Annotated in this window: 193 protein-coding genes, 1 tRNA gene, 3 rRNA genes and 7 pseudogenes (2 of these 204 only partly in view); 109 read left to right on the top strand and 95 right to left on the bottom strand. The window is 59.1% G+C overall.

Annotated features, from left to right (window positions below; genetic code table 11):
- From leuS to CACC_RS11360, 5 genes are all read left to right on the top strand, one after another.
- Positions 1–1757, top strand: the 3' portion of a protein-coding gene (gene leuS, locus CACC_RS11380) for a leucine--tRNA ligase (RefSeq protein WP_035108201.1). Its footprint begins 1090 nt before the window's first position; only the last 1757 of its 2847 coding nucleotides appear in the window; the start codon falls outside the window, past its left edge; it ends in the stop codon at positions 1755–1757.
- Positions 1758–1760: 3 nt separating this feature from the next.
- Positions 1761–2495: a metal-dependent transcriptional regulator gene (locus CACC_RS11375; RefSeq protein WP_005275863.1), complete on the top strand. Its 735-nt coding sequence runs from the start codon at positions 1761–1763 to the stop codon at positions 2493–2495.
- Between the two features lie 144 nt (positions 2496–2639).
- Positions 2640–3113 (top strand): class Ib ribonucleoside-diphosphate reductase assembly flavoprotein NrdI, encoded by a 474-nt coding sequence (nrdI, locus tag CACC_RS11370; protein WP_023016373.1) that lies wholly within the window; start codon positions 2640–2642, stop codon positions 3111–3113.
- 39 nt (positions 3114–3152) lie between these two features.
- A complete protein-coding gene (gene nrdF, locus CACC_RS11365; RefSeq protein WP_005275859.1) occupies positions 3153–4166 on the top strand; it encodes a class 1b ribonucleoside-diphosphate reductase subunit beta in 1014 nt (337 codons plus the stop codon).
- Positions 4167–4201: 35 nt separating this feature from the next.
- Entirely contained in the window at positions 4202–4768 is a 567-nt protein-coding gene (locus CACC_RS11360) for an NADPH-dependent FMN reductase (RefSeq protein WP_005275857.1), read from the top strand.
- Between the two features lie 28 nt (positions 4769–4796).
- Here the strand turns inward: CACC_RS11360 and CACC_RS11355 are convergent, their stop codons facing one another.
- Positions 4797–5435 carry a hypothetical protein gene (locus tag CACC_RS11355; protein ID WP_244262116.1) on the bottom strand — a complete coding sequence of 213 codons (639 nt, stop codon included), beginning with the start codon at positions 5433–5435 and terminating at the stop codon, positions 4797–4799.
- Positions 5436–5747: 312 nt separating this feature from the next.
- Between CACC_RS11355 and CACC_RS11350 the strand changes: the two genes are divergently transcribed.
- Positions 5748–6194: a MarR family winged helix-turn-helix transcriptional regulator gene (locus CACC_RS11350; RefSeq protein ID WP_005275850.1), complete on the top strand. Its 447-nt coding sequence runs from the start codon at positions 5748–5750 to the stop codon at positions 6192–6194.
- Positions 6195–6277: 83 nt separating this feature from the next.
- Here the strand turns inward: CACC_RS11350 and CACC_RS11345 are convergent, their stop codons facing one another.
- From CACC_RS11345 to CACC_RS11330, 4 genes are read right to left on the bottom strand one after another with little or no spacing between them, the layout of a single operon-like run.
- The gene (locus CACC_RS11345; protein WP_005275849.1) at positions 6278–7252 is read right to left on the bottom strand and encodes an MDR family oxidoreductase; all 975 of its coding nucleotides are present in this window, start codon (positions 7250–7252) and stop codon (positions 6278–6280) included.
- Between the two features lie 35 nt (positions 7253–7287).
- Complete coding sequence (locus CACC_RS11340) at positions 7288–8271, bottom strand: NAD(P)-binding domain-containing protein (RefSeq protein WP_005275846.1); 984 nt, start codon at positions 8269–8271, stop codon at positions 7288–7290.
- Positions 8271–8888, bottom strand: coding sequence for a response regulator (locus CACC_RS11335; RefSeq protein ID WP_005275843.1), 618 nt, complete (start codon positions 8886–8888; stop codon positions 8271–8273). Before CACC_RS11335 ends, CACC_RS11340 begins: the two co-directional genes overlap by 1 nt.
- A complete protein-coding gene (locus tag CACC_RS11330; protein ID WP_005275840.1) occupies positions 8881–9978 on the bottom strand; it encodes a sensor histidine kinase in 1098 nt (365 codons plus the stop codon). Before CACC_RS11330 ends, CACC_RS11335 begins: the two co-directional genes overlap by 8 nt.
- Positions 9979–10131: 153 nt before the next feature.
- Here CACC_RS11330 and CACC_RS11325 point away from each other — a divergent pair, with 153 nt between their 5' ends.
- Both CACC_RS11325 and CACC_RS11320 read left to right on the top strand, forming a co-directional pair.
- Positions 10132–11115 carry an ABC transporter permease gene (locus CACC_RS11325; RefSeq protein WP_005275837.1) on the top strand — a complete coding sequence of 328 codons (984 nt, stop codon included), beginning with the start codon at positions 10132–10134 and terminating at the stop codon, positions 11113–11115.
- Entirely contained in the window at positions 11116–11751 is a 636-nt protein-coding gene (locus CACC_RS11320; protein WP_005275834.1) for an ABC transporter ATP-binding protein, read from the top strand.
- Here the strand turns inward: CACC_RS11320 and CACC_RS11315 are convergent.
- Positions 11738–13330 carry a bifunctional ADP-dependent NAD(P)H-hydrate dehydratase/NAD(P)H-hydrate epimerase gene (locus CACC_RS11315; RefSeq protein ID WP_005275831.1) on the bottom strand — a complete coding sequence of 531 codons (1593 nt, stop codon included), beginning with the start codon at positions 13328–13330 and terminating at the stop codon, positions 11738–11740. The two genes, CACC_RS11320 and CACC_RS11315, sit on opposite strands and share 14 nt — an antisense overlap.
- Before the next feature lie 17 nt (positions 13331–13347).
- Positions 13348–14163, bottom strand: coding sequence for an Fpg/Nei family DNA glycosylase (locus CACC_RS11310; RefSeq protein WP_005275830.1), 816 nt, complete (start codon positions 14161–14163; stop codon positions 13348–13350).
- A gap of 118 nt (positions 14164–14281) precedes the next feature.
- Between CACC_RS11310 and CACC_RS11305 the strand changes: the two genes are divergently transcribed.
- Positions 14282–15778 carry a DUF1846 domain-containing protein gene (locus CACC_RS11305; protein WP_005275828.1) on the top strand — a complete coding sequence of 499 codons (1497 nt, stop codon included), beginning with the start codon at positions 14282–14284 and terminating at the stop codon, positions 15776–15778.
- A 42-nt stretch (positions 15779–15820) separates the two neighbouring features.
- Positions 15821–16747, top strand: a complete 927-nt coding sequence (gene trhO, locus CACC_RS11300; protein WP_035108335.1) for an oxygen-dependent tRNA uridine(34) hydroxylase TrhO — start codon at positions 15821–15823, stop codon at positions 16745–16747.
- Positions 16748–16756: 9 nt separating this feature from the next.
- Here the strand turns inward: trhO and CACC_RS11295 are convergent, their stop codons facing one another.
- The 4 genes from CACC_RS11295 to CACC_RS11280 form a co-directional block, all read right to left on the bottom strand.
- Positions 16757–17227 carry a hypothetical protein gene (locus tag CACC_RS11295; RefSeq protein WP_005275822.1) on the bottom strand — a complete coding sequence of 157 codons (471 nt, stop codon included), beginning with the start codon at positions 17225–17227 and terminating at the stop codon, positions 16757–16759.
- Positions 17228–17237: 10 nt separating this feature from the next.
- On the bottom strand, positions 17238–18209 hold the full coding sequence (locus CACC_RS11290) for a universal stress protein (protein ID WP_005275819.1): 972 nt from the start codon (positions 18207–18209) through the stop codon (positions 17238–17240).
- Between the two features lie 94 nt (positions 18210–18303).
- Positions 18304–18798, bottom strand: a complete 495-nt coding sequence (locus CACC_RS11285) for a MarR family winged helix-turn-helix transcriptional regulator (RefSeq protein WP_005275817.1) — start codon at positions 18796–18798, stop codon at positions 18304–18306.
- A gap of 54 nt (positions 18799–18852) precedes the next feature.
- Positions 18853–19941 carry an inositol-3-phosphate synthase gene (locus CACC_RS11280; RefSeq protein WP_005275813.1) on the bottom strand — a complete coding sequence of 363 codons (1089 nt, stop codon included), beginning with the start codon at positions 19939–19941 and terminating at the stop codon, positions 18853–18855.
- Between the two features lie 116 nt (positions 19942–20057).
- Between CACC_RS11280 and CACC_RS11275 the strand changes: the two genes are divergently transcribed.
- The 8 genes from CACC_RS11275 (at position 20058) to dnaB (ending at position 27769) form a co-directional block, all read left to right on the top strand.
- Positions 20058–20432, top strand: a complete 375-nt coding sequence (locus CACC_RS11275; RefSeq protein WP_005275810.1) for a DUF5318 family protein — start codon at positions 20058–20060, stop codon at positions 20430–20432.
- 75 nt (positions 20433–20507) lie between these two features.
- Positions 20508–22766: a transglycosylase domain-containing protein gene (locus CACC_RS11270; RefSeq protein ID WP_005275807.1), complete on the top strand. Its 2259-nt coding sequence runs from the start codon at positions 20508–20510 to the stop codon at positions 22764–22766.
- A 16-nt stretch (positions 22767–22782) separates the two neighbouring features.
- A complete protein-coding gene (locus CACC_RS11265) occupies positions 22783–24174 on the top strand; it encodes a glycosyltransferase family 87 protein (protein WP_005275805.1) in 1392 nt (463 codons plus the stop codon).
- Complete coding sequence (locus CACC_RS11260; RefSeq protein ID WP_005275803.1) at positions 24171–24359, top strand: hypothetical protein; 189 nt, start codon at positions 24171–24173, stop codon at positions 24357–24359. Before CACC_RS11265 ends, CACC_RS11260 begins: the two co-directional genes overlap by 4 nt.
- A 122-nt stretch (positions 24360–24481) precedes the next feature.
- The gene (gene rpsF, locus CACC_RS11255) at positions 24482–24772 is read left to right on the top strand and encodes a 30S ribosomal protein S6 (protein ID WP_023016353.1); all 291 of its coding nucleotides are present in this window, start codon (positions 24482–24484) and stop codon (positions 24770–24772) included.
- Between the two features lie 49 nt (positions 24773–24821).
- Positions 24822–25373, top strand: a complete 552-nt coding sequence (locus CACC_RS11250) for a single-stranded DNA-binding protein (protein ID WP_005275799.1) — start codon at positions 24822–24824, stop codon at positions 25371–25373.
- Positions 25374–25421: 48 nt separating this feature from the next.
- Positions 25422–25874 (top strand): 50S ribosomal protein L9, encoded by a 453-nt coding sequence (rplI, locus tag CACC_RS11245; RefSeq protein ID WP_005275797.1) that lies wholly within the window; start codon positions 25422–25424, stop codon positions 25872–25874.
- Between the two features lie 461 nt (positions 25875–26335).
- On the top strand, positions 26336–27769 hold the full coding sequence (dnaB, locus tag CACC_RS11240; protein WP_005275794.1) for a replicative DNA helicase: 1434 nt from the start codon (positions 26336–26338) through the stop codon (positions 27767–27769).
- 5 nt (positions 27770–27774) lie between these two features.
- Here the strand turns inward: dnaB and CACC_RS11235 are convergent, their stop codons facing one another.
- From CACC_RS11235 to CACC_RS11220, 4 genes are read right to left on the bottom strand one after another with little or no spacing between them, the layout of a single operon-like run.
- The gene (locus CACC_RS11235) at positions 27775–28239 is read right to left on the bottom strand and encodes a VanZ family protein (protein WP_023016352.1); all 465 of its coding nucleotides are present in this window, start codon (positions 28237–28239) and stop codon (positions 27775–27777) included.
- 28 nt (positions 28240–28267) lie between these two features.
- The gene (locus CACC_RS11230; protein ID WP_005275787.1) at positions 28268–29569 is read right to left on the bottom strand and encodes an MFS transporter; all 1302 of its coding nucleotides are present in this window, start codon (positions 29567–29569) and stop codon (positions 28268–28270) included.
- A gap of 3 nt (positions 29570–29572) precedes the next feature.
- Positions 29573–31762 carry a heavy metal translocating P-type ATPase gene (locus CACC_RS11225; protein ID WP_005275785.1) on the bottom strand — a complete coding sequence of 730 codons (2190 nt, stop codon included), beginning with the start codon at positions 31760–31762 and terminating at the stop codon, positions 29573–29575.
- Between the two features lie 9 nt (positions 31763–31771).
- A complete protein-coding gene (locus CACC_RS11220) occupies positions 31772–31972 on the bottom strand; it encodes a heavy-metal-associated domain-containing protein (protein WP_023016351.1) in 201 nt (66 codons plus the stop codon).
- A 119-nt stretch (positions 31973–32091) separates the two neighbouring features.
- Between CACC_RS11220 and trxA the strand changes: the two genes are divergently transcribed.
- Both trxA and CACC_RS11210 read left to right on the top strand, forming a co-directional pair.
- Positions 32092–32463: a thioredoxin gene (gene trxA / locus CACC_RS11215; RefSeq protein WP_005275779.1), complete on the top strand. Its 372-nt coding sequence runs from the start codon at positions 32092–32094 to the stop codon at positions 32461–32463.
- Positions 32464–32554: 91 nt separating this feature from the next.
- Entirely contained in the window at positions 32555–33292 is a 738-nt protein-coding gene (locus tag CACC_RS11210) for a PspA/IM30 family protein (protein ID WP_005275774.1), read from the top strand.
- Here CACC_RS11210 and CACC_RS11205 read toward each other — a convergent pair.
- Positions 33289–34464 carry an NYN domain-containing protein gene (locus CACC_RS11205; RefSeq protein ID WP_005275773.1) on the bottom strand — a complete coding sequence of 392 codons (1176 nt, stop codon included), beginning with the start codon at positions 34462–34464 and terminating at the stop codon, positions 33289–33291. The two genes, CACC_RS11210 and CACC_RS11205, sit on opposite strands and share 4 nt — an antisense overlap.
- A 208-nt stretch (positions 34465–34672) precedes the next feature.
- On the opposite strand from CACC_RS11205, the gene CACC_RS11200 reads away from it, so the two are divergent.
- The 9 genes and pseudogenes from CACC_RS11200 to CACC_RS11775 all read left to right on the top strand — a co-directional run bounded on the left by CACC_RS11200 (position 34673) and on the right by CACC_RS11775 (position 45485).
- On the top strand, positions 34673–35047 hold the full coding sequence (locus CACC_RS11200) for a GntR family transcriptional regulator (RefSeq protein ID WP_035108334.1): 375 nt from the start codon (positions 34673–34675) through the stop codon (positions 35045–35047).
- Positions 35044–35847: an AAA family ATPase gene (locus tag CACC_RS11195; RefSeq protein ID WP_005275766.1), complete on the top strand. Its 804-nt coding sequence runs from the start codon at positions 35044–35046 to the stop codon at positions 35845–35847. The genes CACC_RS11200 and CACC_RS11195 overlap by 4 nt, the downstream gene beginning before the upstream one ends.
- Complete coding sequence (locus tag CACC_RS11190) at positions 35844–36824, top strand: hypothetical protein (protein ID WP_005275763.1); 981 nt, start codon at positions 35844–35846, stop codon at positions 36822–36824. The genes CACC_RS11195 and CACC_RS11190 overlap by 4 nt, the downstream gene beginning before the upstream one ends.
- Positions 36825–37411: 587 nt before the next feature.
- A 16S ribosomal RNA gene (locus CACC_RS11185) occupies positions 37412–38929 on the top strand.
- A gap of 513 nt (positions 38930–39442) precedes the next feature.
- Positions 39443–42523 (top strand): 23S ribosomal RNA (locus CACC_RS11180).
- Between the two features lie 155 nt (positions 42524–42678).
- Positions 42679–42796: ribosomal RNA gene (rrf, locus tag CACC_RS11175) — 5S ribosomal RNA — on the top strand.
- Together the 16S, 23S and 5S rRNA genes form the textbook arrangement of a ribosomal RNA operon.
- A 263-nt stretch (positions 42797–43059) precedes the next feature.
- A complete protein-coding gene (locus tag CACC_RS11170; protein WP_005279654.1) occupies positions 43060–43467 on the top strand; it encodes a hypothetical protein in 408 nt (135 codons plus the stop codon).
- 42 nt (positions 43468–43509) lie between these two features.
- A complete protein-coding gene (locus CACC_RS11165) occupies positions 43510–44022 on the top strand; it encodes a hypothetical protein (RefSeq protein WP_005279655.1) in 513 nt (170 codons plus the stop codon).
- Positions 44023–44286: 264 nt separating this feature from the next.
- Positions 44287–45485, top strand: a pseudogene (locus CACC_RS11775) (IS256 family transposase).
- A 137-nt stretch (positions 45486–45622) separates the two neighbouring features.
- Here CACC_RS11775 and CACC_RS11145 read toward each other — a convergent pair.
- From CACC_RS11145 to CACC_RS11140, 4 genes are all read right to left on the bottom strand, one after another.
- Complete coding sequence (locus CACC_RS11145; protein ID WP_244262165.1) at positions 45623–46069, bottom strand: hypothetical protein; 447 nt, start codon at positions 46067–46069, stop codon at positions 45623–45625.
- 89 nt (positions 46070–46158) lie between these two features.
- Positions 46159–46380 (bottom strand): integrase core domain-containing protein, encoded by a 222-nt coding sequence (locus CACC_RS11770; protein ID WP_081445484.1) that lies wholly within the window; start codon positions 46378–46380, stop codon positions 46159–46161.
- 7 nt (positions 46381–46387) lie between these two features.
- The gene (locus CACC_RS11765; protein ID WP_430733306.1) at positions 46388–46633 is read right to left on the bottom strand and encodes a hypothetical protein; all 246 of its coding nucleotides are present in this window, start codon (positions 46631–46633) and stop codon (positions 46388–46390) included.
- 46 nt (positions 46634–46679) lie between these two features.
- Positions 46680–47663: a pseudouridine synthase gene (locus tag CACC_RS11140; protein ID WP_005279662.1), complete on the bottom strand. Its 984-nt coding sequence runs from the start codon at positions 47661–47663 to the stop codon at positions 46680–46682.
- On the opposite strand from CACC_RS11140, the gene CACC_RS11135 reads away from it, so the two are divergent.
- From CACC_RS11135 to CACC_RS11120, 4 genes are all read left to right on the top strand, one after another.
- Positions 47662–47799 carry a hypothetical protein gene (locus CACC_RS11135; RefSeq protein WP_005279663.1) on the top strand — a complete coding sequence of 46 codons (138 nt, stop codon included), beginning with the start codon at positions 47662–47664 and terminating at the stop codon, positions 47797–47799. The genes CACC_RS11140 and CACC_RS11135 overlap by 2 nt on opposite strands.
- Positions 47800–47846: 47 nt before the next feature.
- Complete coding sequence (locus CACC_RS11130) at positions 47847–48746, top strand: universal stress protein (RefSeq protein WP_005279665.1); 900 nt, start codon at positions 47847–47849, stop codon at positions 48744–48746.
- A gap of 177 nt (positions 48747–48923) precedes the next feature.
- A complete protein-coding gene (locus tag CACC_RS11125; RefSeq protein WP_005279667.1) occupies positions 48924–49175 on the top strand; it encodes a GlsB/YeaQ/YmgE family stress response membrane protein in 252 nt (83 codons plus the stop codon).
- A gap of 78 nt (positions 49176–49253) precedes the next feature.
- Entirely contained in the window at positions 49254–49862 is a 609-nt protein-coding gene (locus CACC_RS11120) for a TetR/AcrR family transcriptional regulator (RefSeq protein ID WP_005279669.1), read from the top strand.
- Here the strand turns inward: CACC_RS11120 and yidC are convergent.
- Positions 49819–50763, bottom strand: a complete 945-nt coding sequence (yidC, locus tag CACC_RS11115; protein ID WP_005279671.1) for a membrane protein insertase YidC — start codon at positions 50761–50763, stop codon at positions 49819–49821. The two genes, CACC_RS11120 and yidC, sit on opposite strands and share 44 nt — an antisense overlap.
- A gap of 43 nt (positions 50764–50806) precedes the next feature.
- Between yidC and CACC_RS11110 the strand changes: the two genes are divergently transcribed.
- Positions 50807–51469 carry a class E sortase gene (locus CACC_RS11110; protein WP_005279672.1) on the top strand — a complete coding sequence of 221 codons (663 nt, stop codon included), beginning with the start codon at positions 50807–50809 and terminating at the stop codon, positions 51467–51469.
- Positions 51469–51621 (top strand): hypothetical protein, encoded by a 153-nt coding sequence (locus tag CACC_RS11105; protein ID WP_005279674.1) that lies wholly within the window; start codon positions 51469–51471, stop codon positions 51619–51621. The genes CACC_RS11110 and CACC_RS11105 overlap by 1 nt, the downstream gene beginning before the upstream one ends.
- Here the strand turns inward: CACC_RS11105 and CACC_RS11100 are convergent.
- Positions 51618–52148: a DUF2020 domain-containing protein gene (locus tag CACC_RS11100; protein ID WP_005279676.1), complete on the bottom strand. Its 531-nt coding sequence runs from the start codon at positions 52146–52148 to the stop codon at positions 51618–51620. The genes CACC_RS11105 and CACC_RS11100 overlap by 4 nt on opposite strands.
- Between CACC_RS11100 and CACC_RS11095 the strand changes: the two genes are divergently transcribed.
- Together CACC_RS11095 and CACC_RS11090 are read left to right on the top strand one after the other, a co-directional pair.
- Positions 52147–53310: a sensor histidine kinase gene (locus CACC_RS11095; RefSeq protein ID WP_005279677.1), complete on the top strand. Its 1164-nt coding sequence runs from the start codon at positions 52147–52149 to the stop codon at positions 53308–53310. The genes CACC_RS11100 and CACC_RS11095 overlap by 2 nt on opposite strands.
- A 37-nt stretch (positions 53311–53347) precedes the next feature.
- Positions 53348–53986, top strand: a complete 639-nt coding sequence (locus CACC_RS11090; RefSeq protein WP_023029700.1) for a response regulator — start codon at positions 53348–53350, stop codon at positions 53984–53986.
- Between the two features lies 1 nt (position 53987).
- Here CACC_RS11090 and CACC_RS11085 read toward each other — a convergent pair whose 3' ends face one another.
- Together CACC_RS11085 and CACC_RS11080 are read right to left on the bottom strand one after the other, a co-directional pair.
- On the bottom strand, positions 53988–54299 hold the full coding sequence (locus tag CACC_RS11085) for a histone-like nucleoid-structuring protein Lsr2 (protein ID WP_005279679.1): 312 nt from the start codon (positions 54297–54299) through the stop codon (positions 53988–53990).
- 185 nt (positions 54300–54484) lie between these two features.
- The gene (locus tag CACC_RS11080) at positions 54485–55117 is read right to left on the bottom strand and encodes a DUF6474 family protein (protein ID WP_005279680.1); all 633 of its coding nucleotides are present in this window, start codon (positions 55115–55117) and stop codon (positions 54485–54487) included.
- 68 nt (positions 55118–55185) lie between these two features.
- On the opposite strand from CACC_RS11080, the gene CACC_RS11075 reads away from it, so the two are divergent.
- A complete protein-coding gene (locus tag CACC_RS11075; protein ID WP_005279681.1) occupies positions 55186–56619 on the top strand; it encodes a TM0106 family RecB-like putative nuclease in 1434 nt (477 codons plus the stop codon).
- On the opposite strand, the gene CACC_RS11070 is transcribed toward CACC_RS11075, so the two are convergent.
- From CACC_RS11070 to CACC_RS11060, 3 genes are all read right to left on the bottom strand, one after another.
- On the bottom strand, positions 56616–57914 hold the full coding sequence (locus tag CACC_RS11070; protein WP_023029699.1) for a hypothetical protein: 1299 nt from the start codon (positions 57912–57914) through the stop codon (positions 56616–56618). The genes CACC_RS11075 and CACC_RS11070 overlap by 4 nt on opposite strands.
- 10 nt (positions 57915–57924) lie before the next feature.
- Complete coding sequence (locus CACC_RS11065) at positions 57925–59076, bottom strand: MFS transporter (protein WP_035108573.1); 1152 nt, start codon at positions 59074–59076, stop codon at positions 57925–57927.
- 125 nt (positions 59077–59201) lie between these two features.
- Positions 59202–59804, bottom strand: coding sequence for a superoxide dismutase (locus CACC_RS11060; RefSeq protein ID WP_005279684.1), 603 nt, complete (start codon positions 59802–59804; stop codon positions 59202–59204).
- Positions 59805–59968: 164 nt separating this feature from the next.
- On the opposite strand from CACC_RS11060, the gene msrA reads away from it, so the two are divergent.
- Positions 59969–60616, top strand: a complete 648-nt coding sequence (msrA, locus tag CACC_RS11055; protein WP_005279686.1) for a peptide-methionine (S)-S-oxide reductase MsrA — start codon at positions 59969–59971, stop codon at positions 60614–60616.
- Here msrA and CACC_RS11050 read toward each other — a convergent pair.
- Positions 60613–62355 (bottom strand): alpha/beta-hydrolase family protein, encoded by a 1743-nt coding sequence (locus tag CACC_RS11050; RefSeq protein WP_005279689.1) that lies wholly within the window; start codon positions 62353–62355, stop codon positions 60613–60615. The genes msrA and CACC_RS11050 overlap by 4 nt on opposite strands.
- An 87-nt stretch (positions 62356–62442) precedes the next feature.
- Here CACC_RS11050 and CACC_RS11045 point away from each other — a divergent pair, with 87 nt between their 5' ends.
- Genes CACC_RS11045 through CACC_RS11035 form a run of 3 tightly spaced genes read left to right on the top strand, consistent with a single transcriptional unit; the run spans position 62443 to position 65035 of the window.
- Positions 62443–63390 (top strand): L-lactate dehydrogenase, encoded by a 948-nt coding sequence (locus CACC_RS11045; RefSeq protein WP_005279691.1) that lies wholly within the window; start codon positions 62443–62445, stop codon positions 63388–63390.
- Positions 63390–64094 carry a glycerophosphodiester phosphodiesterase family protein gene (locus tag CACC_RS11040; protein ID WP_005279693.1) on the top strand — a complete coding sequence of 235 codons (705 nt, stop codon included), beginning with the start codon at positions 63390–63392 and terminating at the stop codon, positions 64092–64094. Before CACC_RS11045 ends, CACC_RS11040 begins: the two co-directional genes overlap by 1 nt.
- 20 nt (positions 64095–64114) lie before the next feature.
- On the top strand, positions 64115–65035 hold the full coding sequence (locus CACC_RS11035; RefSeq protein WP_005279695.1) for a DUF5926 family protein: 921 nt from the start codon (positions 64115–64117) through the stop codon (positions 65033–65035).
- Positions 65036–65320: 285 nt separating this feature from the next.
- Here the strand turns inward: CACC_RS11035 and CACC_RS11030 are convergent, their stop codons facing one another.
- Genes CACC_RS11030 through CACC_RS11020 form a run of 3 tightly spaced genes read right to left on the bottom strand, consistent with a single transcriptional unit; the run spans position 65321 to position 68498 of the window.
- Entirely contained in the window at positions 65321–66595 is a 1275-nt protein-coding gene (locus tag CACC_RS11030) for an LCP family protein (RefSeq protein ID WP_005279697.1), read from the bottom strand.
- 59 nt (positions 66596–66654) lie between these two features.
- The gene (locus CACC_RS11025) at positions 66655–67365 is read right to left on the bottom strand and encodes a CPBP family intramembrane glutamic endopeptidase (RefSeq protein ID WP_005279698.1); all 711 of its coding nucleotides are present in this window, start codon (positions 67363–67365) and stop codon (positions 66655–66657) included.
- Positions 67362–68498, bottom strand: a complete 1137-nt coding sequence (locus CACC_RS11020; RefSeq protein WP_005279699.1) for an amidase — start codon at positions 68496–68498, stop codon at positions 67362–67364. The genes CACC_RS11025 and CACC_RS11020 overlap by 4 nt, the downstream gene beginning before the upstream one ends.
- A 33-nt stretch (positions 68499–68531) precedes the next feature.
- On the opposite strand from CACC_RS11020, the gene pheA reads away from it, so the two are divergent.
- Together pheA and CACC_RS11010 are read left to right on the top strand one after the other, a co-directional pair.
- Positions 68532–69440 (top strand): prephenate dehydratase, encoded by a 909-nt coding sequence (gene pheA, locus CACC_RS11015; protein ID WP_005279700.1) that lies wholly within the window; start codon positions 68532–68534, stop codon positions 69438–69440.
- Between the two features lie 9 nt (positions 69441–69449).
- Entirely contained in the window at positions 69450–70103 is a 654-nt protein-coding gene (locus tag CACC_RS11010) for a histidine phosphatase family protein (RefSeq protein ID WP_005279701.1), read from the top strand.
- Here CACC_RS11010 and CACC_RS11005 read toward each other — a convergent pair.
- Genes CACC_RS11005 through CACC_RS10995 form a run of 3 tightly spaced genes read right to left on the bottom strand, consistent with a single transcriptional unit; the run spans position 70100 to position 72274 of the window.
- Positions 70100–70447 carry a metallopeptidase family protein gene (locus CACC_RS11005; RefSeq protein ID WP_005279702.1) on the bottom strand — a complete coding sequence of 116 codons (348 nt, stop codon included), beginning with the start codon at positions 70445–70447 and terminating at the stop codon, positions 70100–70102. The two genes, CACC_RS11010 and CACC_RS11005, sit on opposite strands and share 4 nt — an antisense overlap.
- Positions 70448–71497, bottom strand: coding sequence for a septum formation family protein (locus CACC_RS11000; RefSeq protein WP_005279703.1), 1050 nt, complete (start codon positions 71495–71497; stop codon positions 70448–70450).
- Between the two features lie 27 nt (positions 71498–71524).
- On the bottom strand, positions 71525–72274 hold the full coding sequence (locus CACC_RS10995) for a GntR family transcriptional regulator (RefSeq protein WP_005279705.1): 750 nt from the start codon (positions 72272–72274) through the stop codon (positions 71525–71527).
- A 65-nt stretch (positions 72275–72339) separates the two neighbouring features.
- Here CACC_RS10995 and serS point away from each other — a divergent pair, with 65 nt between their 5' ends.
- From serS to CACC_RS10965, 6 genes are all read left to right on the top strand, one after another.
- On the top strand, positions 72340–73596 hold the full coding sequence (serS, locus tag CACC_RS10990) for a serine--tRNA ligase (RefSeq protein ID WP_005279707.1): 1257 nt from the start codon (positions 72340–72342) through the stop codon (positions 73594–73596).
- 27 nt (positions 73597–73623) lie between these two features.
- Positions 73624–75255: a lysophospholipid acyltransferase family protein gene (locus tag CACC_RS10985; protein ID WP_005279709.1), complete on the top strand. Its 1632-nt coding sequence runs from the start codon at positions 73624–73626 to the stop codon at positions 75253–75255.
- A 300-nt stretch (positions 75256–75555) separates the two neighbouring features.
- A complete protein-coding gene (locus tag CACC_RS10980; protein ID WP_005279711.1) occupies positions 75556–77280 on the top strand; it encodes a glycerol-3-phosphate dehydrogenase/oxidase in 1725 nt (574 codons plus the stop codon).
- Positions 77281–77292: 12 nt separating this feature from the next.
- Complete coding sequence (locus CACC_RS10975) at positions 77293–78030, top strand: MIP/aquaporin family protein (protein ID WP_005279712.1); 738 nt, start codon at positions 77293–77295, stop codon at positions 78028–78030.
- Positions 78031–78060: 30 nt separating this feature from the next.
- Positions 78061–79608, top strand: coding sequence for a glycerol kinase GlpK (gene glpK / locus CACC_RS10970; RefSeq protein ID WP_005279713.1), 1548 nt, complete (start codon positions 78061–78063; stop codon positions 79606–79608).
- Positions 79609–79630: 22 nt separating this feature from the next.
- Complete coding sequence (locus CACC_RS10965; protein ID WP_005279714.1) at positions 79631–80461, top strand: Cof-type HAD-IIB family hydrolase; 831 nt, start codon at positions 79631–79633, stop codon at positions 80459–80461.
- A gap of 22 nt (positions 80462–80483) precedes the next feature.
- On the opposite strand, the gene CACC_RS10960 is transcribed toward CACC_RS10965, so the two are convergent.
- Entirely contained in the window at positions 80484–82382 is a 1899-nt protein-coding gene (locus CACC_RS10960) for an N-acetylmuramoyl-L-alanine amidase (RefSeq protein WP_035108568.1), read from the bottom strand.
- 158 nt (positions 82383–82540) lie between these two features.
- Here CACC_RS10960 and glf point away from each other — a divergent pair, with 158 nt between their 5' ends.
- The 3 genes from glf to CACC_RS10945 all read left to right on the top strand — a co-directional run bounded on the left by glf (position 82541) and on the right by CACC_RS10945 (position 84968).
- Positions 82541–83737, top strand: coding sequence for a UDP-galactopyranose mutase (gene glf, locus CACC_RS10955; RefSeq protein WP_005279716.1), 1197 nt, complete (start codon positions 82541–82543; stop codon positions 83735–83737).
- 62 nt (positions 83738–83799) lie between these two features.
- Entirely contained in the window at positions 83800–84012 is a 213-nt protein-coding gene (locus CACC_RS10950) for a hypothetical protein (protein WP_005279717.1), read from the top strand.
- 26 nt (positions 84013–84038) lie between these two features.
- Positions 84039–84968: an alpha/beta hydrolase gene (locus tag CACC_RS10945; protein ID WP_005279719.1), complete on the top strand. Its 930-nt coding sequence runs from the start codon at positions 84039–84041 to the stop codon at positions 84966–84968.
- 102 nt (positions 84969–85070) lie between these two features.
- Here CACC_RS10945 and CACC_RS10940 read toward each other — a convergent pair whose 3' ends face one another.
- Entirely contained in the window at positions 85071–85823 is a 753-nt protein-coding gene (locus CACC_RS10940) for an aminotransferase class IV (protein ID WP_035108575.1), read from the bottom strand.
- The gene (locus CACC_RS10935) at positions 85820–87679 is read right to left on the bottom strand and encodes a chorismate-binding protein (protein ID WP_005279722.1); all 1860 of its coding nucleotides are present in this window, start codon (positions 87677–87679) and stop codon (positions 85820–85822) included. The genes CACC_RS10940 and CACC_RS10935 overlap by 4 nt, the downstream gene beginning before the upstream one ends.
- A gap of 165 nt (positions 87680–87844) precedes the next feature.
- On the opposite strand from CACC_RS10935, the gene CACC_RS10930 reads away from it, so the two are divergent.
- The 12 genes from CACC_RS10930 (at position 87845) to CACC_RS10875 (ending at position 106782) form a co-directional block, all read left to right on the top strand.
- Positions 87845–88432, top strand: coding sequence for a three-helix bundle dimerization domain-containing protein (locus CACC_RS10930; protein WP_005279723.1), 588 nt, complete (start codon positions 87845–87847; stop codon positions 88430–88432).
- Positions 88433–88574: 142 nt separating this feature from the next.
- Positions 88575–90527 carry a glycosyltransferase gene (locus tag CACC_RS10925; protein ID WP_005279725.1) on the top strand — a complete coding sequence of 651 codons (1953 nt, stop codon included), beginning with the start codon at positions 88575–88577 and terminating at the stop codon, positions 90525–90527.
- Entirely contained in the window at positions 90517–91029 is a 513-nt protein-coding gene (locus CACC_RS10920) for a phosphatase PAP2 family protein (RefSeq protein WP_005279727.1), read from the top strand. The genes CACC_RS10925 and CACC_RS10920 overlap by 11 nt, the downstream gene beginning before the upstream one ends.
- The gene (locus tag CACC_RS10915; RefSeq protein ID WP_005279730.1) at positions 91026–92006 is read left to right on the top strand and encodes a decaprenyl-phosphate phosphoribosyltransferase; all 981 of its coding nucleotides are present in this window, start codon (positions 91026–91028) and stop codon (positions 92004–92006) included. Before CACC_RS10920 ends, CACC_RS10915 begins: the two co-directional genes overlap by 4 nt.
- A 54-nt stretch (positions 92007–92060) precedes the next feature.
- Positions 92061–93755: an arabinofuranosyltransferase AftB family protein gene (locus CACC_RS10910; RefSeq protein WP_005279731.1), complete on the top strand. Its 1695-nt coding sequence runs from the start codon at positions 92061–92063 to the stop codon at positions 93753–93755.
- 139 nt (positions 93756–93894) lie between these two features.
- On the top strand, positions 93895–94914 hold the full coding sequence (locus CACC_RS10905) for an alpha/beta hydrolase (protein WP_005279732.1): 1020 nt from the start codon (positions 93895–93897) through the stop codon (positions 94912–94914).
- A gap of 250 nt (positions 94915–95164) precedes the next feature.
- Positions 95165–97114: an alpha/beta hydrolase-fold protein gene (locus CACC_RS10900; RefSeq protein WP_005279733.1), complete on the top strand. Its 1950-nt coding sequence runs from the start codon at positions 95165–95167 to the stop codon at positions 97112–97114.
- 2 nt (positions 97115–97116) lie between these two features.
- Positions 97117–97644 carry a hypothetical protein gene (locus CACC_RS10895; RefSeq protein ID WP_005279734.1) on the top strand — a complete coding sequence of 176 codons (528 nt, stop codon included), beginning with the start codon at positions 97117–97119 and terminating at the stop codon, positions 97642–97644.
- Positions 97645–97677: 33 nt separating this feature from the next.
- A complete protein-coding gene (locus tag CACC_RS10890) occupies positions 97678–98598 on the top strand; it encodes a cutinase family protein (protein WP_005279735.1) in 921 nt (306 codons plus the stop codon).
- 59 nt (positions 98599–98657) lie between these two features.
- Entirely contained in the window at positions 98658–100403 is a 1746-nt protein-coding gene (locus tag CACC_RS10885) for a FadD32-like long-chain-fatty-acid--AMP ligase (protein ID WP_005279736.1), read from the top strand.
- A 90-nt stretch (positions 100404–100493) separates the two neighbouring features.
- Entirely contained in the window at positions 100494–105251 is a 4758-nt protein-coding gene (locus CACC_RS10880) for a type I polyketide synthase (RefSeq protein ID WP_005279737.1), read from the top strand.
- Positions 105226–106782, top strand: coding sequence for an acyl-CoA carboxylase subunit beta (locus CACC_RS10875; RefSeq protein WP_005279738.1), 1557 nt, complete (start codon positions 105226–105228; stop codon positions 106780–106782). The genes CACC_RS10880 and CACC_RS10875 overlap by 26 nt, the downstream gene beginning before the upstream one ends.
- A 405-nt stretch (positions 106783–107187) precedes the next feature.
- Here CACC_RS10875 and CACC_RS10870 read toward each other — a convergent pair.
- Positions 107188–107376: pseudogene (locus tag CACC_RS10870) on the bottom strand (transposase); the annotation flags it as partial.
- Between CACC_RS10870 and CACC_RS10865 the strand changes: the two are divergent.
- From CACC_RS10865 to CACC_RS10850, 4 genes are all read left to right on the top strand, one after another.
- The gene (locus tag CACC_RS10865) at positions 107333–107590 is read left to right on the top strand and encodes a hypothetical protein (RefSeq protein ID WP_167530832.1); all 258 of its coding nucleotides are present in this window, start codon (positions 107333–107335) and stop codon (positions 107588–107590) included. The pseudogene CACC_RS10870 and the gene CACC_RS10865 sit on opposite strands and share 44 nt — an antisense overlap.
- 293 nt (positions 107591–107883) lie before the next feature.
- The gene (locus tag CACC_RS10860) at positions 107884–108357 is read left to right on the top strand and encodes a hypothetical protein (RefSeq protein WP_005279744.1); all 474 of its coding nucleotides are present in this window, start codon (positions 107884–107886) and stop codon (positions 108355–108357) included.
- Between the two features lie 12 nt (positions 108358–108369).
- Positions 108370–108789 carry a hypothetical protein gene (locus CACC_RS10855; RefSeq protein ID WP_023018120.1) on the top strand — a complete coding sequence of 140 codons (420 nt, stop codon included), beginning with the start codon at positions 108370–108372 and terminating at the stop codon, positions 108787–108789.
- Between the two features lie 4 nt (positions 108790–108793).
- Complete coding sequence (locus CACC_RS10850) at positions 108794–109213, top strand: hypothetical protein (protein ID WP_005279748.1); 420 nt, start codon at positions 108794–108796, stop codon at positions 109211–109213.
- Between the two features lie 441 nt (positions 109214–109654).
- Here the strand turns inward: CACC_RS10850 and lipS1 are convergent, their stop codons facing one another.
- From lipS1 to trmB, 6 genes are all read right to left on the bottom strand, one after another.
- A complete protein-coding gene (lipS1, locus tag CACC_RS10845) occupies positions 109655–111049 on the bottom strand; it encodes a triacylglycerol lipase LipS1 (RefSeq protein ID WP_005279750.1) in 1395 nt (464 codons plus the stop codon).
- A 231-nt stretch (positions 111050–111280) separates the two neighbouring features.
- A complete protein-coding gene (locus tag CACC_RS10840) occupies positions 111281–111619 on the bottom strand; it encodes a DUF3054 domain-containing protein (RefSeq protein ID WP_005279751.1) in 339 nt (112 codons plus the stop codon).
- Complete coding sequence (locus CACC_RS10835) at positions 111616–112644, bottom strand: lysylphosphatidylglycerol synthase transmembrane domain-containing protein (RefSeq protein ID WP_005279752.1); 1029 nt, start codon at positions 112642–112644, stop codon at positions 111616–111618. The genes CACC_RS10840 and CACC_RS10835 overlap by 4 nt, the downstream gene beginning before the upstream one ends.
- Complete coding sequence (locus tag CACC_RS10830) at positions 112645–114798, bottom strand: MMPL family transporter (RefSeq protein WP_005279753.1); 2154 nt, start codon at positions 114796–114798, stop codon at positions 112645–112647.
- A 14-nt stretch (positions 114799–114812) separates the two neighbouring features.
- The gene (locus CACC_RS10825) at positions 114813–115406 is read right to left on the bottom strand and encodes an NYN domain-containing protein (RefSeq protein ID WP_005279754.1); all 594 of its coding nucleotides are present in this window, start codon (positions 115404–115406) and stop codon (positions 114813–114815) included.
- The gene (gene trmB, locus CACC_RS10820) at positions 115407–116183 is read right to left on the bottom strand and encodes a tRNA (guanosine(46)-N7)-methyltransferase TrmB (protein WP_005279755.1); all 777 of its coding nucleotides are present in this window, start codon (positions 116181–116183) and stop codon (positions 115407–115409) included.
- Positions 116184–116544: 361 nt separating this feature from the next.
- On the opposite strand from trmB, the gene CACC_RS10815 reads away from it, so the two are divergent.
- The 3 genes and pseudogenes from CACC_RS10815 (at position 116545) to CACC_RS11760 (ending at position 121084) form a co-directional block, all read left to right on the top strand.
- Positions 116545–118371: a phosphoenolpyruvate carboxykinase (GTP) gene (locus tag CACC_RS10815; RefSeq protein WP_005279757.1), complete on the top strand. Its 1827-nt coding sequence runs from the start codon at positions 116545–116547 to the stop codon at positions 118369–118371.
- Positions 118372–119062: 691 nt separating this feature from the next.
- Positions 119063–120263 (top strand): annotated as a pseudogene (locus tag CACC_RS10810) (IS3 family transposase).
- 69 nt (positions 120264–120332) lie between these two features.
- Positions 120333–121084 (top strand): annotated as a pseudogene (locus CACC_RS11760) (ISL3 family transposase).
- Between the two features lie 83 nt (positions 121085–121167).
- Here CACC_RS11760 and CACC_RS10795 read toward each other — a convergent pair.
- From CACC_RS10795 to CACC_RS10785, 3 genes are all read right to left on the bottom strand, one after another.
- Positions 121168–121935 carry a glucosamine-6-phosphate deaminase gene (locus CACC_RS10795; RefSeq protein ID WP_005279768.1) on the bottom strand — a complete coding sequence of 256 codons (768 nt, stop codon included), beginning with the start codon at positions 121933–121935 and terminating at the stop codon, positions 121168–121170.
- Between the two features lie 82 nt (positions 121936–122017).
- The gene (locus tag CACC_RS10790) at positions 122018–123322 is read right to left on the bottom strand and encodes an N-acetylglucosamine-6-phosphate deacetylase (protein ID WP_005279770.1); all 1305 of its coding nucleotides are present in this window, start codon (positions 123320–123322) and stop codon (positions 122018–122020) included.
- A 41-nt stretch (positions 123323–123363) separates the two neighbouring features.
- Entirely contained in the window at positions 123364–124872 is a 1509-nt protein-coding gene (locus CACC_RS10785; RefSeq protein WP_005279771.1) for a sodium:solute symporter family protein, read from the bottom strand.
- Positions 124873–125302: 430 nt separating this feature from the next.
- Here CACC_RS10785 and CACC_RS10780 point away from each other — a divergent pair, with 430 nt between their 5' ends.
- Positions 125303–126019, top strand: coding sequence for a FadR/GntR family transcriptional regulator (locus tag CACC_RS10780; protein ID WP_050755831.1), 717 nt, complete (start codon positions 125303–125305; stop codon positions 126017–126019).
- A gap of 19 nt (positions 126020–126038) precedes the next feature.
- Here the strand turns inward: CACC_RS10780 and CACC_RS10775 are convergent, their stop codons facing one another.
- The 5 genes and pseudogenes from CACC_RS10775 to CACC_RS10755 form a co-directional block, all read right to left on the bottom strand.
- A complete protein-coding gene (locus tag CACC_RS10775; RefSeq protein ID WP_005279774.1) occupies positions 126039–126749 on the bottom strand; it encodes an N-acetylmannosamine-6-phosphate 2-epimerase in 711 nt (236 codons plus the stop codon).
- A 163-nt stretch (positions 126750–126912) separates the two neighbouring features.
- A complete protein-coding gene (locus tag CACC_RS10770; protein WP_005279775.1) occupies positions 126913–127908 on the bottom strand; it encodes an ROK family protein in 996 nt (331 codons plus the stop codon).
- A 101-nt stretch (positions 127909–128009) separates the two neighbouring features.
- Complete coding sequence (locus CACC_RS10765; RefSeq protein WP_005279776.1) at positions 128010–128990, bottom strand: dihydrodipicolinate synthase family protein; 981 nt, start codon at positions 128988–128990, stop codon at positions 128010–128012.
- A gap of 305 nt (positions 128991–129295) precedes the next feature.
- Positions 129296–130488, bottom strand: a protein-coding gene (locus tag CACC_RS10760; RefSeq protein ID WP_155802809.1) for an IS3 family transposase whose coding sequence is annotated in 2 segments (ribosomal slippage) — positions 129296–130209 and positions 130209–130488 — 1194 coding nt in all. Because the reading frame shifts where the segments join, the coding sequence is not laid out codon by codon here.
- Between the two features lie 99 nt (positions 130489–130587).
- Positions 130588–131805 (bottom strand): annotated as a pseudogene (locus tag CACC_RS10755) (IS3 family transposase).
- A gap of 309 nt (positions 131806–132114) precedes the next feature.
- Here CACC_RS10755 and CACC_RS10750 point away from each other — a divergent pair.
- The 5 genes from CACC_RS10750 to CACC_RS10730 all read left to right on the top strand — a co-directional run bounded on the left by CACC_RS10750 (position 132115) and on the right by CACC_RS10730 (position 139815).
- Positions 132115–135471, top strand: a complete 3357-nt coding sequence (locus CACC_RS10750; protein ID WP_005279779.1) for an exonuclease domain-containing protein — start codon at positions 132115–132117, stop codon at positions 135469–135471.
- Between the two features lie 142 nt (positions 135472–135613).
- A complete protein-coding gene (locus CACC_RS10745) occupies positions 135614–136885 on the top strand; it encodes a Fic family protein (protein ID WP_005279780.1) in 1272 nt (423 codons plus the stop codon).
- 166 nt (positions 136886–137051) lie between these two features.
- Complete coding sequence (locus CACC_RS10740; RefSeq protein WP_005279782.1) at positions 137052–137891, top strand: PTS sugar transporter subunit IIAB; 840 nt, start codon at positions 137052–137054, stop codon at positions 137889–137891.
- A gap of 9 nt (positions 137892–137900) precedes the next feature.
- Positions 137901–139475, top strand: coding sequence for a PTS ascorbate transporter subunit IIC (gene ulaA, locus CACC_RS10735; RefSeq protein ID WP_005279784.1), 1575 nt, complete (start codon positions 137901–137903; stop codon positions 139473–139475).
- A 172-nt stretch (positions 139476–139647) separates the two neighbouring features.
- A complete protein-coding gene (locus tag CACC_RS10730) occupies positions 139648–139815 on the top strand; it encodes a hypothetical protein (RefSeq protein WP_198012007.1) in 168 nt (55 codons plus the stop codon).
- Here the strand turns inward: CACC_RS10730 and CACC_RS10725 are convergent.
- From CACC_RS10725 to CACC_RS10695, 7 genes and pseudogenes are all read right to left on the bottom strand, one after another.
- Positions 139812–141128 (bottom strand): amino acid permease, encoded by a 1317-nt coding sequence (locus CACC_RS10725; RefSeq protein ID WP_005279789.1) that lies wholly within the window; start codon positions 141126–141128, stop codon positions 139812–139814. The two genes, CACC_RS10730 and CACC_RS10725, sit on opposite strands and share 4 nt — an antisense overlap.
- 15 nt (positions 141129–141143) lie before the next feature.
- On the bottom strand, positions 141144–142430 hold the full coding sequence (locus tag CACC_RS10720) for an arginine deiminase (RefSeq protein WP_005279790.1): 1287 nt from the start codon (positions 142428–142430) through the stop codon (positions 141144–141146).
- Positions 142431–143043: 613 nt separating this feature from the next.
- A pseudogene (locus tag CACC_RS10715) lies at positions 143044–143175 on the bottom strand (arginine deiminase); the annotation flags it as partial.
- Positions 143176–143234: 59 nt separating this feature from the next.
- Complete coding sequence (locus tag CACC_RS10710) at positions 143235–143537, bottom strand: hypothetical protein (RefSeq protein WP_005279791.1); 303 nt, start codon at positions 143535–143537, stop codon at positions 143235–143237.
- Between the two features lie 483 nt (positions 143538–144020).
- A pseudogene (locus tag CACC_RS10705) lies at positions 144021–144260 on the bottom strand (integrase core domain-containing protein); the annotation flags it as partial.
- A 73-nt stretch (positions 144261–144333) separates the two neighbouring features.
- The gene (locus CACC_RS10700) at positions 144334–145035 is read right to left on the bottom strand and encodes a CPBP family intramembrane glutamic endopeptidase (protein ID WP_244262167.1); all 702 of its coding nucleotides are present in this window, start codon (positions 145033–145035) and stop codon (positions 144334–144336) included.
- Between the two features lie 46 nt (positions 145036–145081).
- The gene (locus CACC_RS10695; RefSeq protein ID WP_005279794.1) at positions 145082–145828 is read right to left on the bottom strand and encodes a class I SAM-dependent methyltransferase; all 747 of its coding nucleotides are present in this window, start codon (positions 145826–145828) and stop codon (positions 145082–145084) included.
- Between the two features lie 24 nt (positions 145829–145852).
- On the opposite strand from CACC_RS10695, the gene CACC_RS10690 reads away from it, so the two are divergent.
- The gene (locus CACC_RS10690) at positions 145853–146962 is read left to right on the top strand and encodes a glycosyltransferase family 4 protein (protein WP_005279795.1); all 1110 of its coding nucleotides are present in this window, start codon (positions 145853–145855) and stop codon (positions 146960–146962) included.
- Here the strand turns inward: CACC_RS10690 and CACC_RS10685 are convergent.
- Complete coding sequence (locus CACC_RS10685) at positions 146856–148337, bottom strand: MmpA family trehalose lipid delivery protein (RefSeq protein WP_005279796.1); 1482 nt, start codon at positions 148335–148337, stop codon at positions 146856–146858. The two genes, CACC_RS10690 and CACC_RS10685, sit on opposite strands and share 107 nt — an antisense overlap.
- Positions 148318–149511 carry a porin PorA family protein gene (locus CACC_RS10680; protein WP_005279797.1) on the bottom strand — a complete coding sequence of 398 codons (1194 nt, stop codon included), beginning with the start codon at positions 149509–149511 and terminating at the stop codon, positions 148318–148320. Before CACC_RS10680 ends, CACC_RS10685 begins: the two co-directional genes overlap by 20 nt.
- A gap of 50 nt (positions 149512–149561) precedes the next feature.
- Between CACC_RS10680 and CACC_RS10675 the strand changes: the two genes are divergently transcribed.
- A complete protein-coding gene (locus CACC_RS10675) occupies positions 149562–150707 on the top strand; it encodes an acyltransferase family protein (RefSeq protein ID WP_005279798.1) in 1146 nt (381 codons plus the stop codon).
- On the opposite strand, the gene CACC_RS10670 is transcribed toward CACC_RS10675, so the two are convergent.
- From CACC_RS10670 to CACC_RS10660, 3 genes are read right to left on the bottom strand one after another with little or no spacing between them, the layout of a single operon-like run.
- A complete protein-coding gene (locus CACC_RS10670) occupies positions 150601–153777 on the bottom strand; it encodes an alpha-(1->3)-arabinofuranosyltransferase domain-containing protein (RefSeq protein ID WP_005279799.1) in 3177 nt (1058 codons plus the stop codon). The two genes, CACC_RS10675 and CACC_RS10670, sit on opposite strands and share 107 nt — an antisense overlap.
- Before the next feature lie 14 nt (positions 153778–153791).
- On the bottom strand, positions 153792–153989 hold the full coding sequence (locus CACC_RS10665; RefSeq protein WP_005279801.1) for a DUF2613 domain-containing protein: 198 nt from the start codon (positions 153987–153989) through the stop codon (positions 153792–153794).
- 22 nt (positions 153990–154011) lie between these two features.
- Positions 154012–154518 (bottom strand): universal stress protein, encoded by a 507-nt coding sequence (locus CACC_RS10660; protein WP_005279803.1) that lies wholly within the window; start codon positions 154516–154518, stop codon positions 154012–154014.
- 58 nt (positions 154519–154576) lie between these two features.
- On the opposite strand from CACC_RS10660, the gene CACC_RS10655 reads away from it, so the two are divergent.
- Positions 154577–155716 carry a glycoside hydrolase family 3 N-terminal domain-containing protein gene (locus tag CACC_RS10655; protein ID WP_005279805.1) on the top strand — a complete coding sequence of 380 codons (1140 nt, stop codon included), beginning with the start codon at positions 154577–154579 and terminating at the stop codon, positions 155714–155716.
- Between the two features lie 34 nt (positions 155717–155750).
- On the top strand, positions 155751–157439 hold the full coding sequence (locus tag CACC_RS10650; RefSeq protein WP_005279807.1) for a VanW family protein: 1689 nt from the start codon (positions 155751–155753) through the stop codon (positions 157437–157439).
- A gap of 265 nt (positions 157440–157704) precedes the next feature.
- On the opposite strand, the gene CACC_RS10645 is transcribed toward CACC_RS10650, so the two are convergent.
- The gene (locus CACC_RS10645) at positions 157705–158175 is read right to left on the bottom strand and encodes a hypothetical protein (protein WP_249852944.1); all 471 of its coding nucleotides are present in this window, start codon (positions 158173–158175) and stop codon (positions 157705–157707) included.
- Between the two features lie 23 nt (positions 158176–158198).
- Positions 158199–159533, bottom strand: coding sequence for an IS256 family transposase (locus CACC_RS10640; RefSeq protein ID WP_249852943.1), 1335 nt, complete (start codon positions 159531–159533; stop codon positions 158199–158201).
- Between the two features lie 91 nt (positions 159534–159624).
- Between CACC_RS10640 and CACC_RS10635 the strand changes: the two genes are divergently transcribed.
- Positions 159625–160230, top strand: coding sequence for a recombinase zinc ribbon domain-containing protein (locus tag CACC_RS10635; RefSeq protein WP_208854192.1), 606 nt, complete (start codon positions 159625–159627; stop codon positions 160228–160230).
- Between the two features lie 81 nt (positions 160231–160311).
- Positions 160312–161796: a recombinase family protein gene (locus CACC_RS10630; RefSeq protein ID WP_005279338.1), complete on the top strand. Its 1485-nt coding sequence runs from the start codon at positions 160312–160314 to the stop codon at positions 161794–161796.
- Positions 161797–161984: 188 nt separating this feature from the next.
- On the opposite strand, the gene CACC_RS10625 is transcribed toward CACC_RS10630, so the two are convergent.
- Positions 161985–162058, bottom strand: a tRNA-Gly gene (locus CACC_RS10625).
- Between the two features lie 63 nt (positions 162059–162121).
- On the opposite strand from CACC_RS10625, the gene dcd reads away from it, so the two are divergent.
- Both dcd and CACC_RS10615 read left to right on the top strand, forming a co-directional pair.
- On the top strand, positions 162122–162691 hold the full coding sequence (dcd, locus tag CACC_RS10620) for a dCTP deaminase (protein ID WP_005279340.1): 570 nt from the start codon (positions 162122–162124) through the stop codon (positions 162689–162691).
- A 36-nt stretch (positions 162692–162727) separates the two neighbouring features.
- Entirely contained in the window at positions 162728–164050 is a 1323-nt protein-coding gene (locus CACC_RS10615; RefSeq protein WP_005279342.1) for a UDP-glucose dehydrogenase family protein, read from the top strand.
- Here CACC_RS10615 and CACC_RS10610 read toward each other — a convergent pair.
- The 9 genes from CACC_RS10610 to CACC_RS10570 all read right to left on the bottom strand — a co-directional run bounded on the left by CACC_RS10610 (position 164047) and on the right by CACC_RS10570 (position 176527).
- Positions 164047–165174, bottom strand: coding sequence for a YibE/F family protein (locus tag CACC_RS10610; protein ID WP_167530829.1), 1128 nt, complete (start codon positions 165172–165174; stop codon positions 164047–164049). The two genes, CACC_RS10615 and CACC_RS10610, sit on opposite strands and share 4 nt — an antisense overlap.
- A 256-nt stretch (positions 165175–165430) precedes the next feature.
- Positions 165431–166666, bottom strand: coding sequence for a pyridoxal phosphate-dependent aminotransferase (locus CACC_RS10605; RefSeq protein WP_005279345.1), 1236 nt, complete (start codon positions 166664–166666; stop codon positions 165431–165433).
- A 49-nt stretch (positions 166667–166715) separates the two neighbouring features.
- A complete protein-coding gene (locus CACC_RS10600) occupies positions 166716–167366 on the bottom strand; it encodes a DUF1707 SHOCT-like domain-containing protein (protein WP_005279347.1) in 651 nt (216 codons plus the stop codon).
- Between the two features lie 75 nt (positions 167367–167441).
- Positions 167442–168749, bottom strand: a complete 1308-nt coding sequence (locus CACC_RS10595; protein WP_005279348.1) for a cation:proton antiporter — start codon at positions 168747–168749, stop codon at positions 167442–167444.
- 34 nt (positions 168750–168783) lie between these two features.
- Positions 168784–171828, bottom strand: a complete 3045-nt coding sequence (locus CACC_RS10590; protein ID WP_005279349.1) for a (Fe-S)-binding protein — start codon at positions 171826–171828, stop codon at positions 168784–168786.
- A gap of 105 nt (positions 171829–171933) precedes the next feature.
- Positions 171934–172836 carry an oxygenase MpaB family protein gene (locus CACC_RS10585; RefSeq protein ID WP_005279350.1) on the bottom strand — a complete coding sequence of 301 codons (903 nt, stop codon included), beginning with the start codon at positions 172834–172836 and terminating at the stop codon, positions 171934–171936.
- A complete protein-coding gene (locus tag CACC_RS10580; RefSeq protein ID WP_005279351.1) occupies positions 172833–173639 on the bottom strand; it encodes an FAD-dependent oxidoreductase in 807 nt (268 codons plus the stop codon). The genes CACC_RS10585 and CACC_RS10580 overlap by 4 nt, the downstream gene beginning before the upstream one ends.
- Positions 173640–173807: 168 nt before the next feature.
- The gene (locus tag CACC_RS10575; protein WP_035108522.1) at positions 173808–175394 is read right to left on the bottom strand and encodes a succinic semialdehyde dehydrogenase; all 1587 of its coding nucleotides are present in this window, start codon (positions 175392–175394) and stop codon (positions 173808–173810) included.
- Between the two features lie 77 nt (positions 175395–175471).
- Positions 175472–176527 (bottom strand): oxygenase MpaB family protein, encoded by a 1056-nt coding sequence (locus tag CACC_RS10570; protein ID WP_005279353.1) that lies wholly within the window; start codon positions 176525–176527, stop codon positions 175472–175474.
- Positions 176528–176927: 400 nt separating this feature from the next.
- Between CACC_RS10570 and CACC_RS10565 the strand changes: the two genes are divergently transcribed.
- From CACC_RS10565 to CACC_RS10555, 3 genes are all read left to right on the top strand, one after another.
- On the top strand, positions 176928–177506 hold the full coding sequence (locus tag CACC_RS10565; protein ID WP_005279354.1) for a DUF6230 family protein: 579 nt from the start codon (positions 176928–176930) through the stop codon (positions 177504–177506).
- Entirely contained in the window at positions 177496–178140 is a 645-nt protein-coding gene (locus CACC_RS10560) for a DUF6114 domain-containing protein (RefSeq protein ID WP_005279355.1), read from the top strand. Before CACC_RS10565 ends, CACC_RS10560 begins: the two co-directional genes overlap by 11 nt.
- A gap of 83 nt (positions 178141–178223) precedes the next feature.
- Entirely contained in the window at positions 178224–178766 is a 543-nt protein-coding gene (locus tag CACC_RS10555) for a hypothetical protein (RefSeq protein WP_005279357.1), read from the top strand.
- An 18-nt stretch (positions 178767–178784) separates the two neighbouring features.
- Here CACC_RS10555 and CACC_RS10550 read toward each other — a convergent pair whose 3' ends face one another.
- The 3 genes from CACC_RS10550 to CACC_RS10540 all read right to left on the bottom strand — a co-directional run bounded on the left by CACC_RS10550 (position 178785) and on the right by CACC_RS10540 (position 183017).
- Entirely contained in the window at positions 178785–180749 is a 1965-nt protein-coding gene (locus tag CACC_RS10550) for an ABC transporter ATP-binding protein (RefSeq protein WP_005279359.1), read from the bottom strand.
- Positions 180749–182491: an ABC transporter ATP-binding protein gene (locus CACC_RS10545; RefSeq protein ID WP_005279363.1), complete on the bottom strand. Its 1743-nt coding sequence runs from the start codon at positions 182489–182491 to the stop codon at positions 180749–180751. The genes CACC_RS10550 and CACC_RS10545 overlap by 1 nt, the downstream gene beginning before the upstream one ends.
- Before the next feature lie 109 nt (positions 182492–182600).
- Positions 182601–183017 (bottom strand): hypothetical protein, encoded by a 417-nt coding sequence (locus CACC_RS10540; RefSeq protein WP_005279365.1) that lies wholly within the window; start codon positions 183015–183017, stop codon positions 182601–182603.
- 172 nt (positions 183018–183189) lie between these two features.
- On the opposite strand from CACC_RS10540, the gene CACC_RS10535 reads away from it, so the two are divergent.
- From CACC_RS10535 to CACC_RS10520, 4 genes are all read left to right on the top strand, one after another.
- The gene (locus tag CACC_RS10535; RefSeq protein WP_005279367.1) at positions 183190–183975 is read left to right on the top strand and encodes a phosphoadenylyl-sulfate reductase; all 786 of its coding nucleotides are present in this window, start codon (positions 183190–183192) and stop codon (positions 183973–183975) included.
- Positions 183975–184874 (top strand): sulfate adenylyltransferase subunit CysD, encoded by a 900-nt coding sequence (cysD, locus tag CACC_RS10530; RefSeq protein WP_005279369.1) that lies wholly within the window; start codon positions 183975–183977, stop codon positions 184872–184874. Before CACC_RS10535 ends, cysD begins: the two co-directional genes overlap by 1 nt.
- A complete protein-coding gene (locus CACC_RS10525) occupies positions 184874–186157 on the top strand; it encodes a sulfate adenylyltransferase subunit 1 (RefSeq protein WP_005279370.1) in 1284 nt (427 codons plus the stop codon). The genes cysD and CACC_RS10525 overlap by 1 nt, the downstream gene beginning before the upstream one ends.
- Positions 186158–186364: 207 nt before the next feature.
- Positions 186365–186955 (top strand): nucleosidase, encoded by a 591-nt coding sequence (locus CACC_RS10520; RefSeq protein WP_005279372.1) that lies wholly within the window; start codon positions 186365–186367, stop codon positions 186953–186955.
- A 136-nt stretch (positions 186956–187091) separates the two neighbouring features.
- Here CACC_RS10520 and CACC_RS10515 read toward each other — a convergent pair whose 3' ends face one another.
- The 6 genes from CACC_RS10515 to CACC_RS10490 all read right to left on the bottom strand — a co-directional run bounded on the left by CACC_RS10515 (position 187092) and on the right by CACC_RS10490 (position 198723).
- Complete coding sequence (locus CACC_RS10515) at positions 187092–189461, bottom strand: SpaA isopeptide-forming pilin-related protein (protein ID WP_237799589.1); 2370 nt, start codon at positions 189459–189461, stop codon at positions 187092–187094.
- 473 nt (positions 189462–189934) lie between these two features.
- Positions 189935–190732, bottom strand: coding sequence for a pilin N-terminal domain-containing protein (locus CACC_RS10510; RefSeq protein ID WP_005279375.1), 798 nt, complete (start codon positions 190730–190732; stop codon positions 189935–189937).
- Positions 190733–190795: 63 nt separating this feature from the next.
- Positions 190796–191716 carry a class C sortase gene (locus tag CACC_RS10505; RefSeq protein WP_005279378.1) on the bottom strand — a complete coding sequence of 307 codons (921 nt, stop codon included), beginning with the start codon at positions 191714–191716 and terminating at the stop codon, positions 190796–190798.
- Positions 191717–191878: 162 nt separating this feature from the next.
- On the bottom strand, positions 191879–193405 hold the full coding sequence (locus CACC_RS10500; protein ID WP_005279379.1) for a SpaH/EbpB family LPXTG-anchored major pilin: 1527 nt from the start codon (positions 193403–193405) through the stop codon (positions 191879–191881).
- Between the two features lie 303 nt (positions 193406–193708).
- Positions 193709–195142, bottom strand: coding sequence for an AI-2E family transporter (locus CACC_RS10495; protein WP_005279380.1), 1434 nt, complete (start codon positions 195140–195142; stop codon positions 193709–193711).
- Between the two features lie 140 nt (positions 195143–195282).
- Positions 195283–198723, bottom strand: a complete 3441-nt coding sequence (locus CACC_RS10490; RefSeq protein ID WP_005279381.1) for a bifunctional proline dehydrogenase/L-glutamate gamma-semialdehyde dehydrogenase — start codon at positions 198721–198723, stop codon at positions 195283–195285.
- A 1126-nt stretch (positions 198724–199849) separates the two neighbouring features.
- On the opposite strand from CACC_RS10490, the gene CACC_RS10485 reads away from it, so the two are divergent.
- Positions 199850–201559, top strand: coding sequence for an LPXTG cell wall anchor domain-containing protein (locus CACC_RS10485; RefSeq protein ID WP_249852942.1), 1710 nt, complete (start codon positions 199850–199852; stop codon positions 201557–201559).
- Between the two features lie 138 nt (positions 201560–201697).
- On the opposite strand, the gene CACC_RS10480 is transcribed toward CACC_RS10485, so the two are convergent.
- The 4 genes from CACC_RS10480 to CACC_RS10465 form a co-directional block, all read right to left on the bottom strand.
- Entirely contained in the window at positions 201698–202378 is a 681-nt protein-coding gene (locus CACC_RS10480) for a response regulator transcription factor (RefSeq protein WP_005279383.1), read from the bottom strand.
- Positions 202363–202518 carry a hypothetical protein gene (locus CACC_RS10475; RefSeq protein WP_023018046.1) on the bottom strand — a complete coding sequence of 52 codons (156 nt, stop codon included), beginning with the start codon at positions 202516–202518 and terminating at the stop codon, positions 202363–202365. Before CACC_RS10475 ends, CACC_RS10480 begins: the two co-directional genes overlap by 16 nt.
- 91 nt (positions 202519–202609) lie before the next feature.
- A complete protein-coding gene (locus tag CACC_RS10470; RefSeq protein ID WP_244262157.1) occupies positions 202610–203788 on the bottom strand; it encodes a histidine kinase in 1179 nt (392 codons plus the stop codon).
- A gap of 239 nt (positions 203789–204027) precedes the next feature.
- A complete protein-coding gene (locus CACC_RS10465; protein WP_005279387.1) occupies positions 204028–204249 on the bottom strand; it encodes a hypothetical protein in 222 nt (73 codons plus the stop codon).
- Between the two features lie 485 nt (positions 204250–204734).
- On the opposite strand from CACC_RS10465, the gene dnaK reads away from it, so the two are divergent.
- The 5 genes from dnaK (at position 204735) to exaC (ending at position 211136) form a co-directional block, all read left to right on the top strand.
- Positions 204735–206597, top strand: coding sequence for a molecular chaperone DnaK (gene dnaK, locus CACC_RS10460; RefSeq protein WP_005279388.1), 1863 nt, complete (start codon positions 204735–204737; stop codon positions 206595–206597).
- A complete protein-coding gene (grpE, locus tag CACC_RS10455) occupies positions 206597–207319 on the top strand; it encodes a nucleotide exchange factor GrpE (protein ID WP_005279390.1) in 723 nt (240 codons plus the stop codon). The genes dnaK and grpE overlap by 1 nt, the downstream gene beginning before the upstream one ends.
- A gap of 98 nt (positions 207320–207417) precedes the next feature.
- Complete coding sequence (dnaJ, locus tag CACC_RS10450; RefSeq protein WP_005279391.1) at positions 207418–208623, top strand: molecular chaperone DnaJ; 1206 nt, start codon at positions 207418–207420, stop codon at positions 208621–208623.
- A gap of 20 nt (positions 208624–208643) precedes the next feature.
- Positions 208644–209186, top strand: a complete 543-nt coding sequence (locus CACC_RS10445; RefSeq protein WP_005279393.1) for a heat shock protein transcriptional repressor HspR — start codon at positions 208644–208646, stop codon at positions 209184–209186.
- Between the two features lie 429 nt (positions 209187–209615).
- Positions 209616–211136, top strand: a complete 1521-nt coding sequence (gene exaC / locus CACC_RS10440; RefSeq protein WP_005279394.1) for an acetaldehyde dehydrogenase ExaC — start codon at positions 209616–209618, stop codon at positions 211134–211136.
- A 43-nt stretch (positions 211137–211179) separates the two neighbouring features.
- Here the strand turns inward: exaC and CACC_RS10435 are convergent, their stop codons facing one another.
- Complete coding sequence (locus CACC_RS10435) at positions 211180–212358, bottom strand: alpha/beta hydrolase (RefSeq protein WP_005279396.1); 1179 nt, start codon at positions 212356–212358, stop codon at positions 211180–211182.
- Entirely contained in the window at positions 212355–212618 is a 264-nt protein-coding gene (locus CACC_RS10430) for a hypothetical protein (protein ID WP_005285027.1), read from the bottom strand. Before CACC_RS10430 ends, CACC_RS10435 begins: the two co-directional genes overlap by 4 nt.
- A 91-nt stretch (positions 212619–212709) precedes the next feature.
- On the opposite strand from CACC_RS10430, the gene CACC_RS10425 reads away from it, so the two are divergent.
- The gene (locus tag CACC_RS10425; protein ID WP_005279400.1) at positions 212710–213525 is read left to right on the top strand and encodes a carbon-nitrogen hydrolase family protein; all 816 of its coding nucleotides are present in this window, start codon (positions 212710–212712) and stop codon (positions 213523–213525) included.
- Here the strand turns inward: CACC_RS10425 and CACC_RS10420 are convergent.
- Positions 213522–214754 carry an FAD-binding oxidoreductase gene (locus CACC_RS10420; protein ID WP_005279402.1) on the bottom strand — a complete coding sequence of 411 codons (1233 nt, stop codon included), beginning with the start codon at positions 214752–214754 and terminating at the stop codon, positions 213522–213524. The two genes, CACC_RS10425 and CACC_RS10420, sit on opposite strands and share 4 nt — an antisense overlap.
- A 112-nt stretch (positions 214755–214866) precedes the next feature.
- The gene (locus tag CACC_RS10415; protein WP_005279403.1) at positions 214867–216210 is read right to left on the bottom strand and encodes an NAD(P)-binding domain-containing protein; all 1344 of its coding nucleotides are present in this window, start codon (positions 216208–216210) and stop codon (positions 214867–214869) included.
- Positions 216211–216341: 131 nt separating this feature from the next.
- On the opposite strand from CACC_RS10415, the gene CACC_RS10410 reads away from it, so the two are divergent.
- From CACC_RS10410 to fbaA, 8 genes are all read left to right on the top strand, one after another.
- Positions 216342–217718 carry a sodium/glutamate symporter gene (locus CACC_RS10410; RefSeq protein WP_035108524.1) on the top strand — a complete coding sequence of 459 codons (1377 nt, stop codon included), beginning with the start codon at positions 216342–216344 and terminating at the stop codon, positions 217716–217718.
- Positions 217719–218121: 403 nt separating this feature from the next.
- Entirely contained in the window at positions 218122–220677 is a 2556-nt protein-coding gene (gene clpB, locus CACC_RS10405; RefSeq protein WP_005279407.1) for an ATP-dependent chaperone ClpB, read from the top strand.
- A 44-nt stretch (positions 220678–220721) separates the two neighbouring features.
- Entirely contained in the window at positions 220722–221579 is an 858-nt protein-coding gene (locus CACC_RS10400) for a sulfurtransferase (RefSeq protein ID WP_005279409.1), read from the top strand.
- Positions 221580–221649: 70 nt separating this feature from the next.
- Positions 221650–223716, top strand: coding sequence for a hypothetical protein (locus CACC_RS10395; protein WP_005279410.1), 2067 nt, complete (start codon positions 221650–221652; stop codon positions 223714–223716).
- 77 nt (positions 223717–223793) lie between these two features.
- Entirely contained in the window at positions 223794–224348 is a 555-nt protein-coding gene (gene pyrE / locus CACC_RS10390) for an orotate phosphoribosyltransferase (protein ID WP_005279411.1), read from the top strand.
- Between the two features lie 4 nt (positions 224349–224352).
- The gene (locus CACC_RS10385) at positions 224353–225126 is read left to right on the top strand and encodes a TrmH family RNA methyltransferase (RefSeq protein ID WP_005279412.1); all 774 of its coding nucleotides are present in this window, start codon (positions 224353–224355) and stop codon (positions 225124–225126) included.
- Between the two features lie 53 nt (positions 225127–225179).
- Positions 225180–226385 carry a glycoside hydrolase family 76 protein gene (locus CACC_RS10380; protein ID WP_005279413.1) on the top strand — a complete coding sequence of 402 codons (1206 nt, stop codon included), beginning with the start codon at positions 225180–225182 and terminating at the stop codon, positions 226383–226385.
- 173 nt (positions 226386–226558) lie between these two features.
- Entirely contained in the window at positions 226559–227593 is a 1035-nt protein-coding gene (fbaA, locus tag CACC_RS10375; protein WP_005279414.1) for a class II fructose-bisphosphate aldolase, read from the top strand.
- Between the two features lie 309 nt (positions 227594–227902).
- Here the strand turns inward: fbaA and CACC_RS10370 are convergent, their stop codons facing one another.
- Positions 227903–228961, bottom strand: a complete 1059-nt coding sequence (locus tag CACC_RS10370) for an HNH endonuclease signature motif containing protein (RefSeq protein WP_244262158.1) — start codon at positions 228959–228961, stop codon at positions 227903–227905.
- Between the two features lie 177 nt (positions 228962–229138).
- Here CACC_RS10370 and CACC_RS10365 point away from each other — a divergent pair, with 177 nt between their 5' ends.
- Positions 229139–230365 (top strand): FUSC family protein, encoded by a 1227-nt coding sequence (locus tag CACC_RS10365; protein ID WP_005279417.1) that lies wholly within the window; start codon positions 229139–229141, stop codon positions 230363–230365.
- A 124-nt stretch (positions 230366–230489) separates the two neighbouring features.
- Here CACC_RS10365 and CACC_RS10360 read toward each other — a convergent pair whose 3' ends face one another.
- On the bottom strand, positions 230490–230686 hold the final stretch of the coding sequence (locus CACC_RS10360) for a diacylglycerol kinase family protein (RefSeq protein ID WP_035108555.1). It continues 619 nt past the right edge of the window; only the last 197 of its 816 coding nucleotides appear in the window; the start codon falls outside the window, past its right edge; the stop codon is at positions 230490–230492.

Genomic DNA, 230686 nt, shown 5'->3' with positions numbered 1-230686 from the left:
CCTACCGCGCGGATATCGCAGCGAAGTCGGACCTGGAGCGCCAGGAAAACAAGGAAAAGACCGGCGTATTCTTGGGCACCTATGCCACCAACCCGGTCTCCGGCAAGCGCATCCCGATCTTCATCGCGGACTACGTGCTGACCGGCTACGGTACCGGCGCCATCATGGCCGTTCCCGCGCACGATACGCGCGACTATGAGTTTGCCCAGGCCTTTGGCCTGCCAATTACGGAGGTCGTCTCCGGCGGCAATATCGAGGAAGAAGCCTGGACCGAGGACGGCGCGTTGGTAAACTCCGCCAACGATAAGAGCCTGGACCTCAATGGCCTGAATAAAGCGGAGGCCATCGCCCAGGCCATCGAATGGTTGGAAAAGGACGGCTCCGGCCGCGGCAAGATTCAGTACAAGCTGCGCGACTGGCTCTTCGCCCGCCAGCGCTACTGGGGCGAGCCCTTCCCCATCGTCTACGACAAGGACGGCATGGCCCACCCGCTGCCAGAGTCGATGCTGCCGGTGGAGCTGCCCGAGGTGGAAGACTACAAGCCGGCCTCCTTCGATCCTGAAGATAAAGACTCGGAGCCACAACCGCCGCTGGCCAAGGTCCGCGACTGGGTAGAGGTAGAGCTGGACCTAGGCGATGGCCCGCAGACCTATTACCGCGATACCAACGTTATGCCCCAGTGGGCGGGTTCTTCCTGGTACCAGCTGCGCTATATCGATCCCCGCAATAGCGAGGCCTTCTGCGATATCGAAAACGAGCGCTACTGGACCGGCCCGCGCCCAGACGAGCACGGTGAAAACGATCCGGGTGGTGTGGATCTGTACGTCGGCGGCGTCGAGCACGCCGTGCTGCACTTGCTCTACGCCCGCTTCTGGCACAAGGTGCTCTTTGACCTGGGCTTTGTCAGCTCGCAGGAGCCGTATCGCCGCCTGTACAACCAGGGCTATATTCAGGCCTACGCCTATACCGATTCCCGCGGCGTATATGTCCCTGCGGCCGAGGTAGAGGAAAAGGACGGCAAGTTCTACTACAACGGCGAAGAGGTCAACCAGGAATACGGCAAGATGGGCAAGTCCCTGAAAAACGCCGTGGCCCCGGACGATATCTGCCGCGACTTCGGTGCCGATACCCTGCGCGTGTACGAGATGTCCATGGGCCCGCTGGATACCTCCCGCCCGTGGGCGACCAAGGACGTCGTCGGTTCGCAGCGCTTCCTGCAGCGCCTGTGGCGCCTGGCCATCAATGAGGACACCGGTGAAGTGGCAACTACCGATGCCGAGCTCACCCAGGATGACCTGAAGCAGCTGCACCGCACCATCGCGGGCGTGCGCGATGATTATGAGAACCTGCGCCTGAACACGGTGGTGGCCAAGCTCATCGAGTACGTCAACTACCTGACCAAGACCTACCGCACCGAGGCACCGCGCGCGGCGGTGGAGCCCATCGCCCAGCTGGTCTCCCCCATCGCCCCGCATATTGCGGAGGAACTGTGGCAGCGCTTTGGCCACGATGAGACCATCACCTACGAGCCACTCCCCTCTTTTGAGGAGAAATACCTGGTAGATGATGAGATCCAGGTGCCAGTGCAGATCAACGGCAAGGTTAAATCCCGCATCAACGTTGCGGCCGATGCTGACCAAGACACCGTATTCGAGGCCGCTTTTGCCGATGCCAAGGTGGCTGACCTTACCTCCGGCAAGAACGTGGTGAAGAAGATCTACGTTCCCGGCCGGATGGTGAACCTGGTGGTTAAGTAACCAATGAGCGTGGACGTCTCGGGCCTCTCGCCGTCCAATCAGGACTATCTCAAGGCCCTGTTTAAGCTGGGCGAATGGCAAGACGGGCCCGTGACGGTCAAGATGCTCGCCCAGCACATAGGCGTACGGCTGTCCAGCGCGTCGGATGCGGTGCGGCGCCTAGAGAAAAAGGGCTTGGTCACCCATACGCCCTATGGCGCCATCGGGCTGAGCACCGAGGGGCGTGCCTTTGCCCTCGCCATGGTGCGGCGGCACCGCCTTATTGAAACTTTCCTGGTGGAATCCCTGCACTACCGCTGGGACCAGGTCCACGCGGAGGCTGAACAATTGGAGCACTGCGTCTCCGATTTCTTTCTGGAGCGCATAGACGCTGAACTGGGGTTCCCGCGCCGCGATCCGCATGGAGACCCCATTCCCAGCGCCGCGGGTGACTACCCCGCAGACTACGCCGCGCCCCCCGCGTCCGAGCCAGGAGATCTGCGCAAACTCAGCGATTTAGAGCCCGGCGAGGGCGGTGTAGTCGACCGCATCAGTGATGCGGATGCCGATCTGCTGCGCTTTTTCAGCGAGAATAACCTGACCATCGGCGCTGCCGTGAGCGTGCGCGAAAGCCAGCCCTATTCCGGCGGGATGGCCGTGCGCGTAGAGGGTAACCAAAACGAGAATGCCCAGAATGAACATTCCGCGGCGTTTTCTTTGAGCTCCCATGCAGCCCGCGCCGTGTGGGTGCGCATGTAACTTTCCTGCCCCTCTCCCCTTCTTTTCTGAAAGAAGGGGAGTATTTGCGCATGTCAACGGTGGTTAGTTGCGGCGTAGTTAAAAGTACGTTAGATCTGTAGTTGAAGCAGAAAGTGCGCTTCGGCGCAGCCACTAAGGAGCGAGATGACTACAGCCTCGACGCCACCCTGCGGCACTAAGACCGCCGCTAATCTTGTGTATTTTTCCTCGGTCAGTGAAAATACCCACCGTTTTGTCCACAAGCTGGGCTTTCCAGCGGCACGCATTCCTTTGCGGCCGAAGCGTGAAGGAATGCTCTATGTCACCGAGCCCTTTGTGCTCATCGTCCCGACCTACGGCGGCGGCAATATCAAGGCGGCGATTCCGGTGCAGGTGCGCCAATTCCTCAACGTTCCGGAAAATCGCGCACTCCTGCGCGGCGTCATCACCTCTGGAAATACCAATTTTGGTGAGGCGTATTGCTGCGCCGGGCCACAGATAGCCCGAAAGTGCGGCGTGCCTGAGCTCTACCGTTTTGAGCTGCTCGGTACCGACCGCGATGTTGCCCGCGTACGGGAGGGGTTGCAGGACTTCTTTGCGCACCACCTCTACCCCACCGCCCACGCGTCCATTGCCTGACGGCTAGGGCCTCGAAGACAAAGAAAAGAGAAAGTACCGATGAAATATCAAGAGCTCATTGAGCGATCCCAAACCCCGCCGCATTTTCGTCACGATGCTTCCACGCCGCTGCGCCCAGTGAACTGGAATCGCATCTGGGACGATAAGGATTTAGAGGTGTGGAACCGCCTGACCTCGAATTTCTGGCTGCCGGAGAAGGTCCCGCTTTCCAATGACCGCAATGACTGGTCGTGCATGGATCCAGCCGAGCGCGACCTCACCATTCGCGTCTTTACCGGCCTGACGCTACTGGATACCGTGCAGGCCACGGTGGGTGAAATCAGCCAGATTCAAGATGCCCGGACTGAGCATGAGGAGGCCGTTTATACCAATATCGCCTTCATGCAGGCGGTGCACGCGCGGAGCTACTCCTCCATCTTTTCTACCCTGGCCAGCACCGAAGAGATCGAGAAATCCTATGCGTGGGCCGTGGATAACCCAGTGCTGCAGCAGCGCGCTACCAGTGTGATGGTGCATTACTATGGCGATGACCCACTAAAGCGCAAGGTTGCTTCTACCCTCTTGTCCTCCTTGCTGCTGTACGCCGGCTTCTATCTTCCACTGCACTTCAGCGTGCACGGAAAGCTGACCAATACAGCAGACATGATCAGGCTCATCCTGCGGGATAAGGCGGTCCACGGCTACTACTCCGGATATAAATTCCAGCGGGGACTAGACCACGCCACGGAAGCTCGCCGCGAAGAAATGCGCGAATTCACCTTTGACCTGGTGCGCAAGCTCTATGACCTGGAGATGCGCTACTCCGGTGAGCTCTATGAACCATACGGGCTTATGGATGATGTCGCGACGTTCGTGCGCTACAACGCCAATAAAGCCCTGATGAATCTGGGCTATCCCAACCTCTTCCCGTACGAGGAGTGCCAGGTCAACCCGAAGATCCTCGCGGCACTCACGCCAGGATCGGATGAAAACCACGACTTCTTTTCGGGGTCGGGGTCCTCTTATATCATCGGCAAAGCCGTAGAGACCTCCGATGCCGACTGGGATTTCTAAAAACCAACAAGTCTCCACACGAAAGGACACCCATCATGAAACTTCTTGTACTCGTTGGCAGCCTGCGGCGGGAAAGCATTGCGAAGAAGATCGCCAACCATGCCATTGAACTCGTTCCCGAGCACGTAGAGTGCCAGCGCTATGACCTGCGCACACTCCCGCTTTATGATTTCGACTACGACGATTCTGGCGTGGAGGATAAACCCACGCCGGGAGAGTACACCGATTTCCGCAACGCAATTAAGGAAGCGGATGCCATTTTGTTCGTCACCAGCGAGAATAACCGGACGATCCCGGCGTGTTTAAAGAATGCCATCGATATTGGGTCCAAGCCCAATTCCGATGTCGCCTGGAAGAATAAGCCAGCTGGCATCATCAGCCACTCCGTCGGCCGCATGGGTGGCTATTCTTCCCACAAGAATGTGCGCCTAGCCTTGTCCTACTTTGACATGCCGATGCCCGGTCAGCCCGAGGTATTCTTGGGCAATTCTCCCCAGCTCATCGGCGAGGATGGAAAGATCGAGCCGCCCAGCACCATCGATTTCGTGCGGGACTACCTCGAGCGCCTTGTAGACCTGGTACCTGCGGCTCCGCAACAGTAGGAGCTACCTCCTCCTAGCAGCGAGGCGGTTAATCCCAGTACTCCGTGGCGCAGAGCGCGATGCCGTGCGCCCGGATTCCCTGGCCCGCCTCAACTGGGGCATCAACGATGAGCGGGAGCCCGTCGATTTCGCATACCCAGAACTCCCCTCCCCCAAATTCATTGGTCTTTTTCTCGACGTTATTCACGGTGCCAGCTAGCTCGACCTGCGGGTTGAGCAGGCTGGGCTTGTAGTTTTGATAAAACCGTTCCGTGGCCGGGGATCGCAGCGAAAACTCCGCCGGTTCCGTTAATTCATAGTCCAGCGCAACGACTGCGGGCCGCACGCGGGCACGCAGTTTTTCGCCGCCCACGGGGTTGCCGGTGGGAAGCGTGAAGGGGGCATCGCTAAGCACTGCCCACCGGAGATCTTCCATTTCTAAGATGCCAATAAATGGCATGGCTCGATATAGCGTTGCCTCTACGTCTTCGCCGCCTCGGAACGACGGCAATACGGTCCACTCCCCCTCGTACTCCATCGCCGTGACGGCGATGCCGGAGGGATCCGCATAGTAGAGCACTTGATCAAAAGCAGGCGCATCCCACAGGGTCCGGTCTGCGGGAAGCTCCGCGATGAGTTCCTCCGTGTCCACGAAGTCGAATCCGCAGGCGCTAAAAAGTTTATCCATGCCCGCCATCATAGACAGCCGCCTACCCGACGGGGGTCGCAGCCGGCTCGAAATCCGGCCGATAGGTACTTATTAAGTCCTAATGATAGATAGTATCCAGAAAACGTCAGGACCAATAAATAGCTTACGAAAAGCAAAGTATATGTGTTTAAATTGGCAAAAATATGGCACTTATGAATGATTGGAAGTCCAAATCCCGCGCCTTAATAAATGGTGGGGGTTGATGGAACAACCGCTCCGCTCAATTGTCGGTTGAGTAATCAACTGCGCATTATATAATGCTATTTAAGTCAAAGCCTAAGGGGGAATCCTGTGCGCCCAGAAGAAAGTGCAGCGTGGGCGGACTTCGTAGCGATGCAGCGGGCGCTGCATAAGGAGTTGGCCAACGCGCTGCAGGCAACTGCGAATGTGAGCGAGGCCGATTATGCGGTGTTGGCCGTCCTGCAGCGCCGCCGTGGGCAGAGCACCCGGCCGCATGAGTTGGCCGCGGAACTGGGGTGGGAAAAGTCGCGGTTGCACCGACAACTGGTCCGGATGGAGGGGCGCAAGTTGGTGACAAGGCGGCACGCGGAGGAACTAGGACCCCGAGCTATTGAAGTCACAGTGACGAAAATAGGTGAGGGAGCATTCGCCGCAGCATTGGGCAGTCATACCGCGAAGGTGGATGACAAGGTGGTCTCCGTATTGACGGGAGAGGAATTGCAGCAGTTGGGTTCCATCTCCAGAAAAATAATGCGCGGCTTAACGGGCGATACCTAGAATGCGGGGAGCCAATCGCACAAGAAAGGCACCCCGTCACTGACGGGGTGCCTGCCTAGTTTTGAGTCCTAAAGACTAGGACGTTAGGAAATCTTCAACACCGTGCGGCCATGGTGGCTGCCGTTGATGAGCGATTGTGCTTCCTCCACCGCATCTTCCAGCGGGAGGGTATTGGTCAGGGACTCCAGGATGGACAGGTCCAGGGTGCGGGCGAGGAGCTGCCAAGCATTCTGGCGGTAGTGCAGCGGGGCATCGACGGAGTTCACGCCGGCTAGGTGCACGTTGCGCAGGATGAAGGGCATGACTGTGGCGGGCAGGTCGGGGCCGCTGGCCATACCGGTGGCGGCAACGGTGCCGCCCCACTTAGTGCGGGCCAAGACATTGGCCAGCTCCTGGGAACCGGAGGTGTCCACGGCGCCAGCGTAGATGGCCTTTTGTAGAGGCTTGCCCGGCTCGGTGAATTCGGAGCGGTCAATGATCTCATGTGCGCCGAGCTCGTGGAGGTAGTTGGCGTAATCGTCCGGGCGGCCGGTCATGGCGTGGACCTCGTAGCCGGCATTGCGCAGGAGGTTGACGGCAATGGAGCCGACGCCGCCGGTGGCGCCGGTGACGAGAACAGGGCCCTCGGGAAGCCCGCGCAGCGAGTTAACGCACAGCGCCGCGGTGTAGCCGGCGGTACCGACGGCAGCGGCCTGCTCCGCGGTGAAATCCGCGGGAAGGGCAACGGTGGCGCGGGAATTGACGCGCTGCTTCGGGGTGTAGCCGCCGTGGCGGAATTCGCCGAGGCCATCGCCAAAGGAGGCAACCAAGGTGCCCACCGGCAGGCGCTGCACATTGGACTCGGATACGGTACCGACCACGTCGATGCCGGGCACCAGTGGGTTGGTGCGGACGACGCCGGGATCGCCGGTGATTGCCATCGCGTCCTTGTAGTTCAGCGAGGAATAAGAGACGTCAACAGTCAGGTCACCCTCGCCGAGGAATTCCCCTTCCTCAAAGGAGGTGGTGACGGATTTGTCTTCGTTACGGGTAACAAGTAGCGTGCTCATGCTCACCATGATACGTGAATTGTGATGCAACCATTTTTGGGCGACTAAAGATCGGGGGAGCAGAGCTTGGCGATGTCCGCAGCGGTCTGCTTGGCAAAAGGGCTCACCCCGGTAATCGTTGCGGAACCGGGGCCCGTCCAGGTTCCGTAGCCGACGAGGAAGAGGCCCTCGACGGTGGGGGTGCGGCCATCGAGAAGCGCGCGGAAAGGCCCCAGCGCGGGGCGGAACCCGGTGCACCAGATGAGGTGGTCTGCCTCCACCTCATCGAGGCTAGAGAACATCGGGGAGGCCTTAAGCAGGCCCTCATCGCGGGCGCGCTTGACGGGAGGAACGACAACGATATCGCCCAAGTTGGTATCCGCGCCGGGATCGGGCTCGCCGCGCATCAAGGCGTTGAGGCGGGCGCGGTTGCGCTGAAAGAGCACGCGGCCATCGACGTCATCGGGCATCCACCGCGGCGGCTTCGCCGTAAACCAGGTGGTATCTACGCCGGAGAGCACAAGCTCTGCGGCTATCTGGGCCCCGGAGTTGCCCGCCCCAACGACGGCGACGGACTCGCCGCGGAAAGGATCGGGCCCGGGGTAGACCGCCGAGTGCCATTGCCGCCCGCCAAAGGAACCGGGGTAATAGGGGATAAACGGCGAAGACCACGTGCCCGTGGCGGCTACCACCGTGCGCGCGGTGAGCCGCTCATCATCGGTGGTGACGTGAAAGCGCTCGCCATCGTGGGTGACTTCCTGGACCCGCACCGGCCGGCGTACGGGCAGGTCATAGCGTTGCTCGTAGCGGGTGAAGTAATCGATGACGTGGCTGGCGGGCGGAAATCCGTCGTGGTGGGGCATCGGCAAGCCGGGCAGGTTGGAAGACGCGCTATTGCTAAAGAGCGTGAGCGACGGCCACGCGTGACGCCAGGCCGCGCCGGGGGAGGGCTCGGCATCAAGGATCTGGAAATCGAGGCGCTTTTTCCGCAAGTAATAGCCCGTAGCTAAACCTGCTTGGCCGCCGCCGATAACGATGCAGTCCAGCATTAAATCAGTTTCCTTTCGCGGGCCACAGTTACCGCGGCAGTGCGGGTGTCTACGCCCAGCTTTTGATAGATGTGAATGAGGTGTGTTTTCACGGTGGCCTCAGAAATGAAGAGTTGATTGGCCAGCTCCTTATTGGAGGAGCCGGTCGCAAGGGCGCGGAGGATCTCCAGCTCGCGCGTGGAGAGGGACTGCTCCGGCTGGCCCACGCGCTGGGCCAAGAGGTTGACCACCTCAGGGGCGAGGGTGCGCCGGCGTGCGGCGGTATTGAGCACCGCTTCGTGTAGCTCTTCCTCGGGCGAATCCTTGAGCAGGTAGCCCATCGCGCCAGCCTCGACCGCGGCCAAGATATCGGCTTGGGTGTCATAGGTGGTGAGTATGAGCACGGGCGGGCCACCTGCTTCGGTGACCTTCTTGGTGGCGGTGATGCCATCGACACCTGGCATTTGGATATCGCAGACGACGACGTCGACTTCGGGGGCATCATCGGTAAAGAGCTTGTCCACGTCCGCGCCGTCGTTGCCTTCCAAGACCACTTGGACTTCGGCAAAGGTATTGAGGATCGCACGCAGCCCAGCGCGGACGACGGGGTGGTCATCGATAAGCATGACATTAACCATGGGGCTGCTCCTTGAGGGGGATTCTAATGGCAAGGGCGGTGCCGTCGCCGGATTCGAGGCTCAGCGAGCCACCGACGCTCTCCACGCGCTGGGACAATCCTTGCAAGCCAAAGCCGCTATCGCCGCCGTGGCGCGGGGGCTCAATTACACCGTGCCCATTATCCACGACGTCCAGGGTGACCGCATCCTCAAACAGGCCAAGGGTGACCACTGCGCGGGAGGCGTGCGCGTGCTTGATCACGTTATTAAGGCCCTCTTGCGCGGCGCGCACGACCACTTGCTTGATATCGCTGGGCACGCTGCCGTTGCCGGAAACCACAAGGTCAAAGGTGGTGTCCTCGCCCAAAGCCTCCGTGCGTCGGCGCATCTGGGACAGGATGGAATCCAGCTGGGTCTCCAGGCGCTCATCGGGCCCGGCGAGCTCGCGCACGAAACGGCGGGCCTCGGCCAGGTTCTCGCCGGCGGTGTCCTCGATGACGGCGAGCTGCTCGTTCTTGGTCTCTAGATCATCGGTCGTGCGGGCGGCGCGGGATAGCAGCAGGATGGAGCTTAACCCTTGGGCCACGGTGTCATGGATGTCCCGGGAGAGGCGTTCGCGTTCCTCTAGGCGCCCGGCTTGGTGCTCGCTGGCGGCCAGCTCAGCTTGGGTTTCTTGCAGCTGCTTGGCGATGTCCCTGTGGTGCGCCGCCTCTGCCTGCAAGCGGCGCTGGATATAAAATACGCCCGCGGCAAACGTGGTGCCGATAAGCGGACCTATAGCCGCTGCAATTGACCATCCGTCCGGGTGCAGCCAGGCGGGGATAAAGGCGGCCGCCGCCCATAGCGCCGTGATGGAGATAAGCCCTGGCCACTTGGGCAAGGCACGCAGGAAAACGAAGATAAGCGGGAACTCGAGCCACATGAAATCCTGCGCGTGGACCATGAGCCCCAACCAGAGCAGGCACAGCCCGGTGAGCCAGAGCCAGGTGGGAATCCAGCGCGCGGCCGCGTACACCGCGGCTAGGCCGATGGCCAAAAGGATGGCGCGGGCGTCCAAGCGGTCATCGATATAGGCGCGGGCCACGCCGAAAAGCAGCAGGAACGTGAACATGGCGTGTAAGCCCCAGAGCCATAATTTCTGTCCAGAAAACACAATTTCCTACAGTATCTGCCGGAGGGTGGATGAGGGATCAACCAGTTGGTTGACTGGAGGTTCAACTAGGCCGCCGATTACTTCTGACCTGCGCAAAGGGACTATAGAAGTATGTTCTTAGCTATTCGTGAAATCACCGCCGCGCGCGGCCGCTTCGGGCTCATCGGCGGCACCGTAGCGCTTATCACCCTTCTTTTGGTTATGCTCTCCGGCCTGACGGAGGGCCTGTCCAAGCAAAATACCTCGGCGCTTGAGGCCGTGGCGCAGGAGCACCCCTACGTCAGCTTTTCAACCGAAGAGCCCGCCTATAACGAGTCCGAGATCTATGACAAGGATCTCTCCGGCGATGCGATTGCCTTGGGCACCACGCAAACCAAGTTGGAGGGCGAGGGCGCGGTAGGTGTGATGGGCCTGCCGGCCGGTACGACTATCCCCAATACCAACGCCACCATTCCGGAAGATGGCGCCGTCCTGTCTGACACGATTGAGGCCTCCGGCACCGTGAATATCGGTGGGGTAGACCTCTCCGTAGAGGGCACCGTTGCCGAAACGCAGTTCTCCCACTCGCCGGTGGTATGGGTATCTACCCAGACTTGGCAGAAGGTGAGCCACGCTCCAGAAGGCGTAGTCGGCACGGTTGCCCTGCACTCCGAAGAGGTGCCCGGCTCGGTCGAGATGTCTGATTCCTTCTCCGGCCTGCCCGCTTACCAGTCAGAACGCGGTTCGCTGTTGACCATGCAGGGCTTCCTCTACGGCATCTCCGCGCTGGTCACCGTGGCCTTCCTGACGGTATGGACCCTGCAGCGCACCCGCGATCTCTCCATCCTGCGCGCCCTGGGCGCCTCGGTGCGCTACCTGCTGCGCGATGCCCTGGCCCAAGCCGCGCTGATTTTGGCCGCCGGCACCATCCTCGGCGCTTTCGTCGGCTGGCTGCTTGGCCTGCTGGCCTCCGGCACCGTCCCCTTCGACGTATCCGTGCGCACCATCATCGTTCCCGCGGTCGGCATCTGGATCCTGGGCATGGCCGGTGCCCTGGTCTCTACCCGCCGCGTAGCCAAAGCCAACCCCCTCGATGCATTGGGAGGAAATGCCTAAATGTCCACCATCCTTGATATTCGCAACGCCACCGTCACCTTTCAAGACGGCACGACGACGACCACGGCGCTTGATGATGCCACCTTTAGCGCCGACTCCGATACCCTCACCGCAATCGTGGGCGAGTCCGGTTCCGGTAAGTCCACGCTGCTCTCCGTCGGCGCCGGGCTCATCACTCCGGACTCCGGCACCGTAGAGGTCAACGGTACGAACTCCATCATCTTCCAGCAGTCCAACCTGTTGTCCTCGCTCAAGGTGCGCGATCAGCTGCTCATCATGGACCACATGGCCGGGCGCAAGCTGCGCAAGGATCGCGCCGATGAGCTGCTAGAATTCGTTGGCCTTAAGGGCATGGGCAATCGTCGCATCGGCCAGCTTTCCGGCGGCCAGGCCCAGCGCGTCAATATCGCGCGCGCCTTGATGGATGAGCCGAACCTGCTGCTTGCCGATGAACCCACTTCCGCCCTCGACTCCCACCTTTCCCAGGAAATCATCCGCCTGCTGCGCGATATTACCCAGGAGATGCACACCGCCACCGTGCTGGTCACGCACGATCGCTCCCTGCTCACCTTCGCCGACCACGTGGTGGAGGTTAAAGACGGCCGCGTGAGTAAGCGGGACGCTATCGGTGCATAACGAGCAATCGCGCGATGGACTGGGGCATCGCCGCGGCAATCTGGGAAGCGGAACAAATGCCAAAACCATCGGGGGTATGTGCCGCAATGGCTGCGGCGTGCTGGTGTAGGGCGGCGGCGTGGAGGATCTCCATGATGATGTACTCCGCATCGACTTTTTCGTGGTCGATCTGTGCGATCGTCGCGCCGAGGATGCCCGATAAAACGTCGCCGGAGCCTGCGGTGGCCGCATAAGAGTGGCCGGCATTCATCCCGTAGATGGTCTGGCCGGGCGCGGTCACCGTGGTGATGCGGCCCTTGTGCAGGATAAAACAGTCCAAGTCCTCGGCCAGTTCGCGCTGGCGCGGGCCCACGCCCTCGCTCACATCGAGCTCGCGGCCGAAGGTGGCCTCGTAGAGGCGGCGGAACTCGCCGGCGTGCGGGGTAAGGATGACCCGCGGGTGGGCGCGGACGCTATCGCGCAGATCGGCGCTTTGGGCGAGCAGCGTCAGGGCATCGGCATCCAGGATGGTGGGCAGCCCGCGATCCAAGACGGCGCGGAGCTCTCGGACCGCTGCTTCATCCGTGCCGCGGCCAGGGCCTACCACCCACGCCTGGGCATGCACCTTATCCTCGGCGCTCGGGTGGGGAACGACTTCGGGCAGGTGGGGGACCACGGCATCATTATCTATGACCCGCACCATGGACGGCGTGGCGCGCACCGCGCCGGTAGCCGCTAGGATGCCCGCGCCGGGATACGCGCTGCTGCCAGCGCAGATGGCGGTGACGCCGCCGGTGTATTTCGTGCTTGAGGCGTGTGGAGTGGGGTCCACGATGGGGCCTGTGCAGCCCACGGGCTTGGGGGCGGTGACGTGGCCGAGGTGGGCATCGGCAAGCACGGGCTCCCCGGGCCACTGGAAGAGGAGATCGATGGTGGGCTCGTTGGCGATGTAGCCCGCCGGCTCTGCGGTAGCCGTTAGTTCCTCCGCAAAGGAGCGCGGCGCGTTGGGCAGCTGCAGATCGCAGAGCACCACCGTGCCGCATTCCGGGGCGAAGATATGGCCGGCGCGCGCCCAACCGAAGCTCACGGTAATCGTGGCCTCGACGGCATTTTCCGCGGCCACGCCCGTATCCGCGTTGATGCCAGAGGGGATATCCACCGAAAGCACCGGGATATCGTGCTGCTTGGCCGCGCGGTACGCGGCAAGGCCCGCACCGCTAAGCCCGCGGGTGGAGTTGAGGCCGGCGACGGCATCAATGAGTAGGCCGGTAGCCTCCGCGTGCGGTTGATCTGTAATGGTCCCGCCGGCAGCGGTAAAAGCTTGCAGCGCTGGGTCGTGCGCAGCATCGGCAACGAGGATCGCTTCCACGCCATAGCCCTCCTCGGCGAGGAAAGCGCCTGCATAAAGGCCATCGCCACCATTGCCGCCAGGTCCGGCGAGGATGGTGATGCGGCGAGGCGCAGGGCCCGTCAGCATGGATTTCGCCGTGGCGGCAACGCCCCGGGCGGCCAGGCGCATGAGCTCATCATCGTGGCTCTGCTGCGCGAGGAGCGCGGATTCGGCGGAACGAACGGCGGATACACTATAGGCAGGTCGCATGCCCGCCACTATAGGCCTTAAGCAGCGGATTGGCAGGTAGGGCACCAGAAGAGGTTTCGGCCCTCCATTACTTGTTCCGCAATCGGCGTGCCGCAGACATAGCAGGGCAGGCCGGCGCGCCGGTAGACGTAGACTTCGCCGCCGTGATCATCCTTGCGCGGCTCACGCCCCATGGCCTCGGGGGAGTGCTCGGCGCGCACGGTATCGATGCGGCCGTGCTCTACGCCGTAGTTCATGAGCTCTACCAGGTCTTTCCAGATGGCGAAGAATGTTTCACGGGAAACATCCTTGCCTGGGGTGAAGGGGGAGAGGTCGGCGCGGAAGAGGGCCTCCGCGCGGTAGATATTGCCCACACCGGCATACAGGTGCTGGTCCATCATGAGGGAGCCTATGCTGCGGCGGGATTTGTGCACCTTGGTCCACAGGGCTTCGGGATCGGCATCGACGCGGAGCGGATCCTGGCCTACCTTGGTCAGCCGCGCCTGGTAGTCCTCCTCCGTGAGCAGCAGGCAGAATTGGGGCCCGCGCAGTTGCGCGGCTTGCGCCCCATTGTCTATGCGTATGCGGATCTGCCCGCGGTTTTCCTCGCGGGGTTCGAAGCTGAGCTTGCCGATGAGCCCCAGGTGAATATAGAGGATATGCGCTGGGTTGGCGGCGGTGAAGTGCACGAAGAGGTGCTTGCCAAAGGCCTCTGCGTGGTCGATTTCTGTACCGTCCAGGATGGCCGCCTCGGTGGCAAACCGGCCTTGCGGGCTGGTCACGCTGAGTGGCATCCCGCGGTAGTCAGCGTTGAGTGTGAGGGCTAGGCGGTGGATCACGTGACCTTCAGGCATAGCTTCAGTGTAGTGACATCATTGGTCGCCCCCAACTAGGGCGCGTGGCGCCGGGGGATGAAAAAGAGTAAACTCGAAGCGCGGATTGATTTTATTTCTATTGAAGGGTCGATAAATCATGACGCATAAAATCGGTTTTGACCGAGAAAAATACATTGAGCTGCAGTCAAAGCACATTCAGGCCCGCCGCGAAGAAATCGGCGGAAAGCTCTATCTGGAAATGGGCGGCAAGCTTTTCGATGATATGCACGCCTCCCGCGTGCTGCCGGGCTTTACCCCGGATAACAAGATCGCCATGCTGGAGCGCATCAAAGAGGAAATTGAAATCCTCCCGTGCATCAACGCCAAAGACATTGCCCGCCACAAGGTACGCGCTGATTTAGACATCCTGTATGAAGACGACCTCCTGCGCTTGGTAGACGTATTCCGCAGCCGCGGCTTTTTGGTTGAAAACATCGTCATGACCCAGGTGGAAGACGGAAATGCGCAGGCAGAAGCGTTCATCGAAAAGCTCGAGCGCCTCGGCCTCAAGGTCGCCCGCCACCGCGTTATCCCAGGCTATCCCACAAATACGGACCTCATTGTGTCTGAGGATGGCTTTGGCAAGAACGAGTTCGCGGAAACCTCCCGGGACTTGGTCGTCGTGACCGCTCCAGGGCCTGGCTCCGGCAAGCTTGCCACCGCACTATCGCAGGTCTACCACGAGCACCAGCGCGGCAATAACGCTGGTTACGCCAAGTTTGAGACCTTCCCCATCTGGAATCTTCCCCTCGAGCACCCGGTCAACCTCGCTTACGAGGCCGCCACCGTGGACTTGAACGATTCCAACATTATTGACCACTTCCACTTGAGCGCCCACGGCGAATCCACGGTGAACTACAACCGCGACGTTGAGGCCTTCCCGCTGCTGCGGACCCTGCTGGAAAAGCTCACCGGCACCACGCCGTACGAATCGCCCACGGACATGGGCGTGAATATGGCCGGCTACTGCATTACCGATGATGCGGTCTGCCGCGCCGCCGCCCAACAGGAAATCATCCGCCGCTACTTCAAGGCCAAGGTAGAAGAAGCCCGCGCCGGGCTGGGCGATGAGCAGTCTGAGCGCGCTGCCGTCGTCATGGCGAAGGCCGGCATCAAGGTCGATGACCGCCCAGTAGTGGGCCCGGCCCGCAAGCGCGCGGAGGAAACCGATGGACCCGCCTCCGCGATGCAGCTTCACGATGGCACTATCATCACCGGCCGCACCTCCCCGCTGCTGGGCTGCTCCGCGGCGATGCTGCTCAATGCCCTCAAGTACCTGGCCGGCATCGATGACGATACCCACCTGCTCTCGCCGGAATCGATAGAGCCAATCCAAACGCTGAAGACGAAGCACCTGGGCTCTTCCAACCCCCGCCTGCACACCGATGAGGTGCTCATCGCGCTATCCGTATCCGCCGCGAAGGACGAGGATGCCCGCAAGGCGCTGGAACAGATCAAGGAACTCGCCGGCTGCGACGTCCACACCACCACCATCCTGGGCTCGGTGGATGAGGGAATCTTCCGCAACCTTGGGGTGCTCGTGACCTCTGATCCGGTTTTCGCCCGCAAGAAGGCGCTGTACCAGAAGCGCTAAGGAATTGGGGATCTTGCCGGTAGCGCGCCTAAGATTATGGGCGTGACTATCGGCAAAGTTCTCCTGTATTACTGCTTTACCCCCATCGAGGATCCGACCGCCGTCATGCTGTGGCAGCGCACCCTGTGCGAGTCCTTGGGCTTGAAGGGGCGCATCCTCATTTCGGAACACGGCATCAATGGCACCGTCGGCGGCGACATGGATGCCTGCAAGCGCTACGTGCGCCAAACCCGTGAATACCCGGGCTTTAAGCGCATGCAGTTCAAGTGGTCCGATGGCGGAGCCGAGGATTTCCCGCGCCTATCGGTCAAGGTGCGCGATGAAATCGTGGCCTTTGGCGCGCCGGGCGAGCTGAAGGTGGATGAGAACGGCGTCGTTGGCGGCGGCACGCACCTCAAGCCGGAAGAGGTCAACAAGCTGGTAGAAGAGCGCGGCGATGAGGTAGTCTTCTTCGATGGCCGCAATGCCATGGAAGCAGAGATTGGCAAGTTCAAAAATGCCGTCGTGCCGGATGTGCGCACCACCCATGATTTCATTGAGGAACTGGAATCCGGCAAATATGACTGGATGAAGGACAAGCCGGTCGTCTCCTATTGCACCGGCGGCATCCGGTGCGAGGTCCTTTCCTCTTTGATGAAGAACCGTGGCTTCAACGAGATCTACCAAATCGATGGCGGCATCGTGCGCTACGGCGAGAAGTACGGCAATGATGGACTGTGGGAAGGCTCCATGTACGTCTTTGACAAACGCATGCACCAGGAGTTTGGCCAAGGACTAGAGGATCCGGGCTTTATCCAATTAGGCCACTGCGTGCACTGCGGCAAGGGTACTAATACCTTCCACAACTGCATTAACGAGGACACGTGCCGCCAGCAGGTGCTCATCTGTGATGACTGCATCCAAAATGTGGAAACCCAACACTGCGGGAGGCCGGATTGTAAGGAAGTGGCCCTTAGCCTTGCCAGCTAAGGTGCGGGGTTAGCGCACCAATAGCAGCTGAATATCGCTAATGGCCCAGATCATGAAATTGAAGGCCATCACCCAGAAGATCGCCATCCAGCTACGCCAGCGCAGGTAGCGGCGCAGCTTGCGGACCATAATGATCGCGCAGCCGATCATGCCCAGCAGCGGGATGATCATGGTGGAAATGGCAAAGAAGGTGCGTTGGCCCTCGGTGCACAGCCAGCTCGCGGTGCCGTCCTCGCACAGGGGGCCGCCGGTAAGGCGCGAAAAGAGCGCGACGCCGAAGCCATACAGCGCGGAGATGACCAGCACGGACACCATGTACCAGATGGCTTGGCGGGTAGAGCGCCGGTTGGCGGCGGCTACCTCGACGGGATCGGGCTCGTCTGCCAAATCATCGAAGCTTTGCGGCTCGGGTCGGCGCAGGTTGGCATAATCGGCGTCGGTGGTTAAGTCGTTTTCGGGGTGCTCTGGGCGCGAGCTCATGGATCCAAGCCTAGTCGGTCGCGGGGTGAATGAGTACCGGTACGCGAATATGAGGGAGTAACTCGGTTGCGGTAGAACCCAAAAAGACCCGCGCGATGGGGCCTTGTGGGGCAGAGGCCATCAACATTAGATCGCCCTTTTTCCACTTGAGCGAATCAACGGCACCGGACCACCCGGCGCCAGAGCCGATCTCGGAGGTGACCTCGACCTCCGGGTAGGCATCTTGGATGTGGTCGCGGGCCCGGTCGAGCATCGCTAACGAATCCTCGTGCCACTCCGCGGTGAGCTTGAGCGCAATATCGCTTTTATCCTTCGACGGGGAATGCAGCAGGTCATCCGCCGAGAAGGCCAAGATGCGCAGAGGCAAATCCCAGCGATCCGCCAGCGCGGCTGCGCCCAATAATTCCCTATCCGCGCGCTCACCGCGCTCCGTAATGACAAAATTAAAACGGGTCACGCCGTGTTTCGATAATTTGGCCTTGCGCGGGATAAGCCCTAAGGATAGTGGCGAGTAGTGCAGGAGGGTATCCGCGGTGGAACCGGGGAAAAAGCGGCCCTTGGGTGCGGCCTGGTTGGGGCCTAACAGGATGATATCGGCCTGAAAATCCTGGGCCATCTCAGTAAGGAGCTGGGGGCGGGAGGGGCCATCGACAAGCACGGAGGGCGTATCGTCCCAGTACTTTTCCGGGATACCTGCCTCCGTCAGGGCCGCAGCGGTGGCTGTCGCGCATGCTTGCTTCTGCTCTTTAAACCACTTCTTGTATTTCCCGCCCAGCTTGGACAAAGACGTCGTGGTCCAGGGCTGGAAAACCGTGGAAATAACGCGCACCTCAATCACCGCGGTGCGTGATAGCCAGGCGGCGAAGTCGAGGGGTTCCGTACCGGAAGAGGAAGGACTCCAAGAAATGAGGATGCGCAGCGGCTCTTCGGCCGAGCCCTTGTGCAGGGTCGGCAGCAGCGGTTGGTGAGATTTTTTGCCCATAGAAAGAATATGTATGCGAAAGCTTAGTGAGTACTAAAGCTCATTATCGTCTGTTACGGCCGCAAAACTAAAATTGCATGTGGCCGCAAGCGCGCTACTCGCTATCCATAGTGGGGCGGTAGACATCCGCAAGCTTGGAAATGACCGCGCCCATCTCGCGCGCGGTGGCCAAGTCCTCGGGCTCGAGCCACCGCATAATCTCTGCAAGGGCCGCGGCGCGTTGCCCGGAAACTATGGCCAATTCGGACTCGCCCAGTTGGGTGAGCGCGACGAGCACGCCGCGGCGATCTTCTTCATCGCGGTGTCGTTCCACGAACCCGCGGCGCTCTAGTTGGTAGAGCGCGTTGGACGCGGTGGGCATGCGAATAAGCTCCGCCTGGGCAATGGTGGATACGCGGGAAGGCCCGCGCAAGCGCAACTGATTCATGATGGAGACCTGCGAGGTAGTCAGCGATGAACCCTCTGCGGTGCGTTGGAAAATAAGGATTAACTTATTGAGCGCCGGTTGGATATCCCGCGCTACCTCTACCGCGTCCTCGTAGCTGGACGGGGACTGCGTTGGGTCCGTTTCATCATGGTGTTGCGTCATAGAACTAAATTCTATCGTGCTCTACCGCTTGGCGGTAGTATCGCGACGAAAAAATTAGCTTCCCTTAATAAAATCTTCCAGCTCGTTGCGCGCGACATCGTCAGCCTTCTGTACTGGAGGGGACTTCATCAGGTAGGAGGAGGCGGAAAGTACCGGTCCGGCTACCTTGCGGTCCAAGGCGATCTTGGCGGCGCGGACGGCATCGATAATGATGCCAGCGGAGTTAGGGGAATCCCAGACCTCGAGCTTGTACTCCAGGTTCAGCGGGACCTCGCCGAATGCGGAACCCTCCAAGCGGACATACGCCCACTTGCGGTCATCCAGCCACTCCACATAGTCCGACGGGCCGATGTGGACGTTGCGGTCTGCGCGCTTGCCAGCGATAGGGGAATTGTGCACGTTGGAGGTCACAGACTGGGTCTTGGAAATCTTCTTAGACTCAAGACGTTCGCGCTCCAGCATGTTCTTGAAGTCCATGTTGCCGCCCACGTTGAGCTGCATCGTGCGGTCCAAGCGCACGCCGCGGTCTTCAAAAAGCTTCGCCATAACGCGGTGGGTAATGGTGGCACCAACCTGGGACTTGATGTCATCGCCCACGATGGGCAGGCCAGCATCCTCAAACTTCTTGGCCCACTCTGGGTCGGAAGCGATGAAGACCGGCAGGGCATTGACAAACGCACAACCAGCGTCGATGGCGGCCTGGGCGTAGAACTTATCCGCCTCTTCAGAACCAACCGGCAGGTAGGAAACGACGACCTCGGCACCGGCCTCGCGGAGGGCGGCTGCGACATCGGCAGGAGCTTCGTCCGATTCCGTGATGGATTCCTGGTAGTAGCGGCCCAGGCCATCCATGGTGGGGCCGCGCTGCACGGTAACCCCGAGGTCCGGGACGTCTGCGATGGAAATGGTGCAGTTGCGGGAGCTGCGGGTAGCCTCCGCAAGATCCTTGCCCACCTTGTCTCCATCGACGTCGAAGGCCGCGACGAATTCAATATCGCCGACGTGGTAGGGCCCAAACTGGGTGTGCATCAGGCCAGGAATATTTTCCTCCACTGCGGCGTTGCGGTAAAACTCCACGCCCTGAATGAGGGACGTGGCGCAGTTGCCGACGCCGACGATGGCGACCTTTACTTTGTCAGACACACTATGCTCCTTTATTAATTCGTTGCTGTGTGGTGCCTGCGCAACGTTAGGCCAGAAATTATGCCTGGTGGTAGCACGACGGCATATGGATCGATCAAGAAGAGGAAATTAAGATAATGCGGGTGAATTCCGTTGCCTTCAAGCACGAACTTTCCCACGAGTGGGAACGCACCCAACACGTCCGCGAATACCGCGCCGGGCACCTGAGGCGCGACGAGGTCTGCGATGCGGACTTCCTCCTCCGGGCCGCCGCTGAGCACCACGGCCGCACCATGGATAAGCCCTGCCCGGTCTGCGGGGAGGACCTGCGCCTGACCCGGTGGGTGTACGGCGAGAGCCTGGGCCGGCGCGCCGGGAGCGCCCGCAGCGAGAAAGAAATAGCGGAATTTGTCGGCGAAGGCCTGGAATTTACCGTGCACGAGGTGGAGGTCTGCCGGCACTGCCGCTGGAATCATTTGTTGCGTTCTGCGACGGCTTTTAACGCGTGTTAGTTTTCGACGCACCGCGTTAGGCAGTAAGCTGCAATTATTTAGTTTGTTACCAGGGATGAATGAGGACACGAATCAGTGACCGAGAAGGAATCTACTGGCGAGTCCACTAAGGTGGACCGCCGCAAAGAAGGCGAAGAACCCCAAAAGCGCCGCATCTGGCCGTGGGTCGTTGTGGCCCTCCTATTGGTTTTTGTGGCACTGCCTGCAGGCCTTTTTGCGTATGCCTATTCGCAGTACACCGTTCCGGAGCCCAAAGAGCTGGCCAATAACCAGGTCTCTACCATCTATGCCTCCGATAACGACACCCAGTTGGCGCGTTTGGTTCCGCCGGAAGGCAACCGTACGCACGTGACCTTGGATGAGGTCCCCGTCTTTGTGCAGGACTCCGTGCTCGCCGCAGAGGACCGCGACTTCTGGGATAACTCCGGCTTTTCCTTCACCGGTTTGGGCCGCGCGGTACTGGGTAAGGTCACCGGCAATGACACCGCCGGTGGTGGTTCCACGATTACCCAGCAGTACGTGAAAAACACCCTGGTGGGCAACGAATACTCTTACGTGCGCAAGGCGCGCGAGCTCATCTACTCCATCAAGATGACCAACGAGTGGGAAAAAGAGGACATCCTCAACGCCTACCTGAATACGGTCTACTTCGGTCGCAATGCCTACGGCATCCAGGCCGCATCCAACGCCTACTTTGATAAGGACGCCAAGGACCTCACCCCCGAGGAAGGCGCCATGCTCGCCGGCCTGATCCAGTCGCCTTCTGGCCTGGACCCGCGCGTGAACCAGGAAGGTTCCGAAAACCGGTGGAACTACGTGCTGGACGGCCTCGTGGACATGGGCGATCTCAGCAAGGAAGAGCGCGATGGAATGGTCTTCCCGGAGACCCGCGATCCCGCTGAGTACTCGGCATACACGGAAGCCCCAGGCGCGAATGGCCACATTAAAGACCAGGTCATCCGCGAGCTTGAGGACGTAGGAATTACGGAAAATCAGGTATCCACCGGTGGCCTGCGCATTACCACCACCATCGATATGAACGTGCAAAACAACACGATTCAGGCAGTCGATGACCAGCTGGCGCCGCTGCAAGAAGATGCGCGCGCGGCCTCTGTGACCATCGATCCGAAGACGGGTGCGGTGCGCGGCTACTTTGGCGGGCATGATTCCAATGGTTGGGACTACGCTAACTCCCCGCTGCAGACCGGCTCGACCTTCAAGATCATGGCGCTTGCCGCTGCGCTGCAGCAGGGCATTAGCTTGGATACCAACTACTCCTCCGCGCCGTACCAGTTGCCGGGCTCCGATCTGGTGACCAACGTGGGCGGCGGCTGTGGCGTCTGCGACCTGCGCGAGGCCACCAAGCAGTCCCTGAACACCTCTTACCTGCGCCTGCAGAGCGATCTGAAAAACGGTACCCAGGACACCGCGGATATGGCCCACGCCTTGGGCGTTGCCCGCTCGCTGCCGGGCATCGAAGAGACGCTGACTGAAAACGGCAAACAGCCTTTTGAAGGCGTGGTCTTGGGCCAGTACCAGTCCCGTCCGCTGGATATGGCAACCGCGATGTCTACCCTCGCGAACCAGGGTGTCTGGCACAACCCGCACTTTGTGCAGCGCGTAGAAAATGCCGCCGGGGAAGTTCTGTATGAACACCCAACCGATGAGGGCGAGCGCCGCGTTTCCGCGAATGTGGCCAATAACGTCCTTGAGGCCATGGCGCCGGTGGCGGCATGGTCCAATGGTTCGCTGGCCGGCGGCCGCGCTTCGGCATCCAAGACCGGTACGACCCAGCTGGGCGATTCCGGAACCAACAAGGATACGTGGATGGTCGGTGCCACCCCGCAGCTTGCTACCTCCGTGTGGGTTGGTACCGCGGATAATACCTCCGCCATCTTCGACCAGTACGGAGGAATCATGTACGGTGCCGGCGCGCCGACCAAGATCTGGAAGTCCGTATTGGATAACGCCTTGGCGGATCAGGAATTCCAGCAATTCCCCTCGGCTTACCCCGTTCGCTTCGGCACGGTGTCTGCCGGCGGTGGTGCCCCGGCCTATAACCCAGGCGGCGGTGCCGGTGGGCAGGGTGCGCAGAACTACACTGGCCCAGCCCAGGACGGCGCCCCAGAAGAAGAGGCCAGCCCAGCACCTGCCGAGACCCCGGATGCGGGCCATGATGCCCCGGCCCAGCAGCCCGAGAACCAGGGTGGCAATAATGGAAACGGCGGCAACCGCGGCAATGGCGGCGGTAATAATGAGCCGGCCCGGCCCGAGGCCCCGTCTTTAGATGACTTCTTTGGTCGCGAAGGCGGCCTGGCTGACCTCTTAGGCTAAGCAAGGAGCGGTACGCGTGAGCCACGATCAGCGCATGTCCGCCGCAGACGAGCCGATGGCGCGGGGCGTCATCGAGTTCCTGGGCGGACCAAGGGGACGCTTTGCCCGGGATGGCCACACACAGTGGTGGACCCCGCTGCGCGCGCTGATCGCAGTAGCCTGGGTTTTCTTGGCCGGCGGGTTCTTATCCAAGGCGAATTGCGCTGGTGGCATCCGCGGCGAAGACGGCACCATCAACCTGGATTGGTCCGCCAACCGCCAGTACACCTCCTTTTGCTATAACGACATCGTCCCGCTGTATGAAGGCCGCGGCCTCGATCGACCGGGCTTTCCCTACGCCTTTTCCTGGCAGGAAGATGGCCTGACCCGCTATATGGAATACCCGGTATTGGCGGGCATGTTCCAGGGCCTGATGGGTTGGATTTCGCGCCATACCTATGGCCTCGTGGAGTGGGCCGGTGTGCCTGCCGCTGGCTGGTACTTTGGGCTCACCGCCTTGGTCATGGCTTGCATCTGGGTCGGCGTCATCTACATGGTCTACCTCTTGGTGGGAAACCGCACGTGGGACACCATCCTGGTGGCCGCCAGCCCGTTGATTATCATCCATGCCTTTAGCAATTGGGATATACCTGCCATCGCCTTCGCCGTCAGCGCGCTGCTGGCCATTAGCCGCCACCGCCCCTGGCTCGCCGGCATCCTCATTGGCCTTGGAACCGCCTTCAAATTATGGCCGATATTTTTGCTGGGCGCGTTTTTCGTCCTTGCCTGGCGCAATCGCCGTTGGGACGCTTTTGCCAAGGTCACCGTCGCTACGGCCGCCGCGTGGCTTGCGGTCAACCTTCCCATCGCCCTGAAATACCCGGCCGCTTGGGCGGAATTTTTCCGTTTGAACCAGGAGCGCGGTGCGGAATGGACCACCCTGTATGCCCTGATTAGCCGGAATCTGGGTATTTCTTTCAGCCAGGACTTTTTAAATACCTTCTCCCTCGTGGCGTTCATCCTTTTATGCGCCGGTATTGCCCTGGCCGGCTGGCGCAGCCCGCTTAACCCGCGGGTAGCGGAGTTGGTCTTCCTCATCGTCGCGGCGTTCCTGCTGGTCAATAAGGTATGGTCCCCGCAGTATTCGCTCTGGCTGGTGGTTCCGGCGGCCTTGGCCGTGCCGCGTTGGCGGTTGGTTCTGGGCTGGGCGCTTGCCGATGCCCTCGTATGGCCCCTGCTCATGTGGCACATGCTGGGCATCGATAATAAGGGCATTCCACACGAGCTCTTGGACGTGGCAATCCTCGTGCGCGATGGCTTCATCATTGCGATGGCGGTGATTGTGCTGCGGCAAATGTGGAATAGAACGGAAGATAAAGTGCGTGCGGCGCATATGGGCCGCGACCCAGTGGTGGGAGTATTTCAATGATTGTGACATTAATCGGCATGGTGTCGATCTTGTTGGGCTTTATCTGCGTCATGGCGGCCTTTTGGTTGTTTCATAACAGGGAAGATAAGCGCGGGCCCATCATCTTGGGCATCCTTGCCATCGTTTTCCTCACCATCATCCCCGCGACGGGAGCTATCTTTTTCGCCGCCACCACGACGGGATAGATTTCTTTTCGCCGGTCATATGCGGTACTGTGGTGGGGTTGCTTGACGCAACGTACCCTCCTGCTGCATCCGCAAAGGTGATGCAGCCGAAAACGACTAGACCATAGGAGGTGATGAGGTCCGTGCGTCACTACGAAGTCATGATCATTCTGGATCCTAATCAGGATGAGCGCACCGTAACCCCGTCCCTAGATAAGTACCTCGACATCGTCCGCAAGGACGGCGGCAAGGTTGAGAACCTCGATGTATGGGGCAAGCGTCGCCTTGCATACCCCATCGAGAAGAAGGAAGAGGGCATTTACGCCGTCGTTAACCTGGAGTGCGAGCACCCTTCGGTTTCCGAGCTCGACCGTCGCCTGAACCTGAACGACACCATCCTGCGTACCAAGGTTCTGCGCACCGACAGCAAGTAGCGGATACTGGGATCAGGCACAATCCACGTAACCGATAAGGAGTAAAGACATGGCACAGGGAGATACCAATATTACGGTGGTGGGCAACATAGTTGCTGACCCCGAGCTTCGCTTCACCCCGGCGGGTGCGGCGGTAGCTAACTTCCGCGTCGCCTCCACGCCTCGTCGCTATAATTCGCAGACGAACCAGTGGGAAGACGGCGAAGCTATGTTCCTGACCTGCAACGTATGGCGCCAGGCGGCGGAGAACGTCGCCGAGACCCTGAGCAAGGGCATGCGCATCATCGTTACCGGCCGCTTGAAGCAGCGTTCCTTCCAGACCCGCGAGGGTGAAAACCGCACCGTGTTTGAGATCGACGTCGATGAGGTCGGTCCGTCGCTCCGCTACGCCACCGCACAGGTAAACCGCAATCCCCGTGAGGGTGGCGGCAACTATGGCGGCGGCCAGCAGCAGCGCTCGAATAACAATAATCAGGGCGGCTTTGGAGGACAGCAACAGCAGCAGTCGCAGCAGCAGAACCAGGCTCCTGCAGAGGATCCGTGGAACTCCGCACCGCCAGCTGGTGGTTTCGGAGGCGCTGATTCTGAACCCCCGTTCTAAGTCTGTTACCCGCAACTATTCAACTAACTCAATTGAAAGGCAGGGATCATGAAGCTGATCCTCACCGCTGCCGTTGAGAACCTCGGCGCCGCTGGCGAAATTGTTGAGGTTAAGGACGGCTACGGACGTAACTACCTGCTTCCCCGCGGCTTGGCCATCGTGGCTTCCCGCGGCGCTGAGAAGCAGATTGAGGGCATCAAGCGCGCCCAGGAAGCTCGCGAAATTCGCGACCTGGACCACGCACGCGAGGTCCGCAACCAGCTTGAGCAGCTGACGAACGTTGAGGTCAAGGTTAAGACCTCCACTTCCGGCAAGCTCTTCGGTTCCGTTAACGCAGAAGACATTGTCAAGGCCGTCTCCAAGGCCGGTGGCCCTAACTTGGATAAGCGTATCGTTGATATGCCCAAGGGCCTGGTCAAGAAGACCGGCAACTACCAGGTCGAGCTGAAGCTGCACGCTGACGTGCTCGGCAAGGTGAACTTCTCGGTCGTCGCTGCCTAAGCAGCGCACGACGGTCCACAGACCCAAAGACAACAGCATGGCTTAAGGCCCCACGAATTCTCTATGTGAGGTGGAGAATTCTTGGGGCCTTTTGCCTGCCCAATTGGCCTGTGGATAACTGTGAAAATCTGTGGATGAATGTGGAATTCGGCGTTCTTTCCCACCAAGATTTTTGCTTGCCTTAGCCGCTGGTCACAGGCCATATTCCACTATCATGTGGTAATTTTCACACCTGCAAATAACTCCCTGACCAGCGGTTATTATCACCGCAGGTCAGAAAGGCGGCAAGTTATCCACAGCCGTGACCTCGGTAAATGGAAAGCGATGATTGGACTACCTGGTAATTCCACAAGCCCCTGTGGATAACTGTGGAAGTTATACCCAGGCGGGTAGTGTCCGGGAGCTGGTCTAAACTTGGACAGCGTTACGCAAGGTCTCTTTACGGACACCAAGGGGGACACATGACCAACGCGAGCTTTGATGATGAACAGCTTCCACCGGAACCACCGGCACCGGACAACGCCGTAGCGCGCCGGCCGCGGTACCAACAGGATCAACCGCAGCGCTACGAGGAGTATCGCCAGCCGCCATCGGACCGGGAAGCCGAGCAAGGCGTATTGGGTGCAATGCTGCTTAGCCCCAATACGGTCATGGAAGTTATTGAAGAGCTCGAGCCCGATGACTTTTATTATCCGGCCCACGCGCTAATTTATGGCGCGATGCTGGACCTTTACGCGGCGGGCCAAGACATTGACCCGCTTATCCTTTCCTCGCGGTTGGATAGGTTTAATAACCTCGAGCGCGTTGGCGGCGCACCCTATTTGCACACCCTGTTGGCTACCGTTCCCACCGCGGCCAATGCCCGCTATTATGCGGAAATCGTGGCGGAAAAGGCCGTCCTGCGCCGGCTCGTGGATGCCGGTACGCGCGTGGTCCAACTGGGCTTTTCGGGCACGGAGGATGCTGAGATTGAATCGGTGATCGACCGGGCCCAGCAGGAAGTCTTTGCCATCGCCCAGCGCAAGACTGCTGAAGACTACCGCGTGCTGGGGGATCTGATTGACCCCACCATTGATGAGTTGGCGGCGCTGCAGCAGGCCGGTGGCGTTGAATTGGGTGTGCCCACAGGTTTCATTGACCTAGATAAGCTCACTAATGGCTTGCACGCGGGACAGATGATCATCGTTGCGGCGCGACCCGGAGTGGGTAAGTCCACGCTAGCGATGGACTTCATTCGCTCGTGCTCGCTGCAGCATGGCAAGTCTTCCGTCATCTTTTCCTTGGAAATGTCCGCCTCAGAGATCGTGATGCGCCTGCTCTCCGCGGAATCCGAGGTGAAGCTCACCGATATGCGCAGTGGTGGAGTCTCCACGGAGGACTGGGCGAAGATCGATGACACGCTCAACCGCATTCAGGATGCACCGCTATTTATTGATGATTCCCCGAACCTGACGATGATGGAGATTCGTTCGAAGGCCCGCAGGCTCAAGCAGCAGCACGGCCTCGACCTCATCGTTTTGGACTATCTGCAGCTGATGTCCTCGGGCAAAAAGGTGGAGTCGCGCCAGCAAGAGGTCTCGGAGTTCTCGCGCCAGCTCAAGCTATTGGCCAAGGAGCTTGAGGTGCCGGTGATTGCCATCTCGCAGCTGAACCGTGGACCTGAAGCCCGAAACGACAAGAAGCCACAATTGGCTGACCTGCGTGAGTCCGGTTCCTTGGAGCAAGACGCGGATATGGTGATGCTGCTTTACCGCCCAGACTCGCAGGACCGCGATAACGAGCGCGCCGGTGAGGCGGATATTATCTTGGCCAAGCACCGCGGCGGCCCTATTGACACCGTCCAGGTGGCCCACCAGCTGCACTACTCCAAGTTCGTCAACATGGCGCACGGATAAAAGACTTATAGGTCCACGACGGCCGCGGGGTCCCCTAACCGGGGACCCAGAATTACCAGCACGATAAAGACCGCCGCAGCGGCCAGAGAGAGCCACCGCCAAACCGGGAAGAAGCGTTGGCCGCACCAGTAGGCGATCGCTGCACCGATGAGCGCGCCGAGGGTATTAAACAGCAGATCATCGATATCCGTGCGGCCCAGCGCGAAGGCATATTGGGCCGTCTCTAGCGTTAAGCTCAGCGCGAATCCCCAGGCCGTGGATACTTTCACGGAACGGCATAGCGTAAATACTAGGAGTCCGAAGGGGATGAAGAAGGCGGTATTACCGGCGTACTCAAAAATCGGGGCGAACCAACTATTGCCAGAGAATTCATCGAGGGGAACTAAGTGGAGCTCGCGGACGCGTTGATTTTCGGGCTTCCACAGGTAACCGATCTGGAAGAAGGCCTTCAGGGTGGTCAGCGCTACCATGACGCCGATCCAGGCGCTAAGGGCTAATTTATCGAGCAAGGGCCTTACCTTTCAGCTCAGGCAGAGTAAATGCCGCTACGGCGGCGATGGCGAATGCGGCCGCAAAGAGCACGAAGAGGAATCCTGCGCCGGTCGCCGCGATCAGTGGCGGTACAACGAGCGGTGCGACGATGGAGGCGATGCGTCCAAACCCCGCCGCGGCACCCGTACCGCGCCCGCGCAGCGCGGTGGGGTAGAGCTCCGGACCAATGGCATACAGGGCACCCCAGGCGCCGAGGTTGAAGAAGGACAACAGGCACCCGGCGATGATAATGAATACCTCGGAGCTAGCGGTGCCGTAGAGCCCGGCGGATACGGCGGAGCCGACCAAGAATACGGCGAGGGTAATCCGCCGGCCCCAGACCTCAATGAGCCAAGCGGCGGTGGCATAGCCCGGTAGCTGCGCCAAGGTAATGATGAGGGTGAAGCTGAAGGATTTTACGAGCGAGAAACCATCGGCAACCAGCAGGGACGGGATCCAGATGAAGGCGCCGTAATAGGAGAAATTGACGCAAAACCAAATAGTCCACAGCGCCGCTGTGCGGCGGCGCAGGCCCGGCCCCCAAATGGAGGTCTCGGTGGAGGCGGTGGGTTCCGGGTGGGCATCGTCAAGCGGCTGGCCCGCGGCGGCCTTTTCGAAGGATGCCACAATCTCTTCGGCCTCCTCGTGGCGGCCCTTGGACTCGAGGAAGCGCACCGATTCCGGCAAGCCCAAGCGCACGTAAACCGAATAAGCTGCGGGGATAAGCCCCACGGCAAAGCCCCAGCGCCAGCCGTTTTCGCCGGCGCCGACGATGAAGGTGCCGATGAGTGCGGCGAGGATCCAGCCGAGCGCCCAGAAGGCCTCGAGCAGGACCACCATGCGCCCGCGGATGCGGCGCGGCGAGAATTCGGAGATGAGAGTGGAGGCGACCGGCAGCTCCGCGCCCAGGCCCAGCCCGACGATGAAGCGGAAGATGATAAGCATGGTCAGCCCACCGGCCAGGGCGGAGGCACCGGTGGCCAGGCCGTAAACCAAGAGGGTGAGGGAGAAGATGTGGCGGCGGCCGTATTTATCCGCAAGGAGCCCGCCGAATGTCGCTCCCAGAGCCATGCCGAGGAAGCCAACAGAGGCGAGCCAAGAGGTTTGGGTGCTGCTCAAATCCCAGTGCACGGCCAGGGCGGCCATGATGAAGGAAATGAGCCCCACATCCATAGCATCGAGCGCCCACCCTAGGCCGGAGCCCAGGAGTAGGCGCTTGTGTTTGCTGGTGACCGGGAGCCGGTCTAATCGTTCATTGCGGCTGAGCATGCGCTAATCATAGCGCTGGGTGGAAAATTTCCGGAGACGCAGGGAATTGGAGACGACGAATACGGAACTTAATGCCATGGCGATGCCTGCAAATAGCGGGTTCAGCAGGCCAAAGGCCGCCACGGGGATGAGAATAATATTATAGGCAAAGGCCCAGAACAGGTTGCCCTTAATGATCTGCAGCGTGCGGCGGGACAGGCGAATGGCATCGGCTGCGGACCGCAGGTCCCCATTCATCAGGGTGATATCGGAGGCCTCGATGGCCACGTCGGTACCGGCGCCCATCGCCAAGCCGAGGTCTGCTTGGGCCAAGGCCGCGGCATCGTTGACTCCGTCACCAACCATCGCCACATTGTGCCCCTCGGACTGCAGCTTCTTGATGACGTCGACCTTTTCCTCCGGAATCACGCCGGCCGTGACCTCGGTGATGCCAACTTCCTCTGCCACGCGCTTGGCCGCGCCCTCATTATCGCCGGTCAGCAGGTGCGGGGTCAGGCCCAGCTGCTTCATCTGCTGGACGGCCTCAGCGGAGGTGGGCTTGACGGTGTCGCGGACCTCAATGAGCCCAGCGAGCTCATCGTCGAGGTACACCGCCACCGGAGTAGCGCCCGCGGCCTCTGCCTCGCGGAAGGCCTCAGCGTACTGGCCTAGGTCTCCACGCGGCTTGCCGACGCCCACGCGCACCCCATCCACCGTTGCTTCCACGCCAGCGGTGCTGGTGGAAAAATCGGTACCGGGCTCCACGTCGCGCTCACGGGCAATGGCCTGGGCGATGGGGTGCTCGGAGTTCCGCTCGACGGCGGCGGCGTACTCGAGGACATCGCCATGCACGGCCGTAACGGACATTTCCCCGGCGGTCACCGTGCCGGTCTTATCCATCACGATGGTATCGACCTGCTTGGTGGACTCAAGGATCTCCGGGCCTTTAATGAGCAGGCCTAACTGGGCGCCGCGCCCCGTGCCGACCAAGATGGCGGTCGGGGTGGCAAGGCCCAGCGCGCAAGGGCAGGCGATGATCAGCACGGAGACAGCGGCGATAAACGCCGGCGCCACGCCGCCAAAGATGAGGTGTACCAGCAGCGTGAGGACGGAAATGCCGATGACTACCGGCACGAAGACCTGCGCAATGCGGTCCACTAGGCGCTGCACGGGGGCCTTGGAGGCTTGTGCGTTGGTAACCAACGTGGCCATTTGGGAAAGGACCGTGTCCTCGCCCACCTGGGTGGCCTTAACCTCCAACTTGCCGGAGGCGTTAATGGTGGCGCCGGTAACGGTATCGCCCACGCCCACCTCTTCCGGGACGGATTCACCGGTGATCATGGAGGCATCCACGGCGGAATTGCCGGAGACGACCTCACCATCGGTGGCAATCTTTTCGCCCGGGCGCACAACGAAGACATCGCCCACCTGCAATTGGGAGATGGGAATGCGTTTTTCCTCGCCGTCCCGCAGCACGGAGGCTTCCTTCGCGCCCATGGATAGCAGGGTGCGCAGCGCCTCAGAAGACTGCCCCTTGGCCTTGACCTCGAACCAGCGGCCGAGGAGCAGGAAGGTAATGACCATTCCCACAGACTCAAAGTAGATATGGTCCATCTCGGCCGAGCTGGAGGACCACGACATGCTCATCGTCATGCCGGGCTCGCCGGCGTTGCCAAAGAACAGTGCGTACAGGGACCACAGGTAGGCGGCCGAGGTGCCCATGGAAATCAAGGTGTCCATGGTGAACGAGCCGTGCTTCAGGTTGGTCCACGTAGCGGAGTGGAAGGGGGCGCCACCAAAAATGAAGACAACGGTGGCCAGCATGGCGCAGGCCCACTGCCAGTTCTGGAACTGAAGGGCAGGCACCATGGAGACAACCATGATGGGGGCAGACAGGACCGCGGAGATGATGGTGCGCCGCAGCAGGCTCTCTTGTTCTGCAGCGCGGGCATCATCAACCGGCGTGCCCTCTGCGTCCTCGTCCTGGTCGCCGTCATCGCTGCCGGACATATCGAAGGCGCTGTATCCGGCGCCTTCGACGACCTTGATCAGATCCGCAGGCGTAGAAGTCTCCGGATCGAACTCAATAGAGGCGGATTCGGTGGCAAAGTTAACGCTCGCCTCAACGCCGTCTACCTTGTTGAGCTTGCGTTCTACCCGGGAAGAGCAGGACGTGCAGGTCATGCCCGAGACCCCGAGATCAACGTGTGACATAGTATTCGCCTACTTAAGGACGTATCCGGCTTCGGCTACGGCGGCTGCTACTTGCTCATCGGTGAAATCGCTGCCGGAGACAGACACTGCGCCGGTGGTGTGGTCTGCGGAAACCGCGTCCACACCGGCGATTTCGCCTACCTCTTCGCGGATGGACATTTCGCAGTGTCCGCAGCTCATTCCTTCTACGGTGTAGTTCTTCGTTGCCATGACTATCATCCTTTCTCGATTGCTTATGCCTCTATGCTATACCCCCTAGGGGTATCAGGCAAGGAAGAAATTTAGGTACGGTGGGGAATAAACCATAATGTAAAGGAGTTACAACGAGTATGGCTACTATTGATGTCACTGAAGAGAACTTTGAACAGACCGTAACCGGCGAAGGCATTACGCTTGTCGATGCCTGGGCGGACTGGTGCGGCCCATGTAAGCGCTTTGCCCCTGTCTACGAGAAGGCATCCGAGGAGCACACCGATGCTACCTTTGCCAAGCTGGACACCGAGGCAAACCAGGGCCTTGCATCCGCGCTGCAGATTCAGTCCATTCCTACCCTGATGATCTTCCGCGATGGCATCCTCGTATTCCGCGAGGCTGGCGCACTGCCGCCCGCAGCGCTGGAGGATCTGCTCAAGCAGGTCAAGGACCTGGACATGGCTGAGGTTCGCCGCCAGGTTGAAGAGCAGAACGCACAGCAGGCATAGAATCTGAATTTTCAGAGCTTCCACGGCGCTTTCTGGTGAGTATCGCTAAACTCGCTAGAAAGCGTCTTTTTTATGACCAAAGGAGATTGTGATGGCTAACCCCTTCAGCAAGGGCTGGAAGTACGTGATGAGTTCTCTCGATCAAAAGATTGATGAGAACGCCGATCCAAAGGTCCAAATCCAGCAGGCGGTTAAGGCCGCCAAGGAACAGCACCAAGAGATTTCTGATCATGCGGCAGAGATCATCGGGCACAAGTCTCAGTTGGAAATGCAGATGAACCGCCTGGTGAAGTCCCAGCAGGATTACCAATCCCAAACCCAGCGCGCATTGGAGCTTGCGGATTCCGCCGAGGACCCACAGAAGGCGAATGAATACAACCAAGCCGCTGAGGTAGTGGCCTCCCAGCTCGTTGCGGTGGAACAGGAACTGGAAGACGTCAAGCAGCAGTACGCGGCGGCGGAGCAGGCGGCTGAACAGGCCAAGAACCAGCAAAAACAGTCCGAGGCCCGCCTGAAGGAGCAGCTGGCACAGGTGAGCCAGCTAGAAGCGCAGGCGGATCAGGCTGCAATGCAGGAAAAGAACGCGGAAGCGCTCGATTCCATGAACGAGCTCAACCCCGATGATTCCGTGCCGAGCCTGGATTCCGTCCGCGCCAAGATTGAAAAGCGCTATGCCGATGCCCTTGGTGCCCAAGAATTGCAGCAGGCAACCGGCGGCGACCGCATGAGCGAGATTCAAGCGGCCGGCAACGATATGAAGGCCAGCGCGCGGCTCGATGCGCTGCGCGCCGATATGGCCAAGAAGAAGGAAATCGAATCCGGGGATTAATTCTCGCGGCGGATATTGATAAGCACGCCGCGAATCCCTGAGTGGAACCCATCGCGTAAATTCACGCGCTGGGTTTCTGTCAGCGTGTATTCATGCAGGGTTTCGCAGGCGAACTGCAGCAGCGGGCGGTCGATCTCCGGTGGCAATCCGCCGCCAGACAGTAAGTGGGCTTGGTCGCGCTGCTCTGCGTTTGCGGCATTATCAAACCACCACGACGCGTATTGCTGGCCCACATCGAATGGCGACTGGAACCCAGCAGAGCTCCACACCTCTTCTGGCAGCGGGACATACTTCGAGCGCAGCTTGCGCCGCGGTGCCATCATTGACGGCTTCGGCGCAGGCTTTGGTGCTGCTTGATCGGTAGCCTCGGCCTCTTCGGCAGGGCCCTTCTCCGCTTCTGCAGTGGGCTTGTCTTGCTCTTGTGGGGTTGGGGTTGCGGCCTGCTGTGCGCTTTGAGGTGGCGCAGGCTTTGGGGCAGGCGCCGGCGTCGGCTTTTCCGGGGTGCCGAATGCGGTTTCCACCTCGGAGGGCTCCTCGCACTCGTCGCAGTGCTCGGCGCCTGGAAGCTCCTCTTCTGCTCCCTCTGCCTTCTGCGCTGCATCGCGGACCACTGGGGGAAGCGGGCCCTCGAGAACCTGCAGCTCCATGGAATCCGCGAAGTCCTCGCGGGGATCCAAAATGGTGGTGGAATCACACGTATGGCGCAGCGCTGCGGACATGGAATCCCAGCCAAACCCGTACAGGTGCACGCGGATGCCATTGTCCACGGCGGTCTGCGCGCCGGGAATCATGTCCGCGTCGCCGCTGACCAGCACAAAGTCGGTGAACTGGTTCTTCACGGCGGCCATGACCATATCGGCTACAAGCCGGGTGTCTACGCCCTTTTGGGTGCGTCGCTCGCCCCATTCAATAAGTTGTCCCGTGCGCAATTGCACGCCCTCGCAGGTGCGAAGGGCGCGTTGGTAGCGGTGCGGACCGGTATCCGGGATTCCGTCGTACCAGTATTGGCGCTGAATTGGGTTGCCTAATTGCTCCTCGATCATTCCGCCCATGGTGCTGACTACCTCGGGCAGATCGATTTCTAGCTGCGCGCGGGCCCCCGTTTCCCAGGAGTTATAAAAGCTCGCGAGCAGGTATGAGGTATCGACAAAGACAAGTGTGCGTTCAAGCATGGCTCCTAAGTTCCGTTCTAATTGTTCTAAATAAAATTCTTTGTTACCTCCAGTGTGCCTTATTCACCCCGAAACGTCGATCATAATTCGCCAATTCCCAGCATATTGGCCGCAAATGAAAAGTTTTCGGTGACCATTGCGGCGTCGGCAAGTGTGTTATATGGTTAGTTACCCAACTAACTAAGTAACTAACGAGCCGAAGGTGATGATGGACAACTCCACGCAACCGCTCTTTCGGCAGATTGCGTCTTTGGTGGAAGACACCATTGTGGACGGCACTCTGGCGGAGGGCGATAAGGCACCTTCCACCAATGAGTTGGCGGATTTCCACAACATCAACCCCGCAACCGCGCGGAAGGGGATCACCCTCTTGGTGGACTTAGGGGTGCTGGAAAAGCGGCGGGGCATTGGCATGTTTGTGGCCGAGGGTGCTTCGCGTGCCATCCGCGAGCGCAGGCGAGGCGACTTCGCCGCGGAGTATATGGCCCCGCTTGTCGATGAAGCAGTTCGCTTGGGCTACAACCGCGCCCAGCTCCATGACCTTTTCGATCGGGTTGCAGAAAGCAGAGGAATGTACTCATGATTACTACCCGCGATTTCACCTTTTCCGCAGGTCTTACCCATGGCTTGGTGGGCCGCAACGGAATTGGCAAGACCACCTTATTGCGAAAAATCGCCGGCCAAATTCAATCCGGCCGCATCACGGTCTTCGACCGCCAGCCCTTTGATAACCAATCTGTACTCAACCGGGTAATCCTCATGGGCATCGACAATCCGCTGCCGGATTCGTGGGGCAGCAAGAAGCTCGGCGCCGTCGGCCAGGTGCGATGGCCCAACTGGAATGCGGAGCGATATGACGACCTCATCGCCGGCTTCGACATCCCAAATAAGGCGTATTCTGCGCTCTCGCGAGGGCAAAAATCGGCGTTGGGATTTGTTTTCGCCGTTGCCTCTGGCTGCGAAATAATGCTTTTGGACGAGCCTTATCTGGGTCTCGACCTGCCACGGCGCGAACTCTTTTACCAGGTCCTCCGTGAAGAGCACGGTCGCACCATCGTGGTATCCACCCATCACCTCAATGAAATAGAGGGGTTGTTGGACACTATTTCCCTTATGGGGGAGCACCCCATTAGCGGTCCCGTGGACGAATTTGTTGATTCCTTCCTGGAAATCAGCGGGCCCGAAGAGGCGATCTCCGAGGCAATTTCCGCACTGGACCTGCCGGTATTGGAGCGCGCTTCAACAAGCCTGGGAGACCAGGTGCTTGTCGATGCCCGCACTACCTCGCCCGATCCCGTCTTCCGCTATGCCAACGAACATCATCTCCGGGTAGCAGAGGTATCACTTGAAAAGGCTGTCCGAGCATTGGAGGAGCAGTCATGAAACTTCTATGGCACACAACGGAATGGGTTTGGGTTACAGTCCTCTTCTTCATTGCGGTTTACCCCGTACTTTTTGGCGAAAAGTGGGGAACTGTCACCTTGCTCTTGCCCCTTGTGCCCATCCTGACGTATCAACCCAGTTTTGATAAGTACCAAGTACTAGGCCTGAGCTCACAGATATGGAATGAACATCGCCGGATTATAGTCACGGTTTTCGCTGTCGTGGCCATGGCAGGAACGGCTGCACGGCAGGGCTGGTGGGCGTTGGCTGTTTATGCGGCGGCATTGGCATGGGCACTGTGGCGCGAACCAACCCCAACCAGGACGGGCTACTCGACGACCCCTTTGGGAATTGCATCCAAGCTTGGGCGTTTCCCGCCGACGCTCGACGCGCAGGCTGTATACCGCCGCCAGGTCCGCATGTGGGTGCTGGTCGTCGTATTTTTAGCCATCAACGTTGTGCTTTCGCTAATGAGCACGCTGTGGGGACCGATGGAATTCATCGCTTTCATTGCTTGGGTATTCTTCGCCTTCTTTAGCAGCCAGCCCATGGGCATGTTGCGCGATACGCTCAGGGATTACGTCACGCTCGGCGGCACGCGTCGCCGCTGGGCTTCCATGACCGCAATGACCGGGCTCATCCCCATCCTTGGTTGCGCCGCCGTGGGCTTGGCCCTTTCTTTCTGGGGGAACACAATCGAGGTCGCCGCCGGCATCACCGCAATCGCGGCCGTCACCGTACCTGGGCTTACGTACCTCGAGTTCCTAGAGAAGAGGACCCTTGGAGTCTTTGTCGCGTACCTCCTCGGTATCGCAGTGCTGGTCTGGCTTTTCGCCCAAGGCTATGTCTCGGCCGCGGTGGGGATGTTTATAAGCCTTGGCATCTACGCCGTATGGGCCGTAACCCTGCCGATGTATGCACGCCGCATAAGCAGCCTGTGGGAGAAAGGCCTTGCGGGCTGGCTTGGCATGAAATAAAAGTGTCCGAAATTCGTGCTGACCAGCGAGTTTGTGAAAATTTAAAGCGGTGTGTAACTTAATACGAGTCAGCGCGACCGACAGCGCCCCACAGAGACAGACACTGTCTCTGGCTGAAGCGGCGATAGGAAAACAGGCCCTGACGAAAACAATTTTTTACTCGCAACGAGTTCCATGCTTTTAGGCATGTAGCTGTTGTGTGGTGATGATGTCTGAGAACTCAATAGTGTGCCAATGTACTTATTTTTTATTTTTGTGTGCATGGTTGTGTGTTGATTGGTCTGTTGGTCGGCAAGCCTAGATTTGGTTTGTTGGTTGGTGTGTGCCGGTAAGGTGTTGAAATACGCATCTTTTTGAATACTGTTTAGTGTTTCGGCTGCATTGATGGATTGGTTGGCATGTGATTGTGTTCAACTTTTTTGTCTCCCTTTTGTGCCCCGTCGGGTTGGGGAGGCAGTGATTTTTTCTTTGTAGTAATTTTTGGACGCCAGCATGGGCCTGCTTTTGTGGGTTTGTGGTGGTTTGTTCTTTTGGTTAGGTTTGGGCTTTTCACGGCCTTTTCAGGATTTTGTTGTTCTGAAATTCTTTTTGTGGAGAGTTTGATCCTGGCTCAGGACGAACGCTGGCGGCGTGCTTAACACATGCAAGTCGAACGGAAAGGCCCTGCTTGCAGGGTACTCGAGTGGCGAACGGGTGAGTAACACGTGGGTGATCTGCCCTGCACTTCGGGATAAGCTTGGGAAACTGGGTCTAATACCGGATAGGAACCATCTTTAGTGTGGTGGTTGGAAAGTTTTTTCGGTGTAGGATGAGCTCGCGGCCTATCAGCTTGTTGGTGGGGTAATGGCCTACCAAGGCGGCGACGGGTAGCCGGCCTGAGAGGGTGTACGGCCACATTGGGACTGAGATACGGCCCAGACTCCTACGGGAGGCAGCAGTGGGGAATATTGCACAATGGGCGCAAGCCTGATGCAGCGACGCCGCGTGGGGGATGAAGGCCTTCGGGTTGTAAACTCCTTTCGCTAGGGACGAAGCTTTTTGTGACGGTACCTAGATAAGAAGCACCGGCTAACTACGTGCCAGCAGCCGCGGTAATACGTAGGGTGCGAGCGTTGTCCGGAATTACTGGGCGTAAAGGGCTCGTAGGTGGTTTGTCGCGTCGTCTGTGAAATTCTGGGGCTTAACTCCGGGCGTGCAGGCGATACGGGCATAACTTGAGTGCTGTAGGGGTAACTGGAATTCCTGGTGTAGCGGTGAAATGCGCAGATATCAGGAGGAACACCGATGGCGAAGGCAGGTTACTGGGCAGTTACTGACGCTGAGGAGCGAAAGCATGGGTAGCGAACAGGATTAGATACCCTGGTAGTCCATGCCGTAAACGGTGGGCGCTAGGTGTGAGGGTCTTTCTACGACTTTCGTGCCGTAGCTAACGCATTAAGCGCCCCGCCTGGGGAGTACGGCCGCAAGGCTAAAACTCAAAGGAATTGACGGGGGCCCGCACAAGCGGCGGAGCATGTGGATTAATTCGATGCAACGCGAAGAACCTTACCTGGGCTTGACATACACCAGATCGCTGCAGAGATGTAGTTTCCCTTTGTGGTTGGTGTACAGGTGGTGCATGGTTGTCGTCAGCTCGTGTCGTGAGATGTTGGGTTAAGTCCCGCAACGAGCGCAACCCTTGTCTTATGTTGCCAGCATTTGGTTGGGGACTCATGAGAGACTGCCGGGGTTAACTCGGAGGAAGGTGGGGATGACGTCAAATCATCATGCCCCTTATGTCCAGGGCTTCACACATGCTACAATGGTCGGTACAACGCGCTGCGACACTGTGAGGTGGAGCGAATCGCTGAAAGCCGGCCTTAGTTCGGATTGGGGTCTGCAACTCGACCCCATGAAGTCGGAGTCGCTAGTAATCGCAGATCAGCAATGCTGCGGTGAATACGTTCCCGGGCCTTGTACACACCGCCCGTCACGTCATGAAAGTTGGTAACACCCGAAGCCGGTGGCCTAAACGTGTTAGGGAGCCGTCGAAGGTGGGATCGGCGATTGGGACGAAGTCGTAACAAGGTACCCGTACCGGAAGGTGCGGGTGGATCACCTCCTTTCTAAGGAGCTTTTATTTTGGCTGCAGTTGCAGCCATGACCCACAGTTGTGGGTTGTCCACTGTTGTTTGATGGTGGGTTGGTGGTTGAGTAGGCGAGTGTTCTGCTGCCACCGATGTTTGGAAATTCCGGGTAGGACATACACCTTAATCAGCAGGGTCTAAGTGTTGAGACAGTGCTTTGTGACATGCGTAAAAGTGTCCATGCATACAGGAAGTAAAGTTGATTGGTAAGTCGTTGGTGCATTGTTGGGTGTCTGGGGCATTATCCCCTTTTGTGTGTGCCTGACTAGTTGATGCATGCCGTGTGTTGTGTGGTGTGTGTTGCTGGTTGGGGTGTTGTGTGAGAACTGTATAGTGGACGCGAGCATCTCACATGATGCCGCCTGCTTTTGTGGGTGGTGTCTTGTGTGTGTGATGTGATTTTTCTTTTTGTTTATTTTGTCAAGTTCACTTGTTGCTGCCACATGCTGGCTGCATGGCTTCGTGTTGTGTGGTTTGTGTGTGGTGGTTGGTGTGTTCGTTATTTAGGGCGCATGGTGGATGCCTTGGCATGCTGAGCCGATGAAGGACGTGTAAGGCTGCGTTAAGCCTCGGGGAGTTGTCAATAAAGCGTTGATCCGAGGATGTCCGAATGGGGAAACCTGGCCCTGGTTATGTGGGGTTACCCTTCAGTGAATTCATAGCTGTTGTGGGGGTTACGCGGGGAAGTGAAACATCTCAGTACCCGTAGGAGGAGAAAATAATAATGATTCTGCTAGTAGTGGCGAACGAACGTGGATGAGGCTAAACCGTGTGCATGTGATACCTGGTAGGGGTTGTGTGTGCGGTGTTGTGGGGCCTGATTTTGTGTCATCTACCAGTGGCACGCCCTTTTTTGCATTGTTGTTAGGTGAAGTGGTTTGGAATGGCCCACCGGAGTAGGTGAGAGTCCTGTAGCTGAAGATGATGATGTGGGGGTTGTTGGGTTCCCGAGTAGCAACGGGCTCGTGGAATCTGTTGTGAATCTGCCGGGACCACCCGGTAAGCCTAAATACTCAGTGTGACCGATAGTGGATAGTACCGTGAGGGAATGGTGAAAAGTACCCCGGGAGGGGAGTGAAATAGTTCCTGAAACCATGTGCTTACAATCCGTCAGAGCACTTTTTATTGTGTGATGGCGTGCCTTTTGAAGAATGAGCCTGCGAGTCAGCGGCATGTCGCGAGGTTAACCCGTGTGGGGTAGCCGTAGGGAAACCGAATCCTAATGGGGTGATAAGTGGCATGTCCTGGACCCGAAGCGGGGTGATCTACCCATGGCCAGTGTGAAGCAGCTGTAAGAGGTTGTGGAGGCGCGAACCCACGTAGGTTGAAAACTGCGGGGATGAGCTGTGGGTAGGGGTGAAAGGCCAATCAAACTCCGTGATAGCTGGTTCTCCCCGAAATGCATTTAGGTGCAGCGTCGTATTAGCTTGGTGGAGGTAGAGCGACTGGTTGGTTGAGCGGGACTACAATCTTAGCAATGTCAGCCAAACTCCGAATGCCATCAATTGTGTTGTGCGGCAGTGAGACTGTGGGGGATAAGCTTCATAGTCGAGAGGGAAACAGCCCAGATCGCCGGTTAAGGCCCCTAAGGGTGTACTAAGTGGAAAAGGATGTGGGATCGCGAAGACAGCCAGGAGGTTGGCTTAGAAGCAGCCATCCTTGAAAGAGTGCGTAATAGCTCACTGGTCGAGTGGTTCTGCGCCGACAATGTAGTGGGGCTCAAGTACACCGCCGAAGCCGCGGCAAGCAACAATTTTTTGTTGTTTGGGTAGGGGAGCGTCGTGCATGGGTGGAAGCGTTACCGTGAGGAGGCGTGGACTGTGTGCGAGTGAGAATGCAGGCATGAGTAACGAATTGTAAGGTGAGAATCCTTACCGCCGGATGACTAAGGGTTCCTGGGTCAAGTTCGTCTTCCCAGGGTGAGTCGGGACCTAAGGCGAGGCCGACAGGCGTAGTCGATGGATAACCAGTTGATATTCTGGTACCCGTACATGTGCGCCCATGATAAAGCACGGATACTAACCACTGCGGATACGCTACCTTGGCACTTTTTTGAGTGTTGGTGGTGTTGATGTCGTGGGGCCTGATGTGTGGTTCAAGTGATGGGGTGACGCAGTGAGGTAGCCGCGCCACTTAGTGGATTGGTGGTGTAAGCGTGTAGGCCGTGTGGTAGGTAAATCCGCCGCACATATAGGTTGAGGCGTGATGCGTAGACCCTATGAGGGTTGATGGTGGTGATCCTGTACTGTCGAGAAAAGCCTCTAGCGAGTGTGTGTATGGCCCGTACCCTAAACCGACACAGGTGGTCAGGTTGAAGATACTAAGGCGTTCGGGTGAACTGTGGTTAAGGAATTCGGCAAAATGCCCCCGTAACTTCGGGAGAAGGGGGGCCCTGTGATGTGAAGACCCTTGCGGTTGGAGTGTTGTGGGGTCGCAGAGAATAGAGGGAAGCGACTGTTTATCAAAAACACAGGTCCATGCGAAGACGTTAAGTTGATGTATATGGACTGACGCCTGCCCGGTGCTGGAAGGTTAAGAGGACCGGTTAGTAGTCTTTTGGCTGCGAAGCTGAGAATTTAAGCCCCAGTAAACGGCGGTGGTAACTATAACCATCCTAAGGTAGCGAAATTCCTTGTCGGGTAAGTTCCGACCTGCACGAATGGCGTAACGACTTCTCTGCTGTCTCGACCACAGGCCCGGTGAAATTGCATTACGAGTAAAGATGCTCGTTACGCGCGGCAGGACGAAAAGACCCCGGGACCTTCACTATAGCTTGGTATTGGTGTTTGGTTCGGTTTGTGTAGGATAGGTGGGAGACTGTGAAACCGTCACGCTAGTGGTGGTGGAGTCGTTGTTGAAATACCACTCTGATCGGATTGAGCATCTAACCTTGGCCCATGATCTGGGTTGGGGACAGTGCCTGGTGGGTAGTTTAACTGGGGCGGTTGCCTCCCAAAATGTAACGGAGGCGCCCAAAGGTTCCCTCAGCCTGGTTGGCAATCAGGTGGTGAGTGTAAGTGCACAAGGGAGCTTGACTGTGAGACAGACATGTCGAGCAGGGACGAAAGTCGGGACTAGTGATCCGGCACCTACTTGTGGATGTGGTGTCGCTCAACGGATAAAAGGTACCCCGGGGATAACAGGCTGATCTTCCCCAAGAGTCCATATCGACGGGATGGTTTGGCACCTCGATGTCGGCTCGTCGCATCCTGGGGCTGGAGTAGGTCCCAAGGGTTGGGCTGTTCGCCCATTAAAGCGGCACGCGAGCTGGGTTCAGAACGTCGTGAGACAGTTCGGTCTCTATCCGCCGCGCGCGTTGAAACTTGAAGAAGGCTGTCCCTAGTACGAGAGGACCGGGACGGACGTACCTCTAGTGTGCCAGTTATCCCGCCAGGGGTATCGCTGGTTGGCTACGTACGGAAGGGATAACCGCTGAAAGCATCTAAGCGGGAAGCCTGTTTTAAGATGAGGTTTCTTTTGAGGTCCCCTAAAGACTATGGGGTAGATAGGCCAGACTTGGAAGCACTGTAAGGTGTGAAGGCTACTGGTACTAATTGACCAAAACAAACACACCACAACAACCCAAACACCATGTGGTTTAAGGGAAGTTGAAGAGTGTTCTTGTTTAGCGAGTAAACAAACAAAAATACACATTATCGTGTGTGTCGCGTCCACTATGCAGTATCTGACACAACACCACACACAGTGGGTAGTGTTCTGATAGGTTTGTCGGTGGTTCATAGCTGCAGGGAAACGCCCGGTCCCATTCCGAACCCGGAAGCTAAGCCTGTACGCGCTGATGGTACTGCAACCGGGAGGTTGTGGGAGAGTAAGTCACCGCCGACACCAAACAACAAAAAGAATAATAAAATAGTGTTTATACGGTAGTCCCCGAAAGACCACCATCCCGAATAATTGTGGGTGGTTGGTGTTTCGGGGACTACTTGGTGTTTTACCCCCGCTTGTATTTGCGACGTGTACACTGTCGAGCTGGGGGAATGCGTGGTAGGTGTCGTGGTTTTACCCCCTAGTGTCAGGTGTGGTGGATAGGGTGTACCCGTTATTTTCTCTTCACTTTGAAGTGGTCTTCTTTAACTAAAATAACATTCATGTTGAGGACTTCGAATACAGTACGAGGGAAGCTGGCCGAGCTACAAGTAGTGGCCGCACTCGAGAGTGCAGGAATTGCAACCAACTTGTTGACAATGGACGACAATGGGCTAGACATTAGCTGCCAGATCCCTATCCTTCCGCTCACGTTGAAACAAAGAAAAGGCATAAGAGCCGGATCGCCATTCACTTGGAAGATGAGCTTCGAAACAATAAGTATTCAAATTAAGTCTGGCGTTAGCCCTGTAAAGGTGCGAGACCTGCTTGGTTGGGATGCGGCCAATAAGTCATCCCCACTGGGGGCGCGAATTATGGCGGTATGGCTAGAACATAAAGAGCCTGACGTTATATGGGTTTTCGATCCAGGCGCGATTTCTTCAATAGTTGAAGGACTTTCTGAAGATTAAGCTTCAGTTGCACTATCTGCGAAGGCTTACAAGAGTGCCGCAGTGAAGATTGATTGCACAAAGCCAGAAGTGCTCGGTCGATACTTATGGTTGTGGTCCAATTGTCCGGTAGCACTCGCGGAGGTTTGGGAAAAAGACATTCTTGAGTGTGCGCGAAACCCTACATGGCCCGACCTCGACGAACTCGAAGACCTTGCTTATGAATTCCTTCGGTGGGAATGTCGCGATGACGGACCTTGGGCCATTCAGGCTCTTTTTGACAAAGGTGGACCAAGCGCCGGTGAGGCCTTTCTAAATTGTAGAAATATCTTTAAGTCTTTTTACGTAAGGCAAGGCTTTGAGCAGTATTTAAACAACCCTACTGAAGCAGAATCTACTGTCATGGATCGTCTTTTCATTGGCGGTGACGTCTGGGCGGATCCTCAAAACCATCAGCAGGAGGGACCCGCTAACCAGTGGTGGACTCCGCCAGCGGTTGATCGAAAGAGTGTAGTTGAGCAATTTGATAAGCTCTTTGAGTTCTTTGCTTCTGAGAAGGGGTGGTTGGGTCGGTAAATACCCGCAATGCTCATAAGGTGCCAAGTTTTCCATCCGTACTGGTTAGGAGCAATAATCAATTGACGTAGCCTTGGGGTCTATGAATCAAAGCAAAAATAGTTCCCTACGGGGAGAAGAAAATAAGAGAGTGTCTAATGGTTTGTGTGTAGGTTCCCAACCTGCATAAGGAGATAAGCCAGAATGACTAGTGTGGCACGACGAGATCCGGCTGATAAGGCCAAGATTGATGCGATTGAAAAGAAGCTTCTTGCTAACCCTGAGATGGCGAAACTTATTGATGAGCTAGGCACTTCCACCACGGATGCCAATGACCTGGTTCGCGGTATGTTGCAAGCTTCAATTACCCGCAGGCTGAACGCGGAAATGGATACCCACCTGGGCTATACATCCGGTGATAGAGCAGCTAAAGCTACTGCTGGAACGGATAATTACCGCAATGGGACGTATCCGAAAACCGTAGATTCTAATTACGGGCCAGTAAGCATTGATGTTCCACGAGATAGAAACGGCACGTTTTTCTCCTACGATGGTGCCTAAAGGCTCCAGGCGGCTGATAGATGTTGACGATATGATTGTCAGTTTATATGCCGGCGGAATGACCATTCGGGATATCCAGCATCAGATGGCTACTGCGATGCGGGTAGATATTTCTCATGAAACAATTTCCCCGGTCACTGATGCCGTCGGCGATGAGGTCATGGTCTGGCAAAACCGCCAGTGAGATGAGTTCTACCCCGTTATCTTCCTGGATGCGTTGCGCATTAAAGTCCGCGATGGTGGCAGGGTTGTCAATAAGTCCGCGTACATGGCTATTGGCGTGGACTTAGATGGTATCAAGCACATTTTGGGTCTATGGATTGCCAAAGAAGAAGGCGCTTCATTTTGGGCGCAGATATGTGCCAACTTATCTAACCGTGGGGTCAAAGACGTCTTTATTGTCTGCTGTGACGGGCTGAAAGGCTTGCCGCAGGCTGTAGAGGCAACATGGCCGAATTCAATGGTCCAAACCTGTATCGTGCACTTAATTCGCGCTGCCAACAGGTGGGGTGACCGCAAGAGCGTATCAGCAGGTTCCTGACCCCCGACGTGTCCACTGTCCGGGGGTCAGGTCCGATTTCTGTACCGAGCGTTTCCCTGACGCAGCCGACTACCTGGAAGAATCATTAGATGAGATACTCTCGTTTACAACCACGCCCAAAGCTGTATGGACGAAGGTATGGTCCAATAATCCAACGGAGCGTTTGAGCCGTGAAATCAGGCGGCGTACCGACGTTGTAGGAATCTTTCCCAACCGCGCAGCAGTCATCCGCCTCGTCGGCGCGGTACTAGCTGAACAGCATGACGATTGGATTCAGCAAAAACGCTATATGTCACTAGCAAGCTTGGAACAAACCCGACGCCTGATAGCTACCAATACCGTCCACGCCAACGACGCAGACACCATCGAGGCAGCCTCTTAATGAACCAATATCAACCCCGAGCCGGACCCCAACACCGACCCTGACACTGTCCCCCGATCCACCGATTCAGAAAGGACAGATATACCGTTCCACCGGACTTGGCCGCCCCTCGTGGCAATAGTCAAAAGGAAAAGCCTTTAATCCTGCATCCATATTCGAATCGATGCATCATTAAAATCGAGCAAATCGCACCATGTAGAAGGAACGAAACTTTTCCTATCAGTTTTCAACCAAGTGATACGATTTGAATCTTCAAAATCGAGTTTTTTAAGAAACGATTCGCCAGCAATTTCGTACGCCCATAAGTCGTGGACATTTTCATACTCAACCGAGTAGTCTCGAAAAGTTCCCTCAGGATGAAAAATGGTTTCAAACCCTACAAAGGCTGTACCGTTAGGAGTTTCCACTTCTAAAACAATGTATAAAAAGGTATTAATCCAAGCAGCGACGCCACGAAATTTAGGCAATGATGTAGCGTCCTCATCCCTAAACCTATTTTCACTCAAAGCGTCCCTATTAAGGATTTCCGCCAAAGAGAACGCAGCGGCCTTTAAATCAAAATGACGCTCTGGTGCTACTGCCATTTCCATAAATCCTAAGTGGGAATATCTGTACTAAACCAGCTAGGAGCCTTGTCGCTCATTCCATGAGTGAAGTGCCCCGAGTTTTGTTCCTAGGCATGTTCCTTGATTTCTATTATTCCCTGTTGCGAGTTCTTCTTCCAAAATTCGGTTTCCACCTCGGCTGGGGTTCGATATCCCAGGCTTTGGTGGAGCCTTACCTCGTTCCACCATGACACCCACTCAAACGTGGCGATTTCTACCTCGACAACGTCATTCCACCTGCGAGTATGGATCAGCTCGTTCTTGTAAGAGCCGTTAACGTTTTCAGCCAGTGCAGTGTCATTTCAGTCGCCAACAATCCCAATAGAAACAGTGATCCCGTGCTGGGCAAGTCGCTGGTTGTAGACAACGCTGACGTACTATAAGCCGTGATCCGAATGGTGAATAAGACCTGTTGTTTCCCTCGCACACTTGGGTCGCTTGATTGAGTGCTTGCAGCGGCAATGCCTCGGTGCGCATCGAGTCCGATAATGCCCATCCGACGATCCGTCGGGAGTAAACGTCAGTGACAAACGCGGTGTACACAAAGCCTTTCTTCGTACGCACGTAGGTAATGTCGGCCACCCACAGCTTAAAGCAACTTGTGCATGGCCAATGGAAGGCCAGAGGTGAAATGGCGCGGCTTTCCGCTGAGTGGATCCGTGAATTCTAAGTCCGTTGCTGTTAAGTGCATGGGTATGGCCATGTCTTCGGCCTCCTCGGGGAAAATAGTGGGGTAGACCGGATCGCCGAGGATCGGTATGCCCGCCTGCCACATGTGCAGCCGCAATTGATGGGTCTTTCCAGTCTGTGGTTTTAGGGTGTAGAGACCAAGATCTGGCAGCGGACCGTGAACTTTTTCGTAAGGGGCCTTATCAATGGGTTGTACCGATTCTAGTGTGGTGAAAGCATTCGGTTCACCATCTGCTATCCGGCCCTGGATTTCACCGGGGGTTTTAGTCAGGTGGGAGGACCATTGGAGGGGCGTCGGCAAGCGGCGGAATTCCGCGACCGCCTGGTAGGTCTTGTGGACTTTCTTTTCCGCGAAGAGGGACTGGTAGGCGCCGCGGACATCCTTGTGCTTAGTGAATAGAAGGAGGCCGGAAGTAAGGCGGTCGAGGCGGTGTGCCGGCACTAACTCGTTGTTTCCGGTGGAACGGCGGAGGCGAACGGTGGCGGTTTCGACGATGTGCCGGGCGCGCGGCATGGTGGCCATGAATGGGGGCTTATCTGCTACCAGGATGTTGTCATCTTCATAGATGATGGGGATGTCGTAGGGTACGGGTATTTCTGGTGCGGGGATGCGGTAGAAGAAGACATCGACATCCTTGCCGAGCACGGTACCTGGCTTCAGGGGAGTTTGATCGCGCAGGACCACCTCGCCCGCGGCAAATCGCTCGCGCAGTGCCTGTGCATCATCATTGGGGTGGCGGTGGCGCTGGGAGGAGATGACTTCGCTGAGAAAATCCCAGGTGCTAAGGCCTGCCTCCGGCGTGCGCACGCGCGTAGGGTTGAGCCCATTTTTGATGGGCAAAGGGGTGAATCCTTTTCTGCGATGTATTAGTGTGTTTGGCATGGATATTAATTCTCTCGCGGACCAGGTGATGGCTTTTTTCTCTGACGGAATTGGCGCGGTGTTAAGGGACGTATTCCGGATGCTTCTTGAAATTTTCTCTCCGTCCAATTCTGATCCTGCAACCGTCAACCATTAAGCCTAATCCGTACTATAATTAAGTTATAACCACTGAAAGGAAAGATCATGGCTAAGGAAGACATTGTAGTCGTCGCCGTCGACGGCTCTGACGCCTCAAAGAACGCCGTCCGTTGGGCAGCAAATACGGCGATGAAGAGGGAAATCCCCCTGCGCATCGCATCGAGCTATACTATACCGCAGTTCCTGTATGCAGAAGGTATGGTCCCGCCGAAGGACCTCTACGATGATTTGCAGGATGAAACCCTGGAAAAGATCGAGGAAGCCCGTGCAATCGCTCACGAGGTAGCCCCAGAGCTCAAGATTGGGCACACCATCGCAGAGGGTTCTCCTATCGACATGCTGCTGGAAATGTCTCATGACGTCACCATGGTCGTGATGGGTTCGCGCGGCATGGGCGGCCTGTCCGGCATGGTCATGGGCTCTGTTTCCGCCGCGGTTGTTTCCCACGCTGCTTGCCCGGTAGTCGTGGTTCGTGAAGATAATAACGTCACCGATTCCACCAAGTACGGCCCCGTTGTCGTTGGTGTGGACGGTTCCGAGGTCTCTCAGAAGGCCACCTCCTATGCTTTCCGCGAGGCTCAGGCTCGCGGCGCGGCCCTCGTTGCCGTGCACACCTGGATGGATATGCAAATCCAGGCATCCCTTGCCGGCCTTTCTGCGGCTCAGTCTGAGTGGGCAGAAATTGAAAAAGAGCAGGCCGAGGTGCTGGAAGAAAACCTGAAGGAACCGCGCGAAGAGTTCCCAGATGTTGAGGTAAAGAAGCAGATCACCCGTGACCGCCCCGTCCGCGCGTTGACGGAGGCTTCCGAAGGCGCTCAGCTTCTCGTCGTTGGTTCCCACGGTCGTGGTGGGTTCAAGGGCATGGTCCTTGGCTCTACTTCCCGCGCGTTGCTGCAGTCTGCACCGTGCCCGATGATGGTGGTGCGCCCGGACGACGAAGGCTAAATATTTACTAGCCTGAACTTCCCAGCGCTCTTCTCCTGGCTTTTACAGCCAGGGGTGGAGCGCTTCTGGTGTTTTAGAGCCACTTTGCTATACAAATGTGTCGTATTTGTTATCCCTACTTGAGTCACAGGGGTTTACACTGGGAAATACTCGATACGTTTATATTAGGAGGAAATCATGGGACTAGGTTTAGGTCTATTCACCTCAATCATTGTTGGTATCATCGCCGGTTGGCTGGCAGAGAAGATTATGAAGCGTGACCACGGGTTGTTTACCAACCTAGTGGTGGGTGTTATCGGCGGCCTCATCGGTGGCATCATCATCCAGCTGCTGAATATTGAGGCTAGCGGTGGGTGGATCTTCTCCATCGTCGCGGCCACCGCGGGTGCTTGTATTTTGCTGTGGATTGTGGACAAAGTGAAGCAATAATCCGCATTTAATTAGCGTACATACCGGTTTGTCTATAAAGTATAGATGAACCGGTTTTGTCGTTGTAGAGAGGAATCCATGGCAGAGAAGAAGTCGCGCCGCAATCGGCCCAGCCCGCGAAGCAGGCTGCTGGAATCTGCAACCAAGCTCTTTAAAACCGAGGGCATTCGCGTCATCGGCATTGACCGCATCTTGCGCGAAGCGGATGTGGCCAAGGCGTCCCTATATTCCTTGTTTGGCTCCAAGGATGCCTTGGTCATTGCCTATGTAGAGTCTTTGGACGAGCAGTTCCGCCAGGACTGGGAGCAGCGGACGGCTGCCATGCAGGATCCGGATCAGAAGATTTTGGCCTTTTTTGACAAGGTTATTGAGGAAGAGCCGGAAGAAGGTTTTCGCGGCTCGCACTTCTTGAATGCAGCGGGCGAGTACCCGCGGCCGGAAACGGATTCAGAGCGCGGCATCGTTGCGGCTTGCATGCAGCATCGCAATTGGGTGCACTCCACCTTGACGGCGCTGTTGACGGAGCGCAATGGCTATCCCTCGGCTTCTCAAGCAAGCCAGCTCTTGATTTTCCTTGATGGAGGTCTCGCCGGAGCCCGCTTGACCAAGGAAGCCGGGCCGCTATATACGGCCCGCGAGCTGGCTACTCAGATGCTGTCGGCCCCTCCTGCTGATTATTCGATTTAAGGTATTTTCGCGCCTCCAGGCGCAGCCGGTTGACCCGCTTCTTCTCCTCCTTGGAAAGGGCGGGCTTTTTATCTTTCTGGCGCCATGCGCGGATGCTCTCGCGGCGCATCTCGTGGACTTCTTCCGTGAGCGGGTAGCGCTTGTGCAGCATGATCTCAAAGACGATGGTTTGGACCAGCGTGAAGAGGTAAGCCCAACCCCAGTACAGGATGATGGCGACGGGAAGCGGACCGCTATGGGCCAGGTACCAGAGCAAGATGGGCGCCACAATCAGCAGGATGCCGATGATAATGAAGATCCGCCGGTTGACCTTTTGATCAAATTGCGTGGTGAGGAAGCTGCGCACCACGGAAATGATGGAGTTGGCCAGGGTAAAGGCAATGGCGGCAATCACGATTGGGTTGAGCAGATCGCCGTGATCGCGGGCGAAGTCCGTGATGGGGACCCCGGAGTAGGTGGTCTCCCGGAAGGCTGCGACATCGGCAGCGTCAAGCATGCCCACCGTGGACGAGCCCTGTTCGATATTCGACATGCGCAAGATGACTTGGTACAAGCCAAGGAAGGCGGGGATCGTAATCAGTGGGGGAATACAGCCGGCAGCAGGCTTGTAGTTATAGCTCTTGGACAAATCCTGCTGTTTTTGGATGAGCTCCGCCATCTCCTCGGTGGTTTCGGCGTGATTCATCTGCTCGTTAATCCGCGTGCTTTCTGGGCGCATGAGGACGCTGATGCGACCGGAGCGCAGTGCCATCCAGTTCAGCGGGGAGACGATACCGCGGACGGTAATAACCAGCAGGATGATGGAAACAAGCCAGGCGGTGGATTCATCGACGAAGCTACCGATAAGCCAATGCCAGAATTTCATGATTCCGGAAACCGGGTACATGAAGACTTCGAACATGCTTAACCTTTCGATGTGGCGGTATATATTAGGGTGTTAAAGCATGACTAAAGTTCTTGGGGAACTCATGCTTACCATTGGCGTGGTTTTGGTCCTCTTTGCATTCTATGAAGCCTATTGGACAAATGTGGAATCAGGGCGGCTACAGGACGAGGCCAATGCGAAGCTGGAACAGCAGTGGCGCAACCCACGGGAGAAAATGGACCCAGATTTGGGAGAGGCTTTCGCGCAGATGCGCATCCCTGCCTTTGGTTCGGATTATCACTTTGCCATCATCCAAGGCACGGATGACGATGATCTTCTGCGCGGCCCTGGCCACTATGAAGACACACAAATGCCAGGTGAGACGGGGAATTTTGCGGTGGCTGGGCACCGCGTGGGCAAGGGTGCCCCATTCAATGACTTGGGTTCCTTGCATACCTGCGATGACATCATCATCGAAACCCAAACGGAAAAGATTACCTACAAGGTGCTGCCCATCGATGGCGAGCACGCAGATTGCTTCGATGAAGTACCAGAAGAATATAGCCATGTTGCCGGCCGGCATATCACCACGCCTGGCGATGTCTCAGTGATCGACCCCGTGCCGGGAACTGAAGCGGACCCCACGCGGGGAATGCTGACCCTCACCACTTGTCACCCACAATTTTCCAACGCCGAGCGCATGATTGTGCACGCGATGGAAGTTGGAAAGGAAGCTAAGTAATGTATCGCGCTTTGTGGAATCTATTGCCGGGGCCGAAGCCGGTGAAGGCGCTGCTCGCCGTCGCCATTGCGGTGGGAGTGTTCTTCCTCCTCATGGAGGTCGTCTTCCCCTGGGTTTCGCCGATGATGCCCTATAACGACGTCGCGGTTTAAAGCCCTAAATTGGCAATGGCTTCTTGGGCAATCTGCTCGGACTTGAAGGTTTGTTGCTGATTGCTCCACACCAGCACCGCGTGGGTGTCCTTTTGCACGGCGTAGACGGCCTGCTCATTGACGATGCCCCGTCCGCCCTCCCAGCCTGCAAAGGAGGCGGGCTCGGTGGCATCGATTGGCGCGGCCCAATCCACCGCGGCGCGGGCGTCTTCTACGGTGGGCAAATCGCGCACGATAACGGTAGCTTGCGGGTTGTCTTGATAGGACCAAAAGACACACGCGGGGATGGGAAAGCGAGTGTCGATGCCCTGCTTGGTAAGGCGCTCGCCATTGGTATTTTCCAACCAGCCGGGATCGATATAGGGACAGTCGCTCCACTCGTTGACCTCTGCGGTCTGTTCCACGTTGACGGCGGCGCTTTCCGATGCCACCTCGTGTTCCGGTTCGGTCTGGTCTGCTTGTTCGGTCTGGCATCCCGCGATCCCTATTCCGGTCACGGCGAGAAGGACAAGTAGGCTTTTGCGCATGAGCTCCACATTAGATCGGGATTCCGATGCGCTGCGCACCGGCATTCATTTCTTAACGGCGGTCCTGTTGGTGGTGGGTATTTTTACCTCGGTGAAAATGCCGCTATCCCAGTCCCTTATCAACCTATTGCTATTGGTGGGGTTCGCGGCGGTCTACTTTGCGGGATCGATCTATGCGGAGCAGTGGCCGCGGCCCATGCACTACCTGTGGATAAGCATCCTCACGGTGTTATGGGGCGCGGATCTATTCGTGGCTCCCGCCGCCATCTACCTGGTATTCGTCATGTACTTTTTGTACCTGACCGTGCTGGATATGGCTGCGGGTATCCTATGCGTGATTGGCGCTACCGTTCTTACCATCGTGGTGCAGATACCGGGAGGCTTGACCTTTGGCGGGGTGATGGGCCCGGCGGTCTCGGCACTGGTCACCGTGGCGATTACGTATGCGTTTCGCACCCTATCGCGCATGAACCGGGAGCTCATAGAAACCCGCACGCAGTTGGCGGCCACGGAACGAGATGCCGGCATGGTGGCCGAGCGCCAGCGCATCGCCCACGAGATTCATGACACCTTGGCCCAGGGATTGTCATCGATTCAGATGCTCCTGCACTCCGCCGACCGGGATCTGGATAAGGGAGACATTCCCGCCGCCCGCCGGCGCATTGAGCTTGCGCGGCGGGCCGCCGCGGATAACCTGCATGAAGCGCGGGCCATGATTGCTGCGCTTCAGCCGCCCACTCTAACGGAGACGTCCCTCGAGGCGGCGCTGACGCGCATGGCGGAAAACTTCGCCGCTACGGCGGGGTTCCAGGTGGAGGTCGACAGCGAGGGTGCGGAGCAACAGCTGCCGATGAAAATAGAGGCGGCGCTATTGCGGATTGCACAGGGGGCGGTGGGGAACATCGTCAAGCATGCCGGTGCCAGCCGCGCCCGGATCACCGTCACCTATGAAACCGACGAGGTGCGCGTGGATGTGGTGGATAATGGGCAGGGTTTTGAGCCCGCGACGGTGGAAAGCGCGCCTGCGGGGCTGGGGCATATTGGCCTATCTGCCATGCGGCGCCGCGCGCAGGAGCTAGGCGGCGATGTGGTCATAGAATCCGCGCCGGGGGAGGGCACGGCTGTGTCAGTTAGTATGCCCTTGGATAAGGCGGTAGATTAAACTTTTGGTTGAGAAAAACATCGATAGGAGGGATGTCGTGATTCGGGTCCTTTTGGCAGATGACCACGAGATCGTGCGGCTGGGGCTGCGTTCGGTGCTCGAAGGCGCAGAAGATATCGACGTCGTGGGCGAGGTAGCGACGGCGGAGGCCGCTGTGTCCGCGGCGCAAGCAGGTGGTATCGATGTCATCCTCATGGACCTGCGATTCGGGGCGGGCCTCGAGGGAACGCGCGTGATGGGTGGCGTCGAAGCCACCGCGCAGATTCGCTCCTCCATGAGCACGCCGCCCAAGGTGCTGGTCATCACCAATTACGACACCGATGCGGATATCCTCGGCGCCATCGAAGCAGGCGCGGTGGGCTACCTCCTAAAAGACGCCCCGCCGCAGGAGCTTTTGGATGCCGTCCATTCGACGGCGGAGGGGGATTCGGCGCTTTCGCCCATCGTGGCCGATCGCCTGATGACCCGGGTTCGCACGCCCCGCACCTCGCTGACCCCGCGCGAGCTAGAGGTGTTGCAATTGGTGGCGGCGGGGGCCTCGAACCGGCAGATTGGCCAAGACCTCATGCTTTCTGAGGCCACGGTGAAATCCCACCTAGTGCACATTTATGACAAATTGGGCGTTCGCTCGCGTACCTCCGCGGTGGCGGCCGCCAGGGAGCAGGGCGTGCTTTAATCTAGTGGGCCGCGTTGTAGGCGTCGATGATGTTCTGGGGGATCTTGCCGCGGCGTGCTACGTCATGGCCCTGCTTTTGCGCCCATTCGCGGACCTTGCGTGGATCGACCTGTGGGGATTCCGCATCGGGAGCGGCATGTGCGGCCTCGACAAAGGGGGCGATTGCCTCGTGGAAGCGGCGGGCATTGTCGCGGGATAGATCCATCAAGTAGCTGCGCCCATTGACGCTGAACCGGACTACCTCTAATTCATCCTCACCAATGAGTTGATTATCAAGGTCATCATAAAATTGCGTGATTTCGCGGCGTGCCATAGTACCTCCATGGTTTATTGTATCGATATGTTTACCTAATACCGGTATTTGGAATCCGAATTAACTCTAATTCAATTTTACCAGTGTGGAAATTAGTAGACAATAAAGTTTTAGTTAGTGGCCCTCGCGCATAAAAATATCGCCGCCACCTAAAAGGTGAACGGCGATGGGAGGCGGAAGAGAAATTATTCGCCCAGGCGCTGTTGAATCTCCGCGGTAACGGAATCGATCTCTCCGCTAATGGTCTTATGCGCACGGCGGCGCTGCTGCTCCGTCATGAATTCGGCGTTATCGATCGCGGCATCAACCTCTTCGAGGCGCTCGCGCACGTCCCGCTTGAAGCCGGCGGGCAGATCCACGTCCTTGAGGGAATTACGGATGCCGGCGGTGCGGGCCTTGAGCGGGGCGCCGTAGCCGGAAAAGGAGGCCATTTCTGCGGAACTTACGCCCGCCTTGTGGGCCTTGCGCTTTTCTTTTTCGGACTTAAGGCCCACTAATGCGCGATAAACGAGGGGAAGCAAAAGCGGGGCGGCGGTGCGCAATGCACCTGCATAGCGCTTGACCTTGCCGGCATTAAAGTGGCCCTCGCGCAGCTTTTCCAGTTCCTTTTCCGCCATCTTCTGTTCGTGTTTACGGCGCTTTTTGAGACCCTTTTCTTCGGTCTTAAGAAGGTGCTTTTCTTGCTTGGCAAGGAGCTTTTGTTGGCGGCGACGATCCTTCGACTGGGCCTTTACCTCAGCCTTGGCGCGCGCCTTCGCCGCCTTGGCCTGCGCGCGTGCTTCCTGGCGAGCCTTTTTCAATTTCTTGAGGATACTCATTATTTTCCCTTACGTTCGATCGAGTCTGGATTCAACATTACCTTGCTGTTCTATTAAGCTCACCCGGTGTGGAGGATGTCGTTGTAGCTTCGGATCTCGTTGGGTGCCGCTATCGCTTGGCGCAGCGGCGCGCCCACCCGGAGATTCCGCGCACCCGAGCCTCGATTGCTCGGGCCGAGCGCCACAGCGCCGCCGTAGACGCGGTCATGGAGTTATTCCCGCGTAAAGCCCCTGGCCGTTTCCGGCGCATCGATCTAGAAGGTGACGATTGGGAACGCGCCATGGCCACGCTGGAGGCCATTGCCTCCGGCTATACCCACATCACCAATGCGGTCTTTGCCACCGAAAAGTGGAAAGTGCACGTGGAATTGCTGTTGCGGGAGGCGGGCTCTTATACCCCCATTATTGTGAGCAACCACCGCGTGGCGCGCAAGCACCCAAAGAAGACCACGCTTGCCGTGCCCACCCACCGCCTTGGGTTGAGCGAGCCCATGGAGGTTCCGTATAAGGGCCGCCACCATGCCGTCGATGGCTATCGTTTGGCGCTCGCCGCCGAGGCCCTGGAAGATATGGGCCTGAACTCCGGGCGGGGCGGTGCGATAGGCCAAGACCGCCAGCAGGCCTTTTTCACGGAGACGGCGAAGTTTGACGTGCAGCGCGCCTGGGATAAGCCGCTGCCCACCGCGCCGGTGCGGGTCAAAGAGTGCGCTAGCTGCAGGTTCTGGCCCTTGTGCGAACAAGAACTGGTGGCGGCGGACGATATTTCCCTTTTCTTGCCGGGCGATCGCGCCCGCCCCTTTCGCGAGCGCGGCATTACCACGGTGCAGGCGCTTATCGATGCCAATGTGGGCGAGCCCTCCCGCCTCGCCGCCGCGTGGCGTGCCGGGCAGACGCTGCTGCGCCGCGGGGATACGTCGGTGCCGCGGGCGGATGTCGAGGTGGATGTGGACATGGAGGCCTACATGGACCAAGGCGCTTACCTGTGGGGCGCGTGGTTCGAGGGCGAGTACCACCCCTTCGTGACGTGGGAGCCGCTGGGCGGGCGCGCTGAGGCGGAGAACTTCGCCGAATTTTGGAGGTGGTTGATGCAGCTGCGCGATACAGCGCATGCGGAGGGCAAGACCTTTGCCGCTTATTGCTATTCCGCCCACGGCGAGAACCACTGGATGCGCCGCTCTGCGCAGCGCTTCCGGGAGGTGGATGAACGGGAAGTAGAAGACTTTATCTCTTCCCCAGAGTGGGTGGATATGTTTGCCTACGTGAAGAGATCCTTCGCGGGGCCCTTTGGGCTGGGGCTCAAAGTGGTGGCCCCAGTGGCGGGATTCCGGTGGCCGGAAGAGGACTTTGATGGCGAAGAATCCGTCAACGCGCGCCGAGAGGCCCTGGCCGGTGACATGAGCGTCCGGCAGCGCCTCTTGGACTATAACGCCGGCGATGTCCACGCCACCCGGATAGTGCGCGAGTGGATGAGCGCCGGCGCGCCGGGAATCCCAGAACTCTAGAGCGCCGCGAACAGGGCGTAGATTACCGCCAGGATGGCGATGCCGATATAGATTTGGTTCCAGTCCGCGGTGGTTTTCGGCGCGGGACCTTCCGCCTTTTTCATCAACACCTGCTTTTGGGCCTTGACCGCGCGGGCGACGAATATGGGGTAGACCGCCAAAGAACCGATGCATAGTAGCGAGGCCACCACCTTGAGCACGGAGATATCCGTGCCCATCCAGATGAGCAGCCCCCCATTGACGAATGTGGCGCGCAACAGGCCCCACCGATCCAGCTCCTGAAGCCCCGCGCGGACCGCGCCGGGGCCACCGCCCATGGTGGTGGGAAGAAGATAGCTCATGACTCCGATGAGCAGCTGCGCCGCAAAGCCCACCACGAGGCCGAGCGTGGGAAGCCCTGGTTCTGCCACGAGGAAGTGCTGCGTGGTGTAGTACGCCAGGGATAGCACCAGCCAGAGCGTGGCCATCAGCACCGAGACGGAGGCAAAGTTAACGCGGTCGCGCGGTGCGCGGGCGACGTCGATGACATTGCCAAGCCACTGCTGCAGGCTTAAGATCCAGCCGATGCAATAGATGATCAGCCCAAGCTGCGGGAAGTTCAGAAACGCGCCGATGGACGTTGCCACCACGCCCAAGGTAAGCAGCGCGAACGAGGAGGACATGCGCTCATTGGTGCCCTGCGTGCGCCAGATCGTGGGAAAGAGGATGGTCAAAGAACCTGCCGCAGCAAGGCCGATGAAACCGCCGATATTGGCGGCGATATGGGCCAAGAGCAACTGCGGTTCACCCGGGTGAATGGCCAGGATCGCGCCGAAGACCGCACCGACCGGCAAGCACAGCGCGGATAGCACGTAGGCGCCGACAACTGGGCGGAAGCGCTTATCCTTAGCTGTTCGCCACTGGGCAAACAGGGACACCGCGTGCCATAAAACGGTAAGCGCGATAAGCGTGGCACCGATCTGGGTCAGTATCCAGTGGTGAGCCCAGAATTGCACGAGGATTTGGCCCGCGACGGCGATGATGATGCCGATATTGAGGATATAGATGCGCGCGAGCTGTTTGGGGCGGGCGGAATCCGGCAGTTTTTGTTGCACGAATTTTTCAGTCAGGTGCTGCGACCACACCAGGATGCTGTTGGTGACCAGGCCCAACGTGAAGAGGTGGATAAGTACCCAGCGATAATTGGGCACGAATATGTGCGCTGCGCCCACTACGATGAAGACCATCATCCAGATGGACACGGGGCGTGAGGCTTTGCGGTGCCAGGTGCGGCTCGACCACTTATCTTGAGGCATAAAACCGAGTTTAGTCGGATTTAATCTTGGTCCAAGTCAGCGCCGTGAGCGCGAGCGCGAAGGCGGTGAAGCAGGCGATGAATTGGTGCCAGGTGAGGGCATCGAAAAGCACGCCTGCCAACGCGCCCACGATGGAAGAGCCCAGGTAGTAGCAGAAAACGTACATCGAGGACGCCTCGGCGCGGTCGTGGATGGCCAGTTGCCCCACCCAGCCAGACGCTGTGGAGTGGACCGCGAAGAAACCGACGGTCAGGCACACCATGCCGATTAGCGTCATGACCAAGTTGCCGGCGCAAAGGATAATGCCCACGGTAAAGAGCGCGGCGGAACCGACCATGGTTTTACCGTGCCCAATGCGCGCGACCAGCGTGCCCGCCCTGGCCGAGGACCACGTGCCGGAGAGATAAAACAGGAAGGTAAAACCGGCCAGTGCCGGCGATAGGCCGAAATCCCCGGTTAGGCGGAAGGTGAGGAAGTTATACATGGACACGAACGTGCCCATGGATAAAAAGGCAACGATAAATAACGTGGCGAGATCCTTATTCGCCCAGTGCCCAAAGACCGCACTCAGCTCGGAGCGGAAGTGAATTTCCTTGGGGTGAAAATTCCGCTGGGCGGGCAGGAGGAGCCAGCAGGTGATGGCAAAGGCCAGGGAGACTACGGCGGAACCGAGCAGCGCCCAGCGCCACGAGGAAAACTCCACCAAGCCCGCGGGAATGATGCGGCCGGTGAGCCCGCCCACGGAATTACCCGCGATATAAAGGCCCATCGCCTTAGGCAAGGCATTATCCTCGAGCTCTTCTGAAAGCCAGGCCATTGCGGTAGCTGGGGCGCCGGACAACATCGCGCCCTGCAGCCCGCGCAGGGCAATGAGCTGCCAGCTCTCTTGGGCTAGGGGCACAACAAGGCCCAGGATGGTGGCGGCGATGGCGGAAATGAGGAGGATGCGCCCGCGCCCATAGCGCTCAGAAAGAATGGACGCAGGAACCACGCAGATAGCCAACGCGCCGGTGGCGGCCGAAACAGTCATGGCCGCCTCGGTGTGCGAGATGCCCATATCCGTTACCAACGTGGGCAAAATTGCTTGGGTGGTATAGAGGCTAGAAAACACCGCCAAACCCAACAGGAGCATGGCGATGGTGGCGCGCCGGTTTCTGGTCATGCGTACCAGCATTCTCTTCACAGGCGGCGGTGTAAATTGCGCCACACCCTTGATGGGGTTAGTGCAAGCATAAAAATGCCGCCCTTCCAGTAAGGAAAGGCGGCGGAAAGTAACTAAGTTAAAAGTTACTTCTTAGCTGCAGCGAAACGCTCTGCAACGTCGTCCCAGTTGAAGACGTTCCAAGCGGCCTTGACGTAGTCACCCTTCACGTTCTTGTACTGCAGGTAGTAAGCGTGCTCCCACATATCGAGCATGAGCAGCGGGGTGAAGTCAACGGAAACGTTGCCCTGCTGGTCAGTGAGCTGCTCGATGATCAGGCGGTCAGCGATGTGGTCGTAACCCAGCACTGCCCAGCCGGAACCCTGCAGGGAGGTAGCAGCACCAGCGAAGTGTGCCTGGAACTTCTCGAAGGAACCGAAGTCGCGGTCGATAGCCTCTGCCAGCTCGCCGGTTGGCTGGCCGCCACCGTTCGGGGACAGGTTCTTCCAGAAGATGGAGTGGTTGGTGTGGCCACCCAGGTTGAATGCCAAGTTCTTGGACAGGGCGCGGATACGGTCTGGGTTAGCCTCGCCGTTGCGCTCTTCTTCCAGTGCCTCGAGGGCAGCGTTAGCACCCTTCACGTAGGTTGCGTGGTGCTTGTCGTGGTGGAGCTCCATAATCTCTGCGGAGATGTGTGGCTCCAGTGCGTCGTATGCGTATGGGAGGTCAGGAAGTTCGTAAACAGCCATTTGTGTAATCCTTTCTTCGGGTACGTGTCCCGATGATAGGCACGATCGAAAGATTTCGCCATGATTAATTTGAAATCTGCAATTACCGCGAATGTTTAGTGTCCCGGGAATCTATTTGCCCAGTACAACGTTATTAAGGGAAATGGAGAAAGGAGCTTTACCTGATGTGGATGTTTAAACCAGAGCCGAAGATGGTGGCTGCGGAAGATGCCTTGCCGGGCCGCAGCGAGCCGGTCTTGGACCCAGCCCCGCACGCGGTGCTGAATACTCCAATTACCGGTCCGTGGAAGGACAGCCAGAAATCGATCTTGATTGCCCTAGGCTGTTTCTGGGGCGCGGAGAAGATGTTCTGGGAAACAGATGGTGTTGAGTCCACCTCGGTTGGCTACGCCGGTGGCACGACCCCGAACCCCACGTATTATGAGGTCTGCCGCGGGCAAACCAACCATGCAGAAACCGTGGAGGTCACCTATGACCCGGAGAAGATCTCCTTGCGCGAGCTCGTGGTGAAGGCCTTGGAGGCGCACGATCCAACGCAGGGCTTCCGCCAAGGAAATGACGTGGGCACGCAGTACCGCTCCGCGTTTTATCCCCGCACCGAAGAAGAGCGGGAGGAAATCCAGGAAATCGTGGATAGCTACGCGGATAAGCTCAAAGATTTTGGCTTTGGGGAAACCACGACCGAGGTTAAACGCTTAACCGATACGGACTCTGGCGAGTACTACCTGGCCGAGGACGAGCACCAGCAATACCTGCACAAGGTGCCGAACGGTTACTGCCCGCACCACAGCACTGGTGTGAAGTGCGATTAGGCGTCGAGCTGGATAAATCCGGCGATTTTCCTGGCTAATTTAGGGGTGAGGTTCAGGCGCGATTGGGAGCCTAGGACCTCGTTCCAGTACCAGAGCATTTCCTGAAAATAGTTATGTCCGTGGCCACCTGGGACGTTCAGGGAGTTGATCTGGTCTAGGCCAATCTGCCACCAGGTAATAAACGGCGCCCAGCGCAGGTGGCGGAGCGTATCCGCCCGGAGTGTCTCTGGCTGGGGTTCGTGCATCCAGGTGGGGCGGCGGAACATGAGGTTCAGGTCCCACCACACGATGGCATCGGAAGCATGCTGGGCAATGAGCACGCGGGGCCGGCGCCAGCTGGAAGGAAAATCGTTGCCAAAGGCATCGTGGCGCGAGTGCTCCGGTTGGGCGACAAAGCGGACGTGTTGCCCGCCATCGATGACGGGGAGCCGCTCGAGCGAGCCGATATCGCGGCGCAGGCGCTGGGTAAAGCGCGTCATCCGCGGCGGGCCAGAAAAGACCGCGCCGCTACAAGCCGCGAGGAGTTCTTCCTTGTTCTGGAAATTATCCATAATGGCGTAGGCACCCAGGGATTCCCCTGCAAGGTAGAGCCGCGGGCGGTCTTCTTCTGGGAGCTTGTCAATTTCTTCTTGCACCACGGAAATGAGCTCGGCCGCGGCGCGCTTGGGCGCGTTTTTATCCACGAGGTAGGCGAAAACCGAGGGCAGGTAGGAATACTGCATGGTGACGGTGACGCAATCACCGGCGGTCAAAAACTCATAGGAGCTCGCGCTCCAGTTATTAATCCACCCGGATCCCGCGGGCATCTGAATGACGATGGTCTCCCGGCGCAGCGCACCGGTGCGCTGCAATTCTGAGCGCACCTTCTTCGCCGCCTGGGCAAAAGAACGCCCTGGGATATAGCCAGCATAAATGCGGATGGGTTCTTTGGCGGGAGCACCGGTGATGGTGCGAATATCGCGGGCGCGCGGGCCGTTGGAGACAAAACGCCGCCCTTGTTGCCCCAGCGCGGACCAAGGTTCAAGCGACCACGGGCTGCCGGAGCGCTCCGGCTCCCAGGGCATCGACGTGCCGGGAAAAATTTGTTTATTCAGGCGCTGCGCCTTGTGGGAGAGCGAACGGATCCAGCGCCGGAATACCACGCGGTCCGATAGCCCCACCGCGGCCACGGTGAGCCCTGCGGTAACGACCGGCCAGGCCACGAGTGCTGGAACCCAACGGCCCAATTGGCGCGATAATTTGGTCACGGTCAGCTGTGCGGCCTCGCCTACCAGTAGCAGCGCGCCGTATCCGGCGGTGCCGGCGGCTAGGCCGATGGCCGCGGTAGCCGGACCGCGAACCAGTTGTTTATTGACCAGACCCGCCTGCTTTTCCTGGTTGCGCAGCGAGAGCGCCGCATTGAAGGCGGTGCCGGCGCCAATAGCTAAGTGCAAGATTTGGCGGTGCTGCGGGCCCAAGCGGTCTTGGGGGCGCTTGCCCAGCCGGTTGAGCACGAAGCTCGTCGAGGCCGCCCCGAGGTGCCCGATGGCCTGCCCGATAGATACATTGGCCGCCGTCACCCACCACGGGCGGGGCAGCAGGGACGGCGATACCGCGGCCCACGTGGCCAGCTCTGCGCCTAAGATTCCGGCCGACATATGGGGTGGCAACGTCTGCCGGCTGGTCATGCGGACGACGGGCGTGAGATCCGCGACTACGCCAAGAGAAATTAGTGCAGCGCGGCTGAAGGCGCGTTTCATGGTTGCCCATTATCCCAGAACGTACCTCGTTGCGCAGTGTGAAACATTACGTATGCAAAACCCCGCAGGGCGTTGCACAATGGGGTTATGGCAAAGCATGTAGGAAATAAAGTCGTTCTCATTGGCGCGGGTGACGTGGGAGTCGCTTACGCCTACGCACTGGTCAACCAGAGCATCGTTGACCACCTGGCCATCATCGACATCGATGAGCGGAAGCTGGAAGGCAATGTCATGGACCTCAACCACGGTGTGGTCTGGTCTCCACAGCGCACCCGCGTCACCAAGGGCACCTACGAAGATTGTGCGGACGCTGACATGGTCGTCATCTGCGCCGGCGCCGCCCAAAAGCCCGGCGAAACCCGTCTTGACCTGGTGGATAAGAACGTCAAGATCATGAACAGCATCGTCGCAGATGTCACCGCCAATGACTTCGACGGAATCTTCCTGGTCGCCTCCAACCCAGTCGATATCCTGACCTATGCGGTATGGAAGGCCTCCGGCTTTGACCACAAGCGGGTCATCGGCTCCGGTACGATTCTGGACTCCGCGCGTTTCCGCTACATGCTGGGTGAATTGGAGGGCGTGGCACCGAAGTCCGTGCACGCCTACATCATTGGTGAGCACGGCGATTCTGAGCTGCCCGCAGTCTCCACCGCGAATGTTGCCGGTGTGCCGCTTTCGCAGAAGCTGGAAAAGGAGCCGGAATACGCCGAGCGCATTGAAAAGATCTTTGAAGAAACCCGCGACGCCGCCTATTCCATTATCGATGCAAAGGGATCGACCTCCTATGGCATCGGCATGGGGCTGGCGCGCATTACCGCCGCGATCATCCAGAACCAGGACGTGGCGCTTCCCGTCTCTGCTTACCTGCAGGGCGAGTACGGCGTGGAGGACCTCTACATCGGCACCGCAGCCATCGTAAACCGCACCGGCATCGTCCGCCCGGTAGAGCTGCAGCTCAACGAGCACGAAAAGGAGCGCTTCGACGCTTCTGCAAAGACGCTCAATGACATCAAAGAAAAGTTCTTTGGCTAGTGCACATCGTCGCGCATAGGGGATACTCCGGAAAATACCCGGAGCTATCCCCCTTAGCTTTTGAAAAGGCCCTGGAGCTTCCCATCCACGGCGTGGAGTGCGACGTGCGGTTAAGCCGCGACGGCAAGGTGGTAGTCCAACACGATCCCACCTTGGAGCGAACGACGGGGCGCGCCGGGCGGGTTTCGGCGATGGACTGGCGGGAGCTGAGTGAGGTCGACATCGGCAAGGGGCAGCGCATGATGCTTCTCGATGACCTCCTGGCCATGCTGGGGGACAAGCCCCACCACCTTTATATTGAAACCAAGCACCCCTCCGGGCAAGGCAGCGCCTTGGAAAAGCGGGTCATGGAACGACTGCGCGCCGCCGGGCTCGATGAGGACCCGCGCATGCACGTTATTTCCTTTTCCCATAAGGCCATCCGGCGCATGAAGATTTTGGCGCCGCACATTGACCGCATTTACCTGCGCCGAGACTGGGAACGCCATTTCAATCGCTCGGATTTCATGTGGTCGCGGCCGAGCGCCCTGGGGGTTTCCCTGCTGCGCGCCAAGATGCAGGCGGCCATTATTGGTGCGCAGGGCTTGCCCACGTATATGTGGACCGTTGATAAGCCGGAGGACATGAAGTGGGCTTGGTCCAATGGCGTGGACATGCTTGCCACCAATCAGCCGGAGGTGGCCCTGCGCGCTATTGAGCTGTAGAAAGCAGGTATCTTGGAGGCATGGCCAAGAAGAAAAAGAAACAAGAAGACCTGCCTGAGGGCATGTCCCGCCGTCAGGCGAAGCTTGCTGCCCGTGCCAAAGAGCGCGCCGCCTTGGAAAAAGACCCGCGCCCCTATAGCGGCCTCGCGGCGGAGGCTTCCCTCGTTGCCATGCAAGAGTTCGTGCCCTCCGCTTTTGCGAAGCTTGACGTGAAGGGCTGCGATAGGAACGTCTACGTCTCTACCGTCCTCCCGGGCGCCACCGCTGCGCTGATCCGCGATGAGGAATTCGGCGGTGATGCTTTTGTGGCACTGCAGGTGCAGTCCCACACCCACAACCCTGGCCGGGATCTGGCCTTCGCCCTGAACTGGGTCAAGAACAACGAGCCAGGTTCTACCTTGGAATCGACCGCGGCCGATGGCTCGCAGCCGGAGCTTAGTGAGCTTATCGATGCCGCAACTACCCTCGACATCGAAGTCCACCAGGACTTCAGTTGGTGGATCCCGGAAGGCGCGCAGGTCACCCCTGAGGTATCGCAGTCCATGCGCGCCGCCAATGACTCGGTCATCGAATCCCACCAGGTGGGCAAGGACATTACCGGCACCGCCTTTTGGGCCAATGCCGGCGGCGGCAAAGCGCATGTGCGCTGGGTGCGCCCGAACGACGATGAGGCCGCATTCCTCAACGCCTTGGCGCGAGTCGCCGCGCGCGGCGAGCTGAACCTGGGCGAGGACACCAAGTTTGCCGGAGTATTCCGCACCCACGGCCTTATTGCTCCCGTCTTTGACGTGCAGCCTGAGGTTGATTACTCCTCTTATGAGGACAAGCTCGCGGGCGTAGATAAGGCCTTGGAAGAAGAAATCTCCAATGACGCGCAATTGAACGCAGAAGAGCGCAAGCAGTTAGAAAACATCAAGTCCCGCCAGGTGACGTTGCGCTAAACGCACCACAACAAAGCGACCCTTTACCTCGAAAAGACAAGGAGGAAAGGGCCGCTTTCTTCGCAATCTAGCTAGGACGAGTTAAGGCATGAATAAGAAAAACTCAGGGCCGCGGCGCATAGCCTGGGCTCTTGCAGCCGCCAGCGCAATAGTCTTCATGCTTGGCATAATTAGGATGTTCTCCATGGATCCTGTGGAATGGAGAATTCACCCTGAATTCTTCATAGCAACCACACTTGCTGGTTTGTCAATAACGTTTTTCCGATACGAAGATTGAGTTCAGACCTATTTCATGGAGTCCCAGAGCTGTTGGGCGCCTTCATCGTCCCAGAGCACGACATTGCCCACGACGGTGTCCTGGAACCCGCCAATGGGAACGGTTTCCGTATCCACGCCGGATCCCATTGCGAGCGCTACGCGGGCGAGGTGCCATACGTGGTCGCCATCGCCCACGATGAAAGAGGAGGCGGTGTGGTTAATCAAGGAAATCGACCGGAAGGGGTTAATCAGCGTGGCTGGGGAAGTGATCTTATCTAGGAGCGCCGCGAAGAACTCGCGCTGACGCTGTACGCGGTCGAGATCGCCCATTGCGGTGGCGCGGGTGCGCACATAACCCAGCGCATCGCTTCCCTCTAGCTTCTGGCAGCCTTCCTGCAGATCGATGCCCGCCAGCGGGTCATTGATGGGCTCTGCAACGCAAATATCAACGCCGCCGACGGAATCGACCACATTGGCCAAACCACCCATACCGATTTCGGCATAGTGGTCAATGTGCAGGCCAGTATTGCCCTCCACCGTTTGCGTTAGGAGCTTTGGTCCGCCGTAAGCAAAGGCTGCGTTGATCTTATCCATGCCGAAGCCGGGTACTTCCACGTAGCTATCGCGCGGAATGGAGACCAGCTGGGCTTGGCCGGAGCGCGGGATATGCAGGAGCATGATGGTATCGGTGCGTCCCTCGCCCACATCGCCACCGGTGCCGAGCGCTTGTTGGTCTTCTTCGGATAGGCCCTGGCGGGAATCGGATCCCACCAACAGCCAATTGGTGCCGGAGGTATTGGCCACCTGCTCATCCGGGAGGGCATCTACCCGGGTCAGGCGCGTATCGGCCCACAGCGCGAAGATGAGGCTGCACACCACGACGACGAGGACAAAGATGCCGGCGCAGCCAAAGAACCGCTTGACCGGATTGGTCTTTTTCCGGCGGCTGTGCGGCTTAGAGTGGCGGCGGGGCGGTTGCTGCGCTTGCTGTGGTTGGTAGCGCTGCTGCAACTGCTGCGGCGATTGCGGCTGCGATCGTTGCGGCAGCCGTTGCTGTGGCTGTTGTGGTTGCTGCGCGGAACGCTGCTGCTGGGCCCGGTACTGGCTGGGGTAGCGGGTAGGGGTTTCCTGGCGCGGGATGTGCTGCTGCGGCTCGGCACGATTCGTGCGCGGCCGGCGGCGAATGGGCCGACCGTAGCGGTCCTTGAGGGGACGGCCATCGGCCCCAAGGACGAACTCACTGGATGAGCTATCGCCAGCGCGGCGCGCCTCCCGATGCGGATCTCGTCCTGATTCAGTCATGCGCTATACCTTACAAGGCGCCGGCCAATTCCCCCGCTTTCCTCGCGAGCACGCCACACTTAAAGTACGGAAAGGCCGAAGGAATAGCCGAGGAAAGCGATCGCATCGATAAGAAAGTGCGCGATGACAAGCGGCCACACGCGGCCGGTGCGGTGATAGTAGTAGCCGTAGATTACGCCCATGATGATATTGCCAAAGCCGGCCGATACCCCCTGGTACAGGTGATATGAACCGCGCAGGATAGAGCTTGCCGCCAAGGCGGCCGGCAGCGTCCAGCGCGCTTGGCGCAGCCTGGTCATTAGCCACATGACCACCACGGTCTCTTCCGCAAAGGCGTTTGCGGCGGCCTTGATGAGGGATACCGGGATTTCTAACCACGCAGTATCGAAGTCACCGGGGATGACCTCTTTGCTCCAGCCAAACTGCACCGCGACGAAATACAAAACTAGGCCCGGGATGCCGATGAGCGCGGCAAGCCCCGCGCCGTGTAACCAATCAAAGGCGCGGTAGGCAGCCGGTTTAATGTGGTCTTGTGCCAGCAGGAAAAGTACCAGCGCACCATAGGCAAAAAGGACCGCCGCCGAGCACAATTGCAGGCCCAAATCCACCCACGCAAGGCTGGATTGGCTGGAGTTGAGCGTGACGGATTGCTCATTGAGTGGCTGCGGGGCGGCCAGTGAATTGATTAGCCGCAGCACCGCCCTGACCCCGGAGATACCAAAGGTCAGGGTCAGGACGATGAGCAGTTCGGCGCGGAGGTTCTTGGTCATGGGTGCAGGATGTGGGCGAGGCCTAAAAGTTGGGCATCGGAAAGCGTAATGCCTCCCACATGCACGCCGACGGGCGGGTGCGCGGGGATGGCCCAAGGAACGGAAATGGCGGGCAATTGGGCCATATTAAACAGTGAGGCCCAGGGGGACCAGCGCGTTTGGGCGTCGAAATTCTCCGCGTGCGGAAGGGACAGGAAATGCCCCCGCAGCGGGGGATCCGCGGAGAGCATGGGCGTGATAATGGCATCGACCCGCCACTGCTGCGCCAAGAGCTCCGGGAGGTGGCGGACATGGCGCTGCGCGGCGCTTAGCTCGGCGGCGGATACGGTAGCACCTTGCTGGGCCACCCAAGCCGCGTAGCCCTCTGCCTGTGGTAGCCCCGCAAACCGGGAGGTAAAGATCTCGCGGAAGTGCGCAAACGTGGCCGCTGCCTGCGGATACGGCGCAATGGGGACGACCTCGAACCCCGCGGCGCGCAGCCGATCTGCGGCCTCGCGTGCCGCCCGCAGGTGGTGGGCCTCCACCCGGGTCGCGGCAAAAAGCGGCTCCAGCAACAGCCCAATGCGGGCGCGCGGGGTGATCATGCGGTGGCCGTGCAGGAACGCATTATCGGCCACGGTGCGGGTGATAAACCCCTCCGCGCCCAGGCTGCTGCCCGCAGGCTTAAACCCCACGACCCCGCAGGCCGCCGCGGGAACGCGGATGGAACCGCCGCCATCGCTGGCCTGGGCCGCGCGCACGAGGCCGCGGGCTACCTGGACGGCCGCGCCGCCAGAAGAACCGCCCGGGGTGCGGCCTGGATAAAGGGGATTATCGGGGTGGGGAAGATCCACCGGCTCGGTATCGACGCGCAAGCCCAACTCCGGCGTGGAGGACTTGCCAATGAATATGGCGCCCTGCTTTTCCAATGTCGCGATGAACGGCTCGCTGACCGCGGGATAGTACGTGCGCTTGGCATTGCCCAAAGTGGTGGGCATACCCGCGACATCGTTGAGATCTTTTGCAGATAGGACCCACCCGCGCAGCCGACCGGTGCGGGCGGGGGCGCGCTGCAGATCCAGGTAGGTAAAACCGTGCTCTTGAGGGCCCATGCCCTGCACATCCGCGCGGAGTCGTTCTATGGAAAAGTCCATGGCGCACCAGTCTAGTGGGCTAAGGTGACGGGCATGACTACAACCATCGCTTTCTTAGGCCCCGCCGGTACGTTCACGGAGGCCGCCGTGCACAAATTCGCCGCCGAGTGGGAAGCGCGCGGGGAGACCGTAGAGACCCTACCGGTGGACTCGCCTTCAGCGGCGGTGGCGGCCGTGCGCGCCGGGCAGGCCGATTATGCCTGCGTCGCCATCGAAAACTCCGTGGACGGGGCGGTGACGACGACCTTTGACGCACTGGTAGAAGGCGATCCCGTACAGATTTACCGCGAGGTAGATATCCCCGTGACCTTCAGCATCATGACCCGACCGGGAACGAAAGACATCACGCGCCTCAGTACACACCCGGTGGCCTTCCAACAAATCCGCGGCTGGGTAGCGGAGAACGCGCCGGGCGTGGAATTCGTGCCGGCGAGCTCGAATGCGGCGGCGGCTCAGGCCGTAGCGCGCGGAGAGGTCGACGCGGCGGCGGCGCCAGCGCGGGCGGCTGAAATCTTCGGCCTAGAAACCAAGGCGAGCGGCGTGGCGGACGTGCAGGGCGCGGCCACCCGCTTTGTGTTGGTGGGCCTGCCGGGTCGCCCGACCGCGCGCACCGGCCAGGATCGCACCAGCGTCATTTTTACCCTGCCCAACCAGCCGGGAACCCTGGTGGGGGCCTTACAAGACTTTGCCCACCGCGGGGTGGATCTCTCGCGGATTGAGTCGCGGCCGACTCGCCAGACCTTTGGCACCTACCGCTTCTATGTGGACTTGATTGGGCATATCGATGACCAGCCGGTTGCTGAGGCCCTGCGCGCAGTGTGGTTGCGGGCAGAGGAATTGCGCTTTTTGGGCTCCTGGCCCACCGCTACGCCCGTCGGCCACCCACCGCGGGACCTGGCGGAGGCGGATGCTTGGGTGGCGAGGGCGCGCAGGGGTCAATAATCTGGACGCATGACTGGAAGAATCATCCTGCTGCGCCATGGCCAAACCCATTCCAACGTCTCCCGGCTGCTTGATACCCGGCCGCCGGGCGCTGAGCTTACGGATCTGGGGCGCAACCAGGCCACGGAGGTGGGCCGGGAGCTAGCAGGCTTCGTGGGCGATCGCGAGGTCGACTTCAAGTGCTCGATTGCGCTGCGGGCGCAGCAGACCGCCACCTTGGCGGCGCGCGCCTTTGAACAGGAGCGGGGCCTGCCGCGCTTTTCCATTCCCATCGATGTCATTCCGAATGTGCAGGAGATTTTTGCCGGCGATTGGGAGCTCGATGCCAGCGAGGCCGCCCACCGCAGCCACGATACGGCCATGCGCGGCTGGTGCTATGGCGATAGCCAGGCCGCCATGGAAGGCGGCGAGCGGCTCCAGGACGTGCTTTCGCGTTTCCAGCCCGCGTTGGAAGAGATTGCGGCGCAGCTTGCCGATGACCGCGATGTCATCCTCGTCAGCCACGGCGCCGCCATCCGGGTGGTAACCAAGCACGCCACCGGGGCGGACGCGGACTTTGCCTATACCGGTTATATGCCCAATTGCCGCTTTACCGTGATGGAGCCGCGCGGCAAGAAATTTGGCGAGTGGACGCTTACCCGCTGGGCCGATATTGAGCTCTAGCCCCAGCCCAGCTGGTGCAGTTCGTGTTCTTCCATGCCAAAGTAATGGCCTAGCTCGTGGAAGACCGTGACCTTGACCTGCTCGGCCAAGTCTTCTTCTGACGCGGCCCAGCGCTGCAAAGTGCTGCGGTAGATGAAGATGGCATCGGGCAAATACCCGGTGTGGTCGAAGGTGCGCTGGGGCAGGGCGACGCCCTCATAGAGCCCTAGCAAGGTGGGATCATCGGGGTTTTCCTCTTCCACCATGATCACCAAGTTGCGCATCTTGCGCACGAATTCATCGGGCACCTGATCGAGGGCATCATTGACCATTTCCTCGAAGCGTTCTTCCGATACGGAATACATTTACGGCGCCGGCTTATTATCGCGAATCGGGTTGCGCTCCGGGCGCTCCTCCGGCGGGTTGCCGTCGATGGAAAGCGCCTGGCGGCCGCCGGTGGCGGCACCGGTGATGGAGGAAAAGCCACCATCATCGCGGGCGTGGACGAGCGAGCAGTTCACGGACTTGGTGCCGCCATTCCAGGACTCTTCAGATACGGTGCCCCAGAACGGCTGCAGCGTGGATTGGTAGAGCTGCTCTTCCCCGCCCAGGTAGTCCTCAGCGGCGGCGGTGCAGGAATCCGAGAGGAATTTATCCATTTCCTTGCCATCCGGGTAGGCATCAGGGAATTTCTTGCCCAGGTCGATGACGGATACCGTCTCCAGCTGGTGTGGCTGGGCGCAGTCCACCACGTGCGGTACTTGCTGATCATCGATGGCCAAGCACTCGCCCGGCTTGGCCAGATTGGCCTGTTCGGAGGCCTCGACGTTGCCGGTGGTCAACTGCGGCACGCCGTGATCATCGGTGGTTTGTAGGCCGCACAGCAGGGTGCGGTCACCGTTATTCCACGCGGATTCCGGCGGCAAAATGGAGGCAATATCGTATTTGCCGTGCGGATCCCACTTGCTGTGCAGGTAGCTCACCGTGGCGGACTCACAGAGCTCATCGCGCAGCTGGTGCTGGCGGGTAAGCGCGGGCCGCGAGGCATCCGGGCCGAATTCACTGGTGGGGTAGACGCTGAGATCCTCCACTGTGGAGACCTCGAAGCGGTGCTGCTCCGAGCATTCCACCTCTTTGAAGGAGGCGGCAGAGCCATCCTCGTTGATATCCCACGTCACGCAGGACCCAGCGGAAGCGGAGGTAAAAGGCTCCGTCTTCGGGTCGGAGGATCCTGAGCCATCGGCACCGCCCGCAGAGGACTGCTCGGAAGCGGCGGTAGTATCGCCCCCGTTAGACCCGTGGTTGCTGACAATGCCGTAGATGCCCATGAAAACGGCCGCCGCGATTGCTGAGATCAAGGCAATCTGGACGGCCACAGCGGAACGCCACGCAGGTGATTTCTTCATAAGGCCCATTATCTTACCCTTTAAGCAGGGTGTTTTCTAGATTGAGGTATCCCGGGAAACTCGGGTATTCAGGTGGTACCTATCGGTGCGGTAGACCGAGGAACACCACTCCACGGGCTTATCCCCCGAGCGCGAGCAGCGCACGATGTGCAGCAGTGGGGAACCCACGGGGACATCGAGAAGCGGCGCAATCTCCTCATTGGCGGCAATGGCGGAGACGGTCTGGTCCGCGTCCGTGATGGGGACGCCAAACGTCTTATCCAAAATGGAATACACCGAATTATAGGTGTCATTTTCCAGCAGGCTCGGCGCAAAAGCGGAGTTATACCAGCCGTCATCGATGGAATAGGGCTCGCCATCGCCCAAGCGCAGTCGGCGCAAATGAATCTGTTCTTCCGTGGCAGGGGTGCCAAAGAAATGGGTGGCAGCCTCCGGGGCGCTCGCGCGGCCGCTATTGAGGATCTTGGAGGAAGCCACCACGTCCTGGGCGCTCATTTCATCAGAAAAAGAAGCCAGGTGCAGGCGCGATACCAAGGGGTTGGGGGCTACGAAGGTGCCCTTACCGCGCACGCGGCGCAATCTTCCGGCAGCAACGAGATCCCCGATGGCCCGGCGCACCGTAATGCGGGAGACGCCATAGGTTTCTTCCAGGAGCCTCTCACCGGGGAGGATATCACCGGGTTTGAGGGTGGTATTACATAATTCCTCCAGAATATCGTGCAATTGGGCGTGCTTTGGGGTGGGGCCGTCGCTGATTTCGCGGGCCGGTAATTCTAGGGAGGACATGATTCCATAATAATTCGCTGGTTATTACCACGGCAAGGCAATGGCAGTGCGCTAGAATCAGTTCCGTGATTGATCTCAAGCTACTCCGTGAAAACCCAGACGTTGTCCGCGCCTCCCAGGTCACCCGTGGGGAAGACCCCTCGCTCGTGGATCAGCTCCTCGCAGCCGATGAGAAGCGCCGCCTTGCCATCCAGAAGGCCGACGAGGTGCGTTCCCAGCAGAAATCCCTGGGCAAGAAGATTGGTCAGGCCTCCCCGGAAGAGCGCCCGGCGTTGCTGGAAGGCGCAGATGAGCTGAAAGCCAAGGTAAAAGAGGCTGAAGAGGCTCGGTCCGCGGCTGAGGCCACGGTGGAAGAGCTGCAGTACAAGATCGATAACGTTGTCGAAGGCGCACCCGCCGGCGGCGAGGATGACTTTGTCCTCGTTGAAGAGGTAGGTGAGATCCCGCACTTCGATTTCGAGCCCAAGGACCACCTTGAACTCGGTGAATCCCTGGGGCTCATTGACGTCAAGCGCGGTGCGAAGGTCGGCGGCGCCCGCTTCTACTACCTCACCGGCGATGGCGCATTCCTGCAGCTGGGCATGCTGATGTTGGCTGCGCAAAAGGCGCGGGAAGCCGGCTTCCAGCTGATGATTCCGCCGGTTTTGGTGCGCCCAGAGATCATGTCCGGCACGGGCTTTTTGGGCCAGCACTCCGATGAGATTTACTACCTGCCAGCCGATGATCGCTACCTCGTGGGCACCTCCGAAGTCGCGCTGGCTGGCTACCACAAGGATGAGATCATCGATCTATCCAATGGTCCCCTGCAGTACGCGGGTTGGTCCTCCTGCTTCCGCCGGGAGGCCGGTTCCCACGGCAAGGACACCCGCGGCATCCTGCGCGTGCACCAATTCGACAAGCTAGAAATGTTTGTCTACTGCAAGCCGGAAGACGCCGAGGACATGCACCAAAAGCTCCTCGATATGGAAAAGGAAATGCTGGCTGCGATGGAATTGCCGTACCGCACCATCGATATCGCCGGCGGTGACTTGGGCTCTTCGGCGGCCCGCAAATTCGATAACGAGGCGTGGGTGCCAACCCAAGGCACCTACCGCGAGCTGACCTCCACCTCCAATTGCACCACCTTCCAGGCCCGCCGCCTGTCCACCCGTTACCGCGATGAGAGCGGGAAGACCCAGGTGGCCGCCACCTTGAACGGGACCCTGGCCACCACCCGTTGGATCGTGGCGATCTTGGAAAACCACCAGCAAGCCGATGGCTCCGTCGTTGTTCCAGAGGCCCTGCGCCCATTCGTGGGCAAGGATGTCCTCACGCCGCAGTAGCCTGCGGAACAAAGCTAAAGGAGCACCATGAACGCTGCGACGAATTTCTTGTACCGCCAGATCACCCACATCGGGCGCGGCCTCACCTTGGCCCAAGGCCTGCAGATGCGCCTGTCTGGGGAGGAGAATATTCCCGATGACGGCGGTGCCGTCCTTGTGTGCAATCACACCGGGTATATGGATTTTCTGTTCGGCGCGTTCATTGCCTATCGCAAAAAACGGCTGGTGCGCTTTCTAGCCAAGGCCAGCATCTTTAGCGCCCCAGGCGTGGGCGCCCTGCTGCGCGCCATGGGGCACGTGCCGGTAGACCGCATCGATGGCAAAGAGTCCTTGCGCAAGGCGGTAGAGCTTGCCGAGGCCGGCGAGCTGGTCGGCGTCTTTTCTGAAGGCACGATTTCCCGCAGCTTTGAAATCCGCAGCATGAAAACCGGCGCATCCCGCATCGCTTTTGAAGCCGGCGTGCCGGTTGTCCCACAGGTGATGTTCGGCTCGCAGCGCCTGTGGACAAAGGGCCACAAAAAGAACTTGGGCCGCACAAAGACTCCGGTCTTTATCACCGCGCTGGAGCCGTATTACCCCACCGGGGATCCGGAGGCCGATACCGCAGAAATCCGCCGCCGCATGCAGGAGGCCTTGGAGGGACTCTGGGAGGATTACGAGGCGGAGTTCGGCCCCATGCCCGCCGGCGAATATTGGGTTCCTGCGCGCAAGGGTGGTTCCGCCCCGACGCTGGAAGAGGCCGAAGCCCGCGATGCGGAGGTGGAAACGGAGCGGCACCGAGTGCGTCGCCTGCGCGATGACTTGGTGGGACTCAAAGACCGCGTTTCCGTTTCCACCGTTGAACTCGTGCGCAACCACATGGCCTCTGCCAAGGATGAGGAAGGCCAGGATGAGCACGATGGCAAAGAGCCGCAGGAAAAGAAGCATATCGCAGCCGATACCTTGGAGTGGGTTAAGACCAACCTCAACGCCGTGGTGGAAGAGGCAACCCGCGGCTTGGATGAGGGCAAGGATAAGGTCGCCGATGTTATGGCCCAGTTGAAGACCGATGTTGCGCAGGCCCAGGCCTCTATTGCCGCAAGCAGCAAGGAGATCTGGGAAGGATCCGTGGTAGAGCAGGGACTGCTCGCCGCGGCGACCCAATCGCGCTTGATCGTCTCCCGCCTGCCGCACCGGCTCAAGGCCCAGTTTTCTGCCATCCCGCGCGTAGTGGTGGCGCATCAAAGCACGCTGAACTGGGAAGACGATGCCCTGACCCCGCGCCTGAAGGCGGCGCTAGAAAGCATCTACCCCGCAGCGGAGGTGCTCATCGTGGTCTCGTGCGATGCGGATCTCGATGTCCCGCAGGCGGTGTGGCATATCCAGCTTGATGAGCAGGCCGAAAAGCCGCTCTTGGATAAGGAAGCGATGAAGGTTACCTCCGCCACGGCCGCCGCCGGCGTGGACTGCATCCTGGATGATTTGGACGCCAAGCCGAGCGAGGCATTGGTCTTTGGTAATGAGCCGGGGGATGAGGGGTTTTTGAATCACATCCCGGTCGTTGCCCTGGAGACAGCACCCATCGAAGTGGTCAAGGATGCGCAGGCTGTGACGTATTCCGCCGAGCGCGCAGGCATGTCCGAGGTTTTGGAAGCGATGGCCCGGTTACAAAAAGACTAGGCGCGTGCAAACGTTGGCGTTACCACCCCCGCGAGGGGGTGGTTTTCTTTTTGGTTGGCTAATCAAAGGGCGGGAATTGACTGCTTACGGGGCCGGAAGTTACGTGTGAGAAACCTCTAGTGAATGTTTAAGCGGTGACCTCTACCATAGGAGATAGGAGATATTGGCTCTACTTTTTAGAGCGCAATAGTCGCCATCATGAATCATCCAAAACTTGCTTTTAGCTGTGCTTACGCCATCTCATTCATCGTTTGTCGGAGCAAGCACACATGAGCACCAAGGAAGGAGATGCGGTCTCTAATGACCCAGCAAAGCAATCAATCCTTTAACCCCGAATATTTTGAAAATGTGTGGAATGGCTACGCGGATGAGGACTACGACGTCGTCATCATCGGTGGTGGCTCCGTAGGTGCCGGCGCGGCACTGGATGCGGCAACCCGTGGTTTGAAGACCGCGGTGCTGGAGTCCCGCGACTTCGCCGCTGGTACCTCTTCTCGCTCTTCCAAGATGTTCCATGGTGGCCTGCGCTACCTTGCAATGTTTGACTTCCGCCTCGTGGCAGAGTCGCTGAAGGAGCGCGAGCTCAACATGTCCACGTTGGCTCCCCACCTAGTTAAGCCGCTGAAGTTCATCTTCCCGCTCACCCATCACGTATGGGAGCGCGTCATGATGTTCGGTGGCTTTACCCTTTATGACCTCATGGGTGGCGCAAAGAGCGTGCCGATGCAAAAGCACCTCACCCGCAAGGGCGCCCTCAAAGTCACCCCTGGCCTGAAGGAAGACGCCATCGTCGGCGGTGTGCGCTACTACGACACCCTGGTGGACGATGCCCGCCACACCATGACTGTGCTGCGCAGCGCCGCTGAATACGGCGCCGATGTGCGCACCAATACCGAGGTCATCGGCTTTGACAAGGACCGCGGCGGCCGCGTCGTTGGCGCTAAAGTCCGTGATACCGCCACCGGCCGCGAGGCCACCGTGCGCGGTAAGGTCTTCATCAACGCCACCGGTGTCTGGAACGACAAGATCCAGGAGCTGGCCGGCGTGGAAGGAAAGTTCACCGTTCACGCCTCCAAGGGTGTGCACATCGTCGTGCCAAAGGATGCCCTGGATGCAGAAGCAGCACTGTGCTTCGTCACTGAAAAGTCCGTCCTCTTCGTCATTCCATGGGGCGACTACTGGATCATCGGTACCACCGATACCGACTGGGAAAAGGGCCTATCCCTTCCGGATCCCGCCCCCACCAAGGCGGATATTGACTACATCCTGGATGAGGTCAACCAGCGCGTGCGCCGCCAGATCACCCGCGATGACATCGTCGGCGTCTACTCCGGCCTGCGCCCGCTGCTATCCGGTAAGTCCGATTCCACCACCAACCTGTCCCGTAACCACGCCGTGGCTCGCGTGGCCCCGGGTATGGTCTCCGTTGCCGGTGGTAAGTACACCACCTACCGCGTCATCGGTAAGGATGCCGTTGACCTAGCCGTGGAAGAACTCGGCGGCAAGGTGCCAGAGTCCATCACCGAGCACACCCCGATCCTGGGCGCTGCCGGCTACCACGCTCTGGCCAACCAGATTCCTACCTTGGCCCGCCGCTACAACCTGAGCGAGGACTTCATCGAGCACCTGCTCGGCCGCTACGGTTCGCTTTTGGGCGAGGTTCTGGCTCCTGCGCAGGACGATGAGTCCCTGCTCGAGCCCGTTCCCGGTGCTGAAACCTACCTCTGGGCTGAGGTGCGCTACGCCGTTACCCACGAGGGCGCCCTGCACTTGGACGATATCTTGACCCGTCGCCTCCGCGTTGCCATTGAGTTCGGTGACCGTGGCGTCAATGCAGCTCCCGCCGTTGCGGACTTCGTTGCTCCGCTGCTGGATTGGAGCGAGGAAGACAAGCAGCTCGAGGTGGATACCTTCACCAAGCACACCGAGGCAGAGCTGGCCGCCGAGGCAGCTGTGACTGACCGCGAAGCTAACGACATCCTGGTCCGCGCTGGCTCCGCTCGTCCGACCGAGACTCAAGGATAAGGGGAGGCGCTAATGGCTGGATCTGATGCATTCTTGTGGGAGTTTATCGGCACCACACTGCTGCTGCTTCTTGGTAACGGCGTGTGCGCGCTGGTAAACCTCCGCACCTCGGGCGCTCGTGGCTCCGACTGGATTGTTATTGCCTTGGGCTGGGGCATGGGCGTCTTCGTCGGCGCCAGCGTGGCCGACCCCTCTGGCGGCCACTTGAACCCTGCGGTAACGCTCATGCTTGCGCTCAATGGTTCGCTTGAATGGAACCTGGTTCCGTTCTACGCGCTGGGCCAAATCCTGGGTGCTATGTTCGGTGCCTTCCTGGCATGGGCTGCGTTCAAGCAACTCTTCGATGCGAATAACTACGACGAAGAGGGCAAGGTTACCGGCGCCAATTCTGAAACCGGGGGAATCTTCTTCACCGCCCCCGCGCACCCACACAATGGCTGGAATACGGTAACCGAGTTCATCGCCACCACCGTATTGTTGATGTTCATCGCCTTCGGTCCTGCCGGTGGCGAGCTGGGCCCACTGAGCTACTTCGGCGTGGCATTCGTCGTTGTCGCCGTCGGCCTGTCCCTTGGTACGCCTACGGGATATGCCATCAACCCGGTCCGTGACTTGGGACCGCGTTTGATGTACGCCTTCGTCCTTCCCATTAAGGACAAGGGCAGCGCTAACTGGGGCTATGCATGGGTGCCGATTGTTGGCCCGCTGCTTTCGGCCGTTGCCGTTGGCCTATTGTCCATTGCGCTTTAATCCACCCCCTATACAGGAGAAATTAGACACATGAGTGATAAGAAATACGTCGCAGCTATTGACCAAGGAACCACCTCAACCCGCTGCATCATCTTCAACCACGATGGCGATCAGGTATCCGTGGGCCAGCTCGAGCACGAGCAGATCTTCCCAGAAAAGGGCTGGGTAGAACACGACCCGCAGGAGATCTGGAGCAACACCCGCCGTGCTGTGGGGGAGGCTTTGGCCAATGGCGATATAACAGTAGAAGATATCGACTCCGTCGGTATCACCAACCAGCGCGAAACCACCGTGGTGTGGGATAAGAACACTGGTGAGCCCGTCTACAACGCCATCGTCTGGCAGGACACCCGCACCTCCGCCATCTGTAAGGAACTGGCAGGTGAAGAGGGCCCGGATAAGTGGCGCCGCCGCACCGGCCTGCTGATCAACTCCTACCCAGCTGGCCCGAAGGTCAAGTGGATCCTCGATAATGTTGATGGTGTCCGCGAGCGCGCCGAAAAGGGCGAGCTGCTCTTCGGCACCATTGACTCCTGGCTGCTGTGGAACCTGACCGGCGGTGCCGAGGGCGACGGCGACAAGGAAGCGCTGCACGCAACGGACGTGACCAACGCTTCGCGTACGCTGCTCATGGACATCGAAAAGCTGGAGTGGGACGAAGATCTGTGCAAGGAAATGGGCATTCCGATGTCCATGCTGCCGGAGATTCGCCCGTCTCTGGGTGATTTCCGCACCGTCCGCGAGCGCGGTTCCCTCGCCGGCGTTCCCATTCGCGCCATCTTGGGTGACCAGCAGTCCGCTATGTTTGGCCAGGGCTGCTTCCGCGCGGGTTCGGCCAAGAACACCTACGGCACCGGCCTCTTCCTGCTGCTGAACACCGGTACCACCCCGAAGTTCTCCGAAAACGGCCTGCTGACCACCGTCTGCTTCCAGCGCGAGGGCGAGCGCCCCGTGTACGCACTGGAAGGCTCCGTTTCCATGGGTGGCTCCCTCGTGCAGTGGCTGCGCGATAACCTGCAGCTCATCCCCAACTCCTCTGCCATCGAGAACCTGGCACGCGAGACCAAGGACAACGGTGGCGTGTACATCGTCCCAGCGTTCTCTGGTCTCTTCGCTCCGCACTGGCGTTCCGATGCCCGCGGCGTCATCGTCGGCCTGACCCGCTTTGCCAACCGTGGACACCTGGCACGCGCCGTCCTCGAGGCAACCGCTTACCAGACCCGCGATGTGGCGGATGCCATGGTGGCGGACTCCGGCGTGGAGATCACCGAGCTGCGCGTGGATGGCGGCATGACCACCAACGAGCTACTCATGCAGTTCCAGTCTGACATCCTGGGCGTGGAGGTGCACCGCCCGAAGAACATTGAGACCACCGCAACCGGCGCCGCTGTTGCTGCCGGCTTGGACAATGGCTTCTGGGAGGACCTCAGCATCCTGGATACCCAGCGCGGTGACCTCACCGTATTCAAGCCCAAGATGGAGCAAGAAGAGGTGGACTACCTCTACGGTGAATGGAAGCGCGCTATCAAGCGTTCCTTGAACTGGGAAGACTCCGATGAGGATGAGATGGACTTCTAAATCCTGAAGTAAACTCGCGGGTATGGATACTTTCCCTACCCGGGCCCCTCGGCTCATCGCGAGCGATATTGACGGCACCCTGTTGGACCGCAATCATCGCGTCCCGCGTCGCAACCGCGACGCAGTGGCGCGGGCGGTGCAGCAGGGTGCTTATTTTGCGTTATCCACCGGCAGGCCCTTTCGCTGGATAGAGCCGGTGCTGGAGCAGCTCACGGTGCGCCCGGTATGCGTGACCTCAAATGGGGCGGTGCTCTATGATTCCGCGGAGGACCGCGTCTTATCCGCGCGCGAGCTGTACCCAGACGCGCTAGAAGAGGTGGTGACGGTAGCCCAGCGCGTCCTCGGTACCGTCGGCTTTGGCGCGGAACGCGCGGGCGGTTCGCTTGCCGATGCCCCCGAGGAGCTTTTCGTGGTCGATCCTCGCTACTCAGAAAATGCCCTCTTTGAGGGTTTTGGCGTGGTCAGCGTGGGCGAGCTGGTGGCACAGCCGGTGGTCAAACTGCTTATCCGGAACACGGATTATTCCGCACCGGAACTCTATGACTTGATTGCTCCCCATATCGATCCGGAGCTGGCGCATATCACCTACTCCATGCAGGAGGGCGTGCTCGAGGTCGCGGCCCCCAACGTCACCAAGCGCCGCGGCGTGGAGTGGTTGGCCAAGCAGCATGGGATAGCGCAGGAAGAGACCATTGCCTTTGGTGATATGCCCAATGACATTGAGATGCTCACCTGGGCCGGCTGCGGGGTGGCAATGGAAAACGCCCTCCCGGCGGTAAAGGCGGCCGCTGATGCGGTCACCGTGGCCAACCACCAGGCGGGCGTGGCGAAGGTGTTGGAGCGCTGGTTCTAGCGCCCCTTCTCCATGGGCGAGACTATTTGGTGTAAATGTCTACCTTTTCGGTATTCATGTTGTAGACAATCTCGCCGCCCTGGAACTGGACGCGGATTTCCTTGCCGTTCTTAATCTCGTTGGTCGTGGGCAGGCCGAGCTTGGAGGCGTTATCGCCCTCTGCCCACTTCTTAGCAATCTCCCCGGTCAGGGCCTTGGCGCCGGAGTCCTTGGAGGAGAGGACCACGCCGTTTTGGAAGAGCTGGTACATGATCTTGCCGGAATCGGTGGAGTTCGGTCCGCCTACGGCGAGGCCCAGGACTGGGCCAAAGGCGTTGAGGACGGAGGTCCAGGATTCCTTGAGTCCTTCATTATTAGAAAGCTGCACAACCTTGTTGACGATATTCGGAATATCGCCTGCGGTCAGGTTGCCGGCAACCTTTTTATCAGTATCCGGCTGTGCCACGCGGTCGTTGGCAACCAGGACGCCGAAGACGGCGGCGGCGATGCCAGCCAAGGCCTGGATGGTCGATACCGGAACATCGACCCCTCCGATGGAGGAGGTGGTCCCGTCCGGGGCGGACTGATCGCCGCTAATCGATGGCTTCTTATCCCAATTCATTGCAGCGGCGCTGCCGCCGGCCTTGACCGCGTTGTACTTCTGCTTGGTGTTATCGCGGATCTCTTTCCAGTGCTGCACGGTGTGGCTACCCGGGCACTGGGTGTAGTGGAAATCATTGTGTCCGCTGAAGGCAGGCACGGTTGCCTGCGTGCCGGCCGCATATTTGGATCCGCCGAAGCCACCAGAGGTCAGGGTAGCGGTGCCGGTGGGATCGATGCCGGAGATAGCGGCCTTCCATCCGGCGATTTCTGCTACCGAGTTCAGCATCTTCTGTGATGGTTCTGCAATTTCGTAGTTACCAATCATGGAAATGCCCCAGTTATGGGAGTTGAAGCCACCAACGTGGGCGCCCTGGACGGCCTTGTCGAGTCCGCCGTAACGGCCTTCGTAGATGGTGCCGAACTTATCCACGAGCACGTTGTATCCAATATCGCACCAGCCCAGGTTCTGTGCGTGGTATTCGTAGGCAGCGCGAACCTGCGCGGCGGCCTGTGCCGGGGTGTAGTTATTGGAGCCCGCGGTGTGGTGCAGCGTCATCGCCTTGATGCCGTCATCGTAGGTGGGCTGCTGGCAGCGCTTGGATTCATCGGCGCCCCATCCGGAGCGAGAAACTACCTTTGGCATGCCATCGGTGGTGGCAGTAGGTTCGATGGCTTGGCCTTCTTGGGCATTGCCGTCCATGAAGACGGCATCTAGGTCCGATACGGTGGTGCGGTCGGTGTTGTTCTCATCAGCTACAGGGGCGATATCGCCGACGTTATAGGGCAGCGGTGCGGCACGGTTGGCATCCGCAGCGCCGGCTGCTTTTTCGAGCAATTCAGCATCGTCATCCAGGTTGGAGCCGGTCACGAGGTCCACATTGGCCATGGATACCTGCACATCGTTGGTATCGCCCACGTAAATAAGCTCGGTACCGTTCTTGCCATCGCCGTAGTTCATGGCATCCATATCGAACCACTCGCTCCAGGAGCCGTCCTCCTGCTTGGAGCGGACGAAGGAGTGCACGTCGCGCTTGCCCTCCCAGGTCACAGCGAACATGTTGAATGGTTCGTCGCGGTGGAAGTGCTTGACGGCACGCGGGCCCTCGCCATCGCCTTGCGCTGCCACGGCGGGATCATCAACGACGACGGAGTCGGCGTCGCTAAAGCTTTCTGAGGCGTTTTTCACCTCGATGGGCCCGCCGGACCCAGAGTCCTGGGTTTTGAGGACCTGCTGGCCGCCGAATGCGGCCGCCATGACGAGGGCAATGGAGGAAACCGTCGCGATGACGGGTGTGGTCCACGGTGACCTCGTGGGGACTAGTCGACGTCGTTGCTTCACTCTATTCTCCCTGGGTTGAGTTAGGTGCCGATGTAGCTGTAAAAACGGTTGCCAAAAGTTAACAGTTGATAGTGATGCTACGAGTGTGACAACTGTGAATCTTGTTGCGACACGCCGATGACCCGTGTTCCTCGCTGGAGTGCAATAAAGTGGGAGCCATGACTTCTTATGACCTCATCGTTGTTGGTTCCGGATTCTTTGGCCTGACCGTTGCGGAAAGGGCCGCTAGCCAGCTGGGAAAGAAGGTGCTCATCGTTGAGCGCCGCGAGCACCTGGGCGGCAATGCCTACTCCGAGGCGGAACCCACCACCGGAATTGAAGTGCACAAATACGGCGCGCACCTCTTTCACACCTCCAATAAGCGGGTGTGGGAGTACTGTAACCAGTTCACCGATTTCACCGACTACCAGCACCGCGTCTTTGCCATGCACGATGGCACCGCCTACCAATTCCCCATGGGGCTAGGGCTTATCAACCAATTCTTCGGCCGGTACTACTCACCCGATGAGGCCCGCGAATTGATCAAGGACCAGGCCGGCGAATTCTCTGTGGATGAGGCCAAGAACCTGGAGGAAAAGGCCATTGCCCTTATCGGCCGTCCGCTCTATGAGGCGTTCATTCGCGACTACACCGCCAAGCAGTGGCAGACCGACCCCAAGGAACTGCCGGCCAGCAATATCACCCGCCTGCCGGTGCGCTACACCTTCAATAATCGCTACTTCAACGACACCTATGAAGGCCTGCCCGTCGATGGTTATGCGGCGTGGCTAGAAAACATGGCGGATCATGAAAACATTGAGGTCCGCCTGGATACCGATTGGTTCGATGTGCGCGATGATCTGCGCGCCGAGTCTCCGGACGCCCCCGTTATCTACACCGGCCCGCTGGACCGCTACTTCGACTTCGCCGAAGGCGAGCTCGGCTGGCGCACCTTGGACTTCGACCTCGAGGTGCTCGAGACCGGTGACTTCCAGGGCACCCCGGTGATGAACTACAACGATGCCGACGTGGACTTCACCCGCATCCACGAGTTTCGCCACTTCCACCCAGAGCGCAAGGACCGTTACCCCTCCGATAAGACGGTCATCATGAAGGAATACTCGCGCTTTGCCGATAAGGGCGATGAGCCGTATTACCCCATCAACACCCCGGAGGATCGCTCCAAGTTGGAGGCGTACCGCAAACTAGCCGCCCAAGAAGCCAAGGAGAACAAGGTGTTATTCGGCGGCCGCCTGGGCACCTACCAGTACTTGGATATGCACATGGCCATCGGCGCTGCGCTCTCCCTTTTCGATAACAAGCTCGTGCCCTTCTGGAACGAGGGCAAGGCCATCGAGCAAGAGCGCGGGCACTAAGAGCTGCTAATCCGCCCTGGGCACGCTATGCTTAGTCACCTCACAGGTTAGGAGGTGACGGCATGGCTCAACGCAAGAAATACACCAAGCCCGGGCACGCGGACCGCAGCATGTGGAAGATGTCCCCGGAGCGGCTCCAGGAGCATTTGAAACTGCGCAGCCGCGCAACGCGCATTCCCGATAAGAAAAAGCAGCAAGCAAAGAAGGCCTGCCGGAACACCCGGCGGGCCTTTCCGCTATCCAACCCAGCTATGATGAGTGCTCGCATCGCTTAATAGGTGCAGTACTGGAAAGTATTTTTATGGTGTTTATTCAGCCCGAAGCCCAAAAATTCCTCGAGCTGAACAGGGATGCCTCGCAGCTGGACACGCGCACCCCTGAAGAAAACCGCGCCGCCCAGCAGAAGACGGCAGCGGCTTGGGGCAAGAAAACCCCGATGGCTTCCGTGTACGAGACCTCGGTGCGCGGTGTCACGGTGCGGGTTTATATACCACAGGAGCCCGCGCTTTCCGATGCCCAGCCAGCAGAGCCTGCCTTCATCTTCTTCCACGGCGGCGGCTGGGTGCTGGGGGATTTAGAGACCACGGATACAACCGTGCGGGACATTGCCGCAGAAGCGGGAATCATCTGTATCAGCGTGCACTATCGCCGTGCACCGGAACACCCCTTCCCAGCACCACTAGATGATTGCCGTGCAGTAGTAGACGGGGTGTTACAAGGAGAACTGGGGATTGGCATCGATCCAACGCGCGTTGCCGTGGGCGGAGACAGCGCGGGCGGCAATATCGCAGCGGTGATTGCACAAGAACTGCGCGATAAGCTGGCTCATCAAGTGTTGATCTATCCCGTCATGGATTTATCCACCTTTGACACGCAATCCCATTCGGATTTTAGTGACGGCTACTACCTCACCCGGCGGCGCCTTAACTATTTTTATGATTCTTACGCGGGCACCGCAGACCGCACGGATATCCGTATGTCACCCGGCAGGAATGGCGATCTGGTGGGGCTACCTCCAGCGACGGTGATTACCGGTGAGCTTGATCCGTTGGTCTCTGAGGTAAGTGACTACGTTGAGCGAATGCTCAATGCGGGAAATGTAGTGAGCTCGATCGAATTTAAAGGCCAAGTTCATCCGTTCGTCCAGATGGGCGGGATTATTTCGGATGCGTTGATTGCGCGCACCATTATCGGCAGCGAATTAAAGCGTGCGCTGCGGGGCCGAGGCTAAAGGCCGCGATCTGCCCGAGCTAATAGAAATCTCGGCGTGAACACTCAACACAACACCCAACACTCAACACAACACTGCACATGTTGAGTGTTGTGTTGAGTGTTATGTGTAGTGTTCACCCATAGTTTCGGTGCTAAAACCCTGCCACCACCAGTTTTGCCAGCTGGCGGCCTCTGGGTGCGGTGGCGGAGTGATGGTGCCGTGTGGTGTGTGCATAGAGCTGACAGGGCTGATGCCGTGCAGTGAGTTGATAAACCATAGAGGGCATTCCGCAGCGAGTGCCGGGGTCAACGGGCGCTGAACGGTGGAAAGTCCTGCGTCATTGCAGCGGTGCAGGACCTGGCGCAGGGTCACGCTGGGCAGGCGCACGCCGGTAGGAAGCAGGAGGGTGTCGCCGTCCCAGGCGATGAGCGCGCCGGTGGTGATTTCTGCGATAGCGCCGTGGGCATCGACAATCGCGGTGTCATCGGTGCCGCTTACCTGATACTGCTCGCGGTAGGCGGCCAGGGCGGGCAGGTCCGGGCCTTTGACTAGAGGCCGCACTCGGGGATCGGGGGCCTGTGTATAAGTAAGGCGCGTGTGGGCGCGCGGAGCCGGGGCAGGCCGGATATCGAGGTAAAGCTCGTCGGCTATGAGGGCGATGCGGGGGAAGAGCTCGCCGCCTGAAAGCAGCTCCAGCATGGCGGGGACGAAGCCGGCGGGCAAGGCTCCAGCCACGGATTCGAAGCGCTTCAGGTGGAGCTGGAGGCCGTGCGTGCGGCCTTGCGAATGGCGCCAGGAATCGGCCACGGTGCAGGAAGCGGTTGGTGGGGTGCAGGGGATAAAGGCGCCGTCGCGCCAGATATAGGAGCTCATGACCACGCCCCGAGTACCGATTGGGCCTTGAGGTTTCTTTCGGCCAGCTCGGCTGCGGGATCGGAATCGAGGACGATGGCGCCGCCGGCACCGACGGTGACCTCGTTAGCCGCGCGCACCGCGGTGCGGATCACCACGCTGAAATCCGCCTCGCCGGAATAGCCGAGGTAGCCCACGATGCCGGAATAGACGCCGCGGGGTCCTGCCTCGAGGGCATCGATAATCTCGCAGGTGCGCAGCTTCGGCGCGCCGGTCATGGAGCCGGGCGGGAAGGCGGCGCGGATGGCATCGAGCGCGGTGGTGCCGGGGCGCAGCTGGCCGGTAATCGTGGAGACGAGCTGGTGCACGGTGGCGTAGCTTTCCACGTTCATCAGCCCTGGAACGCGCACGGTGCCGGGCTCGCACACGCGGGATAAATCGTTGCGCAAAAGGTCCACGATCATAAGGTTTTCGGCGCGGGTCTTGGGGTCGTCGCGAAGCAGGGAGGGGTCCTGGTGGGCTGGAATGGTGCCCTTGATGGGCTTGGCCTCGACGCGGTTATCGCGCACGCTGAGGAAGCGCTCTGGCGAGGCGCTGCAGATTTCCACGCCGTCGAATACCAGATGCGCCGCGTACGGTGCTGGGTTGTGCCGGCGCAGCGCTGTATAAATATCGCCGGTGGCCTGCGCGGTATAGGTATCGGTCAGGCAGACCTCGTAGCTTTCCCCGGCGTGCAAAAGCTCTTGGGCGCGCTGGATTCGGTCCAGGTAGTCGGTGGTGCGCCAGGCGCCCGCGCTTGCCGATGCCCCGCCACCACCCTCGCTTTCCTCCTGTTGCGCGCTGTGCACGGCGCTTTCCAGGCGGTCAAGCAGGCGCTGGGCACCGTCGCCGTCGAGGCAGCACAGGTGGGTCACCTGCCGGTGGTGGTCGTAGATGAGGAAGGACTGCGGCCGGATGAAGTAGGCATCGGGATACGGCGAGCGGTGGCGCAGCTGGATGGGCAAGGTAAGCTGCGCGCATCCGTAGCCCAAGTAACCGATTACCCCGCCGGTAAACGGTAAATCCGGCGCGTCAAAGACCTGCGTGGATAGCTCGCGCTCGAGGGTGGTGAGGATATCGGGGGCATCGCCAAGCCGGTAGCGAAAGGAGCGGCTAAGCGGACCGGTGGCATCGCCAAGAATGCTATAGCGCCCGCGCGCGTCGGCGGAGTCCAAGAAGAAGGCGTCGTTGCCGTCTGCCTGCAGCGCCGCGAAGACCCGTGGGCAGTCAATCGCGCCGGGGACCTCGCGGTGGAGCAGGCGAAAACCGCCGAGGAAATTGCGCAGCAGGGTCGCGCCGTGCTGGGTGAGTACCGATTCGGGGTGGAATTGCACGCCCCAATGCGGCAGGCCATCGACTTTGAGGGCCTGGACGGTGCCGTCCTCGCTGCGGGCGTGCACGGTGATGCCGGGGGCGGGCTCAATGTGCAGCGAGTGGTAGCGCACCGCCTGAAAATCCTGCGGGATGGTGGCGAAAATTCCCTCGCCGGAGTGGCTGATGGTGGATACGAAGCCGTGGCGCGGTTCGGGCGCGCGGCGTATGCGGGCACCGGCGAGCATCGCCAATCCCTGGTGGCCAAGGCAGACGCCGAGCAGGGGAATTCGCGCTGCGGCGGCCGCCTCGATAACGCGCCGGGACATGCCAAAGTCGTTGTCTTCCTCCGGGGTCCCTGGACCAGGGGAGATAACCACGTGGCTGAACTCGCCGGCGCGCACGTGCTCTGGGATGCCGGCGGCCTCGCCCGCTGGAACGACGAGGGGCTCGGTTCCAGAGACCTCTGCGATGAGGTGCGCGAGGTTAAACGTGTACGAGTCGTAATTATCAATGAGCAGGATCATCAAGGCAGAGTCTATAGTCCAGCGCGCCCCACGCGTAACTTGCTCCACGCGAGGGCTAACTACTGGGTTATGACCAATCAATTGACGTATGTCACACCGCGCTGTAAGGTTAACTTTAAGTTAACAAAAAGCAAACGGGGAAAGAATCCAGGAAAGGGGATAACAATGAACCAGTTTGAAACCCTCCGTCATGACCTACACACCAAGTACGGTCACGGATATACCCGTGCTGACATCGATGCGAAGCTGGACGAGGTCATCGCCAAGCACACCGCCCACGCCGAGCTTGTGGAATTCATCCCCGTGCTGGTAGAGCGCGAGGTGCGCGAGTTCTTCGGTGCCCACCGCATCCACGTTCGCTTCGCCGCGGGCAATAACCACGCCCTGGCCAAGGCTGCAGCGGACCTCACCAAGAAGCACGCCGGTGCGGCGCTCTACGTCGATACCGCCGCCGCGCACCCGGAAAATGACGGCAATGACCACCTGGCCCACGTCATGAGCGAGCGCGGGATGGGTCAGGCTCCCAAGAAGTACCTCGAAGAGGTGCGGACCGTGGCCATGCCGGACTACATCGTGTACCTGGGCCGCGAGGTCGAGCGCGATGAGGCCGGCAAGGACATCAAGATCTGGGACATCGCCCCGGCTGAGACCGTTGAGCAAGCCCGCGAGCTTGCCGATGACCTCGAGGCCCGCGTCTACTACATGCTGAACAAGCTGGGAATCGACCCGGTGACCGAGCGCGTGAGCGCATAAGGGAGGCGCCATAAGCCCTGGGCCGAGGAGGAATTCCTCGGCCCTTCTTTTATTGTCCGCGTGTAAACCCGAGCAGTCGCGCGAAAACAACTACGCTAGGTCGCTGACTACTGTTTAAATCGTTTGGAGAATCGAAGCAATCGTGACTGCCAACAACACCTCGGCATATGAGCCCCTGCAGCGAATCTTGCTGCCCAAGCGCGGCGAACCCTTTGACGTACGCATGCTCTACCTCATCGAGGCGGAGCAAAACCGCGAGCGCTTGAGCTGGACAAACCGGACCGCCGTGACCATCCCGGCCGGCGAGGAAGCCTCCTTTGAAACCTACTTCAACGCCTTCCCGGCCTCTTACTGGCGCCGCTGGTCGCAATTGCGCTCGGTGGTTCTAAGCCTGGAGATCGAGGGCCAGGCCAACGTTTCTTTGTACCGTTCCAAGCAGGATGGCCAGCGCATTTCCGTGGCCAACCATCTCGTGGGCACCGGCCACCACGAGTTTGAGCTGCCACTGAAGAACTTCGAGGATGGCGGCTGGCTGTGGTTCGATATCACCGCGGAAAAGGAAACCACGTTGTCGGATGCAGCCTGGTGCTCCCCGCAGGCCCCGGCAGCGCAGACGCTTCCCGATGGCACCGAGCTTGCCCCTTCCGAAAAGCGCGTCGCCGTCGGCATCCCCACCTTCAACCGCCCCACGGACGCCGTCGCCGCCCTGCAGGCGCTGGCAGAAGATCCCGTGGTGGATGAGATCATCGACTTCGTCCTCATGCCGGACCAGGGCAACCAGCACCCAGCCGATGAGCCCGGATACGACGAGGCGGTAGACCACTTTGGCGATCGCTTCCGCGAATTCCGCCAGGGCAACCTCGGCGGTTCCGGTGGTTATTCCCGCATCATGTACGAGGCGCTGGAAAACACCGATTCGCCCTTCATCTTGTACATGGACGATGACATCGCCATCGAGCCGGACTCCGTGCTGCGCGCAGTGCAGGCCGCGCGCTATGCGGAAAAGCCGATCATCGTCGGCGGGCAGATGCTCAACCTGCAGGAGCGCTCCCAGCTGCGCACCACCGGTGAGCAGGTCAATCGCTCCGACTTCATGTGGGGCGCGGCCCCGCACGCCGTGTACGACCACGACTTTGCCAAGTACCCGCTGCGCGCTATTGGCACACCAGAAACCCGCCTGGATCCAAAGAAGTACGATTCCCGCGACCTACACCGCCGCGTGGACGTGGAATATAACGGCTGGTGGATGTGCCTCTTCCCGCGCGTGGTGGCAGAGACCAACGGCCAGCCACTGCCGCTCTTTATCAAGTGGGACGATACCGAGTACTCCCTGCGCGCCGCCCGCAATGGGTTCCCAACCGTGACTTGGCCAGGCGCGGCCATCTGGCACATGGCCTGGGCGGATAAGGACGATGCCATTGACTGGCAGGCCTATTTCCACCTGCGCAACCGCCTGATCGTGGCCTCGCTGTACCACGATGGCGCAGTATCTGGCATTACTAGGTCTATCTTTAAATCCACGCTCAAGCACACTATGTGCATGGAATACTCCACCATGGCCATCCAAATTGAGGCCATGAAGGACTTCCTTGCGGGGCCAGACCGCCTCTTCGATATCTTGGATACCTCGTTGCCGCGCATCGCGGAGATCCGCAAGAACTACTCGGATGCGGTCATCATCGAATCCGCGGATCAGCTGCCAGCGCCGACCGGCGCGCCGGGCGTTCCCACCCGCAATGTGGGCGGCCGCCTGGGCAAGGTCAAAAAGCTGCCGTGGGCGGCCAAGGGCCTTAAGCACCTGCTGAGCAAGGAGGATCCGGCGCACCACGCGGCACCGCAGCTGAACCTCACCCCAGAAGAGGCGCGCTGGTTCACTCTGTCCCGCCTGGATTCCGCCACCGTGTCCACGGCCGGCGGCACGGGCGTAGCCTTCCGCAAGCGCGACCGCGATTTGGCCAAGGAGCTTATCGCCGAAACCCGTGGCCTGCTGAAGGAAATTGAAGAAAACTTCGATGACCTGCGGGCACGCTACCGCGCCGCGTTGCCGGAATTGACGGCGCGGTCCTCTTGGAAGAAGGTTTTTGATGCCCAATAAGCTTTCCATCGCAGAATCCCGCGTCCTGGAATCCATCCAGAACGCCGCCTTTGACGTGCCGGGTGTCGTGCCCACCGCCCGCGGTTTAAGCCACTTGGGCGAGCACGCCCTGGGCTGGTTGGGCAGCGCGGCCTTAGGCGCCAGCCTGGACAAAAAGCGCCGGGAAGACTGGATTCGGATCGGTGCCGCGGCTTTTACCGCGCATGCGGCAAGCGTGGTGCTCAAGCGCATCGTGCGGCGCAAGCGGCCCGATTATTCCTACGTGCGAGTTGGGGTGAAAACCCCCTCGCGCCTGTCCTTCCCGTCCTCGCATGCCACCTCCACCACCGCCTTCTTGGTGGGCCTTTCCCGCCTGACGGGGTCCAAGATCCCGCTTGTGGGAGTGCCGGTAATGATGGCATCGCGTATGGTGCTCGGGGTGCATTATCCAACCGATACCGTCGCGGGCGCAGCCATTGGCGCTGCCACCGCGCGGGCAATGACGAAGGAGAAAGACGCATGAGTGAGGCTGAGAATCAGCACTTTCTCTATTCGGAGCCGCATACGTCCGGTGTCGATACCGGCCGCAAGCGCAAGCCGCCGAAGAATTTGGCCGATGGCATGGTCAAGGCCCTGCGCCCGAAGCAATGGGTAAAAAACATCCTCGTGCTGGCCGCGCCCGCCGCGGCCGGTGCGGACTCGCTCTTTCACGGGCGCGTGCTTGTCGATGTCCTCCTAGCCTTCATCGTCTTCTGCCTCGGCGCTTCCTCCATTTACCTGATCAATGACGCCAAGGATTGGCGCGAGGACCAGGAGCACCCGACCAAGCGCTTCCGCCCTATCGCCTCGGGCGTGCTGCCCATCAAGGTGGCCTATGTCATGGCCGTGGTGCTCGTTGGCCTGTCCATCGGGCTGTCCTTCTTGGCCACCGCGGGGCTAGAGCTGGCCATCGTCATGGCGGTCTACATCGCCCTGCAGCTGGGCTATTGCTTTGGCTGGAAGCACATTCCGGTCATCGATATCGCTCTGGTCTCCTCCGGATTCATGCTGCGCACCATGGCCGGCGGCGTGGCCGCCGATATTGAGCTTTCGCAATGGTTCTTGCTGGTCGCCGCCTTTGGCTCGCTGTTTATGGCCTCTGGTAAGCGCTATGCCGAAATTTTGCTGGTGGAAAAGACCGGCGCGAAGATCCGCAAATCCTTGCAGGGATATACGCCGACCTACCTGCGCTTTGTGTGGACGCTGGCGGCCACCGCCGTGGTGGTCTTCTACTCCCTGTGGGGCTTTGAGCTGGCGAATGCCGCAACCTCCGGTGGCGTGTGGTACCAGATTTCCATGGTGCCGTTTACCATCGCCATCCTGCGCTATGCCGCCGACGTGGACCGCGGCCAGGGCGGAGCCCCGGAAGAAATCGCGTTGGGGGACCGCACCCTGCAATTCCTCGCCATCGCCTGGCTGGCCTGTATCGCTATGGCCGTCTACGTCATGCCCTTGTTTTAAGCACAAGGAATTTCGATAAGGTAAACCGCGCTGGGGCTGATACACTTTCACCCCGTGTGTAACACCGACAACAAGAACCTCGCGCGCTGGAGCGCGCCAGCGGCAATCATTGTTGTCGGTGTTTTGTCGTTTTGGGGCGGTTTCGCCCGCCGCTGGATCTCCGATGACGGGCTCATCGTCCTGCGCACCGTCCGCAACCTAGAGGCAGGCAATGGCCCGGTATTCAATGTGGGCGAGCGCGTTGAGGCCAATACCTCCACGCTGTGGCAATACCTCATCTTAGCGGTGCGGTGGGCCAGCAATGCTGAGCTAGAATCCATCGCCATCTACCTCGGGCTGGTCCTAGCCGTGGCGGCGATGGTGCTGGGCACGTGGGCATCGGCAAGCATGCACTCCGGCATCGTGCTCCCGGCCGGCGCCTTGGTCTATGTGGCGCTGCCGCCGGCGCGTGACTTTTTTACCTCCGGCCTGGAATGGGGCCTGTGCCTATTTTACCTGGCCATGCTGTGGTGGCTGCTGCTGCAGTGGGCGCGCCCGCACCGCCACGAGCGAGGGAATTCCGCCGCGTATTGGCTCGCCTTTTGGGCCGGGCTGTCCTGGCTCATCCGCCCCGAGCTGGCGCTGTACGGCGGCATCGTGGGGATCGTGCTGTTGGTTTCCACGCGCTCGTGGAAGGTGCTGGCCATCGCCCTGCCGCTGCCCTTGGGCTACCAGATTTTCCGCATGGGATATTACGGTCTATTGACCCCGCATACGGCGGTGGCGAAATCCGCCAGTGGCTCCGAATGGGGAAAGGGCTTTACCTACCTCGGTGATTTCATTGGGCCCTACTGGTTGGTGCTGCCGCTGGTCGTGCTGGTGGTAGCCGCACTCTGGAAGGCTGAGCTGCGCCCGCCGCAGCTGCGCTCTACCGCAAGCGCCGTCTACATCTTCGTCGGAACCGCTGTGCTGCACACCCTGTATGTCCTGCGGGTGGGCGGCGATTTCATGCACGGCCGCATGCTGCTTTTGCCGCTTTTTGCCGCCCTACTTCCCATTTTTGTGGTGAACCTGCGGGTATGGGTGGCTTCTGTCGCTTGCGCCGTGTGGGCGATCATCGTTGCGCTGCGCGGCCACCCGGTGGATCCAGCCGTCTATGACAGCGATATTTCCATTGTGGACGAGCGCGACTTTTGGACCCACACTACACGGATGGATGAACCGCCCCGCCACGCCGAAGAGTTCCTGCGCAGCGAGATGATGCACGGCTATACGGACGCGATTAAGGAGCTGGAGGATGGCGATGCCATGACCTTCCGCTACCTGCAAGACGATGGCAGCCCTTCCTGGCTGGCTACCGAGGGGGATCCTTCGCGCACGGATCCGCCCACGGTGTATTACCTCAACCTGGGGCTTACCTCCATGAATGCCCCGTTGGATGTGCGCGTGCTCGATGAGATTGGCCTGAGCAACCCGTTGGCAGCGCGCCAGCCCCGCATCGAGGGCGGGCGGATTGGCCACGATAAGAGCCTGGGCATGCCGTGGCAGGTGGCGGATTCCGCGGCCGATATTGATTCCGTGCCGTTCTGGATTGATAAGGACGCGGCCCGCAAGGCCCGCACCGCGCTTAACGATGCCGATTTTCAGGAACTCTTTGCCACGTACAGGGATCCCTTAACTTGGGGCCGATTCTGGGAAAACATTAAATTTTCCCTGACAGACGGGCGGACGCTTTCCTTCACTTCCGATCCGGGGTCTTACCTGGACTGATGGGGGAAGATGCAACATTTGGCCCGGGAGTGCATTAGACTGCTTGCTAGTTAGGCTTTCGCGTCGGGATGTTAACGGTTCACAGATTCCGAGCGATAAAGCTAAGTGACAATTACCAAATACTTTGTGAAGGAGAAAGATGACTGCATCTATTAGGGGTCGCGTCCTTTCGGTCATCATGGCAGTCGCCGTAGCGCTGGGTCTTGCCGTAGTGGCAGGCGGCACCCAGCAGGCGCACGCAGCTCACCGCGATTTCTTGCGTGCGGACAATACTGGCACGTGCGAGTGGGACCAGGTGGGCTGGTGGGTCCAGCGCTGCGACGTGTGGTCTCAGTCGATGGGCCGCAATATCCCAGTGCAGATCCAGCCCGCAAAGAATGGCGGCAACGCTGGCCTGTACCTCTTGGACGGACTGCGTGCGACCGACCGCACCAACGCGTGGGTCAATGACGTCAACGCGGCACGTACCTACGAGCCGCACAATATCACCCTGGTCATGCCGGTAGGCGGCGAGTCCTCCTTCTACGCTGACTGGCAGGCACCCGCTAAGTACGACCCGAACGAGCCGGTCAACTACAAGTGGGAGACCTTCCTGACCAGCGAGCTTCCCGCCTACTTGGAGAGCAACTTCGGCGTGGCCCGCAATAATAACTCCATTGCTGGCCTGTCCATGGGCGCTGGTTCTGCTTTGACCTTGGCTGCAAAGCACAATGACCAGTTCCGCCAGGCGCTGTCCTTCTCCGGCTACTTGACCACGACGGTGCCGGGCGCGCAGACCTTCATGCGCTTTGCCATGCTGGATGCCGGCGGGTTCAACATCAACGCGATGTACGGCTCGCTGTTTAACCCGAAGCGCTTCCAGAATGACCCCTTGCTGCTCATCCCGCAGCTGCGCAATACCGATGTCTACATCTCCGCCGCAACCGGTATCCCGGGCGACCTTGACCGCCAGCGCTACCTCCCAGAGCACCAAGCAGCCGGTGCTGCCCTTGAGGTCGGTTCCCGCATCACCACCCACGTCTGGGAAGGTGCAGCTCGCCTGCAGGGCCTGAACCCGACCGTGGACTACCCGGCACAGGGGCTGCACAACTGGCTACAGTTTGGCTACCAGCTGGAGAAGTCGAAGCCGCAGGTTCTCAACGTTATGAACGCTTGGTAAAAGCCTTTTGACGCTTTCGTCCCCTACCTTGTGGTAGGGGACTTTTTGCGTCTGTAATAGGGCTTGAGTTCAGCCTCGTCCGAACCGCAATAAATGGTGATATAAATTGCCTCCGGCGTGTCAGCCTTTCTTAAGCCTCAAGTTCAACTTAAACTTAAGCGCACAATAGACAGCTCACGCCGCAGGCGGCAGTCCGGAGGAGGGGAACCTTCGGAATGTAGCCGCGGTAAATCTTCAAGGACGTTTACCTATGCGCAAAAACACTTCCCCGGGCAAGGCCCGCAAGGGGCTTGCGGTAGCAGCCGTACCGACCGCCATCGCCGTTGGACTGGCCCTGCTGCCCAATGCCACAGCCCAAAGCTCACTTGGTGATATTAGCTCTGCTCAGCCAGGCGGTGGCGGCAGCCTGTCTGACCACTTTGCGCCCAAGGATCCGCCGGCTCGTACCCCAGTGGAGACCGAGTACCCAGAGGTAGAGGGCCTGCCGGATGGCGTAAAGATCAACCGTGTGGAGTACCTGTCCAACCGCCACCTGATGGTCTATATCAAGTCCGCAGCGATGCCGGATCAAGAGCAAAAGGTGCAGATCCAGCTCGCGCGCGACTGGTATTCGCAGCCGGAAAAGAAGTTCCCTGAGGTATGGGCGCTCGACGGCCTGCGCGCCCGCGATGACGAGTCCGGATGGACCATTGAGACCAATATCCTCAACCAGTACGCGGACCGCAACGTCAACCTCATCATGCCGGTGGGCGGCGAATCCTCCTTCTACTCCGACTGGCAGCAGCCGGATGCAGGCAAGAACTACAAGTGGGAGACCTTCCTGACCAAGGAATTGGTTCCCATCTTGGATAAGGAATACCGCTCCAACCAGAAGCGCGCGGTCACTGGGCTGTCCATGGGCGGTACCGCTGCGATCAACCTGGCGGAGCGCAACCCGTACCTGTTTGGTTTCGTGGGCTCGTTCTCCGGCTACCTTGATACGACCACCCGCGGCATGCCGCAGGCCATCATGGCTGCGCAGCGCGATGCCGGTGGCTTCGATTCCCGCAAGATGTGGGGCGAGCCGGCCTCGCAGGACTGGATCGACCACGATCCAAAGCTGGGCATCGAAAACCTCAAGGACATGCAGGTCTATGTCTCTGCCGGTAACGGCAAGGATGACTTTGGCAATGCCACCTCCGTGGCCAAGGGCCAGGCAAGCTTGGCCGGCATGGGCTTGGAGGTCATCTCCCGTATGTCCACCCAGACCTTCGTGGATTACGCGAAGCGCGCCAATGTGGAACCGGTGGTGCAATTCCGCCCCTCCGGCGTGCACAGCTGGGAATTCTGGCAATTTGAGATGCAAAATGCATGGCCCTACATTGCGGATGCCCTCAACATTGACAAGGCCGACCGCGGTGCGGACTGTCAGACCGAAGGCGAGATCGCCAAGGCCACCAAGGAAGGCCACATCGGTTCCTGCCTGAATAACGAATATGACGTTGCCGATAAGGGCAAGGCACAAGACTTCGAAACCGGTACGGCGTACTGGTCCCCGGAGACCGGTGCGCACGCCCTGCACGGCCGCATTGGCGCCCGCTATGCGGAAATCGGTGGTCCTACCTCCTGGTTGGGCTTCCCGAAGTCCGATGAGCTTAAAACGCCAGATGGCAAGGGACGCTTCGTGCACTTCGAACACGGTTCCATTTACTGGAGCCCAGAGACCGGCGCCTGGGAAATTACCAGCGACATGTTCAAGAAGTGGGGCGAGAAGGGCTACGAAGGCGGCGATCTGAAGTACCCGACCGGCGCGGTCAAGAAGGTGGGCGAAGGCTTTACCCAGGAATTCCAAAACGGCATTCTGACCCGCAACCCGGACGGCAAGAACCAGGTGTCCTTTGGTGCCATTGGCAAAAAGTACAAGGATATGGGCGGTGTCGAATCCCCACTGGGCTTCCCCACGGACGGCGAGAAGAAGGTCGAGGGCGGCTTCTTCCAGGAGTTTGAACATGGCTCCATCTACTGGTCCCCAGAATCCGGCGCGCACTACATCTTGAAGGGCGCCATCATGGATGAATGGGGTAAGAAGGGCTGGGAGCACGGCGAATTTGGCTGGCCCACCTCTGATTACTCCGAAATCGCAGCTGGTGGATTGAAGCAGGAGTTCCAGCACGGAACGATCAGTGAAGTCATGGGCCGCGTACAGACTGAAAAGAAGTAAGCATGCGTAAATTAGCCATCGTAGGAGCGGTCTTATGCCTCGGCTTGGCAGGGTGTGACTCTGCCACCGTGGATAGTGACTCCGGCAACGACACTTCGGTGGCGCCGCTGTCGCGCGAAAAGACCTCCGAAGAATCGACCACGAGCAGTAGCGAGTCTGCATCTAGCAGTGCTTCCTCCTCGCAGGAGCCCTCCGAGTCCAAGGACGATTCCAAGGATTCCGCTGAGCCGCGGAACGGCTCTGGTTCCGCGAACTCCCCGGAGGATCGCGGCGCCCGTGAGATCTCTGAAATCCCGTCCGCGCAGCTGCCCAAGGAAGAGGCTGCGTATCTGGATTCGTTGAAGGATGCAGGCGTGAACGTCAATGGGGTAGAAGATCAGCTCCTCGGTGCTGGCCAGGGCGCTTGCGGCGAAGATGAAATCACCATTCCCGCAGTGGCCGGGCAACTGATTGAGCAGCAACGCTCTGATAAGGACTTTGACGAGCTCACCAAGCTGCTGCAGGACAACGCACGTTCAGCCCTTTGCTAGCTTCCTTTGAGGTTTTCCGGGTACAACTAGTTCATGCGAAAAATCATTACCGTCGTTGCCGTCCTCGCCCTCCTCGTTGTGATCGGCGCGGGGGCGGTGCACTACCTCACGACCTCGGACTCGGCGGGGCCTAGCGCCCCCGAGGAGTCAGAGTCTGCGGCACCACCGGAACCATCTCAGCCGGATTGGTGCCCAGCAGTGGAGTTTATTTCCGCGCCAGGCACCTGGGAATCCGCGGCAGACGATGATCCCTTGAACCCTTCTGCTAATCCGCGCTCGTTCATGCTGTCTGTTACGCAGCCGTTGCGGGAGGCCTACGGGGATGATGTGAAGGTGTGGACCCTTCCGTATACTGCGCAATTTAAAAATATCAATGCGCAGGAGGAGATGAGCTACGACGATTCCCGCAATGAGGGCACCGCGAAGATGAATGAAGAGCTGCGCGGCATGCACGATAGCTGCCCACAGACCAAGTTCATTTTGAGCGGATTTTCCCAAGGTGCGGTCATCGCCGGCGATGTGGCCGATGATATTGGCGGTGGCGAAGGCGTGATCCCGGCGGAAAATATCGCTGGCGTGGCGCTGATCGCAGATGGCCGGCGTGAAAACGGCGTGGGCCAAAATCCAGGCCACGCGCTCGGCGGAATCGGTGCCGAGATTGCCTTGGAGCCCGTCTCCGGGCTCGTCCAGCCCATCGTGCCTGGAGCGACCATGCGCGGCGCGCGCCCGCATGGCTTCGGCGAGCTCGCGGATAGGACCTACCAGATCTGTGCCCCGGATGACTCCGTGTGTGATGCTCCCACCGGCGTGGGCAATGGTTTGGAACGCGCCAAGGATTTGATCGGGGCCAATGGGGTGCATGCGCAGTACGCCAGCAATGACGGCGTGATTGATGGGACTACTGCAAACCAGTGGGTCGTGGACTGGGCCCACCGGGTCATCGACGCCGTGTAACATGAGGCGCTAACACATCGATATTTTTTAAGACAAAACCATTTACCAAAGGAGAATCGATGGATATACAGCAACTCATGGGGAAGTTCTTTGATGCCGAGGGCAATATCGCCCTCCCCGCAGAACTCACCTTGGCGGGCCTGGCAGAGACCCTCTACCAGGCAGAAACGGATACCTCGCAGGTAGTAATCCGCCAGTGGCTCTACGATGAGGGAGACACCTCCCGCGAGCTCAACCGTCAAGAGATCAATACCCGGATCAAAGTGGTGGCAGCGCGCCTGCAACAGGTCGCAGAACCCGGTACCCGCGTGGCCATCCTGGCGGGCAACTCCCCCGAGTACCTCTTTGGTTTCTTGGGCGCGATGTACGCGGGAATGACCCCGATTCCGCTCTATGATCCGAATGAGCCAGGCCACGCGGATCACCTCAAGGCGGTCTTTGCTGACTGCGAACCCACCGTTGTGTTGACCAACCGCGTATCGGCCGCAGCGGTGCGCACCTATTTCTCCACCGAGCGGGAGCGCCCGCGCGTCATCTCCATCAATGCGCTGCCAGATTCCTTGGCGGCGTCGTGGAAGCCGGTTGCCGGCGAGGGCGTGGAATCCACCGCCTTCTTGCAGTACACCTCCGGCTCAACGCGCACCCCTGCCGGCGTGGAGCTGAGCAACCGCGCGATCCTGGTCAATGTGCTGCAGATCTTCCGCGCGATCAACATGCAGTTTCCGCCGCGCGTGGTCTCGTGGCTGCCGATGCACCACGATATGGGCATCATCTTGGCGCTATTCACCACGATTCTGGGCATCGAATTGGATTTGATGACCCCGCGCGATTTCATCCAACACCCCAACCGGTGGGTTGAGCGCATCAGCCGCCAGCCGGGGGATGAGAAGAAAACCTATACCGCCGTGCCCAATTTCGCCCTGGAATTGGCCGCGCGCTACGGCAAGGACGCGGATTTCTCCAACGTCGATGGCATCCTCATTGGTTCTGAGCCGGTGACGGAACCAGCCGTGCAGAAATTCCTGGACACCTTCAGCGTCGAGCGCTCCGTGCTGCGCCCTTCCTATGGTTTGGCGGAAGCCACCCTCATCGTTTCTACCGCACAGGGTGACAAGCGCCCGATCATCTCCCACTTCAACCGCGAGAAATTGGCGGACGGTAAGGCGGTTATTGAAGAAAAGTCTGCGGCAACGGTTGCCTTCGCCTCGAATGGCCAGGGCGTCTCGTTCCAGCACCTAGCCATCGTGGATCCTGAAACCAAGGCCGAGGTCCCAGAAGGCACCATTGGTGAAATCTGGGTGCATGGGCAAAATATGGCAACGGGCTATCTCAACCGCCCGGAAGAAACCGCAGCTACCTTCCGCAATACCCTGGGTGAGCGCATCCAGGATGGCCTGCCGGAGGATGATTGGTGGATGGCCACCGGCGATCTCGCCACCATCATCGAGGGCGAGCTGTATATCACCGGGCGGCTTAAGGATCTCATCGTCGTCGCCGGGCGCAACCACTACCCGCAAGATATTGAAGGCACCGTGCAGGACGCATCCGCGCACGTGCGCCCAGATTCCGTCGCCGCCTTTGCCGTAGAGGGCGAAAACTCAGAGTCCTTGGTTCTCTTGGTGGAGCGCGCCGATGACGCGGATCCATCTGGCGACGCCGCCGCCGGTGAGGCGATTCGCACGGCCGTGACGAAGAATCACGGCATTACCCCGAGCGATATCGTGTGGAAGGCGCCGGGCGAAATTAAGCGCACCTCCTCGCATAAGATTGCCCGCCGCGTGGCAAAAAAGGACTACCAAGCTTAAAGCCGGATTCGGACGTTAAGTTAACAAGGTGACAAAATAGAGCGATATAGGTATTTGTCGTTCTATTAACCCCACTAGGAAAGACGGTTTATGACCATCGAGCAACTTCGTGCATGGCTGCGTGACTGGGTATCCCAGGCCACGGGCGTTGCCGCCACAGAGATTTTAGATTCCACCCCACTGGAAAATTATGGTCTTTCCTCACGAGATGCCGTAGTGCTATCGGGTGAATTAGAAAAACTCTTAGGCACGCGGCTCGATGCCACGGCGGCGTATGAGTACCCCACGATTGAGCTCCTAGCCAATCGCCTGCTCACTGAGCCCGCGGGGCGGCGCGACGATGCCCCGCGCGTGCAGCGCTCGACTCGCGCTGCGCAGGGTACTGATATTGCGGTTATCGGCTTGTCCGGTCGTTTCCCAGGCGCCAAAGACGTGCCGGAATTTTGGACCATGCTCGCGGAATCGCGCGCGGGCACTGGTCCGCTGCCGGTGGGGCGGTGGTCTGAATACAGCGCCGATCCGGCAATGAGCGAGAAGATCGCGCAGCAAAATACCGATGGCGGTTATATCGACGATGTTGCATCCTTTGATGCGGAGTTCTTCGGCCTATCGCCGTTGGAGGCCGCGAACATGGATCCGCAGCAGCGCATCCTGCTCGAGTTGGTATGGCACGCGCTGGAGAACGCTGGTCTTCCTGCCAATGAGCTGCGCGGCACGCACACGGGCGTGTACATGGGCTCAACCAATAATGATTACGGCATGCTGATTACGGCCGATCCCACGGAGATGCACCCTTATGCGCTTACGGGTAATTCCTCGGCAGTCGTCGCCAACCGCATTTCCTATGCCCTGGATTTCCGCGGCCCATCCATCAATGTGGATACGGCTTGCTCGTCTTCCTTGGTTGCGGTCGACCATGCCATCAAGGATCTGCGCACCGGCGCCGCCGATGTAGCGCTGGCAGGTGGCGTGAATATCTTGGCCGCTCCGCACGCCTCCACCGCCTTTTCGGAATTGGGTGTCACCTCTCCTACCAGCGCCATTCATGCTTTTTCCGATGACGCCGATGGCATCGTGCGTGCCGATGCCGCCGGCGTGCTGGTGCTCAAGCGCCTAGAGGACGCGGAGGCCGATGGCGATGAAATCCTAGCCGTCCTCAAGGGCTCTGCCGTCAACTCTGATGGCCACTCGAATGGCCTGACCGCACCCAACCCAGAAGCGCAAGAAGACGTGCTGCGCCGCGCCTACGCGGATGCGGGCGTGGCGCCCGAGGACGTGGATTATGTGGAGGCCCACGGTACGGGCACCATCTTGGGCGATCCCATCGAGGCCAGCGCGCTCGGTCGCGTGCTGGGTGCCGGGCGCGGGATTGAATCGCCCGTGCTCTTGGGCTCTGCCAAGACCAATATCGGCCACTCCGAATCCGCCGCGGGCGTCGTGGGCCTCATCAAGATCATCGAGGCCATGCGGCACGATATTATCCCCGCGAATATTAATTACGCTGGCCCGAACCGCTATATCGATTTCGTGGCCGAGCGCCTCGAGGTCGTTGAAGACCCGCGCGAGTGGCCGGAATACTCCGGGAAAAAGGTGGCCGGCGTATCGGGCTTTGGCTTTGGCGGCACGAATGCCCACGTCGTCTTGACGGATTACCAGGGCACCCCGCGTACCACCGAGCCGCAGCTATCCACCGGCACGGTGGCGCTGCCGGTCTCCGGCCTCTTGCCCTCCCGCCGCGCGCGTGCGGCGGGGCTGCTCGCGGATTTCTTAGAGGCAGAACAGCCAGACTTGGCCGATGTAGCGCGCACGGTCGCGCGCCGCAACCACGCGCGCTCGCGCGCCGTCGTCATGGCCAGCTCCATTGAAGAGGCCATTAAGCGCCTGCGCCAGGTGGCCGAGGGCAAGGTGTCTGTCGGCATCGCCGCGGCGGATTCCCCGCAGGTACAGGGGCCGGTCTTCGTATACTCCGGCTTTGGTTCCCAACACCGCAAGATGGCAAAGGACATGATCGCCCTCTCGCCGCTGTTTAGCGCGCGGCTGAAAGAATTCGACGAGGTCGTTGATTTCGAATCTGGCTGGTCGATCCTGGACATCGTTGAGGACGATTCTCAAACCTATGACACGGAAACCGCGCAGGTTGCCATCACCGCCATCCAGATTGCACTGACGGATCTATTGGCCTCCTTCGGCGTGCGCCCAGCGGGCGTTATGGGCATGTCCATGGGTGAGATCGCCGCGGCCTATGCCGCGGGTGGCATTTCCGCGCAGGATGCGATGATCATTGCCTGCCACCGCGCGCGCTTGATGGGTGAGGGAGAGGCATCGCTAAGCGAGGCCGACCAAGGCGCCATGGCCGTCGTCGAGCTGTCCGCCGAGGACATCGCCGCCCTCGATGCATTTATCGAACCAGCCGTCTATACCGGCCCCGGCATGACCACCGTGGGCGGGCCGCGCCAGGCGGTACTGGACCTGGTGGAAAAACTCGATGGGGAAGGAAAATTCGCCCGCGCGCTCAACGTGAAGGCGGCGGGGCATACCTCTGCCGTTGATCCGATCTTGGGCGAGCTCGAAGCTGCCATCGCCGGCATGGAGGCCCGCCCGCTGCACACGACGCTCTTTTCTTCCGTGGATAAGGGTGAGGTCTACCGCCCCGGCGCCACCGTCCACGATGAGGATTACTGGCTGCGCATGACCCGGTACCCTGTGTATCTGCAGGACGCTACGGAACAGGCCTTTGCTGCAGGCCACACCCAGTTGGTGGAGATTTCGCCGAACCCGGTGGCGCTCATGGGGCTTATGTCTACCGCGTTTGCTGTGGGCAAGGCCGATGCGCAATTGCTGTATAGCCTAAAGCGCAAGGTGGAGCCCACCGAGTCTTTGTTGGATCTATTGAGCAAGCTCTACGTAACCGGAACCCCGGTGAATTTCGCCGCCGTAGTGGGCTCGGGCGCGCAGGCAGAAGCGCCGTATACCCAGTTCAACCGCCAGCGCTTCTGGACCAATGCGCGGCCCTCGGCTGGGGTCTCCGGTCTGCCCGGTACTCGCGTGAACCTGCCGGAGGGCAAGGTGGCTTTTTCCACCAACGCGGATCAGGCCCCGTCCACGCTGGCCATCGTGGAGGCCGCCGCAGAAGCGGTGCAGCCTGGGGCACACATCGTGGCCGCGGAGGAACACCGCGATCTCCCGCCGTACGGGGAAATTACCACCGTGGTCACCACGTCCATCGGCGGCATGTCCATCGCCGTCTACAGCGTGCAGGAGACCCGGACTGAGCTCTTGGCGGAAGGTTTTGCCTCCGGCCTGGACTTGGGCGCGGGTGCGATCCCTGGGGTCGCGGCGGTGCCAGAGGGCAGCGCCGCCCCGGAGCCGACTGCCGATGACGCGGGTGTAGACGCGGTGCGTTGGGATCCGCGGCAAGAGACCGTCGAGGACCGCCTGGCGCTTATCGTGTCCGAATCCATGGGCTATGACGTCTCGGATCTGCCGCGCGAGCTGCCGCTGATTGACTTGGGCCTCGATTCCCTGATGGGCATGCGCATTAAAAACCGCGTGGAAAATGACTTCCAGATTCCACCGCTGCAGGTGCAGGCGCTTCGCGATGCCTCCTTGGCAGACGTCATCACCATGGTCGAGGAGGCCGTTGCCGGCGGCCGCATAGATAATAGTGAGAACAGTGCCGATGCTGCTCCGGCTACCGAGTCCGCGTCCGCAGCAGACGAGACCACCCAAGACTCGGAGCAGGGCGTGGGCGTCGCCCCGCGCGATGCCTCTGAGCGCATGGTCTTTGGCACGTGGGCAAGCATTACCGGCAAGGCCCCGGCGGGCGTGACCTCGCCGCTTCCGGAAATCTCTGCAGAAGTGGCCGCACAGATTGCCGAGCGCTTGCGCGATCGTGCCCACATCGATGTCACCGCGCAGCAGGTCCTCGACGCTGAGGCGCTGGAAACCTTGGCTGACCTGGTCCGTGAGGGCCTTGAGGCCGAGGTGGAAGGCAATATTCGCGTCCTGCGCGAGGCCGATGGCCCAGCCGTATTCATGTTCCACCCGGCCGGTGGAACCACGGTGGTTTACCAGCCGCTGACCCGTCGGCTGCCAGCGGATGTCGCCGTCTACGGCGTGGAAAGGATTGAAGGCTCCTTAGAAGAGCGAGCCGCCGCCTATATCGAGGACATCGTTCGCTATGCGCGCGGCCGCAAGGTCGTCCTGGGCGGCTGGTCCTTTGGCGGCGCCTTGGCCTATGAGGTGGCCTACCAGCTGGCAGAGCGCAGCAAGCGCGGGGAGGAGAGCGCCGAGGTCGCGTTCATCGCTTTGCTCGATACCACGCAGCCTTCCCACCCGGCACCGGATACGCCGGAAGAAACCCGCGCCCGGTGGGAGCGCTACGCCGCCTTTGCCAAGAAGACCTATGGCCTGGACTTCGAGCCTCCGTACGAGATGCTGGAAACCATGGGCGAGGATGCCCTGATGACCATGCTGGCGGAATTCTTGGCCACGACGGATGCCTCCGAACACGGCCTATCCGCCGGCGTCTTGGAGCACCAGCGGGCGTCCTTCGTGGATAACCAGATTCTGGCCAAGATCGATTTCCACCGCTGGGCCGATGTCAGCGTCCCCGTGCTGCTTTTCCGCTCCGAGCGGATGCATGACGGTGCGATCGAGCTGGAGCCGCGCTACGCTGAGGTTGATCCGGATGGCGGCTGGGGCGTTATCGTTAAGGATCTAGATATTGTGCAGCTGCCCGGCGATCACTTGGCAGTGCCGGACGAGCCAGCCATTGGCACCGTGGGCAAGCATATGAACGATTGGATCGAGGAGAAGATACGTGGCGGCCAAGCAAACAACCGCTGAGAAGCTCGCTGACCTGCGCAAGCGCCTAGAAGAGGCGCAAGATCCAGGCAGCGAGCGTTCCCGCACACGCCGCGACGAGGCAGGCCGTACCACCCCTCGCCAGCGCATCAACGAGCTCTTGGATGAAGGTTCCTTCGTCGAAACCGGCTCCTTGGGCAAGACCCCGGGTGACCCGGAGGCCATCTATTCCGATGGCGTGGTCACGGGCTATGGCCGCGTATCCGGCCGGCCCGTGTGCATCTATGCCCACGATAAGACGGTCTACGGCGGCTCCGTGGGTGTGACTTTTGGTAAGAAGGTCACTGAGATCATGGATATGGCCATCAAGATTGGCTGCCCGGTCATCGGTATCCAAGATTCCGGTGGTGCCCGCATTCAAGACGCCGTGACCTCGCTGGCGATGTACTCCGAAATCGCCCGCCGCCAGCTGCCGCTATCAGGCCGCAGCCCGCAGATTTCCATCATTATGGGTAAATCCGCCGGCGGCGCGGTCTACGCGCCGGTGACCACTGACTTTGTCATCGCCGTGGATGAGGAAGCGGAAATGTATGTCACCGGCCCCAATGTCATCCGTGAGGTTACCGGTGAAGACGTCACCTCCGCTGAGTTGGGCGGCGCCCGCCAGCAGGAGCTCAACGGCAACGTCTCCGCCGTGGTGGATTCTGAGGAAGACGCCTTTGACATGGTGCGCGATATTTTGGATCACCTGCCGCTGACCTGCTTTGATGAGTCGCCGACCTTTCCCGCGCCTTCTGATGCCGAAATCACCGAGGACGAGGATCTGAATTCCTTCATGCCGGATGACACCAACGCCGGCTACGACATGATGGAATTGCTCACCCAGCTTGGCGATGACGATGAGCTCATCGAAATCCAAGAAAACTTCGCGCCGAATATGATCACCGCCTTTGGCCGCATCGACGGCAAAACGGTGGGCTTTGTGGCCAATAACCCCATGCACTTGGCCGGCTGCATCGATGCCGATGCCGCCGATAAGGGCGCGCGCTTCATTCGCATCTGCGATGCCTACAATGTCCCGCTCGTCTTCGTCGTCGATACGCCGGGCTACCTGCCGGGCGTGGAGCAGGAGAAGGTGGGTCTGATTCACCGCGGTGCGAAATTCGCCTTCGCCGTCGTGGAAGCGACCGTGCCGAAGGTCTCGCTCATCGTGCGCAAGGCCTACGGCGGCGCCTATGCCGTCATGGGGTCGAAGAACTTGAGCGGCGATATTAACTTGGCGTGGCCTACCGCGCAGATCGCCGTCATGGGTGCGGCCGCAGCAGTCGTGATGATTGCGGGCAAGCAGCTCGAGGCCGCCGAGACCCCAGAGCAGCGCGAGATGACCAAGAAGATGTTCATGGACTTCTACGATGAGACCATGACGGCACCCTACGTGGCAGCGGAACGCGGCTACTTGGATGCCATGATTCAACCGAATCAATCGCGCATTGCCCTGCGCCAGGCGCTGCGGCAATTGGCCACAAAGTCTGCGCATGACCTGCCCAAAAAGCACAATATTGCACCGATGTAACGCGGTGCTATGGCGTTACGATACCCAAATAAGAGTTTCGTGACAGTTGAAGGAGAAAACCTTGTTTGCTTTGTCCAGCGCATTCGACCTGATTGGTGAAATCATCGGCTACATTTACTGGGCCTACAACCAGATCGCAGCAGGCGTGCCATTCAAGCTGCCGTTCTAAGCTGAGAACGTTCGCACAGATTTAAGGCTCCGAGGCTAGACGGCAGGATGCGTGGTTGAGGTTGGCTCGTTAGTGGGTCTGGGCTAGTGGTACTAGCCCTTTTCACTCTTCTACGGTGATAACCGGTCTTTGACTGGGAAATACCGTACACAACTTCCTGCTGTGCTAGCCGGTTCGGATCACGATGAAAGGATGAGTAAAAATCATCCTCGATACTCTGTTTGTGGCGGGGATGGTCAAGTCCGTAGAAGTGGTGTATCTGTTCTTTCTGAATCGAGGACAGACATGTAGCGCTTTTGCTGGATCCAATCATCATGTTGTTCGGCTAGAATAGAGCCGACCGCGCGGATCACAGACCTGCGGCTAAGGAAGAGCCCTACAATGTCGGTACGCCGCCGGATTTCCGGATTCAGTCGTTTTGTCGGTGGTCAGGCCCATTTAACGATCAAGTGTGAAGGAGGCCTAATGAACAGGCATAAAATATCTCCTAATGCGATTGTCGTTGCACTATTTGGGCTGGCAATTTCAGGTTATGTCGGCATCGCAAACAAGTCGATCCTCGGGTTTCTCATCCTCATACTGCTCACCATAGTTGGAGCAGTACTGGTCAATCGCATCAAAAACAGGCATCAGGAATAACCGGCGAGTAAAATCGTCTGCCGGACGCTAAGCCTTGTCGTCAAACTGGCGTAACGCTTTGGCATCGTTTATTTCTGCGTTGTTTGGCGTGGATTCCGGGCTCTCCTGCCCTCGGAGATGAACTCTGTTTGGTGGCTACCTGATACCTGGCCCGGTCGGGCTGGCACAATTGTAATCTACGACCATGCTACGTACTGGGAACAGTTCACACGCGATGGTGTGGCCGTCTAAGAGAACAATGCGTTTACTTTCCGGGGTCAGGCCCAAATTCTGAAGTGCGGAATGGAAGATCTATGTGGATAGATATCGAACAAATCGATATTGGCCGATTAGCAATAAAGCTGTCGGTGGCACTAAACAAATGGATAGCTGAAGAAAACAGCTATAAAAACAAGACAGATATAGCTCCATTATTCATAGTGCAATGTCCTTCTCATTTCGAGATCGCCCTTATCCTCCGTGTTAAAGCCCTAAAACAGACGGCAATCGTAGGATATGAGGCAGGCTACCAACGCTATACATGGTCACCTTATTTATACGACGAAATCGCTGATTCGATTGTTTTCGATACATTAGCCGGCGACTATCCGATCCTTAAAGCAGATTTTTCCGAACCGGACAAAATTGTATGGGCTGGAGCAAAAGAAGCTACAGATGCAAAAGCGCAGTCCATCGGAGATTTCTTAAGCTACTATGAGGACTTAAATGAGCGTGCTAAGGAAAGAATCTGGATCAATAAGGATCTCCCTTTAGAGAACCTCTTGTAAAGTAGGAGCAAAATGAGTTCATATAAAGACATCACCACTTTCTCTACTCCCATGCTCGTCAAGTCACTGAATACGTTGCAGATTTCTGCGGGAGAGGAAAACGGCGAGTGGGGCTCCCAATTTCCGCAAGGTGTTGCCATCTTCGTTCCCGAGGGTGAGTATTTCACTGTTCGCATTGAGTCTTTTGGAGCAATCCCGTCGGATAAGAAGCTGGTGGCAATGAACGCTATTAATGCGACGAATGACAACCTGGCTTTCGGCAAAGTGGTTCCTAACCTCATCGAGGGACGCCGGACGATTGTATTCCGCAATCACTTCAACTTCACCCAAGGCGTGTCCCAATTTCAGCTGGATGCGCTAATCGACGCTAGCCTGCAGGTTGGGTTCGATGCGCTGGGAACGATCGAAGAACTTTTTGAAGGGGCGGAGTAAGACCATGGGATTGTTTGGAAAGAAGCAGCCAGCATTGCGTGAAGCATCCGTCGAATCTATTGGGGAGGCACTTTCTACTCAGGGGCTTAGCTGCTCGCAGCTGTCGACTGGTGGATTGCTGACTCAGGTCAATGGGGTTCCTGTCTACATCGTTGATCAGGACACGAACATTGGTATTGGTGGGATGATCCAGGCTCGTCAGTCCGAAGCAGCGGATCTTAATTGGATCAGCGACTTTAATAATCGTGCGCTGTGGCCGGTTGTTTTCCGTGCAGACCAGCAGACTGCGAGTGTTATCCACGCTGAGCATCGAATCATCAAAGGCGTTGAGTACTCCGAAGCACAGCTGCGTGACGAAGCTTTACTTGGAGCCCAGATTGTTGCGGAAACCTTGCTGCGCTATAGCGAAGAGCATCCACAGTAGGTCGCTAGCCAATGAAACTCTCGGTGTGAGCAAACAAGTGCGATGAGTTTTTGAAAACAGGATGCGACGATTAATCCACTACGAGTAGTTATAGGTTTGGTGCTGCCGCGGAAGTCGCGCCCGCGACCTCCTTGCCCCGTGTGATTGCCACGTCCTAGTGCTCGTTTGCATGTGCACGCCCTAACGTTTTGAGCGCGTTCTGTTGCTCATACTGATACGCGAATGCGCCGGCGCATTGCCGGACAAAAGCGCCCTGCTATCTGCTCACAGGTGTTCACGCCCCTGATCGCGACCTATGGCCGCTAGTGCGCCTAGTTTCATGCTAGAGAAGAAAGACCGAGTTCAACTATTTCATGGTTACCCCACGAGATCGGAAAGGAAAGCTTTTTCACTTAACGGGCAACCCCATCGGAGCCTTTTCATGGCGTAAGGGAGCAGTATTTACTGGCTTCCCTCCTCGTGCTGTAGCGCATCGTCAATAGCTTTTACTGATTCGATGATGTGCGGAATAGTGCCGGTCGGGTGAGTGTGGGCGTTATTTGGGATGAAAGTGACATCGGCGCCGCGCTCAGTCCATTCATTTACGAGCTGTTCAGCAGTAGAGTACGGAATCACGTCATCACCGCGGCCATGCGTAATGACGACTGGAATCCCGGGAGCAGCGTAGCCAATATGCTGCTCTGCCAGCATCGATTTGAAAGGCTCACTGTCAATGAAGTCTTGCACGGTTCTGCCATCGTTGCTGATCCGCTCAACGGTAGTGCCGGCGGTCTTAAGGAGCCCCATAGTACAAGTATTCGTCGCATCCTGTAGCTTTCTTGCGCCCCGGTCATTGAGATGCGAGTACAGATCCTCGCCATAGGAGTTGCTTAGCCCTAGAAGGGCATACGACTCGAAGAGGAAATACAAGGAGCCGTCGAGGGTAGAAGGCAACAGCGTAAGGTCTGTTGGCGCAGCACCGATAGTCGCAAGCTTGATGTTGAGCTCCGGAGCATAGTCATCATATAGCTCGGCAGCAGCGGCAGCAGCTCCACCGCCTTGGGAGTAGCCATTGATAAATACTGGGTTGGTTTCGTTAATGTCCCAGCCTTCTAGTTGCTGCGCAGCTCGAATACTGTCGAGGACTGTATGGCCTTGGGATGCGCGATCCATGTACGTGTGCATGCCAGGGGTGCCAAGGCCCTCGTAGTCGGTGAGTACTACAGCATAGCCCTTCTTAAGGTACTGATGGAAATAGAACTGCTCGTAGTCTCCAACCCCGTCTGCAATTTTACGGGAGGCGGCACAGCGGTCCGCTAAACCTTGGGTTCCCGGCGCAAATGCTACGACAGGGCGTGGTCCTTCTCCGTCCCACTCGGCCTTGGGCTCAATGACCATCCCGCTTACTTGGATCTTTTCTCCAGAACGGTTGGTGGAAGAATAGAGTATGCGGTCTGCCTTATAGGGGCCGACGTTGCTGATGCCAAGTGGATTTTTGGGGTTGCGCACAGATTCTGATCGGAAGAGCTGTCCAGGCTCCGAGGAGTCGAGTTCTACTGGATCGTGGTAGAAAGCGGTGTATTGATCTCCGATATGGTCACCTGGGCCCAAGAGCCCTGATGAAAGGGGAGGGAGTTTGGAGGCTTCTTCGGCCATTGATTTCGCCTCTTGTGAATCTTCAGCGGATCCTGAGCCTTTAAGTGCCTCGTCAATAAAAGCGGATTCTGGAAGTTCTGAATGCTCTTCAACTGGTGGAGCCGATTCGGCGGAATCGATAGCGCCGGCGACAGGGGAAGCGGCAGTCATGAGAACCCCTGAAGCCACAAGCGCTAGATAATTACGTGTTGCAGCTTTCACTACGGGAACCTTTCAACTTCTTGTGGGGATAATTGAGTGGTATCCGATTTTGAAGTTCTGTACTCGGATACGGGCAATTATTCACTAAAAGCTTTTCCCGTACTATTAGTTGTAACTGCTATTTCGAGCTGATTACCCCCATAAGGGGTAGGGTTGACGGCTTGAAGTCAAAAATTTGCTGAATTGATTTGACTGATGCGCGTTCTAGGGTAAGTCGCTTTTTACGATCTGCTACTTGCGGGCAAATAGCCGCCAGCCAAAGAAGAACAGGGCGGACATCACGGTCGCCACGATGAGGAAGCTCCAATGCGGCAGGCGGCCATTGACCATGATCCACAGGGCCATTCCGCCGATGATGGCGGATAGCCAGACTACGACGCCCTCTTTCCACTTGCCCTGGACCTTTGTGGCGAGGATGATGGCCCAGCCGATGAGCGCGCCTACCGCCCAGGGCCAGAAGGCATCGACCCAGCCGGAAAAGCTCAAACCGCCGTGAGCGAGGCGAGCGGCGATGGCAAAAATCATCAAGGCGATGATGTCAATGAGTGGAGCAATACGCGTGGAAGTCATACGGTTTCCTTTTCTTTTTCTTTACGGGATAGCGCGGCGTAGGTAATGCCCTTGCGGGCATAGTGCCAGAAATAAATGACCCAGCCAATAGCGGTGATGAAGGCAAAAGAGATAAGGCGGTAGATGATCGCCGTGCTGGTGGCATCGACCGCGGTCATGCCCGTGGCCACGAGCGTGGCGATTATCGCTGCTTCCACTGTGCCGAGACCCGCCGGGGTGACTTGAGCGGAGCCGGCCAGCTTGGCAGTGAGATAAGCCAGCGCGACGCCGGCGATGGTGGTGGTGTTATCGGCCGAATCGGTCGTGGGCATCTGGCCGGTTACGGCCCATACGCAGCCCCAGAGCGCGACCATGTCGATTAACCGGTTGGCCAAGGAGTAGAACGATGCCCAGGCGAATTGCCGGCGGGTGAGGTGCACTTCCTTGAGGCTTTCCACGTGCTCGAGCAGGGCTTCGCGCTTCGAGCCTTTTACCAGCCGCTGCTTTTTTACCCAGCGCTCCAGCGTTTCGGGGTTGTTGCTTAGCCAGAAGAGCCCGCCGGAGAGCGCCAGCATTACCGCCAACGTGCCGATGAGGGACCACAGGGCCATATCGGCGTTAAGGAAGAGCACGCCGCCAAGCCCAATAAGCACCAGCCACAAGGTGGAAATGGCCGATGACAGCACGAAGAACCAACCGCACAGGACCACCGAGGCGCCCCAGGTGCGCTGCACGTGGAAGGTCAAAATGGCAGAAAAGGCGGGGCCGGCGGGCATGGTGGTGGACCAGGAATTGGATGCAAAGGTAAGGGCGGCGGTTTCCGTGGCCTCAACCTCCACCCCACCGGCGCGGATGAGCAGGCGCATGACCTCGCCCATCGCCACGACGGAAATAATAGAGGCAACGACCACGAGGGTTACCGGCCCCGGTTCGGCGTGGGAGAGCCGTGAGAAGCCTTCGCTCAAAAAGTCCAGCTCATCGCGGAAGACATAGATGAGGATGGCCAGGACTATGAGCGAGGCGATAACTTGCAGCCAATTTTTCAATTATTTATCTCCTTCAAGGCGCCGCTTTAATTCACTGAAGGGAATGGTCTTCCCACGGCGGGTGGAACCACCAGAAAGCCTAGTGGTCATGTGATGCAGCCAGCTAGGCGCCCACCAGTTATCTTCGCGCAGTAGGTGCATAACGGCGGGGACGAGGAGCATGCGGACAATTGTGGCATCGATAAGCAGCGCAAAAATCATGCCGTACGCGATGTATTTCATCATCACGATATCGGAGAAGCCGAACGCCCCCGCCACCACGATCATGATCAGGGCCGCAGCCGTGATGATGCCGCCGGTATGCGCGGTGCCTGCAGCGATGGCCTCGTCCGTGGAATCGCCGCGCCGCCGGGCCTCCACCATGCGGGAGACCAAAAAGACCTCGTAGTCGGTGGACAGGCCATAGATGATGGCGATGATGAGCACCAGAATGGGGCTCATGAGCGGGCCGGGCGAGAAGTTCAGCGCGCCAGAGCCCACGCCGATGACGAACATGAGCGTCAGGATGCCCAGGGTGGCACCCAGGGTCAGAAGCGTCATGACAATGGCCTTAATTGGCAGCACGAAAGAGCCAAAGACTAATGCCATGAGGATGAAGGTGGCGAGGACGACGTACAGCGCCATCCACGGCAGCTTGTGGAAGAGTGCATCGAGCGATTCCACCTCCATGGCTGGCGTGCCGCCGACATACAGGTTGACGCCCTCGGGCGCTTTAACATCCTCGAGCTCGTGGACGATCCGTGCGTAGTCTTCGCGGTCCTTAATGCCGGCCGAAAGGACCGTGGTTCCGTCCATGGTGGCGGTCGATGGCCCCATGGGCTCGGTAAGGCCGTCGAGGCCGCGGACTTGCATGACGACATCGACAAGCTGCTCGTTGGTGGCATTTTCCACCACGAGCTTGACCGGCTCGGTGCGGAAGGCGGGGAACTCGTCGTTGAAGGTATCCTGCGCCACGCGGGTGTCGTGGTTGGGCGGCAGGTAGGTCTCGTTGATGCCGCCGAAGGTGATGCTCATGATCGGCAGTGCGAGCGCGATGAGGAGGCCGCAGATGGCCAGGGTCAGGCCTTTGGCGCGGCGCATGGCCCAGCGCGGCAGCTTGTACCACCAGGTGTCCTGAATGGTGCGGGCCGTGCGGGAGGTGCGGCGCACCGACCACAGATCGATCTTGGGCCCGAGCATGCCAAACAGGGCCGGCAAGACGGTGACGGACAGCAGGGCCGCCAGGCCGACGGCGGAAATCGAGCCATAGGCAACGGACTTCAAGAAGGCCTGGGGGAAGAGGAAGAGCCCGGAGAGCGCGACGGCGACCATCGCCGCGGAAAAGACGACGGTCTGCCCGGCGGTGGCGGTGGTGGTGGACACGGCATCCTTGGTGGAGCTTCCCTTGTCCAGTTCCTCGCGGAAGCGGGAGACCATAAATAGGCCGTAATCGATGGCCAGGCCCAGCCCCAGCAGCGTGACCACTGCCTGGGCAAAGACGTTGACCTGCAGGAAACCGGCCAGGACGGCCAAAATACCCAGCGAGCCCAGGATGGATAGGCCACCGACAATAAGCGGCATGAACGCCGCCACCACGGAACCAAAGACCACCAGAAGCAGCAGGCCAACGAGCGGGAGCGCGGCCTTTTCCGCGCGCGCAATATCTTCTGCCATGCCTTCATCGAGGGCGTCCGCCACGGCCGTGGCGCCGGCAACCTTGACCGGCGCGGAGGTATCCGTCAGCGCGCCCTCGATGGCGCGGAAATCCTTCAGGGTTTGTTCATCATCGCCCTTGAGCCCAATAGCGGCAAAGGCCAGCGAGTGATCATCATTGACCAGGTTGGGGTTCTTGCTATCGAAATAACTGGTGACAGAGTCAATCTGATCCGGGTAATCCTCTTTGAGCTGCGCCAAGTGCTCCTTGGCGGCATCGAAGTTCTTATCGGGCGAGCTAAAGAGCAAAATCACGTCGCCGGAATTATCGCGGCCGAACGTTTCTTGTTCGATTTGCGCCGCGCTTGTCGATGCCGCATTCGGGTCCTCCCAGCCCTCCTGGCTCATGCGTTCCTCGAGCTGGGTTCCAAAGCCTACGAAGAGGGCAAGGATGGCACTGAGGATGACGATGGGAATGACCTTGCGGTGCGCGTAGGAAAATCGTCCCCATTTTTCAAACATGTGGGGTAAGCCTCCTAGCTATTATTCAGTAGCGCAGCCAGCGGGCGGAATGGCTGGAGCCATGCACCACCTTCAGGCAGGTTATCCAGGTTGACGCGCGGCAGCGGCTCGCGGAAGACGCCGTCAATATCTTCTAAGTCAACAAAGTCGATCTCGGGGTGGCCCACGGCCCAGGAGGCGTGTTCGTGGAAACCCAGGACGGTAACGGGAAGGCCCTCATCAATGAGCTCTTCTAACAAGGGCTGAAAGTTCTGGCCATCGGCAGAGGCCACCACGACGCCGGCGAGATCATCGCGCAGTTTTTCAATGTGGTCGATCATATCCGGATCCACGTCATCATCTTCGTGGATCTTCGGCTTGGCAAAGACTCCAAAGCCCACATTGCGGATGGCCTCTACCCATGGGCGAATCACATCGGCACCGCCGGGGGAGACATTGGTAAAGACCGCGGCCTGCGGATCGGCATCGACATCCACCGCGCGGTAGACCAGCCACCGGCCGATGGCATCAAAACGCGGGCGATGTGCCGCGGTGGGGCGCCCGCCGAGCAGGGAGCCGAGCCCCATATCCATATTGGGTGCGTCCCACACCAGTAGATAGGTGCTCATTTACTTCTTCTCCCACAGGTATTCAGTAATGATGTGTTCTTTATTTAGGCCCTTGCCCTCAAACTTGGTGATGATCTGGCGATCCACCAATTGCGGGCAATCCGGCCACGGCCAGCCCTTGTACTCCAGGTTGGGCTCGACGTGCACGAGCTCATCTATCCATTCGGCATAGCCGGCGTGGTCGGTCGCAACGTGCAGCACGCCGCCCTTCTTTAACCGGGAGGCAAAGAGGTTGAGCGTGCCGGATTGGATGATGCGGCGCTTGTGGTGGCGCGCCTTGGGCCAGGGGTCCGGGAAAAAGACGCGGATGCCGTCCAGGGATTCGGGGGCGATCATGCGCACCATGACCTCCACGCCATCGCCACGGATCATGCGGATATTATCGATGCCCTCGCGCTCCACCTGCCCCATGAGCTTGGCCAAACCGGGCTTATAGAGCTCCACCGCGATGATATTGGTATCCTGCTCCAGCGGCGCCATGGCCGCGGTGGAGGTGCCGGTGCCGGAGCCGATTTCCACGATGGTCTTGGCGCCGGTGCGGCCGAACCACTCATCGACATCGATAAGCTCATCGCTTAAGACGCGGCCCAGCTCGGGCCAGCGCTGCTCAAAAAGCTGGTGCTGGTTATCTGTGAGCGTGCCGCGGCGGAAGGTGACATTGCCCAGGCGCGGGTAGTCCAGGTCATTATTAAAGACCGCATTGAAGTCCGTTTGCGGCGGGCGACCCGGCGGCATTTCTCCGGCAGGGGTGTTTTGAGAATTATCCGTGCTATTCATCGCGCCCTATTTTTCCCTGTCCAGGCATGGCAAGCAATATGCCGCGCCGGGTATTTTCCCCGCCGTATGGGGGAGGGGGATAACCGGAGGCTTTGACGGGGGTGGTGTCTTGTGGCGCGGAACGGGCGAACGGGCAACTTGTCTACCCCCGAAATGGTGTGGAGGATATCACGCCTAATATCACAATTGTTCGTGGTGCGCTTGGTAAACGTCCGCTCACGGCGGTGGATATAACCGGAGTGGGAAAAATGACACTTAATGTGAACAATATTTTGGCTCTGCCGGTTAATCTGGAGGCGGAAGGCAAAGTTGGGCCGTGATGTGCCCCGATTTTCACATCCTATCCAGAGGAGAATTTTTAATGACCGCCACCATTCAGGGCCTCGTTGGAGAGCTGCCTACAGACAATCAAAAACTGATCGACTGGATTAATGAAAGCGTTGAGCTTTTCCAGCCGGACGAGGTGGCTTTTGTGGATGGCTCGCAGGAAGAGGCTGACCGCCTCGCCGCGGAGCTAGTAGAAAAAGGCACCCTCATCAAGCTCAATGAGGAAAAGCGCCCGAATTCCTACTTGGCGCGGTCCAACCCTGCGGACGTTGCCCGCGTGGAATCCCGCACCTTCATCTGCACCTCGAAGGAAGAAGACGCGGGCCCAACCAATAACTGGGCGCCGCCAAAGGCCATGAAGGAAGAAATGACGGAGGCCTTCCGTGGATCCATGAAGGGCCGGACCATGTACGTCGTTCCTTTCTGCATGGGCCCGATCAGCGATCCAGAGCCCAAGCTCGGCGTGCAGCTGACCGATTCCGCTTATGTGGTCTTGTCCATGCGCATCATGACCCGCATGGGCGCAGAGGCGCTGGACAAGATTGGTACGGACGGCGATTTCGTCCACGCCCTCCACTCCGTCGGCGCCCCGCTACAGCCAGGCGAAGAGGACGTTGCTTGGCCGTGCAACGACAATAAGTACATCACCCAGTTCCCAGAGACCAAGGAGATTTGGTCCTACGGTTCCGGCTACGGCGGCAACGCTATCTTGGCTAAGAAGTGCTACGCGCTGCGCATCGCGTCCGTCATGGCCAAGGAAGAAGGCTGGATGGCTGAGCACATGCTCATCCTGAAGCTGACGAACCCAGAGGGCAAGAACTACCACGTCGCCGCCGCATTCCCATCCCAGTGCGGTAAGACCAACCTGGCCATGATCACCCCCACCATTCCTGGCTGGAAGGCTGAGGTCGTGGGCGATGACATCGCCTGGCTGCACCTGCGCGAGGACGGCCTTTATGCCGTGAACCCGGAAAACGGTTTCTTCGGCGTTGCCCCTGGCACCAACTACGATTCCAACCCGATTGCCATGGATACCATGAAGCCGGGCAATACCTTGTTCACCAACGTTGCGCTTACCGATGACGGCGATGTCTGGTGGGAGGACATGACCGAGGAGGCACCAGACCACCTCATCTCCTGGACCGGTGAGGACTGGACACCAGCATCGTCCACCAAGGCCGCCCACCCGAACTCCCGCTACTGCGTACCGATTTCCCAGTGCCCCACCGCCGCGCCGGAATACGACGACTGGAAGGGCGTCAAGATTGATGCCATCCTCTTCGGCGGCCGCCGCAAGACCACGGTTCCGCTGGTGACCCAGTCTTTCGACTGGAACCACGGCACCATGATCGGTGCACTGCTGTCTTCCGGCCAGACTGCAGCCGCAGAGGGCGAAGTTGGCGCGCTGCGCCACGACCCGATGGCTATGCTGCCGTTCATGGGTTACAACGCCGGTGACTACCTGCAGCACTGGATTGACATGGGCAAAAAGGGCGGCGACCGCATGCCAGAGGTTTTCCTGGTTAACTGGTTCCGCCGCGGCGACGATGGCCGCTTCCTGTGGCCGGGCTTTGGCGAGAACTCCCGCGTTCTTAAGTGGATTATCGACCGCATCGAAGGCAACGTGGAAGCCGAGGACACGGTGGTCGGACGCACCGCCCGCGCCGAGGACATCGACTTGGAAGGCCTTGACTTCGATGTCGACGACGTTCGCGCCGCCCTTGCCGTTGACCCGAAGGAATGGGAAGGCGATATGCAAGACAACGCCGAGTACCTGAACTTCTTGGGCTCCCGCGTGCCCGAGGAAGTGTGGAACCAATTCCGCGCCCTGAAGAAGCGCGTGGAGGACGCCGCTTCCTAACGCGTTCAGCCGCGGTAATCCCCGCATAAAGCTAACCCCAGCAGCGTAAAGCTCTGGGGTTAGATCTTTGTTGGGGTTAAACCGATACCCCAGTTACAACGGAAAAGACCTCGCCACCAAAGGAGCTGCAATCCTTAACTTGATGAGCGGAGTCCTCAACTTTGTGACCGCTACCGTGAAGTTCGTTAGCGCGATTCTTCATGTGGGTGTTTAGACCCGAGGGTCACAATGAGCTGGCACTCGTTGGGGCCCTTATTAGTCTACTACGACTTTTAAAAATCGAAGACGTGTCCACTTTCCGGGGTGGACCTGGTTCAGGCAATGGAAAATGCTCTAAAACTCTCTCACCGTATATGTTGCAGTGGCAATGTCGATTTTCCTATTGGCCGCTATTGCTGTCGAATTTTTAGAACTAGTGAAATGGAAAACGTATCGGGATAACGAGTTGAGCCGCATCGTGCTGTGTACACCGAATTCTTGGAATGTAGGGCGGTGAAGCGCTAGATTAAATCGTATTTTAGGGCCCGTCTAGCTTTGAGGTGTTATGTCCATGAGGTTTTTGGACTTGGAGTCCAGCTACTTTTTGGACTAGGAGTCTAGGGACTTTGTGGACGCGGAGGGACCTGACCCCTTTTGGGTGGACACCTGATATCCAGCCCATTCGGGCTGGCAAGATTGGTAATCTACCACCATGTCCAGGTACTCCGAACAGTTCAAACGCGATGCTGTGGCCCTCTATGAGAACAATGAGGACCTCTCGCTGAACGCAGCATCAGCCCAGCTCGGTATCAACCGTGCATCGGCTACATTCATGGGTCAAGAAGTACGGCACCGGAAAGCGTGCGCGCATAAAAGCTGTGCATGAGAAAGCCCAAACGGCGAATGAATCGTGAGACGCATCCGCCAGTTGGAAAAAGAGGTCTCTAAGCTGCGCGAAGAACGCGATATCCTGCGCAAGGCTGCGAAATATTTTGCTTAAAGCAGACTCACGGGAGTTCTGCTTCCAGTGTGTCTATGACCACCGAACCGAGTACTCGGCTCACACGGATGTGCCAGGTGTTAAAGCTGAATCGTTCCTCGTTTTATAAATGGGTCCACACCCGTGAACAGCGCAGGTTAAAGATGTATTCCGACGGTCTTATTGGTGCAAGAATCACAACCATCTTCGCTGATGAGCACGGGCTTTACGGTGCTAAACGCATCGCTGCAAACCTCAAGGAAGACCCGGCGTATACCCCGGCCAATCACAAGAAAGTCGCACGCATCATGAAAGCCATGGGACTTCAAAGGCTTTACCAAGCGGCGCCGATGTGTCACTACCAGGCGCAAGCCTGGCCACAGAGTCATGCCAGATCTAGTAGGCCGGAGATTCACCGCTGACAGGCCAAACCACGTCTATGTAGGCGACATCACCTACCTGCCGTGTAAGGGTGGCAAGAACATGTACCTTGCCACGGTCATCGACGTCTACTCTCGCAAACTTGTCGGTCATGCACTCGCGGATCACTTGCGGGTATCGCTGGTTATCGAGGCTTTGTCTCATGCCAGAAAGGTCCGCGGAAGCCTTAAAGGGGCAACTTTCCATTCTGATCATGGCAGTGTGTACACCTCACAGGCGTTTGGGGACCACTGCGCCCAGCTTGGTGTGCGTCAATCCATGGGAGCAGTGGGAACGAGTGCGGATAGAAGCCCTAGCAGAATCCTTTAACGCCACCTTAAAGCGTGAAGTACTGCGTGATAGGAAACTCTTTGAAAGTCCAATCAGCTGCCGCCAGGAAATCTTCCGGTGGTGCATGCGCTACAACACGCGCAGGCGGCACTCCTGGTGCAACCTTCTAGCCCCCGATGACTTCGAAGCGCTTAATTCAGCTAAACTGCCCCAAGCAGCATAACTAACCCCCGACGTGTCCACTTTCTGGGGGCCAGGCCCGCGCAACGGATACGTCACCATCATCGTCGATATGACCGACCACCACGACAAGGATGCAAACGTCATCCGCCCCGCCCGGCTTCTTAACGTTGTCCCAGCAACAAGCGCTAACGCGTTGCGAACATGGCTGAATAATCAAAGCGAGCAGTTCCGCGATCACGTCAAAATCATCAGCATGGACGGCTTCCAAGGCTATGCCACCGCCGCTGGCGAGGTCATTGCAAAAGCCACCCAAGTCATAGACCCGTTCCACGTTGTACGCCTTGCCGATGACAAGCTCACCACGTGTCATACCAGGATCCAGTGAGAAACAAAAGGCCGGCGTAACCGGAGCAAAGACCCGCTCTACCGCAATCGGAAAACGCTGTTGACCACCGAGCACCTACTCACCGACAAACAGCGCAGAAGGCTTGAGGAGCTGTTTGACTTCGACGACTACGCGCGGCTACAAGAGACCTGGAACTACTACCAACAAGTCATTAGCTGCTACAACAATCCCAGCAAGCAGCCAAGAAAGCCATGAGCATGCTCATTGACACGCTTGTTGGCATGAAAGACGCCGGGATCGCTGAGATCGAGCAGCTGGGCCAGACCATGAACAAGCGCCGCAAGGACGTCCTCGCCTACTTCGACTACAAAGTATCCAACGGGCCGGTCGAAGCCATCAACGCCCGCCTAGAATTCCTACGCGGCATCGCCCTCGGCTTCTGCAACCTCAACCACTACATCTTGCGATGCCTCATCCACGCCGTCAACATCCAACACAAAATCAATGCACTCTAAAACCCGAAGAGCCGGTTAATCCTGCACAGCACACCACCGGTAGCCATAAACCCTAACCTCACAGCCCCAAAAAATTCATAGCCCTAACTCACCAGGTGTTGGTGTTCTTCCACGAAACGGTAGTAGTCCTTATCCGATAGGGCAGCAGCCGCGGCCTCATCAAGCACAACCGTGGCCTGTGGGTGCAGTTGCAACACAGACGCCGGGCAAAATGCACTTAACGGCCCTTCCACCATTGCCTTCACGGCCTCCACCTTGGCTTCGCCAGTCGCCAATAATAAGAGGTGGGATGCTTTCTGTATCGTTCCCAAACCTTGAGTAATCACATGGTGAGGCACGTCCTGGGCTGAATCAAAAAAACGCGCATTATCCTGCACAGTCCTCGGGTGCAAGGTTTTCACACGAGTCACGGAGGTCAACGCAGAGGTTGGTTCGTTAAACCCCAGATGGCCATTAGCTCCTATGCCTAAGAGCTGAATGTCAATAGGTGCGGCGTCTATAAGCTCTTGATACTGCCTAGCCGCCTGGCACGGGTGAGTATGCGTGCCGTCCGGCGAGTGAACGGCAGTATCCGCAATATCAATATGTTCAGTGAACTCGCGGCGGATAGTGGCGTAGTAAGACTCCCTATGTTCCTTCGGCAAACCCACGTATTCATCCAGCAAAAAAGCATCTACCTGCGCAAATGTAAGATCACCGCGTTGGAATTTCCGGATAAGTTCCTGATACATCAATAAAGGCGTGGAGCCGGTGGCTAAACCTATCCGCGCGCCAGGGGTAATGTGCTGCGCGAAAATCTGCGCGGCGGTGGTTGCGACATCCTCGGGGCTGTGACGAATAAGAATCTTCATGATGGTCCTTTCTTATCTTTATGTTTCGCGGGGTTACCGCTGTGTTTATGTTCGCGGTGTGTAGTTTCGCGGTCGTTGTTTTTCATGCGCGGATAACCTCCGCAATCGTGCCGTCCGGGTTGAGACCCACCAACCGCGCTGGCTGGCCAACCTCCGGCGCCGGGCAATGCAATAGTGACCCCGGCCCAACACTGTTGTGCTCAGCCACCCCGCCGTGCTCCGCCGTTGTCGCCCCAGCGTGGCTCTGACCTGCTGCCTCCAGCACAGCCCGAGCATTCGCGGAGGTAAACCGCACAGCATCATGCACTCCATGACGCGCCCGAAAGGCATGAAATTGATCAAGCAGCGTGGATGTTCCCCCGGCAATCGCACCGGCGCTACCATCCTGTGTTGCCAATCGCGCCACCCCACCGCGCACCTGAACATCAAGCGCGCCGAGGATATATTCCCCATCCTCCAAACCTGCGGCCTCCATCGCATCCGTAATGGCCATCGCATTATTCGGCGCGGCAGCCCACACCATATCGACCATGTGGTGATCCAGATGGGTGCCGTCCGCCACCAGCTCCACGAATACCTCACCCGCACTGGCCGCAGTCACCAGCGCGGCCGCGGCACCAGGCCGGCGGTGATGCAGAGGTGGCATGGCATTGAACAGGTGTGTGGCGGTGACTGTCGCCCCAACCTCGCGGGCGTGATCAAGAATGCTCCGGGTGAGATGCGCGGAGGCATCCGTATGGCCCAGCGACGCAATAACATGATGGCGCGCGCACATGCTCACCAGCTCACGGGCATGTGGGGTTTCCGGGGCGAAGGTCATTGACACAATATGTCCGGCGCCCGCGTCCAGCAGTTCGGCGAAGAGCTTTGGGTCACCGTCGATGATCGCTGCGGGGTTCTGGGCGCCACAGCGGCAGGCGTTAACGAATGGCCCTTCCAGGTGGATACCGTCAATGGTTCGTTCCTGGCATAGCGTGGTGAGGATATCAAGCTGGGCAAGCAGATCATCGCGTGTGGCGGATACCGTGCTGGCTAGAAGCGTGGTGGTTCCGGCGGCGCGGTGGTAGGCTGCGGCGGCTCGACATTGTTGCAGTTCACCGGTGGGAAATGCCCCGCCATTACCGCCGTGGTTGTGAAGATCAACGAACCCCGGCACCCACGTGATCCGATCGGAGGCGGCGAGCGTGGTGACGGTGCCTTCACGGGGAGCGCCTGCGGTGGTGATAGACGCGGGGGTGGCGGGTGCGGTGGTGATGGGCGCAGCCTCGGAGACAGGCTCGATGCTCTCAATGACGCCATGGGAATCCAGCCGGATTTGGGCGTGATCACATGTAACGGATTCGGTGATAAACCGGCCTGTGAGAATGCGTGGTCCTGAGAATGTCATAACTATCGATGGTAGGTCACATCACCACGTGGTCATGGTGATTACTTCGCCAGTGCTGGGGCGCGGCGGATATACTCCTGATCTTTGCCGTAGATTGTTAATGCCGTGATGTCATGGGTATGCCTGCTGGTGAATATCAGGGATACAACATAACCGGCGACAAGAGTCACCACGAATGCCACGGTAGAGACCAGGAACGGACCTTGGCCCATCTTTCCTGCGAAAAATGCGGCAACAGCGCCTAAAGCCAAACCAATCAGCACGCCGTGGGAATTGGCCGTCTTGGTGAAAATACCTAGGGCAAAGACGGCTGTCAGCGGCACACCGAACAGGCCGGTGATGGACAAGAAGAGGTCCCATAGGTCCGATTGATTGGTCGCCACAAGATATAGAGCCACGCCCACGCCGAAAATTCCGGCGATGATAATCACAATGCGGGAGAACATCACAGAGGCTTGTTTATCCGAGAACCTATTGTAAATATCCACCACAACACAGGCAGAAATAGAGTTCAGTGATGAAGAAATCGTGGACTGCGCTGCCGCGAGAATAGCGGCAATGATCAGCCCAGCGATACCAGCTGGCAGTTCGGAAAGAATGAAATACGGCACCACGGCGGAAGTGTTCACGCCCTCGGGTAGACCACCCTTGGCCTCGTAGAAGTTATACAGTGCGGTTCCCATGCCGTAGAACAGTGGAATGGTCACGAGCGCGAGGATTCCGTTAACAATCAGGGATTTTTTGGTCGCCTGGATCGTTGGTGTAGTTTGGTAGCGCTGCACAACATCCTGCGAGGACGTGTACTGATGCAGACTATTCAGGATACTGCCGATGAAAATGAATGGAATGGAGGTAAAGATTGCATCAGTAGCGAAGTTCTGTGAGGAGTAGAACTTACCCTCGCTGGCGGCGTGTGACAAAGCGTCGGAGAAACCCTCCGGAGTCATCGACATTGCCGCAAGAATCACCACGGCGGCACCCGCAAGCAGCAAAATACCTTGGATAACATCGGACCAAATCACGCCCTCCATGCCACCCAAGAAGGTGTATATCACGCACAAGAAACCAACACAGGCAGCAACGATGAGGGGGTTCATGTCCGCCACAGAGGTGATCGCCAGCGTTGGCAGATACACGACGATAGCAATACGCCCCATATGGTAGAGAACGAATAGGAGGGAACCGATGACGCGCAAGGCGACAGAAAAGCGCTCCTCTAGGTATTCGTAGGCGGTGGTGACGTCCAACTTTCGGAAAAACGGTACATAGAAACCGATCAGCAGCGGGACGATGGCGAAAATGGCCAGGTTACCTGCCGAATATCCCCAGTCTGTCAAGTACGCCTTTTCTGGGGTGGACATAAAAGTAACAGCAGACAATGTGGTGGCGTAGATGGAAAAGCCTGCCGCCCAACCGGGTATGCGGCCGCCCGCTTTGAAAAACTCATCCTGTCCATGAACTGCCCGCTTGGCAAAATAAGCCCCCACGAGGAGCATGCCGAGGAGATAGAGGATCAACACGATCCAGTTGACAGTGCCAAATGATTGCATTGCAGCCCCCCTTTCATAATATGTGCCGCACGTCACAACCTGCGCAGCCCTTTATAATCAGCGCCGCGCCGTACGGCACAGCACACATCACAGAGCCATATATCGCAGCCGCGTATGTAGCCACGCCGTACACCAAAAAACATTGCGAAGTTTAGAATACATCAGACGTCTGATGTACAGAATGCCCTTAGAGGAAATCTTTTAAATACCCCCTGTTAAGGGGGGTTTAACGACCAGGTTCCACGAGCAGGCACCGGCGCGCACACTGGCACGCCCAGGCCGACACGCACGCTGACACGCACGTCCGCAGCACCAGCGGACCCGCCTACGGCGGCCACGTGAAACCATCAGGGTCATTGACATAAAATCACATAAACTCAACCGACCTGACTCCACAAACCCAGCGCAACAAACACAGAAAGGACACGCCGTGCACAGTTCACCGTGGGGAATCGATGGGGCACGAACACCCCTTTCCTCCACCACCCAACAAGCCGTCGAAGGTATCAAACGCTTCATCCGGGACAATTCCCTATCCCCAGGAGATACCATGCCCACCGAAGCTGAACTGTGCGCCGAACTGGGGTTTTCCCGATCCTCCGTGCGCGAGGCCATGCGTATCCTCGCCACCCTAGACATCGTAGAAGTACGCCACGGCACAGGAACCTTCGTATCCAATGCCTCATTAACCTCACTGGTACAAGGCTTAATCTTCCGGGCGACCCTAGACGCAGACGAAAACCTCGAAACCCTGCGCTACGTCGTAGAAACACGCCAAGCCATGGACCTGGCAATCGGCCGAGAAATCGCCAGGAAGCTGGACACCCCCACGCATGAACAACTACATGCACTAGTCACCGCCATGGGGGAAAAACAAGCCAACGCCGAAAACTTCGCGGACGAAGACCGGCGCTTTCACCACATCCTGCTATCCAACATCGATAACCCCATCATCCGCGAACTCTATGACGCACTCTGGCAAGTCCACATGAACGTCATCCCCCTACGGCAAATACCAGCGCCCCGAGACCTCATAAAAACCGTACAGGCACACCAGAACATCATCAATGCACTACGCGATAACAACCTCGACGCCTATAAAGCAGCTGTTTATCTGCACTATGAACCGATCTTAGAATCGCTGTGACACTGGAGACGCTGAACCTTTAGGAGTTGAACTGTCGAGTAATCCACGCCGGATCGGTAATGGCTGTGCCGATGATGATGGCGTCCGCCCCCGATGCTCGACCTGCCTGCACATCCTCACGGGAGGCAAACCGCCCCTCCCCGATGATAAACGCTTCCTGCCCACACCGCGCACGACCGTCAGCTAAACACTCCACATCCGGACCCGCGGTCTTCGCCCGAGACTCCGTATAGCCAGCCAACGTTGTGGAAATAATATCCGCACCACACTGATGAGCCCGAAGCATGTCCTCCGGCGTGGAACAATCAGCCATCGCTAATACATTCAGACGGTGGCATTCCTCCACAAGATCGGCATACGTCGACGAATCCGGACGCGGGCGATCGGTGGCGTCTGCACAAATCACCGCAGCACCCGCCGCCGCCAACTGGCGTACAGACTCCACCGTCGGGGTGATATACACGCCCTCGCCGCCTTCCTTCGTCAGGCCAAAAACCGGCACGTCCACGGCCTGCGCAATAGCCTCAACATCCTGGATTCCCCCGTAGCCACCACAACGAATCGCGCGGCTGCCGCCTGCCACACACGCACGAGCGACACGGGTCAACGTATGAGTATCACGCATCGGGTGGCCGTCCGGAGCCTGCACCGATACAGTCACCGTGCCGCGGATAAGATCAAGAACCTGGGCGCGGCGCCGATCGAGGTCATTGCTATCAAACTGGAACATCGTGGATGAAACCTTTCACATGGTGTTATCGAAACTGGGTAGAGGGTGAGTGCGGGGCGTGGCGGGGGGCAGTGGACGCAGCGGGCGTAGCGGGCGGTGGCAGGACTGCTCGGGCGCGGGCGATGTGCAGCGGGGGTACGCGGGACGTGACGCAACGGGTGAGCTAAAAGGCGTGGTCGCGTGCGTATGCCGCCGCACCAACCAGCGGAGCTGTGGACGCTGACCCAGTAACCCGCACCGCAACCCCTTTATTCGGCGCCAACACATGATCGGCGATAGCGCGCGTGAACGGCTCCACCACAGGTTCGCCAATCTGGCTGACCCCACCACCAAGAATCACAGCATCAAGATCCAATCCGGACACCAACCCCGCTACTGCCCGCCCGAGACCATAAGAATTGCTCCGGATAATCCACGAAGCCAGCTCATCGCCCTGATTCATCCGCTCCACGACTTCTTCCAAGGTAATCGCCAGCTCATCGCGGCGTCGCCAGGAAATCCGGTGCGCCTGTAAAACGCCAGGCTGCGCCGGCTCAACGGTTGGGGTCTCTGCGCCAGGCTGCGCCGACTCAGCGGACAGTGCCTGGTAGTAACTAGCCAATGCATTACCGCTCATAAGGTTTTCCGCACGATCCGCACAACCCCGGCAGTCCACGCTCAGCAGCTCGGAAAACTCCCCCGCTGAACCAGTACGGCTGGGCAAAAGTGCGCCATCATCGCTGACCGCGCCCCCCACGCCAGTGCCCAAAGATAAATACAACACCCGCCCGTACTGAAATTCCCGAGCCTGCCCCACAGCCAACTCACCATACGCCCATACGCGCACATCATTATGAACCGCGCAGGCAACACCAATAACCTCACGTGCCAGGTCACGAATATTTGTCCCCGACCAGCCCGTGATCGTATCGCCGTTATGTACCACCTGTCCTTGAGGGGCGAGCACAACACCCGGCGCGCCGATCCCTATGCGGGTGGGGTGAATACCAGAAGTATCCACGGCCTGAGCAATAGCTTTCTGTATCTGTTCGCCCGTCGTGGCTCCCCGCGGCTGGGCGGGGATTCTGCCCACACATCGCGCTGTCATAGGCGAGTCATCATCTACGAAACCCCAGGCAATTTTTGTTGCCCCAACGTCTAAAGCAAGTGTCACAGTCATAATATTTGGCTACATAAGGGATAGTTGGCTATACAAGTGTGAGTTCGATACTCACAAGGGTGGGTCAGCATCGGCGTACATTCAGATTCAATGGCCAGTGCTTATGGTTCAATGATCTTCGCCGCGTCAACAATGGTGGCAATTGCCGCACGCTCGTCACTATTCAGCGCAACGTGTGGACGGGACATCAAACCAGAAGGAAATACCCCAAGGTGATGCAGCGCCGCCTTGAAACTACCCAAGCCCTGGGAACTTCCGCCCATACGGGAGGCATCACCCACACCAACGATGGTAAATAACTCCGTGATCCTAGCTTGGACACGCGCTGCTTCCGCGAACTCGCCCTTCACCAGTAAATCGTGCAGTGTGACATAAGACACTGGGTCCACATTCCCCAACCCCGGAACCACGCCATCAGCACCGGCAAGATACGCGAAATCCACAGTGGTTTCGGAGCCAGTCAGCACCACAAAGTTTTCCACGCCTGCTTTATCGCGGGCAAGAATTAACGCACGAGTGTACCCATCATTACCCCCGGAATCCTTCACACCTGCAAGAACACCCTCGCTGGCTAGCTCAACTAATGACCCAATCTCTAGAACAGTATGAACACTCACCGGCAGGTTATAGGCGTACAGCGGGGTATCGGGCGCTGCGGCGTGGAGCTGTCGGAAATGCTCCGCAATTTCCACCGCGTGCGTACGGACGTAAAACGGGGCGGTGGCGACCAGACCGTCCACGCCGAGGGAGACGGCGTCCTTAATATGCTCAATGACCCGTGGGGTGGTCATATCAATCACACCCGCAATGACGGGTACGCGCCCTTGGGCTTGCTCGATGACGGCGGCGATGACCTCGCGGCGTTGCTCGCGGGTGAGGAATGCGACCTCGCCGGAGGAGCCAAGGACGAATAGTCCGTGGACGCCGGCTTTGATCAGGCGTTCAGCGTGGCGTTTAAGGGTACTGATGTCGATGGAGTAGTCATCATTCAGTGGCGTGAGTACGGGTGGGACCACACCCTTCACAGGCTGGGTAGCCGCGGAGCGCTGGGTAGTGGCTGGACTTTGTGTAGTGGCGGACATGGTCTTTACCTTCCGGTTAGATGCGAAATATCTGTACGAAATCCTTAGTCATAAGACATCATACGTCTGATTCGGTGACCGCGCAGCTGCCTAGCTTGTAGCCGAAAAATTAACAGCTGAAGCTACGAATACTCGCTGAGATAATAAACAGTAAACATCATTAAAACTCACCCATAAATCCGCTCTACTATCAGCACATCTACACAAGATAACTCGCCAATATTGACAACAAAGCAAAGAGGTGTTGGGGTTGCCCGCAAATCGTGGGGGCCCGACCCCCGGAAAGTGGACACATCGGGGGTTAACTATGCGACTTTAGCTAGTATAGCTGAAGTCTCGGCTTCAAAGACATCAGGAGCCACAAGATTGCACCAGGAGTGGCGCCTGCGGGTGTTGTAGCGCATGCACCACCGGAAGACTTCCTGACGGCAGATAATGGGATTATCAAAGACTTTCCGATCACGCAGCACTTCACGTTTTAAGGTGGCGTTAAATGACTCTGCCAGGACATTATCGGCACTCGTTCCCACCGCGCCCATGGATTGGCGTACACCCAGCGACGAGCAGTAGTTTCTAAACGCTTGTGAGGTGTACACGCTGCCGTGATCGGAATGGAAAATAGCCCCGTCAAGACTGCCACGCACACCGTGTGCGTGGGCTAGGGCATCGATGACCAGTGAGACACGCATGTGGTCTGCGAGTGCATAACCTGCAAGTTTCCGTGAATAGGTGTCAATGACTGTAGCCAAATACATGTTTTTGCCTCCCTTGCACGGCAGGTAGGTGATGTCGCCTACATAGACGTGGTTCGGCCTGTCAGCGGTGAAATTGCGGCCTACTAAATCTGGCATGACACGGTGGCCAGGCTTGCGCTTGGTGGTGATGCATCGACGTCGTTTGGTAAAGCCTTTGATCCCCATCGATTTCATGATGCGTGCGACCTTCTTATGATTGGTCGGGCCGAGGTCCGTATCGTCGTTGAGGCTTGCGGCGATGCGTTTGGCACCATAAAGCCCGTGCTCATCATCGAAGATGGTCTTGATTCTTGCACCAATAAGAGCATCAGAGCACATCTTTAACCTGCGATTTTCGCGGGTATTGACCCATTTGTAGAACGAGGAGCGATTGAGCTTTAACACATGGCACATCCGCTTGACCGAGTACTCGGTTCGGTGGTCATAGACAAACTGGAAGCGGATCACCAGCGTGTCTCTTCGGCAAAATATTTGGCGGCCTTGCGCAGAATATCGCGCTCTTCGCGCAATTTTGCGTTCTCTTTTTCTAGCTGGCGGATTCGCTCGGAATCATTCGCCGCTTGGGCTTTATCGTGCATGGCCTTTGTGCGAGCACGTTTGCCGGTGCCGTACTTTTTGACCCAAGAATGCAGCGAGGCTCGATTGATTCCGAGCTCGGCTGATGCTGAGTTCAGCGAGAGGTCCTCATTGTTCTCATAGAGGGCCACGGCATCGCGTTTGAACTGTTCGGAGTACCTGGACATGGTGGTAGATTACCTTTCTTCCCAGCTCGACTGGGCTGGATATCAGGTGTCCACCACATGGGGGTCAGGTCCTGGACACGTAGTGGAGCTACCTAGCGGTTAGGCAGCGATTTTTTCTTCGTTTCTGGTTTGGGTGATGTGATTTTCGAAATCGACGGGGCTGACCATCCCGAGTGCGGAGTGCCGGCGCCGACGGTTGTAGACTACTTCAATCCAGTAGGCAACGGCCTTGCGTGCGGCATCACGGGTTGGCCAGCGCTTACGGTCGTAGAACTTAAGTTTTCAGCGTCGACCAGAACGACTCGGCCATCGCATTATCGAAACACACTCCGGTACGTCCCACAGACTGAGCAACCCCTAGGCTGCGGCACACCTCCCAGAGCTTCTCACTGGTGAATTGTGTCCCACGGTCGGCGTGAAACACCAGCCCGTCAGCAACGTCACCACGCAGCGTGTGCGCCATCCGCAGGGCCCGTTCGACCAAACTTGTGTCTTGCACGCTATCCATAGCCCAGCCCAGTAACCTGCGGGAATGACCATCGCGGACCACGCACAAATACAACCAGCCTTCACCAGTGCGCAGATAAGTAATATCTGACATCCACACTCGGTTAAGCTCACCGGTATCAAACATGCGCCGGACCAAGTCAGGAAGCGTGGACTTACGCTTAGATTGAATCGTTGTCACCGGCACAAAAGCACGCGGTGAAATCCCTTCAATGCCCATCAGACGCATCCGCTTAGCCACAGTCTTGCGATTCACACTGATCTGGTAGCGCTCACCTAGCTCTGCGGTGATCCGCGGAGCACCATAGACCTCGTCGGAGTTTTTCCAAATCTGGTGAATCTTGCGGTCAACATCATTGTAAAATGCTGCACGATTATCTTCGCCGGATAGTCGTTGCTGCTGTGTATGGGTCCATTTGTAGTATCCAGACCGAGATACCTTCAACAAGCGTGCCATGCGCTTGATGCTGTAGTTAGCCTTCTCTGGCTGCATCAATTCGAACTTTTCTGTTCGCGTTGCCTTGCGGCGAAGAAGGCTGTCGCTTTTGACAAAAACTCGTTATCCATCTTGGCTTCTGCCAGCTCACGGCGCAGACGAGCATTCTCAGCACGAAGATCAGCCTCGCTTAATCCATCGGAGGATCCTCGGCGTTGACGCTCATTTTTTACCCATCGGCCTAAAAGACCAGGTGCGACACCAATTTCTTTCGCTACATGAGCAATTGGGCGCTGCGATTCGATTACCAGGTTCGCGGCTTCGCGTCGATACTCAGGTGTGTATTTCTGGCGTTGTTGACTCACAATGAACATCCTCTCTTACGGACACAAGATCCGCACTAATCGGGTGTCCACTAAACGAGGGTAACCTCAGCCCCTGATGTCTTTGAAGCCGAGACTTCAGCTACATTGACCAAAGCAGCATAGCTAACCCCCGACGTGTCCACTGTCCGGGGGTCAGGCCCAGTTTCGACATGCAGTCTATTGTGCATGTTCTGATTGGAATTCAAGGTACTTCTGGGCCAGGCCGACAGACTCGAGACATGTCGACACATATGATGTGGTGTGCAGCGCAATTGAGTAGCCCAACGCATTGATCCAAAAAGCTAGAAGGAAGGCCCCATGGTTGCCTCTAAGCGATACGCCGTCGTTGACTTCGAGACCACAGGCTTTGGTTCGACTGATCGAGTCATCGAGATAGGTGTGGTTCTGTTGGACCACAACCGGGAGGTGGAGTCAACGTGGGAGACCTTGGTGCAGCCGCAGCGGGATATTCCGAACTCATTCGTTCACCGCATCACACCGACTGACGTTGTGGATGCGCCCCTTTTCGGCGAAGTCGCAGGGGAATTCTTCGAACTTCTCAACGGGCGCACGGTGGTCGCACACAATGCGCCTTTCGAAGTGCGGTTCTTGCAGAGGGAGTTTTCTAATTTAGGGGTGGCGTGGCCTAACTACGGGGCGTGGGTGGTTGATACCAAGCGGTTGTTCCAGCAGACGTATCCAGGCGAGGGCACAACCCTTGAGCACGCCTTGGAAGTTGTTGGGATTACAAATGCCCGTCCGCACTCGGCACTGGCAGATGCATTGGCGACTGCAGAGCTGTTTGCCCAGCTGGTTAGCCAAGGGACTGATGTGGTGATAAGCAGCAGAGCAATTACCCTCCCGCCGCATGAGTTTCCTGCCCGCGGCGCGCTTCTACCTCGCACCGCATTGGCAGAAGATTTGACACACAAGCGTGGTGAATGGCTGGCCCGCCTGGCAGATACTGCAGCACCTGAAGGCTCCGGAGACGCGGAGAAGTACAAGAAACTGCTCGCGGCAGCGTTGGTAGATAAGGAACTTTCCAAGTCTGAAATTGCCGAGCTGCAGAACCAAGCACAGCAGGAGGGTCTCACCAGCAATGACGTGATGAGTATTCATGAAGATTTTATTCGGCAGCTCGCCGTAGAGGTTTGGCTTGATGGTGAGGTGACAGAGGAAGAACGTGCCACGCTGCTGTTGCTCAACGAGCAGCTGGGGCTGCCTGCCGATACCGCCGAGGCACTCCTTGCGGCACCACAGCGAGGGGAAAGTGAACTGGGCATCAGCCTGTCTGTTGGGGATAGAGTGACGTTTACGGGGCAGTTCGATCTTCCCCGAGAAGAATGGGAACGTCGCGCAATGGCAGTAGGGCTAAGCGTCGGCGGCGTGACGAAGAAGTCCGTGCTACTCGTTGCAGCGAACCCTGACTCCATGAGTGGAAAAGCGCGCAAGGCCAGGGAGTATGGCGTCCCAATTATTGGTGAGACGACCTTTGCTCGTCTGTTGGGCAATATGTCTGGGGGCGGGCAACTCGTGGAGCAGGACCTGTCGGCGCAGCCTGCTGAACTTGATCTGACAGAAACCTACGGGATCTTCCCGTGGAGCACTGGCGTTTCTGGCACAAGTGTGCATACTGGCACAAAGGCATTGGCGGTGGAGTGGTGCGCCAAGCACCCAAGACAGAAACTTCTGGAGCTCTCACCCCAGTTGACACCGTTTAGTGAGATCGAGGTGCAAAGCTCTTACAAGAGCGGGTACACACAGTGGTTTGCGCGGTTCCCGCAACCGCTGGAGGCAACCGTGGAGGACTTGCGTGACCTACCAGGAGTAGGCGAACACAAGCTTGTGGCCATGGTGGAAGCTGTGGTTCTCGCAGCCAGTGACAGCGGAAATGCCGCGGTGATCGATAGCATTGGCGCAGCGGAGAACCCTTATGGTGACATCCCCTTTGGTGAGAATCCTTTTAGCGACGATGACTCCGCTGGGCGCGCTGCTGAGTTTTTGGGTCGAACGTCCGAAGAAATCCGCGCGTTGGACCAAGCCGCGTTGTACATCGGGTGGGCACAGCTAAATGGCGCGGTTGTAGAAGTTGCGTCGTTACCAAGTGCCGTCGCAGCTGAGGTACCCATAATTACTGAACACCTGGAGCAGCAATCCCCAGTGCGGACTTTGTTCCAACGCGCCGTGGATGAGCTCGTTCGAGCCACCGGCGGTGATGAACGCAAACGCGGAATCGCTTGCAGCCGTTGGCTTGGTGAGGCGACGTTGGATTCCATCGGTGCCGCGTTTGGTCTCACGCGCGAGAGGATCCGTCAGTTGGAGCGACAATTGGCGGAAGATTTTGAGAAGGATAGTGCGCTCTTTAAAGAAGTTGTGGCGGCTGTGGGTAAGCGTGCCCGTCCAATCTTGCCTGTGGATGAGCTCCGAAGGGAGCTTCCTGATCTCGTACGAAAGCCAGCCGAGTTTGACGCAACGTTCGGTGAAATCTTCACGCGCATTGGCAAGCAATGGGAAGTTGTTAACGGCTGGTTGGTGTTCAATGGCTTCACTCAGGCCTTGTCAGAGAGGCTAACAACGCTGGCGGATGACCACGGTATTGTTCGGATTGATGAACTCGCCGTGGGCCTAGAAGTTACGCCGGACCGGCTGGAGCAGTACATCGTGACCAACGATGAACTTAAGGTCGCAGTCTTGGACAACTACGTGCTGACAAAGGTCGGCAGCTACCAAGACCGTGCCGTGAGCGTGCTTGCTATAAACGGTGAGCCGATGACTGCAGAAGCGATCATGGATACCCTCGGGGGTGGCAGCTCACGGTCTGCTTCTAATCAATTCTCCATCGACCCTCGTCTGACAAAAGTCTCTGCCGATCAATGGGCGCTGACGGAGTGGGGTCACGAGGAATTCAAGAGTATTGCTAGCTGGATCTCTACGCGCCTGGCCGCTAGTACCCGTACTCATATGGTTGTCGATGCCGCAGGTTCCTCGCAGGAAGTCCCTGCGATTGCTTTGAATGAGCTGCTAGCGCAGGCAGAGCGATTGCGAATTTCAGAACTTTCGATCCGCCAATATGCGGCCAATGGAGATTTTGAGACTCGCGACGGCATGGTTATTGCGCGAGTGGATGAGTCTGGAAACGTCATGGAGGGCGATATCGCAGATGCCCGCGATGCCTATCTCCGTGACGGCGACTGGCACCTCTTGCTGACAGTTAACAAGGACCACCTGCGTGGCAGCGGCTTCGCAGTGCCCACGCCCATTGCTGCTTACTACGGAGTAAAAGTGGGCGAGAGCTGTGCGCTGAGTAGCCGGTTAGGTGAGGAGTTTGTTCGTGTCAATCGTCTCAAGCAAGTCTCGTTGTCAACGATAAAGCGGTTCCTCGACGAGCTCGGTGTCCACGAGGGCCAGCGGGTGTGGCTCAAGCTGGGCAAAGAAAAGACCTTTGATGTCTCGATCGCACCTGCTGTCCAGCATCATGAGGCTGGGTTGGCTCGCCTCTATGACTTCGTGGGACTTGACGGCACGCTGATGCAGCCGGGTGAATCGACGGAAGATTCGCTAGCTCGAGTTAACGAGATGCTGGGGCTGAGCCCGCAGGCGCCGCGCCGGCGAACTGTGGCGGTCTTCCGTCACCGCCACCAGGACGAGATCGCTGACCTCATTCAGGAGCTCTAGGGGATTTCATGGAGCAAGGGGACTGAAATAACGCAACCCCGTGCATTGCTTAAAATCAAAAAAGGGCGAATTTTTCATTTTAGACAAGTTTTTCGGGTAGCTTAATTGAAAAAATCGCGATTTTTAACGTTTAGGCGGTGTGATGCCTGTGGAAAAATACGAACCACTGAAAAAGGTGTTTTATCGTGCCACGAGTGGTGGCAGGGAGCTTGTTGCTGAGCAGCTCCGTGTGCGGCGTTCAAGTCCTGCTGCTTTTACCTGGCCCTATGAGGTGGGCAAGCACGGGCTTTTCTATGTTCACACCCGTGGTCTCGCAGAAAGGGTGGAGCGCGTCTGGCGCCAAGAGGTTCAGATTGCTGCGTTGTGGCAGAAACTTCCAGTGACGGCTAGGGAACACTATTTTCATGAGCTGGTGGTCGATGAAATAAAGGCGACCAACGATATTGAGAACATTTCCTCCACCCGCAAAGAAGTCGCCGCCGCGGTTGAGGCTGAACGCAGCATGGGAAAGGCGTCGGAAGGCGCGCCAGTGCGACGATTCCGGGAAATGGTGCGGCAGTACCTGGCCCTCCCCGGCGATTTTTGGGGGCGAGATGACCTTCCACCATTGGGTTTTCCCTCAAACCTGTCTGAGATTCGCTCGCTGTACGACTCCCTCGTCGGCGAAGAAGTAGACAAAGCCGATGTGCCCGATGGCGAGCTCTTCCGAACTGGCGATGTTTCGCTAAACGATGGAGTGCGTGAGCTTCATGCGGGCGCACGGGGAGAGTCCGCCATTCGGGCGCGCCTCGAGGTGATGCTCGATTCCGTTCACGAGGCTCGGGGAGTTCAGCTCTTCGCGGCCTTTGTGGAGCACTTCATGTTTGAACACACCCATCCGTTTTACGACGGCAACGGACGCATGGGGAGATTCCTCCTGAGCATTCGGCTATCACGGCTGCTTTCTACCCCGACAGCGTTGTCGCTCTCGGCAGAAATCTTTAGGCAGAAGAGGCGCTACTACGATGCCTTCACCACGGCAGAAGACCCCATGAACTATGGTGAGCTGACTTTCTTTGTCGAGGATATGGCTGCGATGGTCAATGCCGCCCAGACCCGTTTGTTGTCCTCCCTCGAGGAAAGAAGCGACCGACTGAATAGTCTGGAACAGAGCCTGCGTGCGCTAGAGAGCGAAGGAGCTGCAAACGAGCTGGCATTATCAATCGCATTCTTGCTTGGACAGGTCGCGCTTTTTGGTCCACGTGCTGGCCTGAGCTTGGACGAGGTAGCCAGCGTTGTGGGAGTGTCCAAGCCGACCGCGCGTAAAGGGATTACCGAGCTCGAGAGCATGGGTTACGTCGAGTTCTTGTCGCGGCGCCCGCTCGTTACGGCACTTACCGCGCCGGGATTGACATGGCTCGGGTTAGCAGAGTGACCCACCCAGCGATCGGTGTGCACTAGCGGAAATCATCGCGGATAAGGTTAATCACGCGCAAAGATTCGGCAGGGACTAGGTAAACGTTTGCATACCTGGTAATTACTTTAGCTAGGGCTGGTCATATCTTTCGTGGCCGGCAAAGAATAAAGGTAGGAGGACACGTATGTCCATGCTGAATGCGTTGCTTGCAGAAGGTGCGGTTGACCTGCACGGCCGTGCGAGTGACTGGCGTAAGGCTATTGAGCTGGCGGGCGGTTTGCTCGTTGGGGCGGGCAAGACGAGCCCGGCATACACCGAGGCGATGGTGCGCTCGGTGGAAGAAAATGGTCCATACATTGTGGTGGCGCCGGGCTTTGCCTTTGCCCACGCGCGGCCGTCGGAGGCAGTGCGCGAAACGGCGTTGTCGTGGGTGCGCTTGGATACTCCGGTGGAGTTTGGCTCCAAGGCCAATGACCCGGTGAATCTTGTCGTAGCACTTGCGGCGAAGGATTCATCCGAGCACCTGAAGGCAATGAAAGAGCTGGCCGGGCTGCTGGGGAAGAAGGACGTGCGTGCGCGTCTGGATTCCATAGAAAGCGAAGCCGAGCTGCGCCAGGTGCTTGTGGATGTTGCGAACGGTGGGGCAGGGGCGGCGTCGGCAAGCGCGGCTCATGCAGCTGATCACAGTGACGTGCGAGATGGTGCCGAGCACCAGACCGCGGCTGATTCGGTGGCTTCAAAAGGCAAAATCTACACCGTGTGCGGCAATGGCCTGGGCACGTCGTTGTTCCTGAAGAACACGCTGGAGCAGGTCCTCGATGAATGGGGCTGGGGCAAGTACCTCACCGTCGAGGCAACAGACACGATTTCGGCCAAGGGGCGTGCGAAGGAAGCTGACTTCCTGCTGACTTCCGGGGAAATCGCTGCAACGCTTGGCGACGTCGGGGTGCCCGTCCACGTCATCGAAGACTTTACGAACGTGTCCGAAATCGATTCTGCTCTGCGCGAGCTTTACGACGTCTAAGGAGCACTCATGGATGTCCTGCTGAACATTGCCAACTTCTTGGTCAATGAAATTCTCTCCGTGCCGGCGTTCCTAATCGGCATCATTACCGCGGTGGGTCTCGCTGCGATGGGCCGTGGCGTGGGCCAGGTCCTCGGCGGCGCCATCAAGGCCACGCTCGGTTTCCTCCTGGTGGGCGCGGGTGCCGGCTTGGTTACCGCCTCCCTTGAGCCGCTCGGCGCCATGATCACCGGCGCCACCGGCGCGCAGGGCGTGGTGCCTACCAACGAGGCTATCGTTGGCATTGCCCAGGACCAGTTCGGCTCCCAAGTGGCCTGGATTATGATCCTGGGCTTCGTGGTCTCGCTAATTTTGGCGCGTTTTACCCCGATGAGCTATGTATTCCTGACCGGCCACCACGTGTTGTTCATGGCAACGCTGCTGACCATGGTGCTCGCACCGGCTGGCTATGCCTCCTGGATCGTCGTCCTCTTCGGTGCCGTGCTGCTGGGCATCTTGATGGTCTCCCTGCCTGCCATTGCTCACCCGTGGACGCGCCGCATTACGGGCGATGATTCCATCGCCATCGGCCACTTTGGCACCGCCGGATACCTTGCTGCCGGTGCCGTGGGCAAGGCAGTTGGCGGCAAGGGCGAGAAGATGTCCAAGTCCACGGAGGAGCTCAAGCTGCCCGAAGGCCTGCGCTTCCTGCGTGACTCCATGGTGGCTACCGCACTGTCCATGGCTCTCATGTACATCGTGCTCGCCGTCATGTTCATGGTGCGCGCTGGTACCGAGGAGGCCTTCACTGCATTCGAAGGCGGTGCCACCAACGTGGGTAACTACCTCATGCAGTCCTTTACCCAAGGCCTCCAATTCGGCGTGGCCGTGGCCGTGATCCTCTTCGGCGTGCGCACCATCCTGGGTGAGCTCGTCCCAGCATTCCAGGGCATCGCCGCCAAGGTCGTCCCCGGTGCCATCCCGGCTCTGGACGCGCCTATCGTCTTCCCGTACGCACAAAACGCCGTGCTGGTGGGCTTCATCTTCTCCTTCATCGGTGGCCTCATCGGCCTCGCTGTTCTGGCCGCATGGCTCGGACCAACATTCGGCGTGGCGCTGATTCTGCCAGGCCTCGTGCCGCACTTCTTCACCGGCGGTGCGGCCGGCGTCTACGGCAACGCCACCGGTGGCCGCCGCGGCGCCATCTTTGGCGCCTTTGTCAACGGCCTCATCATCACCTTCCTGCCGGCCTTCCTCCTCGGTGTCCTCGGCTCCTTCGGCGATGCCAACACCACCTTCGGCGACGCCGACTTCGGCTGGTTCGGCCTGCTCCTGGGCTGGTCCTCCAAGGCCGGCGGAGCGCTGGGCCTCGTGCTCATCGCTGTTCTTGGCGTGGCTGTCTTGGCACTGGGCTGGTTCTCCCAGCGCAAACTCGTTGCCACCAATTGGGATCCCACCCCGTGGCGCGAGCAGCCGGGTGCTGCCACCCCGAAGGCTGAGGCATCTGGCGTTAAGCCGCTTGCTGCTGGCCAGACCGCAGCTTCGAAAAAGTACCCCAAGGTGCTTCCTCCAAAGGGTGCTCCGGTTCCGCCTTCTCGGGTCTAACCTCCACAGCGCGCAAGGTTCTCCTTGCGCGCTTTTTGCGCGCCCGTGCACGGGATAAATTGGAGGCCTAACTAGCCGATGTCCACACTGCTTAAGGAAGATAATGTCTACCGTTCCTTTTATTCTCGATACCGATACCGCCTAGGATGATTGCGTAGCAATCTTGGCGGGCTTGTTAGACAAGTGTGCGGATTTCCGTGCCATCACAATGGTGGTGGGCAACGTGGGCTTTGAGCAGCAGATAAAGAATGCGCACATGATCTCGAATTCGGCGGGCAAGCTGGGCGAGGTCATGGAAACCCAGACCACCCCAAACCGGCCGCTCCAGAAAGCGGACTAGAACAAGTCCCAGATGGTGACTGCCAGAATCACCGAACCAAAGAAGAATACGAAGTAGTTCCACGGGTCATGGCGGTAGGCCTTGTACTCCTTGACCCGGTGGAACATGTAGACCGGAAGCAGGAAGATAAGCACCGCATCGAAGACGCCACCAACCAAGTAGATGAGGTTGAGAATTGGCGGGTTGAACACCGAAACCAGCGTGCCGGTGACAAAGATGAACGTGTAGACGATGGTGAGCAGGCCGCGGCGGTTCAAACGGTTCGCAGTACGCGGCGCGATGAGGCGCACCACATAAGAGGTGCCCTCCTCAGCGCCGAGCATGGTGCCGAAGTAAGAGGTAATAATCGCGAAGATAACGACCATCGGGGCCAGCCAGGCAAGCAGCGGTACGCCGGTGACGTTAGCGAAGTAGGAGAGCACTGGCAGGTTCTGCTCAGTTGCTTCCTTCATGCCGTCGGCACCGAGGGCGAGCACGCAGGACCACACGAAGAACATCGTGAAGATGACCAGCAGTGCTGCGGTGTAGAGCTCAATGCGGGTAACGCGCTTTTCCGTCTGCTCGCCGTAGGTGGGCTGCATATCCACGGAGAATTGGGAGAGGCCGGCCATGTGCGAGAAGGAGAAAGCAAGCACCGGCAGAATCAGCACGGAGCCCAGCAGGATATACGGCCAGCTGCCATCCTGGTATTCCACTTCCATGAAGGAACGCAGATCCCACTGCGGAATTAGGTAAATCGAGGTCGCAGCCAGCGAGATGATGAGCGGATAAACCAGCGCTTGGGCCAGCCATAGCATGGGTTTGCGGCCGATGGCGACGATGCCGGTTAGAATTCCCACGCATAGGACCGAAAGAACCCAACGGTTAATGGATGGGCCGTGCAGCTGATTAACGATGAAACTGTCGATGGCGTTGGTCAAAGAGATGGCATAGATGAACACCGTGGGGATATTCGCCAGCGAGTACATCAATGCCACGAAGAGGCCGGTGTGCCGCCCCAAGTACTTGCGTACTAGCTCGAGGACGTCGAGTCCGTGGTCTTCGACGGGAGCGCCCGAGACGATGCGCGCGTAGGTGCGGTGGGAGAAGTAAACCACCGGGAAGATGATCGCCGTGGCAAAGGCCAGTGGCCAGAAGCCAAAGGTGCCCGCCTGTAGCGGAAGGAAGAGGATACCTGCGCCTATTGCGGTGCCGAAGAGCGCGAGCACCCAGCCCAGCGCGGTACCTTCGGTCTTCTTGCCCTCGCGGCCTACTGGGGAGGCAGTAGATGCGGTCTCGTCCGCGGCGGGCGCGGCAGCGTCATATGTTGTCATCGGCTAGTGTTCCCCTTAGTAGTCCACTGCATCGCGCACGATGGGGCAGGTCATGCAGTGTCCGCCACCGCGACCACGGCCCAGTTCGGCGGAACCGATCTCGATGACTTCGACGCCGGCGTCGCGAAGCTTGGCATTGGTGTGTTTGTTGCGATCGTAAGCCACGACCACACCGGGCTCCAAGGCAACCACGTTGTTGGCGTCATCCCACTGCTCACGCGCGGCGGCATAAGAATTGCCGCCAGTTTCGACGATGTGGAGCTTATCCAGGCCGAGCGCTTCTTCGACCACCGTGGCGAAGTGCTTGTCCGGGCTTTCCAGTTCCAGCTTCGTGTGATCCTCCGAGGGGTGCAGAATCAGCGGACGGATGGTATCCACCACGCGCGGATACGCGGTGGCTTTGTCCGCGTCGAGGAAGGTGAATACGGTATCCAGGTGCATCGAGGCGCGCTCCGGAGCCATTGCCGCGATGATGACTTTCTCAGCCGCACCGGCCTTGAACAGGTTGCTAGCCAAGCGGCTAACGCCCTGCCAGGTGGTGCGCTCGCCCATGCCTACCAAGACTGCGCCATTGCCCACCGGCATGATGTCGCCGCCCTCGAGGGCGGCAAGGCCTGGGTCCTCGTCGGTGTCGCCGTACCAAAACTCAAAGGATGCGTTGACAAAGCGCGGATGGTAGCGGTAGATAGCGCGCGTGAGCATCGTCTCCTGGTGGCGGGCAGGAAGACGCATCGGGTTAAGGGAGACGCCGCCATAAATCCAGGCGGAGTTGTCGCGGGAGAACTGGCTATTGGGCAGGGGCCGCAGCGCGAACTCATCGGGCGCGTACACGTTGCGCATGGTGTCGATGACGCCGTGGCCGAGGCCTCTGGGGATTTCGTTGAAAGGCACGCCGCCGATGAGAAGTTGGGCCAGAGTCTTGTTGTCCAGCTCGCTAAACCACTCGCGCAATTCGCTGCCCACGCCCACGCCGACGTTCTTATCCAATAGCTTGTTGCCGAGGATGAACTCGCGGCCTTCCTTGGTCGCCAGCGTTTCTTCCAGCAGAATTCGCATGTGTAGCACCTCGACGCCGCGCTCTTCCATGCGGGCTACGAACTCATCGTGGTGGCGCTGTGCTTCCTCGACCCACAGGACGTCGTCGAAAAGCAGCTCCTTGCAGTTGTTCGGAGTGAGCCTCTCGTGTGCCAAGCCGGGACGGCAGACCATTACCTGGCGGAGCTTGCCCACCTCGGACCAAGCGCCGAGTTGCTGGCCGCCCTTGTCTCCGTTGCCGGAGGTGGTTTCAACAGAGTCCATCATGTAAATCTGTGCCTTCCTTTTTAGGTATTTGGCGCTGGAGACAACAGTAACTAAAGGCTTATGAGTTATGGGTCACATGTCGAAATGAATAGTAATGTGAATCATACATATCATTCATGCTGCTGGTAGTGAATAAGATTTGCATAATTTGCAAAAGATTCAGGAATTTCGCGTCGCACCCGTCTGGGGGTAGGACTCGTCACAGGAGGCGGGGAAAAGGGCGACGACGATAATCGTCGTGATGACGACTGCGCAGAAACCAACATCCACGGCCAAAACTTGATGAAGATGCTGATACCTACCAAGGCGCACAGCACGGCTAACAGGTAGGCGGTACCGCGCCCGCAGGGTATGTCGATTAGAAAGATCGGGGCTCAAGTTGGTTGTGCTAAGAAGACAAAGTCCTACGGAATCCCAATCGTTGTGGAAGCGGTTGCTCGCGAGGTCATTCGTTTCGCGGACTAGGTTGCTTCACTGAGCGTTGGCTCGTTGCGAGGGAAGCAAGTCGAACTCGTCGATGGTCTGCAGTGCCTCATTGGCGGTGTCGGCGTCGGTGATTTCCAATAACTAGCGTCTCTTCGAGGATGGCGCGCATGTTAAGAACCTCGACTCACAGCACGTCGTCGAAAAGCAGTTCCTTGCAATTGGCTGGGGTGAGGCGCTCGTGGGCCAAGCCGGGGCGGCAGACCATAACTTGATGTAGCTTGCCCACTTCGGACCATGCGCCCAGACGTGGAGTTGGCAAGACCACCAATGCTTGTTAGATGTGGCCTAAACGCCAACTATTTGCAGCCCCGGAGGCCCTTAGTCGCGGAAAGCTCCTAGTGCGAATAGAACGAAGACGACAGAGACGATGCCGATGGCCAGCGGCCACATCTGGATCGCGAGTGCGCCGATGAGCAGCATGGCAACAAGCGTGCCGAGGAACGCCAGATCGAAGCCGTCGAGGAGCGTAGCCTGCTGTGCAGCCTTTTCTGCCTCGCGGGCCTTGGCGGCCATGATTGCGGCTTGCTCGCGACGATGACGGATATCGGCCAGGGCCGCAGCGCGGGCGTGCTTCTTTTCGGCTTCGGTGGCGGTGTCAGGCAGGAGATAGGCAGTAGGCACGGGCTTGGTCCTTTCTGGCGGAGGAAGGAGCTTTGGGCTCCGGAGAGAAATCAATGTCTAGAAAGGAGTGTGGCCTAGCGGTGGGGTGAGGTGACGGAAAGCGGGGAGTGTTCCCTCGCGCCTGGGTGATACCAATTGGCTGGGGTCGAGAGGCGCAAAAACAACTTCAGCGCCCGGGCCTCACATGGGGCCGCAGGGCGCTGAAGTTGTCTCTATCTCTCTCATGCGCTCTCTCAAAGGCATGAGGCTATTATGCGGCTTCGTACTGGCATATCGATTAACGAAACCTTGAGTCTTCCTGGCAGTTACTCGTCCAGCTCCAATTCGGGGTCCTCGGCCTGTGCGGCCTCGAGGACCTCTTTTGCTGCGCCGAGGTTGATGACGGCAACGACGAGGCCCACCACGATGTCTGGCCAGGGGCTAAACCACCGGGCCTGACCCCCGGACAGTGGACACGTCGGGGGGTTAGCTATGCTGCTTTGGTCAGTGTAGCTGAGTAGCTGAAGTCTCGGCTTCAAAGACATCAGGGGCTACAAGATTGCACCATGAGTGCCGTCGGCGTGTGTTGTAGCGCATGCACCATCGAAAGACTTCCTGCCGGCAGGTGATCGGATTGTCAAAGACTTTCCGCTCTCGCAGTACTTCCCGCTTGAGCGTGGCGTTAAAGGATTCTGCTAGGGCGTTATCTGCGCTCGTTCCTACTGCTCCCATGGACTGGCGCACAGAAGCGTTCTGGGCGTGTTTTCCACCTAGGCTACTGAACTAGCGCTTCCTTTTTCCGCTGCGCAGGGACTGCTTAGCCCGATAGTCCCGCCATAGCAGTGATTGCCACGACCGTGTTATTTGCAATGTGAATGCATAGGGGAGCGGTAAGGGTCTTGAACCAGAGGCGCGCTAGCATCAGGCAGGTGCCAAAGAATGCAATGTAGAGCATTACTGCGGGGATGCCGTGTGCGAGGGCGAAGACGGCGGTGGTGATAAGCGCTGCTGCCCAGGTGGGCATGGAATTTTGCAGCCAATCCAATAGGACGCGGCGAAAGGCCACCTCTTCTACGAGGGGAATGACAAGCGCGGTGCTGAGTACCACCATGATGGTGGCGGCGGGGCTGATCTTTAGGCCGGCGGAAAGGTTATTGCCGGCTGGTTCGCTGCCCAGGAGTGCATTGACGGCGCCCGTGGCCGCACCAGAGCTCAGGATGGCGAGGGGAATCCACCACAGCAGGTGCCATAAGGAATGCTCGGATTTCACAAACCCGGCATCGCGCCACGACCAGCCCAAGCGGCGGGAAAATCCGTACCAGACTGTTCCCAAGCCGAAGAAGGCGCCGCCGATGGCGATGCCAAAGGCGACCCAGGAACCGCTCTTTGTAATGAGGCCACAGGCGATGCCAATGAGTGCCGCACCGGCAAATGTGGCGACGACGCTGGCTACGGCCCACCCCAGGTGAGCTGCGCGAACGGCGGGAGAGAGCTGTGAGCGCTGTAGTTGGTCCGGCATGCTGGGCAGCATAGCAGGTCAACCTCGGCGCGAGCTGTGGCGTGGCTTAGTCGGGCTGCAGTACCAGCGTCAGGTTGGACACGGCGAATTCGCGCAGACCAGGAACCTTGGTCAGCCACCACGCCCAGCTGGGGTGGTAGCGCGGAAAGGCGAGCTTTAGCGCGCCGGTGGACTCGGCCCAGGTAAGGCCGGTGGAGCAGGGGACATTAAATAGCGAGGTGCCAAAGACATTCTTGGGCGGGTGCCCGTGGCGGCGGGTATAGCGGTCGCGGGCGAAGGCGCCGCCTATGTAGTGCTCCCATAACCCGGTTTCGTGGCCGCCGAAGGGGCCCAGCCAGACGGTATAGCTCATGATGCACAGGCCGCCGGGGCGGGTAACGCGCAGCATTTCTTTGCCCATATCCCACGGGCGGGGGATGTGTTCGGCGACATTAGAGGAATAGACCACGTCGAAGGAATTGTCCGCGAAGGGCAGGCGCGTGCCATCGCCGCGCACGGAATTGCTGAGGCGGATATTGGCCGCGGACATTTCCCCTGCATCGGGCTCAAGGCCAACGTAGGACGCACCGCGGTCCGCGAAGGCGGCGGCAAAATAGCCGGGGCCGCCGCCTACGTCGAGCACGAGGGCATCGGCAAGCGGCACGCCCAAATCGCGGCCCAAGTTTTCTACCAGCGTGGCCGTATCTTCTGCCAGGCCGCCGTAGAAAATATCGGGGCGGGTTTGCTCGAAGCGGAACGAGCGCAGCAGCGCCCAGGAGCGGGAGAGCGTGGCCATGTCGCGGGTGTGTTTCATAAACCACTAGGCTAATACCCCACGATGAAAATTCTTTTACTATGCTGGCGCGATTCCACCCACCCGCAGGGCGGTGGCTCCGAGCGTTACCTCGAACGCGTGGGGGAGTACCTAGCGGCGCAGGGCCACGAGGTGGTCTTTCGCACCTCTAAGCACATGAATGCGGCGCGCCGGGAGGTTCGGGATGGCGTGCGCTATAGCCGCGGTGGTGCCAAGTTTGGCGTGTACCCGCGCGCGTGGGTGGCCATTGTGGCCGGGAGAATGGGCCTGGGGGACCTGCGCGGCATTGACGTGGTCATCGATACCCAAAACGGCATTCCCTTCTTCGCGCGGTTGATTTCCGGCGCGCCGACGGTGCTGCTTACGCACCATTGCCACCGTGAGCAATGGCCCGTGGCCGGTCCGGTGCTCGGGCGGCTGGGCTGGTTTTTGGAATCGCGCGTGGCACCGCGGGTATATCGGGATTCGACCTACGTCACGGTCTCGCAGGCCTCGCGCGAGGATTTGGAGGCGCTCGGCATTGACGGCGCGCGGATCATCGCCAATGGCTTAGACCCCATTCCGGCGCACGTGCCTTCCCTCGAGCGCGAGGCGGATAAGCACCTGGTGACCCTCTCGCGGCTAGTCCCGCACAAGCAGATCGAGCACGCCATGGATACGGTGGCGCGCACGCCGGGCGCGGTTTTGGACGTGATTGGCTCGGGCTGGTGGGAATCGAACCTGCGCGATTATGCCGAAAAGCTCGGCGTGACGGATCGCGTGCGTTTTCGCGGCCAGGTTACGGAAGACTATAAGCACGCCTTGCTCGCGCGTGCCGATGCCCACCTCATGCCCTCCCACAAAGAGGGCTGGGGCCTTGCCGTCATGGAGGCCGCCCAACATGGGGTGCCCACAGTAGGTTATGCATTTGGTCTGCGCGATAGCGTAATCGATGGTGAGACCGGGATCCTTGTAGAAGAAGAGGGTGACTTCGTGGCGGCCACCCAAGAGCTATTGGAGAACGCGGAGTTGCGACGGCGCCTAGGGTCTAATGCCCGGGAGTTTGCCGCGCGCTTTTCGTGGGAGAAGACCGGTGCCGCCTTTGCGCAACTGCTAGAAAACTTAGTAGCGGGGCAGCCATCCACAGGGCGGTAAGCGCCCACGGTAGCTCGGGGCGCGGGGCATTGGTTTCTGCGACGATTACACCATCGACTACGACGACGCCGATCCCGAGCTCCTCGAGGCCTGCCATATCGCGGTCTTGCCAGGCGCGCAGGGCCGCGCGGTACTGCGGCGAGGCCTGATCGATGACTTCACCGTCCACGCTAAGCTCGCCGGATTCCACCATCGGTACGGCCTTGGAATAGGGATCAACCGCGACTCCCGGGGTGGCGTCTCCATGCGCGCGGCCATCAGGTGGGGGAACCTCCACCAAATTGGGCCGTTCAGGAAAGAACGCTAGGCGGCCGTCGATATCGCGGACCAACCGCTCGTCCACCCCCGTATCGCGGGGAGAAAGCACGGCAAGGCGGGACGGGGCGGGCACAACCTGAATGGTGGCCGCTACCAGCGCCAGCGCGGCCGGAATCTGCGGCAGCGCGCCGATGGAAGCGACGTATAGCGGCAGCGCGAGCATCGTGAGCTTGTGGCTATCGCGCAAAAGGCCGGACCCCGGAACGTTATCGATGGCCCATTCCAGCAGGCCGGGCAATAGCCAACACGCTAGCGCCCCACCTATGCCCAGCGCGGCCAGGACGGTCAAGCGCGCCGGGACGCGGTGCGCGCCTGCCAGCGCGAGAACTGCGACGAAGAGGCCGAACACTGCCAGGCCAAGGGCGGCCTCGCCATTCCAGATTCCGCCCAGGCGCAACAGCGCGCCTACCGTGCCCACGTGTTCTTCGGCCCGCGGTGAAAAGGCCGCGACGGCGGATGCGGCATCGCCGGGCACGCTGGGGTGGAAAAGGCCTGGAACCAGCCACGGCAGCCACAAGAGGCAGCCCGCCAGGGCCACGCGCTTCCGGCAGGTAAAAAGTGCGGTGAACACCGCAAATAACCCGCCGGTGGGGGTAAGCGATGCTCCCCACATGGCCAGCCAGGCCAGCCAGCTGTGGCGGCGCCCCGCCCAGGCGATGACCGGGAGCAACCAAGCGGCAATGGCCAGGGACCACTGGCCTTGTAAGAGGCGTTCGATGACAAAGGGATTGGCCACCGCGATGGTCATCGCGGCCAGCGCGGCTACCGTGGTACGAGACCACAGCGCGGCGGTGAGCGCGGCGGCTCCGGCAGCGGTAAAGATGAGCACCCGGGCGGCCCACGCGCCGCCGAGTAAGGCCAAAAACCCATCTTGTGGTGCGTTGCGGGCGGGCAGGCTTCCTGCGCCTAGCGCGGATGGGGTAAGCCCCGGATTGTTTAGGAGCACCATATCGCGCCAGAGGAATTCGCCGGGCAGCGCGAAGGGCCAGCACACCGCGGCCACGAGGATAATTCCCCATAGCCCGAGGAGGATGCGCCTAGGCGTGTGCGGCATCATGGGCGTCACGGTGGCGGCGCATGTACTGGTAGGCGGCGAAAATGAGCAGGGAAACACCAATGGCCTTGCCCAGCCAGCCGACTGCCATAAGCCCCCGCATGGCATAGATTACCGGGCGGACCTCGGCAAGGCGCTCCGCACGGGTATCCTCTGACCACCGGAAATCCGCGGCCAGCACGGAGCGATCCTCGGTGTCATCCTCTGCGATGAGGGTTCCCGCCTGCTGGATATCGGTGGCGAAAAAGACCTTGACGTTTTCCCGGACATCCACGATGGTGCCGGTGGTGGGCTCGACCGAAATATCGCGGCCCACGGTATAAAAGGGCTCGACAATGACGGTGGCATCGGCATCCAAGTCCAAAAGCTCGCGCGACTGGCGGTCATAAAAACGGCTGGCGGGGCCATTTAACTGGAAGTCGCCGGATTTCAGCTCATCCGTTTTGGTGGTGCTGTCTAGCCCCGCGCTGATATTGCTAAAGATATTCTTCAGCGGCAGCGGCTGTACGTCCTGGTGATAGGAATAGATGGGGATGCCATCTACTTTTGAGTCACCGGTAAAGTCTATCGGCGTGGATTCCTGGGCCAGGACATCAAAAAATGCATAGGAGCGCTGCTCCGTGCCGGAGGGGAAGAAATAGGTCAGGCCGTCTCGCTCGAAATCCGCGCGGGTCAGATCAGCGTTGAATTCGGGCAAGGCGAGGACCCATTTATTGACAGGATCGGCTACCGGGAACGTGGATTCGCGGTTGAGCACGGAGTGTTGATCAATGGTGGCGATTTCCTCTTGGGAGTCCCCAGCTTTTCCGGCAAGTAGGCTGGTCACGGAATCGGTGGTGGCGATGGTGTCATCATCGTCGACCTCGCCGGTGGCAATGGTGCGCTCCAAGGTCAGCGGCTCGTGGTGCTGGTAGCACCACACCGGGGCGGATTTCTCGGCGCAGCGCGGGTCATCGCTGGATGCGGTATCAGAAGGGGCCTCGCCGGCCATGAGGGCGCGCACGTCCATCCACACTGCGTCGGTGGGCCCGCTTGAGGTGGAAAAATCCTTATCCAAGCCCAGCGGGCGGGTCCGATTATTGTAGAGCGTTGGCGCGAGGGTACCAATGAGGAGGAAAATGATTGCGGCAATGACAACCCACGCCCGTGGCGAGCGTGGCCAAAGGTAGCGGCTCATTGCAGTACTATATCCAATCAGTTTCAGGTTTCCGGGGTAAAGGAGCAAGCGTGCGCACGCAGGCATCTGTGAAAAGACTACCCCAGCACCTGCCGGAGCTAGACGGCCTACGCGCGGTTGCCGCATTAGGGATCATTGTCACCCACGTATCCTTCCAAACCGGCACCGGGTGGGGATTTGCCGGGCGCTTCGATTTCTTCGTCGCCGTCTTCTTCGCCCTCAGCGCCTTCCTCCTGTGGCGCCGGCGCGGGCTGCACACGGTGCGCGGCTATGCCCACTCCCGCATCGCGCGCTTGGCACCGGCCTATTATGCCTGCGTGGTATCGGTATTGCTGCTGCTTCCCGATGCCCACTCCATCACCCCCACCCAGATCCTCGCCAACCTGACCTCCACGCAGATCTATGTGGTCGATGGCCTTGCCCCGGGCCTTACCCACCTGTGGTCGCTGTGCGTAGAGTTCTTCTTTTACCTGGTACTACCGCTCCTCGTGTGGGCCATTGGCGGCCTGCCGCAGCGCTGGCGCATGGGCGTTATCGCCGGCGCTGCCGTACTGAGCTGGGGCTGGGGATTTATCCCCTTTGTCGCGGACTACGGTGAGGACCAGGTCAACTCGCAAATCTGGCCACCGGCCTATGCCTCGTGGTTCGCGGTGGGCATGCTGGCGGCGGAGGTGGAAGAAAGGGGCATCGGCAAGCGCACGGCGCGCATTCTGCAGGTGCGCTGGGCCTGGGTTGTGCTGGCGGGGCTCGTGCTGTGGGCGGCGAGCCGGGATTGGTTTGGGCCGGCCGGGCTGGTGCACCCGGAGCCGGCGGAATTTGCCCGCCGCATCATCGCCGGGGCGGTATTCGCGGGGTGCGTGGTGGTGCCGGTGGCCCTAGTTCCACGTGGAACCTCGTGGCTTAACTCGCCGCTGATGCAGGCGCTGGGCGCGTGGTCCTATTCCATTTTCCTGTGGCACGTGGCGGTGCTCGCCGTGGCCTTTCCGCTGACCGGGGTGGCGCTGTTTAGCGGGAAACCGCTGGATTTTTGGGTGATCCTTGCCGTCACGGTGGTGGGCACCGTTGTGGTCTCTGCGGCGAGCTATACGCTTATCGAGCGCCCGGGCCGCGACCTCCTGATGGGCCGGGTCCGGGGCCGGGGCCAGGGCCGTCGGCGGCGAAAAGGCAGGCCAGCCCCGCGGCACATAAGCACATGAGCAGCACGGAATCGCCTGCATAGGCCCCTGAGGTCCACGGGGCCCGGGCGAGGATGGCCCCGGCAGCCGCTACCACGCCGCTGGCCAAATAAGCCCGCGGAATGGTGGTCCAGCGCACGATGAGCCAGGCTGCCATGCCCGCAAGTGCCGCCGGCCACCCCACCAGTGCCAGGCAGGTCAGCGAATACATCGCAGAGGCCATGCCGCCAGGATGCGGGTGCCAGGTGGGCTGCGGGCTACGGCGCGCGGCGAAAAGCAGGCAAAATCCCAGCGCGGCCAGGCCGAGCGCGCCCCCAAAGAGCAAGGCGGCGCGGTAGGCAGGCTGCGCCTTAAAGGTCATGCGGAATTCCCCATGCGTGCCCGCAGGGACGATAAATGCCTGGGTGGCGGCATCGATCTCGTACGGGGCGAGCTCGGTATCGCCTATAAACCCGCGCAGGCCCTTATTAAAGGCGCGGCCGGTAATGAGCAGACGCTCATCCTCTGCAGCAGCGATAGAAAAATCGGTGAGGCGATAATCGCTCGGCGGGGTCCAGCCCTTCTCCGTCATGGACACCCACGCGCCGGTGGTGCGCACGCGGTGGACGCCGGGCTCGAGGCTCAGGGTGCTGCCGGGGGAGTACCGGTGGGAATCGATGAGCACCGGCTTGGTGGAATCCACGGTGACCTCCATGCGGCGCGGCACGGTGACATCGCGAATGAGCACACCGGTATCGTGCACCATCTGCTGGAAGAAGAATTGGTGCACATTCGGCGAGGTATCCGGTACGGTCACCACGCGCTCGATGGGGTGGCCTTCTACCTCCAGTTCCGCGATGCCGGTGCGGTGGGATAGCTCCACGCGGATGGCCTGCGAATCCCCGCCGGGCACGCGCACCGTCTTGGAGCGGAAAGCCGGTAGATCCACTTCTACTGCAGCGCCACCCGAGCGCACCGTTACCGTGGTGGAGCTGGTGGCCATGAGCTTCAGGCTCGGTTGGCTAAAGTCACCGCGCAGCTCGATCCAGCCCTCATCATCGCCGGGCGCGGGCCACCAGGCGGTGGAATTTTCCCCATCGACCGCCGCGGTGGCGGACTTTTCCGGCTGGGCGCCGCCAAAGGCGGTGGCATCGGCGGCAGAAGAAGAGACTTCGACATCGCCGCCGTGGGTCTCCACGGCGGTCAGTGGGCCGGCGGAGGGATAATCGCGCAGACGATTATAAACGTGGCTGGGATCGTCTGTGGATAGCGGCGCCGAGGCGGCGCCGTGGAGCGTGCCGTAGTTGCGATCCACCAGCGTGGGGGTATCGGTGACGATATCGGCATCACTGTCCACTAACTCGCGGGCAGCGGGGCCATTGTGGGCATCGAGGAAGGCCAGCGCCTCGCCGCCACCGGCCACGCGGACGGGATCGGCTGAGGTCAAAGCCATGGAATGCTGCTCGAGCATGATTACATCGACCTCACCAAAAGTATGCACCTCACCGCCAAATTTACTGCTCAAGGTGTCATTATCGGCGGCGAAGAGATCGTGGCGTACCATCACCGCCCCGATGCCCAAGCGCTGCAAGGCGCGCACGCCGCTGGCCGGGTCCTCGTCTAGCGCTGCCATCACGCCGTCCAGGCCACGGATGGCCTCCGGCGGCACGAGGGGAATGGCATCGCGGACGGCCCAGGGGACATCAAGAAGCGGCTGCGCCGGCTCATCGCGGGTCCAACCCCACTCTTGGCGGGCGAAGGAGGCCTCGGGGTAAATCAGGGTGCGGGTATTTTCCGCATGCTCGTTGATGTAATCCGTGGCTTCATGCCAATAGCCCGGCACCTCGTCGTAGGCCCCTAAGGGCAGCAGCCGCTGCGACCACGCCGGGGAGAGCGCGCTGATGCATACGAGTAACACCAGCGCGCCTACCGTCTGCTTCTTGGTGGGGCGAAGCCCCGTGGGCAGCGGCAGGCGTTGACAGGCGCGGGCAAAGCCCAACAGCAGCGGGATGCGCACCAGCGGATCGAATTTGTGCAGGTTGCGCAGGGGCGCCAGCGCCCCATCGAGTGCATCGAGGTACCACGCCGCCTGGCAGCCCAAAATTGCCACACCGGTAATGAGCATGATGGACCACACGCGGGGCAGCCGGCACAGGCCATAAATGCTTATCGCGGCCACAGCCATGGTGATAAGCACAAAGAAGGCTGAGGTCGCGAGCTCGTTGCCAGCGATGCGCTCGGCATCAGCAAAGGGTGACCAGCTCGTTGTCCCGCGCAGGATTTCCGGCAGGTTCAGCCAGCGGGTGGTCACGCGGGAGGATTCGATAAATTCCGTAAACGGCGGGGCGTAGCGGCCCAAGATTAAAAGCGGGCCAATCCACCATGCGGATACGCACAGGCAGCCAAGCAGCCAGGCCGCGCCGGGCTTAAAGGCGCGGCGGTAGACCACGATGACAAGCGCCGGGGTGCACGCCGCGAGCGTGGCGGTGGCATTGACCGCGCCCATCAGCGCCACGGGAATCGTGGCGGCGGCAGCATCGCGCCAGGTGAGTTTTTCCCGGAGGAAGGGCAGGATGACCCACGGGGCTAACATGACGGGCCAGGTTTCAGAAGAAATGGCCGTCAACGTGGAGAGCGAGCGCGGGGAGAGCGCATAGAGCATCGCCGCCACCCAGACCCACCGGCCGCGCAGGCCTATCCGGGTGGCCAGTTTATGAAAGCCGATAAAGCCCACGCTTAAGACCAGCAGCCACCACAGGCGTTGGGCTATCCAATCCGGCAGGGGCTCGGTTAAAACAAAAAAGGGGCCCTGCGGGAAGAGATAACCGTAGGCCTGGTTCTGCAGCTGGCCCAGGGTAAAGATATCGGTATAGGCATCAAGCGCGCCGCGCAGGAAGTGCCGCGGGTTGGCGGCCAGATCGTGTTTGGTATCGGCGGCGGTCAGCCCCCACGGCTGCACCGCGAGGATGAGCGCCAAGGCAATAATGCCGAGCGGGTAGGGCCGGGCAAGGCGCGCGCAGCGGTGGCGCAGGGCGCGGGCTAGTGCGCGGTAGCGGTGTACATAGGAACCGCTATGTGGGCCGCGGGGGAGCTGATCGGTCCGGTCATGCACGCCGGTGCGCCCATCTAAGTACGGGAACCGTATTCAGGCCCGCCCAGCACCGCATCATCGGGGGAGACCGCATTGCCTTCCGGCACGGTATCGCTGCCGGAGAACTGGGCGATGCCGATGATGGTGATAATGCCCAGGGCGATGCCCACAACAGCGCTACCCACGGCGGGGCCGAGGGTGCGCTTGTTTAAAGAATCGGATTCCAGAGCCATGGCTAAAGATATTAGCAGTTACTTAGAAGTATTCCGGATCGTCCTCGTCCGCGTCTTCGTCGTTTTCTTGCGGGACGATAAAGACGGGCAGGCCCGCATTGCGCACGATCTGATCCGCCGTGGAGTTGGTCCACCAGGCGCGGAAGCCGGTGAGCGCGCGGGTGCCGGTCACGATGACATCCACGTCGAGCTCGTGCGCGGCATCCACGATGGCCGAAGAGATGGTGGTGGCGGATTCCACGAGGTGCGCGCGGCCGGCCAGGCCGAGGTTCTCTGCCAATTGGGTGCCCTGACGGCAGATCTTCAGCGCCTCTTCGTAAGCCGGATCGTCTTCCACGCTATCGGGGGACACGGTGGACTGGTGCATGCCCGTGCGGCTGACGGCGCGCGCGGTTTGGCGGGCCACCGGCTCCCACGCGGTGAGGATTTCCACCGTGGAGGGGCGCAAAAGCTGGGCGGCGTACTCCAAGGCGCGGTCGGCGCGTTCGGTGCCATCATAGGCAATTAACATTGTTTTGCCGTTACTCATGTCACTAGTCTACCCACCGCTTGGGACAGTTCGCGAGGAATGCTGCACACTGGAAGGCATGACATATTCCCGCATCATTGTCAGTTTGGGCCTCGTGGCGGTGCTTAGCGCCTGCTCTAATTCCGCCTCGGACGAGGACAAGGCGCGCGAATCCGCGGCTCCCGCGCCCTCGTCACCCGGTACCTCCGCGCCCGCCACCGAGGCGGCGCCAGCGCCGGCACCAGCGCCGGCGCCGGAAGATATTCGCGCCACCGCCGCCTCGGTGCTTATGCCGCCGGCGACCAGCTATGAGGACGCCAAGGCCAAGCTGGAGGCCGGCGTGGGAGGCATCTTCATCCCGAGCTGGGCGGATCCTGGCTTGCTGGAGGAAGATGGCCGCAATATTAACGCCCTGCGCGCGGAACTAGGTCGCGATTTTGAGGTTGCCATCGACTTTGAGGGCGGGCGCGTGCAGCGTTTTTCTGAAATCTTGGGCGAATACCCCTCCGCGCAGCAGATGGCGGCGGAAAACTCGCCGGAGCAGGTGGAACAGCTGGCGGGGGACATCGGCAAGCGGCTCATGGACTACGGCATCAACGTGGACTTCGCGCCGGTGCTTGATGTCGATGGTGATGGCCTCGAGGTCGTGGGCGACCGCGCCTTTTCCACCGACCCCGCCCAGGCCGGCGATTATGGCGCCGCCTTTGCCCGCGGGCTGGATGCCGCCGGGGTCAAGGCCGTATTCAAGCACTTCCCAGGCCACGGCCGCGCCTCGGGCGATACCCACCTGGCGGAAGCCATTACCCCGCCGCTGGAAGAGCTCGAAAACCACGAGTTCATTCCCTTCCAAAACGCCATTCCCGCCGCGCCGAATGCGGCGCTGATGATGGGGCACCTCGCGGTCCCGGGCCTGGGCGATGGCCAGACCCCTGCTTCCATCCTGCCGGAGGCTTACGGCCTTGCCCGCGAGGCCTTGCAGTATGACGGCACCATCTATACCGATGACATTGGCGGCATGGCGGCCATTTCGGATTCGCTGCCGCTTGCCGATGCCGTCATTACCTCCCTCGCCGCCGGTGCAGACATGCCCTTGTGGTCCACCGAGGCGGATATCAATGCGGTGATCGATGCCGTCGTGGGCGCCGTGGATGAGGGCAGATTGGCCCCTGAGCGCCTCGGCGATGCCGCCCGCCATGTGCACGATGGCGACAGCGACTAGGAAAAACGCCCCTTTACCCGTTAACCTTTAAGGCGTGAAGAAGGCAGAAGGAAAAAACGGTGCAAAGGGCTGGCTTATCACGCTTGGCGTGATCGTTGGCTTCGTCCTCATTGCTGGCATCGCTTATGCCTGGGATGTCATAGCAAACCAGGACAAGATCCCGCGCAGCGTCTCCGTGGGCGGCGTGGATATTTCCGCCATGGAGCGCACCGCCGCCGTGGCCAAGCTCGAGGACGAGCTCAAGGGCGTTGAGACCCAGCCCGTGACCGTGACCGCAGGAGATCTGCAGTCTAAATTTACCCCTGCCGAATCCGGCCTGGCCCTGGATAATCAGGCCGCCGTCGATGGCATCGAGGAACCTTCCCTCAACCCCATTACCCGCCTGGCCAGTTTCTTTCGCTCCACCGAAGATATCCCGGTAGAAACCGATGTGGACGATAGCAAGCTGCAGCCCACCCTTGACCGCGTCAAAGACGAGCTTTCTACTGATCCGGTCGATGGCATGCTGGAGCTTAATAATGGCGAGCTCAAGGTCACCGATCCCACGTTGGGCCAGTCCGTAGACGGCACCGAATTGCACGATGCGGTGGCAGCGAATTGGTTGGACAAAGACGGCGTGCAGGTGGAACCGGAAGAAATCGAGCCGGCCATTAATGAGGCGGCCATTGAAAAGATGCGCACCGGCGATGCCGCCAAGGCCCTGGATAATCCGTTGACCTTGAAGGCGAAAAATAACGTCACCGCCACGCTGAATAAGCCGGAGATCTCCCAGTTCACCAGCATTGAGAAAAAGGACGGCCAGTTGCACCTGGTGGTGGATAGCAACCGCGCGCAGCAATTGCTGCAAGAGCGCGCCGATGGCGCAGACGTGCCTGGCGTGAACGCCAAGGTGAAATTCGCCGGTGGCTCCCGGCAGGTCACCCCCTCCCAGGACGGTGAAATCATTGACTGGAAGCCCACCATGGAGGGCTTTGATAAGCGCGTGACTGGCGATGACCGCGAGTGGGACGCTACCTACAAGCCTGACCCGGCCGAGTTCACCACAGAGGACGCCGAAAACGCGACGTTTAACGATACCGTGGGTGAGTTCACTACCGGCGGCTTTTCCTCCGCCTCTGGGCGCAATATCCAGCTCGTTGCCCAAGAGGTTAACGGCGCCGTTGTCAACCCCGGTGAGACTTTCTCCCTCAACGGTTACACCGGCCCCCGCGGCACCGCGCAGGGTTATGTGGAATCCGGCATCATCATCAACGGCCACTCCGGCTCCGCAGTGGGCGGTGGCATCTCCCAATTCGCCACTACCCTGTATAACGCCGCCTACTTCGCCGGCATGCAAGATACCGCGCACACCCCGCACTCGTATTACATTTCCCGCTACCCGGCCGGCCGCGAGGCCACCGTGTACGAGGGTGCCATTGACCTGCAATTTACCAATACCTTCAATACTCCAGTGCAGATTGAGACCAGCTTTGGCGGCGGCAATATCACCGTCCGCTTGAAAGGCACCAAGACGGTAGAGGTGGAATCCATCAATAACGGCCGTTGGGCCAAGACCGAGCCACAACCGAGGTCCGTGCCAGGCAGCGACTGTTCGCCATCATCCGGTGCCCCGGGCTTTACGACGTCCGATACCCGCATCATCAAGGATCTCAGCGGCAAGGAGCTTTCCCGCGAGACCAAGACCACGGTCTACGACCCCCAGCCCATCGTGCGGTGTAGCTAGCTAGCGGCTACGCCTCAGGGCATGGGTTAGCCGTGGGGTGGAAGACGTCGTGCGCGGTAGTCTCGGCGACAATGAGAATGATTCACCAAGGCATCCCGCCGCGGCCTCGACAGGTTTATCGACGTGGAGGAATCACTAGAGACCAAGCATCAAGCCCGACAAGCAAAAGTCCACCGAGAAGATCGACGGTGTCGTCGCCACCATCATGGCCCTTGACCGGGCTATCCGGGGTGGTAGACGAGCGCGGACTCCTGGTTTTATGACCTCAGAGAAGCGGTGCCCCTGTTTTGAATGCTTGGACTGCGATTTCACCGTCCGGAAGGCGTCGCAGATAGAACACCTCACTGGAATCCGCGAGCTGAACTATGTGAGAGCGAAGCAAATCTTCTAGATCAGACGCGAGATCTTTGAGCATTGTGAAGTCTAGGTCTGGAGTAGATGTCTTCTCTTTGAACGGGTTTGGTGCGTGGAGGATTCCACTGAGGTTTCCCCAGATTCGTCCGACATCGGTTTCCTGAACACCCACGTTTGGCAGCACGCCAAGTCCTGTATTCCCATCGTGTGTGACCTGGCCAAAAGCTACAGGCCAGTAGTTACTATTCAGTTTCTTCAACTTCTTGCGGACTTCTCCAAAGTCCTTTGCCTTGGTGACGTTCTCCTGAGCTTCCAGAAAGATGTTGTATGCGGCGATGAATGACGCTGTGGTGACTCGTTCTAATACGAGTGAGCGTGTCAAGTTGTTTGTGTGTGGGGCTAGGTTTATAGGTATTTGTCGAAGCGGTCGGGAAAGGCCACGGCCATTTGGTTGATGGCTTGTTTCCAGCCGGAAACTCGGGCTCCTTCCATGAGTCTGCCGGCTGTCGCGGAGACTCGTTTGCCCTGCTTTGCTCTCTTTGCGGCTCGTTTGTCTTCAATATTGCAGATCATCAACCACAGCGTCTTGAGCGCGGATTCATCGTTGGTGAACTGCACCCTGTTGCGGGTGGCTTTACGCAATTGGTTGTTAAACGACTCAATGGAATTCGTCGTATAGATGACCTTTCTTGCTGCTGGTGGGAACTGCAAAAATGGCACGAATCTATCCCATGCATCCTGCCAGACCTTGACCGACTGAGGATACTTCACACCCAGTTCAGAATCGGAAAATTCCTTCAACGCTGCTTCTGCCGTGGATTCATCAGTAGCCGTATAAACCTTCTTCAACGCGGCTGATACAGCCCGGCGATCCCCGTAAGACACCCACCGATTCGCGGCGCGAATCAGGTGCACGATACAGGTTTGTACCATAGAGTTCGGCCAGGTTGCCTCCACTGCTTCTGGTAGGCCTTTCAGCCCGTCACAGCAGACGATAAAGACGTCTTTGACCCCACGGTTAGATAAGTTGGCGCACACGTGTGCCCAAAAGGAGACGCCTTCTTCTTTGGCGATCCACAATCCCAGGATGTGCTTGATCCCGTCGAGGTCCACCCCGATTGCCATGTACGCAGACTTGTTAACTACCCGGCCGCCGTCGCGGACTTTAATGCGCAACGCATCCAGGAATATCACGGGGTAGAACTCGTCTAACTGGCGGTTTTGCCAGATCATGACCTCATCCAAGACTGCGTCTGTAACCGCCGAAATCGTCTCATGGGAGATATCAACCCGCATCGCAGTAGCCATATGGTGCTGGATATCCCGAATGGTCATTCCGCCGGCATATAAGCTGACAATCATATCGTCAACATCTGTTAGCCGCCTGGAGCCTTTGGGCACCATAGTAGGAACAAACGTGCCGTTTCTGTCTCGTGGAACATCAATGTTTACTGGCCCGTAGTTAGAATCCACGGTTTTCGGGTAGGTGCCGTTGCGGTGATTGTCTGTTTCAGCAGTAGCTTTAGCTGCTCTATCGCCGGGCTCATAGCCTAGGTGGGCATCCATTTCAGCATTCAAACCCCGGGTAATTGAGGCTTGCAACATGCCCCGAACTAGGTCGTTGGCATCCGTGGTGGACGTGCCTAGCTCATCAATCAGTTTCGCGATTTCTGGGTTAGCAAGCAGCTTCTTTTCAATCGCATCAATCTTGGCCTTATCAGCCGGATCTCGTCTCGCCATAGTAGTCATTCTGGTTCATCTCCTCAGGCGGGTTAGGTTCCCACACACAAACCATTAGACACTCTCATACGAGTCGAAGGTGAGCAGCAGCGTGAATAAGGTTCGCAAAATCGATCTGCGGACCGGCAAGCTCAGACAGCGCATGATCGAGATCCCAGAAGATTCGGTCATACGTCATCTGATACGCGGAGATCGTTCCGGACTCGACGAAGCTGAATCCCTCAACCTTCTCAGATTTGAGGTTGGGGAGTTCTTGCGTGTCGTCTTTCTTCCCCATAAAAGAGATCTTACGGCTTCGTTTGACGCGGTGCAAGCCGAGATCTCCCGCCGTCGAGAAAACGGCCTGGCAGCAACCCCATCGAAAAACACCGGGTGCTTCACTGGCAAGATCACCTGCCCAGCCTGCGGGTGGAACTATCAACGCAAAACCCGCACACGTGCCACCATGCCCGACTACAAATTCTGGCGCTGCTGGAACGCCTGCAAAGGACACGGCAACTCGTGCGGGAGCCACAACTTGCGCGAAACCATGCGCGAAAACCTCATGACAGACATCCTCGATCTCGAGCGTTTCGATGAGAGCGCCGTCGCAGAGCACCTCGACGTCATCCACGCGTATCCCGATCGGCTCGACATCACGCTGAAGGATGGCACCACCATCACCACCGGCCTGGACGAGAAAGGACACCTACGATGACCCGCACCGTCACAACCATCCCCGCCACCAGACCGCTTGGCGGTGGCGCATCCGAGGGTGAGGCGCTGCAGGCTATTAAGCGTGTCGCCGCCTACCGCTCGGGTTTCCACAGACCTGGAAGAGCAACAATCCTCTTACCACGCCCAGGTCGACTACTACACCAGATACATCAACGAGCATGCAGGCTGGCAACTCGTCGGTATCTACACCGATGAAGGCATTACCGGAACCTCAACGAAACACCGTGAAGGCTTCAAACAGATGATCACCGATGCCCTGGACGGCAAGATTGATCTCATCATCACCAAATCCGTCTCCCGGTTCGCCCGTAACACTGTTGATACGCTCACTCACGTTCGCCTGCTCAAAGACCGGGGAGTGGAGGTCTACTTCGAGAAAGAAAACATTTGGACGCTGGACTCCAAAGGCGAACTACTCATCACCATCATGTCCAGCCTCGCGCAGGAAGAATCCCGCTCCATCTCCGAAAACGTCACCTGGGGGCACCGTAAGCGCTTCGTGGACGGGAAAGTCATGGTGCCCTACAAATCCTTGCTTGGCTACAAGAAAGGAGCGGACGGCAACCTTGCCATCGACGAAGAACGAGCCCCTGTGGTGCGTGAAATCTACGGCCTATTCCTGGCAGGCAAATCCATCCGCGAAATCAAAGACACCCTCGAAACAGAAGGACACTTGACGCCACGCGGAAAAACCACATGGCACGTCACCACGACCCGTTCGATCCTGTCGAACGAGAAATACAAAGGCGACGCCCTCTTACAGAAGACGTACACTGCTGATTTCTTGACTAAGACCATCAAGCGTAACGATGGTGAGGTTGCCCAGTACTACGTCACCGGAAACCACGCACCAATCATCGGCCCTGAGGTGCGGGATCAAGTTCAATACGAACTAGCCACCCGTCACGGGGAAGGAAGCGGCTCGAAACTCCACCTGTTCTCTTCCCGCCTGAAATGCGCCGACTGTGGCGGCTGGTACGGACGTAAAACCTGGTCATCGACCACGAACAAACACACCGTGTGGCACTGTAACAACAAACACGCAGGCGACCAGGTCTGCGCTACTCCCACGCTACGTGACCACCAGATCAAGACCGCCTTCCTGACCGCGCTGTCACAACTTGGCCCCGCCCTCGAGGCGCCGAGCCTTCGTGAAGACCTCGCAGCGGTATTCGACACCAAGCAACTCGAAGCCGAGCGGGAGGACCTGGCCGAACGGCAGGCTGAACTAGAAGCCGCGTTCACTGCGATGGTGGCACACAACCAGCATGTTGCGACCGACCAAGACGAGTACACCAAGCAGATCAAACGCATCGAGACCGACTACAACCACGCCACCGATCGATTGAAGAACCTGGAGACGCAGAGCAACGAGCGCCAAGTCAAACACAACGCGCTGCTTGCCGCGTACGACCAACTCTCAAGAGCGCCGGTCAGCACATTCCAGCCAACCCAGTGGACAGCCCTCATCGACCAAACCACCGTCAGGGAAGAGGCCATCAAGTTTTTCTTCCGTGACGGGCGCGCTATTAGCGTCGACCTATAGAACTATTCCGGGTAGCCGAGCCCGCCTCATATGAGGGCGGGCATTTTCATGTCCATAGTTAGCTGTTGCTCAACCCGCCACCGCTCTGACTAGGTAAAACGTAAACTCGCCAACGCTCGCCGAAATTTAGACCCCCAAGGGGATACTCGCCAAACGCAACCCCAGCCTCATCAAATGCGAGGTTATAGTGGAGCCGACGACGGGAATCGAACCCGCGCCAGCAGCTTGGGAAGCTGCAGTTCTACCATTAAACTACGTCGGCACTGCGCTAAATGCGCTTTCCCTACTATACACCTTAGGTAGGGGATTGAGTAGAATTGGGTCCGTGCTTCTTTCAGATCGTGATATTCGTTCCGCCGTTGATTCCGGAGAGCTGGGCATCGAGCCCTTTGATAGTGAGCTTATCCAGCCTTCTTCCGTTGACGTGCGCTTGGATAAGTACTTCCGGGTATTCAATAACTCCCGCTATACGCACATTGACCCCAAGGCGGAGATGCCGGAACTGACCACCTTGGTGGAGGTAGAAGAGGGGCAATCTTTTATTCTCCACCCCGGCGAGTTTGTCCTTGGTGCCACGCTGGAGAAATTCACCCTCCCGGCTGACCTGGCTGGACGGCTGGAGGGAAAGTCGTCGCTGGGGCGGCTGGGTCTGCTGACCCACTCCACCGCGGGCTTTATCGATCCCGGCTTTTCCGGGCACATTACTTTAGAGCTCTCCAATACCGCGAACTTGCCCATTGCGCTGTGGCCGGGGATGAAGGTGGGCCAGCTTGCTATCTTTAAGATGACCTCGCCGGCGGAAAGTCCGTACGGTACGGGTGCCTTGGGATCGAAATACCAGGGCCAGCGCGGGCCAACGCCATCAAAGTCTTACCTGAACTTCCGCAGGGATTAATCTGGTATTTACATAAAATCCCTAGGATGAGGTTTTATGCGGATGACTGTTATTGGCACCGGTTACTTGGGTGCTACCCACGCCGCCTGCATGGCGGAGTTGGGGCATGAAGTTTTAGGTGTCGATGTAGACGAAGATAAAATCTCCGTCTTGCAATCGGGCAAGGTTCCGTTCTTCGAGCCGGGGCTGCCGGAGGTGCTCGAGCGCAATATCACTGCTGGGCGCTTAGGATTTAGCACGGATTATGAGGAGGCCGCACAGTTTGCCGACGTGCACTTTCTCGGCGTGGGAACCCCGCAGCGCCGCGGTTCCTATGCGGCAGACATGACCTATGTCAAGGCTGTCATCACGGACTTGGTACCCAAGCTGCGCGGGGAACACGTTATCTTCGGCAAATCCACCGTTCCGGTAGGCACGGCGGCGGAACTCCAGGAACTTGCGGACGGTTTAGCGTCCGAGGGAACTCGCGTGGAGATCGCGTGGAATCCGGAATTCTTGCGCGAGGGTTATGCGGTGCACGACACCATCACCCCGGACCGCATCGTGATTGGAACCCGTGAATCGGAATCTCGTGTGGAGGAGCTTGCCCGCGAGATCTACGCGCAGCCGTTAGCGCAGGATACGCCCTTCATCGTGACCGACCTGCAGACCGCAGAGTTAGTAAAAGTCTCCGCCAACGCCTTTTTGGCCACCAAGATTTCCTTCATCAATGCGGTCTCTGAGATTTGTGAGATCGCGGGGGCAGATGTGGTGGCGCTGGCGGATGCCATTGGCATAGACAAGCGCATTGGTCGCAAGTTCCTCGGCGCGGGCCTGGGTTTTGGCGGTGGTTGCCTGCCTAAGGATATTCGCGCCTTTATGGCGCGCGCCGGTGAGCTCGGCGCCGATCAGGCCCTGACCTTCTTGCGCGAGGTGGACGCGATTAATATGCGCCGGCGCGACCGCATGGTGGACCTGTCTAAAGAAGCCTTCCATGGCTCCCTATTGGGTCACCGCGTTACCGTGCTGGGCTGTGCTTTTAAGCCCAATTCGGATGATGTGCGCGATTCGCCGGCGCTCTCGGTTGCTGGGTCCTTGTCCTTGGCGGGTGCCGCGGTGACCGTCTATGACCCCGAGGGTATGGACAACGCCAAGAAGGTTTTCCCCACCTTGGACTATGCCGCCGATACGGAATCCGCCCTGCGGGAGGCGGAATTGGTCATCCTGGCCACCGAGTGGCAGCAGTTTAAGGAGCTGGATCCGAACGAGGCTGGCGAGCTCGTGGATAATAGGCACATTATCGATGGCCGCAATGTGCTCGACGTTGCGGCTTGGTCCAACGCCGGTTGGAAGATTCAGGCGCTGGGCCGCACGCTCTAACGGCGGTGTGACGGGACGGTAAACGCGGCAATCAGCGTGGTAATCGGTACCGCGAGGGTCAGCGCCATGGCGCCGACGCCGGAGCGCAGGAGCTCGGTGGCGACGAGATCGCTGCTGAGAATTTGCCCCGCGGGGCGTTCGGCGGCGGTGATGAGCAGGAGTAGGGGCAATGCGGCGCCGGTATAGGTCAAAATGAGGGTATAGACCATCGAGGCAATGTGGTCGCGGCCGACCCGCATGGCGGATAGGAAAAGCTCGAGCGGTGAGGCCGCGGGATCGGATTCGTGCAGCTCGGTGATGGTGGAGGCTTGGGCGATGGCGACATCGGCAAGGCTGCCCAATGCGCCGACGACGAAGCCACACAGCAGCACGCCCAGGATGGACACATTGGGCATATACAGCAGCAGCTTGAGGTTGTCTTCGGAGCTATAGCCTTGCAGCTGCGAACTATCGATGGCCGCCCACGCAAGGAACGCGGCGATGGCGAGCGCGGTCAGGGAACCGCCCACTGCGGAGGCGGATTTCCAATTCACGCCGTGGACGAGGGGAACGGCAAGGAGAATGATGGCGGTACAGGCAGCGAGCGCCACCCACAAGGGATTGGTGCCTGCGATGAGCGCTGGGATGAGGAAGCTAAAGACGATGCCAAGGCTCAACCCCAAGCCGATGATCGCGCGCACCCCATGCCAGGCCGCAAAAGCGATGATGACAATAGCGATGACCACTCCCCACAGCAGGAGGCTATTGCTGCGCTGATAATCGGCAAAGGCATACGAGACGGATCCGGTGGGATCGGTGGCCTTAGAGAGCACGATATTATCGCCCGGCTGCAATTCTGGGTCGCCCGCGTTGCCGTAGGTGACCAATTGGGTCATCTTTCCCTCGTCCTCGCCGGAGGTGATCTTCACCAGCGCCCGGTCACAGTCCACCTCTTCCTTTTCCGGAATCAGCGGCGGGGTATCGAAGGCCAGGCCGGTCTGCTCCGATTGGCACGCGGAATGGTCGGTCTTTTCCACTGTTGCCTCAACCTGCGGGTGGTTCAGCGCGTAGGTGGACTCGAACTCCTCCGAAGTGTGCTCTGAGGTAGCACTAGAGGGCCACAGCAGGACGAGGCCAATCAGCATGGCGACAAGGGCCGTACCGATGGCAGTGACCAGGCCAACGCGCCACGGGTGGCCGGATACCTCCTGCGTCAGCTGACGTGGATTTAGGCGTTCCAACGCCGACTGGCCTGGCGCGTGCCCGCTGGACCCAGATCGACGCTGCGCTTGCCGATGCCGCGAAGCCGAGTCCGATGCGGAATTAGAAACCGAGGAATGCCGTCCCATACGGTGTATTGTGAACGATTATTACTGCAATTACCAATCGCCTGCTGGGGTGCTATTGGCGGTAGCTTACCAAGAAATTGCCCAAGCGCTCGATGGCGTTTTCCAGCTGGGAAGCCCAGGGCAGCGTGACCACGCGGAAGTGATCCGGGTGCGGCCAGTTGAAGCCGGTGCCTTGGACCATGAGGATCTTTTCGGCCTTGAGGATGTCCAACATGAGCTTGGAATCATCGTGAATCTCATAGACATTGGGATCCAGGCGCGGGAAGAGGTACAGCGCGCCCTTGGGCTTTACCGCGGACACCCCGGGGATCTCATTGATCTTGTCGTAGGCGATATCGCGCTGGCGCAGCAATCGTCCCCCAGCCCCGGTGAGCTCGTAGATGGATTGGCGCCCGCCCAGCGCCACCTGGATGGCGTGTTGTGCGGGAACATTCGGGCATAGGCGGGTACCGGCCAGCAATTCGAGGCCCTCGATAAGCCCATGCGCATGGTGCTTCGGGCCCGTAATGACCATCCAGCCTGCGCGGTAACCGCAGACGCGGTAGGCCTTGGATAGGCCATTAAAGGTAAAGGTCAAGAGATCAGGGGCCAGCGAGGCGATGGAGATATGCTTCGCATCGTCATACAGGATGCGGTCATAAATCTCATCGGCCAAAATCAGCAGGTTGTGCTCCCTGGCGATGTCCACGATTTGCTGCAGGACCTCGCGCGAATACACCGCACCCGTTGGGTTATTGGGGTTGATGACCACGATGGCCTTGGTCTTTTCGGTGACCTTGGACCGAATATCCTCGATGGATGGGTTCCAGTCGTCTTCTTCATCGCACAGGTAGTGCACCGGGGTGCCTCCGGCCAGCGAGGTTGCTGCGGTCCACAGCGGGTAATCGGGCGCCGGGATAAGGATCTCATCGCCGTTATTGAGCAGCGCCTGGGTGGTCATGGTAATAAGTTCTGATACACCATTGCCCAAGAAGACATCGTTGATATCAAAATGCGGGAAGTCCTCGAGCTCATAGCGCGTGACGATGGACCGCCGGGCCGAGGTAATGCCTTTAGAGGTGGAATAGCCCTGGGAGGTGGGCAAGGCGCTGATCATATCGCGCATGATGACATCGGGTGCATCGAAGCCAAAGACGGCGGGGTTGCCGGTATTGAGCTTGAGGATGGTGTGGCCGTCCAGTTCCATTCTCTCCGCTTCCGCTGAGACCTCACCGCGAATATCGTAAGCGATGCCCTTTAATTTTTCGGACTGGTCAAAGATGCGGGGTTTGGGAGAAGTCATGGCCATATTGTGCCATCTTTCACAGCGCTAAGAAATATTGCAGCGCACCTCAGCGCTATTTATTATTCCACTTGCTGATTTGTTTCTTCGCCATTTCCATAGCCTGACCGGTAATTTCTCCGGCCTGCTGGCGGCGTTGGGCCCACATTTTCTTCTCTAATTCTTTTTGGTGCGCTCGCTCGTGTGCCGTCAGCGCACGGATTTCGCGCTGCTGTTGGCGCTCAATTTGCCGCACCGAGGGGGCATGCCAGGATTGCGGGCCCACCTTGGCCACGTACAACAGGATCCACACGATGGGGATGAGCGCTGCGGCTACCGCGCCGCCCGCCAGCAACCAGGGGCTATTCATGGTGGCGCTGAGCATGACAAGAGTGGGCGATGCCGTGAGCAGCACCACCGAGCTGGTCAGCGCCGTAGCGATGCGGGGCTTCTTCGCGGCAGTATAGGCGCGGTCTACATCGCCTTGGGAGTAGATCTTTACCTCTTGCGAGCCGGTCGCAGGAATATCGCTAAAGATCGGTGCCAAGTCTTTCTGGGTGACGGCCTGCATGACGCTATCGGAGCGCTCCTCAAACTCGGTCATCGATAGGCGGCCTTCGCCCACTGCGCGGGCTAAATCGGTCAGGGCATCGTTGCGCTCTGAATCAGATAGACGCAGTGTCCGGTCATAGGGGGAGGATCCGTAGCTATTAGTCACAGCCACCATAATAGACAAGCTAATTCAAAAAGAATATGCCCTGCCGCGGTGGCAGGGCATGGTTTCTAGCGTGGAGTGCACAGATTAGAGCTCTTGCGACTCTTCTTCCTTATCGTCCTCGTTAGAATCGGACTTCTTCTGTGGATCGGATTCATCAACCGTCTTGGAGTCTTTCCTTCCCACCAAGTTGGCCAGGAACGGGAAGATAGCAACGGTCAATGCGCCACCGGCGACGAAGATCGAAGCGGTTTCTTGCTTCATCAATTCCGAATTAACCGCCAGCGAGGTTACGGCAACGATGATCGGCAGGCCGGTCGCCGTGTACAAACTGACTTGGAGGCGCTCGCGCACCGTTTCAATTTCGGAGCCGGTGTGGCCCACATTCTCGCGCAGGAATACCGGCAGGCCGCGGGTAACGAGAATAAGCGCCGGGATGCCCAGCACCTTCCCCGGATTATTGGCGATGGTATCCCAGCTAATCGTCATGCCAGAGACCACGAAGAAAACCGGGATGAGCATGGAGTGGAAGACCACATCGAGGCGGTGTTCCAGCCGGCGATGGAACTCATCCGGAATGATGCGGTTCAAGATGATGCCGGCGGCGAAGGCACCAAGCACGATGTCGAGCTCAAAGACCGCCGTGACGGCCATGAGGGTGGCAAGGATCAGGATGATCAGACGCAAAATGGTCTGGTTGGTGGACCCTGCACCGGAGATAAACGCCGCTTTAACCCACGGAATCGTCGTGGCAATGGCTGCCGGCATGATGGCAACAGCCACGGCGATGCCGATGAACGCGAGCATAATCAGCAGCGTGGTCCACGTGGAGCGCGTGCTGAGCAAAAGCGCCATCGCGGTAATGGGGGCGACCTCACCAATAGCGCCGTGAATCATGACCGATTTGCCCACCTTGGTCTCGAGCACGCGGTCCTGTTTCAACATTGGTTGCAGCGTTCCCAGTGCTGTGGACGTCAGCGCGAGTGCTACCACGATGGCGCCAGGGACATTATCGACCAAGAAGTATGCACCAACGCCACAGGCCACTAGGCAGATAAGCCAGGTGGATAGCGCAGTTCCCGCCTCTTTGGTCTTGAGCGTAGAAATCTCGATCTCAAAACCTGCGAGCAAGAAGAGCGCACCAACACCCAGCTCTTTCAGCATGCTGATGCCAGCATCCTCATGGGCGACATCCAAAAGCGATGGGCCGATGACCATGCCAAAGATGATCAAAAGGGCAACGGCCGGCAGCCGGTTGCCCAACATGAACGACACTATCGGCGCCAGTAGCGCCGCAAGCATGATCCAGGCAAAGGAAACGAGGCTAGTGGTGTTTTCCGTCGCACCTGCTGCGAGAACAACAGTATCCGCAGCCCATCCCACATCTAAATGCATGGATCACAGCGTACGCACTCACCCCTGCACATGCCTACTCGGTATTCGCGTCTTTCGGTGGTGTGGGTGGCTCCGGCGGTTTAGGTGGCTTGGGGGCCTTGGGAGGCTCTGCGCTTGCCGACGTCCCCGGTGGTGCCGGTCGCGCAGGCGGCGTCGACGATGCCGGTGGCGCAGGCGGAGCAGGCGGCGTGGACGATGCCGGTGGAGCCGGTGGACCCGACGGGGCTGGCGGGGCAGGGGGTGCAGGCGGTGCGGGTGGCGCTGCTGCTTCGGGGTTCTTGTCAGCGCGCGGTGGCTTTGGTGCTGCCGGAGCTTGTGGTGCCTTGGAAGCGTGTGGAGCCTCCAGCGGCTGTGGAGCTGCAGGTGGTTTCGGCGCAGCTGGCGCTTCCGGTGCAGCCGGTGGCTGCGGGGTACGAGGCGGTTGGGGTGCCGCGGGTGCCTTCGCACTTGGAGCAGCCGGCGGAGTTGGGGCATTCGGAGCCGTTGGAGCACTTGGCGCTGCTGGAGCGTTCGGAGCTGCAGGGGCGCTAGATGCCGAAGAAGAACCTGGGGCGGCAGGAGCAGCAGGGGTCTTAGGAGCCGCAGGCGGTGTGGGAGCGCTCGGTGGGGTTGGCGCGCTGGGCGCAGAGGGGGCACCCGGTGCGGCAGGTGGAGTGGGCACCGCCGAGGTATTAGTGGGCTGCGGCGCGCTGGGGGCGGTTGGTGCACTGGGTGCGTTGGGAGCCGAAGGAGCCTTGGGAGCAGCCGGGGTAGAAGGAGCCTTTGGCGCCGATGGTGCCGATGGCGCAGCAGCACCGGGGGCTGGAGGAGCCGCTTTAGCGGAGGGAGCGCCTGGGGCAGAGGGCGCGCTTGGAGCTGCCGGTGCCGAAGGCGCGGATGGGGCTGCTGGAGCGGCGGGCGCAGCAGGTGGCGTCGCGGCAGTGGGGGTGTTGGTAGAGGAGGGGGCATCGGCAGGCGCGGGCGCCTTGGGGGCATCGGGGGTGGTGGTTGAAGCCGCGCGGTGGCGTACTGGGGTGCCCAAGAAAGCCTTGGGGCGGGGTTCTGGAAGGGTGCCCTTGTCATCCAGGGAAATGGAGTTACGCAGCATGGTGGCCACGTCGTTGACCTGGGTGGTGGGGGTGGATTCGGTGGCCAAAGACTTTACACCGCCGGTCATCATGACATTGCAGAACGGGCAGCCGGTGGCGATTTCCTCGGCGCCGGTCTCCAGTGCCTGCTCCGTGCGGAACTCATTGATGCGAGACCCCAGCTTTTCTTCCATGAACATGCGCGTGCCACCGGCGCCGCAGCAGAAGGCTTCATCGCGGGACTTGTCCATCTCGCGCAGCTCCACGCCCGTGGCCTGGAGAAGCTCGCGCGGGGGATCGAAGACCTTATTGTGCCGGCCTAAGAAGCACGGATCGTGATAGGTGATGGGCTTGCGGTTTTCCGGGGTGCGCGGAATCGGCTGCAGCAGTTTCTCGCGCACCAGGCGGTTGAGCAGCTGCGTGTGGTGGAAGACATCGAAATGCCCGTCAAAGTCCGGGTATTCATTGCGGATGGTATTAAAGCAGTGCGGGCAGGTCGTGATGATTTTCCGCTGGCCTTCCGGCACGCCCTCGAAAGCGTTGTTGAGTGTTTCAACGTTTTGTTGCGCCATCATTTGGAACAAGAACTCGTTGCCGGCGCGGCGGGCGGGATCGCCGGTGCAGGTCTCGCCGGTAGAAAGCACGCCGAACTTCACGCCAGCGGTGTGCAGCAGATCCACGACGGCGCGGGTGGTGCGGCGGCCATTGTCGTCATAGGCACCGGCGCAGCCTACCCAGAGGAGGTATTCCATATCGGAGAAATCGGTGGCGTCCTCGCCAATGATGGGTACCTCGATGCCATCGGCACGCGCTTCATCGATCCAGGCGCGGCGCTCGGAATTATTACGGCCCCAAGGGTTGCCCTTGGTCTCCATGTTCTTAAATAGGCCGGTGAGCTCCGATGGGAAATCGGATTCCGCCAAGACCTTGAAGCGGCGCAGGTCCGCAATATGGTCAATGTGCTCGATATCGGTGGGGCACTGGTCCACGCAGGCACCGCAGTTGGTGCAAGACCACAGGACATCATCGTCGATGACGCCCGCCATCGAGAGCACATCGAGGCCCTCGTGCGGGTTGTAATTATCCAGCGCGGCCTGGCGCAGGTCCATCATGACCTTTTTGGGGCTAAGCGGTTTATCGGTATTCCAGGCTGGGCACAGCTCCTGACAGCGGCCGCACTCGGTGCAGGCGGTCGAATCCAGCAGCATCTTCCAGCTGCCAGGGGTGATCTCTTCTTCCAAGTCCGGGGTAGGCAGGGATTTGAGCGCCTTTTCTCCAGAAGTATTGCGCTGGAAAAAGATATTGAAAAACGCCATGAAGCGGTGCCACATGACACCCCACTGGAATTTGCGGGCAATAAAGAAGATGAATAGGAGCCCGGAAAGTAGCTTGACCAGGGCAAAGAAGCTAACCAGTGCCGGGGATTCAGGCAGTGCTTTGGCCAGGTGAAGGGTGAAGAAATCCGCGACTGCGGAACCGTGACCAAAGGCCGCGATCTTGGAGGCTTTGACCAGGAGCATGCTGAGACCCTCGATGAAGACGATGGCCTCCACCCAGCGGGCGGCCGCCGTTTGGGAGTTGAAAAAGCGGCTGCCGCGCTCGGTATCGCCTAATTTCAGGCGCACGCCGATGAGGAAGCAGATGCCTAGCACCGTGCCGATGCCGAGCACTTCTTCCACGAAGTGATAGACCGGCCAGGTGCTTAAGACCGGCCACCCTTTATCCGGGGCGAAGGTTTGGATATAGGCCTCAAACCAGACCAGGATGCCGAATAAGAAGCCCACCATGACTAACCAGTGGGCAGCGTTGACCAGTGGTTTGCCCTTGAAGTGGGTGTGGCCGAAGACCTCTACCACTACGCGCCCGAGGCGTTTTACGGGGCTATTGGTGCGCTCTAGTTGGGTGGGCCCGCCCGAGCGGATGAACTTAATGAGCGCCCCGACGCGGGCGAAAAAGTATAGCCACACCGGAATCGATGCGGCTATAGCAATCCAACCGAACACGGTGGTCATTCGTGCTCCTTCACTACTGATACTCCACGTTGTTATCTACCTTAAGGCCTAAAGCCGTGAATCTGGGAGTCAGTATTCAATACCAATGAGTGAAGGGGAATGGTTTTAATAGTGGAAGCCGCCTTCGGCTTCAGCCTTTTCAAATGCGCGGGTAGCAATAGGAACCATGCGTGCTTTGCGTGGGAGGACAGAGAAGATACCACGTACAGTACGGGAGAAAATCTTCAGCTTGCGCTCGTCCTTTTTAGTCCACTCCCAGCCAAGTTTACTGCACAACTTGTCTGGAATCATACCGATAGCAACCCACAGCAGCAGTCGGGATGCGTAGGGTGCGATGGGTTTCCACAGCCAGTTGGGCACCTTAGGGTCTGGGGGGTCAAGGGTAAGGCCGTTGATAATGCGGGAGCGCTCGATGGTCTCGCTGATATCGAGGGTATCGATCATGCGGTCCAAGTACTCTTCAAATTCTGCGTACGTCTTTGGTGCATCATCCGGCTCTGCAACTCCGTAGAAGGTATACCAAGTACGGGTTTCCTGGAAGAGCTGTTCGCGTTCCTCTGGGCTTAAGGGATCCATGAAGTTGCCGGCCAGCTGGTACGGCATAGCAGCGAAGGTGGCGTGTGCCCAGTAGTAAACATCCGGATTCAGTGGGTGGTAGCGGCTTCCATCTGGATGGGTTCCCTTGATGTCCTTGTGGAAATCACGAATCATTATGCCGACTTCGGGTCCTTCATAGATCGTGCGGATGATCGGGAAGGCGGAGCGGACAAGGCGTGCAACCTCGTTATCGAAGACGTTGGAGTGCTGCACCAAGGAACGGCTGACGTCGCGCTGGGTAATCTGTAATAGACCAGCGGACAGGGCAACGAATGCCGAGCGCCAGTCACCAAAGCGCTGCCACAGGATGGAATCTGGACCCAACTCAGGCAGGTTTTCCGTATTGGTATCGGACGCTTGGGTCATCTGATCGTTTACAGTGCTTTCAGGATTGCTCAGAGTGGTCATCATGCCTCCTTAAGGGCAGTAGCGGACTTTTGTTGAGTCTGGCGTTCTGATGAGGCGGATTCAGAGGCGTAGTTGGATGCTCTCTTGAAATTATGGGCTGGTGCATCGAACCCCGCGAGCACTTCGCGGATTCCGCGTACAGTTCCGGGTTGGACCAACCACTTATCATGCTTGACCGTTAGTTCTCCGGGTCCACGAATTTCGAGTTGGCGAACGTAACGGCGGCAGTGATCCGCACGGGCCTCGATAACAGCCAATGGGCGGCGTTTGAGGTAGGAATCACGCGGGGTAGGGCCGTCGACGAAGAGGGCATTAGGAAGTCCAAAGACCTCGACACCGTGGTGGAGGTACATATCGTCGACATTTGCCTTCGAACGTCCCGGAACGGAAATCCACGGGGACGCCTCACCGGTGGCGCGGATCAGGACATCGAATGCTTGGGTTTCCTGGCCGGAATCACTGAGGTAGGAAATTTCCCATTGTCCTTCTGCGCGGTCGAATTCAGCTCCGGTAACTTCGGTGGAACCACGGAACTCGGCGCCACTGGCCTCGACAGCCTTTTCAAGGTGGCGAATGACAGAAGCCGGTGAGCCGTCAGTCCTAGTGAGGCGGAGGTACGGCGTACGGAAGTGGTATTTCCGGGATACCTCAGTGGCTAGAGCAGAATTGAAATGACCACCGATATGTGGTTCTTGTTCAAAAAGAACGGTGTCGAATCCTGAGAATGCGCATTCAGAAGCCGCGGCGCATCCAGCTACTCCGGCGCCAACCACTGCGACAGTCGGCCGACGGTATGGCTTGAACATGCTGTTCCTTTCGAGTTTCGCAGGGCGCTTACTGGCCGCTGTATGGTGTGAATTTTATGTAGTCAGTAGGTCACATTTCGTGAATAAGTTGCGATAGTACACACAAAGCTATGGAATGTGAAGTACGTTACTGAGGGTTGAGTGGTTCCTGGGTGCTATGGCGAGCGCTTAAGGTAGGAAGTGCAGGGCTTTTCCTAAACGCAATGCGGAGCTCAGCAGGGTGCCGTAATACTTATTGGGTAGCCAGCTTGGCCCGCGCATCGGCATGATCCTTTGGGAAGAGATATTTTTTGCTTCCGTGTACTTAGTCAGGCCCTCGTGGCCGTGGCGGCGACCAACGCCAGATTCCTTGACGCCACCCAGTGGGGTAGAAATCGAGGCCCACGTTGAAGCGTAGCCATCATTGATAGTCACACTTCCTGCATCGATTTTCTCAGCGATGGCCTGAGCGGTCTCTGGCTGGCCAAATACGGAGGAGTTTAGACCATAGGGCAATTTATTTGCCTGTTCGATTGCCTCTTCGACATCGCGCACGCGTTGCACATATACCACTGGACCAAAGACCTCTTGCTCTGCAAGCTCGGTGCCATCGCCCAAATCAGTGAGTACCGTGGGTTCAAAGTGAGAGGGGCCGATATCCGGGCGGGGCTTGCCTCCGGTAATAACGGTTGCACCCTTGTTTACTGCGTCATCGACAAAGTGCTGCACTACATCCAATTGATCTTGGCTGATGAGCGAACCCATCGTGTAGTCCCAGTTCAAACCAGAGCCAAGTTTGATGGATTCGGTTGCTCGGCGGAATGCGGTAATGAATTGATCGAAGATGGCTTCGGGAACGTAGATGCGTTCGATCGAAACGCACAGCTGGCCCGAATTTGAGAAACAGGCGGTAGCGATGGTGTCAATATGCTTATCGATGTCTGCATCCGGCGCGATGATCATCGGGTTCTTTCCGCCCAGCTCTGCGGAGTATCCAACAAGGCGCTCGCCTACGGTGGTACCCAAAATCTTGCCGGTCTTGGTAGAGCCGGTAAACATCAGGTAATCGCAGCGTTCAGCGATGGCGGAACCGACGACTCGGCCGGAACCGGTGACGATCTGTAGCAGATCCTTCGGCAGTCCTGCTTCCTTTAAGAGATAGAGGGAAATCAGGTTAGAAAACGGCGTGGAGCCGTCGGGCTTGGCCACGATGCCGTTGCCTGCAAGCAGTGCCGCAACGGCATCGGAAATGCCCAGCGCTAATGGATAGTTCCACGGGCTGATTTGCCCTACAACACCCTTAGGAACCCGCTGTAGGCGAGTCTTAGTAATGAATGGAAATGCACCTGGCTGTTTCTGTGTAGCAAGTAGCTTTGGCGCATTATTTGAATAATAACGCGCGTTGTTCAGTACATCGAGTACTTCATCAAAGGCGGCCGTGCGGTCCTTACCGGTCTCCAGCTGGATGAAATCCGCCAGCAGCTCGCGGTTCTTGGCCACGAGGTGATGGAAGCGCTTCATTACCTTTACGCGTTGCTTAACGTCAGTGTCAGCCCAGAGCATTTGGGCTTGGCGTGAACGACGGAAAGCTTCATCTACGTCTTCTTCGGAACCTACTCCAACCCACCCCAATTCTTCTTCGAAGAGAGGGGAATGGACCGCTTGGTGTTCGCCTTTATCCAGCGAACCGGTGGAGTAGTTGGTGGTGAGATGTTGCAGTTCGGTCAGTAAATGCTGTGGCAAAGGCCGTTCTTGTAGTCGGCGGGGTAAAGACATGTAATGCACGCTCCAGGGAGATTAATGAAAAGGTTCGTGAGCTTAAAGCCCACGAACAATGAGGAAGCCGGTGTGTTTTAGAATGGACAGCCGGCTGCACGGCGTGCGGCTACTGCATCATCGGAATCCGGCTTGTCGGTAGATTCTGCGGTGGCCGCAGAGTCCTTAGCCTGGGCGGCGTTGTAGCCTTGAATCTTCTTCGGCTCCTTGTACTTGCCCTCGATCATGCCGTTTTTGATCATCAGGGAGCGACCCGGCTCCATGTAGCGCTTGTCCTCTGGCAGGTGATCCATGATGAAGCGGACGGACTTGGCAATGCGGTCGAAGCGCTTTTGATCGCGCTTGGACCACTTGAGATCCAAGATATCGCGGTACTTCTGGGGCAAGGTGGCCACCGTCAACCAGATGGCGCTGCGCATAATCGGCTTCCAGATAACTTTCCACACGGCCTCTGGAACACCTTCCGGAGCCTTGACTGGTTCTACGCGTGCAGTACGTAGTGCGAAGTCAACGGTCTCATTGCGTTCGAGGACGGTATCTGCCATCTCGTCCATGTATTTGATTAAGTCATCGTAGTTATCGATGACCGGACGCTCAGACATGCCGTACTTATCCCACCACGTCACGCCTTCGCGGACGATTTGGTCGCGCTCTTCCTTGGTGAAGGGGGTGCCGAAAAGGTCTTGTGCGTAGATGACACGGTAGACAAAGGTCGCATGTGCCCAGTAGTAGGTCTCTGGATTTAGAGAGTGGTAGCGCTCGCCATTTTTCAGTGTGCCCTTAATGGTGACGTGATAATCGCGGATGCGCTCGCCGATGTCCCCGTCGTCATAGATGGACTGAATAATCTGTGGCGTGGAGCGCTGCAGGCGGGCGAATGGCTCGTCGAAGAACTTCGAGTGATCCAGCAGGGATTGCCCGATGGCCGGGTGCATATTCTGCAAAATGCCGGTATATCCGCGCAGCAGCTGCAGGCGGTTATCCGATCCCCACTTCCACAGCAGGGAATCTGGACCTAAGGGGGCGCGCCGGAGTTCGCGCTTCGACTCCTTTTCCTTGCTCGGGGCAGCGGAGTTGTTCTGGTCGTTGTCCTCTGGAGCTTGGTATGCACTGGTATTAAGCGAGTTGGACATTTTAGTCCTCCCTAGTTTCGACTGATATTGAATGCTGGGTAGCGTAACACATGCCACATTTGTACTGTTGTCTAAACCACAAATTTGGGGGTGTAGTGAGGTGGGTTAAATATGACCAGTGTACTGGCTTGAACCGCTTAGAGTTCCAAGATTTTGTACGGCAAACCTAGGGTCGAGGATTGCGATCTTGGCAATAACCCCTTAGTCTTTGTGTTCTGTATCTCATTTAGTGCTGTCGTTTGGAAGAGCTCACAAGGATTTATGTTTCCTTCGGAGATGCTTTCGCATTGGATGAGACGGAAACTGGGGACCTATTTAAATGGGTCACCGGTGACAGGGAAGAAACGATGTCTTTAGGCGTGTTTCTTCGCTTTGTAATCTTTCAAAGAAAGGTGCCTTCATGGGCAGAATAAGCATTCCAAAGTTTGCGGCCGCTCTGGCTGCAGGTCTCGCGGCATTCGGCGTTACAGGTTTTGCGGTAGCCCAGGGTGGTTTAACTGCCAATATTGCCCTATCGGGAACCTTTTTTAAGGTAAATATGAGCCACCTTGAAGGTGAAGGCCTGTCGATCTTTGTTGATAGAGATCAAATGGGAGAGGAAACCATTCCGGCCGCACGCTTGAAGTTCGAACATGCCGTGGCTTCTAACCTATGCTTATCCGCCAATCTTCCGGATGTTCCTGGTGTGGGCGAGACCACCTTTGCTCTCCGTGCGAACGGAGATGACAGCGTGGAGGTCAGAAACCTATTGGTCGGTGCGACCGACATTAAGGGAGAGCTGGATCTGACCAACGCCAACGTGGGAGTCGATGCAAGTCAGGTTAATGACAAAGCAGATCCAGGCTCATGGGGCCTGTATGCGCAGAAGGTGACCTTGAGCGCAGATGATATTCGAACGACCTCGGTCGGAGCGGAAAAGCTCGCTGCTTCCGGAGTGACCGTGACAGTGAAGAGGGGAAGCAATAACAATGCCTGCTAAGTCCTCTGATGATGAGACTTTGCGCATGCCTGCGGTGACTGACCCCGATAATGGTGCCGAAACCGCTGAATCTATGGAAGGAACTGCTGGGATTGCAAGTGCGGCGGGCAACGCGGCAAAAGAGCCTTCGCAGTCGGTGGCGGACGCAGTCAAAAGTGCCAATGAGGCTCATGCTTCTATGGCGAACGACGAAGCTATTGCCCAAGTAGCAACCAAGCAGAGCCGGTGGAAGCGGTTTAAGCACTGGCGCAAGCGCCGCCCCTTTGCCGGTGGACTGCTACTTATCCTGTCTGGAATCGCCATCGCCGCGCCCGCCTATATTACTGTGCGTATTTCTGATCTTTTGGTGATGATTTCTACGGTTTCTGGTGTTTCGACGTTGCTCATTGGCGCGGCACTTATCATGTTTGGTTTAGGCTCCTGGTTTAGGCAAGAGACCTCGACTTACTTGGGTGTTTTGAGCATACTTGTAGCCATTATCGCGCTGCCCACCTCAAACCTTGGCGGCTTTCTCATCGGTAGCCTGTTGGGCATTATCGGCGGTGCACTCGCCTTTGCTTGGCAGCCGCAGGATCGGCAGAAGGTGTCGAATAAGAAAAAGTCCGAGGCGAAAGAGGTGGCGGTTTCCGCATGAGGCTATTCAGACTAGTCTCGCTATCGCAAGGCCCTTCCCCTCGCGCGTTAAAAGCAAGTGCGCTCGCGGTGCTCTGCGTTTTTATGGCAGTGTGCGTGGTCAACCATCCTGAGAAAACCCGCGCGCAGGAAGATTTGGCCTTGGCACAGTCTGAACTTAGTACTGTCACCGCTGATAATGTCACGCTGACCGGAAACGTGACAGCCTCGCTTGTTACGGTGCAAACGGCACAGGGCGAGCAGCGAGCGCTCAAGCTGGTGGGTGATAAACTTGCTGCGCGAAATCTCGCCCTTACCCTTCCTAGTGTTGTGGGACAGGGAAAACTGACTACCGGTGATGTGGAAACCACCGTTACTGATGGACCAGTAACCGTGCTGGCGACCGGGCTGCAGACAACCCCCGCGGTGGTAGACCATCCCACCATTCCGGTGAACGTGGATTTGGACAACGAGGATATCAATGCCGTACTTGATCAGTTGGGCGTTCCTGCTCCGCACGCAGTCCCCGATGCCCCTATTCCCAATCCCCTGATGGAGCGCATTTCGCTGCAAGACGTCACCATGGAGCTGGTTAACCTGCAAGGCGCGAATCTGCACGCCCCGCAAGTCCAACTCACAGTGAGGTAATCATGCAGCAGCGCTCCCTTAAGAATCGTTGAACTGCGATTGGTGCAGGCGCCAATAAGTGCTCTGGGCGCGCAGCAGCTCTTCGTGGGAGCCTTGCTCGACGATGCCCCCGTTTTCCATCACCAAGATCAAATCAGCGTCCCGGATGGTGGACAAGCGGTGGGCGATGACGAAGGAAGTGCGCTCGGCGCGCAGGGCATTCATAGCCTCTTGGACGAGCACCTCGGTGCGGGTATCCACGGACGAGGTCGCCTCATCCAAGATGAGCAGTGCGGGCTGGGCCAAAAAGGCGCGGGCAATGGTAATCAACTGGCGCTCGCCGGCGGAGATGGCACCGCCATCTTGGTCGATGACGGTGTCATAGCCTTCCGGCAGGGAGTGCACGAAGCGATCCACGTAGGTAGCTTTGGCCGCGGCGATGACCTCATCGTCCGTGGCATCAAGCCGGCCGTAGCGGATATTGTCCATGATGGTGCCCTCAAAGAGGACGGCATCTTGTAGCACCATGCCCACCTGGGAGCGCAGGGCGGTGCGGGGCATGTGGGCGGTATCGTGGCCATCGATAAGAATGCGGCCTGAATCGATGTCATAAAAGCGCATGAGCAGATTGACCATGGTGGTCTTTCCGGCGCCGGTGGGGCCGACGATCGCCGCGGTTTGCCCCGGCTCTACGCGCAGGTTGAGCCCGGTGATAAGCTCCTTCTCCGGCGAATAGGAAAAGGCAACGTCCTGGAACTCCACGCGGCCGCGGGCACGGCCCACCAACTCATCGCTTGTGGTCTCCAGCGATTGTTCTTCCGCATCGAGGAATTCGAAGACGCGCTCGGCTGAGGCCACGCCGGATTGCACCTGTTGCATCATGCCGCCCAATTGGCCCAGCGGCTGGTTAAATTCGCGGGAATACTGGATAAAGGCGGTGGCCTGGCCCAGGGTCATCTGCCCGTTGGCCACGCGCAGGCCGCCAAGCACGGCGATGGCCACATAAGACAGGTAGGACACGAACTGCATGATGGGCATCATGATGCCGGAGAGGAATTGCGCCAGCGCGGAAGCGCGGAAGAGCTCGTCATTGCGCTCATCAAATTGGCGCGTCATATCCTCCGTGCGGCCAAAGACGATGCCTAAGTCGTGGCCGGAGAAGGACTCTTCTACCTGGCCATTGAGCTGGCCGGTAGCGCGCCACTGGGTTTTGAATTGGCGCTGCGAGCGCCCGCCGATGACTCCGATGATAAGTGCGGTCAGCGGCAGCGCCAAGAGCGCCACCAAGGCGAGCTGCCAAGAGATGCTCAGCATCATCACGGTGATGCCCAGGATCATCAGGATGTTATAGAACAGCTGGGACAGCGCCTGTTGGAGGGCTTGTTGCACATTGTCGATGTCATTGGTGGTGCGCGAGAGGATATCGCCGCGCTGGCGGGAATCGAAGTAATTTAACGGCAGGGCATGCACCTTGGCTTCTACGCGCTGGCGCAGCTCGTAGACCGTGTCGACGGTCAGGCGGTTTAAGATGAGCCCCTGCCAGAGCTCGAAGGCGGCAGAGACGATGTACATCGCGATCACCGCGATGATAAGCGTGCCCAAGCGGGTAAAGTCGATGCCCTCGCCGGGAGTGAAATCCATGCCGGAGGCCATATCGGCCACCTGATCTTGGCCCTGGGCGCGCATGCCGTCGATGGCCTGCTGCGCCGAAATGCCAGATGGCAGCTCGCGGGAGATGACTCCGGAAAAGATGACGTCCATGGCATCGCCCAAGATCTTGGGCGCAAAGACCGCCAGGAAAACGCAGACGATATTCATTGCCGCCACTACCGCCAGCATGCGTTTATAGGGCATGAGCAGTAGTAACAAGCGTTTAGCAGAAGGCCAGAAATTCTTGGCCTGGCGCGGTGCGGAACCGGACCATTCATCGGCGGCAACCTTGGCCTCAAGTTCTTGGAGCTCAGCTTCCTCAGCGGAGGAGTGGTGGGTGGTGTCTTTAGCCATTAGTGCTCGCCTCCAGCTACTCCAGCGGTTTCTTGGGATTTAACGATTTCCTGGTACACATCCGAGGAATTCAGCAGCTCCGTGTGGGTGCCGCGGGCGACAATCCGTCCTTTATCGATGACCAAAATCTGATCGGCATCCTGGATGGAGGCCACGCGCTGGGCCACGATGATGGTGGTGACGGCCTCGCCGCGCTGGGCAAAGGACTGGTGCATGGCGGTGTGCACATTGGCATCCGTAACCACATCCAGCGCGGAGAAGGAATCATCGAAGAGATAAATGCGCGGCTGAGCCACGAGCATGCGGGCGATGGAGAGGCGTTGGCGCTGCCCGCCCGATACATTGGTACCGCCTTGCGCGATGGGCATACCTAAGTCATCGACGAAGTCCGCCTGTGCCACGCGCAGCGCCTCCCATAGCTCATCGTCGGTGGCCTCGGGGCGGCCCAACTGCAGGTTGGAGGCCACCGTGCCGCTAAACAGGTAGGCCTTTTGTGGCACCAGCGAGACGCGGCTGACGATGTCGGGGCGGGAGAGGGAGGTTGTGGGGGTGGCATCGATAAGCACCTCGCCCTCGCTCGGAACGTACAGGCGCGGGATGAGGGAAAGCAGCGTGGTTTTGCCCGCGCCGGTAGAACCGATGATCGCGGTGGTGGTGCCGGGAGTGGCGGTAAAGGAAATATCCTCTAGCACCGGGGCATCCGCGCCGGCATAGGAGAAGCTGACATTGCGAAATTCAACGGTGCCGGACATGGTTTCCGGGGTGACGGTATCTTGCGGCGGGGTAATGGACGGCTCGTGGCTTATAACCCCGGTGATGCGGCGGGCGCACACGAGGGCGCGCGGGAGCATCATCGCCATAAACGTGCCCATCATGACGGCGGCGAGGATTTGCAGCAGGTATTGCAGGAACGCGGTGAGCCCGCCGACATCGACAAGCCCGGCATCCACGCGCTGGCCACCAAACCACAGCACTGCGCCCGTGGCCACGTTCAAGATGACGGTGATAAGCGGGAACATGAGGACAAAGAGCTGGCCGATTTTCAGCGAAAGCTGGGTAATGTCCTTATTGGCCTTGGTAAAGCGTTCAGTTTCATAGGCCTCGCGCACAAAGGCGCGCACGACGCGGATGCCGGTGATCTGCTCGCGCAGGGTGCCGTTGATGGTATCCAGCTTGTCCTGCATGGCACGAAAAAGCGGCATGAGCCGCGCGATGAGGACGGAGATGGTGCCGAGCAGCACCGCGACAGAAACCCACACCAACCAGGACAATCCGGCGTCCTCCCGGATGGCCATGATGATGCCGCCGATGGACATAATGGGCGCTGTGACCATGAAGTTCAGCATCATCATGTAGACCATCTGCACCTGCTGCACGTCATTCGTGCCGCGGGTAATAAGGGTGGGCGTGCCGAACTCGCTCATATCTTCTGCAGAAAACGTGGTGACCTTGCGGAAGACCTCGCTGCGCAGATCCCGGCCCACGCCCATGGCGGTGCGGCTGCCGCACCACACCGCGCCGATGGCGGTAATGACCTGGACAAAGGCCACGATGAGCATGATCGCGCCGGTGTGCCAGATATAGTCGATATCGCCCTTGGACACGCCTTCATCAATGATCTTGGCGTTCAAGGATGGCAGATACAGGGTCGCCGCGGTGGACAGCGCCTGCAGGATAAGTACCGCTATGACATAGGGCGTATACGGTGCCGAGCGGGTGAAGAGGAGTCGGACTAGATCCATAAACCTGCGCTTCTTTCGAGGGAGAATAGGGATTAACCTGCAAGCATATCTGGTGGGCGCAGATGGGGCGAACGATCCTTATATTTTGTTACCAGCCTCGTAGCTGAACCTAGACCAAGACGTGCGCCAATTGCGCCCTGGCGATGACGCTGGTCCAGTCCTCAAAATCCGTGATCGGCGTGCACAGTCCCTCCCACGTGGTGACGGGAATACCGCGGGCCTTTAATTCCATGACGATGAGCTCGCGGTCCCCGTGGGCGGCCAGCTGGTGGACCTCGTTATGGGTGATATCGCCGCCTACTCCCACGCGCACGTTTCCTAATAGGCGCAGCCGCGGGGTAGTACCCGGTGCACACTCGTGCGGCACGGCCTCATCAAGCACGCCAACAAGCCCCGCAAAGCGGCGAAGTAGACCGAACGGTGCAGTTTTTTCTGAGATGAGGTCTACGCACATGCCGGCGCTCAGGAGTCTTTCCACGGCGGATAAGGCGGCAGGACCTTCCCCAATGATGGCGACACGCTGCATAAAAGTTCCTCCTCGGGCGAGTTCGGCCGGCCCGCAATAGACTACATTGTCTATAAATCTAGTCAGCTTGGTTCAGAAATAAAACATTTTATTCTTCCCTTCGGCCAAGCTCAGCGCCCTTTCCAGAAAAACGTGCTGCGTGAGCTACCGCGGTTGCCTAGTGTGTGAGCTCATGAACCCAACGACGAACCTGCTGGATGGTGGACACTCCTTCCGCGATCCCCATATCTCGCCCGAAGGCACGCGCGATACCGCGCCGCTTCCCGCCGAGGTGGCCGCGCGCAATGAACAGCTAGTGGACACGTGGGCGGATAAGCTCTACGCCGAATCCGCAGAAAGCATCACCGAGTGGGCCGCCGAGCACGCCCCCGGCCGGTTAGCGGTGACGATGTCCATGGAAAACACCGTGCTGGCAGAGCTCTCCCACCGCGCCGGGCTCGCTGCTGACCTGCTTTTCATCGATACCGGCTGGCACTTCCCGGAGACCCTCCAGGTGGCCGAAGAGGTGGATAAGCGCTACCCGGATCTCCCCCTAGTCCGCGTGCTGCCGCTGCTGAGCCCCGAAGAGCAAGACGAGGTCTACGGCCCGCGCCTGTACGCGCGCGATACAGCCGCCTATAACCGCATGCGCAAGGTGGAGCCGCTGAACATGGCCATGGATCCTTATGCAGGGTGGGTGACCGGCCTGCGCCGGGCCGATTCCGAGCACCGCGCCAATGCCCCAGCGCTCAGCCTGGACCGCACTGGGCGGTTAAAGATTTCGCCGATCATTACCTGGGACTTGGACGATACCGATAAATACATCGCAGATAATGACCTCATCATCCACCCGCTGACCCTGCAGGGATACCGGTCCATCGGCGATGCGCCGTTGACCTTCCCGGTCGGCGACGGTGAGGACGCCCGCTCCGGGCGAGTATTTGCAGATGGCAAGACAGAATGCGGGTTACACGAATAATGAGCATACTTTCCCCACACCTACAAGACCTAGAAAATGAATCCATCCACATCCTGCGCGAGGTGGCCGGGCAATTCGATAAGGTAGGCATCCTCTTTTCCGGCGGCAAGGACTCCGTCGTCGTATTCGAGCTGGCCCGCCGCGCCTTCGCCCCGGCCACGGTGCCTTTTGAATTGCTCCACGTGGATACCGGCCATAACTTCCCCGAGGTCATCAAATTCCGCGATGACCTGGTTGCGGAATCCGGTGCCCGCCTCCACGTCGCCCACGTCCAAGACTGGATCGACAGCGGCGAGCTGCAGGAACGACCCGATGGCACCCGCAACCCGCTGCAGTCGGTGCCGCTGGTAGAGAGCATTGCCAAGCGCGAGTACGACGCCGTCCTTGGTGGTGCCCGCCGCGATGAGGAGCGCGCCCGCGCCAAGGAACGCATATTTTCCATCCGCGATTCTTTCGGCGGCTGGGATCCGCGCCGCCAGCGCCCCGAGCTGTGGGATCTGTACAACGGCGGCAAGATGGCCGGCGAAAACGTGCGCGTGTTCCCCATCTCCAACTGGACCGAATCCGATATTTGGGAATACATCGGCGCGCGCGATTTAAAGCTGCCGCCCATTTATTATTCCCACCAGCGCGAGGTCTTCAACCGCGGCGGCATGTGGCTTTCCCCGGGCGAATGGGGTGGGCCGAAAGGCGATGAGCAGCTAGAAACCCGCACCGTGCGCTACCGCACCGTCGGCGATATGTCCTGCACCGGTGCCGTCGACTCCACCGCCTCCAGCCCCGATGAGGTGCTCGCGGAAATCTCCATTTCCACCCTGTCTGAGCGCGGCGCCACCCGCGCCGATGACAAACTTTCTGAATCCGCCATGGAAGACCGCAAGAAGGAAGGCTACTTCTGATGACGACTACCCTCGCGCCGAATGTCGGCGCCCTCAAACAGCGCGATACCCTGCGCCTGTGCACCGCCGGCTCCGTTGATGACGGCAAATCCACCTTCGTCGGCCGCCTGCTCTATGACACCAAGTCCGTGCTCGCGGACCAGGTCGAGTCCATGGAGCGTTCCTCCTCCGATCGCGGCTTCGACGGCATGGACCTTTCCCTGCTTGTCGATGGCCTGCGTGCCGAGCGCGAGCAAGGCATTACCATCGACGTGGCTTACCGCTACTTCGCTACCGATAAGCGCACCTTCATCCTCGCCGATACCCCCGGCCACGTGCAGTACACCCGCAATACGGTCACCGGCATGTCCACCTCGCAGGTGGTGGTGCTGCTTATCGATGCCCGCCACGGCGTTGTCGAACAAACCCGCCGCCACCTCAACGTGGCCGCGCTCCTGGGCGTGCGCCACGTCGTCCTCGCAGTGAATAAGATCGACCTCGTGGACTACGATGAGCAGATCTTCCGCGATATCGAGGCCGAATTCCATAAGATTGCCCAGCGCCTGGACATTACCGATACCACCGGCGTGCCCATTTCCGCGCTCAAGGGCGATAACGTGGTTGAGCGCTCTACCACCATGGATTGGTACACCGGCCCCACCGTCCTCGAGGTGCTCGAGACCATCCCCGTTGCCATCGGACGCGCCGATGAGCTGGACTTTCGCTTTCCCATCCAGTACGCCATCCGCGAGCACGCCACCGATTACCGCGGCTATGCCGGCCGCGTGAAGGCCGGGTCCATCGCCGTGGGCGATACGGTGCACCTGCCCGAAGGCCGCACCAGCACCGTCACCCAGATCGACACCGCCGATGGCCCCGCCCCCTCCGCCGCCGTCGGCGATTCGGTGACGCTTCTGCTTGCCGATGCCATCGATCTCACCCGCGGCGATCTCCTCGCCGGTGCCCAGTGTCCCCCGGCCACCCGGGAATTCGATGCCACGGTGGTAGGCCTTACCGAAAAGGACCTGAAACCTGGCCAGATGCTCAAGCTGCGCTACGGCTCCTCCCTGGTCAAAGCCCGCATCGCCACCATTGCTCGCACCTTGGATCTCGATGGTGTGGCCGACGTAGAAGCCCCCGAGGCCGTGGTCATGAACGACATCGCCCACATCACCATCCAGACCCAGGCCGAACTGCCCGTGGAGGACTACGCCGCCCGTGGTGCCGTGGGCAACTTCCTGCTCATTGACCAATCTTCCGGCAATACCTTGGCCGCCGGCTTCGTGGGGCACCGTTTGCGTTAGCAATGCGAGCACGGTGACTCCACGGGTACTCCTCCAGGCGGTGCCCGGTCACTCTTCGTGACCGCCACGGCTCCTAAAAGCAACCGCGTTCTTGTAAATTTCGCCCCTATTTTTAGCCAAACGCGGTTGCTTTGTGGATTGTTGACGAGCGCGCCGCGAAACCGCCCCTCGCCGATGACCACGCGAGGTGCAGGTATTGTCGCAGGCATGGAAAATTTATCTGGACGAACCCTCTTTGTAGCGGCCGTGGACGCCGAAGCTGCACACATTCCGGACGGTGAAGCGCTGCTTATTACCGGCATCGGCACGGTTCCGGCCGCGATATCCCTGACCGAGGTATTGGCAGAGGCTCGCGCGCACGACGCTTTGCCCGAGCGCGTGGTCAATATTGGTACGGCAGGCGCGCTTGTCGATGGCATGGATGGCGTCTTTGAGATCAATAAAGTAACCAAGCACGATTTCAAGCTAGACGTACTGACCGATATCAGCCGTTACCTCCTGCCAGAATTCATCGAGTTGGAGACTTCTGGTGAACTTCCGGCACGGGGGCTGGCCACCGGCGACATGTTTGTCTCCACTACCGCCCTGCGCAACGAATTGGTCAAAAAATCCCAGCTATGCGATATGGAGGGCTATTCCGTCGCGGCCACCTGCCAGCGCTTCGGCGTGCCCTGCACGCTGCTCAAGCAGGTTTCTGATTCCGCGAACGAGGAATCGATGGGCACCTGGGCTGGTGTCTTAGATCGCAGCGCCCGCCAGCTTGCCGCAGCCGCAGCCGAATTAGGCTTCTTGCGCTAACAATCTTTTCAGTTATCCACCCGCCGTGAGTCGAACGAACTGGATGTAGATCAAGAGAGGCCCGCTCAACGTCATTTTTGCAAGACGATGAGTGGGCCTCTTGGCTAAGGAGCAGCTTTCCGGTGTAGTCCCGTGATTAGTTCAAGGCACGCCGTCCAATAAACACAGCTGCTGCCGCTACAACACTGGCCAACAGGGCGAGTCCTCCTATGCCGCGACCGCCGGTATAGGGCAGATCGCCTTTGCGGATATCGGCTACTTGCATTACGGAGTGGTTCGGTTCCTTTTTATCTTTCTGGATAGAAATCTCCGGGTACTGTTCAGCTCCTCCCTCAATCTGAATCTCTGGTTTCCCAGATTCTCCAACGGCGATGTTGAAGTAGATGGGATGGCTAAGCAGCTGGTAGCCAGTAGGTGCTTGTGTTTCTACAAGCTCGTAGCGATTGCCCGGTTGAAGGTCGAAAATCCTCGTTGCGCCATCGCGCAGAACCCCTACTTGTTCGCGGTTATCCCCATCTACTTTATTAAGCGTAAATTCGGAACCTGCTAGTGGTTGCGGGGTATCTTCGAAACTGACTTTCTGCACGGAAAGATCAATTTTTACGGGAACGGTATCATTTTCAATCGTGCAATTGACGATGCCCCGGAATGGAACATCCACGCCGAATCCTGGTCTTTCGGCATGATCAATATTGCGCACCTTGGCGTTCGTAGTCTTCCAGGAGTTACCGTCTTGTACACGAGTCGTGCATACAGCATTCTTGCCGTTCTGCTTGTGGAGCCTATAGCCAGACTGCTGATGCTCAACTACGGTGACGGACTGGCCCTTCCTATTTTCTTGATTCAAGGACCGCCCGTAGCGTCCGTCTTCATCGGTTTTATCAGTGACCTGTGCCTTACGCTCAGTTCCATCCTCGCCGTCGATGATGGCTTCTTGACCACCGTCAACGGAGGTATCAAAGGTCCAATCCTGTCCAGGTGAGACCGAGCCATCTTCGCCATGGACAAGCTTAGTCACGTTAATGGAACCAAAGCAGTCACTGAGGACTAGGTCATTGAGTCTATTCACCAAATTATTGAAGTTATCTACGGTAGTGACAGCATCCTCGCTGGAGATATCTGCACCGATGGACTTAGTATTACGAACGCCCGCACGCCAAACTTCTGGCTGGTTCGTAATATCGTATTCCGTGACGGTACTCGCATCAGTGGTATCCCACATCAAGACCTTGCCATTCTCGACAATATCCCGCACGAAATCCGCTTGTCCGTAGTAGCTCGGGTATCCATAGCCGTCCTGGTGAGGCCAGGGTTTTGATATACCATCTGTCACATTGGGTACGTTTGGCGTCTTCTGATTTTTAACTGCCCCCAAACCGAAGTAATCATCTTTCAGAATGTGCTCGTTAAATGGTTCTACGCCTACCATAACGGTTTCGATGCGTGTGCCGGATTCTTTGATCCGGTTAGCCGCGCGAACTGCGGCGGATAGATCACTTTGATTGATCAGGGTACCGATATCAAAGCCGTAAGGATAGTCTCGCCCGCTTGTGGTTGGAAGCCCATCGGAGATGAAGTAGACTACGTCGAACTCTCCCGAGGGGATCTGGTTAAGGCCGGCTTCATAATTGGTGCCACCACGACCATCGCGGTAAAAAGGTTCTGCGATGGCATTAACAGCGCTGCGCAGCTTTTGCACATCACCATTGTCGTTGAGGCTTAACGTATCTGTTGACATGCCGGGGACTGACTTTGCGCTTGAAGCAAAGTTATAGACCGCCATCTGGCTTCCTGTTCCCTGTAACGCGTTAATAACGCTTAAGCCGGCATCGCGGCTAGCAGCAACACCGGCACCATTATTTCGTGCGATGGAATCGGAGGTATCGAAAACTAGGGCAATCTTTCCCCCACAGCGCTTAGGCAAAGCGGGGTTTGGGGAAGATGCTGGCAGCCAGTCTAACTCGTGACGTGGCGTTTCTGGTGCGTTGATATCGATATCTGTTGCGTCGCGGTTGAACCACTCGGGAGCCTTGTGCCACAGCGTCATCTGGCAATTGGATTGTGTCACATTTAGTGGGATCCGGGCTTCGACATCGAAGGAGTCGATGTTTGAAGGAGCTCGTTGCATCTTTTGATTGAGCTCAAAAAAGATTCGGTTTCCACTTACCGTTAGCGTGTAATCAACGTCTTTTTTAAGCTCTGTCCAACCGGCCGCCCCGGAGCCGAAGCGGAGTTGCAGCCGTGGATCTGCGGTATTGATGGCATTAGTGAGGTCCCCGCCTCCGTTAAGAGCCACCTCGACTACGCTTACATCTTTGCCGCCATGCTTCCGCGTGTTTTCTGAATTGTCCCACCAAGTCTTTGCATACAGAAGGCCATCGTTTGAGGTGCAAGCATCCCACGTTCTCTTGTTTGGAAGCGCACGGTAATTTTTCGCCTCTGTAGGATTTCCAACTGCTGGGGGCTCTGGTGGTGCTAACTCGGTGCCTTCCATGGTCGCCGTCATACTAGACAACTTAGGGACATTTCTCTGTCCTGCCCGCCATTGGACAACAATTGGAGTCCCAGGCTGTACGTCTATGGCAGTCGGAAGAATTACGGTAAGCGTATTCGTAGATCTTCCGTTAGGGGAAATCCAGGACACAGGATACGAGGTACCATTGATGGTGAGAGCCTTGTCTGTATCAGCTGGATACGTAGAGAACTTCTCTGTGGTGTTAAGAGTCAGCTTCTTCATCGACATCGCTTGGGTGGCCGACATGTGAACCGAAAAAACGTTGCTGTATACAGTGCGAACGTTATTGATTGTCACCGGAGCTCGCACTGCAGATTGAGCATGAGCAGTCGGTGTGACGGAGTGTTCCGATTGGGTTGGGGTGACCGCTGGAACAGCCCCAGCTGTCAACATGAGGGTAAAGGCAGCTACTGCGCTTGTCCGCATTTTGCGGGAGAAGCTGTGCATTGTTGTCGTCCCTTTCATCATTGGTCACCTTTGTTATTTCGACGGATAAGCAGCATTCCGGCCGCGATGAGGCCAGCAGCCAGAACAAGGATTCCGAGTACGGAAGCGCCTGTTCGTGCTAATTGGCTGGGCTTTGGTTTCTCAGGACCTTCTGGTGGGGTATCAGCAGGCGTAGTTTCTGTTGTTTCGGAGCCATCCGGTCCCGGCCCCGGAGGCGTGGTGTCCTCAGGTGGTGGGGTCGGACTAGGCTTCGATGGAGTCGGAGTGGGGGTCGGTCGTGGATCGGGGATATCCGTTGGTGGAGGGACATCGCCACCGCCGTCGTCGGTTTTGGCTACTACCTTGAGATCGTGTAGCCAATTTCCCTCCTTGTCGGTGGCAGGAAGCACAACGATCATGGGCTGGATGTCCTTATGCTTCTCCCCGCTGCGTTGGGGAGGGGTTATCTCGATTAGGTATGCGCCCGCCGGGAGATTATCGAAGCGAACCTTGCCAGAATCATCGCTGGTCTCCTTCCTCTTTACCTCGGTAAACCCCAGATCACCTGCTTTTTGCGGAGTGAGGTTGAGAGCATCCGTATATCCCTGGTGCGTACGAATATCAAGGCCCGCTACCTGCGCCAATTCGAAGGTATAACCGCTTAATGCCCCTGGCGGTAGCTCGCCCTCTTTAACTTCATCAAATGGATTACCGGTGGGCAGAGAAATGGTAAGGGAATTGAGCTCTTGACCAATGGAACTGGGGTCAACCTGGGTGGATGCTGGGGCATACCCTGAAATGACTTTGGCATCAGCCGGTGTTGCAGGGGCAGTCATTGTCACGAGACATCCTGCGCACAGGGCTGCTGTTGCCCGAGCTAGTCTACGTTGCTTAAACATTTATGCTTCCTCTAGTGATACTGACTGACCGAATTTTGGCTTTTGCTTTTTGTTCAATTTGTACAGCCAGAAAGCGGCCGCAATGGCGATAAGCAATGCTCCAGCCATAAAAGCCCACATCCACCACGTCCAGTGGAGGCCACGAGGGGTAAAGGCCTGTTCTGCTTCCTCATCGAAAGGCACGCGCTCAGCAGTAACCAGCAAGCGATGGGAATTGACGCCATACGGCGTGCAGGTAATGAGGGTGACTTGGTCCTTGCCGGCTTCTGGCCGGAGAGAATCCGTCTCGTGCGGAAGCACCACACGGATGTCATTGACCTGGTACTTCATTTTTTCACCGGAGACACCAACATAGATTGGGTCTCCTTCTTTGACCTTGTTGAGATTGTCAAAGAGCGTGGCGTTTACCAGTCCGGTGTGGGCAGTTAAGACCGAGTGCGTTCCTTCTCCGCCAACAGGAAGATCAGAGCCGTACAAGTGCCCAACACCCTTCTGAAGGACGTCCTCACTGGTGCCGTGATAAACGGGAAGATCGACGTCAGCCGAAGGCACAACGAGTCGAGCCATAACGTCATGGGCATCTAATTCGGATAAGTATGCTTGGTAGTCAGCGTTATCCTCAGAAATACGCGTCAGCCAGGGATCGAGGATCGGACCAGCCGAATGAGTCTTGTTGTATTCCTGGGCTGCGGCGAATTGCTGGGCGAGTAGTTCCTTATCCGCATTATCGATGTCGCTGCTATAAGAATCAGCTGCGCGGAGCTGTTCCCAGTTATTGAGTTGTGTTACCGCCACTGGATAAAGCAAGAGCCCGATGGCAAGCAGCGCGAGGACAATGACGGGAACTGCCTTTTGCGGCAGTGTCTTCGATGTGTCCCTATGCTTCGCTTTGACCGCGGAACCAGAAGTACGCAGTACCATATAAAATTTCCTCACTCGCCAGGCTCGGCATGTCCTTTGTGGTGGTGTAAAAACTCGTGGAATCTGTTCCCTCGCCGAAGCGAGGGAACAGTCCACGTATCAGGGAGTTACGTGCCTGTATGCAGTCGAATTAACTCCCGGGTGCTCAACCGATGGTTCGGTTTAGCTTTCTTTGTTCGCGCGGCGAGCGAACCAGAGTGCACCGCCTGCTACCAGTACGGCGAGTGCGCCTAGGACGCCAATACCCATGCCACCGGTAAGCGGGAGCTGCGGCATATCGGAGCGCTCGTTTTCGATCCTTTTCTCTACCTGTGCAGGAGAAACAGCGCCGAGCGTGGCTTGGTCGGAAGTCAGCTTGAACGGGTAGACCTCACCGGTAGCAACAAAGCCGCGCGGGGCCTTGGTTTCTACGAGGCAGTAGGACTTATTGATCTGCTCTGCCCCATTTTCAATGTCGGTGACGTGAATACCATCGATAATTACATTGCCCTGGTCATCGGTCGTCCACGTAGAATTACCGTTGATGGAAATCTTGTCTTCCAGCTGATCAGCTTGCTGCTCGTTGCCGGTGCAGCGGTAGAGCTCAAATTCAGCACCCTTCAGTGGGGTATCTTTGTCTTTCTCGGTCTTTACTACCTTGACCTGGCCCCAGTAGGATTTGACCTCATTGGACTCAGTTTTGGTTTCTTCATCCTGGTTAGGGTAGTGCACGAATTGCTGGGCCTTGTTGACGGCGATGCCATCGGTGCCTGCCAGTTCCTTAACCTTGGCGGTAATGGTGAGGTCGACGGTGGTTCCAGCATTCAATTTCGAAAGCTTTGCCAACCCCTCCTCAGTGAACTCAACTTCGACTGTGCCGTCGTTTTTATTGATATTCAGGGAGTAGTCGGCATCTTTAGTCAGCTGGCTTTGATCTGACAGCTCTACGTTGGCATCAACGAGTTCAAGATTCTGGGTATCGATGGTATCCGTAAGACGGAAGCCGTTGAGCTTTTCGTTTTTCGGGATCACTGGTACGTTGCCGTGGACGACGTAGTCTATTGTGTCGCTGACGTTCTTGTCTTTGTCTTTGACTTCCTTGGTAACACCTGCGGTGGTGTTCTTCGGCTGAACTACAACATCGTAGTTCCACCCATTTCCGTCAGTATTGGTATAGGGTAGCGAAACGATAAATGGCGTGGAGGGGGCTACCTCGGAGGCTTGATAGGTATCACCGGTCTCGACGTCCTGAACTTCGTCCTCGATAGTTTCTGTGAACAGCCAGATGCCTTGCTTGATGTTGGAATTCGTAGAATTAAACGTCAGTCGACCATCTTCTCCTGTCTTGTCGGTCACTGTAATTTCTGTTAGCTCTGCGCCAAGCCTTTTGTAGTTGCTTGCGTTCAAATCACCCAAGTTCTTCGGATCTACTTTGCTGACGTCAAGGAGGGTACCAGTGAAGGTCGCACCTTTTAGGGAGTGACCAGTTACATTGGAGTCTTCCTTACCGGAACCGGGGTCGCCGATGCTGGTGGGATTGAGGCGCTTATCGATGGTCAGGGTCACCGGCGCATTCTCATCGATGACAGCAGCGGGGGCTGGGGCAGCCGGAGCACCATCTTGGGCCACGGCGGTTACTCCGCCCATGGAGAGCGTAAGTCCGAAGACGGCCGCAGCACTTGCGGACCGGATTAATGCAGTTTTCTTCATGCGTGAAAAGCCTTTCTTTGCTTAACACCCAACGTGTAGAGAGGGAATCTTTAGGCCAGGTGTTAATGACGACATCCAGGAAACGTAGATCTCGTTTACCCTGTACACACGGTAAGAAGACTAATATTTTCTGTACAAATTGATTGGAGTGTGATTGTCGTTACCTGTAAATATCCTGCATGTATTGGTTTTGTGATGTAGATGCCCCCCCCCCAAATGGGAAGACTCTTTGCATTTAAATAAGGCGCGGTGCACCTCGGAGGGAATACTCCGGTAGGTGCACCGCGTTGTGTAAAAGGGTCTTTAGGTGAGCGGGCTCATGGCCGCGAAAAGCTGCTTTACCTTCTCGCGAGGAGTCTCCTCGCGGGGGCTGTTGCTGTTGTCGTCGCCTTCGGAATCTTCGTCATCTTTGTTGTCCTTGGACGCGGCCTTGGAACCGGTGACGACCTCGATGTCATCGGGGGAGACCTCGCCGGCGCGCAGGGCAGCCATTTCTGCGTGGTAGCGCAGGACAACGGCGATGGTTGCGGCGACCGGCACGGCGAGGAAAGCGCCGACGATGCCGGCCAAGGTGGAACCCACGGTGATAGAAAGCAGGACGATAGCCGCGTGCAGGCCCATGGCCCTGGACTGCAGGATGGGCTGGAGGACGTTGCTTTCTACCTGCTGGACAATGATGATAAGCGCCAGCGCGAGCAGCGCATTGGTGAGGCCATTGGATACCAGGGCGATGATGACGGCCAGGGCGCCGGCGGTGACCGCACCGATGATGGGGATAAAGCCCGCGAAGAAGGTGATGACGGCGATGACTAGCGCCAGTGGGACCTGGAGGGCCCAGAGGCCGAGGCCGATAAAGACGGCATCGACAAGCGCGACTACTGCTTGGGCCTGAATGAATCCAGACAGCGTCTTCCACATGCGGGAGGTCAATTCCGTGATGTGCCAGGCGGCGGAGTTGCCGGTGTATTTGCGCAGCCAGGGCAAGAACCTATCGCCATCTTTGATGATGAAGAAGGTGATAAAGAGCATGATGACGGTGGCTACCGCAATGGAGCTGGCCATGGAGACCCCAGAAAGCACGCCGGTGGCAATCGTGGAGGCCTGGCCCTTGGCAAAGCTCACGATGTCTTGGAAGACCGATTGCAGCTGGTCCACCTCAATATCCAGCGGGGAATCATTGACCATCTTGGTCAGCTGCATAATGCCGGCTTCGGCCTCATTAATAAGCACCTTGGACTGCGCGGTGACCATCGGAGCCATGGCAGCAAAGATGCCGCCGAAAATAACCACTAAGCCCAACAGCGTCGTGACCGCTGCCAGGGTGCGGGGAAAGCCTACGGACCGCAGCCAGGCGGTGACCGGATACAGCACCGTGGATACCAGGATGGCCAGGATAACCGGCAGTAGGCCCACCCAAATAAAGCGCAGCAGGAAGCCCGCCAGGCCAAGTCCTGCCGCGATGAGGATAAAGCACACCGAAATCTTGGCCATGCTGCGGAAGTCTTTCGCCAGCACGGCGGATTTATTATCGCGATCGGCGGGATCGGCGGTGGCTACCTCAGCGCCCAGCTGGGATTCATCGGGGGAGACCAGCGGCGCGGCGTAGGGGTTTTTCGCATCGGCCTTGCGGTTGACGGCGTTGTCCTCAAGCGCCGAGGGGTACTGCGCGCGCTGCGCCGCGTCCTGGCCCGAGTGCTGCCCCGCGCCGTGAGGGGAATGGTTTTCTGGCGTAGTCATTCATCTACTATGCCACAGGAAACCACCTAGAGATAGCGCCGGAAAAGCGGAGAAAAAGGTAGCGCCCCACCCAACTCCCAGCAGGAAGGGGAGAAGGCGGGGCGCTTAGTCGGTATACCGTGAGGACGGCAACTGGCGTATTAGTCGCGCAGGTTGCCCACGTTGCGGATGATGCCGAAGCGGTGCATGGTCACGGAGACTGCCTGCTCGAGGAGGTAAGGCATGAGCTCACGGCGGCCATCGGCAAGCACGGGCTGATCCAGCACCACGGAGTTGGAGCGCACCGCTGCCTCGTAGACGGAATCCGGCACGGTGCCCAGGGCACGCACGCGGGAGGACTCGTCATTGGCCACGGCGGCGGCGAAGGAACCATCAGAAATGGACTTCACGTCGAAGCCGAGCTCCTGCAGCTGGGCGGCAACCTCTGGGGCGGCGGAGATTTCCGTCTCGGTGCCGGTAATGCCGGAGGCCAGCACCTGGCGGGCGACATCGCGCAGCTTGTAGTCCTCGCCCACGCGGATGCGCAGCTTGGTCAGCAGCGGGCGGTAGCGGAAGCGGTTGGCCTCAGAAACCAGCGCGGTGCGGTCGTGGGTGCGGCCGAATTCCTCGAGCCACGCAATCCGGTCCAGCTCGGCGGAGCGCCAGAGCCATTCCAGATCGTCCTTGCTGAGCTCATCAGAAAGCTCATCGCGCAGGCGCTCCAGGATCTTCACGCTGGCCGGGGCGATGTCTACGTCGCGCGGCTTGAGCTCGCCATCGGTCCAGGTACCCATCTGGGCCACGTAGTTCGGGCCGCCGGCCTTCGCACCCGGTCCCATGACGGACTTCTTCCAGCCGCCGAAGGACTGGCGCTGGACAATCGCGCCGGTAATGCCGCGGTTGACGTAGGCGTTGCCCACCTCAACGTTGTCGATCCAGTACTCGATTTCCTTGTCATCCAGGGAGTGGATGCCGCCGGTCAGGCCATAGCCGGTGCTGTTTTGCCAAGCGATGGCCTCTTCCAAGGTATCGGCGTACATGATGCCGAGGATGGGGCCGAAGCACTCATTCTTGTGGTACCAAGAACCCGGCTGGACATTATCGCGAATGCCTGGGGACCACAGGGTGCCCTCTTCGTTGAGCTTCTCCGGCTTCAGCAGCCACTTCTCGCCCGGCTCCAGCTGGGTCAGGCCGCGCAGCAGCTTCTCGCTCGGCTTTTCAGCCAGGCCGTTCATCGTGGTGGTGATGTCATAGCCCGGGCCAGGCTTCAGGGTCTTGACGGAATCCAGCAGCTGCTCGCGCAGGCGCTTGGACTTGCCCGCAGCGCCAACGAAAATCACCAGCGAAGCGGCCGAACACTTCTGGCCGGAGTGGCCAAAGGCGGAGTTGTACAGGTCCTGGATGGCCAGGTCCGGGTCGGCGGCTGGGGTGATGACCAGCGCGTTCTTACCGGAGGTCTCTGCCATGAGGTTCATCTTGGGCTTCCAGGAGCGGAAGAGCGCGCCGGTATCGGAGGCACCGGTCAAGATGATGTTGTCCACGTCATCGTGGGAGAGCAGGGCCTTGCCGGCATCGCCTTCATCAGTCAGCACCAGCTGCACCAGATCCGGGTCCAGGCCTTCGGCTTCGAGTGCGGTGCGGAAGGCTTCAACCACCATCTTGCCGCAGTGGACTACCTGGGGAGCAGGCTTGACGATGACCGCCGAGCCCGCCGCCAAGGAGGCCGCAATGCCGCCAGTAGGAATGGCGATGGGGAAGTTCCACGGCGGGGTCACCACGGTGACGGTGTGCGGGTGGAACTCGGAGTGCGCCTCTTCCAAGAAGCGAGCGGACTGGCCGTAGTAGGTGCAGAAGTCAATGGCTTCCGAGACCTCAGGGTCAGTCTGGGTGACCGTCTTATTGGCCTCGTAGGCTGCCACGGAGATGAAGTCTCCGCGCTTGGCGGCCAGCTGATCCGCGACGGCGTCCAGGGCCGCGGCGCGCTCTGCGGCGGGGCGCTTGCCCCATTCGGTGCCCAGTTCCTTGGCGCGAGCGACGTAGCTTTCCACGGCGGAGGGGTCGGTGACCTCTTGGACGCCGTGCTCACCAGGGTCATTTGCAAGCGCGCGCTTGGCCCAGGTGCGGTTCGGGGTAATTGCCGGGTCCGTATCGGGCTCGTTCCTGAAGCGGCCGGAATCCGGTGCCTGGCGCCCGGAATCCTCGAGGCGGTTCTGGGTGCGGCGCGATCCAGCGAAGGTATCCCAGCGCTTGGCCACGGCCTTGCGGAAGGTCTCTTCCTGGCTTGCCAGCGGTTCCTCGCCCGGGGCGAAGAGGGCGTAGAGGAAGTTCTGCGGCGCGGAGTTCTCCTCCAAGCGGCGCACCAGGTAGGACACGGCGACGTCAAAGTCATCCGCGTGCACTACTGGGGTGTAGAGGATCTGGCGGCCCTCGTAGACCTTGCGCACGGCTGCCTGCTGCGCCGGGGACATGCCCTGCAGCATCTCAGAATCCAGCATGTGCAGCACCCCGCGCTTGACGCCCAGCTCGTAGGCCATAGCGGCGGTGTACAGGTTGTGGCTGGCCACACCGATGCGGATGCAGTCCGCGAATTCCTCCTGCAGGATGTAATCCAGCAGGCGGTAGTAGTTAGCGTCAACGTCCAGCTTGTTGGTGTAGGTAGCCAGCGGCCAGTCGTGGACTTCGCTTTCGGCGGTCTCCATGGACAGGTTGGCGCCCTTTACAATGCGCACCTTGACCTTGGCGCCGCCTTCTGCCACGCGCTGCTTGGCAAATTCCGCGATGTCCTGGAGGGCATCGAAGGTATCGGGCAGGTAGGCCTGCAGCACGATGCCGGATTCCAGGTTCTTGAACTCCGGCTCGCTCATCAGGCTCTTGAACAGGCGCAGCGTCAGGTGGAGGTCGTGGTATTCCTCCATGTCCATGTTGATAAAGACCTGCGGGTTGCGGCGTGCGGCCTCCTGGTAGAGCGGGCGCAGGCGGTCCTTCAAGCGCTCTACGGAACTGCCGATGTCCCAGTTATTCAGCTGCGCCACCATTGAGGACGCTTTGACGGATACGTAGGTCACGCGCGGGTTTTTAATGAGCTCCAGGGTGCGGCGCGCGCGGGACTTTGCTTCCTCTTCACCGAGCACGGCTTCACCCAGGAGGTTAAGGTTCAACTGCTCGCCAGAGGCTGCGGCCTTTTCCAGGGTGTCATTGAGCGCATCCGATTCCGCATCCAGCACCAGGTGGCCGACCATCTTGCGCATGTATATGCGGGCTACCGGCATGACCAGGTTAGGCAGGATGGGGCCGAAGAAGCCGCCGGCGCCAACGAGCGCGCCATTGATGCTGCCCAGGAAGGAAGGATCGTACTGGGAGGAAATGTCCTTCAGCGCCTTGGCCGCGACCTTGTCATCCTCCGGGCGCATGACGCGGTCCACGAAGTCCATGGTGAACCGCACACCATTGTCATCACGCAGCAGCTCCGCGAGCTGCTCGGTGGCCTTGTCCTTTTCATCTGCGGTGGAATCGAGCCAGCCTTGCGCGCGCTTAATGGCGGCGGGCAGTACGGCCTCAACATCATCAGATAGTGGCGTGCGGGTGTATGCGGGAGAAGTCATGTGAAATTCAACCTCTTTTTCGAAACGTGTACTTCCAGGTTGGTGGCCAACCCACACCGCGGTGTGGCCTTTATGCTGTGACTTTTAGCGCCGGTGGCAGAAAGTGGCTGGTAAGTCTATGGAAATGAGAAAGCATGCGGGGCGTTATACGCCGCACACGTGGCAATGAGTGGAACACGCGGAATGCGCGCGCCGCTGCTCGGTGGTTTACACCAAGCGAATCAACAAGCCATAGTGCTGACGGTATTAGTGACCGGGGGCCTGTCGCTATGGCGGCGGACGCGTGCCAAGTTGGTGTTCAACACTCACCTGCTTTCTACGAAGTGACGATATTAAAAAAGGGTGAGCACTCTCTGTAGTAAAAGTGCAATGCCCTTTATGTTCCAGAACGGGATATAAGTACCGGGAACGGCATAAATCCGCTGGTACGCAAGGATTTTTACCCCTTTGCTGTTAACCTGATTATAGGGGTGGAAGGAACGTGACGCTAGTCTCGTTTGCAAAATCACACTCGGGGGTAAAAACAGAAAGCTTAACGTGCTGGGTACAGAGTTTTAGGGGGTAGTCGCTGCCTAGTGTTAAAGGTGCGCTTTCTCCGAGATTAACCGTGTTAAAGACTGTCTGGCGAGGTCAGGGCCGTGCAGCGATCTGGGGTAAATGGGCCAAGACTGTATTTCACCCAGATCGCCACTCATGCGAAGTTGATATGTGTCCAACCTTGTACATGAGGTACACGCTTTTCACAGCTCATGTTAATGTTCACGGCTGAATTTTAAGCATTCTCTAGCCCCTATTCATCTACTTGCCAGAGGTTTCCATGAGGACTTCCAGAAAAGCTTCCACGAAAGTAATGGCGTTGCTTACTGCTTCGCTCCTGACGGTAGCGGGGGCTGCGGTAGTAACCCCTACGTCTGCTAATGCCTTCATTCCTGACGCGTCGCTAGAGGGACCGTCTCACGGTGACGACCTGGGGCACGGCCCCAAAACGGCCAGGATTACTTTGGACACGGATAAAACCAAAGTAAAGCCTGGTGAAACCGTCAATGCCCACATCGAAATTGACGGTACGGCACCTTATCCAAAGTCGGGAAAATGGAAATATGGCGAGTCTGATATCACCGCAGTTTTGTTTGAACTGAATGTTAATCCGAAACTGACCGTCAAATCGGTAGATAAGTTGGACTTCAAGTGGAGCGACGGTAAGAAGCGGGAGCTTACCCAAGCTCCGACGGTGGACGAGCACAACACTATTGCTTTTGAATTTGCAACCGGCGAGCTTCGCCCTGGGTTTAAATCGACCACTCCCTTTGGCGCCGACACTTCTCTAAGCGTCGATATTCCTGTCACGGTTAACGAGACTGTCAAAGATGGAGAAGAACTCGGTGTGACGGTAGCGACCGAAATCGATATCCGCCCGACGTTGGACTGGACGTACGGGAAATGGGAAATGAACGAGGTAAACGGTCGCGAGGTGGACAATGCTGCCTGCTACCGGGATGCGGAAGGTACGCTTACCTTTGAAAACCCAGGCCGCTACGGAACTTGGATGGCCGATTTGTGGCTCGGGACTACTGCTGACCACTTCGAATTGAACGGTAAACCAGAATTTACGGTGACGGGCCCCAATGGAGAGAATCTCACCGATAAGGTTTTCCCAAGTGACGCTTATCCAAAGCGTACCCTGAACCCGCAGGCTAAGCCGACCATTTATACGGGTGCCGACGGTACGGATCTGACAAACTATCGTTGGCTCAGCCGCTATGAATGGAAGTTCAATGAAAAGGGCTCCGCCGGCGATGTATGGATACCTGAAGGCTCTACCATCCACGTTAAACAACGGGTGAGGTCTACTAATTGCTCATTCAATCCCAGCAAGGACCACTTCGGTGTCAAGGTCGAAAGCCGAAATGCGCATCTATTTAAACAAGATGTTGCGAGTGCCGCGCTGACCGTCGATGAAAACCCTGAGGCGCCTACTCCAAGCGAGACCGAACCCAAGCCGGATACGGAAAAGGAGTCGGAGCCGTCTTCTACCTCTTCTACTCCGTCTACGGAGGCGACGACTACCTCGGATTCTCCTGAACCGTCGGAGCCAACGGAGCCATCGGAACCGTCAGAGCCTTCGGAGACTACGCCCAATGAAGATGGCGAGACCACGGTAACGACCACGGAACCAGAGACCGAAGACCCTGAGCCAGAGCCCGAAGAGGATCCTGAGCCATCTTCTCCTTCGTCTACTACATCTACGGAGGTGACGACTACCTCGGAGACTCCTGCTTCTTCGACTACGGAGACGACCAAGACGACTACGCCGACGTGTAAGCCATCGGAGTCTGAGTCCCCTAAGCCATCGGATCCGTCGGAGCCGTCCGAGCCTTCGGAGCCAACGCCTAGCGAGAGTGGCAAGACCACAGTTCCTTCTACGGAGCCTGAGTCCGAGGACCCGGACTGCGAGCCTTCGGGAAGCCCTGAGCCTACGCCTTCGTCCACCACGACGCCGACGTTGCCGCAGCCATTGCTCCCAGTGCCATTGCTGCCGTTGGGAAAGAACAAGGATAAGGAACCGAGCACGACGCCGGACAAGCCGAAGTCGAGCGAGCCTCAGGGAACTGAGCCGCGGGAACCCGGCACGCAGCAGGAGACCACCCAGCCGCAGAACGGTTCGCAGTCTCATGCCGCCACCAGCACGACGGCTGCAGCCCCTGCCAAGGGTGACCACTCGCAGCGAACCACTGGCCTTGCCAATACCGGCGCGTCTGTCATTGGACTGGTTATTGCCGGAATCATGGCTATTGCAGGCGGTCTCTTCCTGGTGCGTAGGAACCGCAACGCTTAAGAAAGCTAGTGGCAGTTACCCAGCACTGCCGGCTTCTGAGAAGCTGACTTAGAAGCGGTCAAAGCAGCGCCCTCGCAACGCGTACGAAACGTTGCGGGGGCGCATTGTGCTGTGCAGGTGCGTTCTTAAGGGAAGCCCCTATTTTCCGTAACCGGCTTTCAGTGCTTTAACGGCGAGTTCGAGGCGAGATTTTGCGTGGAATTCGCTGAGCAGGCTGGAGACGTACTTCTTGACGGTGCCGGCGGCATAGTGGGTGCTGGTGGCAATTTCCTCATTGGATTTGCCCTCGCAGACCAGGTCGAGGATGCGCTCTTGTGCCGGGGAGATATTGGGCGTTTCCGGTGCGTGGGCCGGCGCGGCGGCCGCGTCGTCATCGTCGGTCTGCAGCTCCGGCATCTGCTGGAAGAGGCGCGTTAAGGATTGCGGGGCTACGACCGTGCCGCCGCGCACCGCCTCCCGGACCGTGTCTTGGATATAGGCGGGCTTGGAGCTTTTGAGGATATAGGCTGCGGCCTTGTGGGACATGACCTCTTTGAGGGTGTCATCGTTATCCATCGCCGTCATCGCGATGAAAACTGGGGGATCCTCCAGCTTGTTGATCTCGCGCAATAATACGGTGCCATCCATTTCTGGCATGTGAATATCGGCGATAACCGCATCGATGTCGTTGGTCTTTAGCTGCTCCAGGGCGTCCTTGCCGTTTTCTGCGGTGGCGCTGACCTCCATGTCCTCGGCGGTGGCAAAGTAGTGGCCTAGGGCCTCGAGGACGAGGGGGTCGTCATCGACAAGCAGCAGCGCCGTTTTTACTCGAAGCACCATGGGGCCGGGCAGCCGAAGACGAGTTCTACGGAGGACTCGTACTTGGTGTTCTGGGGCAGATCGCCGGGCGTGAGATCCGCGCCGAACAGGGAGGTGGACATCATTAAGGGCGTGAGGATACTAGCGAGCGCGGTCTGCATGACCAATCTCCTTGTCATAAAATCTACGTCAAAATAAGCAAGGCATAGCTTAATAGAAGGGGGCGCGACCCTGCCATGCGGCGTGGCATAATTAACGCTCCTTATGCGCCGAAGGCGGCAGAGATAGGGTGAGCTCCCAGCGCTTGTCGGTGCCCCTCGCATCCAACCTGGCATCGATAGTTGCTGCGATGCGCTGCATGGATGAAAGCCCAATGCCTGACGATGTCTCCGCCGACGTGCTCGTGGGCTTCGCAATGGGATTGCTCAGCCTAAGCTGCGTCCAGCCCATGTGCGGACGCGCCGAAATGGCAATCTCGGCGCCGGGAGGCGAGTACTTCACGGCGTTCAGGCACGCCTCGGTGGTAATAGCGGCGATGGATTCGAGCACCGTGGGAGGAAATTCGGGGCAGAAATCGTGCCCTCTAATGTTGACCACTGGGCGGCGATTGAGCTTGGAGAGCCGCTCTTCCTCGCGGCTAAGCAGCTGGGCAAAGCTGGTGGGTGGGGCCAGCGTCCCAAGACTGGTGGCCTCAGTGGCGCCCTCAATATTGGTGCGTAGTACTTTGGTGAGCGCGCGGACCTCGGACATGGATGCACGCATGGCATCGCTAAGCTCAGTAAGGCGTCGGCTAAGGCCAGGATCGTTGGCGTATTCCAAGCTCAGGGCCTCTAATTGCATGGTATTGACCGTCAGGCTGGAGACCACGGAATTGTGGAGGGTTTCGGCCAAGTCGGTCTGGCGGCGCTTGACGTCGTTATTCCATTCCACCATCGCCTTCTTGTAGCGCTTGGCGGAATGCGCCAGCGTGCTGCCGATAAGGGCGCTGACGCCCAAAAGCATGCCCCAGACCAGCGCGGGCGCCGGGAGGAAAACCAGCCGGTGCGTGCCAGGATCGATAAGGCCGACACCCCAAAATGCCAAGAGCAGGAAGAAGGTCTGCCATTTAGTGCCATGAAACGCGAAGACGGCGAGGAAGACCGGGGCGAGGAATACGCAACTGGCATAGGGGATGCCCACCGTGAGGATGGCAGCGACCCAGATGCCCAGGAACGCCACCGTCATGGTCTTGGGGTAGCGGTACACAGAGGCGGTGATCGCCGTGAGGATGAGCCCGATGATGGCCGCGGATAGCTGATGCTCAGTTGGGGTGAGAAACGCTGCGAGCAGGGTAAGCGCTACGCACAGTGCGGCGATTAATGCTGCGGTGCGCTGGAGGGTCATCGCCGAGCGGAGGCGGTGATACAGCGGTGGGCGAGGGGCGTGGGTCACGGCGAGAAGTTCGCTTTCTAGACGCTGGGGTGAAGGTTGACGTGCGCGTCTAGTGTAAATACAAACGCATATCTGAGAAATAGGGTGCTAAAACAGTTAAACCCCCTGCACCTTCTGGCTGCTTAATCGTGCAGCTTAATTGCGCAGCGCATGCCGCGCGGCACAGAAGGTGAGGGAGGTTTAGCTGGTCTTCATGAAGGAGTGTGAAACGCTACCGAGCGTTTTAAGCGCTCGGGGGTTTAAGCGTTTGCGGCGGTGGCGGTGGTGGCAGCCTCTTCAGCCGCAGCGGTGGTCTCAGTGGTGGACTCTACGCTGCCTTGGGAGGACAGGCCCTCAACTACAGAGGACAGGCCCTCAGAGTTGGAGTCGGACTGAGAAATCAGCCCAACAATGCCCTTGGCGATCTTAACGACAGTATCGAAGTCAACGGCGGAGCTGAGGTGTACAAGGGTATCGAGCATTGACATTTCCTTTCATGTCGGTGGGGGAAGTGAATCTACACAACAATCATTCTCTGGAGAGCAACCGAGCGGCTGCCGTGGTGTCCAGTATCTGCGAGCGGGCGAGGGCTGACAATCCTCTTTGTGCCCCTTTCTTTGGTAACTTTTGGCCACCTTTGGGGCGCTTTTGGGGTGCCGTGTGGGTGACTTTGGGATCTGTGGGGCCCTCTGGAGGAAGAGTTTTTCTTTGTTGTGTATCTGAGGAAGCTGGGATGGTGGACCACCTTTACAACCTGTCTAGCTGGGGAAATATAAAAAGTTTCAAGAAAGTTGAGTCCGTGGGAATAACTTTGCAAGGTGGTCCGTTGTTAAGGTTGAGTGACACAGGCTCAAGGTTTTGTGTAGGAGCGCTAAAGTTCTGTTAGAGTAGCGCAAGGACGCAACGAAGAGTTGAGTCACTGACAATCAACTTTATTAACTGTACTCGATAAAAAGGAGAAAGAATCATGGGACGCGCAGTAGGTATTGACCTTGGTACGACGAACTCCGTCGTTTCCGTACTGGAAGGTGGCGAGTCCACCGTTATCGCTAACTCCGAAGGCTCCCGCACCACGCCTTCCGTTGTAGCGTTTGCGAAGAACGGCGAAATCCTGGTTGGTCAGTCCGCCAAGAACCAGGCCGTGACCAACGTGGACCGCACCATCCGCTCCGTCAAGCGCCACATTGGTACTGACTGGACCGTCAACATTGATGACAAGGACTACACCTCCCAGGAGATTTCTGCTCGCACGCTGATGAAGCTGAAGCGCGATGCAGAGTCCTACTTGGGTGAGGATGTTACGGACGCTGTTATTACCGTCCCTGCATACTTCGAGGACGCCCAGCGTCAGGCCACCAAGGAAGCCGGCCAGATTGCCGGGCTGAACGTCCTGCGCATCGTCAACGAGCCCACCGCGGCTGCACTTGCATACGGCCTGGAAAAGGGCGAGCAAGAGCAGACCATCCTGGTCTTTGACTTGGGCGGCGGCACCTTCGACGTGTCCTTGCTGGAAATCGGCGATGGCGTCGTTGAGGTTATGGCTACCGCAGGTGACAACACCTTGGGTGGCGATGACTGGGACCAGCGCATCGTTGACTGGCTGGTGGACCGCTTCAAGAGCTCCCAGGGCGTTGACTTGACCAAGGACAAGCGCGCCGTGCAGCGTCTGCGCGAGGCTGCAGAGAAAGCCAAGATTGAGCTGTCCTCCTCCCAGCAGGCCAACATCAACCTGCCCTACATCACCGTTGACTCTGACAAGAACCCACTGTTTTTGGACGAGACCCTGACCCGCACCGAGTTCCAGAAGATCACCCAGGATCTGCTGGACCGTACCAAGGCTCCGTTCAACCAGGTCATTAAGGATGCTGACCTTTCCGTCGGCGATATCGACCACGTTGTGCTGGTCGGCGGTTCCACCCGTATGCCGGCCGTATCTGACCTGGTCAAGGAGCTGACCAGCAAGGACCCGAACAAGGGCGTTAACCCGGACGAGGTCGTTGCAGTCGGTGCTGCCCTCCAGGCAGGTGTGCTGCGCGGTGAGGTTAAGGATGTGCTGCTTCTCGATGTCACCCCGCTCTCCCTCGGCATTGAAACCAAGGGCGGCGTGATGACCAAGCTCATCGAGCGCAACACCACCATTCCGACCAAGAAGTCTGAGACCTTCACCACCGCAGAAGACAACCAGCCTTCCGTACAGATCCAGGTCTTCCAGGGTGAGCGCGAGATGGCTACCGCCAACAAGCTGCTGGGTTCCTTCGAGCTCGGCGGCATTGCACCGGCGCCTCGCGGTGTGCCCCAGATTGAGGTCACCTTCGATATCGACGCCAACGGAATCGTCCACGTGACCGCCAAGGACAAGGGCACCGGCAAGGAAAACACCATCAAGATCCAGGAAGGCTCCGGCCTTTCCCAGGAAGAGATCGACCGCATGGTCAAGGACGCCGAGCAGCACGCTGAGGAAGACAAGAAGCGTCGCGAGGAGCAGGAGCTGCGCAATAACGCAGAGTCCACCTCCTACCAGACCCGCAAGTTCTTGGAGGATAACGAGGACAAGGTCTCTGAGGACACCAAGACCAAGGTCACCGAGGCTGCTGACGCCGTCGATGAGGCGCTGAAGGGCGATGACCTCGACGCCATCAAGTCCGCAGTAGAGAAGCTGTCCACCGAATCCCAGGAGATGGGCAAGCAGATCTACGAGGCGCAGGCTGCAGAGGGCGGCGCTGAGGGTGCTGGCGATGCCGGCGCCGCACAGGGCGACCCGAACGTGGTCGACGCTGAAGTTGTGGACGAAGACGAGAACTCCGACGACAACAAGGATGGCGACAAGTAATGACTCAGGACAGCGGAATGCCGCAAAACCCAGGCGACCCGGAAAACACGGATCCGGAGGCTACCTCGGCTGACCGCGCTGAGGCTGCCGCCGAAAAGGCCGAGGAAGCACAGGCTGCCAACGACGCGCAGGCTGATGCCTCCGAAGAAGCCAAGTTGGATCCCACCCTTGATGCTGACCTCGAAGACGCGCTGGCTGATGTCAACGCCGATGAGGTCGAAGCCGAGGCGGAGGGCGATGAGCCCACCTCCACCGGCGCTGCCACCAACGATGTGGAGGCGCAGTTGGCAGAACGCACGGAAGACCTGCAGCGTCTGAATGCGGAATACACCAACTACCGCCGCCGCACCGAGCGTGACCGCCAATCCGTTATCGAGACCGCGAAGGCAAAGGTCATTAGTGACTTGCTGCCGGTTCTTGATGACCTCGATTTGGCCAAGCAGCACGGTGACTTGGAGGGCCCGCTCAAGGCGGTTGCGGATAAGCTCCGCAAGGGCCTAGAGCAGCACAACCTCACCGCCTTTGGTGAAGAGGGCGAACCCTTCGACCCAGAGATGCACGAGGCCGTGCAGGATTTGTCCTCCGGCGATGAGCAGGTGCTTGGCACCGTGCTGCGCCAGGGCTACCGCGTAGGTGAGAGGCTGGTGCGCAACGCGCTGGTCATCATCGCGGACCCCGGTGAGGACTCCGGCAGTTCGGAAGGCACCGAACAAGCCGATTAATCCGGGAAAAGGGCGCCTTGGGAACTGACTGATTCAACTTCCCCCGGCGCCCTTTTTACTAACTACAACCGATTCTTCTTGAAAGGAGGAGATGCCCAGTGAGCGCTAAACCCGAATGGGCAGACAAAGATTATTATGCGGATCTGGGGGTCTCCTCGTCCGCAGACCAAAGCGAGATCAAGCGCGCGTACCGCAAGCTTGCCCGCGAAAACCACCCCGATACCCACCCCGATGACCCCGCGGCAGCGGATCGGTTCAAGCGGGTTGCGGAAGCATACGATGTGCTTTCCGATGCCTCCGAGCGCAAAGAATACGACCAGTTCAAGGCCATGCTGCGTAATGGCGGTGGCTTTGGACGGAACGGAGGCGCCGGCTTTCCCGGCGGGTTTCGATCCACGAACATGGGTGGACAAGGTGCGCAAGACTTCGACCTCTCGGACCTCTTCGGAGGAGCCACTGGAGGATCGTCTCAAGGCGGCGGTTTTGGGGATATCTTCGGTAGCGTTTTCAACCGCAGCGGTAGTGCTGGCCACTCAGCTAAACCGTCGCGGGGGGCCGACGTCGAAACGGAAATAACCCTCGATTTCCGCGAGGCCGCCAAGGGGACCACCATCCCGCTGGCCTTAAGCGGTAATGCGCCGTGCACCACGTGCCACGGCTCGGGTTCTTCCTCCGGCAAGACCTCAACGTGCGGGACCTGCAATGGCTCCGGGTACACCTCGGAAAACCGCGGTGCCTTCGGCTTTTCCGCCCCGTGCAAGGATTGCGATGGCACGGGCCGCCGCATCCCAGATCCATGTTCGGATTGCAACGGCACCGGAACGGTGCACCGTACCCGGAATATCACGGTCCGCATCCCCGCCGGCGTCATCGACGGCCAAAAGGTCCGCATCGCCGGCCAAGGCGAGGCTGGCCCGAATGGCACCCCGGCCGGTGACCTCTTCGTTGCGGTCACCGTTAAGCCCGACAAGGTCTTTACCCGCGACGGCGACGATATCCACATCACCGTCCCCGTCTCGTTTGCCGAGCTCGCCCTAGGTGACACCATCACGGTTCCCACCTTGGACAGCCCGGTCCGTGTGAAGATCCCCGCCGGTACCCCGGATGGTCGCACCTTGCGCGTGCGTGGGCGCGGCATTGCCAAGCGCGCCGGTAAGGCCGGCGACCTCTTGGTGAGCGTGCAGGTCACCGTGCCTTCCAAGCTCGATGCTGCGGCCTCCAGCGCCCTGCGTACCTATGCACAAGCCGAAAAGGACTCTGGCTTTAATCCCCGCGCAGGCTGGGCCGGCGCGGAGAGCAATTAAGGCAGGAGGTGCATTGCACAATGAGTACTGGAAAGGCAGAAGGCTCCGCTACTGCGGTCTACGTCATTTCCGTGGCCGCCGAGCTTTCCGGGATGCACGCCCAAACCCTGCGCACCTATGACCGCATGGGTTTGGTCTCTCCGGCCCGCACCCGGGGCGGCGGCCGCCGTTATTCGGATCGCGATATTGAACTGCTCCGCAAGATTCAGGCGCTCTCGCAAGACGATGGCGTCAATCTCGCCGGCATCAAATCCATCATCGAGCTAACCGAGGAACGCGACCAGCTCGAGGCTGAACGCGATGCGCTTGCCGATGAAGTCCGTGCCCTCCGCGACCAGCTCGCCGCCGGGCAGCGCTCGGGATCGCAGCACCCCCAAGCACAACATCCCCAAGCACAGGGGCAGCACACCCGCGGCGCCCAAGGCCCGCAAGGCTCGCAGGTCTCGTTGCGTTCTCAACGCAGCGGTGAGCTCGTCCACGTCCCGCGGTCTACCTCCGTGGTGATGTGGAGCCCGCGCACCGCGCGCGACCGCAAACGCAATCGCCGAAACAACGGCGGCTAAACCGCCTAAACCGGCTAAACCGCCTAACTCGTCCTGCGGACGAGAAACCTCAACTAAAACCCTCCATACCTTTTACGGCATAGCGCCCGCACAGGTATGGAGGGTTTATCTCTGCCCAAAAGCCCCTCGCACTCTCGGTGCCCCCGGCCTCCCGGCTCCCCCTCGGCCCCTATCATTCCCGCGCCCCCTCGCACCGCTGCCCCCTCCCTCGGGCAGTTCTGCACTCGCACAACCGGACTTTGGTCTGTGAAGAAATGTTAATTTCTCACCCCTATTTTGTGCGAGATGCGAAAAAGTGCATTACTATGGCCGGAAAGCAGGTGAGATACGCCACGGTAGAGCGCCTGCAGTGGTCCGGGCCATAACCGGCAAGGACCACACCTGGCAAGAGCCACAGTCGAGATTTCTGCACGAGAGGACACCACCATCATGACTTTGTACGCAGCACCCGGAACCGAAGGGGCCATCGTCAACTACCGCGACCGCTATGACAATTACATTGGCGGTAAGTGGGTACCGCCAGTCGATGGCGAGTACATGGACAACATCAGCCCCGTGACCGGTGAAGTATTTTGTCAGGTGGCCCGCGGCAAGGAAGCCGATGTTAATGCGGCTATCGATGCCGCGGAAAAGGCCTTCGCCACCTTTGGCAAGACCACGCCAGCAGAGCGCGCGCTCTTGCTGCACCGCATCGCGGACCGGATTGAAGAGAACCTGGAAAAGATCGCCGTCGCGGAAACCTGGGAAAACGGCAAGGCCGTCCGCGAGACCTTGGCCGCCGATATCCCACTGGCCGTTGACCACTTCCGCTACTTCGCGGGCGCCATCCGCGCACAGGAGGGCCGCCTGTCCCAAATCAGCGAAGACACCGTGGCCTACCACTTCCACGAGCCGCTCGGCGTGGTCGGCCAAATCATTCCGTGGAATTTCCCGCTGCTTATGGCTTCCTGGAAGATCGCACCGGCCCTGGCCGCCGGTAACTGCATCGTTCTCAAACCCGCGGAGCAAACGCCAGCATCCATCCTCTTGCTCATGGATATCATCGGCGACCTCCTCCCAGACGGCGTGCTCAATATCGTCAACGGTGTGGGCGAGGAAGCTGGTGCGGCATTGTCGGGTTCGGACCGCATCGCCAAGATCGCGTTCACCGGATCCACCCCAGTGGGCAAGCTCATCAATAAGGCCGCCGCGGACAAGGTCATTCCGGTCACCCTGGAACTCGGCGGCAAATCGCCGTCCATCTTCTTCAAAGACATCATGGATGAAGATGACTCCTACCTAGAAAAGTGCGTCGAGGGATTCGTCATGTTCGCCCTCAACCAGGGCGAGGTCTGCACCTGCCCATCGCGCGCGCTGGTCCATGAGGATATTGCTGATAAGTTCTTGGAGCTCGCCATCGAGCGCGTCAAGAAGATCAAGATTGGCCACCCGTTGGATACCGAAACCATGATGGGCGCCCAGGCCTCTCAGGAGCAGATGGACAAGATCACCGAATACCTCAAGATCGGCCCAGAAGAAGGCGCGGAAACGCTCACCGGCGGCCACGTGAACAAGGTCGAAGGCCTCGAAAACGGCTATTACATCGAGCCCACGGTCTTTAAGGGCAGCAACGAGATGCGCATCTTCCAGGAGGAGATCTTCGGGCCAGTGCTCTCTGTGGCGACCTTCAAGGATTACGACGAGGCCATCGAGATCGCGAATACCACCAACTTCGGCCTCGGCGCCGGCGTATGGTCGCGCCAACAAAACATCTGCTACCGCGCCGGGCGCGATATTCAGGCCGGCCGCGTGTGGGTCAACCACTACCACGACTACCCGGCACACAGCGCCTTCGGCGGCTACAAGGAATCCGGCCTGGGCCGCGAGAACCACTTGATGATGCTCGGCCACTACCAGGAAACCAAGAACATGCTGGTCTCGTACTCGGACGCCCCCGCAGGACTCTTCTAAACCCGCCCCACGCTCCCACGCCCCCGCGCTGCCCAGCCCAACGCTAATCCGGCCTGGGTTCCGGGGCGGCCACCGTGCCCAAACCGCGCAGGAACTGCGGGTCCTCCCAATAAGACCCGTGGTCCCCAGGCAGGCCATCCGCGCCGGGGAGGGGAGTGGCGCCAAAGGACTGGGTGGTGGGATCCGGGCCGTGGATCCCGCTCAGTGGCCCCGTCGCGATAGCGATGGGGTCATTGTCATTGGTCGCCGCCCACACAGTGCCGTGCAGCTCGCCGGCGTGCTGAGCACTCGTGCCGGGGCTTCCCACGAGCACGATATCGGAGGCGATTTCCTCCTCGCGCGCCGCGTATCCGGTCACGACGGAGCCATAGGAATAGCCCACCACCGTTCGCTTTGCGCCTGGATACCGCTTGCCGATGCCCCGCTGAAACCGCACCAGCTCCTGCCCCGCCGCCCGCGCGGGTTCGGCGTGCACGGCGCGCGGCAGGCTGGACGGCGCTTGGTAACCCAACCACACGGCGGCTGGCCCACCGCTCGCGGTGGCGATATTGCGGCCGCGGTCCACGGCGCGCTGCCAGGTGGTGGGGTCGGAGGAATGCACGCCTTCGACAAACGTGGTCACGGACGCAGGTTCCGTGCGAAAGCCCTCAGGATCCACCAGTGCTACCAACCGGCCAGGGCTAGTTTCCACGATGCGCATATCAGGATTATCCGCGGCCAGCTGCGCCACGCGGTCGCTGGCCTGGGCGAGGTTAATCTCGTGGATGGTATCGAGGGGAAGATCGGCAAAATCCTCCAGCCGCTTAGGCGGTTCCGCCCCGGCGGGCGTGCAGAGGGCGTCGATTTCTTGGGAACAGAGCCAATCGAGGGCATCGCCAAGCGCGCGCACCTCCCGCAGTTGCACGGCACCGGCTAGCGCGGCGGGCCCAGAAAGCTCGTCGATCTTGCCCAAAAAGGAAATGATCCGCGCCTCCACCTCCTCGCGCCAGGCCTGCAGGTCCGCATGCCGGTCGAGTACCTCGATGACCCGCTCCATCTGCCCGAGGGGGCTACTCAGCCACTCGGTTGCCTCCGCCAAACCGGATCGCGCCGCCACGCCCGCGGGCCCACCCAGCGATAGCGAGCGCCAATCGTGGTGTGAATCCACATAGTGAGTGTGCAGGCCAGCGCGGTCCGCGGCGAGCTGCGCGGCGCTGTGGCGCAGGGCAGTCGATAAATTCATCGCGCCCTCCCCAAGCTCGCGGCGAGCGAGGAATCGAGCGCGCCGCTGCGGTCCAGGAAGGAGTGGAGGCTGCGCAGGTGCTGGGAAACGGTGGCATCGCTAAGCTGCTGCGTCTCAGACCACTGTGTCACCGCGCGCTGCAGGGCGGCAGACGTCCGGGAAGCCACGCTTAAGCGTGCCCCCGGCATAGCCGCCGCCGGCCGCGCCCTCAACGTGCGTACATGTGCGGGAAGGTATTCAGGAATATCTACATAACTCATGGCCTTAAGCGTGGCCGCTGCGGGCTGTGGCCGCGAGGGCAAAATCGCCAACCTGTGGATAACTAGGTGACGCTGCACTAAGTTGGGATTTATGAAAATAGCAGCAGTGCAATTGACCTCTACCGGCAGCATCGAGGAAAACCAAGAACTCGCCCTGGATAAAATCCGCGAGGCCGCGGCGGCGGGCGCGCGCCTTATCGTGCTGCCCGAGGCCACCTCGCAGAACTTCCGCTCGGGCCGCCTAGACGAGCAGGCGCAGAACCTCGAAGGCCCGTTCGCCACCGCGATTCAGGAAGCGGCGGAGGAATTGGAGGTCACCGTCGTCGTCGGCATGTTCTGCCCAGCCGATACCATCGAGCGCGAGGATAAGACCATCAACCGCGTATCCAATACCGCGCTCGTCGCAGGCCCCGGCGTGCTGGGCGGCTACGAAAAAATCCACACCTACGATGCCTTTGACTACCGCGAATCCGATACGGTGCAGCCTGGGGAGTCCTTGGTGACCTTTGACGTCGATGACCTTACCGTCGGCGTCGTGGTCTGCTACGATATCCGCTTCCCGGAGCAGTTCAAGGAGCTGGCACGAGAGGGCGCACAGCTCATCGTCGTGCCCACCAGCTGGGCGGATGGCCCCGGCAAGCTGGAGCAGTGGCGCCTGCTCACGGCGGCGCGGGCGCTGGATTCCACCAGCTATATTCTCGCCGCGGGCCAATCCCGCCCGGGCGGCAACGCGGAGGCCGGATCCCCCTCGGGCCCGACCGGCATCGGGCACTCCACCATCGTCGATCCCAACGGCGTGCGCGTGGCAGAAGCCGGCTACGAAGACGAGATCCTCTACGCCGATATCGACCCGCAAGAAGTAGCGAAGACGCGCCGCTCCCTGCCGGTGCTAGAACTTAACGACTAAGACTGCGCCGCATAATCCTCCGGCAGCCACTCTCGGTCGCGGCCCCAGCTGTGGCTCAAGATCCACTGCTTGCCGATGCCCCTTTTCTCCAACCCCTTCCTTCCTTCCGCTACCTCCTCGGCGCTGCCGAAGAGGGCAAAGTAGGTGGGCGTGCCTGTGGATAACTCGGCCTCGTTGACTACTACATCGGTCGGGTCGGGGGAGAGGGTGTGGGTGGCGGCATCGGCAAGCGGCCGTGCGCCCAGCAACCACGGGTCGTTTTCTTTCCGGATGATGCGGCGCAGGCTGAGATCGGGGTAGAGGGCCGTAAGGTTCTGCTGGAAGTGCGTGTCATAGTGCGCGCCGGGGCTATCCGCAACGGCAAAAATCTGCAGGTCCAGGTTCTTCGCGAGTCCCTCCTCGCCCGCATCCGCGGCCTGGCGGGCCGCCAGCGCCAAGCACCGCGCCGCCGCCCAGCCCGTGCCATAGGCCACGATGACCAGCCTGCCGCCGCGCAACGCGCGCAGGTCCTGCCAGATGGACCCGGTGGGCCGGCCCAAAGTCCACCAATCGCCCGGCTTGGTATGCGCAAGCGACCGCGAAGCCGCGCCCACCGCGGCGACGTGGAAGACCAGCTGGCCGGTGGCATCGCTTGGCTGAGCTGGGGTGAGCATGCGCCATTGGCCGGGAAGGTACTGGGTGGTGACGGGGAAATACTGCCCCGGCTCGAAGTCGGCGGGCATTCCCGCCTCCACGCGAATGACCGCTGTTTCGCGCGTCGGCCGCTCCACCGCGACCACCTGCCCCGAATACGCCGGCGCCTCCCCAGCCAGGTCCGCCTCGCGCGCCGCGGTGCCCATCTCCGCGCAGACCTCGTGGATGACGGCGCAGGCGAAGTCGTATTGGTACCGCGTCAGCGCCAATACCCGGAGGCCTTTGATGAGCGCCTCCTCGAACCGCGCATACACCTCTGCCGGGAAGCCGTGCCTGCGGTGATCGCGGCCGAGCTGCGCGATTTTCTCCCGGACGGCCTCGGGCAGCGCAGCTCCAACTCCCGCCCCCGCGCCGGCGCTGCTGGGTTCCGCGTGTTCAATCATCCACGCCAATGAGTGCACCATGGACCGGTGGGTGTCCTGCATAGAAAGGGAAAAGACTTGCCGCGCCTCCGGCACCATGAGGAAAAACTGCTCATGCACCGCATCGCGGTAGTCGTCTGCGTACTTTCGGAAGTGCTCGCCCAATTCCCACATGTTTTCCCATTCTAGTGTGCTTGCTTGCCTCTATTTCGCACTTTCACCCCGCGCCTGCCTTTTGGTGGGGAGCGGCGCCCGCTCCATCGGCGCCTGCTCTATCGTCCCCGCGCTACAGTTCCAGCGCCTTGATGACTTCGCACGCAGCCAAGCGCCCCGCGCGCGTCGCCCCCACCGTCGAGGCGGTCGATCCATATCCGGCGAGGAAAACCCGCGGGTTCGCGGCAGGCGAGACCTCGTTACGCATGACAATCCCGCCCTTGTGCGAGCGCAAATGCAACGGCGCCAGGTGGTCGAGTACCGGACGAAAACCGGTATTCCAAAAGATGACGTCCACCGCCAGGTGCGTGCCCGCCGGGTACGGCTGCCATGCCGCCCCGCTTTCCGATGCCCCCACAAACCCACCGCTCACAGCACCGTCGCCGTCCGCCACCGTCTCACAGTGCGCCGTAGATTCATCGCTCGCCGCAGTCCTGCCACCCGTGGCCGCCCCGTCGCTCGCCGCAGTCCTGCTGCTCGTCGCAGCCTCGCCAAACCACACGCCGGTCGCATCAATGGCATTGAACATGCCGCGCGAGACCAAAACGCCGCGCTCGACTGCATCCAGGTATTCCTGCCAGGGCGGAATCCCGGTGGTCGAGACCACCGAGGCCGGTGGATTGCCGCTAAAGACCCGCTCGCGGACCTTCTTTTCCACATCCAAGCCCCACTGCTTATCGAACTCCGTGTCCGTAAAATCCGGTGCCCGCCGCGTGGCCCAAGTGGTTTGCGCGATGCCCTCAAGCTCCAATAAGAACTGCACCGCGGATAGCCCACCGCCGACGACCAATACGTGCTGGCCTGCAAAATCCTCCGCCGCCGAATAGTCCTTGGTGTGCAGTTGGTGCCCGCCGAAACTGCCGATGCCCGGAATATAAGGAATATACGGCCTATCCCACGTGCCGGTGGCGTTAACGATGGCGTCCGCGGAAAACTGCTCGCCGGACTCCAGCGTCACGAGGAACGCGCCCCGCGGATCGCGCTCGCCGTGCGAAGCGTGCACACTGCGTGGCTCGTCTGGGTTCTCTGTTGCGCGCTCATCGCGCGGGCCGAGCGCGCCGTGGAGATTGCGCGCGCTGTGCGTGCCGGGCAGGGGGCGGACGCTGCGGACGCGCGCCGGGCGGTAGGGTCGCAGCTGGAACTTGTCCTCGTAGGCGCCGTAGTAGGCGGCGACTACGTGGGAGGCGGGGGAGGAGGCATCGGCAAGCGGGGCGGGCATGCCTGGCAGATCCGCGATGTTGTGGGCATTGCCCAGCGTCAAGGAATCCCACCGGTGACGCCAGGCGCCGCCGGGGGCGGGGTTGGCATCGATAAGCAAAAAGTCTTGGGCGGGGATAAGGCCGCGGGAGGTGAGCTGGTGGGCCGTCGCCAAGCCTGCCTGGCCCGCGCCGATGATGATGCTGAGGTAGTGCTCCACCGTGCCATTGTAGCGGGGGTGAAAATCCGCCGTATGTTGTGGCTCACTACATGATAGGTAATGTACTTTTTATCTGCGAGCTCTCTACAAGTGAGCGGCCTGTCATAACTGCACAGCTAGAAAGGATTCCCATGGAAGATTTTTCCGCTTATACGCTCATGCTGGACGTGGGTTGGATTTCCTTACTCATGGTCATCGGCAATATTTTGCGCCACCAAGTGAAGTTTATCTTCCAGGACTTATTGCTGCCTGCCCCCATTACCGCCGGCCTGATCGGCCTGCTCGTCGGCCCCAACGTGCTGGGGTGGATCAACTTCTCCGATAACCTCGGCGACTACACCTCCATCCTCATCGCCGTGGTCTTTGCCTCGATGGCCTATTCCATGGAAGTCGGCGGCAACATGGGTAAGGGCGCGCGCAATATGTGGGGCTATTCCACCATGATGTTCACCGGCCAGTGGGGCCTGTTCATCGTGCTCGGCCTGCTCTTCTTCGCCCCAGTCTTTGATACCCCCAACTGGTTCGGCATGATGCTGCCGGTTGGCTTTACCGGTGGCTTCGGCACGGCCGCCGCTGTGGGTGGCGCGCTGGAGGGCGTCGGCGCCGAGGCGGCAGCGTCATTGGGCTTTACTTCCGCGACCGTCGGCACGCTGGCCGCGATTATCGGTGGTGTCATCGCTGGTAACTGGGGCATCCGCAAGGGCAAGGTGTCCTACGTGCCCAAGGAGCTGCCGGAAGAGATTCGCCGCGGCTACATCAAGAACCTGGCTGATCGCCCCTCCCTTGGTCGCGCCACCACCAACCCTTCTTCCATCGAGCCGCTAGCGCTGCACTTCGGCTTCATCATCCTCACGGTCATGACGGCGTACGGCGTCAATAAGGGCATTTCCAGCATTTGGGAAAATGTTTCCATTCCGCTCTTTGCGATGTCCATGGTTATCGGCCTCATCTTCCGCGCCATCATGAACTTCGTCGGTGCCGAGGATTATCTGGATAAGGATTCCGTATCCTCCATCTCCGGTGCTGCTACCGACTACCTCATTGCCTTCGGTGTGGCCGCCATCGTTCCTGCTGCTATCGCTTCCTACTGGCAGGCGCTGCTGGTGCTGTTTATTTTGGGCACCATCTTCTGTAGCTTCTTCCTGATGTGGTTCCCCGCCGAGTTCTTTGGCGAGCGTTGGATCGAGCGCGGTATCTTCGGCTGGGGCTGGGCGACGGCCACCGTGGCTACCGGCATCGCCGTGCTTAAGATCGTCGACCCGAAGCTGAAGTCCGGCACGCTTTCCGAATACGGCATGGCCTACATCGGCTTCGGCCCGTTCGAGATTTCGTGGACCATTATCGCGCCGATGGCTGTGATGTACGGATTTACCGGCGCGTTCGGTGCCGTCTCGCTGGCCATTTCCATCGGTGTGTACCTGACATTCAAATTCATGGGTCTGCTTCCGCCGCGCGGCACGATTTTCAAAGAGGGCATCGGCCACGTGGGCCAGAAACAAGAAACCTAGCCTTCACAAATCCACCCTGCGCAGCTACTCTGCGCAAGCCGGGCTCCCACATTTTTGGTGTGGTGGCCCGGCTTTGTCGTGCCGCGCCCTGCTGGGGCTCCGTCACGCTCAGGCCGTCGGCTGCAAACTTCCCGCCTCATGGAGGTTGTCGGCCGGAACCTCTCTGCCTCGCTGGAACCCGGTTTGAACCCAGCTTCGGCAGTGCGGCGTGCTCACTCCTATGCCGGCAGGACTTGGGTAGAACTTTTGCTGCATGGCGGCAACGCTGGGGAGCATAGCGTGGGAAGTTGAGCCGGGTGGACTCAAAAAATTTGGGTTGAGTGGAATAGGCTCAACTTTATGTGCGTTATACCAAGTGAATCCTTAAAATGGACGAATAAATCTTAGAAGGAGAAACGTACACATGAGTTCTTTTAACCCCACCACTAAAACACAAGAGGCGCTGCAGGAAGCCCTGCAGACTGCGTCTGCGAATGGCAACCCGGATATCCGCCCGGCGCACCTGCTGGCGGCTATCCTTGGGCAGGAAGGCGGCATCGCCGCGCCGGTACTCAAGGCCACCGGCGTTGACCCGGATACCGTGCTGAAGGAAGCGCGCGAGCTGGTTAACTCTTATCCCAGCGCCGAGGGCTCCAATATGTCCAACCCGCAATTCAACCGGGATGGCTTAAACGTACTGACCAAGTCGCAGGAATTGGCGGGCGAGCTTGGCGATGAGTTCGTGTCCACCGAAGTCCTCCTCGCCGCTATCGCCGGTTCGAAGACCGACGCCGCCGAGTTGCTGACCGGCCGCGGCGCAACCTACGACGCCATCAAGGGCGCCTTCCCCTCCGTGCGCGGGGCCGCCAAGGTGACCTCGGAGAACCCGGAGGACCAATTCCAGGCCCTGGAAAAGTATGCCACCGACCTCACCGCGCGGGCGCGCGAGGGCAAGATCGACCCGGTCATCGGGCGCGATCAGGAAATCCGGCGCGTCGTCCAGGTGCTCTCGCGCCGGACGAAGAATAATCCGGTGTTGATTGGTGAACCGGGCGTCGGCAAGACTGCGATCGTCGAGGGCCTGGCCCGGCGCATCGTGGCTGGCGACGTCCCCGAGTCCCTGAAGGGCAAGACGCTCATCAGCCTGGACCTCGGCTCCATGGTCGCCGGCGCCAAGTTCCGCGGCGAGTTCGAAGAGCGCCTTAAGGCTGTGCTGGATGAAATCAAGCAATCTGAGGGCGAAATCATCACCTTCATCGATGAGTTGCACACCATCGTCGGCGCCGGCGCTACCGGCGAAGGCTCCATGGATGCTGGCAACATGATTAAGCCCATGCTGGCCCGCGGTGAGTTGCGCCTCGTCGGTGCAACCACGTTGGATGAGTACCGCAAGTACATCGAAAAGGACGCCGCCCTCGAGCGCCGTTTCCAGCAGGTCTACGCCGCAGAGCCGTCCGTGGAAGACACCATCGGTATCCTGCGCGGGCTCAAGGAGCGCTACGAGGTGCACCACGGCGTGCGCATCATGGACTCCGCCTTGGTGTCTGCAGCGGAGCTATCGAACCGCTACATCACCAACCGCTTCCTGCCGGACAAGGCCATCGACCTAGTCGATGAGGCTGGCTCCCGTCTGCGCATGGAAATCGACTCCTCGCCGCAGGAAATCGATGAGCTCGAGCGCATCGTTCGCCGCATGGAGATCGAGGAGCTCGCGCTGAAGAAGGAATCCGACGCCGCCTCCAAGGACCGCCTGGCCGCCCTGCAGGGCGAGCTCGCGGACCAGCGCGAAAAACTCGGCGAGCTCAAGGCGCGCTGGGCCAACGAGAAGAAGGCCATCGATGACGTGCAGGATATTAAGGAGGAGCTCGACGATCTTCGCCGCCAAGCAGAAATTGCCGAGCGCGACGGCGACCTCGCCCTAGCCTCCGAGATCAACTACGGCAAGATACCGCCGCTGGAAAAGGACCTGGCAGCAGCCGAGGAAAAGGCCGCTGCCCAGCGCAATACCATGCTGGATGAGGAGGTCAGCCCGGATACCATCGCGGAGGTCGTCTCCGCGTGGACCGGCATTCCCGCCGGCAAGATGCTGCAGGGCGAGACCGAGAAGCTGCTGAACATGGAATCGGTGTTGGGTGAGAGGGTCGTCGGCCAGCGCGAGGCCGTGACCGCTGTTTCCGATGCCGTGCGTCGCTCCCGCGCGGGCGTGGCTGACCCCAACCGCCCGACCGGCTCCTTCCTCTTCCTCGGCCCCACCGGCGTGGGTAAGACGGAGCTGGCGAAGGCGCTGGCGGACTTCCTCTTCGACGATGAATCCGCCATGGTGCGCATCGATATGTCTGAGTATGGCGAGAAGCACTCCGTCTCCCGGCTCGTTGGTGCCCCTCCGGGATACGTCGGCCACGAGGCCGGCGGCCAGCTCACCGAGGCCGTGCGGCGTCGGCCTTATACGCTCGTGCTTTTCGACGAAGTGGAAAAGGCCCACCCCGACGTCTTCGACGTCCTCCTCCAGGTCCTGGATGAGGGGCGGCTTACCGATGGCCAGGGGCGCACCGTCGACTTCCGCAATACCGTCATCATCCTGACGTCCAACCTGGGCGCCGGCGGTACGAAGGACGAGACCATGGAGGCCGTAAAGCGGGCCTTCAAGCCGGAGTTCATCAACCGCCTCGATGACGTGGTGATGTTCGAGCCGCTGTCGGAGGAACTGCTGCGCGGCATCGTGGACATCCAGCTGCGCGGTCTCACCGAGCGTTTGGAGGCCCGGCGCTTGACGCTGCAGGTATCCGATTCCGCCAAGTCCTGGTTGGCTGACCGCGGCTATGACCCCGCCTACGGCGCCCGCCCGCTGCGCCGGACCATCCAGCAGGCTATCGGTGACAAGCTAGCGAAGAAGCTTTTGGCCGGTGACATTGCCGATGGCGATACCGTCCACGTCGATGTCGCCGATGGCGGCGCGGAGCTGGATATCTCCGCTCGCTAAATTACCGGGCGAAAAATAATGCTCATGCCTTTAGACTGGAAGGCATGAGCATTTTAGTTTCCCCGCAGGAACTCAAAGAATCCATCTACCACGGCGATCGTTTCACCCTCCTCGGCACCCACTGGCAGCCCAAGACGGGCCAAAGCTTCATCGACTTTGCTTCCCAGCACATTCCCACCGCGCTGTTTGGCGATACCGGCGCGGCCTTCGTCGGCCTTCCCGGCTCGCGCAATGGCCGCAACCCGCTTCCCGATGAAGACAAGTTGCAGTCCTGGATCCGTTCTTGGGGCCTGCAGGAAGACCGCCCCGTGGTGGTCTATGACGAGGGCCGCGGGCTGTTCGCCGGCCGCGCGTGGTGGACGCTGCGCTGGGCAGGCCTGACGGATGTGCGCATCCTCGACGGCGGCTTGGAAAACTGGCTCGCGCACGGTTACCAGACTCTCACGGGCCCGGGCAATATTGCGGTCGGCTCCACGTTCGAGGTCACTCCTGGCCAGCTGCAGACCGCCTCGATCGATGACGTCCGCAAGCATGATGGCGTCCTCATCGATACGCGCTCCAGCAACCGCTTTGCCGGTCGCCGCGAAAACCTAGATTTGAAGGCAGGCCACATCCCCGGTGCGGTCAATATTCCCGAGCGCCTCTTCCACAACGATGGGGTGCGCACGTTGAAGTCTCCGGATGAAATCCGTGAGGTGCTGGCCGCGGCCGGATTGACCCAGGAAAACACCAAGGACGCAATCATCTATTCCGGCTCGGGCAACCACTCCGCGCTGGCCCTCGCGGCGATGGAAGACGCCGGATTCACCGGCCTGCGCCACTACATCGGCGGCTGGTCGCAGTGGTCTGCAGACCCGACCAACCCGGTGGAACGCGGGGATAGGACTTCGGTTAACGATTAATCCCAATTAATCGCTCCGACTCCGACTGGTACCGGCACCGTGGGGTGCCGGTACCTATTATTATCGGGAGATGATGGCTTCTTTACTCCTGATTTTCGCGCTCGTACTCGGCTTCGCCGGTGGCTTTTTGCTGTACTACGACCGCACGCAGCGCGCCACCGATGCCCAGCGAGACACCGCATCCCAGCAGGACACCGATTTCCACCACGACACGGATACCCAGCGGCAGGACACCGCTGCAGGCGATTCCGATAATTCGGCGGCGGAACAATCTCAAGGCGAGAAGCCCCAACACAACGGGAAAGACCAGGACGCCCAAGGAGACCAGGACACCTGGGTAGAATTGGGCACTCGGGAAGACCAGGGCGCGCCTTTTCGCGCAGCTACTCACACTGATCACACTGACGACACTGACCATGCTGACGGCAGTGACCAGGATGCCGAAGGCACCCCAGACACCGAAGGCACTGCGGACACCGAAGGCGCCCCAGACACCGATGCGGTCGCAGAACCTGAAGATGAAGCCGGTGCTGAATCCTCCTCCAGTTTCGCGGCAAAGTACTCGCCGTCCCCCGATATTGAATCCGATTCTTCCTCCGCTACCTCTTCAGGGCGTCACCATCGCACTGCAGACGATGCGCACCGCAGCGCCAGCGACACCCGCCGTGCCAGCGAGTCCGAAGCTCTTTCGGAAAATGATGTCGTAAAGGGCAACACAACCGACGCCACAACCGCAGGCCCTGCATCCGGCGCAGACGGTGCCGGCAGGGCCAGCAGCAACGGCAGTATCGACAGCAACGACAGCAACGACACTGACGGCACTAACGAGAGCGTCGACAGTGCTCACACCGCAGGCAACACTGAAAAGGCCGCGGAAACTGGCGCAGGCTCTGGCATTCACCCTGCTGCGGACTCAGCTGAAGATACGGAATCGGATGCGGATGCCTCCTCCGACGAGGCGGGCCAGAAGGGAACTGAAGAGCAACCGGAAGCTCACGCGAAGCCTAAACCTGTGGGAAGGCCGCGGCCGCTTATCCCTGGCACCATTCGCCGGGAGCGCAAGAACTGGGCGGAAACCCGGGGCTTTGAGTACATGAAGTCGGACCAGTACCTTGTCGATGAATGGACGAGGGGAGTCGCCTCCTCTGGCGCCGCGCCGAAAGACATCGTCGCCGGCAATGTGTACGGCCACGAAATGCTGCTGATGGATATCGACGGCGTCAATGTGATGGCGATGAGGACGGGGGCGGCATCGGATGTGGTCATTGATTTCCAGCGCTTCGACAGCCAAGAGCCCGAGATGTCGGAGGATCTGCTTTTGGCCATGAACATCGAGGGGTTTGAGGTATATTCCTCCGATCGCGGCGTGACGGAGCGGATGGTGGACGAGCGCGTGCGCATCGCGCTGCAGCGCATGCCGGAAGTGGTGTCGGCGCTGTGGCTGGAAACCGAGTGGGTTTTGGCGCAAACCACCAAGCATTCGCGCACCGCGGATTGGGAAGCAATGCTCCCGCCCTTGGCATTGCTTGCCGATGCCGCCCGCGTCCTCCCACCCCGCTCCTCCTCCGTGCACACCATTCACCTCGAGGACCTAGACCCAGCCAGGGAAATTCCCGCCGCGCCTGTGGTTGAAGCAGTGGGAGGCACAACGTCGGTGGGACAGCCGGAGTTTTCCCGGCCGGTCATCCAAAGGCCGGAGGAACCATTGGATATGCCGTCGCGCACGTACTCCGAGACCCGCGGCCCGGTTGAGCACACGGCGATTGGGGCGGACGAGGTCGATGCCATTGCCGATGGCAATGAGCGCCCCACCCCCGATTCAGGCGCCGCCCGCCTGCCGCGCCGGCAATTCGGGGAGGCTTCCATCTTCGGTGACACTTTTGGCAGCGCTTTTGGCGGCTCTTTCAGCGGCGGCCTCGGCGATGCCTCCCCAGGCCCGGGCAAAGACGCGGCCAAGAACGCGGCCAAAGATACGGCCGAAGGTGCGGCCAAAGACGCGGCCGAAGGTTCAGCCGAAGGCTCGTCCACGGGTCCATCCAGAGATTCTTCTCGAGGTCGTTCCAGAAACACCAGTGGCCCAGCCGCTGCACGCGATAAAGACTGCCAGGACGAGTCGGGGCCGCGGCAGGGGGAGTAGCCTAGAATGTTGCGTTGGCCCACATAGCCAGGACTTTCCTCATATGCCGAAGAAAACTCTAAAGAAGGAGCAATGCGATGACTGAAGTGCACCTGCAAGAAGACAAGAAGAAGCGTCTCGCGGAACTGGTCAAGGAGCTTGCCGTTGTGCACGGCAAGGTGACTTTGTCCTCGGGCAAAGAGGCCGATTACTACGTTGATTTGCGCCGCGCGACCTTGCACCACGAAGCCTCCCGCCTCATCGGTTCCTTGCTCCGCGAGCTCACCGCTGATTGGGATTTTGCGGCCGTGGGAGGGCTCACCCTCGGCGCGGATCCGGTTGCCACCTCCATCATGCATGCCGATGGCCGCGATATCGACGCCTTCGTCGTGCGCAAGGAAGCCAAAAAGCACGGCATGCAGCGCCGTATCGAGGGCGCGGATGTGGCTGGAAAGAAGGTGCTGGTCGTTGAGGACACCACCACGACCGGCAACTCGCCGCTCACGGCAGTCGCCGCATTGCGCGAGGCCGGGGCAGAAGTAGTAGGCGTGGCTACCGTCGTTGACCGCGCTACCGGCGCCGAGGATGTCATCTCGGCCGAGGGCCTTGAGTACCGTTCCCTGCTTGGCTTGGACGACCTTGGACTCGCGTAACGAGATGGAGCAGGACGCACAGACTGGGCACGACGCGCAGACTGGGCAGGGTGTGCGCGGCGAGAGTACTGCTCAACCAGAGCAGCAGGAGCAGCAGGAGCAGCGAGAACAGCGAGAGCAGCCCGAGGAGGCGAAGGGTCCGACCGAATGGAATGAGGGCCGGCACGGCGTGGGGCCCTGGGAAGGGCCCTGGCCGGAAGGGCCGGAGGCGGACAAATACGATCCGGAGCTGCTGCGTGAGGGCGACCGTCGCAATGTCGTCGACGCGTATCGGTATTGGCGGAGGGAGGCGATTAAGGGGGATATCGATAAGCGGCGGCACAGCCTGCATATAGCCATCGAGAACTTTGAAAATGACGCCAATATCGGCACCGTCGTGCGCACCGCCAACGCCTTTGCCGTCGATACCGTCCACATCGTGGGGCGGCGGCGGTGGAACCGCCGCGGCGCCATGGTGACAGATAGGTATCAGCATCTGCGGCACCATGAGAGCGTCGATAAGCTTATTGCCTGGGCGTCTGAGGAAGACCTGACGGTCGTGGCCATCGATAACACCCCCGGTTGCGTGCCCCTCGAAACCGCCGAACTACCTGAGCGCAGCCTGCTGCTATTCGGACAAGAAGGCCCCGGCGTCAGCGCCGCCGCGCAAGACGCCGCCCTGATGACCTGCTCCATCGCGCAATTTGGCTCCACGCGGTCCATCAACGCTGGCGTGGCCGCGGGCATCGCCATGCATGCCTGGATCCGGCAGCACGCCGATCTGAACAATTCCTGGTAAGAGATCGTTACACTAACTGTAATAAACCTTGCTACTGGAGTGATAAAGAAAACGTGGAAGAAAAGTGGGCCCACCGCGCCGAACTCGCGGAAACCGCCATCGATGAGCGCCATGCGCATTCCGTATGGGGCCTGCCGCGAACCAACCTCGCCATCGTCAGCTGGCCGCCCACCACGAAAGAAAAGCTCCTCGTGCACTGGCATTACTGGTGGCAAGCGCACTACCTCGACTGCCTCGTCGATGCCGCGGAGCGGAAGAACACCAAGGTCCTCCGCCAGCGCATCCTTGACACCACGCGCGGGATTCGCGTCCGGAACCTGACGCAGCTGACCAAGAATAAGTACTTTGATGACAAGGCCTGGCTCGCGCTTGCCTTCGGGCGTGTGGGCGAGGTGAAGAAGATGAAACCACCCAAGGCGTTGGCGTCTTTGCAGCGCAATATCGCCGAGGGCCTCGATGACTCGCTGGGGATATTGCCGTGGCGCGATGGCGAGAACTTCATGAATGTGCCGGCTAACGGGCCCGGAGCCATCATGCTCGCGCGGATGGGAGATATCACCGCGGCTCGCCGCATCGTTGACTGGGTCTACGACAATTTGGTCAATGAGGATGGCTTCATCATGGACGGCGTGCGCATGCGCATGGATGGCCCCGAGATCGTCAAACAAGTCCACCCCTATTGCCAAGGCGTGATGCTGGGGGCGTGCCTGGAGATTGTGTTGGCGATGCGGGAGGAATCGAGCATCGGCAAGCTGGAGCAGATCGACAACGTCTACGAGGCCGAGCTGGCCTCCGAGATGATGAGCTACATCATTAAAATCCGTGGCCTGGTGCAGGCTATTGCCTCCGGGATGGCGACTCCGTCTGGCGTTGTGGATTGGGAGACCGGTGACGGTGACGGTGGCCTGTTTAAGGGCATCCTGATGCGCTATCTTGCCGATGTCGCCGTGCGCCTGCCCGGGGATTCGCCCGCCAACCGGGCTACCAAGAAGCTAGCGACCCGGATGGTTATGGCATCTGCCGAATCCGTGTGGGAGCACCGGCTCGAGGTTGATGGCCTGCCAATTTTTGGCTCTGACTGGACTGCCGATGCCCGGCTCCCCCACAACTACGGCTTCGGGCACACGACCGTGAGTGAAAAGATGGGCATTATTCGCGTGGATGAGCGTGACCTATCCGTGCAGCTATCGGGCTGGATGCTTTTGGAGGCGTGCGCCCGGGTGACCCGTGACCTGCACGAAAAATCGGGCCGCGCTTAACCTCGCCGTTGATCATTTCGCTGCGGGGTTTGTTGTGCGGGGCGCGGCATTGTGAGAGTTAAACTGTAAACACAGGAAATGTCACAGAAATTTTACGGCGGGATTCCGGAAATGTGGGCATAATTGGCTGTTGGAACGTGTTTGACCGCAATCCCAGTTAAGGATGGAATTTCATGCCAATTGCAACCCCCGAGGCGTATAACCAGATGCTGGACACCGCGAAGCAGAACGGCTTCGCGTTCCCGGCCATCAACTGCACCTCATCTGAAACGATCAACGCAGCACTGAAGGGCTTTGCCGAGGCAGAGTCTGACGGCATCATCCAATTCTCCACCGGTGGCGCAGAGTTCGGCTCTGGCCTCGCGGTCAAGAACAAGGTTAACGGTGCTCTGGCGCTAGCCGCTTTCGCACACGAGGCTGCGAAGCACTACGGCGTTAATATCGCCTTGCACACCGACCACTGCCAGAAGGAAGTTCTGGACGATTACGTTCGTCCGCTGATGGCTATTTCTCAGGAGCGCGTTGACCGCGGTGAGAACCCGCTCTTCCAGTCCCACATGTGGGACGGCTCTGCTATTCCGATCGATGAAAACTTGGTCATCGCCCAGGAGCTTCTGGAAAAGGCGAAGAAGGCCCACATCATTCTCGAGGCAGAGATTGGTGTCGTTGGCGGCGAAGAAGACGGTGTCGAGGCTAAGGCCGGCGATAACCTGTACACGACTCCGGAAGACTTTGAAAAGACCATCGATGCCCTGGGCACCGGCGAGAAGGGCCGCTACTTGTTGGCCGCTACCTTCGGTAACGTGCACGGCGTCTACAAGCCGGGCAACGTGAAGCTGCGCCCCGAGGTCCTGCTGGAGGGCCAGAAGGTTGCGCAGAAGAAGCTCGGCCTGAGCGAGGGCGAGCACGCCTTTGACTTCGTCTTCCACGGCGGTTCCGGCTCCGAGAAGGAGAAGATCGAAGAGGCGCTGCGCTACGGCGTCATCAAGATGAACGTGGACACCGATACCCAGTACGCGTTTACCAACCCAGTGGCCCGCCACATGATGGAAAACTACGACGGCGTGTTCAAGATTGACGGCGAGGTGGGCAACAAGAAGGTCTACGACCCACGCTCTTACCTGAAGAAGGCAGAGCAGGGTATGTCCGAGCGCGTCATCGAGGCATGCCAGGACCTCCACTCCGTGGGCAAGACCACGGCTAAGTAGGATGAGCCTAAACTAGGCACGACGAAGTAGCCGCTTCCCCCTGTATGGGAGGCGGCTTTTCCCTATTTCTGGGCCTATCCCTGGACCTATCTCTTAGTCTGACTGTGGGGCGCGAGCATGTGGCGGGGCCTTTGCCGGAGATGAGCCAGTCAAGCTATGCCAGCCAGGGCAGTCAGGTAAGCCAGATCAGTCAGATAAGCCAGATTGGGAAGAGTAGGCAGAAAGGGAGGCTGGCCAGGCCACGTGGAGACGACGGACTCAGCGATCCCGGTGGACTAGGCGGACCAGCCGGACTGGGTGGGGTGAGGGCTAGGGGGAACTCCTTGTTGGGCGTGGTGAATGGGCGGGCGAGGGGATAAACCGCGGGTTACCGCTCCACGGCGGGATCCAGGCGATGCGGCCCTCGATGCGGACCATGCGCCCGCGGGCGGTGGGGCGGGAATCATCATCTTGATTCACCGCATTGTGATGGGCACAGAGCGTTACGAGGTTTTCTTGGTTCGTGGGACCGCCGGCGGCCCAGGCGGTGAGGTGGTGGACTTGGGCGTCATCGGCAGGCGTGGAGCAGCCGGGCCACGCGCAGATGGGATGCTCCGCGCGGGCTAGCATGCGTTGCTTCCAGCTGGCCATGCGCTCGGTGCGATACAGGTTTACCGCGCCGTGCTCGGGGTGGACCAAGCTGACGTAACCGCGCTGGGCGAGGGTGCGGGCCACGAGCTGGGCGCCGGACATGCGTGCGCCGTTGGAAAGCTGAAGCATGATGTCATCACCCTGGCTAGCAGTGATGCGATCTAGTTGGTCAAGGGTGATGATCACGTTGGTGTGCACCGCGGGGAGTGCGCCGGGATTGCCCTCGAGGATTACCTGCTTGGCTGCGGCGAGCGGGTTTTCCTTATCCACGGAGGCGAGAACGCCTTTGATATCTGCGATATCGGTGGGATCTGCGGTGATGGAGATGGTGTGGGGACCATCGGGGCGTCGGGTATAGCGCACGCCGTGGGAGGGACGCTTGGCGGGGTTGAGCTGTTTGAGGCGCTTCTTTGCGATCGCCGGAATCAGGTGGGCTTCTGCGCGGCAGAGCTCCAGGCGGAGGTCCCAACTGCGGTTGGTGTCTTTAACGCGGTGGGCGAAAGACTCGATGCTTTCAAGCACTGCGAGGTCGTGGCCGCGGGAACGGGCGGCCTCGCAGGCAAGGCGCTGCTTGCGGCTATTGGAAGTGCGGCCGAAATAGGTGTGTTGCAGGCGGGCGAGTTGCGCGGCGAGGAGCTGGCTGGCGCCGGCCTCGATGAGCTCTTGTTCGGAGCATCCCTGAAACTCGGCGACGAGGTCCACACCGCGACGGCAAAGTTGCAAAAATTCTGTGTTCACGACTCCTGACCGTAAAAGCGGCACGGGTGCGCGGCAATGGATGCGCAAGGCGAAACAGCAAATCTGTGGAATTCTCGCGCTGCGGGGGTCGCTGAGGCGCGCATATAGCGCGTTATCCACAACTTGGCGCGGGCCGGGATGCGGACGCACGGGGGCGGTGGTAGAGGGAGGTCTTCTATGCTGGAGGTCATGTCGGAAGCGAAACAAAGAGTCTCAACGAGGCAAATGCTGCGGGTGGTGGACCGCTCAGTAGTATCGCGCCTGCAACGCATCCGTTCGCGCTTCGTTTATATAATCCAGGCCACCGTGGGTGCCGCATTGGCGTATTGGGTGGCAAGCTCCGTCGTTGGGCATCCGCAGCCGTTCTTCGCGCCCATCTCGGCCGTCATCATCCTGGGGCTTTCGGGCGGGGACAGGATGAAAAGGGCGGTGGAGATGTCGCTGGGCGGCATTGTCGGCGTGGCCTTGGGTGATCTGCTCTTCCAAGTGGTGGGGCAGGGCCCGTTCCAGATCCTGTTCATCGTGGGAGCGGGCCTGGTGGTGGGGTCCTTTATTACGAAATCGCCGCTGGTATCCAACCAGATTGTCTTTGGATCCATCCTTATTGCCACGATTTTTCCGCCCACCGAGGGGCCGGGTGGCCTGCACCGGGCCATCGACGCGATGATTGGTTCCGGCATTGGGCTTATCACGATCGCGCTTATCCCTAATTCGCCGTTGAAGGAGGCTCGGCGCGAGGTGTCGAAGGTGCTGAGGATTGCCTCGAGCATTCTTAACGACGTCACGCATGGCATCCGCGATACCAATCCCGAGATCATTCGCGACGCCCGCGATGCGGTGCGCGGCACGCAAAATGACGTGAATACGCTGTTGAGCGCGGCGCAGTCGGGCAGGGAGGCATCGGAAGTATCGCCGCTTTTGTGGACCTCGCGCAGGAATATTCGCTCCCTGGAGCGTATCCTCTTGCCGGTAGATAACGCGGTGCGCGGGGTACGGGTGCTTTCGCGCCGCGCGCTAGTGCTTACCGAAGACGGCGATACCGTGTCCGATAAGCAGCTAGAGCTCCTAGAAGAACTATCAGAAATTATCCTCGCGGTGGGAGAACTCTACGGCCGCCAAAAGCGGGATCACGACGAGGCGATAGAGATACCCGAACTCGTACAGCGGCTGCGATACGTGGGCGGCCAAGCGGGCATGGATCTTATCGAAGAAGATGCGACGCTTTCCGCGTATACGATCCTCGCGCAGACGAGGTCCATCGTTGTGGACATGCTCATGGTGTGCGGGCTCTCGCGCGAGTCCGCCGTCGCGCACCTGGTTCCTACCTCTGCGCACCCGGCATACCCGCCGGAGGTGTGGGAGCGCGACGATAAACCGAGCGATAAACAGAAGGGGCAGGATTAGCAGGACCCCGCCCCGCAAATCCGCCGAGCGGGGCGGTTACCGAGTTGCGCGAGCTGAGTCAACCGAGGGCCGAGTCAGCGGAGACGGGGTGAGCTGGCTGAACCGGCGTGAGCTGCGAAGGAGGCTAGGGGCGCACGACTTGGAGGTCGCGCAGGTGGCGGTAGAAGGTGACGCGGGTGAGGGGGCGTTTGTGGGGGATGGCATCGACAAGCACGCGCAGCTGGGGGCCGCCCGCCTGGACCGCGCGGCCGGTGCGGACGGAGTCCGGGTCGAGGCGGCCGGGCTTGCGCAGTAGGGAGCGCAGGCGACCTTCGGGCTCGA

The sequence above is a fragment of the Corynebacterium accolens genome, assembly GCF_023520795.1.
Lineage (GTDB): Bacteria > Actinomycetota > Actinomycetes > Mycobacteriales > Mycobacteriaceae > Corynebacterium > Corynebacterium accolens.
Note: the sequence above shows the minus strand (reverse complement) of the source record. Positions and strands in the feature narration are given on the sequence as shown.

Bases quoted from the DNA above. Each gene is read 5' to 3' on its own strand.
- CACC_RS11375 (WP_005275863.1), top strand. From the start codon at position 1,761: ATGAGCGTGGACGTCTCGGGCCTCTCGCCGTCCAATCAGGACTATCTC.
- nrdI (WP_023016373.1), top strand. From the start codon at position 2,640: ATGACTACAGCCTCGACGCCACCCTGCGGCACTAAGACCGCCGCTAAT.
- nrdF (WP_005275859.1), top strand. From the start codon at position 3,153: ATGAAATATCAAGAGCTCATTGAGCGATCCCAAACCCCGCCGCATTTT.
- CACC_RS11360 (WP_005275857.1), top strand. From the start codon at position 4,202: ATGAAACTTCTTGTACTCGTTGGCAGCCTGCGGCGGGAAAGCATTGCG.
- CACC_RS11355 (WP_244262116.1), bottom strand. From the start codon at position 5,435: ATGGATAAACTTTTTAGCGCCTGCGGATTCGACTTCGTGGACACGGAG.
- CACC_RS11345 (WP_005275849.1), bottom strand. From the start codon at position 7,252: ATGGTGAGCATGAGCACGCTACTTGTTACCCGTAACGAAGACAAATCC.
- CACC_RS11340 (WP_005275846.1), bottom strand. From the start codon at position 8,271: ATGCTGGACTGCATCGTTATCGGCGGCGGCCAAGCAGGTTTAGCTACG.
- CACC_RS11335 (WP_005275843.1), bottom strand. From the start codon at position 8,888: ATGGTTAATGTCATGCTTATCGATGACCACCCCGTCGTCCGCGCTGGG.
- CACC_RS11330 (WP_005275840.1), bottom strand. From the start codon at position 9,978: ATGTTCACGTTCCTGCTGCTTTTCGGCGTGGCCCGCGCCTATATCGAT.
- CACC_RS11325 (WP_005275837.1), top strand. From the start codon at position 10,132: ATGTTCTTAGCTATTCGTGAAATCACCGCCGCGCGCGGCCGCTTCGGG.
- CACC_RS11320 (WP_005275834.1), top strand. From the start codon at position 11,116: ATGTCCACCATCCTTGATATTCGCAACGCCACCGTCACCTTTCAAGAC.
- CACC_RS11315 (WP_005275831.1), bottom strand. From the start codon at position 13,330: ATGCGACCTGCCTATAGTGTATCCGCCGTTCGTTCCGCCGAATCCGCG.
- CACC_RS11310 (WP_005275830.1), bottom strand. From the start codon at position 14,163: ATGCCTGAAGGTCACGTGATCCACCGCCTAGCCCTCACACTCAACGCT.
- CACC_RS11305 (WP_005275828.1), top strand. From the start codon at position 14,282: ATGACGCATAAAATCGGTTTTGACCGAGAAAAATACATTGAGCTGCAG.
- CACC_RS11295 (WP_005275822.1), bottom strand. From the start codon at position 17,227: ATGAGCTCGCGCCCAGAGCACCCCGAAAACGACTTAACCACCGACGCC.
- CACC_RS11290 (WP_005275819.1), bottom strand. From the start codon at position 18,209: ATGGGCAAAAAATCTCACCAACCGCTGCTGCCGACCCTGCACAAGGGC.
- CACC_RS11285 (WP_005275817.1), bottom strand. From the start codon at position 18,798: ATGACGCAACACCATGATGAAACGGACCCAACGCAGTCCCCGTCCAGC.
- CACC_RS11275 (WP_005275810.1), top strand. From the start codon at position 20,058: ATGCGGGTGAATTCCGTTGCCTTCAAGCACGAACTTTCCCACGAGTGG.
- CACC_RS11260 (WP_005275803.1), top strand. From the start codon at position 24,171: ATGATTGTGACATTAATCGGCATGGTGTCGATCTTGTTGGGCTTTATC.
- CACC_RS11250 (WP_005275799.1), top strand. From the start codon at position 24,822: ATGGCACAGGGAGATACCAATATTACGGTGGTGGGCAACATAGTTGCT.
- rplI (WP_005275797.1), top strand. From the start codon at position 25,422: ATGAAGCTGATCCTCACCGCTGCCGTTGAGAACCTCGGCGCCGCTGGC.
- dnaB (WP_005275794.1), top strand. From the start codon at position 26,336: ATGACCAACGCGAGCTTTGATGATGAACAGCTTCCACCGGAACCACCG.
- CACC_RS11235 (WP_023016352.1), bottom strand. From the start codon at position 28,239: ATGGTAGCGCTGACCACCCTGAAGGCCTTCTTCCAGATCGGTTACCTG.
- CACC_RS11230 (WP_005275787.1), bottom strand. From the start codon at position 29,569: ATGCTCAGCCGCAATGAACGATTAGACCGGCTCCCGGTCACCAGCAAA.
- CACC_RS11225 (WP_005275785.1), bottom strand. From the start codon at position 31,762: ATGTCACACGTTGATCTCGGGGTCTCGGGCATGACCTGCACGTCCTGC.
- CACC_RS11220 (WP_023016351.1), bottom strand. From the start codon at position 31,972: ATGGCAACGAAGAACTACACCGTAGAAGGAATGAGCTGCGGACACTGC.
- trxA (WP_005275779.1), top strand. From the start codon at position 32,092: ATGGCTACTATTGATGTCACTGAAGAGAACTTTGAACAGACCGTAACC.
- CACC_RS11210 (WP_005275774.1), top strand. From the start codon at position 32,555: ATGGCTAACCCCTTCAGCAAGGGCTGGAAGTACGTGATGAGTTCTCTC.
- CACC_RS11205 (WP_005275773.1), bottom strand. From the start codon at position 34,464: ATGCTTGAACGCACACTTGTCTTTGTCGATACCTCATACCTGCTCGCG.
- CACC_RS11200 (WP_035108334.1), top strand. From the start codon at position 34,673: ATGGACAACTCCACGCAACCGCTCTTTCGGCAGATTGCGTCTTTGGTG.
- CACC_RS11195 (WP_005275766.1), top strand. From the start codon at position 35,044: ATGATTACTACCCGCGATTTCACCTTTTCCGCAGGTCTTACCCATGGC.
- CACC_RS11190 (WP_005275763.1), top strand. From the start codon at position 35,844: ATGAAACTTCTATGGCACACAACGGAATGGGTTTGGGTTACAGTCCTC.
- CACC_RS11170 (WP_005279654.1), top strand. From the start codon at position 43,060: ATGTTGAGGACTTCGAATACAGTACGAGGGAAGCTGGCCGAGCTACAA.
- CACC_RS11145 (WP_244262165.1), bottom strand. From the start codon at position 46,069: ATGGCAGTAGCACCAGAGCGTCATTTTGATTTAAAGGCCGCTGCGTTC.
- CACC_RS11135 (WP_005279663.1), top strand. From the start codon at position 47,662: ATGGATATTAATTCTCTCGCGGACCAGGTGATGGCTTTTTTCTCTGAC.
- CACC_RS11140 (WP_005279662.1), bottom strand. From the start codon at position 47,663: ATGCCAAACACACTAATACATCGCAGAAAAGGATTCACCCCTTTGCCC.
- CACC_RS11130 (WP_005279665.1), top strand. From the start codon at position 47,847: ATGGCTAAGGAAGACATTGTAGTCGTCGCCGTCGACGGCTCTGACGCC.
- CACC_RS11125 (WP_005279667.1), top strand. From the start codon at position 48,924: ATGGGACTAGGTTTAGGTCTATTCACCTCAATCATTGTTGGTATCATC.
- CACC_RS11120 (WP_005279669.1), top strand. From the start codon at position 49,254: ATGGCAGAGAAGAAGTCGCGCCGCAATCGGCCCAGCCCGCGAAGCAGG.
- yidC (WP_005279671.1), bottom strand. From the start codon at position 50,763: ATGTTCGAAGTCTTCATGTACCCGGTTTCCGGAATCATGAAATTCTGG.
- CACC_RS11110 (WP_005279672.1), top strand. From the start codon at position 50,807: ATGACTAAAGTTCTTGGGGAACTCATGCTTACCATTGGCGTGGTTTTG.
- CACC_RS11105 (WP_005279674.1), top strand. From the start codon at position 51,469: ATGTATCGCGCTTTGTGGAATCTATTGCCGGGGCCGAAGCCGGTGAAG.
- CACC_RS11095 (WP_005279677.1), top strand. From the start codon at position 52,147: ATGAGCTCCACATTAGATCGGGATTCCGATGCGCTGCGCACCGGCATT.
- CACC_RS11100 (WP_005279676.1), bottom strand. From the start codon at position 52,148: ATGCGCAAAAGCCTACTTGTCCTTCTCGCCGTGACCGGAATAGGGATC.
- CACC_RS11085 (WP_005279679.1), bottom strand. From the start codon at position 54,299: ATGGCACGCCGCGAAATCACGCAATTTTATGATGACCTTGATAATCAA.
- CACC_RS11080 (WP_005279680.1), bottom strand. From the start codon at position 55,117: ATGAGTATCCTCAAGAAATTGAAAAAGGCTCGCCAGGAAGCACGCGCG.
- CACC_RS11070 (WP_023029699.1), bottom strand. From the start codon at position 57,914: ATGCCTCAAGATAAGTGGTCGAGCCGCACCTGGCACCGCAAAGCCTCA.
- CACC_RS11065 (WP_035108573.1), bottom strand. From the start codon at position 59,076: ATGACCAGAAACCGGCGCGCCACCATCGCCATGCTCCTGTTGGGTTTG.
- CACC_RS11060 (WP_005279684.1), bottom strand. From the start codon at position 59,804: ATGGCTGTTTACGAACTTCCTGACCTCCCATACGCATACGACGCACTG.
- msrA (WP_005279686.1), top strand. From the start codon at position 59,969: ATGTGGATGTTTAAACCAGAGCCGAAGATGGTGGCTGCGGAAGATGCC.
- CACC_RS11050 (WP_005279689.1), bottom strand. From the start codon at position 62,355: ATGAAACGCGCCTTCAGCCGCGCTGCACTAATTTCTCTTGGCGTAGTC.
- CACC_RS11045 (WP_005279691.1), top strand. From the start codon at position 62,443: ATGGCAAAGCATGTAGGAAATAAAGTCGTTCTCATTGGCGCGGGTGAC.
- CACC_RS11035 (WP_005279695.1), top strand. From the start codon at position 64,115: ATGGCCAAGAAGAAAAAGAAACAAGAAGACCTGCCTGAGGGCATGTCC.
- CACC_RS11030 (WP_005279697.1), bottom strand. From the start codon at position 66,595: ATGACTGAATCAGGACGAGATCCGCATCGGGAGGCGCGCCGCGCTGGC.
- CACC_RS11025 (WP_005279698.1), bottom strand. From the start codon at position 67,365: ATGACCAAGAACCTCCGCGCCGAACTGCTCATCGTCCTGACCCTGACC.
- CACC_RS11020 (WP_005279699.1), bottom strand. From the start codon at position 68,498: ATGGACTTTTCCATAGAACGACTCCGCGCGGATGTGCAGGGCATGGGC.
- pheA (WP_005279700.1), top strand. From the start codon at position 68,532: ATGACTACAACCATCGCTTTCTTAGGCCCCGCCGGTACGTTCACGGAG.
- CACC_RS11010 (WP_005279701.1), top strand. From the start codon at position 69,450: ATGACTGGAAGAATCATCCTGCTGCGCCATGGCCAAACCCATTCCAAC.
- CACC_RS11005 (WP_005279702.1), bottom strand. From the start codon at position 70,447: ATGTATTCCGTATCGGAAGAACGCTTCGAGGAAATGGTCAATGATGCC.
- CACC_RS11000 (WP_005279703.1), bottom strand. From the start codon at position 71,497: ATGGGCCTTATGAAGAAATCACCTGCGTGGCGTTCCGCTGTGGCCGTC.
- CACC_RS10995 (WP_005279705.1), bottom strand. From the start codon at position 72,274: ATGTCCTCCCTAGAATTACCGGCCCGCGAAATCAGCGACGGCCCCACC.
- CACC_RS10985 (WP_005279709.1), top strand. From the start codon at position 73,624: ATGAACGCTGCGACGAATTTCTTGTACCGCCAGATCACCCACATCGGG.
- CACC_RS10980 (WP_005279711.1), top strand. From the start codon at position 75,556: ATGACCCAGCAAAGCAATCAATCCTTTAACCCCGAATATTTTGAAAAT.
- CACC_RS10975 (WP_005279712.1), top strand. From the start codon at position 77,293: ATGGCTGGATCTGATGCATTCTTGTGGGAGTTTATCGGCACCACACTG.
- glpK (WP_005279713.1), top strand. From the start codon at position 78,061: ATGAGTGATAAGAAATACGTCGCAGCTATTGACCAAGGAACCACCTCA.
- CACC_RS10965 (WP_005279714.1), top strand. From the start codon at position 79,631: ATGGATACTTTCCCTACCCGGGCCCCTCGGCTCATCGCGAGCGATATT.
- glf (WP_005279716.1), top strand. From the start codon at position 82,541: ATGACTTCTTATGACCTCATCGTTGTTGGTTCCGGATTCTTTGGCCTG.
- CACC_RS10950 (WP_005279717.1), top strand. From the start codon at position 83,800: ATGGCTCAACGCAAGAAATACACCAAGCCCGGGCACGCGGACCGCAGC.
- CACC_RS10945 (WP_005279719.1), top strand. From the start codon at position 84,039: ATGGTGTTTATTCAGCCCGAAGCCCAAAAATTCCTCGAGCTGAACAGG.
- CACC_RS10940 (WP_035108575.1), bottom strand. From the start codon at position 85,823: ATGAGCTCCTATATCTGGCGCGACGGCGCCTTTATCCCCTGCACCCCA.
- CACC_RS10935 (WP_005279722.1), bottom strand. From the start codon at position 87,679: ATGATCCTGCTCATTGATAATTACGACTCGTACACGTTTAACCTCGCG.
- CACC_RS10930 (WP_005279723.1), top strand. From the start codon at position 87,845: ATGAACCAGTTTGAAACCCTCCGTCATGACCTACACACCAAGTACGGT.
- CACC_RS10920 (WP_005279727.1), top strand. From the start codon at position 90,517: ATGCCCAATAAGCTTTCCATCGCAGAATCCCGCGTCCTGGAATCCATC.
- CACC_RS10915 (WP_005279730.1), top strand. From the start codon at position 91,026: ATGAGTGAGGCTGAGAATCAGCACTTTCTCTATTCGGAGCCGCATACG.
- CACC_RS10905 (WP_005279732.1), top strand. From the start codon at position 93,895: ATGACTGCATCTATTAGGGGTCGCGTCCTTTCGGTCATCATGGCAGTC.
- CACC_RS10900 (WP_005279733.1), top strand. From the start codon at position 95,165: ATGCGCAAAAACACTTCCCCGGGCAAGGCCCGCAAGGGGCTTGCGGTA.
- CACC_RS10895 (WP_005279734.1), top strand. From the start codon at position 97,117: ATGCGTAAATTAGCCATCGTAGGAGCGGTCTTATGCCTCGGCTTGGCA.
- CACC_RS10890 (WP_005279735.1), top strand. From the start codon at position 97,678: ATGCGAAAAATCATTACCGTCGTTGCCGTCCTCGCCCTCCTCGTTGTG.
- CACC_RS10885 (WP_005279736.1), top strand. From the start codon at position 98,658: ATGGATATACAGCAACTCATGGGGAAGTTCTTTGATGCCGAGGGCAAT.
- CACC_RS10880 (WP_005279737.1), top strand. From the start codon at position 100,494: ATGACCATCGAGCAACTTCGTGCATGGCTGCGTGACTGGGTATCCCAG.
- CACC_RS10865 (WP_167530832.1), top strand. From the start codon at position 107,333: ATGTCGGTACGCCGCCGGATTTCCGGATTCAGTCGTTTTGTCGGTGGT.
- CACC_RS10860 (WP_005279744.1), top strand. From the start codon at position 107,884: ATGTGGATAGATATCGAACAAATCGATATTGGCCGATTAGCAATAAAG.
- CACC_RS10855 (WP_023018120.1), top strand. From the start codon at position 108,370: ATGAGTTCATATAAAGACATCACCACTTTCTCTACTCCCATGCTCGTC.
- CACC_RS10850 (WP_005279748.1), top strand. From the start codon at position 108,794: ATGGGATTGTTTGGAAAGAAGCAGCCAGCATTGCGTGAAGCATCCGTC.
- CACC_RS10840 (WP_005279751.1), bottom strand. From the start codon at position 111,619: ATGACTTCCACGCGTATTGCTCCACTCATTGACATCATCGCCTTGATG.
- CACC_RS10830 (WP_005279753.1), bottom strand. From the start codon at position 114,798: ATGTTTGAAAAATGGGGACGATTTTCCTACGCGCACCGCAAGGTCATT.
- CACC_RS10825 (WP_005279754.1), bottom strand. From the start codon at position 115,406: ATGAGCACCTATCTACTGGTGTGGGACGCACCCAATATGGATATGGGG.
- trmB (WP_005279755.1), bottom strand. From the start codon at position 116,183: ATGAATAGCACGGATAATTCTCAAAACACCCCTGCCGGAGAAATGCCG.
- CACC_RS10815 (WP_005279757.1), top strand. From the start codon at position 116,545: ATGACCGCCACCATTCAGGGCCTCGTTGGAGAGCTGCCTACAGACAAT.
- CACC_RS10795 (WP_005279768.1), bottom strand. From the start codon at position 121,935: ATGAAGATTCTTATTCGTCACAGCCCCGAGGATGTCGCAACCACCGCC.
- CACC_RS10790 (WP_005279770.1), bottom strand. From the start codon at position 123,322: ATGACATTCTCAGGACCACGCATTCTCACAGGCCGGTTTATCACCGAA.
- CACC_RS10785 (WP_005279771.1), bottom strand. From the start codon at position 124,872: ATGCAATCATTTGGCACTGTCAACTGGATCGTGTTGATCCTCTATCTC.
- CACC_RS10775 (WP_005279774.1), bottom strand. From the start codon at position 126,749: ATGTTCCAGTTTGATAGCAATGACCTCGATCGGCGCCGCGCCCAGGTT.
- CACC_RS10770 (WP_005279775.1), bottom strand. From the start codon at position 127,908: ATGACTGTGACACTTGCTTTAGACGTTGGGGCAACAAAAATTGCCTGG.
- CACC_RS10765 (WP_005279776.1), bottom strand. From the start codon at position 128,990: ATGTCCGCCACTACACAAAGTCCAGCCACTACCCAGCGCTCCGCGGCT.
- CACC_RS10750 (WP_005279779.1), top strand. From the start codon at position 132,115: ATGGTTGCCTCTAAGCGATACGCCGTCGTTGACTTCGAGACCACAGGC.
- CACC_RS10745 (WP_005279780.1), top strand. From the start codon at position 135,614: ATGCCTGTGGAAAAATACGAACCACTGAAAAAGGTGTTTTATCGTGCC.
- CACC_RS10740 (WP_005279782.1), top strand. From the start codon at position 137,052: ATGTCCATGCTGAATGCGTTGCTTGCAGAAGGTGCGGTTGACCTGCAC.
- ulaA (WP_005279784.1), top strand. From the start codon at position 137,901: ATGGATGTCCTGCTGAACATTGCCAACTTCTTGGTCAATGAAATTCTC.
- CACC_RS10725 (WP_005279789.1), bottom strand. From the start codon at position 141,128: ATGACAACATATGACGCTGCCGCGCCCGCCGCGGACGAGACCGCATCT.
- CACC_RS10720 (WP_005279790.1), bottom strand. From the start codon at position 142,430: ATGATGGACTCTGTTGAAACCACCTCCGGCAACGGAGACAAGGGCGGC.
- CACC_RS10700 (WP_244262167.1), bottom strand. From the start codon at position 145,035: ATGCCGGACCAACTACAGCGCTCACAGCTCTCTCCCGCCGTTCGCGCA.
- CACC_RS10695 (WP_005279794.1), bottom strand. From the start codon at position 145,828: ATGAAACACACCCGCGACATGGCCACGCTCTCCCGCTCCTGGGCGCTG.
- CACC_RS10690 (WP_005279795.1), top strand. From the start codon at position 145,853: ATGAAAATTCTTTTACTATGCTGGCGCGATTCCACCCACCCGCAGGGC.
- CACC_RS10685 (WP_005279796.1), bottom strand. From the start codon at position 148,337: ATGATGCCGCACACGCCTAGGCGCATCCTCCTCGGGCTATGGGGAATT.
- CACC_RS10680 (WP_005279797.1), bottom strand. From the start codon at position 149,511: ATGAGCCGCTACCTTTGGCCACGCTCGCCACGGGCGTGGGTTGTCATT.
- CACC_RS10665 (WP_005279801.1), bottom strand. From the start codon at position 153,989: ATGGCTCTGGAATCCGATTCTTTAAACAAGCGCACCCTCGGCCCCGCC.
- CACC_RS10660 (WP_005279803.1), bottom strand. From the start codon at position 154,518: ATGAGTAACGGCAAAACAATGTTAATTGCCTATGATGGCACCGAACGC.
- CACC_RS10655 (WP_005279805.1), top strand. From the start codon at position 154,577: ATGACATATTCCCGCATCATTGTCAGTTTGGGCCTCGTGGCGGTGCTT.
- CACC_RS10640 (WP_249852943.1), bottom strand. From the start codon at position 159,533: ATGGCGAGACGAGATCCGGCTGATAAGGCCAAGATTGATGCGATTGAA.
- CACC_RS10615 (WP_005279342.1), top strand. From the start codon at position 162,728: ATGCGGATGACTGTTATTGGCACCGGTTACTTGGGTGCTACCCACGCC.
- CACC_RS10610 (WP_167530829.1), bottom strand. From the start codon at position 165,174: ATGCTGATTGGCCTCGTCCTGCTGTGGCCCTCTAGTGCTACCTCAGAG.
- CACC_RS10605 (WP_005279345.1), bottom strand. From the start codon at position 166,666: ATGGCCATGACTTCTCCCAAACCCCGCATCTTTGACCAGTCCGAAAAA.
- CACC_RS10600 (WP_005279347.1), bottom strand. From the start codon at position 167,366: ATGGTGGCTGTGACTAATAGCTACGGATCCTCCCCCTATGACCGGACA.
- CACC_RS10595 (WP_005279348.1), bottom strand. From the start codon at position 168,749: ATGCATTTAGATGTGGGATGGGCTGCGGATACTGTTGTTCTCGCAGCA.
- CACC_RS10590 (WP_005279349.1), bottom strand. From the start codon at position 171,828: ATGACCACCGTGTTCGGTTGGATTGCTATAGCCGCATCGATTCCGGTG.
- CACC_RS10585 (WP_005279350.1), bottom strand. From the start codon at position 172,836: ATGATGACCACTCTGAGCAATCCTGAAAGCACTGTAAACGATCAGATG.
- CACC_RS10580 (WP_005279351.1), bottom strand. From the start codon at position 173,639: ATGTTCAAGCCATACCGTCGGCCGACTGTCGCAGTGGTTGGCGCCGGA.
- CACC_RS10575 (WP_035108522.1), bottom strand. From the start codon at position 175,394: ATGTCTTTACCCCGCCGACTACAAGAACGGCCTTTGCCACAGCATTTA.
- CACC_RS10570 (WP_005279353.1), bottom strand. From the start codon at position 176,527: ATGTCCAACTCGCTTAATACCAGTGCATACCAAGCTCCAGAGGACAAC.
- CACC_RS10565 (WP_005279354.1), top strand. From the start codon at position 176,928: ATGGGCAGAATAAGCATTCCAAAGTTTGCGGCCGCTCTGGCTGCAGGT.
- CACC_RS10560 (WP_005279355.1), top strand. From the start codon at position 177,496: ATGCCTGCTAAGTCCTCTGATGATGAGACTTTGCGCATGCCTGCGGTG.
- CACC_RS10555 (WP_005279357.1), top strand. From the start codon at position 178,224: ATGGCAGTGTGCGTGGTCAACCATCCTGAGAAAACCCGCGCGCAGGAA.
- CACC_RS10550 (WP_005279359.1), bottom strand. From the start codon at position 180,749: ATGGCTAAAGACACCACCCACCACTCCTCCGCTGAGGAAGCTGAGCTC.
- CACC_RS10545 (WP_005279363.1), bottom strand. From the start codon at position 182,491: ATGGATCTAGTCCGACTCCTCTTCACCCGCTCGGCACCGTATACGCCC.
- CACC_RS10540 (WP_005279365.1), bottom strand. From the start codon at position 183,017: ATGCAGCGTGTCGCCATCATTGGGGAAGGTCCTGCCGCCTTATCCGCC.
- CACC_RS10535 (WP_005279367.1), top strand. From the start codon at position 183,190: ATGAACCCAACGACGAACCTGCTGGATGGTGGACACTCCTTCCGCGAT.
- cysD (WP_005279369.1), top strand. From the start codon at position 183,975: ATGAGCATACTTTCCCCACACCTACAAGACCTAGAAAATGAATCCATC.
- CACC_RS10525 (WP_005279370.1), top strand. From the start codon at position 184,874: ATGACGACTACCCTCGCGCCGAATGTCGGCGCCCTCAAACAGCGCGAT.
- CACC_RS10520 (WP_005279372.1), top strand. From the start codon at position 186,365: ATGGAAAATTTATCTGGACGAACCCTCTTTGTAGCGGCCGTGGACGCC.
- CACC_RS10515 (WP_237799589.1), bottom strand. From the start codon at position 189,461: ATGACGGCGACCATGGAAGGCACCGAGTTAGCACCACCAGAGCCCCCA.
- CACC_RS10510 (WP_005279375.1), bottom strand. From the start codon at position 190,732: ATGACTGCCCCTGCAACACCGGCTGATGCCAAAGTCATTTCAGGGTAT.
- CACC_RS10505 (WP_005279378.1), bottom strand. From the start codon at position 191,716: ATGGTACTGCGTACTTCTGGTTCCGCGGTCAAAGCGAAGCATAGGGAC.
- CACC_RS10500 (WP_005279379.1), bottom strand. From the start codon at position 193,405: ATGAAGAAAACTGCATTAATCCGGTCCGCAAGTGCTGCGGCCGTCTTC.
- CACC_RS10495 (WP_005279380.1), bottom strand. From the start codon at position 195,142: ATGACTACGCCAGAAAACCATTCCCCTCACGGCGCGGGGCAGCACTCG.
- CACC_RS10490 (WP_005279381.1), bottom strand. From the start codon at position 198,723: ATGACTTCTCCCGCATACACCCGCACGCCACTATCTGATGATGTTGAG.
- CACC_RS10480 (WP_005279383.1), bottom strand. From the start codon at position 202,378: ATGGTGCTTCGAGTAAAAACGGCGCTGCTGCTTGTCGATGACGACCCC.
- CACC_RS10475 (WP_023018046.1), bottom strand. From the start codon at position 202,518: ATGCAGACCGCGCTCGCTAGTATCCTCACGCCCTTAATGATGTCCACC.
- CACC_RS10465 (WP_005279387.1), bottom strand. From the start codon at position 204,249: ATGCTCGATACCCTTGTACACCTCAGCTCCGCCGTTGACTTCGATACT.
- dnaK (WP_005279388.1), top strand. From the start codon at position 204,735: ATGGGACGCGCAGTAGGTATTGACCTTGGTACGACGAACTCCGTCGTT.
- grpE (WP_005279390.1), top strand. From the start codon at position 206,597: ATGACTCAGGACAGCGGAATGCCGCAAAACCCAGGCGACCCGGAAAAC.
- CACC_RS10445 (WP_005279393.1), top strand. From the start codon at position 208,644: ATGAGTACTGGAAAGGCAGAAGGCTCCGCTACTGCGGTCTACGTCATT.
- exaC (WP_005279394.1), top strand. From the start codon at position 209,616: ATGACTTTGTACGCAGCACCCGGAACCGAAGGGGCCATCGTCAACTAC.
- CACC_RS10435 (WP_005279396.1), bottom strand. From the start codon at position 212,358: ATGAATTTATCGACTGCCCTGCGCCACAGCGCCGCGCAGCTCGCCGCG.
- CACC_RS10430 (WP_005285027.1), bottom strand. From the start codon at position 212,618: ATGAGTTATGTAGATATTCCTGAATACCTTCCCGCACATGTACGCACG.
- CACC_RS10425 (WP_005279400.1), top strand. From the start codon at position 212,710: ATGAAAATAGCAGCAGTGCAATTGACCTCTACCGGCAGCATCGAGGAA.
- CACC_RS10420 (WP_005279402.1), bottom strand. From the start codon at position 214,754: ATGTGGGAATTGGGCGAGCACTTCCGAAAGTACGCAGACGACTACCGC.
- CACC_RS10410 (WP_035108524.1), top strand. From the start codon at position 216,342: ATGGAAGATTTTTCCGCTTATACGCTCATGCTGGACGTGGGTTGGATT.
- clpB (WP_005279407.1), top strand. From the start codon at position 218,122: ATGAGTTCTTTTAACCCCACCACTAAAACACAAGAGGCGCTGCAGGAA.
- CACC_RS10400 (WP_005279409.1), top strand. From the start codon at position 220,722: ATGAGCATTTTAGTTTCCCCGCAGGAACTCAAAGAATCCATCTACCAC.
- CACC_RS10395 (WP_005279410.1), top strand. From the start codon at position 221,650: ATGATGGCTTCTTTACTCCTGATTTTCGCGCTCGTACTCGGCTTCGCC.
- pyrE (WP_005279411.1), top strand. From the start codon at position 223,794: ATGACTGAAGTGCACCTGCAAGAAGACAAGAAGAAGCGTCTCGCGGAA.
- CACC_RS10385 (WP_005279412.1), top strand. From the start codon at position 224,353: ATGGAGCAGGACGCACAGACTGGGCACGACGCGCAGACTGGGCAGGGT.
- fbaA (WP_005279414.1), top strand. From the start codon at position 226,559: ATGCCAATTGCAACCCCCGAGGCGTATAACCAGATGCTGGACACCGCG.
- CACC_RS10365 (WP_005279417.1), top strand. From the start codon at position 229,139: ATGCTGGAGGTCATGTCGGAAGCGAAACAAAGAGTCTCAACGAGGCAA.